Origin of the sequence: Algoriphagus marinus, assembly GCF_001936475.1 — a bacterium.
GTDB classification, from domain to species: Bacteria; Bacteroidota; Bacteroidia; order Cytophagales; family Cyclobacteriaceae; genus Algoriphagus; species Algoriphagus marinus.
This window is the reverse complement of sequence record NZ_MSPQ01000005.1, coordinates 115,344-346,029: the sequence shown is the minus strand read 5'-3', so window position 1 is coordinate 346,029 and position 230,686 is coordinate 115,344. Positions and strand designations below refer to the sequence as shown.

At 39.7% G+C, this 230,686-nt stretch carries 187 protein-coding genes, 4 tRNA genes and 1 pseudogene (2 of these 192 only partly in view); 103 read left to right on the top strand and 89 right to left on the bottom strand.

Annotated features, from left to right (window positions below; all coding sequences use genetic code 11):
• The 8 genes from BVC88_RS10220 to BVC88_RS10185 all read right to left on the bottom strand — a co-directional run.
• Positions 1–702: the 5' portion of a hypothetical protein gene (locus tag BVC88_RS10220; protein WP_075350575.1), read on the bottom strand. Its footprint begins 468 nt before the window's first position; the window shows 702 of its 1,170 coding nt (coding positions 1–702); its start codon is at positions 700–702; its stop codon lies beyond the left edge, outside the window.
• Entirely contained in the window at positions 699–1,868 is a 1,170-nt protein-coding gene (locus tag BVC88_RS10215) for a hypothetical protein (protein WP_075350574.1), read from the bottom strand. Before BVC88_RS10215 ends, BVC88_RS10220 begins: the two co-directional genes overlap by 4 nt.
• The gene (locus BVC88_RS10210; RefSeq protein WP_075350573.1) at positions 1,865–3,001 is read right to left on the bottom strand and encodes an NHL repeat-containing protein; all 1,137 of its coding nucleotides are present in this window, start codon (positions 2,999–3,001) and stop codon (positions 1,865–1,867) included. The genes BVC88_RS10215 and BVC88_RS10210 overlap by 4 nt, the downstream gene beginning before the upstream one ends.
• Entirely contained in the window at positions 2,998–4,191 is a 1,194-nt protein-coding gene (locus BVC88_RS10205) for a hypothetical protein (RefSeq protein ID WP_075350572.1), read from the bottom strand. The genes BVC88_RS10210 and BVC88_RS10205 overlap by 4 nt, the downstream gene beginning before the upstream one ends.
• Positions 4,192–4,341: 150 nt before the next feature.
• The gene (locus BVC88_RS10200) at positions 4,342–5,043 is read right to left on the bottom strand and encodes a gluconate 2-dehydrogenase subunit 3 family protein (protein ID WP_075350571.1); all 702 of its coding nucleotides are present in this window, start codon (positions 5,041–5,043) and stop codon (positions 4,342–4,344) included.
• 3 nt (positions 5,044–5,046) lie between these two features.
• Positions 5,047–6,789: a GMC oxidoreductase gene (locus tag BVC88_RS10195; RefSeq protein WP_075350570.1), complete on the bottom strand. Its 1,743-nt coding sequence runs from the start codon at positions 6,787–6,789 to the stop codon at positions 5,047–5,049.
• A gap of 122 nt (positions 6,790–6,911) precedes the next feature.
• A complete protein-coding gene (locus BVC88_RS10190) occupies positions 6,912–7,820 on the bottom strand; it encodes a 1-aminocyclopropane-1-carboxylate deaminase/D-cysteine desulfhydrase (protein WP_175574401.1) in 909 nt (302 codons plus the stop codon).
• A gap of 4 nt (positions 7,821–7,824) precedes the next feature.
• Positions 7,825–8,862, bottom strand: coding sequence for a sugar-transfer associated ATP-grasp domain-containing protein (locus BVC88_RS10185; protein ID WP_075350568.1), 1,038 nt, complete (start codon positions 8,860–8,862; stop codon positions 7,825–7,827).
• 242 nt (positions 8,863–9,104) lie between these two features.
• Between BVC88_RS10185 and BVC88_RS10180 the strand changes: the two genes are divergently transcribed.
• The 4 genes from BVC88_RS10180 to BVC88_RS10165 are packed head-to-tail and all read left to right on the top strand — an operon-like array spanning position 9,105 to position 12,607.
• Positions 9,105–9,989: a BKACE family enzyme gene (locus BVC88_RS10180; protein WP_262481237.1), complete on the top strand. Its 885-nt coding sequence runs from the start codon at positions 9,105–9,107 to the stop codon at positions 9,987–9,989.
• A 9-nt stretch (positions 9,990–9,998) separates the two neighbouring features.
• Entirely contained in the window at positions 9,999–10,847 is an 849-nt protein-coding gene (locus tag BVC88_RS10175; RefSeq protein WP_075350567.1) for a glycosyltransferase family 2 protein, read from the top strand.
• 19 nt (positions 10,848–10,866) lie between these two features.
• On the top strand, positions 10,867–11,562 hold the full coding sequence (locus BVC88_RS10170) for an acetyltransferase (RefSeq protein WP_175574400.1): 696 nt from the start codon (positions 10,867–10,869) through the stop codon (positions 11,560–11,562).
• A gap of 16 nt (positions 11,563–11,578) precedes the next feature.
• A complete protein-coding gene (locus tag BVC88_RS10165; RefSeq protein WP_075350565.1) occupies positions 11,579–12,607 on the top strand; it encodes an ATP-grasp domain-containing protein in 1,029 nt (342 codons plus the stop codon).
• On the opposite strand, the gene BVC88_RS10160 is transcribed toward BVC88_RS10165, so the two are convergent.
• Positions 12,600–13,283 (bottom strand): arylesterase, encoded by a 684-nt coding sequence (locus BVC88_RS10160; protein ID WP_075350564.1) that lies wholly within the window; start codon positions 13,281–13,283, stop codon positions 12,600–12,602. The two genes, BVC88_RS10165 and BVC88_RS10160, sit on opposite strands and share 8 nt — an antisense overlap.
• Positions 13,284–13,527: 244 nt before the next feature.
• On the opposite strand from BVC88_RS10160, the gene BVC88_RS10155 reads away from it, so the two are divergent.
• Positions 13,528–14,205 (top strand): ABC transporter ATP-binding protein, encoded by a 678-nt coding sequence (locus BVC88_RS10155; protein WP_075350563.1) that lies wholly within the window; start codon positions 13,528–13,530, stop codon positions 14,203–14,205.
• Positions 14,198–16,720 carry an ABC transporter permease gene (locus BVC88_RS10150; protein WP_075350562.1) on the top strand — a complete coding sequence of 841 codons (2,523 nt, stop codon included), beginning with the start codon at positions 14,198–14,200 and terminating at the stop codon, positions 16,718–16,720. The genes BVC88_RS10155 and BVC88_RS10150 overlap by 8 nt, the downstream gene beginning before the upstream one ends.
• 49 nt (positions 16,721–16,769) lie before the next feature.
• On the opposite strand, the gene BVC88_RS10145 is transcribed toward BVC88_RS10150, so the two are convergent.
• Entirely contained in the window at positions 16,770–21,872 is a 5,103-nt protein-coding gene (locus BVC88_RS10145) for an adenylate/guanylate cyclase domain-containing protein (RefSeq protein WP_075350561.1), read from the bottom strand.
• A 56-nt stretch (positions 21,873–21,928) separates the two neighbouring features.
• Positions 21,929–23,302: an NAD(P)/FAD-dependent oxidoreductase gene (locus tag BVC88_RS10140; protein WP_075350560.1), complete on the bottom strand. Its 1,374-nt coding sequence runs from the start codon at positions 23,300–23,302 to the stop codon at positions 21,929–21,931.
• Positions 23,303–23,480: 178 nt separating this feature from the next.
• On the opposite strand from BVC88_RS10140, the gene BVC88_RS10135 reads away from it, so the two are divergent.
• Positions 23,481–24,368: a patatin-like phospholipase family protein gene (locus BVC88_RS10135; protein ID WP_075350559.1), complete on the top strand. Its 888-nt coding sequence runs from the start codon at positions 23,481–23,483 to the stop codon at positions 24,366–24,368.
• Here BVC88_RS10135 and BVC88_RS10130 read toward each other — a convergent pair.
• The 4 genes from BVC88_RS10130 to BVC88_RS10110 all read right to left on the bottom strand — a co-directional run bounded on the left by BVC88_RS10130 (position 24,356) and on the right by BVC88_RS10110 (position 27,390).
• Positions 24,356–25,864, bottom strand: coding sequence for a carotenoid oxygenase family protein (locus BVC88_RS10130; RefSeq protein ID WP_075350558.1), 1,509 nt, complete (start codon positions 25,862–25,864; stop codon positions 24,356–24,358). The genes BVC88_RS10135 and BVC88_RS10130 overlap by 13 nt on opposite strands.
• Positions 25,865–26,149: 285 nt before the next feature.
• Positions 26,150–26,231 (bottom strand) — tRNA-Leu (locus tag BVC88_RS10120).
• 89 nt (positions 26,232–26,320) lie between these two features.
• Complete coding sequence (locus BVC88_RS10115; protein WP_075350556.1) at positions 26,321–26,620, bottom strand: putative quinol monooxygenase; 300 nt, start codon at positions 26,618–26,620, stop codon at positions 26,321–26,323.
• On the bottom strand, positions 26,620–27,390 hold the full coding sequence (locus BVC88_RS10110; protein ID WP_075350555.1) for an SAM hydrolase/SAM-dependent halogenase family protein: 771 nt from the start codon (positions 27,388–27,390) through the stop codon (positions 26,620–26,622). The genes BVC88_RS10115 and BVC88_RS10110 overlap by 1 nt, the downstream gene beginning before the upstream one ends.
• 106 nt (positions 27,391–27,496) lie before the next feature.
• Between BVC88_RS10110 and BVC88_RS10105 the strand changes: the two genes are divergently transcribed.
• The 12 genes from BVC88_RS10105 (at position 27,497) to BVC88_RS10050 (ending at position 38,865) form a co-directional block, all read left to right on the top strand.
• Positions 27,497–28,483 (top strand): PhoH family protein, encoded by a 987-nt coding sequence (locus BVC88_RS10105; RefSeq protein ID WP_075350554.1) that lies wholly within the window; start codon positions 27,497–27,499, stop codon positions 28,481–28,483.
• Positions 28,455–28,889, top strand: a complete 435-nt coding sequence (locus tag BVC88_RS10100) for a GNAT family N-acetyltransferase (RefSeq protein ID WP_075350553.1) — start codon at positions 28,455–28,457, stop codon at positions 28,887–28,889. Before BVC88_RS10105 ends, BVC88_RS10100 begins: the two co-directional genes overlap by 29 nt.
• A 29-nt stretch (positions 28,890–28,918) precedes the next feature.
• The gene (locus BVC88_RS10095; protein ID WP_075350552.1) at positions 28,919–29,482 is read left to right on the top strand and encodes a DUF3575 domain-containing protein; all 564 of its coding nucleotides are present in this window, start codon (positions 28,919–28,921) and stop codon (positions 29,480–29,482) included.
• Positions 29,483–29,566: 84 nt separating this feature from the next.
• Positions 29,567–31,504 carry a ComEC/Rec2 family competence protein gene (locus BVC88_RS10090; RefSeq protein ID WP_075350551.1) on the top strand — a complete coding sequence of 646 codons (1,938 nt, stop codon included), beginning with the start codon at positions 29,567–29,569 and terminating at the stop codon, positions 31,502–31,504.
• 61 nt (positions 31,505–31,565) lie between these two features.
• On the top strand, positions 31,566–32,342 hold the full coding sequence (locus tag BVC88_RS10085) for an enoyl-CoA hydratase/isomerase family protein (RefSeq protein WP_075350550.1): 777 nt from the start codon (positions 31,566–31,568) through the stop codon (positions 32,340–32,342).
• The gene (locus BVC88_RS10080) at positions 32,343–34,265 is read left to right on the top strand and encodes a RecQ family ATP-dependent DNA helicase (protein ID WP_075350549.1); all 1,923 of its coding nucleotides are present in this window, start codon (positions 32,343–32,345) and stop codon (positions 34,263–34,265) included.
• Positions 34,258–34,851 carry a hypothetical protein gene (locus tag BVC88_RS10075; RefSeq protein WP_075350548.1) on the top strand — a complete coding sequence of 198 codons (594 nt, stop codon included), beginning with the start codon at positions 34,258–34,260 and terminating at the stop codon, positions 34,849–34,851. The genes BVC88_RS10080 and BVC88_RS10075 overlap by 8 nt, the downstream gene beginning before the upstream one ends.
• Positions 34,852–35,403 (top strand): NUDIX hydrolase, encoded by a 552-nt coding sequence (locus BVC88_RS10070; RefSeq protein ID WP_075350547.1) that lies wholly within the window; start codon positions 34,852–34,854, stop codon positions 35,401–35,403.
• A gap of 3 nt (positions 35,404–35,406) precedes the next feature.
• Positions 35,407–35,844 carry an acyl-CoA thioesterase gene (locus BVC88_RS10065; protein WP_075350546.1) on the top strand — a complete coding sequence of 146 codons (438 nt, stop codon included), beginning with the start codon at positions 35,407–35,409 and terminating at the stop codon, positions 35,842–35,844.
• Between the two features lie 42 nt (positions 35,845–35,886).
• A complete protein-coding gene (locus BVC88_RS10060) occupies positions 35,887–36,594 on the top strand; it encodes a tetratricopeptide repeat protein (RefSeq protein ID WP_394332876.1) in 708 nt (235 codons plus the stop codon).
• 3 nt (positions 36,595–36,597) lie between these two features.
• Entirely contained in the window at positions 36,598–37,563 is a 966-nt protein-coding gene (locus BVC88_RS10055) for an L-threonylcarbamoyladenylate synthase (RefSeq protein ID WP_075350545.1), read from the top strand.
• A 102-nt stretch (positions 37,564–37,665) separates the two neighbouring features.
• A complete protein-coding gene (locus BVC88_RS10050) occupies positions 37,666–38,865 on the top strand; it encodes a phosphoglycerate kinase (RefSeq protein ID WP_075350544.1) in 1,200 nt (399 codons plus the stop codon).
• 90 nt (positions 38,866–38,955) lie between these two features.
• Here BVC88_RS10050 and BVC88_RS10045 read toward each other — a convergent pair whose 3' ends face one another.
• Positions 38,956–39,804 (bottom strand): endonuclease/exonuclease/phosphatase family protein, encoded by an 849-nt coding sequence (locus BVC88_RS10045; protein WP_075350649.1) that lies wholly within the window; start codon positions 39,802–39,804, stop codon positions 38,956–38,958.
• Between the two features lie 139 nt (positions 39,805–39,943).
• Here BVC88_RS10045 and BVC88_RS10040 point away from each other — a divergent pair, with 139 nt between their 5' ends.
• Positions 39,944–40,837 carry a flavin reductase family protein gene (locus tag BVC88_RS10040; protein WP_075350543.1) on the top strand — a complete coding sequence of 298 codons (894 nt, stop codon included), beginning with the start codon at positions 39,944–39,946 and terminating at the stop codon, positions 40,835–40,837.
• 24 nt (positions 40,838–40,861) lie between these two features.
• Here BVC88_RS10040 and sppA read toward each other — a convergent pair whose 3' ends face one another.
• On the bottom strand, positions 40,862–42,631 hold the full coding sequence (gene sppA, locus BVC88_RS10035) for a signal peptide peptidase SppA (RefSeq protein WP_075350542.1): 1,770 nt from the start codon (positions 42,629–42,631) through the stop codon (positions 40,862–40,864).
• Between the two features lie 70 nt (positions 42,632–42,701).
• Between sppA and folK the strand changes: the two genes are divergently transcribed.
• Positions 42,702–43,190, top strand: a complete 489-nt coding sequence (folK, locus tag BVC88_RS10030; protein WP_075350541.1) for a 2-amino-4-hydroxy-6-hydroxymethyldihydropteridine diphosphokinase — start codon at positions 42,702–42,704, stop codon at positions 43,188–43,190.
• Positions 43,191–43,220: 30 nt separating this feature from the next.
• Here folK and fabD read toward each other — a convergent pair whose 3' ends face one another.
• Both fabD and BVC88_RS10020 read right to left on the bottom strand, forming a co-directional pair.
• The gene (gene fabD, locus BVC88_RS10025; protein ID WP_075350540.1) at positions 43,221–44,096 is read right to left on the bottom strand and encodes an ACP S-malonyltransferase; all 876 of its coding nucleotides are present in this window, start codon (positions 44,094–44,096) and stop codon (positions 43,221–43,223) included.
• A gap of 61 nt (positions 44,097–44,157) precedes the next feature.
• On the bottom strand, positions 44,158–45,084 hold the full coding sequence (locus BVC88_RS10020; protein ID WP_075350539.1) for a LysR family transcriptional regulator: 927 nt from the start codon (positions 45,082–45,084) through the stop codon (positions 44,158–44,160).
• An 86-nt stretch (positions 45,085–45,170) separates the two neighbouring features.
• Here BVC88_RS10020 and BVC88_RS10015 point away from each other — a divergent pair, with 86 nt between their 5' ends.
• On the top strand, positions 45,171–46,130 hold the full coding sequence (locus tag BVC88_RS10015) for a sodium-dependent bicarbonate transport family permease (protein ID WP_075350538.1): 960 nt from the start codon (positions 45,171–45,173) through the stop codon (positions 46,128–46,130).
• Between the two features lie 41 nt (positions 46,131–46,171).
• Here the strand turns inward: BVC88_RS10015 and BVC88_RS10010 are convergent, their stop codons facing one another.
• Positions 46,172–46,594, bottom strand: a complete 423-nt coding sequence (locus tag BVC88_RS10010) for a thiol-disulfide oxidoreductase DCC family protein (protein WP_075350537.1) — start codon at positions 46,592–46,594, stop codon at positions 46,172–46,174.
• Positions 46,591–49,368 (bottom strand): T9SS type B sorting domain-containing protein, encoded by a 2,778-nt coding sequence (locus tag BVC88_RS10005; protein WP_075350536.1) that lies wholly within the window; start codon positions 49,366–49,368, stop codon positions 46,591–46,593. Before BVC88_RS10005 ends, BVC88_RS10010 begins: the two co-directional genes overlap by 4 nt.
• Positions 49,369–49,681: 313 nt before the next feature.
• Between BVC88_RS10005 and BVC88_RS09995 the strand changes: the two genes are divergently transcribed.
• The 6 genes from BVC88_RS09995 to BVC88_RS09970 all read left to right on the top strand — a co-directional run bounded on the left by BVC88_RS09995 (position 49,682) and on the right by BVC88_RS09970 (position 56,321).
• Complete coding sequence (locus tag BVC88_RS09995) at positions 49,682–50,368, top strand: succinate dehydrogenase cytochrome b subunit (protein WP_075350534.1); 687 nt, start codon at positions 49,682–49,684, stop codon at positions 50,366–50,368.
• A 12-nt stretch (positions 50,369–50,380) separates the two neighbouring features.
• Positions 50,381–52,315: a fumarate reductase/succinate dehydrogenase flavoprotein subunit gene (locus BVC88_RS09990; protein ID WP_075350533.1), complete on the top strand. Its 1,935-nt coding sequence runs from the start codon at positions 50,381–50,383 to the stop codon at positions 52,313–52,315.
• 125 nt (positions 52,316–52,440) lie between these two features.
• Entirely contained in the window at positions 52,441–53,190 is a 750-nt protein-coding gene (locus tag BVC88_RS09985; protein WP_075350532.1) for a succinate dehydrogenase/fumarate reductase iron-sulfur subunit, read from the top strand.
• Between the two features lie 182 nt (positions 53,191–53,372).
• Positions 53,373–54,809, top strand: a complete 1,437-nt coding sequence (locus tag BVC88_RS09980; protein ID WP_075350531.1) for a sodium:solute symporter family protein — start codon at positions 53,373–53,375, stop codon at positions 54,807–54,809.
• Positions 54,806–55,270, top strand: a complete 465-nt coding sequence (locus tag BVC88_RS09975) for a GNAT family N-acetyltransferase (protein ID WP_075350530.1) — start codon at positions 54,806–54,808, stop codon at positions 55,268–55,270. Before BVC88_RS09980 ends, BVC88_RS09975 begins: the two co-directional genes overlap by 4 nt.
• On the top strand, positions 55,248–56,321 hold the full coding sequence (locus BVC88_RS09970) for an alanine racemase (protein WP_075350529.1): 1,074 nt from the start codon (positions 55,248–55,250) through the stop codon (positions 56,319–56,321). The genes BVC88_RS09975 and BVC88_RS09970 overlap by 23 nt, the downstream gene beginning before the upstream one ends.
• A 36-nt stretch (positions 56,322–56,357) precedes the next feature.
• Here BVC88_RS09970 and BVC88_RS09965 read toward each other — a convergent pair whose 3' ends face one another.
• The 3 genes from BVC88_RS09965 to BVC88_RS09955 all read right to left on the bottom strand — a co-directional run bounded on the left by BVC88_RS09965 (position 56,358) and on the right by BVC88_RS09955 (position 59,382).
• The gene (locus BVC88_RS09965) at positions 56,358–57,452 is read right to left on the bottom strand and encodes an SO2930 family diheme c-type cytochrome (protein ID WP_075350528.1); all 1,095 of its coding nucleotides are present in this window, start codon (positions 57,450–57,452) and stop codon (positions 56,358–56,360) included.
• The gene (locus BVC88_RS09960) at positions 57,452–58,744 is read right to left on the bottom strand and encodes a parallel beta-helix domain-containing protein (protein WP_075350527.1); all 1,293 of its coding nucleotides are present in this window, start codon (positions 58,742–58,744) and stop codon (positions 57,452–57,454) included. The genes BVC88_RS09965 and BVC88_RS09960 overlap by 1 nt, the downstream gene beginning before the upstream one ends.
• A 74-nt stretch (positions 58,745–58,818) precedes the next feature.
• Complete coding sequence (locus tag BVC88_RS09955; RefSeq protein ID WP_075350526.1) at positions 58,819–59,382, bottom strand: Crp/Fnr family transcriptional regulator; 564 nt, start codon at positions 59,380–59,382, stop codon at positions 58,819–58,821.
• 178 nt (positions 59,383–59,560) lie between these two features.
• Here BVC88_RS09955 and BVC88_RS09950 point away from each other — a divergent pair, with 178 nt between their 5' ends.
• Positions 59,561–60,109: an outer membrane beta-barrel protein gene (locus tag BVC88_RS09950; RefSeq protein WP_075350525.1), complete on the top strand. Its 549-nt coding sequence runs from the start codon at positions 59,561–59,563 to the stop codon at positions 60,107–60,109.
• Between the two features lie 44 nt (positions 60,110–60,153).
• Here the strand turns inward: BVC88_RS09950 and ruvC are convergent, their stop codons facing one another.
• The gene (gene ruvC, locus BVC88_RS09945) at positions 60,154–60,729 is read right to left on the bottom strand and encodes a crossover junction endodeoxyribonuclease RuvC (RefSeq protein ID WP_075350524.1); all 576 of its coding nucleotides are present in this window, start codon (positions 60,727–60,729) and stop codon (positions 60,154–60,156) included.
• 21 nt (positions 60,730–60,750) lie between these two features.
• On the opposite strand from ruvC, the gene BVC88_RS09940 reads away from it, so the two are divergent.
• From BVC88_RS09940 to BVC88_RS09900, 9 genes are all read left to right on the top strand, one after another.
• Positions 60,751–61,887 carry a glycosyltransferase gene (locus tag BVC88_RS09940; RefSeq protein ID WP_075350523.1) on the top strand — a complete coding sequence of 379 codons (1,137 nt, stop codon included), beginning with the start codon at positions 60,751–60,753 and terminating at the stop codon, positions 61,885–61,887.
• Complete coding sequence (locus BVC88_RS09935) at positions 61,884–62,135, top strand: transcriptional regulator (RefSeq protein ID WP_075350522.1); 252 nt, start codon at positions 61,884–61,886, stop codon at positions 62,133–62,135. Before BVC88_RS09940 ends, BVC88_RS09935 begins: the two co-directional genes overlap by 4 nt.
• Positions 62,136–62,142: 7 nt before the next feature.
• A complete protein-coding gene (locus BVC88_RS09930) occupies positions 62,143–63,354 on the top strand; it encodes a PP2C family protein-serine/threonine phosphatase (protein WP_075350521.1) in 1,212 nt (403 codons plus the stop codon).
• A 1-nt stretch (position 63,355) separates the two neighbouring features.
• Complete coding sequence (locus tag BVC88_RS09925) at positions 63,356–63,982, top strand: polysaccharide deacetylase family protein (RefSeq protein ID WP_075350520.1); 627 nt, start codon at positions 63,356–63,358, stop codon at positions 63,980–63,982.
• Positions 63,979–65,088 (top strand): glycosyltransferase, encoded by a 1,110-nt coding sequence (locus BVC88_RS09920; protein ID WP_075350519.1) that lies wholly within the window; start codon positions 63,979–63,981, stop codon positions 65,086–65,088. Before BVC88_RS09925 ends, BVC88_RS09920 begins: the two co-directional genes overlap by 4 nt.
• Positions 65,085–65,861 carry a TatD family hydrolase gene (locus BVC88_RS09915; RefSeq protein ID WP_075350518.1) on the top strand — a complete coding sequence of 259 codons (777 nt, stop codon included), beginning with the start codon at positions 65,085–65,087 and terminating at the stop codon, positions 65,859–65,861. Before BVC88_RS09920 ends, BVC88_RS09915 begins: the two co-directional genes overlap by 4 nt.
• Positions 65,858–66,925: an asparaginase gene (locus tag BVC88_RS09910; protein ID WP_075350517.1), complete on the top strand. Its 1,068-nt coding sequence runs from the start codon at positions 65,858–65,860 to the stop codon at positions 66,923–66,925. The genes BVC88_RS09915 and BVC88_RS09910 overlap by 4 nt, the downstream gene beginning before the upstream one ends.
• 187 nt (positions 66,926–67,112) lie before the next feature.
• Positions 67,113–67,781: a hypothetical protein gene (locus BVC88_RS09905; RefSeq protein ID WP_075350516.1), complete on the top strand. Its 669-nt coding sequence runs from the start codon at positions 67,113–67,115 to the stop codon at positions 67,779–67,781.
• 155 nt (positions 67,782–67,936) lie between these two features.
• Positions 67,937–68,023, top strand: a tRNA-Ser gene (locus BVC88_RS09900).
• Positions 68,024–68,057: 34 nt separating this feature from the next.
• Here BVC88_RS09900 and BVC88_RS09895 read toward each other — a convergent pair.
• Complete coding sequence (locus BVC88_RS09895) at positions 68,058–68,834, bottom strand: hypothetical protein (RefSeq protein ID WP_075350515.1); 777 nt, start codon at positions 68,832–68,834, stop codon at positions 68,058–68,060.
• Between the two features lie 8 nt (positions 68,835–68,842).
• Positions 68,843–69,235 (bottom strand): 6-bladed beta-propeller, encoded by a 393-nt coding sequence (locus BVC88_RS09890; protein ID WP_075350514.1) that lies wholly within the window; start codon positions 69,233–69,235, stop codon positions 68,843–68,845.
• Positions 69,236–69,656: 421 nt separating this feature from the next.
• On the opposite strand from BVC88_RS09890, the gene BVC88_RS09885 reads away from it, so the two are divergent.
• The 8 genes from BVC88_RS09885 (at position 69,657) to BVC88_RS09850 (ending at position 76,975) form a co-directional block, all read left to right on the top strand.
• Positions 69,657–70,466, top strand: a complete 810-nt coding sequence (locus tag BVC88_RS09885) for a MotA/TolQ/ExbB proton channel family protein (protein ID WP_075350513.1) — start codon at positions 69,657–69,659, stop codon at positions 70,464–70,466.
• Between the two features lie 56 nt (positions 70,467–70,522).
• Positions 70,523–70,852, top strand: a complete 330-nt coding sequence (locus BVC88_RS09880) for a hypothetical protein (protein WP_075350512.1) — start codon at positions 70,523–70,525, stop codon at positions 70,850–70,852.
• Between the two features lies 1 nt (position 70,853).
• Positions 70,854–71,492 carry an ExbD/TolR family protein gene (locus tag BVC88_RS09875; RefSeq protein WP_075350511.1) on the top strand — a complete coding sequence of 213 codons (639 nt, stop codon included), beginning with the start codon at positions 70,854–70,856 and terminating at the stop codon, positions 71,490–71,492.
• 1 nt (position 71,493) lies between these two features.
• Positions 71,494–71,958 carry an ExbD/TolR family protein gene (locus BVC88_RS09870; protein ID WP_075350510.1) on the top strand — a complete coding sequence of 155 codons (465 nt, stop codon included), beginning with the start codon at positions 71,494–71,496 and terminating at the stop codon, positions 71,956–71,958.
• Positions 71,959–72,023: 65 nt separating this feature from the next.
• Positions 72,024–73,340 (top strand): MFS transporter, encoded by a 1,317-nt coding sequence (locus BVC88_RS09865; RefSeq protein ID WP_075350509.1) that lies wholly within the window; start codon positions 72,024–72,026, stop codon positions 73,338–73,340.
• Entirely contained in the window at positions 73,340–74,809 is a 1,470-nt protein-coding gene (locus BVC88_RS09860) for a bifunctional ADP-dependent NAD(P)H-hydrate dehydratase/NAD(P)H-hydrate epimerase (RefSeq protein ID WP_075350508.1), read from the top strand. The genes BVC88_RS09865 and BVC88_RS09860 overlap by 1 nt, the downstream gene beginning before the upstream one ends.
• A 63-nt stretch (positions 74,810–74,872) precedes the next feature.
• Entirely contained in the window at positions 74,873–76,060 is a 1,188-nt protein-coding gene (locus BVC88_RS09855) for an MFS transporter (RefSeq protein WP_075350507.1), read from the top strand.
• 72 nt (positions 76,061–76,132) lie between these two features.
• The gene (locus tag BVC88_RS09850; protein ID WP_075350506.1) at positions 76,133–76,975 is read left to right on the top strand and encodes a DUF3667 domain-containing protein; all 843 of its coding nucleotides are present in this window, start codon (positions 76,133–76,135) and stop codon (positions 76,973–76,975) included.
• Between the two features lie 32 nt (positions 76,976–77,007).
• On the opposite strand, the gene asnS is transcribed toward BVC88_RS09850, so the two are convergent.
• Positions 77,008–78,459: an asparagine--tRNA ligase gene (asnS, locus tag BVC88_RS09845; protein WP_075350505.1), complete on the bottom strand. Its 1,452-nt coding sequence runs from the start codon at positions 78,457–78,459 to the stop codon at positions 77,008–77,010.
• 174 nt (positions 78,460–78,633) lie between these two features.
• Between asnS and rpoN the strand changes: the two genes are divergently transcribed.
• Both rpoN and BVC88_RS09835 read left to right on the top strand, forming a co-directional pair.
• Complete coding sequence (gene rpoN / locus BVC88_RS09840; protein ID WP_075350504.1) at positions 78,634–80,088, top strand: RNA polymerase factor sigma-54; 1,455 nt, start codon at positions 78,634–78,636, stop codon at positions 80,086–80,088.
• Positions 80,088–80,708 (top strand): phosphatase PAP2 family protein, encoded by a 621-nt coding sequence (locus tag BVC88_RS09835; RefSeq protein ID WP_075350503.1) that lies wholly within the window; start codon positions 80,088–80,090, stop codon positions 80,706–80,708. The genes rpoN and BVC88_RS09835 overlap by 1 nt, the downstream gene beginning before the upstream one ends.
• A 46-nt stretch (positions 80,709–80,754) precedes the next feature.
• On the opposite strand, the gene BVC88_RS09830 is transcribed toward BVC88_RS09835, so the two are convergent.
• Positions 80,755–81,501, bottom strand: coding sequence for a porin family protein (locus BVC88_RS09830; protein WP_075350502.1), 747 nt, complete (start codon positions 81,499–81,501; stop codon positions 80,755–80,757).
• A 178-nt stretch (positions 81,502–81,679) separates the two neighbouring features.
• Between BVC88_RS09830 and BVC88_RS09825 the strand changes: the two genes are divergently transcribed.
• Positions 81,680–81,753: transfer RNA gene (locus BVC88_RS09825), tRNA-Arg, on the top strand.
• Between the two features lie 134 nt (positions 81,754–81,887).
• On the opposite strand, the gene BVC88_RS09820 is transcribed toward BVC88_RS09825, so the two are convergent.
• From BVC88_RS09820 to BVC88_RS09740, 17 genes and pseudogenes are all read right to left on the bottom strand, one after another.
• Positions 81,888–82,337 carry a JAB domain-containing protein gene (locus BVC88_RS09820; RefSeq protein ID WP_075350501.1) on the bottom strand — a complete coding sequence of 150 codons (450 nt, stop codon included), beginning with the start codon at positions 82,335–82,337 and terminating at the stop codon, positions 81,888–81,890.
• A 46-nt stretch (positions 82,338–82,383) separates the two neighbouring features.
• Positions 82,384–83,370 (bottom strand): DUF3871 family protein, encoded by a 987-nt coding sequence (locus BVC88_RS09815; protein WP_075350500.1) that lies wholly within the window; start codon positions 83,368–83,370, stop codon positions 82,384–82,386.
• Positions 83,351–84,244 (bottom strand): AAA family ATPase, encoded by an 894-nt coding sequence (locus BVC88_RS09810; protein WP_075350499.1) that lies wholly within the window; start codon positions 84,242–84,244, stop codon positions 83,351–83,353. The genes BVC88_RS09815 and BVC88_RS09810 overlap by 20 nt, the downstream gene beginning before the upstream one ends.
• Positions 84,245–84,412: 168 nt before the next feature.
• Positions 84,413–84,769: a hypothetical protein gene (locus BVC88_RS09805; protein WP_075350498.1), complete on the bottom strand. Its 357-nt coding sequence runs from the start codon at positions 84,767–84,769 to the stop codon at positions 84,413–84,415.
• A gap of 163 nt (positions 84,770–84,932) precedes the next feature.
• The gene (locus BVC88_RS21750; RefSeq protein ID WP_394332877.1) at positions 84,933–85,229 is read right to left on the bottom strand and encodes a BRO-N domain-containing protein; all 297 of its coding nucleotides are present in this window, start codon (positions 85,227–85,229) and stop codon (positions 84,933–84,935) included.
• A 271-nt stretch (positions 85,230–85,500) separates the two neighbouring features.
• Positions 85,501–87,561 (bottom strand): DEAD/DEAH box helicase family protein, encoded by a 2,061-nt coding sequence (locus BVC88_RS09795; protein WP_075350496.1) that lies wholly within the window; start codon positions 87,559–87,561, stop codon positions 85,501–85,503.
• 85 nt (positions 87,562–87,646) lie between these two features.
• Positions 87,647–90,520: pseudogene (locus BVC88_RS09790) on the bottom strand (type I restriction endonuclease subunit R).
• A gap of 106 nt (positions 90,521–90,626) precedes the next feature.
• The gene (locus tag BVC88_RS09785) at positions 90,627–91,205 is read right to left on the bottom strand and encodes a PIN domain-containing protein (protein ID WP_075350495.1); all 579 of its coding nucleotides are present in this window, start codon (positions 91,203–91,205) and stop codon (positions 90,627–90,629) included.
• On the bottom strand, positions 91,202–91,648 hold the full coding sequence (locus tag BVC88_RS09780) for a helix-turn-helix domain-containing protein (RefSeq protein ID WP_075350494.1): 447 nt from the start codon (positions 91,646–91,648) through the stop codon (positions 91,202–91,204). The genes BVC88_RS09785 and BVC88_RS09780 overlap by 4 nt, the downstream gene beginning before the upstream one ends.
• Positions 91,649–91,910: 262 nt before the next feature.
• Positions 91,911–92,732: a hypothetical protein gene (locus BVC88_RS09775; protein WP_075350493.1), complete on the bottom strand. Its 822-nt coding sequence runs from the start codon at positions 92,730–92,732 to the stop codon at positions 91,911–91,913.
• A gap of 155 nt (positions 92,733–92,887) precedes the next feature.
• Positions 92,888–94,096, bottom strand: coding sequence for a PDDEXK-like family protein (locus tag BVC88_RS09770; RefSeq protein ID WP_075350492.1), 1,209 nt, complete (start codon positions 94,094–94,096; stop codon positions 92,888–92,890).
• Positions 94,093–94,917 carry a toll/interleukin-1 receptor domain-containing protein gene (locus BVC88_RS09765; protein ID WP_075350491.1) on the bottom strand — a complete coding sequence of 275 codons (825 nt, stop codon included), beginning with the start codon at positions 94,915–94,917 and terminating at the stop codon, positions 94,093–94,095. Before BVC88_RS09765 ends, BVC88_RS09770 begins: the two co-directional genes overlap by 4 nt.
• Positions 94,918–94,929: 12 nt before the next feature.
• On the bottom strand, positions 94,930–96,231 hold the full coding sequence (locus tag BVC88_RS09760) for a restriction endonuclease subunit S (RefSeq protein ID WP_075350490.1): 1,302 nt from the start codon (positions 96,229–96,231) through the stop codon (positions 94,930–94,932).
• The gene (locus tag BVC88_RS09755) at positions 96,231–97,799 is read right to left on the bottom strand and encodes a type I restriction-modification system subunit M (RefSeq protein ID WP_075350489.1); all 1,569 of its coding nucleotides are present in this window, start codon (positions 97,797–97,799) and stop codon (positions 96,231–96,233) included. Before BVC88_RS09755 ends, BVC88_RS09760 begins: the two co-directional genes overlap by 1 nt.
• A gap of 170 nt (positions 97,800–97,969) precedes the next feature.
• Entirely contained in the window at positions 97,970–98,794 is an 825-nt protein-coding gene (locus BVC88_RS09750) for a hypothetical protein (protein ID WP_075350488.1), read from the bottom strand.
• 10 nt (positions 98,795–98,804) lie between these two features.
• Entirely contained in the window at positions 98,805–99,308 is a 504-nt protein-coding gene (locus BVC88_RS09745) for a hypothetical protein (RefSeq protein WP_075350487.1), read from the bottom strand.
• 326 nt (positions 99,309–99,634) lie between these two features.
• A complete protein-coding gene (locus BVC88_RS09740) occupies positions 99,635–100,903 on the bottom strand; it encodes a site-specific integrase (protein ID WP_075350486.1) in 1,269 nt (422 codons plus the stop codon).
• Positions 100,904–101,078: 175 nt separating this feature from the next.
• On the opposite strand from BVC88_RS09740, the gene BVC88_RS09735 reads away from it, so the two are divergent.
• A tRNA-Arg gene (locus tag BVC88_RS09735) sits at positions 101,079–101,152 on the top strand.
• Positions 101,153–101,610: 458 nt separating this feature from the next.
• Positions 101,611–101,844: a hypothetical protein gene (locus tag BVC88_RS09730; protein ID WP_075350485.1), complete on the top strand. Its 234-nt coding sequence runs from the start codon at positions 101,611–101,613 to the stop codon at positions 101,842–101,844.
• A 274-nt stretch (positions 101,845–102,118) separates the two neighbouring features.
• On the opposite strand, the gene BVC88_RS09725 is transcribed toward BVC88_RS09730, so the two are convergent.
• The 5 genes from BVC88_RS09725 to BVC88_RS09705 form a co-directional block, all read right to left on the bottom strand.
• A complete protein-coding gene (locus BVC88_RS09725; protein WP_075350484.1) occupies positions 102,119–103,351 on the bottom strand; it encodes an MFS transporter in 1,233 nt (410 codons plus the stop codon).
• A gap of 113 nt (positions 103,352–103,464) precedes the next feature.
• Entirely contained in the window at positions 103,465–106,200 is a 2,736-nt protein-coding gene (locus BVC88_RS09720) for a hypothetical protein (RefSeq protein ID WP_075350483.1), read from the bottom strand.
• A 114-nt stretch (positions 106,201–106,314) separates the two neighbouring features.
• On the bottom strand, positions 106,315–109,818 hold the full coding sequence (locus BVC88_RS09715) for a hypothetical protein (RefSeq protein WP_139316554.1): 3,504 nt from the start codon (positions 109,816–109,818) through the stop codon (positions 106,315–106,317).
• A 106-nt stretch (positions 109,819–109,924) separates the two neighbouring features.
• Entirely contained in the window at positions 109,925–110,677 is a 753-nt protein-coding gene (gene yaaA, locus BVC88_RS09710) for a peroxide stress protein YaaA (protein WP_075350481.1), read from the bottom strand.
• A gap of 1 nt (position 110,678) precedes the next feature.
• Positions 110,679–116,198, bottom strand: a complete 5,520-nt coding sequence (locus BVC88_RS09705) for a T9SS type B sorting domain-containing protein (RefSeq protein ID WP_075350480.1) — start codon at positions 116,196–116,198, stop codon at positions 110,679–110,681.
• A gap of 82 nt (positions 116,199–116,280) precedes the next feature.
• Between BVC88_RS09705 and BVC88_RS09700 the strand changes: the two genes are divergently transcribed.
• Complete coding sequence (locus BVC88_RS09700) at positions 116,281–117,327, top strand: PorP/SprF family type IX secretion system membrane protein (protein WP_075350479.1); 1,047 nt, start codon at positions 116,281–116,283, stop codon at positions 117,325–117,327.
• A 6-nt stretch (positions 117,328–117,333) separates the two neighbouring features.
• The gene (locus BVC88_RS09695; protein ID WP_075350478.1) at positions 117,334–118,566 is read left to right on the top strand and encodes a M48 family metallopeptidase; all 1,233 of its coding nucleotides are present in this window, start codon (positions 117,334–117,336) and stop codon (positions 118,564–118,566) included.
• A gap of 96 nt (positions 118,567–118,662) precedes the next feature.
• Here BVC88_RS09695 and BVC88_RS09690 read toward each other — a convergent pair whose 3' ends face one another.
• Positions 118,663–120,087 (bottom strand): Gfo/Idh/MocA family oxidoreductase, encoded by a 1,425-nt coding sequence (locus BVC88_RS09690; protein ID WP_075350648.1) that lies wholly within the window; start codon positions 120,085–120,087, stop codon positions 118,663–118,665.
• Between the two features lie 394 nt (positions 120,088–120,481).
• On the opposite strand from BVC88_RS09690, the gene BVC88_RS09685 reads away from it, so the two are divergent.
• From BVC88_RS09685 to BVC88_RS09655, 7 genes are all read left to right on the top strand, one after another.
• Entirely contained in the window at positions 120,482–120,739 is a 258-nt protein-coding gene (locus tag BVC88_RS09685; RefSeq protein WP_075350477.1) for a hypothetical protein, read from the top strand.
• 44 nt (positions 120,740–120,783) lie between these two features.
• Positions 120,784–121,047 (top strand): hypothetical protein, encoded by a 264-nt coding sequence (locus BVC88_RS09680; RefSeq protein WP_075350476.1) that lies wholly within the window; start codon positions 120,784–120,786, stop codon positions 121,045–121,047.
• Positions 121,048–121,126: 79 nt separating this feature from the next.
• A complete protein-coding gene (locus BVC88_RS09675; RefSeq protein WP_075350475.1) occupies positions 121,127–122,278 on the top strand; it encodes a 6-bladed beta-propeller in 1,152 nt (383 codons plus the stop codon).
• Positions 122,268–122,780 (top strand): hypothetical protein, encoded by a 513-nt coding sequence (locus BVC88_RS09670; protein WP_075350474.1) that lies wholly within the window; start codon positions 122,268–122,270, stop codon positions 122,778–122,780. The genes BVC88_RS09675 and BVC88_RS09670 overlap by 11 nt, the downstream gene beginning before the upstream one ends.
• Positions 122,781–122,865: 85 nt before the next feature.
• Positions 122,866–123,753 (top strand): phytanoyl-CoA dioxygenase family protein, encoded by an 888-nt coding sequence (locus BVC88_RS09665; RefSeq protein WP_075350473.1) that lies wholly within the window; start codon positions 122,866–122,868, stop codon positions 123,751–123,753.
• Between the two features lie 205 nt (positions 123,754–123,958).
• Positions 123,959–124,972 (top strand): ThuA domain-containing protein, encoded by a 1,014-nt coding sequence (locus tag BVC88_RS09660; RefSeq protein WP_075350472.1) that lies wholly within the window; start codon positions 123,959–123,961, stop codon positions 124,970–124,972.
• A gap of 84 nt (positions 124,973–125,056) precedes the next feature.
• A complete protein-coding gene (locus BVC88_RS09655) occupies positions 125,057–125,908 on the top strand; it encodes a sugar phosphate isomerase/epimerase family protein (protein WP_075350471.1) in 852 nt (283 codons plus the stop codon).
• A 172-nt stretch (positions 125,909–126,080) separates the two neighbouring features.
• Here BVC88_RS09655 and katG read toward each other — a convergent pair whose 3' ends face one another.
• On the bottom strand, positions 126,081–128,348 hold the full coding sequence (gene katG, locus BVC88_RS09650) for a catalase/peroxidase HPI (RefSeq protein WP_075350470.1): 2,268 nt from the start codon (positions 128,346–128,348) through the stop codon (positions 126,081–126,083).
• A gap of 368 nt (positions 128,349–128,716) precedes the next feature.
• Here katG and BVC88_RS09645 point away from each other — a divergent pair, with 368 nt between their 5' ends.
• Positions 128,717–130,081 carry a sulfatase family protein gene (locus tag BVC88_RS09645; protein ID WP_075350469.1) on the top strand — a complete coding sequence of 455 codons (1,365 nt, stop codon included), beginning with the start codon at positions 128,717–128,719 and terminating at the stop codon, positions 130,079–130,081.
• Between the two features lie 74 nt (positions 130,082–130,155).
• Here the strand turns inward: BVC88_RS09645 and BVC88_RS09640 are convergent, their stop codons facing one another.
• Complete coding sequence (locus BVC88_RS09640) at positions 130,156–131,082, bottom strand: DUF6544 family protein (RefSeq protein ID WP_139316553.1); 927 nt, start codon at positions 131,080–131,082, stop codon at positions 130,156–130,158.
• 378 nt (positions 131,083–131,460) lie between these two features.
• Between BVC88_RS09640 and BVC88_RS09630 the strand changes: the two genes are divergently transcribed.
• From BVC88_RS09630 to BVC88_RS09580, 11 genes are all read left to right on the top strand, one after another.
• On the top strand, positions 131,461–132,012 hold the full coding sequence (locus BVC88_RS09630) for a DUF2975 domain-containing protein (RefSeq protein WP_075350466.1): 552 nt from the start codon (positions 131,461–131,463) through the stop codon (positions 132,010–132,012).
• A 3-nt stretch (positions 132,013–132,015) separates the two neighbouring features.
• Positions 132,016–132,222: a helix-turn-helix domain-containing protein gene (locus BVC88_RS09625; RefSeq protein ID WP_075350465.1), complete on the top strand. Its 207-nt coding sequence runs from the start codon at positions 132,016–132,018 to the stop codon at positions 132,220–132,222.
• Between the two features lie 824 nt (positions 132,223–133,046).
• Complete coding sequence (locus tag BVC88_RS09620; protein ID WP_075350464.1) at positions 133,047–133,391, top strand: hypothetical protein; 345 nt, start codon at positions 133,047–133,049, stop codon at positions 133,389–133,391.
• Positions 133,392–133,574: 183 nt separating this feature from the next.
• Positions 133,575–134,006, top strand: coding sequence for a hypothetical protein (locus BVC88_RS09615; RefSeq protein WP_139316552.1), 432 nt, complete (start codon positions 133,575–133,577; stop codon positions 134,004–134,006).
• Complete coding sequence (locus BVC88_RS09610; protein WP_075350462.1) at positions 134,003–135,661, top strand: sodium-dependent transporter; 1,659 nt, start codon at positions 134,003–134,005, stop codon at positions 135,659–135,661. Before BVC88_RS09615 ends, BVC88_RS09610 begins: the two co-directional genes overlap by 4 nt.
• A gap of 633 nt (positions 135,662–136,294) precedes the next feature.
• The gene (locus BVC88_RS09605; RefSeq protein ID WP_075350461.1) at positions 136,295–136,552 is read left to right on the top strand and encodes an HPr-rel-A system PqqD family peptide chaperone; all 258 of its coding nucleotides are present in this window, start codon (positions 136,295–136,297) and stop codon (positions 136,550–136,552) included.
• On the top strand, positions 136,539–137,585 hold the full coding sequence (locus tag BVC88_RS09600) for an ATP-grasp domain-containing protein (RefSeq protein WP_075350460.1): 1,047 nt from the start codon (positions 136,539–136,541) through the stop codon (positions 137,583–137,585). Before BVC88_RS09605 ends, BVC88_RS09600 begins: the two co-directional genes overlap by 14 nt.
• Before the next feature lie 18 nt (positions 137,586–137,603).
• Complete coding sequence (locus tag BVC88_RS09595; protein WP_075350459.1) at positions 137,604–138,962, top strand: alanine racemase; 1,359 nt, start codon at positions 137,604–137,606, stop codon at positions 138,960–138,962.
• Between the two features lie 12 nt (positions 138,963–138,974).
• The gene (locus tag BVC88_RS09590) at positions 138,975–141,170 is read left to right on the top strand and encodes an urea transporter (RefSeq protein ID WP_245803624.1); all 2,196 of its coding nucleotides are present in this window, start codon (positions 138,975–138,977) and stop codon (positions 141,168–141,170) included.
• Positions 141,155–142,498 carry a tetratricopeptide repeat protein gene (locus tag BVC88_RS09585; protein ID WP_075350458.1) on the top strand — a complete coding sequence of 448 codons (1,344 nt, stop codon included), beginning with the start codon at positions 141,155–141,157 and terminating at the stop codon, positions 142,496–142,498. The genes BVC88_RS09590 and BVC88_RS09585 overlap by 16 nt, the downstream gene beginning before the upstream one ends.
• Positions 142,486–143,142, top strand: coding sequence for a tetratricopeptide repeat protein (locus BVC88_RS09580; protein WP_245803623.1), 657 nt, complete (start codon positions 142,486–142,488; stop codon positions 143,140–143,142). Before BVC88_RS09585 ends, BVC88_RS09580 begins: the two co-directional genes overlap by 13 nt.
• A 166-nt stretch (positions 143,143–143,308) precedes the next feature.
• On the opposite strand, the gene BVC88_RS09575 is transcribed toward BVC88_RS09580, so the two are convergent.
• Both BVC88_RS09575 and BVC88_RS09570 read right to left on the bottom strand, forming a co-directional pair.
• Positions 143,309–144,412: an FG-GAP repeat domain-containing protein gene (locus BVC88_RS09575; RefSeq protein ID WP_075350457.1), complete on the bottom strand. Its 1,104-nt coding sequence runs from the start codon at positions 144,410–144,412 to the stop codon at positions 143,309–143,311.
• Between the two features lie 108 nt (positions 144,413–144,520).
• On the bottom strand, positions 144,521–147,673 hold the full coding sequence (locus BVC88_RS09570) for a PVC-type heme-binding CxxCH protein (protein ID WP_075350456.1): 3,153 nt from the start codon (positions 147,671–147,673) through the stop codon (positions 144,521–144,523).
• A gap of 344 nt (positions 147,674–148,017) precedes the next feature.
• On the opposite strand from BVC88_RS09570, the gene BVC88_RS09565 reads away from it, so the two are divergent.
• The 11 genes from BVC88_RS09565 (at position 148,018) to BVC88_RS09515 (ending at position 165,119) form a co-directional block, all read left to right on the top strand.
• Positions 148,018–151,068: a SusC/RagA family TonB-linked outer membrane protein gene (locus tag BVC88_RS09565; protein WP_083639065.1), complete on the top strand. Its 3,051-nt coding sequence runs from the start codon at positions 148,018–148,020 to the stop codon at positions 151,066–151,068.
• Between the two features lie 44 nt (positions 151,069–151,112).
• Positions 151,113–152,621 (top strand): RagB/SusD family nutrient uptake outer membrane protein, encoded by a 1,509-nt coding sequence (locus tag BVC88_RS09560; RefSeq protein WP_075350454.1) that lies wholly within the window; start codon positions 151,113–151,115, stop codon positions 152,619–152,621.
• Between the two features lie 196 nt (positions 152,622–152,817).
• Complete coding sequence (locus tag BVC88_RS09555) at positions 152,818–155,493, top strand: c-type cytochrome (protein WP_075350453.1); 2,676 nt, start codon at positions 152,818–152,820, stop codon at positions 155,491–155,493.
• Complete coding sequence (locus tag BVC88_RS09550) at positions 155,490–156,305, top strand: 3-keto-disaccharide hydrolase (protein WP_075350452.1); 816 nt, start codon at positions 155,490–155,492, stop codon at positions 156,303–156,305. Before BVC88_RS09555 ends, BVC88_RS09550 begins: the two co-directional genes overlap by 4 nt.
• A gap of 335 nt (positions 156,306–156,640) precedes the next feature.
• Positions 156,641–157,699 (top strand): aldose 1-epimerase family protein, encoded by a 1,059-nt coding sequence (locus BVC88_RS09545; protein ID WP_075350451.1) that lies wholly within the window; start codon positions 156,641–156,643, stop codon positions 157,697–157,699.
• Between the two features lie 157 nt (positions 157,700–157,856).
• On the top strand, positions 157,857–159,065 hold the full coding sequence (locus BVC88_RS09540) for a cupin domain-containing protein (protein ID WP_075350450.1): 1,209 nt from the start codon (positions 157,857–157,859) through the stop codon (positions 159,063–159,065).
• A gap of 108 nt (positions 159,066–159,173) precedes the next feature.
• Positions 159,174–160,196, top strand: coding sequence for a sugar phosphate isomerase/epimerase family protein (locus tag BVC88_RS09535; RefSeq protein ID WP_075350449.1), 1,023 nt, complete (start codon positions 159,174–159,176; stop codon positions 160,194–160,196).
• Between the two features lie 207 nt (positions 160,197–160,403).
• Entirely contained in the window at positions 160,404–161,570 is a 1,167-nt protein-coding gene (locus BVC88_RS09530) for a Gfo/Idh/MocA family protein (RefSeq protein WP_075350448.1), read from the top strand.
• A 236-nt stretch (positions 161,571–161,806) separates the two neighbouring features.
• On the top strand, positions 161,807–163,174 hold the full coding sequence (locus tag BVC88_RS09525; protein ID WP_075350447.1) for a hypothetical protein: 1,368 nt from the start codon (positions 161,807–161,809) through the stop codon (positions 163,172–163,174).
• 6 nt (positions 163,175–163,180) lie between these two features.
• Entirely contained in the window at positions 163,181–163,816 is a 636-nt protein-coding gene (locus BVC88_RS09520) for a hypothetical protein (protein WP_075350446.1), read from the top strand.
• A gap of 268 nt (positions 163,817–164,084) precedes the next feature.
• A complete protein-coding gene (locus BVC88_RS09515; protein ID WP_075350445.1) occupies positions 164,085–165,119 on the top strand; it encodes a proline iminopeptidase-family hydrolase in 1,035 nt (344 codons plus the stop codon).
• Between the two features lies 1 nt (position 165,120).
• Here the strand turns inward: BVC88_RS09515 and trhA are convergent, their stop codons facing one another.
• From trhA to BVC88_RS09495, 4 genes are all read right to left on the bottom strand, one after another.
• Positions 165,121–165,756, bottom strand: a complete 636-nt coding sequence (gene trhA, locus BVC88_RS09510) for a PAQR family membrane homeostasis protein TrhA (RefSeq protein WP_075350444.1) — start codon at positions 165,754–165,756, stop codon at positions 165,121–165,123.
• Between the two features lie 84 nt (positions 165,757–165,840).
• A complete protein-coding gene (locus BVC88_RS09505; RefSeq protein WP_075350443.1) occupies positions 165,841–166,437 on the bottom strand; it encodes a DUF2911 domain-containing protein in 597 nt (198 codons plus the stop codon).
• Positions 166,438–166,532: 95 nt separating this feature from the next.
• Complete coding sequence (locus BVC88_RS09500; protein WP_075350442.1) at positions 166,533–166,895, bottom strand: SdpI family protein; 363 nt, start codon at positions 166,893–166,895, stop codon at positions 166,533–166,535.
• Between the two features lie 50 nt (positions 166,896–166,945).
• Complete coding sequence (locus tag BVC88_RS09495; RefSeq protein ID WP_075350441.1) at positions 166,946–167,770, bottom strand: sugar phosphate isomerase/epimerase family protein; 825 nt, start codon at positions 167,768–167,770, stop codon at positions 166,946–166,948.
• Between the two features lie 140 nt (positions 167,771–167,910).
• On the opposite strand from BVC88_RS09495, the gene BVC88_RS09490 reads away from it, so the two are divergent.
• Together BVC88_RS09490 and BVC88_RS09485 are read left to right on the top strand one after the other, a co-directional pair.
• Positions 167,911–168,951: an NHL repeat-containing protein gene (locus BVC88_RS09490; protein ID WP_075350440.1), complete on the top strand. Its 1,041-nt coding sequence runs from the start codon at positions 167,911–167,913 to the stop codon at positions 168,949–168,951.
• Between the two features lie 141 nt (positions 168,952–169,092).
• Positions 169,093–170,388: a sensor histidine kinase gene (locus BVC88_RS09485; RefSeq protein WP_075350439.1), complete on the top strand. Its 1,296-nt coding sequence runs from the start codon at positions 169,093–169,095 to the stop codon at positions 170,386–170,388.
• On the opposite strand, the gene BVC88_RS09480 is transcribed toward BVC88_RS09485, so the two are convergent.
• Genes BVC88_RS09480 through BVC88_RS09470 form a run of 3 tightly spaced genes read right to left on the bottom strand, consistent with a single transcriptional unit; the run spans position 170,385 to position 173,058 of the window.
• On the bottom strand, positions 170,385–170,945 hold the full coding sequence (locus BVC88_RS09480) for a LutC/YkgG family protein (protein ID WP_075350645.1): 561 nt from the start codon (positions 170,943–170,945) through the stop codon (positions 170,385–170,387). The two genes, BVC88_RS09485 and BVC88_RS09480, sit on opposite strands and share 4 nt — an antisense overlap.
• Positions 170,942–172,300 (bottom strand): lactate utilization protein B, encoded by a 1,359-nt coding sequence (locus BVC88_RS09475; protein WP_075350438.1) that lies wholly within the window; start codon positions 172,298–172,300, stop codon positions 170,942–170,944. The genes BVC88_RS09480 and BVC88_RS09475 overlap by 4 nt, the downstream gene beginning before the upstream one ends.
• Positions 172,297–173,058 carry a (Fe-S)-binding protein gene (locus tag BVC88_RS09470; RefSeq protein WP_075350437.1) on the bottom strand — a complete coding sequence of 254 codons (762 nt, stop codon included), beginning with the start codon at positions 173,056–173,058 and terminating at the stop codon, positions 172,297–172,299. The genes BVC88_RS09475 and BVC88_RS09470 overlap by 4 nt, the downstream gene beginning before the upstream one ends.
• 885 nt (positions 173,059–173,943) lie before the next feature.
• Here BVC88_RS09470 and BVC88_RS09465 point away from each other — a divergent pair.
• From BVC88_RS09465 to BVC88_RS09445, 5 genes are all read left to right on the top strand, one after another.
• Entirely contained in the window at positions 173,944–175,284 is a 1,341-nt protein-coding gene (locus BVC88_RS09465; protein WP_075350436.1) for a Spi family protease inhibitor, read from the top strand.
• Positions 175,281–176,309, top strand: a complete 1,029-nt coding sequence (locus tag BVC88_RS09460; protein ID WP_075350435.1) for a PD40 domain-containing protein — start codon at positions 175,281–175,283, stop codon at positions 176,307–176,309. Before BVC88_RS09465 ends, BVC88_RS09460 begins: the two co-directional genes overlap by 4 nt.
• Positions 176,310–176,661: 352 nt before the next feature.
• On the top strand, positions 176,662–176,889 hold the full coding sequence (locus BVC88_RS09455; RefSeq protein ID WP_075350434.1) for a hypothetical protein: 228 nt from the start codon (positions 176,662–176,664) through the stop codon (positions 176,887–176,889).
• On the top strand, positions 176,886–177,659 hold the full coding sequence (locus tag BVC88_RS09450) for a hypothetical protein (protein ID WP_075350433.1): 774 nt from the start codon (positions 176,886–176,888) through the stop codon (positions 177,657–177,659). The genes BVC88_RS09455 and BVC88_RS09450 overlap by 4 nt, the downstream gene beginning before the upstream one ends.
• The gene (locus BVC88_RS09445; protein WP_075350432.1) at positions 177,628–177,885 is read left to right on the top strand and encodes a PD40 domain-containing protein; all 258 of its coding nucleotides are present in this window, start codon (positions 177,628–177,630) and stop codon (positions 177,883–177,885) included. Before BVC88_RS09450 ends, BVC88_RS09445 begins: the two co-directional genes overlap by 32 nt.
• Positions 177,886–178,219: 334 nt before the next feature.
• On the opposite strand, the gene BVC88_RS09435 is transcribed toward BVC88_RS09445, so the two are convergent.
• The 6 genes from BVC88_RS09435 to BVC88_RS09410 all read right to left on the bottom strand — a co-directional run bounded on the left by BVC88_RS09435 (position 178,220) and on the right by BVC88_RS09410 (position 186,414).
• The gene (locus BVC88_RS09435; RefSeq protein ID WP_075350430.1) at positions 178,220–178,969 is read right to left on the bottom strand and encodes a hypothetical protein; all 750 of its coding nucleotides are present in this window, start codon (positions 178,967–178,969) and stop codon (positions 178,220–178,222) included.
• A gap of 415 nt (positions 178,970–179,384) precedes the next feature.
• The gene (locus tag BVC88_RS21745) at positions 179,385–179,696 is read right to left on the bottom strand and encodes a group II intron maturase-specific domain-containing protein (RefSeq protein ID WP_075350429.1); all 312 of its coding nucleotides are present in this window, start codon (positions 179,694–179,696) and stop codon (positions 179,385–179,387) included.
• Positions 179,697–180,235: 539 nt separating this feature from the next.
• Positions 180,236–181,579: an FGGY-family carbohydrate kinase gene (locus tag BVC88_RS09425; RefSeq protein ID WP_075350428.1), complete on the bottom strand. Its 1,344-nt coding sequence runs from the start codon at positions 181,577–181,579 to the stop codon at positions 180,236–180,238.
• Between the two features lie 4 nt (positions 181,580–181,583).
• Complete coding sequence (locus BVC88_RS09420) at positions 181,584–183,077, bottom strand: sulfatase family protein (protein ID WP_075350427.1); 1,494 nt, start codon at positions 183,075–183,077, stop codon at positions 181,584–181,586.
• A gap of 151 nt (positions 183,078–183,228) precedes the next feature.
• Positions 183,229–184,263: a GntR family transcriptional regulator gene (locus BVC88_RS09415; protein ID WP_075350426.1), complete on the bottom strand. Its 1,035-nt coding sequence runs from the start codon at positions 184,261–184,263 to the stop codon at positions 183,229–183,231.
• A 30-nt stretch (positions 184,264–184,293) separates the two neighbouring features.
• Complete coding sequence (locus tag BVC88_RS09410; protein WP_075350425.1) at positions 184,294–186,414, bottom strand: bifunctional aldolase/short-chain dehydrogenase; 2,121 nt, start codon at positions 186,412–186,414, stop codon at positions 184,294–184,296.
• A 287-nt stretch (positions 186,415–186,701) separates the two neighbouring features.
• Here BVC88_RS09410 and BVC88_RS09405 point away from each other — a divergent pair, with 287 nt between their 5' ends.
• The 5 genes from BVC88_RS09405 to BVC88_RS09380 all read left to right on the top strand — a co-directional run bounded on the left by BVC88_RS09405 (position 186,702) and on the right by BVC88_RS09380 (position 192,602).
• Complete coding sequence (locus BVC88_RS09405) at positions 186,702–188,105, top strand: purine-cytosine permease family protein (RefSeq protein ID WP_075350424.1); 1,404 nt, start codon at positions 186,702–186,704, stop codon at positions 188,103–188,105.
• Positions 188,102–188,305, top strand: coding sequence for a hypothetical protein (locus BVC88_RS09400; RefSeq protein WP_075350423.1), 204 nt, complete (start codon positions 188,102–188,104; stop codon positions 188,303–188,305). The genes BVC88_RS09405 and BVC88_RS09400 overlap by 4 nt, the downstream gene beginning before the upstream one ends.
• A 400-nt stretch (positions 188,306–188,705) precedes the next feature.
• A complete protein-coding gene (locus tag BVC88_RS09390; protein WP_075350421.1) occupies positions 188,706–189,980 on the top strand; it encodes a TIM barrel protein in 1,275 nt (424 codons plus the stop codon).
• A 25-nt stretch (positions 189,981–190,005) separates the two neighbouring features.
• Positions 190,006–191,490, top strand: coding sequence for an arylsulfatase (locus BVC88_RS09385; protein ID WP_083639064.1), 1,485 nt, complete (start codon positions 190,006–190,008; stop codon positions 191,488–191,490).
• Between the two features lie 95 nt (positions 191,491–191,585).
• Complete coding sequence (locus BVC88_RS09380) at positions 191,586–192,602, top strand: SMP-30/gluconolactonase/LRE family protein (protein ID WP_083639063.1); 1,017 nt, start codon at positions 191,586–191,588, stop codon at positions 192,600–192,602.
• Between the two features lie 973 nt (positions 192,603–193,575).
• Here the strand turns inward: BVC88_RS09380 and BVC88_RS09375 are convergent.
• Positions 193,576–195,228: a glucosamine inositolphosphorylceramide transferase family protein gene (locus tag BVC88_RS09375; protein WP_075350420.1), complete on the bottom strand. Its 1,653-nt coding sequence runs from the start codon at positions 195,226–195,228 to the stop codon at positions 193,576–193,578.
• A gap of 395 nt (positions 195,229–195,623) precedes the next feature.
• Positions 195,624–196,187, bottom strand: coding sequence for a GNAT family N-acetyltransferase (locus BVC88_RS09370; protein WP_075350419.1), 564 nt, complete (start codon positions 196,185–196,187; stop codon positions 195,624–195,626).
• Positions 196,188–196,422: 235 nt separating this feature from the next.
• Here BVC88_RS09370 and BVC88_RS09365 point away from each other — a divergent pair, with 235 nt between their 5' ends.
• Positions 196,423–196,785: a transmembrane 220 family protein gene (locus BVC88_RS09365; protein WP_075350642.1), complete on the top strand. Its 363-nt coding sequence runs from the start codon at positions 196,423–196,425 to the stop codon at positions 196,783–196,785.
• A 75-nt stretch (positions 196,786–196,860) separates the two neighbouring features.
• The gene (locus BVC88_RS09360) at positions 196,861–197,610 is read left to right on the top strand and encodes an NIPSNAP family protein (RefSeq protein ID WP_075350418.1); all 750 of its coding nucleotides are present in this window, start codon (positions 196,861–196,863) and stop codon (positions 197,608–197,610) included.
• An 86-nt stretch (positions 197,611–197,696) separates the two neighbouring features.
• Here BVC88_RS09360 and BVC88_RS09355 read toward each other — a convergent pair whose 3' ends face one another.
• The 6 genes from BVC88_RS09355 to purH all read right to left on the bottom strand — a co-directional run bounded on the left by BVC88_RS09355 (position 197,697) and on the right by purH (position 207,753).
• A complete protein-coding gene (locus tag BVC88_RS09355; RefSeq protein ID WP_075350641.1) occupies positions 197,697–201,143 on the bottom strand; it encodes a ThuA domain-containing protein in 3,447 nt (1,148 codons plus the stop codon).
• 120 nt (positions 201,144–201,263) lie between these two features.
• On the bottom strand, positions 201,264–202,430 hold the full coding sequence (locus BVC88_RS09350; protein ID WP_075350417.1) for a galactokinase: 1,167 nt from the start codon (positions 202,428–202,430) through the stop codon (positions 201,264–201,266).
• Between the two features lie 2 nt (positions 202,431–202,432).
• Positions 202,433–203,455 (bottom strand): LacI family DNA-binding transcriptional regulator, encoded by a 1,023-nt coding sequence (locus tag BVC88_RS09345; RefSeq protein ID WP_075350416.1) that lies wholly within the window; start codon positions 203,453–203,455, stop codon positions 202,433–202,435.
• A 94-nt stretch (positions 203,456–203,549) separates the two neighbouring features.
• The gene (locus BVC88_RS09340; RefSeq protein WP_075350415.1) at positions 203,550–204,530 is read right to left on the bottom strand and encodes a M28 family peptidase; all 981 of its coding nucleotides are present in this window, start codon (positions 204,528–204,530) and stop codon (positions 203,550–203,552) included.
• Positions 204,520–206,010 (bottom strand): cysteine--tRNA ligase, encoded by a 1,491-nt coding sequence (cysS, locus tag BVC88_RS09335; RefSeq protein WP_075350414.1) that lies wholly within the window; start codon positions 206,008–206,010, stop codon positions 204,520–204,522. The genes BVC88_RS09340 and cysS overlap by 11 nt, the downstream gene beginning before the upstream one ends.
• Before the next feature lie 216 nt (positions 206,011–206,226).
• Positions 206,227–207,753, bottom strand: a complete 1,527-nt coding sequence (purH, locus tag BVC88_RS09330; RefSeq protein ID WP_075350413.1) for a bifunctional phosphoribosylaminoimidazolecarboxamide formyltransferase/IMP cyclohydrolase — start codon at positions 207,751–207,753, stop codon at positions 206,227–206,229.
• Between the two features lie 333 nt (positions 207,754–208,086).
• Here purH and BVC88_RS09325 point away from each other — a divergent pair, with 333 nt between their 5' ends.
• Both BVC88_RS09325 and BVC88_RS09320 read left to right on the top strand, forming a co-directional pair.
• The gene (locus BVC88_RS09325; RefSeq protein ID WP_075350412.1) at positions 208,087–208,845 is read left to right on the top strand and encodes a sulfite exporter TauE/SafE family protein; all 759 of its coding nucleotides are present in this window, start codon (positions 208,087–208,089) and stop codon (positions 208,843–208,845) included.
• 381 nt (positions 208,846–209,226) lie between these two features.
• Positions 209,227–209,613, top strand: coding sequence for a cupin domain-containing protein (locus tag BVC88_RS09320; protein WP_075350411.1), 387 nt, complete (start codon positions 209,227–209,229; stop codon positions 209,611–209,613).
• A gap of 129 nt (positions 209,614–209,742) precedes the next feature.
• Here the strand turns inward: BVC88_RS09320 and purN are convergent, their stop codons facing one another.
• The 7 genes from purN to BVC88_RS09285 all read right to left on the bottom strand — a co-directional run bounded on the left by purN (position 209,743) and on the right by BVC88_RS09285 (position 218,160).
• Positions 209,743–210,300, bottom strand: a complete 558-nt coding sequence (gene purN / locus BVC88_RS09315) for a phosphoribosylglycinamide formyltransferase (protein ID WP_075350410.1) — start codon at positions 210,298–210,300, stop codon at positions 209,743–209,745.
• 329 nt (positions 210,301–210,629) lie between these two features.
• Positions 210,630–211,520, bottom strand: a complete 891-nt coding sequence (locus BVC88_RS09310) for a glycoside hydrolase family 17 protein (protein WP_075350409.1) — start codon at positions 211,518–211,520, stop codon at positions 210,630–210,632.
• A gap of 86 nt (positions 211,521–211,606) precedes the next feature.
• Complete coding sequence (locus tag BVC88_RS09305) at positions 211,607–213,028, bottom strand: glycoside hydrolase family 30 protein (protein WP_089153070.1); 1,422 nt, start codon at positions 213,026–213,028, stop codon at positions 211,607–211,609.
• Positions 213,029–213,118: 90 nt separating this feature from the next.
• Entirely contained in the window at positions 213,119–214,291 is a 1,173-nt protein-coding gene (locus tag BVC88_RS09300; protein ID WP_075350407.1) for a glycosyl hydrolase family 17 protein, read from the bottom strand.
• A gap of 496 nt (positions 214,292–214,787) precedes the next feature.
• Entirely contained in the window at positions 214,788–216,029 is a 1,242-nt protein-coding gene (locus BVC88_RS09295; protein ID WP_075350406.1) for a glutamate-5-semialdehyde dehydrogenase, read from the bottom strand.
• Positions 216,022–217,104 (bottom strand): glutamate 5-kinase, encoded by a 1,083-nt coding sequence (gene proB, locus BVC88_RS09290; RefSeq protein ID WP_075350405.1) that lies wholly within the window; start codon positions 217,102–217,104, stop codon positions 216,022–216,024. The genes BVC88_RS09295 and proB overlap by 8 nt, the downstream gene beginning before the upstream one ends.
• 198 nt (positions 217,105–217,302) lie before the next feature.
• Positions 217,303–218,160, bottom strand: a complete 858-nt coding sequence (locus tag BVC88_RS09285; RefSeq protein WP_075350404.1) for a geranylgeranylglycerol-phosphate geranylgeranyltransferase — start codon at positions 218,158–218,160, stop codon at positions 217,303–217,305.
• Positions 218,161–218,314: 154 nt separating this feature from the next.
• Here BVC88_RS09285 and BVC88_RS09280 point away from each other — a divergent pair, with 154 nt between their 5' ends.
• The gene (locus BVC88_RS09280; protein ID WP_075350403.1) at positions 218,315–219,685 is read left to right on the top strand and encodes a Gfo/Idh/MocA family protein; all 1,371 of its coding nucleotides are present in this window, start codon (positions 218,315–218,317) and stop codon (positions 219,683–219,685) included.
• A 91-nt stretch (positions 219,686–219,776) separates the two neighbouring features.
• Here BVC88_RS09280 and BVC88_RS09275 read toward each other — a convergent pair whose 3' ends face one another.
• The 3 genes from BVC88_RS09275 to BVC88_RS09265 all read right to left on the bottom strand — a co-directional run bounded on the left by BVC88_RS09275 (position 219,777) and on the right by BVC88_RS09265 (position 224,165).
• A complete protein-coding gene (locus BVC88_RS09275) occupies positions 219,777–220,730 on the bottom strand; it encodes a carbon-nitrogen hydrolase family protein (RefSeq protein WP_075350402.1) in 954 nt (317 codons plus the stop codon).
• 143 nt (positions 220,731–220,873) lie between these two features.
• Entirely contained in the window at positions 220,874–221,734 is an 861-nt protein-coding gene (locus tag BVC88_RS09270; RefSeq protein ID WP_075350401.1) for an ROK family protein, read from the bottom strand.
• Positions 221,735–221,837: 103 nt separating this feature from the next.
• Positions 221,838–224,165, bottom strand: a complete 2,328-nt coding sequence (locus BVC88_RS09265; RefSeq protein ID WP_075350400.1) for a PIG-L family deacetylase — start codon at positions 224,163–224,165, stop codon at positions 221,838–221,840.
• A 382-nt stretch (positions 224,166–224,547) separates the two neighbouring features.
• On the opposite strand from BVC88_RS09265, the gene BVC88_RS09255 reads away from it, so the two are divergent.
• From BVC88_RS09255 to BVC88_RS09245, 3 genes are all read left to right on the top strand, one after another.
• Complete coding sequence (locus BVC88_RS09255) at positions 224,548–225,042, top strand: gluconokinase (RefSeq protein WP_075350398.1); 495 nt, start codon at positions 224,548–224,550, stop codon at positions 225,040–225,042.
• 40 nt (positions 225,043–225,082) lie between these two features.
• Positions 225,083–226,465, top strand: coding sequence for an amidohydrolase family protein (locus tag BVC88_RS09250; protein ID WP_075350397.1), 1,383 nt, complete (start codon positions 225,083–225,085; stop codon positions 226,463–226,465).
• Positions 226,466–226,541: 76 nt separating this feature from the next.
• On the top strand, positions 226,542–227,693 hold the full coding sequence (locus BVC88_RS09245) for an aldose epimerase family protein (protein WP_075350396.1): 1,152 nt from the start codon (positions 226,542–226,544) through the stop codon (positions 227,691–227,693).
• A 98-nt stretch (positions 227,694–227,791) separates the two neighbouring features.
• On the opposite strand, the gene BVC88_RS09240 is transcribed toward BVC88_RS09245, so the two are convergent.
• A complete protein-coding gene (locus tag BVC88_RS09240) occupies positions 227,792–229,246 on the bottom strand; it encodes a phage tail sheath family protein (RefSeq protein ID WP_083639061.1) in 1,455 nt (484 codons plus the stop codon).
• Between the two features lie 168 nt (positions 229,247–229,414).
• A protein-coding gene (locus BVC88_RS09235; RefSeq protein ID WP_075350395.1) for a glycoside hydrolase family 3 protein crosses the window boundary here: on the bottom strand, positions 229,415–230,686 show its 3' portion. Its footprint extends 237 nt past the window's final position; 1,272 of the gene's 1,509 nt are visible here — the last part of the coding sequence; its start codon lies off the right edge, out of view; the stop codon is at positions 229,415–229,417.

The following is a 230,686-nucleotide window of genomic DNA, read 5'->3' as shown; positions in this document are numbered from 1 at the left end:
TCTAAAAGCCACGAAAAGGGAATCATCTTTCCGGGATAGAGCGGTAGAATAACTGATGTTTAAATAACTTTTTTCGCCCGAACTAAATTTCGACTCCCTTGGGAAAGGCATTTCAGGAGAAAACTGACCACTTTTTAGATCAAGAACTTCCACTTTCCTGACTTGAGTTTGAAATTCTCTCCCCTCTACGCCGAACTCATCTGCTATTCTTCCTTCCCATGGATAATAAATCTTTTCACCATAGCTGATTAGCTTATTGGAATACGGAATAATCAAAGAAGAGCTGGGGTTAAAATCTGGAAGAAATGTCCGCGTCGCTTCCCCAGAGAGGGAGTAAAGGTAAAATCCTCGAAAAGCGGGAATTATTATCTCTTCACTATTCAAAAACCTTGGTAATCCTGATCTTCCTTGTTGATAGAACCCTGGCCCATCTCCTTTTTTAGTGTATTTATGAAGGATAGCCCCAGCGGAATCAGTGACAAAAAGGGTGTCGGTCTTTTGGTCAATCAATAAAAAAGTCTTTCCATCCTCGCTGATATCAGCCAAATATAAATTTCCCAAATAATCCACCACTAAGGAATCATAGATTTCAAATTCCAGATTTTGCTCCGAAAGGGGAGTGGTAGGAGTTTCAGATTCCTTGCTTTGGCAGGAAAATATTGTAGCTGCAAGTGCAGCTAATAGTAAGAGTTGGTTTTTCATTTTTGGATTAATTTTGTCTTGTACATCACCGAGTAATCCTTTTCGAACTCCGTAAAATTTAGCGAGAACCATATTTCTTCTTTTGAGATAAATTTGTTGAAACTTCCAAGTAGTTCAGGTTTGAGGATTGGAAGACTGATAGTTTTACCATCAAAAAGAACCCATCCTCCTTTATTAATTTCTTCAGCCAACTCAAAGATTTTTTTTGTATCCCCTCCAGCACGGGAAAGGACATCGTCAAATTCATCTTTTGTGAGTCCTTGTAAATAGTCAATTAGAAAAACCTGGTCACTGATTGAAATCATTTGATTGATGGTTCCAAGAAATAGGTCGTTTAAAGAAAAACCTTCCTTAGGATTTTTATCAGTCGGTTCTTTTTGGATAAAATTTGGAAAAGGAATGGGTTTGGATGATGGTTCGATATTTAGATTTGAAAAAGAATATCCAAATATCTTCGGTTCATTCCTAAAGGATAAAAACAAGCTATCTTCCGTACTTGTAAGGCTTCGATAAAATTCCAAATCAGAATATGATTTTTCTGTACTGCTATACTTTGATGACTTTGGGAACCTGATTGCTGAAGCAAATTTTCCTGTTTCTAAATCTAAAATTTCCATCTGAAAGGCCTTTTTTTGATAATCAAGGCCACTAGTTCCAAATTCATCCACTCCTCTGCCCGATAGATTGGAGTAAATTTTTTTGTCCTTCAGTATAAAGTTATCATTGTTTGGAATAGTCAATACTGCATGAGGCGTAAAATCAAGCTGATACTTTTTCAGAAGTGTACCGTCTAGTTCGAAATGGAAAAAGCCGGAAAAGGTGGGTAATAAGTAGTCACTTTCGTTCAAAAACCTAGCATTCCCCCATCGGCTCCCTGAATAATTATCAGGACCCTCACCTTCCTTTTTGTACTTAAATAAAATCGTGCCTTCTGAGTTTGATACCAAAATAGTATCCGTGTTTTGATCAATCAAGAGAAACTTGTTTCCATTAGGACTGATATCCATCAAAACCAAATTCCCCAAATAATCCACCACCAAAGAATCGTAGATTTCAAATTCCAGTTTTTGTTCCGAAAGGGGAGTGGTAGGAGTTTCTGATTCCTTGCTTTGGCAGGAAAATATTGTAGCTGCAAGTGCAGCTAATAGTAAGAGTTGGTTTTTCATTTTTGGATTAATTGAAGCTTGTAAAAAGTGAGATAATCTTGCTCCTCGCCGAGGTATTCGTCATTTCTTAGGGCATAGAAGGGCTTTTCGAGAGATTCGATGTTAAGAATAAAATCAATTGACTTTGGAAGGATCACCTCATTGGAAAGGCCAGATTTGGGACTGTATATTTTCAAGTAGTTTTTTCTGTAGTTTGGATATAATGGGAAGTTTTCAGGCTTTTTTAATTCAAACTGCAAGAAAATGTCTTCTGGAATACCTCCGCTGTAATAGACAACAAACGAATCATCAAATGAAAATAGGCCTTCTACTTCAGCCTCATACATGGTATTACCTGATACATAGCCTACTGGTTCTTTTTGACCCTCTATCATATGAAACTCACTAGGCTCAAAAGGAATACTCTTTAACAATTTACCACTATCGGCCAAGGAGTAGATATGAATCACTGGATCGTTGGATAGAGCAAAATATAAAAGATCCCCACTGACAGAAAATTGAACTGTGGGGGTATCAAAAAAGAAGTCCGAGGAAAACTTAGAGCTGGAAGGAGTCCTGATAAGGGAATCAGACGTTTGGGTTTCAGGGTCAAAAAGCTCCAAAAGTGGATAGTCTCGGTAGAAATGCGGAATGTAGGGGCTTATTCCATCCCTTCCTGGGTACCAAAGTAAAATTTTATCCCTCCAAAAAGCAATATTCTTGGCATTCCTTCTCCCACCGCGGGATTCTGAAATAAAGGGCATTTCAAAGCTTTCTATCAGATTCAGATCTTTGTCAAAATGATGGATTTTTTCCCTGTAGGTAGAAGCGTATAATTCTCCTTTCTCCGAAATAACTGTGCTTGAAAACCAGTAGACCGCAAAAGGTCCCTCTTCGGGATAAGTCTTTTGTGCTACTACTTTGCCTAAAGTATCAAATTTCACTAAAGAATTACTACTTATATCTTTAAGATAACCAAAGCCATCTTGGAAATTGGCATCCCAGATCTTACCCAAATAATCCACCTGAATCGAATCCAAAATCACCAGTTCCCATTCATTGGAATCTTCTTTTGCCAATGAACTTTTATCTGCTTCGCCACATGAAAATAGAATGAATGCAAGTACAACTAATAGTAAGAGTTGGTTTTTCATTTTTGTACCAGTTTGACTTTATAAATCCGTAAAAAATCTTCCTCTTCTTCTTCGTTTGCAGCTTTTTCCATCCAGAGATAGCCACCTCCCGAAGTAAAACCTGCTCGGTTTACACCTTTTGGAAATGGAATATCAGCTTCCAGTTTCAGAGTCTTTTGGTCAAAAATCAGGATCCCTTGTGGTAATTCGGCTTCCAGTTTTTCATAAAGTGCTCCCGCTTCTTCAGCTTTTCCTTGTTCCCATAGTGCTTCCGCCTCTTTCAATTTTTCAGGATCCATACCTGGATAATATTGAGCTAAGATTTTCCCATCTACCAAATGAATATTTCGAATTGCCGGCGTACTCCCATTTAGGGTAACTGATCCTTCGGAAAACTCAGAAAAATCCTTTGGCTCCAATGGTTCATAGCCGGGAATTGAAAAACTTACCATGGTATCAAGCAAAGTTCCTTCAGGAGATAGGTCATATACATAGAGCTTTTGCTCAGCACCCAAACTGATGTAAAGTTTGCCGTCTTTTGACTCGAATGCTGGAGAATAGTCACTTTCATAGTAACCGGTTCCATTCAAAAACATACTCCCTTCTTCAAAAGGGACGATTTCTTTGATGGTATTTGACTCAGGATCGATGAGTTCCAACGCCTTAAACGAAGTATAAAATTTCATTTCCCCTTGGAAGCTATCGTGAGATCTCACCGATTTGGAAAGCAGATAATCTTTCCCATCTAGTTGTGTGGATTCTGTTGATTTTCCTGGAAAAGTCATAAAACCCGCTATTCCGACGGACTCAGGGTGATCGATTTTTTGAATCATATTTCCCTCCAAATCATAAAGAAAGATGCCCTTCATTCCCATAACCACAATTTGATTTGATTTAAAAAATCCGGGAACTTCCATCATAAACCCATAGGCATCCGGCGTATCTTCTTTTTTAGAAAATCGGGAGAGAATTTCACCTTTTTTATCGGTGGTGATGATATCGCTGCTGGCGAAATCATAAAACAGAAACTTACTGGCATCAGCACTTACATCAGCGATCAATGGATCTCCCAAAATCTCCAAATCCAAGGAATCCAATAGTTCCAAAGAATAAGAAGTTGGAGTGCTTTCGAAATCACTTTCAGCAGATTTTTCACAGGAAGAAAACAGACTTGCTACTAAAAGCAAAACAGGGGAAAGTATTTTTTTCATGGGATAGTTGGTTTTCCTAAATATAAAAGGTCAAATCATTATATGAAAGTAAAAAATAGTTTAAAAAGACTTGGCTAAAAGTATTTTCGGATTTAAGGGAAATGAGGCCAAAAAAAACCTTCGAGAGGTTTAACTCTCGAAGGTTGTTGATTAGATCAAGTTTCCGTCGGCATCCCATTCCGCTACCCTTCCCCGATCCTCGGGTTTCAGGTAGAGAGATAAGTATTGCTCTGGGAGAGAAACGCCGTGTTTTTGCATTACTTCAGCTGGAACGCCATCCCATACATTAACTTTGTTTCCCTGATAGTCCATGTATTTCCATCCGGCTTCAGTGGAGAAGAAGCCCGTTGCAGCAAAATTCCGCACGAGATTAAACCACTTTACTCCGCCTTCAAACTCAGGCTTTGCAGTGTCCGGCCAAGCCACATCATCAATGATTTCCATGATCTGATCTTGGTTGAGTTCTAGAAATGTCTTTCCAAATCGCTCATCTGCTTCGTAGTCGAGCCACATCAGTCCACCTCGCATCGGAGTCTGATTGGATGGCTGATCGATCATCATAAAGTCGATGAAGTCCACTGTCCCTACTTCGGAGGCAGCTGGGGATTCAGCATCTTTTGGCATTACGATATCTACGAGGATAGTCATTTTTTTCTTTTCTTCTTCAGTAAAAAAGTGCTCCGCCATCAGTTTCTGGTCACGAAGTACTTCCTCGTCAGTCCGACCTCCAATGGTGCCACTTACTGGGGGAGGAGGTGGAATTTTTTGTGCATCGGGTGTACAGTTAGTTAAAAGTAGCCCCGTTCCGATTGAACCAGTGAATAGCAGTTTTAGATTTTCTCTTCTGTTCATGGCTTAAATATTTTTTTGTTTCAATTGCTCAATGATGAAATCTGAAGTTCTCCAACTCAAAGCCAAGATGGTCCAAGTAGGGTTCTTATCTGCTTGGGAAACAAATGTTCCCGCATCGACCACGAATACATTCTTACAATCGTGCACTTGTGAGTTTGAATTACATACAGAAGTCTTTGGATCATTTCCCATTCTGGAGGTACCAACTTCGTGAATGATTCTTCCAGGAGCAGCAAGTCCGTATTTGGTATCGGCACCTGGCTTAGTTCCTAATAAGGTTGCTCCAGCATTCGTCAGAATTTCTTCAAAAGTATCCTGCATGTGTTTGGCTTGAAGAATCTCCTGATCCGTCCAGTTGTAATTGAATCGAAGTACAGGAATTCCGTATTTATCTACCACATTTGGATCAATTTCGCAGTAATTATCATAGCGAGGGATACTTTCACCTCTACCGGACATTCCCAAGGTGGAGCCATAAAGCGCACGAATGTCTTTTTTTAGACCTTCTCCATAGCCGCCATTGGGACTTGGTTTCCCAAACTCATCGATCACATATTTCCGCATAGAATTCATACCCATACCAGAACCATAAGAGGGTTGACCCATTCCACCCCAATACTCGATGTGGTAACCCCGGGCAAAGTCTAATTTTTTATTGTCCAACCACCATGGCGTGTACATGTGCATTCCACCTACTCCATCTTCGTTGTATCGATCTCTATTGATCAAGTCTGGCATGATCCCCATTCGGTCAGCGCCTGTTGAATCGTGTAAGTAACGTCCAAGGGTTCCGGAACTTGCTCCGATTCCATCTGGAAAAGCTTTCGATTTTGAATTCATCAAAATTCGAGAGGATTCACAAGCAGAAGCTCCTAGTACCACTACTCTGGACTTGAGCTTGTATTCCTTCATGTCCACTTTGCTTACAAAAGAAACTCCTGTTGCCTTTCCAGTTTCATCTGCAGTCACTTTACGCACCATGCTATGGGTATAAAGATCCACTTTACCTTTTTTCATAGCTGGATGAACCAGACATGTTCCTGCAGAGAAATCTGCATAAGCCTGACATGCTCGGTTACATTGATTACAGAAAAAGCAAACTCCCCGCTCATTATTAATCGGTCGCGTAAGCATTGATAATCGTGACGGGATCATCGGAATCGCGGCTTTATCCGTTCCTTTTTTGATTAAAAGTTCGTGCAATCGAGGCTTTGGAGGAGGAAGGAAAAAACCATCCGGTTCATTGTAGATACCCTCTTTGGTTCCAAAAACTCCAATAAGTTTATCTACTTTATCATAATATGGCTTGACATCTTCATAGCCAATTGGCCAATCATCTCCCAAGCCATCCATACCTCCTCGCTTAAAATCATTTGGTCCGAATCGAAGGGAGATTCTACCCCAGTGATTGGTTCGGCCACCGACCATTCGAGATCTAAACCAGTCGAACTGAGTTCCATTTTTTCGGGTATAGGGTTCTCCTTCGATATCCCAACCACCGATTGCCGCATCAAAATCACCAAAAGGGCGAATTCGAGTACCAGCACCTCTTCTGATCGATTCCCAGGGTGGACGAAGTTGAGTTCGGTCTTCCTCTTTAGCGGGATCAAAGTCCCCACCTGCTTCTACAACTGCCACAGAAAGGCCTGCTTCGGACAAGATCTTAGAGGCCATTCCCCCTCCAGCTCCGGAGCCCACTATGATCACGTCATAAGCTTCTCCTGAATTTTTTATTTGAAAGCTCATTAGATAAATTTTTTTAACAAGTTATTAAGATAGGATAAAAAATTCGAGGATCGAAATTGAATTATAGAATTGATAATTTTCCTCTAAAATCGAATAGACGGATCTTCTTTTCTCGACAATAGCTAGAAATTAAATATTCCTCCAGTTAGTAAGAAAACCACTTTTTTATTTTTGTATTTCGTGTTATTCTTTAGGTATTCTGTTAGACCAAAAAGTGCTTTTCCGACATAGATTTCATCTAAAATCAGACCTGTGTTCTTCATTGTTTCCCTAATGAAATTTCGTAACTCGTGGTTAGATTTTCCATATCCTCCAAATGTGTATTGATCCAAAATTTGATCTTTAATTCGAAAACTTGAAACAGGTGGAGTTTTTGACTCAAAAAACTCCAAGAGATTTTGAGCTATTATTGGTACGGAGATCTCATTCGTACGAGCAATACTTAACCCTAATAAATCTGTGCTCGGTAAATACATTTGAACACCTGCCAGTAGCCCTGAAAAGGTAGTGCCAGTGGCAAAAGTAGTTGCAATTAGTTCCGGGTCTATTTGCGTGTTTATTTCCTGAACTACTTCTGCATAGGCTTTTATGCCTTCATAGGATTTTCCCCCTCCATAGATAAAAAATGGGATCTCTCCGGCATTTTTGAGTTTTGTCATTTCCTCCTTAATTCTCTCTGATACTTCATCAGAATTACAAAATGAATATTCAGCTCCAGTTTGATCACAGATGCGTTTGTTTAAGGATTCTTGATGGATATGGGGATTGTTATCATAGAGAACGATTCGCAATTTGAAACCCATTTTTTTTGACATCAAAGCTAAAGCTCTATTGAAATTAGAATGAGGCCCACCTGCAGTGACAATGTAGTTTGCGTTTTGATCTTTAGCCTTTTTCAAGATTAAAGCGATCATTCGGGCCTTATTTCCTCCACCACCTTCTGGGAAAAGATCTTCTCTTTTGAGGTAAAACTCTGTTTCAGTCAATGAAGATAAATAGTGTGAATATTGAAGGGGAGTAGCCTCTGTCATTGATTTATAGATTTGGTTTATATCCTTTTTTCTTAATGAATTCATTAAAGCCTGAATTCAAAAGGATGGGACCTCCGACCTGAGTTAGTCTTGCTTCTGGTTGAGAATTAATCTCAATAACTTTTATCCCCTTATCAGTGAAAGCGAGGTCAATTCCTGCAAATTCTAAAAAATCAAAATGGTTAACAATTTCTTGAATTTGCTTGTAGCAATTTTCCCAGTCAGGGAATTTGATCCCTTCTATCTGCTTTCCTGAATAAATATGTTCAGAGTACCAGCCAGGTACTCCCGAGAAAGTGTAAGCCTTAGACATTTCTCCAGATTTAGGATCGATACTACATGCCATTCCCCCTCCGGAAATATTATCAACTGAGTTGGACAATGAAGTCCCAAATTTTTGAGCAATCATGAGGACTTCATTTTGACCTGACTCATTTTTATAAAAAGTGACTCGGGTAGTATTCAAGCACCCAGGGAAAATATCGGATAAAAAATGATTGTTTTTCAACACATTATTTACCACAAAATCTTTTTTAGTTAAATCTTTTTTAACCTGGTCAAAATTTTCTTTGGTCAGCAAAAAAATCCCTCTCCCTCCACCTTCGGTAATTGGTTTAACTATAAGATCCCCGAAAGTATCAAAGGCAGACTTTAGGAATAATTCTAAATTCAATAATTTATTGGGAATCCCTTTTTGGAAAATGATAGTTCCCTGAGAAAAGAAAGCAAAAAAATCTGGGAGCCATTCTTTTTTATCTCCCAGTAAAATTGGGAGATGACTTTTGTAGTCAATTAAGGTGGAAATTGACGGGTGATTTATTGGATAGAGTTTAGCGTAATCGCGATCATTTAAAAAAGAATTAAATCCAAATTTCTGAAAATCTAAGATCAAATCTGAACTAGGGAAAAACCCATTTTTAATTAAAATCTTTTTTCTTTCTTGAGGTATGGAGACCTTGATGTCTTTTAGATACCAGTTACGCTTTTTTGAACTTCGTCTTATTTCTCGTAGTAGCGCATTTTTAATTCTTGACCAGTTCATAGGTTAAGTCGAGAAGTGGAATATTTTTTAAGAATCACTTTAAAAGTAGACAGTAAATTGTAAAACAAACTCATTTTTTGTTATTTGAACCTACTAATTTCCGATAGTTGAAAATTAGATTTTTTTAATTGAAGCTTCGGGATAGAGATGCTTTTATACAAAATGAAAATAGCTTTATAATACAGTTTGTATATTTTGAATGCTTAAAACAGATATTGAAGGTTAAACTTGAAGAGTTCACAGTGAGAAATGGAATTAAATTGAAGAATAAAATTATAGTTAATTTTTGCCCGACGGGCATGGTGCCGACAAAAGCTTCAACTCCTCATGTACCTATTTCACCTGAAGAGATTGTTGAACAAACTCATGAGGCTTATGAGATGGGAATTACTATTGCACATCTTCATGCCAGAGAAGAGAATGGTACTCCAACTTATTTGTCCTCCATCTATGGAAAAATTTTTGAAGGAGTTCGAAAACACTGCCCTGATTTGATTATTTGCGGAAGTAGTTCGGGAAGGAATTTTCCTGAGTTTGAAAAAAGATCTGAACTGCTTGAGCTTAAACCTGATTTATGCTCCTTGACCCTGTCGTCCCTGAATTTTCTTTCTCAGGCTTCCATTAATGCTCCAGACATGATAATTGCTCTGGCTGAGAAAATGAAGAATCTTGGAATTACACCTGAGCTCGAATGTTTCGATTTAGGCATGATCAATTTTGGCAAGTACTTAATCAAAAAAGAAATTGTTTCAGGTCCATTTTATTGGAATTTACTTTTTGGAAATATTGCAGGCTTCCAGGCCAACTTCTCTCAAATAGGAACAGCTGTACAGGAAATTCCGGAAAATCATTTTATCAGTTTTGCAGGTCTAGGTGAGTTTCAACTCAAAATGAACGCTATAGCTATCGCAATGGGATATGGGGTGAGAATAGGATTAGAAGACAATATCTGGTGGGATAATAAAAAAACGGTTAAGGCTACCAATTTAGATTTGGTCAAGCGTGTTCATGATTTAATGGAAATCCATCAAGTTGAGTTATTTGAACCGCTGGAGTTGGGAAATATGGGGTTTTACAATAAGTATTCTCAGAGAAGAGCGACTAAGAATGAGCCTGTTTCTCAATAAATTATATTGATGGAATTTCTTGGACAAGGTAAACCAATCAACCAAGTAAATCCCTTGGTTTCTGTTTGTGTACCAACATTTAACCATGGGAAGTTTATAAGGTCTTGCTTGGAAAGCATCATTATCCAAGAAACGGATTTCCCTTTTGAGATTTTAATTGGGGAGGATGATAGCGCTGATGAAACACGAGCGATTTGTTTGGAACTTGCTCAAGCCCATCAAGATAAAATCAGACTTTTCCTCCGAAATAAAGAAGATAAAATATTCTTATTTGGCCGTAAGTCCGGAAGAGGAAATCACCTCGGTCTATATGGCTCATGTAGAGGAAAATATATTTGTATATGTGATGGCGATGATTTGTGGAATGATCCCTTAAAGCTTCAAAAACAAGTAGATGCTATGGAAAAATATACTTCGGCATCTATGTGCATTACAAATTCTTACATGGAAATGAATCCTGGGCAAAATCCTCCAGGGGTACCAGATCAGTTTAAGGTTTTCGATAGAAAGTCACTCAATAAAATTTTTTATATGGGGCATATTTCCAATTGGATGATGAGAAATGAAATGCGTGAACTCTTATCCAATGAAATTGTAAAAAAACCAATTCCTTTAGACAAGGTTCTTTTCTCATTTTATAAGAAAAAAGGGGACATAGTATATCTTCCAGACACTACCACTACATACAGGTATAATCCAAATGGAATATATTTAAGCCAACCAAAAAAGAAAAATCAGCGTGCGCTTTTACGCCATAATTGGTACTTGTTTAGATTTATTCATAAGGATCCTCTGCTGTGGTTGAGGTCGGGTCTTTATATTTTGAGAAGATATTTTGTGAATTTTAATGATTTTTGACAGAGAAAAAAAAGCTGAAATGGACAGTATAGAACTAAATAAAAAACTGATTCTTCTGGGGCATAGTGAAGGTGGAATTGGGGTGCTAATGGATCTGGCTAATGAGCTAAGTGGTGTCAATCAATTTGATATAGTAAAGAATATTGATTTGCCTGATTGTGTTTTCTCTCCTGAATTGTATTCCATTCGTCATTTTTTTGACTTTGAATATGACTTCGAATCCAATGAAAATCTGAATGTTCAATTTGGAGTTCATCATTCAAATGTTAAGTATCTTCTCTATTCGCATTTTTTGAAAAAATTCGGAATTGAAAAAGAACGATATATTTCAATTATCCATCCAAGCTCTTATATAGCTCCTAGTGCAGAATTAGGTGGTGCATTATTTCTGGAGCCACTTTCTGTCATTTCTTCCTATTCTAAGCTTGGATTTGGAGTAAGTATAAAACGTTCTGCATCTGTTGGCCATCACGTTAATTTGGGTGATTTCGTAAATATAAATCCAAGAGCAGTCCTCTCTGGCTATGTCAATGTAGGAATGGGTACAGAAATAGGTGCGGGAGCAGTAATTTCCAATAATGTAAATATTGGGTCTAGGACTCTGATAGGAGCAGGAAGTGTAGTCACAAGAGATATTCCAGACGGTGTCATTGCCTATGGAAATCCCTGTAAAGTAGTAAGAGAAAATGAACGGTGGGCAAAAATCACCTATTAAATAAATAAGGCTATTTATGAACGTTTTATTGACAAGCGTGGGTCGGAGAAATTATCTCATCGACTATTTTAAAGAAGCAGTGGAGCCTTATGGAGGCAAGGTCTTCGCGGTCAACAGTCATGAAAATGCCCCTGCGCTGTATGTTGCTGACGAATTTAGATTGGCCCCTCTGATTCATTCTGAAGACTACATTCCTTTTTTGCTCAACTTTTGTTTGGAAAAAAAGATTGAACTGATTGTTCCACTTCTGGATAATGATCTGCCTGTTTTGGCTCAAGCAAAAAGAAAATTTTCCGAAGCTGGTGTTTACGTTTTAGTGGCCGATTTAAATTTGGCCAAACTAGCCAATGATAAATTTCAGACTAGTTTATTCCTCAAACAGCATGGGTTTGATACTGTTGGCAACTATTGTGATTTGGATTCATTCGCTCAGGCTAAAGACTCTGGGGAAATTGATTTCCCAGTGATCATAAAGCCTAGATGGGGAATGGCTTCTCTTTCGGTCTATTTGGCCAAAAATGAAGAGGAGTTAAATTTTTATTTCAAAAAAGCAAAAGAGGAGGTGCTAAATTCATTTTTGAAATTTGAAAGCCAGCAAGATCCCGGTAAGGAAATCCTGATCATGAACAAAATTGAAGGTGAGGAATATATGCTTGATGTAATCAATGATCTGGAAGGGAATTATCAGCTTACTATTGTCAACAAAAAACTATTGCGGAAAGCTGGCGAAACTGAAGCGGTGGAGACGATACGGCATGAGGCACTTGAGCAGATAGGAAAGAAAATTTCAGCTCATTTCCGGCATCCACTTGTCATGGATATAGATGTGATCGTCAATAAAAATGGGATTTATATTATAGAGTTTAATCCCAGATTTAGTGGAGGTTATCCCTTTTCCCATGCAGCAGGGATCCATTTGCCAAAGGCGCTACTAAGATGGCTCAAGAAAGAAACCTTCGACTCAGGCGAATTCCTTACTCCGAGAATTGGCACTAGATCCATGAAGGGATTTGTCATGATCCAAGCAAATAAATTCACTAATTGATTTCTTGCTCGATATAAGGCCAGATTGTTTCAAAAACGATTTTATGACCTTCCTCTGTTGGATGGATTCCATCAGGTAGATTCAATTCCGGAATTCCTCCCACATTTTCTAAAAGGAATGGAATTAAGGTTACATTTTTTTCTTTTGCCACTGCCGGATAGATTTCTTTAAACTCATTCGAATATTCCTGACCCATATTAGGCGGAATCTGCATCCCTGCTAGAATAATCTTTGTCTCTGGAAATTTGGCACGAACCTTATCCACCATCGCAAGCAAATTACTTTTTGTCTCGGATAATGCAATGCCTCGAAGCCCATCGTTGCCACCAAGTTCAAGAACAAAAATATCCGGCTGTTCTTCTAAAAACCAGTCTAATCGACTCAGTCCACCAGCAGTAGTTTCTCCTGAAAGACCTCCATTAATCACTTTGTAATCCAATCCAAGGCTATCTACCCGCTGCTGGGTTAATCCTGCAAAAGCATCGTCTTCGTCGATACCATAGCCAGCTGTCAAACTATTACCGAAGAACAAAATGATTTTCTGGTCAGGTTTGTTTGCTGGAGATTCAGTTTCCTGGATTTCGGATGAAGCGTTTTCTTTCTTTTCAGAAGAGCAGGCGAAAACCCCAAAACAAAAGATAAATAGAAGAAGAAATAGATTTTTATTGAAATACATAAATTGTCGGACTTTAGAAATATGTAATGCAAATATTGGGAAAAAGTTCAGCCGTACATGTTTTTTCGAAGTTTGTACAATCAATTAATTATCGGTTAAAAATTAAAAATCAAACCACTAGTCCAATTTTCTATTCAACATTCCATTGAATTGCTGTTATTTAGGGGCTGACTGTTCATTTTCGATCAATTAACAAAGTGACTTCATACCCGTTTTTAAGTGGTGTGTTTACATAAAAAAATCAATGACTATACTTTCTATAAAAAACCTAAGCAAAACATATCAAAGCGGCAGCAGAAAATTGACTGTTTTGGATGAGGTGAATTTTGATATCGAAGCAGGAGAAACTCTTGCAATTGTTGGACCTTCTGGTTCAGGAAAAACAACCTTACTCGGTCTTTGCGCAGGTCTAGACTCCGGATCTACTGGTTCTGTCAATCTTAATGGCAATGCATTGGAGAAACTTTCTGAAGACCAACGCGCCGCAGTTAGAAATCAGAATGTGGGTTTTATTTTTCAAAATTTCCAGTTGTTACCAACGCTCACTGCTTTAGAGAATGTAATGGTTCCACTTGAGCTTAAAAGGCGAAAAGATGCTCGACAGAAAGCACAGGAATTGCTAAATAAAGTGGGGCTGGGTGACCGAGCTTCTCATTATCCTACGCAGCTTTCCGGTGGTGAACAGCAGCGGGTGTCCATTGCAAGAGCTTTCGCAAATGAACCGAAGATACTTTTTGCGGATGAACCTACCGGTAACTTGGATACTGAGACAGGCGATATGATCGAAAAATTAATTTTTGACCTGAACAAAGAAGAAGGCACTACACTTGTTTTGGTCACCCATGATTTAGAGTTAGCGGCAAAAACGCAGCGAATCATTCATATCAAAGGCGGTAAAATACAGGAGGATGCTCATGCCTGATTTTGGATGGATTATTAAGATGGCTTTTCGGGATTTCAGGAAAAACATCTCTCGACTTTTATTATTTGTTTCTTCGATCGTAGTGGGGATTGCTGCTTTGGTAGCTATCAGTTCTTTCGGAGAAAATCTAACCGCTGATATTGATAATCAAGCTAAGGAGCTTCTAGGGGCCGATCTAGTCTTGGAAAACAGCAAGCCAGTCGGAGATCAGCCGCTCGATAGCTTGGCTTTAGAAATGGCTTCTGAAGTTAATTTCGCTTCGATGGTCGCTTTTCCGAAAACCGGAGCTAGCCGCCTAACTCAAGTACGAGCATTGGAAGGAGCTTTTCCTTTTTATGGATTCTTTGAGACAATTCCTGCATCTGGAGATGCCGATTTTCGCTCTGGCGGAAAAAAGGCCTTGGTGGAAAAGACACTCTTAGCGCAGTTCAACGCTCAGGTAGGTGATTTAATCAAGGTCGGTGAAGTAGAATTTGTTATTGCTGGGGAACTCCAAAAAGTGCCTGGACAGACAGGGATTACTGCCACTGTGGCACCTGCAGTTTATATTCCGCAAGCTTACTTAGAAGAAACTGGCTTGGTGCAATATGGGTCTCGGGTGAATTACAACAGATACTTCCTTTTCGCTGAAAACACGGATGTTGAGGCTTTGATAAAACCATTTGAAGATGCTTGGGAGGTTGAGCGAATCGACGCTGATACAGTAGAAGATAGAAAGCGATCCACAGGCCGTTCCTTTGCAAACCTTTCCAATTTCTTGAGCTTGGTTGCATTTATTGCATTGCTTTTGGGTTGTGTGGGAGTTGCAAGTGCGGTTAATGTGTTTGTTAAAGAAAAGCTGGCATCGGTGGCGGTCCTTCGATGTCTGGGAGTTGCCTCCAGAGATGTGCTGTTGATTTATTTGAGCGAAATCATCATCATGGGTTTGATCGGAGCTATCCTTGGAGCGTTTTTAGGAACACTTCTGCAATTTATTTTACCTGCGGTATTTGCTGATTTTCTTCCTGTGGAGGTTTCATTCGGCATTTCTTGGCTTTCTGTAGGTTTTGGTGTGATCACGGGATTGTTTGTCTCTGTTTTATTTGCCCTTTTGCCTTTGTTGAAAGTTCGCAATGTCTCTCCGATGGCGACCCTTCGACCTGAAACTGCCGATTCTACGATGCTCAAAGATCCGTTGAGGTGGTTGGTGATTGTTGGGATTTTGGCATTTATCTGGGGATTTAGTTTCTATTTATTGAAAAACGTCAATCTAGCCTTTGGTTTTACCGGGTTCGTGGTATTTGCTTTTGGAATCCTTTGGGGAGTGGCCCAGTTGATTATTTGGGCAGTGAGGCGGTTTTTACCGATTTCATTTGAATATACACTAAGGCAATCTTTGGCAAATCTCTACCGACCAAATAACCAGACAGTTTCCTTGATTGCCACGATAGGACTTGGAACGGCGATGATTTCCACACTCTTTTTTCTCCAAAACCAATTACTCGAGGAAGCAAAATTTGCGGACAAAGAAGATCAGCCAAATATGCTGATGTTTGATATTCAAAGTGCTCAGCTTGCTGATGTCAGACAAGCGATCGAATCAAAGGGGCTTCCTATTATGCAGGAAGTAGCGATTGTGACCATGCAACTCGATGAGATCAATGGGATTGATAAAAAAGAGAATGAGGAGCTCTCGGATGAAGAAAATTATTCGAGATGGCTATATAACCGTGAGTTTAGAGTTACTTACAGAGACACCTTAATTGACTCGGAAACTTTGACAGAAGGAGAGTTGATTCCTGTTGGAGCTCGGGGAGATAGTATTTTTGTTTCTTTTGAAAAGGGCTTTGGCGAAGGAAATGGGATTAAAATCGGAGATGAGGTTGTGTTTAATGTGCAGGGCAGACCGATTAAAACTTATGTGGGGAGTTTCCGAGACGTGAAATTCAATCAGGTTTCCACCAATTTTCTAGTGCTTTTTCCGGAAGGTGTTTTGGAGCAAGCTCCAAAGTTTCATGTGTTGATTACTAAGACTAAAAATGATCGCCAAGCTGCAGACGTACAGGTAGAAATCGTTCGGAGATTCCCGAATATCTCGATTATTAATCTTGGCGCAATCGTAGAAACACTGGAAGAGATTTTGGGAAAAATCAGTTTTGTGATCCAGTTTATGGCATTCTTCAGTATTGCTACTGGGATTTTGGTATTGATTAGCTCGTTGATCATCAGTAAGTATCAGCGGATGCGAGAAAGTATTTTACTTCGGACGCTTGGTGCGAGTTCGGCGATTGTAAGTAAGATTAATACCCTTGAATACTTCTTCCTGGGGAGTTTGGCTTCGCTTTCAGGGATTATTTTATCCTTTGGAGCCACTTGGCTTTTGAGTGAGTTTGTATTCAATATCCAATTCCGGGGGGCTTGGTTAGAGGCCCTGATTCTTTATTTGGCAATTACTGGCCTAACCATAGTACTTGGCTGGCTGAATGGTCGAAAAATCATCAACCAACCTCCGATGGAAATTTTGAGAGGAAATTAAAAAATCAGAAATCTAAAATAATTGGAAGACTCGCAGGGATGCGAGTCTTTTATTTTTTTGAGTCTACAAAGTACATCTTTAGCTTACCCTTATTTTTAGCTTCAATCTCACCTCTATAGGTGCAAGAAAATTTCTCTTTAACTAGCTCATAGGTGGATTGGGAGATATTTATTTTGCCGGGCTCGCTATTTTGTTCCATTCTTGCAGCGGTGTTAACAGTGTCTCCCCAGATATCAAAAGCAAATTTTTTCAACCCCACTATTCCGGCAACTAGAGGTCCTGTATTTATTCCAATTCGGATTTCAAAATTACCATCAGAATGATCTTCAGTTTTTAAGGACTCAATAAATTCTTTAATTTCGAAGGCTGCCAAAATCATATCTTCTTCCGATTTTTCGCTTGATTTTGGAATTCCTGAGACGCAGAGATAAGAGTCTCCGATTGTCTTTATTTTTTCCAGATTGTATTTTGTGATGATTTCGTCAAACTTCCTGAAGCAAAAATCAATCTTGTTTACGAGCTCTTCCGGGTTTAGATTTTCGCTGTGTCTTGTGAAATCCTTGAAATCTGTAAACATCACGCTTACTCTCTTATAACTTTTAGCTTTAGCTTTTCCAGTTTCTTTTAATTCGTTGGCAATATCCTTTGGTAAAATATTGAGCAGTAAATCATCAGATTTCTTTTTCTCTGCCATTAGTTCAGTAGTACGATCTGTGACTCTTTGCTCCAGTTGATCATAAAACATCGCGTTTTCAATAGAAATTGCGATCTGACCGGCAAGTAGTGTTAGAAGTGCCAAACGCTTTTCATTGAAAACTCCGTTTGAAAGGTCATTTCCCAAATAGATAATTCCTTTTAAATCCCCATGATTGAGGAAAGGAACACAAAGAATGGATTTTGGTTTGTGCTTCTTTATAAACTCATCATTCACAAAAAGATGACTCTCGGTGGCATTTTCTAATATCACCGGCTCTTTGGTCAAGGCAACATATTTTACAATGGATTCAGCTAATTTCTGACTTCCTTCCAGCGGAGTGGCTTTGAAAAGATTTACCTGTTCAGATTCTTTTTGGCTTTCTGCACCTATAAATAATTTCTCGTTTTTCACCAAAATGAGGTATCCTTTTTCGGCTCCGGCATTTTGAATGATCAAGACCAATAATTTTTGCAAAAGATTATCCAGGACGATTTCGCTGGAAATTGTCTGGGACGCTTTAATTACTGTAAGCAGATCTATTCCCACTGCGTCAGTCGTGGATTCACTTAGAGAAACTGTTTTTGAATTATCGAAGAATTTATTTCTAAAATCAATCGTCAGTCTTATGGCCTTTCTTAGTGTCTGATGATGCAGCAAATCGATTTCTTTGACTTTTTTCTCAGCCCCCCATCTTAGATAAACATGTCGGGCTTTTATCAGATAGGTCAACGCAATATCTTCCTTGTCTTGAGCATGAAAAAAATCAAAAGCTAACTCGCACGCTATCCCCTCGTCATTGAGATATTTTTCACTAGATGCATTTTTAATAGCCTTCAAATAGAAACGTTCAGCTTTTTCAATTTCTCCCTTTTGACGCAACCACTCAGCCTGAACTAATTGGTATTTATGAAGGTAATTGGATGGACTGTCCTTGGATAATTTCTTTAGTTTTTTTAAATAAAAACTTATTTTATTCGACTTGGACCTTGTTGACTTGAGAAGAGACAAAGCGGCAAAGAAATATAATTGTGGCGTGTACTCCATCCCCATAACAGATTCTATATAAGGCTCTGCTATTTCAAAATAGGAATTGGCTTTCTCATACTGACAGAAGTAGAAATGAACCATCCCCAATGAGAGATTTCGTTCATAAATGGCTGTGGAATATTTAAGTTCTTCAAAAACAGGCATGAGTTCATCTTGGAACTCTGGAGAAATAATCGATTTTTCTGTAGCCTCTTTTCCAATGAGCTCGGCCAGAACAGGAATAAAAACATCCATCAATAAGGTGACTTGGGTAATGCCAAGTTTCTCTCCATGATCCTTCATGGTCAGAAGATTCTCATAAGTTTGAATCAACGGCTCCCCCGCAAAAAATGAATAGGAGCAGTAATGGAAAGCATTCCATCCACCGTATTCTAAGTCTCCTGTCTCAAGACCACTTTTATATCCCTCGAGAAAGTGTTTTTTTGACTCAGATATTGGATTTTGCCACTGAGAGATAAAAGCATAGTAAACGAAAAAAACCTTTGCTTTCAGCTCATTGGCTTCAAATTCATCAAAAAGCTTCAGTCCTAATTTTCCAAATTCATTACCACTCTTCATGTCTCCCAGAGCTCCGCAAAGTACTAGTCCGTAGGTTGCATATCCATATGCAGAATATTTCGAGTTACCGTATTTCAGAGAAAGTTTAATAAGGTTGAATACGATAATGGGAAAAAGGTCTGGCATTGCCAAAAATGCTGATGAAGTTGTGCTGACCAATATCCGCATTGCTGCAACTTTCAAAGGATCAGTCATTTCAGGGAGTTCGAGTAGCTGAGTTGGAGTTTTTCTTCCAAGGGCAATTTTGGTGCTGATTAACTCCTTCATCAAGTCAAATTTCCCGGGTTTTTTTGGCATTGGCACGCCAAGTAATCCAAGGACATTTTTGGCCTCCATGATAGCCTCAATCAATTTTGATTCTGCAGCTAAGGATTGGATTTTAATTTCCAGCGAAGGGATTTTGTCGTTTAAATCTTTTGAATGTTTTTTTACCCAAGCTAGATTTTCTTCCATTTTTTGGAAGTCCTTTTTTAAAAAAGCTACTTCTACACCATTGGCATAAAGGGAATGTGCAAGATCATAGTGAGTGATTTCGGGGTGGTCAGGTAATAGGGAAATCCCTGTATTCAAGTATACCAAACATGCCGCATAGGCGTTGGAAGATTTGGCTTTCAGGGAAGCCAGGTAATTCCAATTGGCTAATTGAAGTTTTTCTTCCGGATTTGTGATTTGAGATTTGACGAAGTTCAAATGATTGACAACGTCAAAAATAATATCCTCTTGTCTTTGAATTTGTTTTGAAAGATAGATTCCGATTTTATAATGCCATTGATTTAATTCATCTGGGTCGAGTAAAGAATATGCAGCCTGTTGGATCCGGTCATGCGAAAACCGGTAATGCAAGACAATCTCCTCAGAATATTGATTCGGAATGATCAACCCTTCCAAGACGGCATCTCTCAGAGATTCCTTAATCTTTGAGTTTGGTTGGTCAAGTAGTTGTGCAATCATATCTACTCGAAAACTCATACCGATTGTAGATGCGATTTTTAAAATATTTTTTGCAATGGGGTTTAGGTTTTCAATCTTTGAAGACATCAATTCTATGACATTCTCCGTGAAGCTGTTTTTCTCTATTACCTCAATATCCCATTCCCATTTACCAGTAGTTAAATTAAATTTCAAATACTCATTATCATATAATGACTTAAAAAACTGCGTAAGAAAAAATGGGTTCCCATTTGTCTTTTTGAACATTAAACTGCTTAGAGTTTTAGTAGCAGGGTCATTTGAATCCAGAGTTTCTGTTACGAGTTGATAGACATTTTCCTCAGAGATTGGAGCAAGTGAAAGTGTTTTTAATTTAGCTCCATATTCCTGAATTTGTTTAAACATGAGCATTAATGGATGTGCATCATCCACTTCGTTTTCACGATAAGCTCCAATCAGATAGAGAAACTTAGATTCATCGATAGCAGCAACCTGCATTATATTTTGAATCAAATCTATGGTGGCTAAATCAGCCCATTGTAGATCGTCCAAAAACACCACCAAAGGGTGCTCTGCAGAAGCAAGAGACTTGATAAAACTTCTGAAAAGTAATGTAAAACGATTCTTTTCTGCTTCTCCCCGAAGATTCGGAGGTTCCGGTTGAGGGCCGATAATAAGTTCTATCTCTGGTATTACGTCAATGATCAATTGGCCATTTGGTCCGAATGCATTTAAGAATTTTTCTTTCCACATTTCAAGACGCTCGTCACTTTCTGTGAGAATTTGCTGAGTTAATTCTCTGTAAGCCCGAATCATCGCACTGTAAGGGATGTTTCTATGATATTGATCAAATTTCCCCTGAACATAATAGCCCTTTCGAGCTACAACTGGTTTATTTATTTCTTTGATCAGGGCGGTTTTACCAACTCCTGAATACCCGCTTACAAGTAATATTTCACGATGGCCTTGACATACCCGCTCGAATGTTTCTAATAAAATGGAAATTTCCTTTTCTCTGCCATATAGCTTTTCGGGGATGTGAAATCTTCCTGATGCGTCATTTTTGCCCAAATCAAATGGCTGGATCGGCGCGGACTTTAAAATTGCTTCTTGGCAAATTTTCAAGTCATGAATTATCCCACGGGTACTTTGGTAGCGATCTTCCAGAGTTTTTGACAGCAATTTCATGATTACATTGGAAAGCGCCTCAGGGATATTGGGATTTACCTCATGCAAAGCTTTTGGAGCTATGGCTATGTGAGCATGAATGATTTCCAATTTGTCAGTAAAAACAAAAGGTGTCCGACCACTTAGCATTTCGTAAAATGTCACACCCAATGAATAAAAATCACTCCGATAATCAAGAGTTCGGTTCATTCTGCCCGTTTGTTCAGGCGAAATGTAGGCAAGTGTGCCCTCGATGACGTTTATTGCCTCTGAGTCTTTATTTTCTCTACCGAAGGAGGAAGATATTTCAAAGTCAATTATTTTCACTTGCCCAGTCTCACTATTATACAGGATATTGGAAGGGTTGAGGTCCTTATGGATAACGTTTTTACCATGAATCTCCCCCAGAGCAGCGGTCATTTTAAGAGCTAAATCAAAAAATACCGGGATACTTATAGGCTTTCCTTTGGTCAGATTCAAGATAGGTAAACCCCCAAAATCCTCGGCAATGATGAAGAACTCTTCGTTTTCTTCTAATAATTCCAAATAATTAATCGTGCCATGGCTTTCCAACACTTTTCCAACTTCGAATTCATGTCGAAGTTTGCTTGACTCTCGGTTATCAAAAAGTTGGTTAGGCTTAGTTTTTATAATTACCGGTAACTGATCGGACTTACGTTCTCCATTGTAAATCTCAACAGACTTACTTTGAAATAATACTTCTTTAATATTATATCCCTTCAATATTTTCATTTTGGGAATAGCTAGATTAATCTTCAAGAAAAATAAACATTTCTATCGATGGTGAATTAATTTTTTAAAAAGTGTTTTTGTACAAAATGATCTGAGTAGTTAATAATTGGCTCGATCAGTTCAAACGCCATAAGTCCTCCTACAAAAAAAGTATTGTTTTTGCCTTGCAGGTTCTCCAATTTATCGTAGAAGCCTTCCTTAAAATCTAAGGCAGAAACATGGGGAAAATAAGTCCATCGATCATGGGTATAGCATTCGATATTTTCTTTACTTCCAAGCTGATTATATAGGTTTCGGGCTTCTTGGATTACCTGATCACGGTCTGGCTTGTCCCCCTCAGAAGTTCGGCTATAGAAAGAGACCAGTGGATTGCCCTCAAACTGTTGAGTCACTACATATGGCGTACCTATTTTCTGTACAGGTAATACGTTTATCAATCTTCTTTTTAGTCCTTTTTCTCTAATGTCTTCCAAAATGAAAGTAGTCATACAATAAGGATTAGTTTTTACTTTGCTGAATAGATATCTTTCTTCTTCAGTCATCATCTGTTTCTTGTTTTTTTTATTCAGGAACAAGTCTTCTAATACTTTGTTAGTCAGTGGAGTAGCTATAATAAGATAATCGAATTCTTCCTCTTTTTCTACCGTAATCACCTCATTCATATTGTGCTCTTTAGTTTCGTATAGAATCTTTATTCTTTCACCTCTGGTGATTTGAGTAATGTTGGCATTTTTGATAACTGAAAGATTCCAACTCACCTTTTGCCAGAATCTTTGGAAACCATAAATAAATCGTTTTGGCCAGCGCGTGGGCATTCCAGATCCGAAAACGAGCATATTCCAGAAAGTAGGAATACTCATGTAGGTTAAGGCATAAGGTGCGGGGATCTCATCAATTTTCCCATATCCCATCAGTGTAATTGGGATTTCAAAAAGCTTTTTGAGGGCCATAAGTTTTTTGTCAACAAGCCATTCCTCAAAGGTACAAGTCAATTCAGGATGTTGACTTACACCCGAAAAACCTGCTGGAGGGAGGTGTTTAGTTACTTTTTTTCGTTCTATGAAATACCGAATCGATTGAATGGCAAACTTCCAAAATGACCCTCCCTTTGTTACTGCTGTCAGAATGTTACTATATTGATTAGTCTTTGGGTCAAAGCAAGTAGCTTTAGTTTCGGTATAAAGTTCAGCCTCTACTTCCTTAGCTATAGCTAAAGTTTTTTTGTAGGCTGGAGTTAGATAGTTTGCTCCCAAGTCAAAAGACTTATTTTCAAATGTGATGCTATTACAAAGACCTCCTACTTCAGGTAGTTTTTCTAAAATAGTCACTTTTGTAAAACCTGCTTTTTGTAAAAAATAACCTGTAGACAAACCACCTGGCCCCGCACCAATAATACAGATTTCACTTTCTTTATTGATTTTAGTTTTCATAATTTGAATTGTTATAAAAATTCTTCTAATAAGTTAATTTGATTGCAAAAAATTGCTTCTTAAAATATTTAAACTTTGTATATTAAAATAAAAATGACGGAAAGAGATTTTTAATTTTATTCTAATTTATTCATGCTTCTTTAATTTCTCATTAATTTTTAACAATTTACTGAAATACATGAATTTAGCTAATAAATATCCCTTTGAAAATGTAGTTTTTGAAGGAGGAGGAGTGTTGGGAGTAGCCTACCAAGGAGCCTGGGAGGTGTTAGAGCAACACGGTATTTCTTCCCAAATCAAGCGAACTTGTGGTACCTCAGCTGGCACTATTTCAGCCACCATGATATCTTTAGGCTATTCGGCGAATGACTGTAAAGAAATTCTAATAAATATGCCTTTCAAGAATTTTAAAGATGGCGGATGGTTAGGGCTTTGGAGGTTGTTCTATAAATATGGCTGGTACAAAGGGGATTGGATGATGGATTATTTCGAAAATCAATTGATCGCTCCCAAAACCGGTAATCCAAAAAGTACTTTTAGAGATTTGAAAGAAAAAGGTTTTCTGGAACTCCGCCTAGTGGGAACAAATCTCACCAGAGATAAGAGCCAGATTTTCTCATACCACCACACTCCGGATATGCCGATTGGTCTGGCGATGAGGATTTCTACCTCGGTACCCTTTTTCTTTCAGCCTGTGGCCTTTGATGGGGACTGTTATGTAGATGGAGGTGTTTTGCGCAATTATGCGATAAGCGAATTTGACAAGCATCAAGAAACGAGTAAATCGATTGGTTTTTTTTTAAAAGATCCCAACAATCATCCAAAACCCATAACTAATATTGTTTCCTTTAAGCAACACTTTATGTCTGCTATGCGGAATCAGTTGTATGTGGAAATCAAAAAAGAACCTGTGGATTCGCAAAGAACAATTTTTATCGATGACCTTGGAATTGGCTCCTTAGATTTTTCAATTTTGCCTGATCGTCGCCTTGAACTTATGGAACAAGGGAAGATCGCCACTGAGAAATTTCTGAAGAACTGGGATAAAAATCATCAGGCGATTTGAACTACGTTTCCATGGAAATCATACTCTATTCTTCTAGGTAGATGAACCGTGGCTATCGGGCCATCTGAAACTTTCATCGCATCAAAAATGGTCAATCTACTTTTGTTAGCTAGTGTGTCATAAACTACATTCAAAAGATAACCAACCCCTTCAGGAGAGTCTTTTTCCTTGGGGGTAAATACGGCTTCTCCGGTAAAGCAATTTTTACCAAAAGAATAAGAATCATTTTTTCCTGTGCTAAAATCTCTATGAACCAAGGTGTTCCAAAGTCCTTCCTTTTGCTCTGCGTCTTCAAGCATCACAAAATAGCCATGGGTATGTTTTTTAGTGGCAAATCGCTCATCCATGTTTGGGAATTCCATTGGATTATCGGTAATACGCTCCTCTTTCAGTTCTCCCGTAACTCTATTTAATCGCCATCTGACAAAAACTGCAACTGGATCTAATGAAAATGGAGGGCTCGGATTTTCAGTTTCAAGATCCAAAAGCGGGATTCGTTCATATTTAGAAACATCTGTGATGAGCCAATCTCCTTCCTCATGCATGTTCATATTGTGAAATACCCAGCAGACTGGAATTTCAAACCATTTAATGTCTTTATCAGATCCATTCCTAGGCATCACTCCAAGTCTAGCTCCTTTTTCCGGCATCCATCGAAAAGGCTCTCTGGAGCCAATGTTTTTAATATCAAATACTGCAGGAAGATGATAAAACATCACGTAATTTTCACTTAAGCCAAAGGCATGCATCATTACGCCATAAGGAACAGTTATTGGCTCATAATGAGCAATCTTGCCATTTAGTCCGATTTTGTAATATTGAAAAAACGGAGGCAAGGCATTGTAGCCCATTGTGAAACTTTCCTTTGTGAAAGGATCACTTAAGGGGTGGGCAATACTAGGCCCTTCTAGTTTATTTTCATAATTGTAAATACCGATAGTCGCCATATCGGAGTCGATTTCATAGGGCTGTCCGATTTCATCGAGCGCTAGCAGTTTATCTCCCTGTCGGAGCACGTTTGTATTTGCAGCATTTAATATGCTCGCAATACTTTCATATTGAGATCGAGTGGGCCCTTTTCCCAGTAAAGTCCGAATACCTAGTTTGATAAGGTTGAAAAAACCAAATTTTAAAGCTCGCCATCCTTTTAGGGAAGTTGCCATGCCTGAGCGGATACCGCCAAAAAGCGCTTCTCCGGCTTCATTTTCAAGGAGCCATTTTTTTGTTTCGACGTATTTATTTTTATATCGAACTTTACCATTTTCAAAATAAAATGCGTTCATCATTCCATCGCCATCAAACCAATGATAGTACTTCATATCGCGGGGTTTAAAGCGAGGATTCGGACCAGTTCGAATAAGCATTCGACCATTTAATTCAGAAGGAATAGTGCCTTCTATTTTAAGATCTTTGAATTCCTCTTCTTTGATGATGGGTGAAAAATTCCCGTTGAGGTAGGCATTATCTGTTTTGCCAAAGGGTTGGATTTTGCTCATAAAAATTGTGTTTTCATCAATATAAAAAATATTCTTATCTCTACAGCAATTCCCCATTGGCTTTATAATGAGATCGAACTGAATGATTACTCAGATCATATCATCTGAAAGGCAACCTTGGGATAATACTATTCTTGAAAATTTTTCAATAATCCAGTGAAGGGTGCTTTTAAGAAAAGTAAAGAATGCGGAGAAAGAAAAGGTATATGGGAAGGTGATTTGCTTCTCTAGATGTGCCAAAAAATGCAAAAACCCCTTCAAAATTGCTTCTGAAGGGGTTTTGTGTACCCAGAGCCGGAGTCGAACCGGCACGCCTTGCGGCATTGGTGTTTGAGACCAACGCGTCTACCGATTCCGCCATCTGGGCATTCGGTAAGTCTAACTATTCGTTTGACTTGGCTCCATTCCTTTCGGAACGGGCTGCAAATATGAAAACAATTTCTTTTTCCTCCAACCTCAAGGTTTCACTTCCTGCAATTTTTTTGAGCTGAAAGCAATTGGCCTTGCTGTGAAAAGTGCCTTTGTAAAACCCCAGACTGTTTTAAAAAGCTCAGAATCACGGTATTGATTTAGTGCTTCTTCACTTTTCCAGTGGCTATAAGTCAAGAAAATATTTTTTTCATTTTCATCCTGCCATAGCTCCAAGTGATCACATCCCGGGAAATTCCTGATGGACTGCTTGTTTTTCTCGAAATTCTCAAGAAAATCTTCCACTCGATCTTCCTGAAATGTCATCCTGACTACGCGTACCAACATTAAGCTTCGAAATTTATATATACTACACTGTCATATTTCAAGCCAAGTAAACTACCCCCTTGTCCATGATAGATTCCAATTTCCAAAAGATCCAAACTGTTGAAGAACGCAAAGCAATCTCCAGGCTCCACCTGATCGTAACCTTTGTTAAGTTTTGTCAATGTTTCTCTTCCAAAATCAATCGTGAATTTCCCGGGATTTAGTTTGTCGAAAATATCCTTTCGTATGTTGGTGATGAGATTTCCATATGGATCTACTCTCAATACATGACCTATGATTTGTTCGCGAGTTGCTTTCGGCTGCCGGGACATTAACTTTCTGAAATTGGTTAATGGTCCTCCGAAATCATGAATTGAAGCCCCACTGGCTACTTTTCCAGCGATTGGGGCTAGGATATCTTTGGCTGGGAAAGTCGAATCTTTTAAATGTATATCCGCAAACTGTACCATGATTCCAGGATCCTGATCAGCTAAAAGGCTGAGAATACCGTTGTTTGGCCCAATAAAAATATGCTCTTCAAGCTTTATCCCGATATAACCATGCGTGATACTCCCAGTCGTATTCACCGCGACTAAATGAACGGTGCCTTTCGGGAAATCCCGAAAAGAGGATCTGAGAACAAATGCCGCATGAGCAATATCAAATGGAGCGATATTATGAGATAAATCGATAATATTTAGCTGAGGATTAATTGCCAATAATTTGGCTTTCACCGCAGGTACGTAATAATCTTGATCCCCAAAATCTGAGAGGAATGTCACTAATGCCATAGAAGCAAGTCAATTAAAATTTTGTACTTTTGTTAAGGAGGGATTCGAACAAAAATAGAAATTTTAATCTTTTGCCCTTAGAGAAAAATTAAATCAATATATCAGCTTGGTCGAAAAAGTAATCACTTTAGAAAATGTCCCCCTGGCAGAATTTTTAGGTCAGGCAAATGAGAACATCAGGCAAATTGCCGCAGCCTTTCCCCAGAGCAAAATAATTTCAAGAGGAAATGAAATCAGAATTCAAGGGGGAGCACCAGAAATCCTTCGGATAAACGATGTAATCAACCTTTTGCTTTCCCATTTTGATCGGTTTGGTCACCTAACTCCTGAAAATGTTAAAGACTACCTCGATGTTGAAGGAATTCCTTTTGAGGAGGCTAATCGGGATCAGGTCATTGTTTTTGGAAACAAAGGCCTTGTCATCAAACCAAAATCTCCCAATCAGCGGAAGCTTGTAGAAGCAGCCATGAAGAATGATCTCGTCTTCGCGCTGGGGCCTGCAGGTACTGGAAAGACTTATATCGCTGTAGCTTTAGCAGTGAGGGCTTTGAAAAATCGCGAAGTGAAGCGAATCATCATTACTAGACCAGCGGTGGAGGCGGGAGAAAATCTTGGTTTTCTTCCAGGAGATCTCCAGGAGAAACTGGATCCATACCTAAGACCAATCTATGATGCACTTCAGGATATGGTTCCGCCGGAAAAGCTGAAATATTACCAGGAAACAAGAGTGATTGAAATTGCTCCTCTGGCTTACATGCGAGGTAGAACCTTGCACGATGCATTTGTATTGCTTGATGAGGCTCAAAATACCACCAGTGAGCAGATTAAAATGTTCTTGACTCGAATGGGTCCAAACTCTAAGGTAATCATCACCGGAGATCAAACACAGGTTGACTTACCAATAAGGCAGAAATCTGGTTTATCGGAGGCACTTAAGATTCTGAACGGAGTAAAGGGAATAGGTGTAGTGAGTCTTAGTGGCAAAGATGTGATTCGACATAAATTAGTAAAAGCCATTATTGAGGCTTACGAGAAAGATGAAGCAGTCAAAGAAATAGCGAAAAGTGAGTCTGCAAGTAGAAAAAATAACTGATCAGAATGAGCTGGATTCTGCTTTTAAGATCCGAAAGGAGGTTTTTGTAGAAGAGCAGAAAGTGAATGCAGAAGATGAATGTGATGAATTTGAAGATTCGTCTTTTCATTTTTTAGCCAAGCTTGAAGGAACTCCGGTCGGCACAGCTAGATGGAGATTTACTGAAAAAGGAGTGAAATTAGAGCGATTTGCAGTTTTAAAGGAAGCCAGAGGAAAAGGAATTGGTCAAGCATTGGTCCAATATGTATTGGAGGATATCGCGACTCATTCGAATGCAGATTCTAAAACAAAATATTTACACTCTCAAATTTTAGCAATTTCGCTCTATGAAAAATTCGGTTTTAAGAAAGTAGGAGATATTTTTGAGGAATGTAATATCTTGCATTTTAAAATGGAACGGAGCTAGGTTTTTATCTTCACCTTAACGACATAATCATGAAAAAAACAATTTTATCTCTTGCATTAATTTTGGCCTTCGCTATTAGCGGATACAGCCAAGATGTTATTTCGAGTAGCAGTAGAAATACAGGTGATTTCTCCAATGAAGTAAAAGTTAATTTTTTAAATCTTATCGTGTTAGCTTCGGTTGAGTTGGGTTATGAGAAGTACTTGGGTGAAGATCATTCCTTAGATTTACAACTTCATATTAATGATCGATTTGGCTATAATTCTCAGAGTGGGGACAAAAACTACAAAACAAACTCAGTTCAAGCAGCTCTGAACTTTTATTTCGGAGATAACGAAAATGGTAGATTTTACATTTACCCACTTGCAAAACTTCGATTTGGAGATTTTGAGGAAGTAGAAAATGGGGATTTGGTCACTACAAATATGAATGCATTCATTCTCGGTGCAGGAGTGGGGTATAAGTGGGAGTTTTCCCAAAATTTTGCATTTGGGCCTTATGCTAGCATTGCTCGAGGATTTAGCAGCGAAGTTTCTGATCGGTTTTCTGCTGTAGAGGTGAATGGAGGATTTAGTTTAGGGTATAGATTTTAATCCAAATAAAAATTAATTAAAGGCCCACCTTGGGCCTTTTTTTTGCGCCTTTAATTGTAAATTAAGGTTTTAATTTTTTTCACAATGAGGTTTGCTGACTATCCATTTTTACGGTATCTCCCCATTTTGATTGGCGGAATATTGCTTTCTAAGAGAATTGCATTTCCAGATTTTGGTTTGGTTCTCACTCTCTTGGTAGCAGGTTTATTGATCTATGGTTTCATTTTATACAAAGTGAGTTTTACAAGAAAAGGACTTTTGCTAGGCGGAATTGGCTATGGGTTACTTTTTCTTACTGGAATTTTCTTGGTAAGGTTAAATGAAGCTTCGCAAACTGCTTTTCAGAATTCTGAAACTATTGAAGGATATCTAGCCGAAGTGACTCAATATGATGTGGCGAAACCCAATTCCTTTGAAAATTTGCTTCAAGTAAAGGCAGTTTCGACAGATGGAGTTTGGGTTAAATCGGATGAGAAAGTCTTGGTCTATCATCAAAGTCAAACTCCATTTTTGCCAGGACAGATTATTTGGGTAAAGTCAGAGCCGGAATCTATTTCGGCACCTTCAAATCCGAATGAATTCAATTACAAGGGTTTTCTGGCTAGAAAAGGGATCTTTTCGCGGCAGTTTTTATCTAAAAATTTTGTCGTTTTAGACTCTTCCATTTCCACAAAACCGCAGCATGTACTTTCTCACCTTAGATTCAAGATAGGGAAGCTTCTTCAGGATAAAATTCCCGATCCTGATTCAGAACAAATAGCTTTGGCACTTTTGCTTGGACAGAAGCAATATTTGGATCCCAACATCAGAGATGGCTATGTTCAAGCAGGGGTCATGCACATACTAGCTGTTTCAGGATTGCATGTTGGGATTATTTATGCGCTTTTTCTAATGCTATTGAAGCCTTTGAAATTGAGTAAAAAATGGGCGAAGATTTACCTTCTTTTTGTAGTCCTGTTGATTTGGGTTTATGCATTTTTAACAGGTCTGTCTCCATCAGTTGTCCGTGCAGCGACTATGTTCAGTCTGCTTTCTTTGGGTCAGATGCGGGAACGAAAACCTTCGATTTTCAATATTTTGGCCTTCTCTGCGATGCTTATGATAGCTCAAAATCCAGCTGTCATTTTCGAAGTGGGATTTCAGCTGTCATACCTTGCAGTAGGAGGGATCGTTTTGATCCAACCTTTGATTTTGAATTGGTGGCTTCCCTCGAATCGTTTTTCGGAGTATCTATGGCAGCTAACTAGTGTCAGTTTAGCTGCTCAATTGGCTACTTTTCCCTTATCTATTTTTTATTTTCATGTTTTCCCTACTTATTTCCTTTTGGGGAATCTGTTTGTTATTCCAATTGCCTTTTTGATCATGCAAATTGGCGTTCCGTTGATGCTTCTTGGTTGGATCCCTTACTTAGGCGATTTCCTAGGCTGGATTTTATCGTTGTTAATCTGGCTTCAAAACTTCATCATACAATTGATTCAACTGATCCCCGGTGGAAAATTGGATCGGCTTACCATCGATTTTTCCAGTATGATTTTGATTTGGGTAATCTTACTGATATGGGCTTCTTGGGCCATGTCCAAAAGGAAAAATCTTGTCTACTTTCTTTTTGTTTTAATATTGATTTGGTCTGGAGTTCAATTGGAAAAAGAGATTTCCAAGCCTTCGGAAGAGCTATTGGTTTACCAAAGCAAAGATGGGTTTGCCATCGATTATAATCTGGAGGGGAACCTTTATTCTTGGAATCAAGGAATAAAACCTGAAAATTTGAGCTATTTGGTAGATCCAAGTCGGATAGCGAATGAATGGGACCGATTCCCAAACCCAATGTTCATGATGTTTTTGGATGAAGACAAAAAATCAATTTTCCCATCTCCTATTCGTTTTGACGATTCAAAAATGACATTCCACTTTGTCTCTCAAAAACCTAAATTAATTCAGGTTTGGGAAGATGGGAAGTGGGTGGAAACAAATTTAAGTGATTCGGTTTCGCTCAATGAATCTGCTATTCGAATAGTTTTTTAGGCTACCTTTTTGGCTTTGGATTTTTCTGAACCTAACTTCATGCAAACAAGAATTAGCCCAAATGAATGAAGCTGTACTCACCCAAGTTGCCGATCGAATCGGTTTTATCACTCTTAATCGACCAGAAAAGCGGAATGCCTTAAGTCCTGAACTGATCTCAGGTTTGATTTCTGCTTTTGAGGCGATGAAAATAAATGATGAAGTAAAGGTGATTATCCTTAGAGCGAATGGAAAAGCATTTTGTGCAGGAGCAGATTTGGCTTATTTGCAGCAGTTGCAGGATTTCACCTACGAAGAGAATCTGGAAGACAGCCAAAGATTAAGGGGGTTGTTTGACCTGATTTACAATTTTCCCAAAGTTGTCATAGCTGAGCTTCAGGGGCATGCTTTAGCAGGAGGTTGCGGATTGGCAACGGTTTGTGATTTTGCATTCGCAGTTCCAGATGCACTTTTTGGCTATACAGAGGTAGCCATAGGATTCGTGCCTGCATTGGTTTCTGTATTTTTGCAGGAGCAAATCGGTGGCGCAAAAACTCAGGAGTTATTACTTTCTGGGCAATTAATTTCTTCTTCAAAAGCAGCTGAACTGGGACTGATTACAGAAGTTGTTTCCTCTGAATTTTTGCAAAAGTCTGTCCGTGATTTTGCAGATAAATTAATTCTTAAAAATTCAACTTTTTCCTTGCGCGAGACGAAGCTTCTTCTGAGAGAATTGAACAGAGAATCCCGGGAAAAATCTCTCAATTATGCTGCAGAATTGAATGCGAGAGCAAGGGCTCATCCGGATTGTAAAAAAGGAATCTCGGCTTTTCTTCAAAAAACTAAACCTGAATGGTAAATGCTGCAAAAAGCTAAAGAAATCCTTCAGCAGGTTTTTGGTCATGCTGACTTTAGACCGGTTCAAGACCTGATTATCGAATCAGTCTTGGAAGGGAAGGATACGCTTGCGCTTTTGCCAACGGGTGGAGGGAAATCGCTTTGCTTCCAAATTCCCGGCCTGGTGGCTCCAGGGATTTGCCTGGTGGTAAGTCCCCTGATTGCCTTAATGAAAGATCAGGTAGATGGCCTGAAGGCAAAAGGAATCAAAGCTTCAGCGATCTATTCAGGGATGAGTTTGAGAGAGATTGATCGGGTACTTGACAATTGTATCTATGGAGATTATAAATTCTTATACGTTTCTCCAGAGCGATTAAAGTCAGATTTATTCTTGGAGCGCTTTAAGCAGATGAATATCAATCTTATCGCTGTTGATGAAGCGCATTGTATTTCCCAATGGGGATATGATTTTAGACCGTCTTACCTGGAGATTGCCGCGATCAGGGCTTTTCATCCCAAAATACCTATCCTTGCCCTGACTGCTTCAGCTACGCCGCAAGTCTGCAAAGACATTCAGGAAAAGTTGGAGATGAAAAACCCCAATTTTTTCAGGAAAAGTTTTGCTCGGGATAACTTGAGTTACAGCGTAAGGCTGATAGAAAACAAACTTGAGAAAGGATTGGAGATTCTGAGTCGAATCCCAGGTTCGGCTATTTGGTATGTGCGAAACCGACAGGCAACTCACCAGATTGCAAAATCGCTTTATCAATTGGGGATTTCGGCTGCAGCCTATCATGCAGGTCTTTCGATGGAGGATCGAAATCAAAAGCAGGAGGCATGGAAGACAAATCAGGTTCGAGTGATAGTAAGTACCAATGCGTTTGGAATGGGGATTGACAAGCCAGATGTGCGGGTGGTGATTCACAGTGATATTCCCGAAAATCTTGAAAATTACTATCAGGAAGCTGGTCGTGCTGGTAGGGATGGGAAGAAAGCCTATGCTGTTTTATTGGCAAATGAGAATGATTTTGAGCAAATTTTGGAGCGGGCTGCACTTGTGTATCCGCCTATTGATTTTCTCAGAAAAGTCTATCAATGTCTGGCAAACTACTTTAGAATAGCTGTTGGAAGTAATATGCTCAGCAGTTTCGATTTTGAATGGAATGAATTTGCTCAGACCTATAACCTGGGGATTCTAGAGACCTTTTATGCACTTAAGGTTTTGGAAGAAGAAGGCTTTATAGGATTGAGTGAGAGTTATTATTCTCCTTCAAAAATCCATTTTTCGGTAGATCCTTCAAGGCTTTATGAAGTTCAGATTGCTTATGCAAAATTGGATCCCTTGGTAAAAATCATCATGCGGACCTATGGTGGAAATGTATTCTCAGAATACATCACTATCAATGAATCTAAACTTGCAAAATCTTTAGAAATGAAAGAGCATGATCTGATCAAATCACTCAAGCAGTTGGAGCAGCTAGAGGTCATGGTCTATGATCAGCGAAAGGACAAACCCCAAATCACTTTTCTAACTCCTAGATATGACGCGGGCAAGCTGCCTTTGAATTTTAACCGAATCAAACTAAGGAGGGAACTGACCTTAGAAAAAGCCACAAAAATGGTGGCCTATGGGCATCAAAATCAGATATGCAGAACGCAATTCATTCAAGAGTATTTCGGAGAAAGTGCTGATAAGGTTTGTGGTGTTTGCGATTGGTGCATTTCTGATAGGAAATCAAAGTCCCCAGAAACAGTCGAAATCAAGCTTAAAAACAAGATTGTGGAAACTTTAACCAATCACAGGGAGTTAACAGAACGTCAGGTATTCGATAGCTTGAATCTGCCTGCATCTGAAAAAAACCTTAAAATCCTTCGACTGATGGAGGATGAAGGAACTGTCAATCAACTTGCTTCCGGCAAATTTACTTTAACAACAAATGGGTAACTTCTTCGATGATTTGTATCAAAAAGTGTTTAAGTCATCGGAAAAGATTCCTTTGAATCATAAGGAAAACTTTGAGCTGAAAGAGCTTGATAGTGAAGTGGCGGAGAATTGGTCTTATAGTGCAGAGGGCATTTCAGTTTTGGAGAAAATTTACAAAAGCTACGCCTTCAAAAAACTTCAGGTCAATGAATCTCCCCAGGTGCATATCTTGGATTCAAAATATGCAAAAGGCTTTGCAGTGACTTATGAAGAACCCTTGACACCTGAAACATTTTCAATGCTTTTCTTGGCATTTGCCCAGCGAGTTTTAGCTTTGGGATACAAGCAGGTAAGTCTTGATCGCAAATTGGAGGAAATCAACGAGCAGGTGAGATCTACGGAGAAGTTTTATTTCAAGCCTCCCTTGCAAATACCCGAAGAAAATGCCCTAATTTCTCAGCTTTATGGAAATGTGGCAATTGAAAAAATAACCCTTAATAATCAGCCTAGTTACTTAAAAGTGTTGGCGACCTTTTACTCAGATCGCTTGTATGAGGACCCCAAGCCTTTTGATGAGTTTTTGGATGGATTATTTGAAAAAAGATAAATGGATAGATTAGAATTTAGTAAGCAACTTAGCAAGTATCGGACTCCCTACGAGGAAGAATCAAGTTTCATAAATGATTTTTTGAAATTGACAGAAGATTCACTCGCTTACAAAAGGGAACGATTGGATGGTCATTTTACTGCCTCAGCTTGGATCGTAAACCGCAAGCGGACGCATACGCTGTTGACCCTTCATCGTAAGCTAGGTCGCTGGCTTCAGCTTGGAGGACACGCAGATGGGAATGAAGATTTGCTTGAAGTAGCAATGAAAGAAGCTACAGAAGAAAGTGGTCTGAAAAGTTTGAGATTCGTGGACGAGACCATTTTTGATTTGGATAAGCATATTATTCCGGAGCGACCGCATGTACCGGAGCACTTTCACTTTGACGTCCGATATATTTTGGAAGCAGATATTGCAGAACCTTTGCAGAAGAATGACGAGAGTATTTCCTTGGCATGGGTTGCCTTTGACTCTGTTCAGGATGTGATTGGGTACAATCCGTCAATCCTTCGAATGCTTGAAAAAACCAGTAAATCCGAAATTCTATTATAATTCATGCAGAAAGCTGATCCTGCAACTCTTGCTCAAGAGTTTGACTTTTCGATTCCTATTCAGATTCGTTTCTCAGATATTGACGGCTACATGCATGTCAATAATGGGGTTTATTTTAGTTATTTTGAACATGCCCGAGCTGCTTTTCTCAATGATTTCTGCGATTGGAATGTAATGGAAGTAGGAACTGTGGTTGGTAGAGTTGAGATCGATTATTTTCGTCCAATCCACCTGGAGGATCAAATTCAAGGATTGGTCAAGTGCACTCGCTTGGGAAATTCCTCATTTGACATCGAACAATACTTGATCGGAACTACGAAGCAGGGAAAGTCAGTTACGTTTTCGCATTGCAAATGTGTGATGGTCTCCGTAGATATGAAGACCATGAAGCCGACATCGATTCCTGTGGCGTTTCGGGAGAAACTTTCGCTCAAAGACTGATCTAATTAGTCTAACCCCTATCTTTGCCCAAAATTTTATTCTGTGAAAAAGCTTTTATTTATAGCCGTGACATTGATTGCGCTGGTAAGTTGTAGTCCTAGTGAAGAAGAATTGATGATCGCTGGAATGGAGAAAATGGATACTCAGTCTTGGAAGGAGGCTGTTACCTATTTCGATCAATTATTGGAGAAAAACCCCACAAATAGTCAAGCCTTGAATGCAAAAGGAGTTGCGCTTTTTCAACTTGGGGATTTCAAAGAAGCGATCCCAGTTTTTACAAGTGCTATCAAATCAGATTCTTCATCATACAAGCCTTGGTTTAACCGGGGCAACTCTAATCTGGAATTAGAGAATTTTAAGGAGGCGGTATCCGATTACAATATGGCTAATCGCCTCGATCCTAATCAAACTGATATTTACTACAATCGTGGTCTGGCATTGCTCGGGATGGAGGAATACGAGGATGCGCTACTGGATTTTGATGCAGCGCTACAGGTGAACCCAAACCAGGCATTGGTTTTTTTCAATCGAGGCAAAGCTCAGCTAGGGAATAATGATCCTGCCGGAGCCCTGGAATCACTTACCAACGCTGTTAATTTGGATGGAAAAAATGCTGCTGCTTATTACCTGTTAGGTGTAACTCGAATGAGTGCTTTAGAACAGAAAGAAGAAGGTTGTGCAGATCTGAAGATGGCCTATTCATTAGGGTATGAAGAGGCGAAAACTTGGATTGAAGATTTTTGCGACTAAAAAATGGCTGAAATTTCAAAAGATTTGAGGCTTGCCAAAAGGCTTTTGGAAGAAGCAAAATTAGTGGCTATACCGACAGAGACCGTTTATGGTCTTGCAGGAAACGCATTGAATCCATTGGCTGTAGCATCCATTTTTGAAACCAAGAAAAGGCCGAGTTTTGATCCTTTGATTATTCATGTTTCGGATCTTTCTAAAGTTGAAACTTATGTCACCGATTTTCCTGCCCCACTGCGAAAATTAGCTGAGGTATTTTGGCCAGGCCCTTTGACATTATTGTTGCCAAAATCAAGTCAGATTCCTGATTTGGTGACTTCAGGATTGGATCGTGTTGCCATACGCGTTCCAAATCATCCCTTAACTTTAGAATTGCTGACTTCGCTAGATTTTCCCTTGGCAGCGCCAAGCGCAAATCCTTTTGGCTATATCAGTCCAACACTTCCGGTGCACGTAGCCGCTCATTTGGGGGATAAAATCCCATTGATTTTGGATGGTGGACCTTGCGAAGTAGGATTGGAAAGCACGATTGTTGGATTGGAAGATGATAAAATTACGGTTTACCGATTAGGGGGGCTGGAGATTGATGTAATCGAAGCGGTGGTGGGAAAAGTTTCGATAAAAGATCATAGCTCATCTAATCCTCAGGCGCCTGGACTTTTGGAAAGTCATTATGCACCAAGTACACCTTTTGTTTTGGGAAATCTGGAGGAGTTAATTCCCCAATATATCCAGATTGGAGTTCCTTTTGCTGTTTTGTCTTTTTGTAAAAATTGGGAATCTGTTTCAAATTCCAAACAACTGATACTTAGTGAAAAAGGAGATCTGAAGGAGGCTGCGGCAAATTTATTTTCCCATATGAGAAAGCTTGATGAGCTAAAAGTGGAGGTTATTTTAGCGGAATTAATGCCGGATTTTGGACTTGGGAAAGCGATAAATGATAGACTTAATCGGGCCTCTGTTAAGAGCTAATGTGATACTAGTTGGAAATTGATCTAGGTAAAAAGTCGATTTTTGTCTCAATCTTTGATAAATTCACAACAGTATTTTTATAAAAACTTACATATCCTATTTATGAATCTAAGAATTAAAACTGTAGATAATCTGAGCTTTGAAGGGAAAAAAGCACTGGTTAGAGTGGACTTCAATGTTCCATTGGATAAGGACTTTAATGTCACAGATGATACAAGAATCCAAGCTGCGATTCCTACGATTGAAAAGATTCTGAATGATGGCGGGTCAGCAATATTGATGTCTCATTTGGGTAGACCAAAAGGCACTTTTGATGATAATTATTCACTTCGGCATATCGTCTTAACGCTTGAAAAAGCATTAGGTCGGCCGGTTAAATTTGCTCAAGATTGCATTGGTACAGAAGCGGAACTCATCGCTGAAGAATTGAAACCTGGTGAGGTACTACTTTTGGAAAACCTGAGATTTCACAAGGAGGAAGAAAAGGGAGATAGAGACTTTGCGAAAAAACTTTCTAGACTTGGCGAAATCTATGTAAATGATGCCTTCGGTACAGCTCATCGAGCCCATGCTTCCACTTCAGTTATTGCAGAGTTTTTCTTCGATAAAGTGTCTGGTTATTTGATGACTTCTGAGTTGAAAAATGCAGATAAAGTCCTCGAAAAACCTGAGAGACCCTATACTGCCATCATGGGAGGAGCGAAGATTGCGGATAAAATTTTGATCATCGAGCGATTGTTGGATAAGGTGGATAACCTGATCATCGGGGGTGGGATGTCGTATACTTTTGCGAAAGCGCTTGGAGGAACTATAGGGAATTCACTATTGGAAGAAGATAAGTTGGATTTTGTGCTTGATTTGATGGAAAAGGCAAAGGCAAAAGGAGTTAATTTAATTCTCCCAGAGGATACTGTTATTTCTAAAGCTTTTGCCAATGATGCCGAACAAGGATTGGCGGACAAGGGTCAGATTCCTGATGGCTGGATGGGTTTGGATATAGGACCAAAAACCAGAGAAGTCTTCGCAGCTACGATTCTTAAATCCAAAACAATTCTTTGGAATGGCCCAATGGGAGTATTTGAAATGGAATCATTTGATAAAGGAACAAAAGCCATAGCGGAAGCAGTGGTGGCTGCTACCAAAGCTGGTGCTTATTCGCTCATAGGTGGTGGAGATTCTGCAGCTGCTGTAAACAAGTTCGGTTATGGAGATGATGTTTCTTTCGTCTCTACAGGTGGAGGGGCTTTGCTAGAGTATATGGAGGGAAAAATTCTTCCTGGTGTGGCAGCTCTTGAGCCTTAACAGGAAAATTTATTTATTGAAAAGGGCTATTTCGATTTCTCGGAATAGCCCTTTTTAGCATTAGTTCTGTCTATATCCTTCAACTATTTATCAAAACTCAACTTCTACCATTACAGGAAAATGATCTGAGGGATATTTTTTACCATAGTTGTCAGTTAGGATTCCGTGGCGTAGTACTTGAATCGGGCCCGAAACAAAAATATGATCAATGATACCATCAGGTAATTTTTCCCAGTCGAATCCGGTAAAGGTCCCAGCCGGGCCATAGGATAGATCAGAAATTAATCGGGCATCTTTCCATTGCGGTTGGGCTGTGATCACCGTATAGGCAGGGTTTTCCGAAGTTACATTGAAATCACCCATCCAAATTACCGGTAGTTTTTCGATGTTTATTTTTTCGATTTGTGCCAACACCAGTTTGCTACTTTCTTCCCTGGCCTGTTGCCCGATATGATCGTAGTGGATGTTGAATACGTAGAATTCAGTCCCGTTCAGATCAGCAAACTTCCCGTAAGTTGAGACCCTGTTTAGCGCTGCATCCCAACCTTTACTAGGCTTTTCAGGAGTTGGGGAGAGCCAAAAAGTGCCTTGATCTAATAATTGGTACTTTTTTGAATTGTAGAGAATCGCTGAAAACTCCCCTTTGTTTTTCCCGTCATCTCTTCCGACACCGATATACTCGTAGCCCAAACCTTCGCTCATTTGCAAAAGTTGTTGCTGAAGAGCTTCCTGAACGCCGAGTAGGTCGATTTTGTGAAATTGAACCAGAGCAACCACATGTGGAAGTCTGTCCTTCCATAGATTTCCTGTATCATTTGGATTGTCCCAGCGAATGTTGAATGTCGCGATGTTGTGGCTTTGTGCTAAAACGAAGGAACTGGAAGAAATAAAAATAACAAGAAGTAAAAGCTTGAAATAAAACGATTTAGATGTTTTCATAAGTGTAGGGGGTAAACTAAATCTGGTAAATTGGTTTAAGTAATTAAAATTGAGTTTTAATTTCATCAAATAAAATCAAGGATGACTAAAAAGTCCCAGTTGGACTGTAATGTTGCAATTAAAGAACAATACTAAATACATGAAAACCTTTTATCCCAAAGACCTTTCCACTCAGGAATTCCATGGATTGCTGCAAGGAAGTATAGCTCCGAGGCCCATTGCCTTTGCAAGTACCATTGATAAAGAAGGGAATGTAAACCTGAGCCCTTTCAGTTTTTTCAATCTATTCAGTACTAATCCTGCGATTCTTATTTTTTCTCCTTCCAGAAGAGTGAGAGATAATACTACAAAGCATACTTTGGAAAATGTGCTCGAAGTACCAGAAGTGGTCATCCATGTAGTGCATTATGGATTGGTGGAACAGATGTCTCTGGCGAGTACAGAATATGGCAAGGGAGTGAGTGAATTTGAAAAAGCGGGATTGACCCCAGTCTCGTCTCTAGAAGTAAAGCCTCCTCGTGTGAAAGAAGCCCATATTGCATTTGAATGCAAAGTTAATGAGGTGAAACCGCTAGGTAATCAAGGAGGATCGGGGAATTTGGTGATTTGCGAGGTGCTTGTCGCACATGTCAATGAGGATATCATGGATGATCATGGAGTCATTGATCCTAACAAACTTGATGCAGTGGCACGATTAGGTGGAGATTGGTACAGCCGCGCAAGTGGAGATTCGCTATTTAAAATCCCAAAGCCAATCCGGACACTTGGAATTGGAGTAGATCAGATTCCGGAGGAAATTCGAAATAGCACGATTCTTTCCGGGAATAATTTAGGGAGATTGGGCAATGTGGAGCAATTGCCAAATTCCGCTCAAATCGAAGAGTTCGGAAAGACTGAAATGATTCAAGAAATGCGGATTCGTTTTAAAAATGATTCAGAATCCTGGTTAGATCATCTTCACCTTGCGGCCAAAACTGAATTGGAAGAAGGTGATATCGAAAAAGCTTGGTTGATCCTTTTGCAAAAGCAATAAAAAAAGCGGCCTAGGCCGCTTTTTTTATTTTATGGTAATATCCTGAGGCATTCGTACCTGAATTCCTTGGTAGTTTTTCAATTTTTCCACCTGCTGGTAAAGTGGATAATTCTCTTTCAATTCGCGCTTCAAGAATCCAACCTTCACATTTTCACCCAAATCCTCCATGATCATCTGAAACCAAGGCTTTACTTCAGGATAGTAAACTACTCGATAATCATCGCCGGCATTAATCTTACCTGCTGCAATCTCAATGGCAGTATCTAATCCTCCAAGCACATCCACTAATCCTCTTTCTTTGGCTTGATTTCCAGTCCAAACTCTGCCAGAAGCGACTTCTTTGACCGCCTCGATACTCATTCCTCTTCCTTCAGCCACTCTAGAAATAAACGTTTCATAGCCATCTTCTACTGAGCTTTGAATGATCATCCGCTCTACTTCAGTCAGTGATCTACCTGCGTTCATAAAGTCAGAAAGTTCGCCAGTAGTTACTACATCAGTTGTGATACCGAGTTTATCGTTGAGTAATTCCTGCACGTTGAACATCAATCCGAAAATCCCAATTGAACCTGTGATTGTATTTGGTTGGGCTACGATCGTATCAGCTGGGGCGGCGATATAATATCCTCCAGAAGCAGCTACTTCTCCCATAGATACGATCACCGGCTTCACTTTTTTAGCTTCAGCCATTTCTCTCCAGATGACTTCAGATGCTACAACTGATCCTCCCGGAGAATTTACTCGCAGAACGATAGCTTTGATACTCTCATTTTTTCTCGCTTTTCGGATTTCTGCTGCAAACTTCTCAGAGCTGATTACGCCTGCTGCTTTCCCGCTGACGATTTCTCCTTCTGCAATAATTACTGCGATCCTATTAGAAGAAGTAATATTTTTCGATTTAGCAGAAGATGCTAAATCCGTTGCATTGATTCTTGAGATATCATCATCTTCTTCCAATCCAAGCTTTTCTTTCAATTTTGAATGTACTTGATCCTCATAAAGTAACTCGGTCATCAAACCATAAGTCACAGCATCTGCTGGCTTTCTAACCAACATCAGGTTATTGATTTTTTTCAAACTGTCGAAAGCGATTCCCCTAGACTCTGCGATATCCATCAACGCATTGGTGTTGATATCATCCAAGAAAAACTGCGTTTGAAGTCTGTTTTCAGGGCTCATTTTATCCAAGATATAGGGCTCAACCGCACTCTTAAATTCACCCACGCGGAATACTTCAGGTTTGATCCCTACCTTTTCGAAAAAACCTTTCAGGAAAATCCCCTCAGAAGCAAAACCATTGAAATCAACTCCTCCAATAGGATTCATATAGACTTCATCAGCTACTGAAGCAAGGTAATAACCACCTTCGGATAAGGCTTCGTCATAAGCAATTATGAATTTGCCAGAGCTTTTGAAATCTTCCAATACTTCTCTAAGCTCAAGTAAATTTGCTTGACCGGCTATTATCAAACCTGTGTTAAGGTAAATACCTTTAATGTTATCATTCGTTTTAGCCTCCTCGATTGCTTTTTTCAAGTTTACCAAACCAGCATTTGAATCTCCTCCGAAAGGATTTCCCAAGAACCCAAGGTCAAGATTATCCTCTGTCGTCCGCTCGACAAGAGTTCTTCCGTTAAGATTCAAGTGGAGAACTGTGTTTTCTTTCACTTTGACCTCTGAATCTCCTGCCGAAGAAGCAATGATCCCAATAAAGCCAAACATGACAAGAATACTGAGAATGCTGAAAACAAAAAGACCTACTATCACAGCAAGTACATTTCCTAAGAATTTCATAAGCTAAATTATTTGAGTGCTAAAATAACCTATTTTAGCCCGAGATTACAAAAGGAATTCTACGGAGAAAATGTTCAGTAAGGTTGTTATTATTTTGGGGGGAAATAGAGGAGATCGTAAAAATTTGCTCGAAAAAGCTATTCTTGAACTTGCAGAAGCCGGCGAATTCGTGGTCAAATCATCTGTTTATGAAACGGAAGCCTGGGGTGGAGTCGCAAAAGGAGCATTTCTCAATCAGGTAGTTCATCTGAAAACGAATCTAAATCCTGAGCAGCTTTTGGAGTTGATCCAAAAAATTGAGTTCAATCTGGGAAGAAAGCGAAACCAACATTGGGGAGATCGAACGATGGATATTGATATTCTCTACTTTGACCAAAGTGTGATTTCAAATTCTCTGCTTCAAATCCCACATCCATTTATTGCCCAACGTAGATTTGTACTAGTGCCACTGGTTGAGATTTTACCTGAGTTCATTCATCCTGTTTTAGGAAAGAATCATTTGGAATTATTGGAAGAATGCAATGACGAGACGAAGGTTTTTATTTTTAAACCTGAATAAAAAAGCCCGCTTGAGGCGGGCTTTCAAAAATTAAAGACCGGAAACTTCAGCTCCGGGATGGATTTTTTGAACTAATCCTTGAAGGACTTTTCCAGGTCCACATTCTACAAATTGTGTGGCCCCATCTTTTACCATATTTTGAACAGACTGAGTCCATTTTACAGGAGCTGTCAGTTGGGCAATAAGGTTAGCTTTTATGTCGTCCACATTAATGATAGCCGTTGTACTCACGTTTTGATAAACTGGACAAATCGGAGTATTGAAAGTCGTAGATTCGATTGCTGCCTTTAATTTTTCTGCGGCTGGCTGCATCAAGGGTGAATGAAATGCTCCCCCAACCGGAAGTGGAAGGGCTCTTTTTGCTCCAGCCTCTTTCATTTTGAGGCAAGCGATCTCTATACCTTTATTTGAGCCTGAGATGACTAATTGGCCTGGACAATTGTAATTAGCAGGAACGACAATTTCATCTGTTATTGATGCACAAATTTCTTCTACCTTTTCATCTGCCAGTCCCAGAATTGCTGCCATGGTAGAGGGGTTGATTTCGCAGGCCTCCTGCATAGCTAATGCTCTCTGATACACGAGTTTTAAACCATCTTCAAAAGCCAAAGTACCGTTTGCAACTAAGGCCGAAAATTCTCCTAATGAATGACCTGCCACCATGTCTGGAGCAAAATCTGCAGTGGTCTTGGCCAGGATAACAGAGTGAAGAAAAATTGCAGGCTGGGTAACCTTAGTCTGTTTCAGCTCTTCAACAGAACCATCAAACATGATATCAGTGATTCTGAATCCAAGGATTTCATTGGCTTGTTCAAATAATGCTTTTGCCTGTGGATTTTCCTCATAAAGAGCTTTTCCCATACCGGGAAACTGGGCGCCTTGGCCCGGGAAAACAAATGCCTTCATCAAATTGAATTTTGGTTTATGGCGCAAATATAAACCTTTTCACCAAGTGATTAATTTCGGCTTATTCGTCAAATGTGTTGAAGTGAGCTTGAAACACCGATTTTTTATTTTCGGAAATCCATCTAATAAAGGCCAAAACAGCAGGGGAATGCTTTTTTTGCTTCAACCAGATCAGTTTCCACATTGCCTTCATGGGTAAGTCCGGATATTTCAAAAGTGTGATTCTATTGTCTTCGATTTCCTGACTCATCGAAAAATTAGAAAGGATTGACGCTCCCAATCCAGCCATAACTGCTTGCTTCACGGCTTCGTTGGTAGCAAGTTCAAGTTTGCTGTCTACTTTGATATCCCGCTCATTGAAAAACTCTTCCATTTTCACTCTAGTTCCAGAGCCCTTTTCCCTAAGGATAAATGGAATTTTTTCCCAATTGTTAGTATCTATTTCTGCTTGAAACTTTGTCGCATGTTCAGGGGCGCATGCCAAATACCATTTATTTTCCTCTAAGGTAATGCTATCAAATGCCACATCATTGGGAGGGGAAACAGAAATTAAGGCTAAATCCGTGGTGTTTTCTTGTAAATGGGCAAGGACACTGTGTCGGTTGGATACTTCCAAGCTAATCTCCACATGTGGGTGGAGTTTCATAAAGTCCGCCATCAAATAGGGAATAATATACTTACCCGTTGAAACTGCGGATATTCGGATTTTTCCTGCAAGAAGCCCTTTCAGTTCTAGCATTTTTTGCTCGATTTGATCTACTTCATCAAAAATCCGATCTGCCATATCTACTAACTCTTGCCCGAATTCGGTGATGTGAATTCGTTTTCCAATTATCTCTGTAAGCGGTACTTCGAATTGCTCTTGGAGATTTTTTAATTGGATGGAAACTGCCGGCTGAGTCATATTTAATGACTTGGCAGCGCTAGTAATGCTTTCTTGAGTGGAAATAGCCTTAAGTGCGCGGAGCTGAGTTAGTGAAATATTCATAAGTAAATTAAATACAAAAGTCATTACGAATAAAAAAACCTTATGGTTTAGTTTTTTTTCCTGTTTTTCCTTTAAATATTTGCAGCATGGATTTTCAGATACTCATTAACAACCTAACGAATCCGAGCTTACTGTTTTTCGTTTTGGGAATTTTGGCAGTTCGGTTTAAAAGTGATCTGGAGATACCTCCAAGTAGTTCTAAGTTCATAGCCTTATACTTGATGCTCTCGATTGGGTTTAAAGGAGGTCAAGAACTTTCTCACAGTAGTTTTGATTTAAGTATTTTTTGGGCGCTTCTTTTCGGGATTTCGCTTTCGGCACTTGTTCCCTTTTACACTTTTTTTATCCTCAAACGCAAGCTAAACGCATCAAATTCCGCAGCTATTGCGGCTGCTTATGGCTCTATAAGTGCAGTTACTTTTGTGGCAGCAGTTGCATTTTTAGATCTTCAGGGTGTTCCATTTGGAGGCCATATGGTTGCAGTGATGGCTTTGATGGAGGCTCCGGCAATTATTTCCGGTGTAATTTTGCTTCAGGAATATTCAGATCAAAAACCTGAAGGAGGGCTAAAAAACATTGTAATCCATGCATTTACGAATGGAAGTGTTCTTTTAATCTTGGGGAGTTTGGTAATAGGATTAATAGCAGATGAGAAGCAAGCCGAAGGAATTAAGCCATTCGTAACAGACATTTTCAAAGGATTTTTAGCTGTTTTCCTTTTGGATATGGGAATCCGAAGTGGTAAAAAGCTAAAGACTTTCTTCAAATACGGCTATTTTTCTACGATTTTCGCAATCCTGATTCCACTTGTTAATGGGGTTTTGGTAGCATTCTTAAGCTACTGGGTAGCAGATGCTGATGGGGACCGATTTATATTTGCCATTCTAGCAGCCAGTGCATCTTATATTGCAGTACCTGCCGCAATGAAGCTTGCAAATCCAGAAGCAGATGAAGGTCTGTATATCCCAATGGCATTGGCAATCACATTTCCGTTTAACATCACATTAGGAATGCCAATCTATTGGATGATCATTCAAGCGTTTTAAAGCCAGATTATCCAATTGAGTTTCTAATGAATTTTCAGGGTTTAAACAGGGATATTTTCCTTGGTAAGGAATTTGGCTTTTTCTTCAGGGCTGGGCAGTCTGCACGTATTCTTTTTTCCAAACCAACTGTATCGATTCTTTGCAATCCAATCGTAAACAGGGTCACGAAGTCCCTTTGGTAGATAAATCAATGGATATAAGGCAGGCCATAACCCAGATAGGTTCTTTGCTATCTTGAGTGCGGCTGTACTTTTGTAAAAAATCTCCTTGTCCTCAAGAAGAACGAGTGAGTCTAAATAATCTTCTTGTACAGAATAATCAGAAAGCACTTTTTTACTTACCTCGTCTTGCAATGCTCCCACCAGGAACTGTCCCTTTTTATCTCTCTTAATGATAAAATCTATGGAAGCATTGCAGAGGTTGCAGACTCCATCAAAAAAAATGATGGATTTGGAACTTGTCATCTTAAGATTTGAATAGTTCCTTTTAGATTTTGTTCTTGCTTTCCAGGATCCAATACATCGAATTTGACTGAGCCGGAGTAGAAATATGTTCCTGCTGGAAGATCATTTCCATTTTTGTCTTTTCCGTCCCAGCGAATGAAGATGTCGTTTTCACTTGACTCTAAGCTATTGTAGCTAAAGACCTCAGCTCCCCAACGGTTGACTATGAAAATCTCAACTCCGATCACAAACCTTGGACACTTTGAGAATGGATTGTCAAATGCAATGAAGGTGTCATTATTTCCATCCCCATTTGGCGTAAATGCATTAGGAAGTTCATAATATGGACAATTTTCCACACAAACGACGTTGCTTGGTTCACTTTCATTTCCAGATCTATCCACTGCCGTGATGTAATAACACCCCCTGAAGTTTGTTAGGTTATTGATTCTGGTTTCTAGTTCCAAAGCTGAAAGTTCAGCAACTAATTCAAACTGTCCATCTTCCCCGTCTTCAGTAAAATACAGTTTGTAGCCACTTAGTTGGTCATCACAATCTCCACTGAAATCGGGAGTCCAACTCAAATCATGGTAGTAAGTGGTTGTATTGCAAGAAACTTCAGCTAAATATTCCTCGCATACTGGACCTTCAAAAGTTAATACTGGAGGACAAGGCAACCGATTGTCATCAGGCTTGGCGCAAACTATCTGTGATTTGTTTTCCAGCGGGTAAATGAGACCAGCTACATTGTAAGAACCTTTGGTAATTACATAGTAGCAGTATTCTATATCTTTCTCTAGAGCCACCCCATTGAAGCTGCCATCATCGAAGAAGGTAAAGCCAGCCTGAGTTACATCCACTTCAGCTATTTTTATAAAAGTGTCTGCATCTTGGGCTTCTGGATCGGTTCTGTTTCGATAGACATCATGTTTAAACTCCCGAACAGAATTATTCCATGGTACCGTAAATTCCCAATTTAACTCAATGGCTTGGTTTATAATGGTTGGCTCTAATCGTACTGATGATGCGGATGTAGAACTGTCTATTTTGGTTCCACGATCAAGAAGGACTACTTTATAATTATAAACCAAATCTTCAGTATTTATTCCGGTATCTGTAAACAAAGTATCTGCCGTTATTCCTAGGGAAACAGCACCTGAGTTACCTGTGAATCCGGTTCTTCGGTACAATTCATAGGTGAATGGACCGGGATATTGGGTTCGATCAATGTCATATGGAGGAGTCCATTTTACAAAAATCTCACCATTTGCTGGATCTGTAGCCTCAATACTAACATTGGTAATAATAGGAACGTCCACGTCTATGGTGATACAAATTTCTTCTGAAACTATGCTCTCACCAGCACGTGGCTGGGGATAACCTGCTACCAATCGATAGCAATAGGTATTTCCAGGAGCGAGTCCCTCTCCGCCATTTTCATCTAGGAAACTGAAGATTTCCATATTTGTGGTTCCTATCAGTTCGTAACCAGCTCTGATTCCAGTTTCACAACTATCTGGCATATAAGGATCTGAATTGATTCGTCTCCAGACCTGCATCTCCTGAGCCGAATTAGCACATACATAAGGATCCCAATTCAATTCTACAGATCTTCCAGTTCCTTGTTCGATTTCATTGAATACAGGAGGTGGACCAATGACTTTGATTCGCCATGTTTTGATGTCCACTAAGGAAGGACCAGAACTTGGATCATCAGAAATTCGAACGCGAACCTCATATTCCCTTGCTCTTACATGGTTGCAAACTGTCTGCCAATTGAAATTTACAATGCCGGGACTAGCTTGAAAGATACTTTCAGGAGAATAAGTTGCTGGGGAGGCATTTATTTCGATGGGTTCCCCAAAAATCTCAATTCGAATAGGGTCTCCATCAGGATCTTGACCTTGTATGATCTCTTCAATTAGAGTACCCGCTTCCACGCAAAGGTCAGGAGGTAAAATCAATTCGGGTCTTCGGTTATTTGAGTTTTCGATAATGATCTGCATATCTCTAACGACGTAGCCGATCAACTCATATTTACCATTTAGTTTGCGGTATTCTTTGATTCGAAACGCTACGTTAAACTGCCCTGCAGTACCGGGAGCATCCCAAATTAAATCTCCAAAAATAGGATCAACTCTCAAAAAAGGAGGGACGGAACCATCTTCCTGGCTAAAGCTGAATTCGTTCGTAGCTGGACTTCTATAATTATTTACAGGTCTTTGGAAAGCCTGATTTGGTACGCCCAACTCATATGCTAAGCTATCTCCATCTGGATCATAAGCGCCTGGGTTGTGAATAAATCGAACATTCACTGCCCCATTATCTACCGGTGGAATAGTCAAAACAGGGGAATTGTTGACACCTATGAATGGATCGATGGTAATCTGGGTTTCTACATAAAAAGGAGTGTCCACCGAATTATCCATGTTCAAGGTTTTGTCGTTTCGATTAAATTCTTGAAAACGAATCGTATATGTTCCGGGGCCTTGGAAAGTATGCGTAATGACAAAGGTGTTTTTCTCGATTTGGTCACCTAGACTTTCTACTAAAGAAAAGTCGCTTTGAGTATTTAATTGCTCCTCTCGACCATCTCCAAAATTGATGGTTCCTGGACCAAAAACCACACTTGATCTGGTATCAGTATATCCGACAACTACGATTCTGTAGGTTAAAGTTTGAACTGAAGTCCGCTCAGCAATTATTTCTCCTGCTCTAATGTGGGTTGCCCAGACATTGCTAAGTCCTACCAAAAGAAATAAAATAAAAATACCTAGTATGGCTTTAAACTTCATATTGATTAAATTCTTTACTATTTCGAAACTACTTAACGGAACAAAAGTTGAATTGATACTCACTTTAACCCTATTTCTTTTCCTATACGAAATAAATGGAAGTAAGTAGAAAATCTCCACAAAATCAAACAATAAAAATAAACAGGAAGTTTTGTAATGAGTTAAATGAAAATTCTTACTACTTCGAAATTCTTTATTTAGAACGTTTTGAAATAAGTAATCAGTATAAGATCGAATTGTTTGCTAGCAGTTCCAAATGTAAATTTGGCCACGTAAATCAAAGAATTCGTTCTAATCTAATCGTTAAAATTGTATGAGCTGGGTTACAAAAACCTTGAGTAGCACACTAGGAAGGAAATTGATCATGGCATTGACCGGGCTTTTCCTGATTCTGTTTTTGACAGGTCACGTTTCAGGTAATTTATTGTTGTTTAAAGGTGATGGAGGTGAGGCATTTAATATTTATGCCAAATTCATGACCACTAATCCTGCAGTGAAATTACTTTCGTATGTGACTTACATTTCAGTAATAGGTCACGTTATCTATTCCATTATTCTTACTCAGGTCAATAAATCATCAAGGCCTGTAGGTTATGCCAAATCAAATGCTTCTAAAAGCAGTTCTACGGCATCCAGAAACATGGGGATATTGGGAACGATTATTTTAATCTTTCTTGTAATTCACATGCAGAGCTTCTGGTACCAAATGCATTGGGGGGAAGTTCCATTCGTTACCTATGATGGAGAACAGTACAAAGATTTGTTTTCCATTGTGACTTTTGCGTTTCAAAATGAATTGATGGTGGCTGGATATGTCGTTGCAATGGCCTTTCTGTCTTTTCACCTATCGCATGGATTTGCTAGTGCATTCCAAACCTTAGGATTAAATCATAAGAAGTATACCCCAGCCATAGAGGTATTGGGTAGAATATATAGCATTCTAGTACCGATCTTATTTGCTAGTATGCCGATTTACATCTATTTCACATCACAGAGCTAATAATAGTCCCGTATGATACTAGATTCCAAAATACCTGCTGGCCCATTGGAAGAAAAATGGACCAAGCATAAGTTTAACAGTAAGCTGGTAAACCCAGCCAACAAAAGAAAATACGATGTCATCGTAGTAGGAACAGGCCTAGCTGGAGCTTCTGCTGCTGCTTCCCTTGCGGAGTTGGGGTACAATGTAAAAGCTTTTTGTTTCCAAGATAGTCCAAGAAGAGCGCACTCTATTGCTGCTCAGGGAGGGATTAATGCTGCAAAAAACTATCAGAATGACGGTGACTCAATCTTTAGACTTTTCTACGATACTATTAAAGGAGGGGACTACAGATCAAGAGAAGCCAATGTGTATCGATTAGCTCAAGTCTCAGTAAACATTATAGACCAATGTGTGGCACAGGGAGTTCCTTTTGCCAGAGAATATGGCGGGTTACTTGCCAACCGTTCATTTGGTGGTGCACAGGTTTCCAGAACCTTCTATGCAAGGGGTCAAACAGGACAGCAGTTGCTTTTAGGTGCATATTCTGCGCTTAGCCGCCAAGTGGCTAATGGAAAAGTAAAGCTTTTCCCAAGAACAGAAATGATGGATTTGGTAACAATCGATGGTCATGCCAGAGGTATTGTCACCCGAAATCTGATCACAGGAGCAATTGAAACTCACGCAGCTCATGCAGTACTATTATGTACAGGAGGATATGGAAATGTGTTTTTCCTTTCAACCAATGCGATGGGGTCTAATGTGACTGCAGCCTGGAGAGCTCACAAGAAAGGAGCTTTGTTTGCTAATCCTTGTTTTACTCAGATCCACCCTACCTGTATTCCTGTTTCGGGTGATCACCAATCGAAACTGACATTGATGTCAGAGTCACTTCGAAACGATGGTAGAGTATGGGTGCCGAAAACAGTGGAGACTGCTGAAAAGCTTCGCAAAAAGCAGATTAAACCAGCAGATATTAAAGAGGAAGACCGGGATTATTTCCTAGAGCGAAAATATCCAAGCTTTGGAAACTTAGTTCCTCGTGACGTGGCCTCAAGAAATGCAAAATATGTATGTGATGAGGGACGAGGAGTAAACGAAACCGGTGAGGCTGTTTTCCTTGATTTTAGGGATGCCATTGCAAGAGATAGTGAAGATACTATAAGAGCTAGATACGGTAACCTGTTTGATATGTATCAGCAGATTACGGGTGAAAATCCTTACAAAACTCCGATGATGATCTATCCGGCAGTTCACTACACTATGGGTGGACTATGGGTTGATTATAATTTGATGACCAATATTCCTGGCTTGTATGCTTTGGGAGAGGCTAATTTCTCAGACCATGGTGCCAATAGACTTGGTGCTTCTGCATTGATGCAAGGACTTGCTGACGGATATTTCGTTGTCCCTTACACTATAGGTGATTATTTGGCCCAAACTCCTCCAAAGAAGGTAGATGATTCGCATCCTGCTTTTGCGGAGGCAGTTGATAAAGTAAAAGGAGGAATCAATCAGCTTTTAAATATCAAAGGTTCTAAAACAGTAGATCACTTCCACAAACGTTTGGGTAAAATCATGTGGAATGAGTGCGGAATGGCTCGAACTGCTGAGGGTTTGAAAGAAGCCAAAAAAGCAATCAAAGCTTTGAAAAAGGAATTTTGGTCAGATGTGAAAGTGCTTGGAGAAAATGAGGAACTTAACCAATCGCTTGAAAAGGCAAATAGGGTGGCAGACTTCATCGAACTGGGAGAATTAATGATTGATGATGCTTTAAACAGAAATGAATCTTGTGGTGGACACTTCAGAGAAGAGTATCAAACTCCAGAAGGAGAAGCACTACGAGACGATGAGAATTATGCTTATGTAGCGGCTTGGAAATTCATGGGTGAAAATCAAGAAGAAGAATTAGTGAAAGAGCCTTTGGAATTCGAGAACGTGAAGCTTACACAGCGTTCCTATAAATAACCTTAAGACAAATTCATAGCTATATGAAGTCGAGCTGAATAGAAAGTCAAACACTGACATGTCCCGATGGCTATCGGGAAAGCCAAGCGAGATCTCATATATCTTTTGAAAAAAAATATTATCATATGAAATTAACATTAAAAATATGGAGACAAAAAAACGCCTCAGATAAAGGCGGTTTTGCGACTTATCCAGTTGACGGTATTTCTACAGACATGTCTTTCCTTGAGATGTTGGATGTGTTGAATGAGGGATTGACAGAAAAAGGTGAAGATCCAGTCCATTTTGATCATGATTGTCGGGAAGGTATCTGCGGAATGTGTTCTCTTTATATCAATGGCAATCCTCATGGACCACTTCAAACTACCACTTGTCAACTCCACATGCGGTCTTTCTCTGATGGGGAGACTATCACGATTGAGCCTTGGAGAGCAAAAGCTTTCCCAGTTGTAAAGGACTTGGTAGTAAATCGCTCTGCTTTTGATCGGATTATCCAAGCGGGAGGTTATGTTTCAGTGAATACTGGAGGAGTTCCTGATGCTAACGAGATCCCGATTCCTAAGACAATTGCAGATGAAGCATTTGATGCAGCGACTTGCATTGGCTGTGGAGCTTGTGTGGCTGCTTGTAAAAACGCATCCGCAATGCTATTCACTTCAGCAAAAATCTCACAACTAGCCATGCTACCTCAAGGCAAGGTGGAGCGAAAAACCAGAGCAGAGAAAATGATTGCTCAAATGGACGCGGAAGGTTTTGGAGCATGTACCAATACCGGGGCTTGTGCTGCAGAATGTCCAAAGGGAATTAGCCTGACAAACATTGCTAGAATGAACAGGGAATATTTCTCAGCGGTTGTTAGTAGTGATAACATGTAATCGAAATTAATACCATTTAAAAGCCGGCGAGAGTCGGCTTTTTTTTGTACTATTTCAATTTTGGATATTGCCTTACGGTCAATTTTTTTTATAAAAACATTTAAATTTTTAATATTTGACCCTTTTTAGTAACTTTGAAAAGTTATATTTCTAAGAGAATTTGTTACAAACCAAAGTAAATAATGCATTTAGTGGATCTGGGGATCTTTCTTGCTTACATGCTCGCCATGTTAGGAGTTGGATATTTTTTTATGAGAAAAAATTCAGATCAAGAGGACTACTACGTTGGTGGTAGAAATATTGGTAGCTGGCATATTGGTTTGTCAGTTGTTGCTACTGATGTTGGGGGTGGTTTTTCAATAGGATTAGGCGGACTTGGGTTTGTGATGGGAATTTCAGGCTCCTGGATGCTTTTTACAGGATTACTCGGTGCTTGGCTTGCAGCTGTTATTTTGATTCCGAGAGTGAAGTCGGATCCGGCTTTCGCTAAGTTTTTCACATTTCCTCAGATCATTGGGCATCTCTATAATTCCAATGCAGCCAAAGTGGCGGCTGTGATTTGTTTTTTAGGGTATCTGGGATTCACATCCTCCCAGTTATTGGCAGGGGCAAAATTAGCATCTGGGACTTTCGAAGGATTTGATTTACATACAGCGCTTTTAGTGATGGGGGCTGTAGCAGTTGGCTATACAGTCATGGGTGGGTTAAAAGCCGTCATCTATACTGATACTATTCAGTGGATTATATTGATGGCAGGCTTAATGTTTATAGGTATTCCAATTTCCTATACTTATGTAGGAGGATGGGCTGCTATCCAAAGTGTTTTGCCTCCGGAGTTTTTTAGCTTTTCAAATCTATCATGGCAAGATCTTGCAAATTGGGGGATTACGATTATCCCTATTTGGTTTGTGGGAATGACTCTTTACCAGCGGATTTTTGCAGCAAGAGATGTGAAATCAGCAAAAAAAGCATGGTTTATCGCTGGGCTTTTTGAGTGGCCGATTATGGCTATGCTCGGTGTCACCTTGGGTTTACTTTCTAGAGTGGCAGTGGAGCAAGGAGCTTTGGAAGGATTTACCACTGCTATGGATCCTGAAATGGGATTGCCTGTTTTGTTGAGTAATATCTTACCGGTAGGAATTTTGGGTCTGATGATGTCAGCTTATTTTTCGGCGATCTTATCTACTGCAGACTCTTGCCTCATGGCAGCATCAGGTAATTTAACTACAGATCTTTTAGACCGGTTATTTGTTGGAAAATCACTAAAAACTCAAATTAGATATAGTCAATTCTTCACTTTTGCAATCGGTGCAGTGGCGATATTTATAGCATGGCAAATGACTGAAGTACTCAGTCTGATGTTGTATTCCTATGCTTTCATGGTTTCGGGATTGCTGGTTCCTGTGGTAGCTGGCTTATTTTTCAACCAGCGAAACTCTACTGCCGCGATTTCTGCGATGATTTCAGGAGGAACATTGACGGCTGTATTGGGTTTCTCAACTATAGCTCTTCCTTTTGGATTGGACGCTAATCTGTTTGGATTGACACTTTCTTTAATTACATTTTGTTCAATCACTACGCTTCAAAAGAAAAAACAATTATACGATACTATCTCATGATTAAAATAGAAACAATTACAGCCATTGATAATGCTACTTTCCTCCAGAAAAATGAAATAGCAGATTTTCTCTTTTTTCATTTGGGAAAATATGGTGATCCCAAAGAGGATATTATGAAGTGTCTAGATTATGCGCTAGACCAAAACTTACATGCTGGTGGATTTGTCGTTCTTGCTAAAGAAAATGAAAAAATCGTAGGGGCATTGATTATGAACAAAACCGGTATGTCAGGCTATATTCCAGAGAATATCCTTGTCTATATCGCTGTCGATGCTAGTCAACGGGGGAAAGGCATCGGTGGGAAAATAATGGATATGGCAATCAAAATGGCAAACGGTGCGATTGCACTTCATGTGGAGGCTGATAATCCCGCTAAAAAACTTTACGAAAGACTGGGATTTACTAACAAATATCTTGAAATGAGATTGACGAAAAAAAATGGCATATCTGACTTTAAGTAAAAACAAACTCAAACAGAATTTCCTTTTCCTTAAAAATCTCTTTGAGGAAAAGGAGATTTCATGGGGCGTTGTGTCCAAAATCTTTTGCGGTAACCGATTATTTCTAACAGAGTTGATAAATCTTGGAGTTAAAGAAATCCATGACAGTCGAATCAGTAATCTGGCTATGATCAAGATGATCAATCCGGAAATTCAAACTGTTTACATTAAGCCGGTTTCTAGACGAAATGTTGGTAAAATGGTTCAGTTTGCAGATGTAAGCTTAAATAGCGAACTGAAAACTATTGAATGGATTAGTGAAGAGGCTGTACTTCAGAATAAAAAACACAAAATAATCATCATGGTTGAGACCGGGGATCTTCGAGAAGGAGTGATGGGGGATCAACTTTTAGATTTTTATGCTCGGGTTTTTGAGTTGCCAAATATTGAAATTATTGGTCTTGGCACTAATCTCAACTGTTTGAATGGGGTAATGCCCTCAACCGACAAGTTGATACAATTGAGCCTCTATAAACAAATAATCGAATTGAAGTTTAACAAATCTATTCCTTGGGTGTCTGCAGGAACTTCGGTGACAATTCCTTTAATGCTAACTCATCAGCTACCTGCCGGTGTAAATCACTTTAGAGTCGGGGAGACACTCTATTTTGGGGTGAATCTAGTTGAAGAGTCAATCATAGAAGGAATGCATGGAGACGTATTTGAGTTGAATGTGGAAATCGTCGAAATGCAGGAAAAGCCACTTCTTCCAACAGGAGTATTGGCGCCGACCCCACAAGGCGAAGTAAAGGAAATTGATGAGAAATTGATGGGGAAAAGTTCTTTCAGAGCTATTGTAGATGTAGGTATTTTAGATGTAGATCCTAAATACTTAATCGCTAAGGATAAAAATATTGAGATTTTAGGAGCCAGTTCGGATATGATTATTATAAATCTGGGCCAAAATCCTGAGGGTTACAAAGTTGGAGACGTATTAAGTTTTGATATGAAATACATGGGAGCCTTAAGTCTTTTGAATTCAGATTATGTCGACAAAAAAATAGTCGATTAAATAAAAACAGCTTCCTGTAATCAGGAAGCTGTTTTTTTATGGTTTCATCGAATTGATCCAATCGCGAATTAAAGCAACTCCTTCTTTGTGAACAGTTGTCCTTCCAAGTTCAGGCATCGCAACTCCCACTTGAGTTGAGTTCATTCGATGAGTTAGAATTGATTCATCAGCTTTTCCAGGAACTACATCAAACTTGAATTTTCCCGCACCGATTCCTGCTGCCACTGGAGTTTTATTCACTCCGAGCTTCATAGGGTCTGTCTGATCATAGGTCAAGAAAAGCCCGGAAGTACTCGCTGGACCTTCTGCGCTATGGCAGTGAGCGCAATTAATGTCCAAGTACGCCATGGCCCTATCATTTAGTGGAAGAGTAGAGTCTTCGTAATTGATCATGTCAGGATGAGCACTTTTCCCCTCAAATCCTTCCAGTTTATCTAGTGATGTCCAATGAGCCAACTGATTCACTTTTCCAGAACCAAAATCAAGGTCATTGTTCAAATGTTTTACTTTTACTCCGATAGGAGCCATTTCCTCTGATTTATTATGACAGGTTTTGCATTGGTTTTTATTTGGAATGAGGTAATTGATCACTTGATCATTTCCAGAATAATCCACAAATCTCACCTCGGTCTGACCACCTACAACCTTAAGAACTGCGTCTGTTTGGCTTTCATTCCAGATATAAGGAAAAGCTTCCCATCCATCTGAGGAGTTTATCATTAATCTGGTTTCAATAATTCTTCTATCTCTGTTCGGATCTCTAAAATCAGTGGGATAGAAAAAGTTTTTGATAATCACCGTTCCTTCTGGAAACTCTAACTCATTTGCTACTAATTGTGCTTTTTCCCCTTCAGGGAAAAAGATAAACCGGGTTTTCAAAGCATAATCCGTAAAGAGGGAGGAAGCCGGCTTGTACAAAAGTACATTTGAGGCAGGCTGAAGCTGGTTCATCTCTCCTTGGAAAAAGCTATAGGTGGAAAGCCGCTTGTATGGATAAATCCCGTCAGCCTCTTCTTCTGTTAATTTTTCTGTAGAGGAGTTCTGTTCTTCGGTTTGTTTTTGGCAGGCAAAAACAACAAGAGAAAAACCCAGAATCAAATTAAACGCCCAAAATAAACTAGTTTTCTGCATTACATTTTAGCTAGTTGACTGATGTCTGTTGTCACTTCGACCTTACAGTTTTGGAAAGGTTCAGATTCTTTGAAGGCATCAATATTATCGTCACCGTCCATTAAAAAGAATCTTGAGAAGTATAATTCATTCATTGACGGTTCCGAAATACAGATCCGCATTGGATTAGTATCTATAGTTTCGCTGATAGATGTGTCCCAAATCCCATCATAGATAATGTCTTGAGTTGTAGCCTTCCCATGGGCATTGTAAATACTGACCATTTGTCCAAGCTCTCTTGTCAAATCAGGAAAGCCTTCACTTCGGTCATATTGGTTGTCATGGAGGTAGACATCGGTAGTATAGGGTGACCAGTTTGGAGCTTCGTCTGGAAAACCTGTAATCTGATAGGAAGCAATTGCGACTCCAAATGTCTTGTTCTTCAGGATTCGGTTATTAAATATTTCAACTTCTTTGGCTGCCAATAAAACGATTCCCGATCCTGGGGGAATCATCGTTACCGTGTTTCCGTTTGGACCTTCGCCGATAGCGGTTGCGAAATTTTCATGATTGTTTTCGATCACATCATTATCATAGATCCGGGTACGTTTTCCGTCCGATTTTGGAAGGCCGGGAAGATTGAAAACCAAGATTCCTCCTGCATTGTCTCTGGCGATATTTTTGAAGACTTCAGCATTGTCACAGTTTTCAATTTCGATTCCAGCTACATTGCCAAAAGCTAAAGAATTTTTTACTACAATATTTTCAGATTGTCCCACGTAGATTCCGGCATCTCGGGAATGTGAGGCGATCACTTCATCTATCATCACATTTTTGCACTGCACGGGGTAGATTGCGTAGGTTCCGTTTTTTGATTTGTCTCCATTTGTCCAGGTTACATTTATTCTTCGAAATGTAATCCCGTCTGTATGTTGTGCTTTCACTCCATCTCCAGGAGCATCTTCTATCGTAAGATCTTGAATAACGATATTTTTACCTACGATCTTCACACCTTCTCCACCTGTTTGTAATCCTTTGAAGGAAAGAAAAGTCTGATCCATCCCGGCTCCTTTGATTATGACATTGGATTTATTATCGAGAATAAGCTGGGTATTTAATTCGTAGAAACCGGCCGGAATTTCAATTACCCCGCCATCTTCAACCATAATAAAATCCTCGACAACCTTTTCTACCTCTTCCGCTGAAACTCTGGTGATTTTTGAGGAATCATAAGTCTGTTCATTTGAGCTACTGCTACAAGCTGCTCCATATAGGAGGAGAATAAGGAAAGGGAGAAAATTAAATTTGCTCATCTGTGGGCTTGGTTTGTTTAATGTTTCAAAATTAAGGCTTCCCACAGTGAATACCCTTGACTAAAGTCAAATAATTAGATTTTGGCTCTGGTGCGGCTAAGTGTCTCGATCGTCATATCCAAATAGGAAGCAATGTGACCTACTGATGCTTTCTGAATTACCTTTGGTCGATTTTGCATCAATTCCAGATACCTTTCTTTGGCTGTTTTGAACTTTGAAAAAATCTGATGCTCTTCTAATACGATGTAATACTTCTCTAAAATCATTCGATATGCTCGCTCAAGTTCCGGAAACTCAGTAAAACATTCCTGGAGAGCATTATGGGAAATTTTTAGGATTTTACTTTTTTCCAGTGTTTCTATTTTTTCATAAGATGGCTTACCTGTAATAAAGGAATGCATGGCAGCAACAAATTCTCCGTCCAATGTAAAAGAAACGGTAATGTCGCGGTTTTCTCGGGTGTAATAACTACGCGCAGACCCTTCCAAAAAGTAGTAAAGGTGATCTGCCAGTTGACCTTCCGTTACGATCAATTGGCCCTTCTCGACTTCCATTAATGTCATCCTATTTGCAAAGGCCTGTTTGGCCTGGTCTGAGATTCCTTGGTACTTATCAAAAGCATCAAACAGGTTTTCCATTTTTCGGTTTTAAAAATTCAAGCCTTTTATACTTTTATCAAAAAGCTTCTGTTAGTTTTAACCACTTAATTTAAAAATAACTCGTTCAAGATTATTCTTTTCCTCAAAAAAAGTGATCGGAATATTTCTTAACTGCGCTGTTTCATTAAAATTCCAGAATTTCAAAATTCGCTTATCTATGAAAAAAATACTTATTCTACTTCTCTCAATTAGTTTGTTTGGAACTGCCCAAGCACAATTTGGGATCCGTGCGGGCCTAAGCTCCGCTAATTTCTCTGACACAAATTTTAATGCAAAACTTGGGTTTCATGCAGGAGGTTATTATCAATTTGATGCAGGGTTTTTATCCATAGAGCCAGGGCTCCAATATGCCCAGAAAGGCTATGAGGGAAATGAAGCCGCAACCGGTGCCGTTATTTCAGAGCAATTAAGCTATTTGGATGTTCCAGTTCTATTTCGCTTGAATTTCCTCCCTTTTTTAAATGTTTTTGCAGGACCCCAAGCTTCTGTTCTACTTTCTAGAAATTACGAATTGGCAGGAAATGTTAATAATTCAACAGATGTAGTTCGTGGGTATGATCTAGGTGGGGTAGTCGGGATAGGTGTTGGATTTCCCCTTGGACTCAATGCCCAATTGAGCTATGATTTAGGGTTGACTGGTTTAAATTACTTTGATACTGATGTCAAAAATAGAGTCCTTAAAATATCAATAGGATATGATTTTTGATCTTTAATTCTTAAAAGCTTAAAACCCGATCTTTTGGTCGGGTTTTATTTTTTCAGCCGATCGGGATTCTCTTGAATAAATGATTTCCAACCTTCGTTTCTTCCCCGACTCTGAACCCTTCCATCGTGAAAATGATGGCAGAGCGCAACTGCTAATGCATCTGTGGCATCCAGCATTTTGGGAAGTTCGGTAAGATTAAAAAGTGTCTGAAGCATAGCTGCTACCTGCTCCTTTGAGGCATTTCCATTACCTGTGACTGATTGCTTTACTTTTTTCGGAGAGTATTCTGTTATCGGGATATCTCGGGCAAGAGCAGCAGCCATTGCAACCCCTTGAGCACGACCCAATTTGAGCATAGATTGGATATTCACTCCATAAAAAGGGGCCTCCAATGCAACAGAGTCTGGCAAAAACTCATCAATAATTCCGGTAATTCGCTCAAAGATTTTTTTCAGCTTGAGCTCATGAGTTTCATATTTTTTGAGGTGAATTACCCCATATTGAAGCAATTTGTATTTTTTCCCCTCAGTCAGAATTATGCCATAACCCATCACGGTGGTACCCGGGTCAATCCCCAAGATGATTTTTTCCTTTGCTTCTTTTTTTGGTTCTTTACTCACCCGCGCAAGTTAGCCCAAAAGATGCTAAATTTTTACCTGATCTGGTCTTTCAGTTATGCCCTTTTGCTTTGGCTAATCAGCCGAACATGGAAATCTGACCATTTCAAATTTCCCGGAAACCAGATTGGTAAGGCTGTTTCATTACTAATTCCGATCCGAAATGAAATTGAAAATCTTCCTGATTTGGTCAAAGAACTTCATCGGCTATCTAGGCTGGACCTAGAGATTATCCTGGTCGATGACCAAAGCGAGGATTTGTCTTTGGATTTTTTAAAGCATAATCTTTCAGAGAAACCTAATATCAAAATTTTGAAAAGTCCAGGAATCGGAAAAAAAGCAGCAATAGAATTTGGAGTAAAAAATAGTGTGGGAGAAATTATTATCTGTTCAGATGCGGATTGTAGCTTTTCATCCGATTGGGTAGAGAATATGGTGCGGCCATTTTCAAACCCAAAGATCCAACTAGTCGCAGGTCCTGTAATGTCTATTGGAAGGACTTCATTTTTTCAGCGGTTTCAACAAATAGAGTGGTCAAGCATTCTATTGATAAGTAATTATTTTTTCCACTCTGGGAACCCAGTCATGTGCAGTGCTGCAAACCTCGCTTATCGGAAATCTGCATTTCAGGAAGTAAATGGTTTTGAAGGAAATGAATCTTTTCTTTCTGGCGATGATGAGTTTCTTTTGAAAAAAATTACAAATCGCTTTTCAAGTGAAAGCTGTGTTTATCTGAATAATCCTGAAGTTTTAGTCCGAACGAAAGCTATAAAGGACTGGTCAAGCTTGATCAATCAACGAATCAGATGGGCGAGTAAATGGAAGGCACATAACTCTTTATCTCATGGTCTTGCAGCCCTTATCCCTGTTTTTATTCAAATCATCTGGTTGCTTTCCTTTTTTATTTTGATTCAGATACAAAATGGTCCGGTAGTAGTCCTAATTTGTTGGACAGTTAAAATTTTAGCAGAAAAGTGGTTCCTTGGAAAAGTTCTTGAGACCTATTCGATTTCTCAAAAATGGAGCGACACCTTATTTACAGGAATTATCCATCCAATCTATGTGCTTTGGACAGCATTGGGAGTAATTCGAGGAAAATTCACGTGGAAAGGAAGGGACAAAATGAGAAGTGTTATTTTAGCTGATAAAATAGAGCAATGAGCGAAAACGAATTTGATTTAATGGATGAACTTTATTTTGTCCAACCTTTTCAATATTTGAAGGAAACTTTAGGTTGGGAAGATGAATTGATACTATCTACACTTCAGTCACTTCACAAAAATGGCTATATAAAATGCCTTAAATCTCCAGATGATGAAATTTTTGAAAGTGTGAATTTGACTCAGGATGGAAGAAACTTTTATTATCTGGCTACTAAAAATGGGTTGATGGCTCACAACACTTTATAAAAGAGAAGTGCAAACAGAAAAAAATAAATATCTACGCAAAGAACTTGAGCTGAAAGCCCTGCTCGAGATCACTCAGGCGATTAATGAAAATCAGCCTGAGAGCGTCTTGTTGAATATTTTCAAATTCACGTGTTTGGTACACTTGAATATCAAATCGATGATACTTTATGTGTCTAAAGACGGAGCATTTGAAAATAAAATTTCACACGGTGTCAAAGGGAATATTCCGAGTTTGATTCCCGAAGGGCAGGTATTAGATGAAAAGTCAACAGGCGAGCTCAAGCTTAAATTGGGGAGTGAATACTCTTTTAATGAGCTGGAAACTTATCTGCCTGTTTATCATAAAAAGCAGATGTTGGCTATTTTATTTCTTCGGAGAAAGGATCCGTCTTTTGATCTGGACTTGGATTTCACCGAGGCAATAACCAATATTTTGGTTGTGGCTCTAGAAAATAAACGTTTTGCGCGGAAGCAATTAGAGCAAGAAGTTTTGAATAGGGAAGTGGCTATCGCTTCGCAGGTGCAGCAAATGCTTTTTCCTTCAAACCTTCCAAAAACCAAAGCACTCAAAGCAAAAGTCACTTATTTCCCACATAGTCTGGTAGGAGGTGATTATTATGATCTGATCCAAAAGAACGCAGATGAGGTTTATTTCTGCATTGCGGATGTTTCCGGGAAAGGAATTTCTGCGGCTCTGCTGATGTCTAATTTTCAAGCTACCCTACGAACACTTCTCAGAAGCGACGCCGATTTGGAGACAGTTGTGAATCAGTTGAATTTTACATTATTTGAAAACACGAAGGGGGAGCGCTTTATAACTTTCTTTTTGGGCTATTATAATCGGAAAACCAAAACTCTCGAATACATCAATGCTGGTCATAATCCCCCCTTATTATGTTGGGAAAATGACCGAAAAAGTGAGACACTTGATGCAGGGACGACCATTTTGGGTGCTTTCGAGTCACTTCCATTTATGGAAATAGGGCGAAGAGAAAATTTACAACAATTCACCATCCATCTCTATACTGATGGACTTACCGAGGCTATGAATAAAGAAGAAGAGGAGTATGGTGAGGAGCGATTTGAAACCTTTGTAAATGCTCATATCTGTGTAGATCCGATTGATTTTCACCGTGATTTCATGAAAGAAATGAAATTGTTTTCTGATGGAATCCCACTCAAAGATGATTTGACATTATTGAGTTTGAGATTCAATTGATATGTTTTTCCATCGAGTCCCAGCCATAGTCCAAAGACTTTATCCCAATCGAACTTGGAATAATAAAGATGCGGAAGGTAAAGTTTACCTGACTTTTGATGATGGACCGGTTCCGGGAGTGACGGAATTTGCTCTTGATCAACTTGCCAAACATGGAATGAAAGCGACCTTTTTTATGGTAGGCGACAATGTTCGGAAATATCCGGAATTGGCTAAAGAGGTAATTGCAGCCGGTCATCAATTTGGAAATCATACTTATCATCACTTGAAGGGGTGGAGAACCAAGCTGGAGTATTATTTTGATAATTTTCAAAAGTGCGAGGAAATTTTCGAGCAAGTGATAGGTCAAAAATCAAGGTTGTTTCGTCCACCATATGGACTGATGACAGGTCGTCAAATGAGGAAAATCTCGGAAAGCCATCAAATAATCATGTGGAATGTGCTTTCCGGTGATTATGATCCAACCCTCAAATCTGACAAAATCTTGGAAAACATAAAGAAATTGACGGATTCAGGGGCGATCATACTTTTTCATGATCAGAAAAAAACCGCTGAAGTTTTACCAAAATTACTTCCTCAGTATTTGGATTTTGTCCAGCAAAGTGGCTTTGAAACAGCACTCTTATGATCATCGTTTTATCGGTATCTGTTGGGATTCTTTTGATTTTCCAATTTGCATTTATCCTTATAAGGGTAAATTATTTTTGGAAAGATCATCAGTCTGATCTGCCATCAGATTTGCCGTTTGTTTCCGTATTAATCGCTGCTCGAAACGAGGAGATTCAATTGCCCATGCTCCTTGAATCTCTTGAGAAGCTGGAATATCCGGATGAAAAAATTACGTTTTTGTTTGCGAATGACCAAAGTACAGATAAGACTGAAAAGCTTCTGGAAGATTGGTGTGGAAAAAAAAGCAATCGTAAATTCATCACAATTTCCGATTCTGAAATCAGGAAATATCATCCAAATGGGAAAGCAAATGCCTTGGCGATTCTAGGAGATTTTGCTAAAGGTGATTTTTTATTTTTCACCGATGCAGATTGCGAAGTCAACCCTGCTTGGATTAAGACAGGAATAGCTGCATTTGGTCCAAAAATTGGCTTGGTAATCGGGATTACTCAAGTTTCAGGAACAGATTTTTTTGGAAGATTTCAAACCTTGGACTGGTTGAATACTTTAGGTCTGGTTAAAGTAGCTTCTGACTTAGGCCTTCGGACGACTGGTTTGGGAAACAATATGGTGATTGAGAAATCGGCTTACCTCCAATCCGGAGGTTTCAAGAATTTACCAGCTTCACTTACGGAGGATTTAGAAATTTCTAAATCTATTGCAAATGCGGGTTATAAAATTTCGCATCAAATCAACCCTGGAATGTTGACAAAGACCAAGCAGGAAGATTCCATCAAATCATTGCTTCAACAGCGGAAACGATGGTTTAGCGGAGTAATTACCCTTCCTTTTTTCTGGTTGATTTTGCTTTCACTCCAGTTCTTTTATTTGCCGGCAGTAATGATTCTGGTCGTTCATAATGTGGCATTCGGCCTAGGTGTTTTTTTGATGAAAACCCTTCTCCAAGGAGTTTTTCTAAGGGAGGTTTCAACTAGAGCGGGGATGAAATTGAAGTGGAACTATTTGATTGGATTCGATTTTTACTTCTTTTTAATAAATGCCCTAACGATTCTTTATTACTTTTGGCCTTCCAAAATCCGCTGGAAATCCAGAGACTATTCATGAATTTAATTGATACCCACGCACATATTTACTCTTCTAAGTTTGATTCTGACCGGGACGAGGTGATTAAGGAAATCCAAGACTCAGGGATCGAGCGGATTTATATGCCTAATGTCGATGTAGAAACAATCGAGGCAATGCTGGCTTGCGAAACCAAGTATCCAGGGTTATGTATTCCAATGATGGGCCTTCATCCTTGTGATGTGAAGGAAGATTTCAGATCTCAATTAAGAATCATGAAAGATTGGTTGGACAAAAGACCTTTTTCAGCAGTAGGAGAAATTGGACTGGACTTGTACTGGGATAAGACTTTTTTTGAGCAGCAAAAAGAAGCTTTGAAGATACAGATCGAATGGGCTAAGGAAAAACAACTACCGATCGTTTTGCATTGTAGAGAATCCATGGATGAGACCATTGCAATTGTGAAGGAAAATCATGATGGAGCTTTGAGAGGGATTTTCCATTGTTTTAATGGGAATGTTTCCCAAGCTAAACAAATCATAGAAATGGGATTTCTCCTTGGAATCGGTGGAGTAGCAACCTATAAAAATGGCGGTTTGGATCAGGTTATTCCTGAAATAGGACTTGATCATTTGGTTTTGGAGACAGATGCTCCATATTTGGCTCCAGTTCCCTTTAGAGGGAAAAGGAATTCCCCCGCTTATTTGCCTTATATCGCAGAGAAAATTGGTGACTATTTACAAGTTTCTAAAGAAATTGTAGCAGCAAAGACCAAAGAGAATGCATTGAATCTATTTAAAGAGTTCAGCTTATGAATTATAAAATAGTAAGATTAAACACTTCCCTAAGGACGAGTAAGACTTCTTCTGTCCTGATAATCTATACTGGCGGTACTTTGGGGATGGCCTACGATGATTCAGGAGCTTTAGTGCCTTTCAACTTCGGACAGATCCTGGAGAAGATTCCAATTCTTTCAAATATGAATATTGCTATTACGGTGATTTCATTTCCTGAACCGATTGATTCGTCCAATGTATCTATGAAGCATTGGAGTGACATGGCATATATTATTTATGAAAATTACGACAGTTACGACGGGTTTGTAGTCTTACATGGTACAGATACAATGGCATATTCTGCGTCGATGCTCAGTTATATGCTACAGGGGCTCAACAAACCTGTGATCTTTACCGGAGCGCAACTTCCGATTTCAGCGATGCGGTCTGATGCTCGTGAGAACCTGATGACTTCTTTGGAAATTGCTACGGCTAAGATTAATGATGAGCCAATTGTACCGGAGGTATGTATTTTCTTCAATCATATGCTTTTGCGTGGCAATCGAGCTAAAAAAGTGCAAAGTGTTCACTTTGATGCTTTTGAGTCTGAAAATTATCCGCCATTAGCCGAATCGGGAATCGTAATTGATTACCATACGGCAGCGATTCGCCCTTTGGAATCAAACAAGAAACTTGTCAACCGAAGTAAATTGGATAATAATGTGATGGTTCTAAAGCTTTTCCCAGGAATCACGGATAAGATTATGGATGCCTGCTTCGCGATCGAAGGTTTGAAAGGAGTAGTGTTAGAAACCTATGGCTCGGGAAATAGTCCAAGCGAAAAGTGGTTTATGCAATCGCTGGAACGTGCAATCAAAAAAGGAATAATCATCCTGAATGTATCCCAATGTAATGGAGGCCGTGTGATTCAAGGTCGATACGAAACCAGTAAAGAGCTTTTGAGTGTAGGGGTGATTAGTGGTGCAGATATGACTACTGAGGCTGCGATCACAAAATTGATGTTTTTGTTTGGTCAGGAAAAAACGTTGGAGGATGTGAAGTCTAAACTGATGATTCCATTAGCTGGAGAGATTACCGCTTAGGTAATCTGAAATCATAGTTTGTCGCCCCGATTTCTTAGACTTTAAAAGCTTTTGAGCAAAGCTTATTCTAATTATGAAATTGCTTTTCTGATTGATTTTTTGTGAATATTTAATTGGCAGTACAAGCAGTGTTTCGTTTCGAGAAAATGATTAGTTTTAAATTACTTTATACTCGGCCAGCTTCTGCATGAAATTTAGGCCAGCTCCACTCGCTACACTTTTAATAGGAATAGCTTCAATCTTTTTTTCCTGCCAAGTGAAAGAACAGATTGAGGAATTTGAGGAAACAAAAATAATCTTAAAAGAATCTCTTTTCAGATTTACCGTTAACCATCCGGATCAGTTGATTTCCAGCGAGTCAAGCACTGATTTGTCATGGGATTGGCAAACCCGAAATCTGTTAATTCAAGCATTTGTGCTCAATTCTTTTAACCCAATAATTGTAAAGCGGGACATTTTCGCGCCTTGGTATACTCAGGGTAACGCACTTAACATCATTGATCCAAAGATCAGTTCTGAGGATGGTTACAAGTTGGTTATGCGGAATTTTGGTTCCCCGGAGAATGGTGTCTGGAGACCCTATTTCGGATTACTGAATACTAAAACAAACCTGCTTCGCATTTTTATTCATAATTCACAATCTCAGCCTGGTCATTATGTAGAAGCTAAGCTTATCCTGATTGATAATCAGAATAACCAATCAAAAAGGTATGATTCGAAACCAGCTCGAATAACTCAATTTGAATCCTGGTTCAATTTGGAATTTCAGCTAGAACCCAATCAGCTCAGGGCACCCTTCGAGGAAGTCAAGTTTTTGATAGAATGTGAAGGAATTCGAGAAACTGTAATTGACTGAAGCTAAAATTAATGGGGAAGTTTTTTAATAAAATAGTGAGATTGGGTAAAAGTAACTGATAGATTCCTCGGTTTTTTTTAGATATAGTTTGTAGGAAGGTCTATTTATTCATTTCTTTGCACTCCGATTCGGAAACGAGTTAGAAAAATCAACACAGAGAGGTGTCCGAGTGGTTGAAGGAGCACGCCTGGAAAGTGTGTATACCCGTGAGGGTATCGAGGGTTCGAATCCCTTCCTCTCTGCGAAAAGCCAATTTCAGAAATGAAATTGGCTTTTTTATTTGACTTTTAAGAGCACCAATACATACTTTTCCTCTTTGAGCTTTTCTCTGTTTTTACCAAAGAACTCATGAATATTTCCTTCCGAAATCTCCACCTGCTGATCGTTGAAAGTATCCACATAATCATTGAAAAATTGTCTGGAGTCAATCTGATACACCATTTGAGTCGGGGTTTGAGTCCAGGTTCTCATTTTAATCAGACTTCCATCAATATCATTTTCTAATTCGTCTATATTAAAAGTTGGATTAAACTTTTTGTCTAAAAAAATCCAATAACTCTTTTTGAGTGAATGACTGACGGTGATGAAAAACTTCTTATCAAAGGCAAAGAAACTATTAATGGAACGGATGATTGGGCTATTTTTCAGGTATTCTTGCGCTTCTCGAGGTTTTTCTATAAAGTTGAGTCGTAATTCTTCAGGATAATTGTGGCGCCCAAAATCAAAATTGATAGTGTTCAAATGGAATCCAGTGCTATCAAATTCTTGAATAGCATACGAGTACCATTCCTTAAAATAAATTTTTCCTGTTGAAGCATCCTTAATAAAACCAACTGGAGAGGCAAAGGAATAGAATCCTTCATGTCCTGGAAGAATAGAGACATATCCTATAGTGTCATTTTTAAAAATTCTGAAAAACGTTTTCTGATCATTTCCATCACCATCTTGGATATGGCTAATTCTAAATTCTTCACCAAAGTGAAAATCATCAGCAATCGACACTTTTTCTTCTGAAATAAACTCACCATTCATTGTGAACTTGAGTATTGCCAACCTATGTCTCACATACACATATAAAATGGAGTCCTGTAGAAAAGCCCGTCTATAAATCTAAACTCTCCCGGGCCATCACCGTAATTTTGAATGATTCTCTCAACCTTTCCTTCCCAATCAAAAATAAAAATACTCGCATTTTCTCTGCTTTCCACAAAAAAGCGGTCTTGTGAAAAGGCCATCTTATATGGAAAAACAATAGGCTTTTCATCAGAATAATCCAATAGAACATAATCTATGCGCTCAAAAAAGTCTGAAAGTTTGGCAGAACTACTCTTCGAAAGGTCTATTTCAACAGTAGTGTTATTTAAAGATTCAGGAGCTTCACTACAGGAGAACAAAGCAGGAATACTCAGAAATAATAGAGCTAATAAATGCCAGCGATCTAAAGATAAAATCATTTAATAAACTTATAAACTGTTGAAAAATCTTAAGAACGTAGTGTTTAATTTTATTTAATCCAAGATTGGAATAATTTTTAATAACTCAAATACCGCTAAAACCCGTGATTGATAGGGCTTTTGGAACTGGATTTTTTGCCATTTAAAAAAAGGTTAAGATTCAGTGTGGAATTTATTTTTGTTTCTGCGAAAAAATAAGAACCTTACCGACGAATTTGGAGCTCTTAGCCTTTTTCAGATTTAATTTAAATTTAGTCCGTTCGTGTAAAAACTCGCTTCATCACGATTTAAATGGATCATTTTTAAAAAAAATCTGTTGAGGGGAATTGTTTTTTGAAATTAAAAAATGATAACTTTAAGACTCGATTTTAGTGTAGAAACCATTTAACCTTTATCTAAAAGTCTATTTAAAATTCAAATTATGAGAAAGTTAATCGCTTTGTTCATGCTTGCAGGAATCCTATTTGTACCTGCTTTCGCTAACGCACAAGAAGCAGCAGCTGATTCAGCAGCTCAAGAAGAAACCACCCCTGTAGTAGAGGAACCTGCTGCAACTCCCGTGATTGTCGACGATGAAATCGTGGCAGAGGAGCAAAGCTTCCACCAAGTAGTTAAAGAGAAGTTTATTGAGGGAGATCCTCTTTATATGACTCCTGTATTGATCTGTTTGATTTTGGGTCTTGCAGTTGCATTAGAGAGAATCATCACATTGAACCTTTCTACTACTAACACTAAAAAATTATTGGCTAAAGTTGAAGACGCACTTACTTCTGGTGGTGTTGAAGCTGCAAAAGATGTGACTAAAAACACTAAAGGTCCAGTTGCTTCTATCTTTACTCAAGGATTGATGAGATATTCAGAAGGAATCGAAATGGTAGAGAAATCTATTATTGCTTACGGTTCTGTTGAAATGGGTAGATTAGAGAAAGGTCTAGTATGGATCTCCTTATTCATCTCTCTTGCTCCAATGTTGGGTTTCATGGGTACTGTAATCGGTATGATTGGTGCATTCGACTCTATTGAAGCAGCAGGTGACATCTCTCCTTCATTGGTGGCTGGTGGTATTAAAATCGCCCTTTTGACTACTGTGGCAGGTTTGATCGTTGCGATCATTCTTCAGTTGTTCTACAACTACCTTGTATCTAAAATCGATTCTTTGGTGAATGATATGGAAGATGCTTCCATCTCTTTGGTTGACGTTTTGGTAAAGCACAAGTTGACTGGCAAATAAGCCTTCAAAACTTGCAGATTTTCAAATTATTCAATTAACATCAAAGAAGCTACATTATGGATACTTATGACATCTTATTATACGGGAGCTACTTACTAATTCTAATCGGTGCAATTGTGGCAGTTGTTATGCCTCTAATAAATTCTTTGGATAATCCAAAGAGCTTGCTGAAAACGGTTGTTGGTATTGTAGGTGTCGGAGTGTTGTTTTTCATCGCTTACTCAATTTCAAGCAATGAAGTACTTCCGAAATTCGAAGCTGATCCTTTCAATTTGACTCCGGAAGGATCTCAATTAGTAGGGGGAATGCTGATTACTACTTATGTTCTTTCGCTTGTCACGATAGGAAGTATATTTGTGACTGAGGTAACAAAAGCTATAAAATAATATGGGCGCTAGAAAGAAAAATAGACCAAGTCAAGAGGTCAATGCAGGTTCAATGGCAGATATCGCCTTCTTGCTCCTGATCTTCTTTCTTGTCACTACAACAATCGCTTCGGATAAGGGTATCTTGAATATCTTACCCCCGAAACTTGATCCTAATGTTCCGCCACCAGATATCAAGGTGAATGAACGGAATATATTTACTATACTGATCAATGCTAACGATCAACTTCTAGTAGAAGGTGAATATGCAGATACCGAAGGGTTAGATATGAAGGTTAAAGAGTTTATCTTAAACTTTGGAAATCCTACAGATGAAGAGGCAGTCCAGTTGTTTAATACTTTGCCACCTTCATTGAAGGCTTTGTCTAGAAGATTACCTGAATCATCTGACGACCCGGGAGAAGCTGTTGTTTCGATCAAGACAAACAGAGGTACATCCTACGAGACTTACCTTGAAGTTTTTGATTTAGTGAAAAAAGCCTATTTCGATATCTATGCTGCTAGAGTAAATCTAGACACAGATGAGTACAGGGCTTTGACTGGAAAAGATGATGCTGAAGTTAGTCTTCAAGATCGAGGAAAAGAAGGAATCCCAATGGCGATTTCAATTGCAGAACCAGATAAACTAGGAGGGAATTAATATGTCAAAGTTTAAGAAAAAGCCCAAGTCCGAACCAGGAATCTCTACTGCTTCTTTACCTGATATTGTTTTCATGCTTTTGTTTTTCTTCATGGTTACCACTGTGTTGAGAGAGCAAGAAATATTGGTTGAGCAGAAAATTCCATCAGCTACGCAACTTCAAAAACTTCAAAAGAAGACGTTGATTTCTTATATTTTCATTGGAAAGCCTAAGAATACTTCTCTTTTTGGAGTTGAACCAAGAGTGCAAGCTAACGATGCCTTACTTGAACCTTCAGGAATTAGACAGTGGGTGAATCAGGAAAGAGACATGCTCCCAGAAGCAGATCGAGGTTTGATTACTATCTCAATAAAGGCTGATAGAGACGTTAAAATGGGTCCGATTTCTGATGTTCAATATGAACTGAGGGAAGCAGATGCTCGTAGGGTTCTCTATGCTGCTATTGGAAAAGTAGTGAAAGACTAATTAGAAATAATATTTATATTTAAAGCTATCCCAATTAAAGGGATAGCTTTTTTTATTTTAAGTAAATGCAAATAGCCTCCATTAGAACTAAAAAGGTCCAAAATGCTTGGGCGATGTATGATTGGGCAAATTCGGTATACAGTTTAGTTATAACTTCTACTATTTTTCCAGTCTACTATAATAGTGTCACCAAAGGTATTAACGATTCCGGGATCGTAGATTTCTTTGGATTTAGCATGATAAATACTGTTCTCTATTCTTACTCTATCTCTTTTTCTTTTTTAATTATAGCTTTAATCTCACCTATACTTTCAGGGATAGCTGATGCTAGTGGAAAAAAACTTCAATTCATGAAGTTTTTCGCGTATTTGGGTTCATTGGCCTGTATTGGATTATTCTTTTTTGATGGTAATAATCTTGAATTTGGAATTATATGTAGTGTTCTTGCTAGTATTGGCTATGCTGGAAGTATTGTGTTTTATAATGCCTATTTACCAGAAATATCTGATCAAAATGAATATGACCATCTCAGTGCAAAAGGTTTTGCTCTTGGTTATATAGGGAGTGTGATTTTATTGATTTTTAATTTGTTGATGATTACGTTTCCGGAATGGTTTGGTCTTTCAGATGAAAGTTTTGCGCCAAGATTTTCTTTCCTTATTACAGGGATTTGGTGGGCTGGATTTTCTCAGATTCCTTTTAAATTATTACCTAAAAATCTTTTTAATAAACAAATAAAAAGAGAGTTTTTGGTAAAAGGTTATTATGAAATTAGAAAAGTATTCAACGAAATAAAGCAGATCAAAGTAATGTCCCGTTTTCTTGCATCTTTTTTCTTTTATTCAATGGGTGTGCAAACTGTAATGTACCTCGCCGCTACTTTTGGAGATAAAGAACTTGGGCTTCCTGGTGATCAATTGATAATAACCATTCTTATTATCCAGATTGTAGCAATATTTGGCAGCTTTCTTTTTGCCTACGTATCTAAAAAATTGGGGAATAAAATAAGTTTAGTAATCATGGTTTTTATTTGGACTGGAATCTGTGGTGCCGCTTATTACGTTTACACAGTATATGAATTTTTTGCTTTAGCTTTTGTGGTGGGTTTGGTAATGGGTGGAATTCAGGCTATTTCTAGGTCTACTTTTACTAAGTTGATTCCAAAAGAAACCACAGATCATGCTTCGTATTTTAGTTTTTATGATGTCACTGAAAAGATCGCAATAGTGTTAGGGACTTTTTCGTATGGCTTTATTGAACAGATTACAGGAAATATGAGAAATAGTGCTGTATCTCTTGGTATTTTCTTTATGGTGGGATTAGGCTTTTTGTTGCTGGTAAGTATTCCTAAAAAAGGTTTAGAAATCCAAAATGAAATGTGATGCAAGAAATCTATTCTGGAAATCAGGTTAAAATTCTTGATGCAGAATATCTGCAGAGGACAAATATTAGTAGTCATCTTTTAATGGAACGTGCTGCTCAATCGTTTGTGGATTGGTTTTTAGAACAAAAATACGAGCGGACTTTGATACTTTATGTAGCAATTGGAAGTGGAAATAACGGTGGTGATGGGCTAGCAATTGCTCGACTTTTAAGAAAAAAGGGATATGAATTAAAATTAATCAGACTATTTGAATCGGTTACTGATCTGAGTATTGATGCTAAAATCAATTTTGATTTAATATCAAATGAAGTAGAGATATATGATTGGAAGAATTTTTTGTTTCAATCCAAAGGCATTTTAATTGATGCATTTCTTGGTGTTGGTTTAAAGGGTGATTTGAGGGAATCTGCAATAGAAAAGATTGACTTTCTAAACCGGTTCGAAGGGGAGATAATAAGTATCGATATGCCATCAGGGTTATTTTCTGATGAGCAAAGTTCTTTTGGTGCCGTAAGAGCCTCAATAACAGTGACTTTTCAATTTCCCAAACTGGCGCTTTTAGTGCCTGACTATGCCGAATTTTGTGGGAAATTAGTTGTTCTTGATATTGGGATTAATAAAGCAGCTAACTCCAAGTTGACTTCAGATAAATATTTTCTTCAAGAAAATGATTTGATGGGGCTTCATAAAAAGTTTAACCGCTTCAGTTACAAAGGAGACTTTGGAAAATGTTTAGTCATTGGAGGAAGTCCGGGAAAAATGGGAGCACTGTATTTAGCCTGCAAAAGTGCTTTGCGTACTGGGGCAGGGCTTGTAACCTGTTTTTTAGAGGAGTCAGAGCGATCTATAATACAAGAAAGTATACCTGAAGCGATGTGTACTTGGGGTTCTCTTCCGGAGTTTGATCAATTTGATGCCATTGCTATTGGTCCAGGTTGGGGAACTGATACCCGAATGCCCATATTTGAGAGTGTGTTGAAATCAAGCAAAAATCCGCTGGTTTTGGATGCAGATGCGTTGAATTTATTGGCGCAAAAACCCTCTTTAATTAAAAGTTTGCCAAAAAACTCTATTCTTACTCCACATTTGGGTGAGTTTAAAAGATTAGTAGGTGATTCTACCAATCACTTTGAGCGAATAAAACTAGCACAGGATTTTGCTGTAAACAATGAAGTAATTTTAGTTTTGAAGGGTGCTAATACGGTAATCAGTTTGCCCGATGGAAGACAAATATTTAACTCCTCCGGGACCTATTATATGGCGACTGCTGGGGCAGGGGATGTATTGACTGGTATGATTGTAGCCTTTCTTGGAATGGGATATCTACCTGAGAAGGCCGCTTTATGTGCTGTGTACCAACATGGACTAGCTGGAGAAATTGCCTCCAAAACCAAGCGGAGAGGATTGATCGCTTCAGATATTATCGATAAGATTCCAGAAACATACTTGCGTTTAAATATTTCCTGAATTTCCGAACCAATAGAAACTATCCGTATTCTGTTGGGGTTCCTGATCTAGTTACTTTTCCAAATGAAAGAAGAAAAGCTTTTGCTCTGGACCCTTGCGGCCATAAACTTCATCCATATTGTAGATTTTATGATTCTGATGCCATTAGGGCCTCAACTCATGAGAATCTTTGATATTTCTCCTAGGGAGTTTGGCTTATTGGTTTCCTCCTACACCTTTAGTGCTGGGATTTCAAGTTTTTTTGGAGCTTTCTTTTTAGATCGATTTGATCGAAAAAAGATTTTACTTTGGGTATATGTCGGTTTTGCCATAGCTACACTAGGGTGCGCGCTTTCGCCAAGCTACTCAATTTTGCTGTTGGCAAGAATTCTTTCTGGTCTATTTGGAGGGCTGACTTCAGCCTTGATATTGGCAATCATTGGTGATGTGATTCCAGACACTCGAAGAGGTAGAGCAATGGGCTTGGTAATGGCGGCATTCTCAGTTGCATCAGTTTTGGGAGTTCCTATGGGCTTGTTTCTTGCAAGTTTATCTGATTGGCATATGCCTTTCTACATTTTAACAGGATTGTCTATTTTAAGCCTTGGGATGATAATACGATACATTCCAAATATAAATGAGCATTTAAAAAATGATATCGTCAGACCAAATCCGATGGTAGTGATTAGAAGAGTTACTGGTAATCAAAATCAAATGCGTGCGATTACACTTTCAGTAATGATGATGTTTGGGCAATTTATGATAATACCATTCTTAAGTCCCTATACTGTCGCAAATGTAGGGTTCTCAGAAATGCAGCTTACCTACATATATATGGCAGGTGGGGCTTTCACAATTTTCACTTCTCCTTGGGTGGGTAAGCTTTCGGATAAGTATGGTAAACTTCGAATTTTTACCATATTCATGATTTTGAATGTGATCCCGATAGCGATTATTACTAATCTTGGAGTTACACCAATTCCTTTTGTTTTGATGGTATCAACCATGTTTTTTGTGACTTCAAATGGAAGATATGTACCCGCTGCAGCTATCATTACCGGTACTTCCAAGCCGGAAAATAGAGGTAGTTTCTTGAGTTTTAATTCCGCAATTCAGCAATTGGCAACTGGGCTGGCTTCGTTGATCGCTGGGATTATTATTGGTGAGAACGCTGCAGGAGAACTGACCAATTACAACATTGTAGGTTATATCGCTATTGGTTTTAGCTTGCTCTGTATTCCTATTGCTAGAAGAGTGAAGATTGTGAGTTGATCTTTTGAATCTCTAAATTTGATTTTTAAGAATAATTTGACAACTTCATAATTGTTGAATCAGCCAAAGTTCATGAAATTAGATGATGGCTCTTGTATGAGCTGCGGAAGTGACTTCCAAGGAGCATTTTGCCATAATTGTGGTGAAAAGCGAATTGCTTTAGCAGATAAAAGGGTCATCCACTTTTTGGAGGAGGCATTTTCCTCGGTTTTTGTCGCAGATGGAAAGTTTTTCAAAACCATCAAAATACTAGTCACTGATCCGGGAGAGTTAACCAGAAGTTTTGTCTTAGGAGTCAGGAAAAAATACCTCTCTCCACTTCAACTATTCTTTTTTGCCAACCTGATCTATTTTATTTTCCCTTTGATTTCGACTTTTAACACTTCTTTGGATGTTCAAATGAACAGACTTCCATACAGTGATTCAATCCGGCCGGTAGTGGAGAATTATCTTCAGAAAAATGAAATGTCCTTGGACTCTTTTACTTCTGAATTTGAAAAAATATCGTCATCTAATGGAAAACTATTATTAATAGTCTTGGTAGTCCTTCAAGGTTTTTTTCTAAAAACCCTTTTTTGGAAAAGACAAAAGTTGTTTTTGATTGATTTCCTGGCGGGTTCATCTTATTTCTATGGCTTTTATATCCTGTTTATTCTAGTTCTTTTACCGGCGAGTTTTATTTTGGTAATGAATCTATTTGGAATATCGGGTAGTACGCAAATCAATGAACTCAGCCTTACAATAATCTTTTTATTGGTGATTGTAACTTATATGTTCTTTTTGATTCGGAAAGCATATGATGTAAGTAATTTAGGGAGTCTTTGGAGGAGTGTTTTAGTAACGATTTTTATCGTTCCTAGTTTTATTGTTTATAGATACATCTTGTTCTGGGTGACTTTTTGGATGCTCTCTTAAAAAAAATACTCGACTATTAAGTCGGGCATCTCTTAAAACTCTGCGTTTCCAGGAGTCCTTGGGAACGCTATTACATCGCGAATATTTCCCATTCCTGTGACAAATTGAACCATTCGCTCGAAGCCTAGTCCAAATCCTGCGTGAGGTGTAGCCCCAAATCTTCTGGTATCCAGATACCACCACATTTCTTCTTGTGGAATATTCATCTCCTCCATACGCTTTGTTAAAACATCTAGTCTTTCCTCTCGCTGAGACCCTCCGACGATTTCACCTATACCTGGGAAAAGGATATCCATGGCTGCTACTGTTTTCCCATCCTCATTTTGGCGCATGTAGAAGGATTTGATATCCTTAGGATAGTCAGTCAAGATTACTGGCTTTTTGAAGTGCTTCTCCACTAAGAAGCGCTCATGTTCAGATTGTAAATCAGCCCCCCAAGAATCGATTAGGTACTGGAACTTCTTTTTCTTATTCGGATTGGAATTTCTCAAAATATCGATCGCCTCGGTATAAGTAATTCTCACAAAGTCATTCTCCGAGACAAACTTTAATTTCTCAATCAAAGACATTTCCGAACGTTGATCCGCAGGCTTATTTTTTTCCTCCTCAGTCAATCTATTTTCCAGGAATTGAAGATCATCCTGGCAGTTTTCCAAAGCGTAATTAATGACATATTTTAAAAAATCTTCAGCTAAATCCGCATTGTCCTCCGCATCGTAGAAAGCCATCTCGGGTTCAATCATCCAAAATTCTGCAAGGTGTCTTGTTGTATTGGAGTTTTCTGCACGGAAAGTAGGACCAAAAGTATAAATCTCGGCAAGTGCCATAGCGGCAAGTTCACCTTCTAACTGCCCTGAAACGGTCAAGTTTGTCTCTCTTTCAAAGAAATCTTGCTTAAAGTCGATTTTCCCTTCTGTGTTTTTAGGGGGATTCATCAAGTCTAGGGTTGTTACTTTAAAAGTTTCTCCGGCCCCTTCAGCATCTGAAGCCGTTATTATTGGCGTGTGGATGTAGAAGAATCCTTTATCATTGAAATATTTATTGACTGCAAAGGCCAAAGCATGCCTAATCCTAAAAACGGCGCTAAAAGTACTCGTACGCATCCTTAGATGAGCAATTTCCCGAAGAAATTCCAGCGAATGTTTTTTTGGTTGCAGTGGATATTTCTCTGGATCTGCTTCACCAAGCACCTCAATTGATTCGGCATTCAACTCCGAGCTTTGTCCTGAGCCTTGAGATGCCACCACTTTTCCTGTAACTTTTAGGCAGGCTCCAGTACTGCATTTTTTTAATATTTCTTCTGAAATTACAGTTGGATCTGCGACTATCTGGTAGTTGGTGATCGTCGAGCCGTCATTAAGTGCGATAAATGAAACGTTTTTATTTCCTCGTTTGGTTCTTACCCACCCCATTAAAGTGACCTCTGAGTCAATAGGAGCCTGTTCAAGGATATTTTTGATTTTTATACGTTTGTTGAATGCCATGTGGTGGTTTTTTTACGGATGTGGAATCTCCGATGTTTTTTTGTGGATTGCAAAAAAACGATTAAATCAGCTTTTTATCAAAAAATTGATCGTTTTTCCTAACTTTGAATTATTGGCTTTTTCACTTGGAAAAGCCTTTTTTGAACCCAAATAGCAGGTTTAATCCAATTCTGAATGCAAAAGCTAAATCTTAGCCAATCACTTTCTCAAAAGCTTTCCCCACAGCAAATCCAATTTATCAAATTGTTGCAGGTGCCGACGGCTGAGCTCGATACTCGAATCGAAGAAGAACTCGAGATTAATCCAGCTTTGGAAGAAGGCAAAAGCGAAGATTCTGAGAGTTCTGAAGACGAATTTGATGATAATTTCGAAGAAGATTTTTCTTCTGATGACCGCGATGTCAATATCGATGACTACTTAGATGATGAATATGGTGGGTACAAAATGCAAGGAGATGGAAATTACAGTCCTGATGATGAGGATCGTGAAATCCCGATTTCCAGCCAATCTTCTTTGCATGAGCAACTATTGTCACAACTTAGTTTTCTAAGATTAGATGAGCGTCAGCGTATTATTGGGAGACAACTTATCGGCAGTATCGAAAATGATGGCTATATCCGAAGGGACTTGGAGGCCATTATCAATGACTTAGCGTTCAGTCAAAATATTGAAACGGACTTTGATGAGGTGGAAGAGATCCTGAGGAAAGTGCAAAACTTTGATCCAGCTGGGATAGCCGCTCGGAATTTACAAGAATGTCTAATCATTCAATTAGAACGAAAAGAGCACCCTGATGATCCCACTGTACAGCATGCATTGATGATAATTCAAGATTGCTTTGATGAGTTTACAAAAAAACACTATTCCAAGATTCAAAAGAAATGTGATCTGTCGGAGGATGAAATTAAAGAGGCAGTGAATTTAATAACAAGATTAAATCCAAAACCAGGAGGCGTCGCTGAAGGACTGGTGAGAACTCAATATGTGATTCCTGATTTTATTTTGAATCAAGTGGGTGGAAAGTTTGAGATAAGCCTCAACTCCAAAAATGCTCCAGAGCTTCGGATTTCTCGCTCTTATTCAGAGATGTTTGATGCGTATGATAAGAGTGACAAAAAAGATAAAAAACTTAAAGAAACGGTCACTTTTGTTAAGCAAAAACTAGACGCTGCTAAATGGTTTATTGATGCGATTAAGCAACGTCAAAACACTCTCCTTCGAACAATGGAGGCAATTCTAAAGTATCAAAAAGAATTTTTTATAGATGGTGATGAGACAAACCTTAGACCTATGATCTTGAAGGATATTGCTGAAAGGATCGATATGGATATCTCTACAGTATCTAGAGTAGCCAATAGTAAATCTATTCAAACAGAATTTGGTGTTTATCCTTTGAAATACTTTTTCTCAGAAGGGATTGCTACAGATAGCGGAGAGGATGTCAGTAATAGAGAAGTAAAATCTGTCTTACAAACTATGGTGAATGAGGAAGACAAGAAACGGCCACTTTCAGACGATAAGTTGGTCAAAATGTTAAATAAAAGGGGGTATAATATTGCGAGGAGGACTGTGGCGAAATATCGAGAGCAACTTCAGATCCCAGTAGCAAGGCTAAGAAAAGAACTGTAGTGCAGCGAATACTTTCTTTAATTATTTCAGTTGTCTTTCAACCGCTTGTTATCCCAACTTTGGTATTTGGGTTAATCTTTTTTGTGGTACCTGAATCTACCAGTTTGCCTATGGAGTTTAAGACAAGAATCTTTTACCTGATTGCACTTTCTACTTTTGCAATACCAATGATTACTATTTTCGGCTTAAGGCTAAGTGGGACATTGAAAAGTCTTCATATGGAAACTATTCAAGATCGAGTCATTCCATTTTCCATCACTTCAGTTTATTACTTGCTAACCCTCTATTTTTTGTATGATAAGACTGAACTTGATCCTATTCTTTGGCAGGTGCTCGGAATCATTACTTCCACAATCTTGGTTCTGACTGTAGTGACATTTTTCTGGAAAATGTCTGCTCATATGACTGGGATGGGAGGGCTTTTAGCAGTGGTTTTGGTATTGGGGTTCAAGTTTCCAACATTTAAAGTCCTTTATCCTTTATTGCTAACAATTATGCTGACTGGTGTAGTTGGTAGTTCGAGAATGTATTTATCAGCGCACAGGCCGGTAGAAGTTTATGTTGGTTTAATCTTTGGATTTTTGGTTTGCTTTTTAGGTTTTTCGTATTTGTGGGCATAAAAAAAACCGGACTTTAGATCCGATTTAAAAGTTGATTCATTTCGAATTAGAATACATTTATTGCAATTCCAAAATTGATCTGACTCGCTTGATTTGCAAAAGGACCTCTGCCACTTTGAAATAAATCATTTAATCCAAAGTATGACCAAGCATAAAAACCAGGAGATCCTGCTTTAACACTAATTCCGTATCGGAACTTTTCAAGACCATAATTTTGAGAATCTTTCACCTGTCGCTTGAGTCCTGTGGAATCTTCGTATCTAATTTTGGTATGTGAATTATACAAATAACCGATTTTAGCACCTACGCTTAATCTGAACCCCTGGGAATAATTTGATTTGTTCAAGTGATAAGTAAAATCAATCGGGAGATCAAAGTAATTCGCTGCAAGCACGTTCTTGTTGATCCGAATATTATCACCTAATACATCAGTAATTGGGAGTAATTCACTTGATTCTGGACCTAAATCCTCATTCATAAATAAGTTTTGGTCATCATTGAAAGCATATTTGTCTGTGCCAATACCCAAACCAATATCCATAGTCATTCCTGATCCTTTTCCTAAAATCTCAATAGGATAAGAATAATAAGCATTGAAAGTACGTGAAGCAAAGAAATTCACACCCATTTCAGCTGGTCGATTATTCAACTGGGAAAAACCAAATTCAAATTTCAAGTCACTTGGGATATTAGGGCGACCACCAATCGGGTTTTTCGGTTTTTTTTCGGTCTCTTGCGCAAAAGCTCCTTGAAAAAGGGTAAAGGCAAGCAAGAAGGAGAATATTTTTTTCATCAAATAGTTACTTTTTCGGCATTGAATGCGGGCAAAAATAGGAAATCCCTAATGATTTACCCCTCTTTTGATCTTAATTATTCTAAAGGCCGCTGAATTATCTTTAAGTTTTTCTGGTTTTTATTGTAATATGATATTTGGAAAAAAAGTATTTCCAAGTACCTTTGCATTCCAATATGGCTTCGTAGCTCAACTGAATAGAGCACCTGATTACGGCTCAGGAGGTTTCAAGTTTGAATCTTGACGAGGTCACAAGTTACGCGAAATAGAGGCACATTTCAGTACGTTTTGTCTCCATTTCTTGTCTCCCTCCAAAATCAAGGGAGACAAAGATCGCGTCAACAGTAAGGGAGGAGCTTAAAGCTTCTCCCTTTTTTTTTCTGTTTTTAAACTCGACCATTATCTGCGAAACTGTAAAATCCATTGTCCGCCGTAACAATGAGATGATCAAGCAACTCAATGTCCACGTGTTTACATGCTTCTTTTACTTTTTGAGTAAATCGAATGTCCTGATCTGAAGGTTGAATTCTTCCAGAAGGGTGGTTGTGTGCCAAGATGATTCCTGAAGCCAAGGACTTCAAGCCCATGGAAAGAATCAGTTTGGTGTCTGCAACCACGGACGAAACGCCTCCCTGAAAGGCTTTATAGTAACCGATAACCACATTGGCTCGGTTTAGGTAAAGTATAACAAACTCCTCTCTGGCTTCCATCAAGTCAGTATCGAAGATTTGTGACAGAACTTGGAAAACATCCTTGCTAGATCTGAGAGGGTCATACTTTTTGTAATCTCCTGTTCTTGTATAGCTTAGCTTTAGTTCGTAAAGAAAGTTTTTCATGATGTGTTTAATAAAAAACCCACCGCTTTGGACGGTGGGCTTGAGTTTAAGTTAGATACCAAAATTCCGGGTAAGAGCCTTCCAGGCTTTGCCTGATCTTCTGTGTGAACTCGAACCCGTTGACCCCTCTTTCGACAAACTTGTCGATGTACGATTGCTTATTTGCTCCCGTGAACAAGTTGTAGAATCTCCACAAATCGATACTACCGTTCTGAGAAGGTGCGAAGTTCGGGTCTAAGTAGAAGTGTTCTGCAATTCTCGAGACTTGGGTGTCATTAATAAGCAGCTCTGGTATTTCTTTTCTGAGAACTGCTGGCAGAAACTGATACAGCCTGCATCTACCGATAATCTGGGCGAATTGATGTTCCTCCAATTCGTACTTTGACAGATTAGACAAGTTTCTCAGAAACGTTACAGAATCAAAACCTGAGATCAGATCGAATACACTTCTGTAAAGCTCTTCAAGCGATCGCACTTTCAAATCCTTTTTCACACCGTTGGTCGATACACACAGATTGGTACAAACTCGGTTTTTGAATCCGATAAAAACCTTGAAGTGCTCTAGGCCACCCTTGCAGGAGTTGAGATTGTCCAGGTGGAATGCTTTCACACCACCGATCGTAAGCTCAAGGAGGTTCCCAGAAATGCTGTCCCTGATTTGAGGCAGAGAGATCATGAAAGCCATCCGCTCGAAGTAGATCGTTTTCTCATTTGGGAGCAATTCTTGAGCTTTCTTGTGACGGGCTTCGTAAACTCTGCCTTTTACAGGATGGGATACCCGGATGTCTGCTCTCGGAAACGTGGCCAGTCCAAATGCATCCTGTGTGGCTTGAGCAACCGTTTCGATGAATTCACAGTGAGAAATCGTAGGCTCGTTGTCCTTCAAGAACACGGGAATCACATGACGATCTCGCATTTCTTCAAAAGTCACGACTTCTGTGTTTGCCTCAATAAACGAAGAACCCGTTCTCAGAGGAGTAACGGGCTCAATTCTCGGTTGGATTTTTAGCTGATCAACGGGTAGAAGTTCCATTTTGTCTGAAGGTTTGATGGTTCAATAAGTCGTTTTTCTTTGTAACAAATTCCTCCTTGTAAGGCTGTTGTAGATCGGGGTTGTTGTTAAAAAGTTTTATCAACTCATCCATGTTCTTGCAGTTCTGTATTGCATCAATAAACTGAAGCTCCTTTTCGAAATCGTCCAGCAGGGATTTGGGAGTATTACTGTTCTCAGAAGGGCTGTTCTCTTCGCACCAATCCTTGATTTGCTTACCAGTGTTTTCGTTTATGGTAAACTCTGGATGATCAACAAAGAGACCAGTCCGATCTTTGGAAGCAATTGCCTGATGCTTGATATTCACGTCAAAAACCAAAGTAAAGTCATACTCTAAGCCATCCCGCTGCACGCCCTTCAGACCAACTTTTTCAGGCACCATCTTACCATTCTTGTCAGTCAATACATAGTCCTGTTTGCTTCTCACGGTTGCAATCACATGAGCTGGAGAAGAAAGGATCTTGTTCAACAAGGCATTGTGCCGCGGTGTGATCTTTGCCCAGTTATTAAAACTGTTACCAGGTAAGTTGGCGTGAATATCGAGAAGAGTTTCCCACTCGTGTGAGATGCTGTCGATGATGATCGCCTCCATTCCAGCTTTCTCACAAATTTGGATCGCCTCCACATATTTCTCAGGGGTTTGAGGTGATCCAACTGCAATCACATTGTACTGACCAAGGCTGGCGTACAAGTCAGCGCTCTGGTTTTCGGTGTCAATGACGGCAATCTTGGACCAGTTGCCAGTAAGCCCGAAGGCGAGCAAGAGGGAGGAGTAAGTTTTTCCTGACCCCGACGGACCCTGCAGACATACTCTGATTCGTGCTTGGGAACGTTTTGAAACGCGTAAATTTTCCATGTTTAAATAGTTTAAGTTTAACACTGGATTTAGTGAGGGGTAGGAATTCTGGGTAGCAAAAGGGTAAAAGAAGACCCCCGGGGGAGAGTCCCAACTTTTGCCAAGCCGGGGCTCTTTCCGCTGGGGGTCCCGTGATCTCGCTCACGTGAAATGAATTGCCGAGTTTTTTCAAAAGGAGCCTTCTATCTCCACAAGTTCCTCATGGAACTGAATCAGACGTTCTTCACTTTCGCTGATGTAGTTAATCACCTTTTCGATGTCGGATTCGAAAATCTCGCGCAGATCTTCTGGATTGTCACTTCTTTGCCAATGGATCTGATTTGTTGGTTTAATCTGAATCGTTACAAGATTGGAAACTTCGATCCAGCTGGGCCGTCTCCGAATCTCATAGTCCTGATCGGCTAAATGGTTGACTAATTGGTCCAGGTAATCTGCTGCTTGGCTTCGGCTGAAAAATCCACCTGATAGTTCTATCGGGTTACATTGGAAGTGATCGATCAAGGTGATGACAAACAGGTTATTCATAGGTTTTTACTTTGATCCTTACATAAATAATATACAAAAAATCGGTCGAAAAAACTAGTGTAAAATATAGAAAATCAGTTAGTTGTGTCTTTTTTTCTTGCTGAACGTCAAGGGTTTCTACTGGCGTAATTGTCAGAAGCGTGGTCCTTTTTTCAATGTTAAATCACCATGCTTCAAACAGGATTAAACACCTTCGATCAGCCAGAATGTTGGCCCTCACTTGAGAGGGGTTTGCATGATGCGATCCGGTTTTCAGGATAGTCAGAAGCACATCTTCAAACACCCATTTCTCGAACTTCTCTACGGCAGGCAGTTTGGGTTTGGTGGCCAGACGGATTACGTCAGCTTGATTTATAATGGTCAAATTGGGATTACCGGAGGTTCCGTCGTGAATCGCGACGGTATTTTGATTTTTACAATGCTTGCTGATGGCATCTCTGGTGTTCTTATACCCCAACACTTCAGCCACATCTTTGGCGACAAACCATTCTTTGCCGTGTTTTAAGGCATTATTCTTTACCCGGACGTAACCGAGTTTAGCTATTTACTTTTTGAGCAAGTTCAAATTTGCACCGAAAGGAAAGAGACGAAATAAGTCTCACCGGTGATCACCTTCAAACGCGGAGTCGCAGAGTTAATTTTTAACATGTCCTGAGAAAACTGAAAAGAGCAACCTACCAAAAAGACCGTTATGTATTTCTGGCGCTATATATAATCGTCAAGAACTCACGTTAATCAGGGATGTAATCTTCCGCTGCAAAACCGGGGAAAAAGTACTTTTTTAAACCAGCCGGAAGACCTTCCACGATCTTTCTTCCTTTCAGATAATAACCATCCCGCTCATTATTGTTACCTGATCTTGTTTCAAATATGGCCTTGATGTCCTCAAGGATCATTTTTTGCATGTCTTGCTGAGTTCCTGACGGTATTGGTTTTCCAGAAATAGCAGCAGCATTTAGGTACTTAACTATCAGGTCATCGTTGGAGTACCAAACACCTTTTTCGGGTGCAAGCGGAATTTGCTGAAAAAGCTCTTTTAGGAAACCAGTTGTCGGATCTTGGATGGCGAAATCCAATTTGGTTTCTAACCTTTTCAGGTTTCTAACTGATGTGCCAGATCTCTCTTTGCTAAGGGTTTTTGAAATGGCCTCAATCAATACATCTTCATCGATGTATTTCCTGAACTTTTCAAAGATACTCAGCCCTAATACCACAACCTTTGTTGTGGCTTGTTCCTCATAAGCTTCCTCAAAGCTCATTTTCCTTTTCGCGATATTGTAGAGCAGCGTTATCAGTTTTTTCTTTTCGGTAGAAGCCAATTTCGCTATATGCGAGTCAGTTTCTCTGGGCGGTAAAGCCGAATGTTTTTGAGAAATATTCACTACACATCCACTAGTTCGAAGCGCTTCGGCAAGCCCGTTTTTGGGATGATAAACAGTTTTTGCAACTCGTGAGTACTCAAGTAAGGCGTCGATATTTAAAAAGGACACCGAATAATCACCTTTTAAATTCTTTCGAACCAGCCGGGAAGAGTCAACAGCACCATTTGTCAGCATGGCTTTAAAGGTACTTTCGATTCGTGCTTTCATGATAGGACTTTTACTGTATGTTTTCTCAATGCAGTTCAGGCTTTGGAGTTGTGATTCCGCTGCTTCCTTCAAGTCATGAAAAGAAAAGAAAGGGCCTTTCGGAATATCTTTTCTTTCGTAGATGATAGTTTCGGACAAGAGTCCGTTTCTTCCTCTTCCAGCCACTTGTTTGATTTTCTTCTCAGAAAGCCGAAGGACAGACTCTTTTGATGAAACATATGTGAAAAGGTGAAATTTATCCTGAAGATCAAGCCCCGTGAAAAAAGCAGACGTAATAAACGTCACTAAGCCAGGTAGATGCTCACCTTTTAGTTGATGGTATTTTATGACTTTGTCCTCACTCGAACTGCTGCACAAAACATTTATCTGTGCGATGTCAATCCCTCCACTAAGCTTGTCGTCGGTAATAGCTTCAATCACAGAGTTTATCAACGATAAACTGTTCAAGGCTATGACTACTTTTTCGAAGTTCGAAGGGTCACCAGAAAACTTGTTCAATATTGACTCTACTAGAACTCCAAACCCATTGTCGCATTCAAAAAGTTGAACATCCCTCTTTTTGCCGTGCCCATACCGTATAGTGATTTTCGGTTCATTTAAAAGCTCAGGGTCAGTAAACTCTAGTGGTGTTGCAGTAACCATCGACCTTCTTTCTGGTTCGAACTGTTTGTAGATGTCCAAGCATTTTTCCATGCCATCCCGAAAGGTTGAATCGAGCTGAAAAGAATCTGATTCATCGATGGTAAAGTGGTATGTTCCCAGCTCTTTGGTTGGAATTTGTTTGATAAATTTGGTCAAGCTTTCGGCTACTACTAGAAACTTTTTGAAGGGATTTTTACTCCTGAGGTAGCTTTTGATCATTGACGGCTTAATCCCTTTTCTGGTTTTGATATCCGATCCAACATACAACGCTGGGAATGGATTGTTTGGGTTATTTGCTTTTTGAAACGCTGTACTCCTTGTAGGCTCCACTATGATTGAGTTTCTTAAGCTGTTAAGTTCTAGCGTTGTTGCTCCCATACCAGTTTCAGCCTTATAAATGATTCCCGATGGAAGGAAATTCAAAGCCTCTGAGAGTTTTGTGTTCTTACCCGTTTTGGGATTTTTATTTTTCAGTGTTAGGGTGTTGCCAATCTCGGACACTTTTAAGTCCTCTTCCTTTATATCAAATATTCTTGGGGTTCCTTCTGAGCTTAATTTCATACAAAATCAGTTTTAAAAAAACGCGTGAAAATAAAAGATCAGGAACGTATAAGCTCTGTTTTCCTGAAAAATTTTTAAGTTTTAATTAAGCCGCCGCTGAAATCCCGTTAATAAAAGTCTCCACGAAGTCCATGATTTTTGACTTCACGCGTTCTGCGATTGTCCTCCGTTCGGTCAAGCTCGGGCGAGCTTTAAGCATGTTGATGATATCATCTCTCAAGGGTTCTTTTTCGGTATAGATAAAGTCCCCGATCACACTTTCCAGTTTTTCGCTATCAAGACCTTCCTCTTCACTTAGAGTTTTCAGTGCCTCGATACGCTCCTTAGTCCAGAAGCTCAAAAACTCCTCAGGTATATTTTCCGAGTCTTCAATCGTTGGCAGTGTTTGGTTGATGAATTTCTCGATCAGTTCCCGCTTGCTTCTCAGCTGGGATTCTCCGACAATAAGTTCAACGATTGCTTTTTTCTGTTTTTCCTGATCCTCTGGTGCGGCATCTTTCAGTTTAGCCAAGAGCTTGAGTATATAGCTAACATTGATCTCGTCTCTGTGGATCAGTTCCAACTCAAAGTCCACATCGTTTAGAATCGAAACCTTTTCTTTACCTGGTTTTTTACTAGAATCGTAGATGTCCAGGTATTTACTCTTGTAGTCCTCAAAGACTTGCTCGGACATACCCAAATCTTGAAACTCAAACTCAGTGAAGGTGCTCAGTACATTTTTCAAACGCATGAGTTCCCGAAAAGCTTTGATAAACTCGAGTTTCTCCACCTCGCTTGGTAGCTCATTTACGCTATCCACCGTAGGGACGACCTCCAATAATTTCGCTACTGCTTCCTGAAATTTACACACATAGTCCTCATAGGGTTGCATGATAATCTCATCCTTTGCGTCCAAATTCGAGAAAAGTGTGATCGCATCGTCTGTAGCTGGCTTGAGGTTCCTGAAGCAGACGATATTCCCTTGAGATTTCAGCTCATCCAGAATACGGTTGGTTCGAGAATAAGCTTGGATCAAACCATGATACTTCAAATTCTTATCGACGTAGAGTGTGTTCAGTGACTTACTGTCAAACCCAGTGAGAAACATGTTTACGACTAATAGCAGGTCGATTTGCTTTTTCTTTACCCGGTCTGCAAGGTCGTTGTAGTACTGGTAAAAGAGTTTACTGTCTCTGGTATTGTAGTTTGTTCCAAAAGTCCCATTGTAGTGGATCATGAACTCATCCAGGTATTCCCTTGGGTGTTTCTTTTCCGATTGTGCATAATCGTCCCGTTTCAAATCGGATGCTATCCCAAACTCACTTTCCTCCCAATCTTCCTCAAATTCATCTCCGCTATCAATCAGGTCCACGTTTGCACCGTAGGAGAAGATGGTCGCAATGTTGAGGGAGTGTTCGCCAGCTTCTTTCTTTTGATGGAAAAGCTTGTAGTATTCAATCAATGTGGGAACACTGGACACACAGAAAATCGAGGTAAAGGAAAGGCTATGAGTTTTTCGACCGTGGTTAGCGATTATGTAATCAGTGACATTTTTTAATCGCTGGGGAGCGTTCATCACTTCTTCTTCATCGATTGCCTCCACATTGATGTCTAAGATGTTTTCCTTCTTTTTAAAGGTGCTGATGTACTCAACCGAAAATTTTAAGACGTTTTCGTCTCGTATCGCATCGGTGATTACGTATTTGTGTAAGCAATCGCCAAATAGCATGGTGGTCGTCCGCTTTCCAAAAGCGTTCTTACCTGCATTCTCTTCAAATATCGGGGTACCAGTGAATCCAAAAAGCTGGGAACTTTTGAAAAAGTTTTTGATGTCTTCGTGTGTTTTACCAAACTGGCTTCGGTGGCACTCATCGAAAATAAAAACGATTCGCTCTTGCTTCAACTTGTCCAGTTGGCTTAGATGGCGAGTTTTGGTAATGGCGGTATTGAGCTTCTGAATGGTGGTTACGATCAGCTTATTGTCTCCGGCTAATTGCTTGACCAGTGTATTGGTGTTATTCGTGCCGTCAATACTTCCCTTGCTGAAAGCATTGAACTCGACTGTGGTTTGGTAGTCTAAATCTTTTCGATCCACCACGAAAACTACCTTGTAGACCTGTGGCAAATTCGTGAGGATCTGAGCCGCCTTAAAAGAGGTGAGCGTCTTTCCTTAGCCCGTGGTATGCCAGATGTAGCCATACTTTGTCGTACTTTTTACTCGCTCAATAATTGCCTCCACCGCATAGAACTGGTAGGGGCGGAGAACCATAAGGGTACGCTGAGATTCGTTTAGCACCACATACTTGGTGATCATTTTTGAGAGATGGCAAGGCTCTAGAAAAATGTCGGTAAAATCTGAAAGCTGGGTGATCAGTTTATTCTTGGTGTCGGACCAGTAAAAGGTCTGCTTGAAGGATCGGTCTTTTAAGGGTGCATTTGCATAGTACTTGGTGTTGACACCATTGCTGATGACGAATAGTTGGATAAACTGGAAAAGCCCCTGACCTGCTCCGTAAGAATGAATGGAATAGCGGTCGGTTTGCTTGAAGGCTTCTTTCAACTCTAGTCCTCTTCGCTTCAGCTCGATTTGCACGAGAGGAAGTCCATTAATCAGGATAGTGACATCGTAGCGATTCTTGTATTTCCCCTCCACAGCTATCTGCTGGGTGACCTGAAACTGGTTCTGACACCAGTGGATTTGATTGATCAGTTCGATCGTTCGGTGTTCTCCCGTTTCATCCAAATAAGGCACACGATCTCTGAGGATTTTAGCTCGCTCGAAGACATTACCCTTGTTGATAAAGTTCATCACCTGCTTAAAATCACCATCACTTAGGGTTACTTTGTTGTGAACCTCAAGTTGGGATTTGAGATTGAGCAATAAGTCGGCTTCATTCCGGATGGAGACAGGTTTGTAACCCAAACCCTGAAGCTGAAGTACAAAGTTGTTTTCTAAAGTCTGCTCTGGTTGTATCGTCATCTAAAAGAAAAAATGACCTGAGTGCAGATCTTACGGTATGCTTCTAAGGTTCTGTTTGCGCTAAGATGTGAATTTAGTTGATCTGAAGCAAATTCTGAGATTGTATTTAAAATGCAAGATTCTCACGCTGATTTAACCGAGTGAGATATTCGGCAGTCTTGACCAATCCACACTTTTCTAATGTTTCTAAAACTTGCTCAATCTTCTGTGGCGGAGTTTTAAGCCTTGCGACCATCTGTTTGAAACACTCAAAAGCAACTTCCATCGATGACTCTAAAAGCAACAAAGTAAAGTCATCTGGATGGATTGGGTTTATCCCATGTTCTAAACATTGATCAAGAGGAAAATCTTTAAGATTTGCAGTAACTAGATATTTGGACTCAGCATAAATTGCTGCAGCAAGTACATGCCTATCATCAGGATCTGGCAATTCTAACGCTTGCAGGTTGTTTTCGTAATCTTCAACAAGTGCATCTGGAAATGCTTCATCCATCATGTCTACAGTTCGGCGGATTCTTTTTGGTTCTAAATCAGATCGATTTTCAATAAGGTTTCTAGTCCATTCATCATGAATTTCAATAGTCCACTTCGGTTTGAATAAACCTGCATCTGCAAAGCTCAATAAAAGATCACGGATCGGGGCGGGATATATTACACAAGCATCCAGAAGAGCAACTATCTTCATTCGTACCCAAGTTTCATTTCCTGCGCTTCATTTGCTAAAATCTCAAGATTTCTTCTTCGGATTTCTTTCAGGTCTGATTCGTAGTTAAGGACATCTGTACGTTTCACTCTTCTATGTGTCCCTACCATTTTGTGGGGGATTTTACCCGTTTCCAACAGTTTTACCAAATGCGGACGAGATACTTTCAACAGGTCTGCAGCTTCCTGAGTAGTGAGGTCTTCTGAAACTGAACTGATTTCAACGAAATTACCCTTAGACATTTGATCTAACACTTTCTCCAGAAGTTCAACAGCTGTTCTTGGAATGGAAATTGATTCGCCTTCTATTCGGATGAGAAGTTCATCACTGGTCTTGAAAGTAAAAATGATCTCTTTCAAACTTGAAGCTGATTTTCTAGCACTTTCCTGCTCTTTTTTGGTAGGTTTTTTTAGAGTTTCAGACATGATGTGAGGAATGATTGTTTGAGATGTTAATCTAACAAACGAAATAAACGAAACAAAGTTTCTCCCAGAAAAATGTGATGGGTTGTTATTTTCTGGTTTATTTCAAACCAAAAAGGTTTATATCAATCTGATTTAAACTCTGAGAGTTTCTGGGATAAAAAGCAAAAGACACGCCCTGGGACGCTGTTCTTATGGGTAGCGTGGCGTGTACTGTTACACAAATATGGAAAGAAAGTTGCACTAATGCACTGTTCTCGTTTTTTTAACTTTTTTCCTCATCTCCTTCTCTGAAAGCACCCTTTAGTTGTTTCTTTTTCAGCTCTCTATAGCCACCTTCAATACTCAGTGCCAAGTCAAGCCATGGTTTCATTAGTAAGCGTTTTTCAAATAAGGTGTCAAATGCTACGAATGCCGCGAAAGACTGGAGAGTGAGAAACATAAAGTTTTGATCATTTTCATTTGGAAGCCGACCGATCAGGTGAAGAACAGTAAATACGATGATCAGAACAAAGTAGAGTAAGTAAATAACATATTTGATTTGTGTGTGACCAAGATATTTGTTGATGATCTTCAAATCACCCTCTATTTTTTGGGAGTCTCCCCCTTCCATTTTAAGTGCTAGCCAGTTTACAATTTGGTTTCCTTTGAAGGAAAAAAGTATTGCGGATAGTGTGAAGGCTAGGAATAAACCCGTATCAAGTGGGTTTTGAATTTCTAGATACTCTAACGTTTTTGATATAAGAACTGTGGTCAAAACAAAAACAAACATCATTGCGATCATCACTCTACCAAATAATGAGAAAGCGTACACTAAAAGGAATACGACAATTGCCACAAGCTGCAATCCCCAGTAAAATATTCTGGTGAAGAAGTACTTTTTTAGAAATTTGCTAAATGGGCTTGTTACTAGTAGCATTCCTAGTAGAAGCAGAGGAATTCTAACTACATGGACCCAGGAGTTTCCTTCTTCAGGTATTGAAAAGAAATACCAACAAACTCCTAAAACCACCATTCCGAATGCGATTTCAGCAAATCGACTCCATCGCTTTGGTTTCGAGGTTTCTGACTCTGTTGAATTTTCCATAGGTTTAGGGAAAAGTGCTGTTATAACTAGAATAATTCTCCTCCATCTTATACATTATCATCTTTAATTTCTCCGGACTTAACCCAGGAGAGAATCGTTTCGATCAGGTGTTGGTTTACGGAGTATTTTTGCATGTAATCAGGTTTTTATCTTTTTCAACTTTTCAAGGATTCACGGATCTTTGGAACTTGCTTAGCCAAGTAACTCTTTATCTCCTCAGTAAGAAACTCGATTAACTTCGTTCGAAAAGAGTCGTCAGTATTGAGCTTTTTGATAAAATCATTGCTGGTAAACTCAATAGAGGTTTGTTCAAAATCTTGGAAAACCTCAAGATCGAACCACCAAGCACTATTCCATTCAAAGCTCTTCGCATGCTCTATGTGGAGTTTTCCCTTTTTACCATCGGGATTATAACTTCCTATCCCAAGTTTTGGGTTGTAGTTAGTGTGGTCTACACTGAATGAGTCGATCCCTATGTAAACTCTATTAGGAAGAGGGTCATTAGGTTTGATCCAAATTTGGGAGATGGTATCTACGGGGGAGTTTCCAATAGTGACCTCATACTCAAGTTGGAGTTCTTGTTTTAAGTGTTCTTTCAAGTCAATTCTGAAAGACTCTGCCACGGAAGCTTTAGCACTCACATAGTTTTTTGCAATCATTTCTGCCTCCTCCAAGTTGTCTAAAATCAGGCCTTTGAGTTTTTCCTGTTCATCTTGCGCCATAGTTCCAGTCAGTTTTTGTACTAAGATTTGATATTGGCGGATGGTTTCTCTCAAAATCGGAGAATTGAAGGCCTCTTTTTGACAACCTTCCAGCCAAGTATTGATATGGGTTTTGTAAGAAATCGGATGATAATCCTCTCCCGAGACTAATTCACCTCGACTCTCCTTTGATGCTTCTCTGCCGTCTAGGGTAAGATATAGGATTGTGCTTTTTTTCGCTTTGGAGTTGTGATACCTAACTAGCTGAAGGTTCCCATCACCCGCATATACTTTGTTTTCGATCCTTATTTCTTGAGTTCCATCACTGATTAAGATGTCAATTCTTCCTCCCGATCCTTCTTCCCAGTCGATTTTCCCATCGTGATGTTCCTTTTTGACCCAGCATTTTTCAAGGTCAAAATCTTCCAGCTTTACGGGGAGCATTTCCATGAAAAGTTCGAGGAATCGCTTCTCTTTTTGATGAGAACCCCCAGGATTTAGAAGTTCGGCGATGAAGTTGGAATGCGTTCGGTTTTCTTTAGACTCTACCTGAAGTATGGTAAACACGTTGAATTTCTCACCTTTTAGACGTTCGATTTCTCGCTGATACTTGATCAGGTCACCTGTTCGCCCTAAGAGATTTTGCAGCTTTGACTCTATCATGGGCTTAAAAGTTTGTTTATGCGGTCTAAAATGGTATCCCTTTGAGGCTCCCACTTGTCTCCGTCCATTGGTTCAAGTCCAAAAAGTTTTTCCAAATCTTGCTTGAGTGAAGACCATCTTAACTCATCCAGAATCTGAAATCCTTGATTCGCATTGATCAGGTCGTTGGTATCCTTGAAAGTAAGTGGTGGTATCAATATCGGAATGTGCAGCTTTGACAATACCCATGTTGCTCCCATTTCAAGAAGGCAGATTTGGCTCGTGAAGTAGTTGTTGGAAAGCAATGATATCACGACTCCTTCGCTACTGACTTCACTTTTCAAAGTTTCTACCCAGTCTTTTCCAAGTGGCACTCCATAACCAGCAGCAGAAGTGTAAAATATTTGGGTGTGCTTGATCCCAATAAGTTGGAGCAAGTTGATGACTTCTTTTCCGATTAGGTCGTCTTTGGAAGCATGGCTAATGAAAATCTTTTTCACATTTTTTGACTCAACTTCTTGATCGTGATAAAGTGTATCGTCAGGAATCTCGTCCTTTAAAGATTCTAAAAAGGTCCTAAACTGCTGAACTTTTTCGAAGACTTGTTTTTTTGATCCCTCGCTTGATCCATAGGCTCTGAAAGAGGAAAGACTAGCTCTAAAGGGTCTTATTGATAAAAAGTGTTGTACCGGTAAAGGGTCGTTCTCAAAGATTTTAGAAATTTGACGTTGCACTCTTTGCCTCCACGAATCAAACTCTCGATGGTAGGTTTCTTCTTCCTCCATCGAGAAGAGTGCTGCTATTAGCTTATCTAAAGCTTCGACTTTTTCAGTTTTAGTCATGATTTCTTAGTTTCACACAAACATCTTTTGCAGCAGCCCCTTCTTCCAGGTCTGCGTTTGGTTGATCTGTTGGTTTAGGTTTTCCATATTTCTGTCCAAGCCTGTCAGAAACTGGACGATTTTTTTCTGTTCTTCCAAACATGGAAGGCTCAAGCTAAGCTCTCTCATTCTTGCTACGGAAATACTTAGGACTTTCGTTCCTTGTGCGATTTTCTTGACCTGACTCCGAATTCCTTCTGACTTCATAAGGTACCCGCCAAAGCCTACTTGAATGTTTGTCTGACTACGTTTTGCATGTAGGGTGTGAAGGCCTGAAAGAACTCTCTGTTCCTTTACATTGATCACTTCGATGGTCTTTCCGATGTCGGCATAATCTTCGGATGCATCAGCAATCACCAAGTCCCCAGCCTCCACCAAGTTTTCCGAAACTGTTTTTCGAATTTCTACATCATCATTCACAAAGGGGAGATTAACCTGCTCCAAATCTAAAAGTGTTGGGAATTTGGTGTGGATGTCGCCATAGTGGATGTTTCTGAATTCTCCAGACTCATAATTCAGCTTTTCTCTGGAAAATGAGTTGGTGGTTCTGAACTCGTAAATCTCCCCCAACTTCTTCTCTTCCCAATCAGGAAACTCCGAACCGTCGTCTTGCTTGAAGCGGATCTTCGGTACTTGTCCCGAGCCTGTCGAGGGAAAGAGCTGCTGCATTACCCCTTTTTTGTAGGATTCGAGCTTCTCTTTTTTCTGCTCCAGCAAGGCAATCCGCTTGTCCACGGCTGTCAGAAACTCGGCGATCTTCTGCTGCTCTGGGAGTGAGGGGACGAAAAAGGTGAAATCAGAAATCTGTTTGAGGCTGAGGTTTGGCTGTGCTCCAACGCTTACACTTTCATATATGTAGTTTTTCATGACCCTTGAGGTCAAGATCTGAAATATAAAGTTGACAGCCTCTTTATTCGAAAGGCGAATTATCGCTAAAGCCTGGTTCGTATTTGCTGGAAGAATTTCCTTTTGTACGACTCCAATTTTTCCCACAGTTGCGCCAGCTATTGCAAAAAGTATGTCGTCTTCTTCAAGAATAGATCGCTTAAGTTCTTTAAGATGAGTCGATTCGTCAATTGAAGCACATTGTCTTCTTTCGATCACATGACCGTTTAGACTCTCAATTTTAACATAAACCACATCACCTTCTATAAATTGCTTAGGAGTTGTCCCTTTGGTTATTAGTCGAGAAATATTTCCCAGAGAAATTCTTTTCCATGGAGTTGTTAAGCCTTCGAACCTTAGCTTTGGCACGTTTCTTTTTTCGCTTATCATCAAAAAGGTGTTTTGATTCCCAGTTCCTTACAGAAACCGATCAGTGAAACCTCATTGGATTTCAGCTCAGAGTCCAGTTGTACCAGTTCTTCTGCCACTTCATCTAAATTGATGGCATCTTCCTCCTCGAAGGTGTCCACATAGCGCGGGATATTTAGGTTGTAGTCGTTCTCGGCGATTTCGGCGAGTGTTGCCACATAGCTGTATTTGTCCTTTGTCGCTCGGGTTCGGTAGGTTTCGATGATTTCCTCCACATCTTCCTCTCGAAGTTCGTTTTGATTTCCCACTTTGATAAAGTGATCGCTTCCGCTTGCATCGATAAAGACGATGTTATCATCCTGCTCTCTGCATTTCTTTAGCACTACGATACAAGTCGGGATGGAAGTGCCATAGAAGATATTCGCAGGAAGTCCGATGACCGCATCGAGTACATTCATCTCCTTGATCAGATACTCTCGGATCAGGCCTTCAGCTCCTCCACGGAAAAGTACGCCGTGTGGAAAGACGCTGGCCATGATGCCGTTGTCCGCCAGCTGGAAAAGCATGTGTTGTAGAAAAGCAAAGTCTGCTTTGGTCTTTGGTGCCAGTCGCCCATACTGGCTGAATCGCTCGTCATTGGAATAAAGTGGGTTTTCGTCTCCCTTCCAATGTGCCGAGAAAGGAGGATTAGCCACGATGGCTTCAAATCGACGATCCCGGTGCATGGGGTTTTCCAAAGTGTCCTCCTGTCGGATATTGAAGTTACGGTAATGCACATCATGGAGAATCATGTTCATTCGCGCCAAGTTGTAGGTAGTGCGGTTGAGTTCCTGTCCGAAAAACTCGGATACCTCAGCCTCTTTGGCCACCCGGAGCAAAAGCGAACCAGAGCCGCAAGTAGGATCATAGACCGATTTGAGTTTGGTTTTACCCGTGGTGACCAGCTTGGCCAGAATTTTTGAGACTTGCTGCGGGGTGTAGAATTCTCCCGCTGATTTGCCTGCTCCTGCAGCAAATTTGCCGATCAAGAATTCGTAAGCGTCTCCAAGTACATCCGATTCGATGTCTTCCAGCTTGAAGTCGATCTTATTCAGGTGATTCAGAATCTGTACGATTACTGCATTTCGGGCACCTACCGTACGACCGATCTTGGTTGAGTTTAAGTCTAGGTCTTCAAAGAGCGCGTTGAAGTCTTCCTCAGATTCGGTTCCCATCGTGCTTTGCTCGATATGGTTGAGGACTGCTTTGAGGTCTTCGAGTATGTAGTTGCTTTCAGATTCTGTATCGGCATTGCCTTTGGAAGCGATGGAAGAAAATAGCTCCGTGGGAAGCAAGAAATAACCAAGCGTCTCCAAAGATTCTTCTTGGATCGCCTTGATCAGGGCTGAGTCTTTCAGGTCTTTGTAGTCTGTGGTAGCCTCGCCTTCGAGTAAAGTATTCGCATAGCGGTATTGCTTTTCCGAGAGGTATTTGTAGAAAATAAAGCCGAGGATATAGTCACGATAGTCATCAGCGGAGATTTTTCCACGGAGTAGGTTGGCTATTCCCCAGAGCTGGCTTTCCAGTTGGCGTTTATGATCTTCGGACATAAGCGTTTTTTGTGTTTTATGAAAACCTCTATTGATACTAGCTCAGAGCGCATTATAGAAAAGCTGTTGCACTTGCTCAATCAGGAAGAAGCTCCAAAAAGTTTTTGGTTGCTTAAAAATAGCGTTTTAGGTTGAAAGACAAAGTGCCAAAGATCTAAAACTGTTTTAAATTAGGTTTGGACCCCGCATTTAGTTTCAAGAAACTCCAAAAACTTTTTCAGGTGGGTTTTTGAATAGTGTAAGTTTCTGAGTTCAAGAAAAAATCCGTATAACTTACCGGAGTCATCGATTCTAAGTGCTTCATTTTCCAAAGAATCGATTCGGGAAATCATCTTTCTTGTTTGAGTTTTTTGGCTTTCTACTTCCTTCGTTGAAATCTCTTTTGGAGCAAACTTAAAGCAAAAATCAAGATTGGACTTCAACATGTCTAAGCTTGGAGGTTTAACCGCTAACCTTTTAAATTCTTCGTCTCTAAAATACAGGTCCATTATGTAACGGATGGTTTCACGTTGCTTTTCAATGTCGGATTTCTGTTTTGTTTCAGAATGTGAAGGCCTTTGATCGGAGTAAAGATTTTCACTTTCTAAGATTTCAACATTTATGTTTTCGACGTCCTCTTCGGTTGTATTTTGGCTTAGAAGATCTTCGATAGTTTTTAGTACAAAACCTTCCTCAAAAAGCAGTTCTGGGTGATGTATTGTGCCTGAAAAATTGAGAGATAGTTGAACTCCGTTTACAATAGATGCAGTGAACAAGGTCTCACTTCCTTTATCTGAAATGATGAGTTTTCCAGAACCAGTTAGCTCCCAAGCTTTTCGACTTATCTTTCCAAAGGCTGCGTCGATGAGAGTCTTGTTTCGAAGAAACTCGAGTTGTCGTAAAATATTTTTTTCCTCATCAATTTTCAGCCAAGTCTTGTCAACAAGTTGTTCATAGAAACTTATTTTGGCCTCCTGTTTTTTTACTCTTTTTACGAAATTCGAGAGAAGCTGCATGATTTTTATTTTAGAGTTTTACTGAAAAGCTCCCCTTGATCGGGATTTTGACTGGAGTGGGGGTTCCATTCTTGTACACCTCGCCTACGAAACTACCCTCCAAAAGCTTTTGTGGAATACTTTTCTTAGTGATAGCTACTGTGCCAGAAGTTGGATCGGGGGTACTATTACTTCCTCCATACCAATAGTGAGTTGTGTAACTACCGGAAGGAAGTGAAATGGATTCGATTTGCTCGAGGGGGGTTGACCCTAAATCATCTTTGAATGACATGTTCACAAAGAAAGGCGTAATGCAAGGAGGAGATATGCAGTCGGTTTGAATTTGTGCGTTGAATCCGCCTTGGTACACAAGCGTCATCTGAGTTTCTGGAAGATCCCGTGAGAACTCTTGTCTGAAGACTTTACCTTCTACTTCAACCTCGAAAAAGTACGTTAACTCTTCAGGGGTTGACTCTTCTGTACAAGAATTGAAAGTCAAAAATGCAAGACATAGAAGGAGTAGATTGTTTTTCATAGGAATCGTTTCAAACCAAAAATCAAACGATGATAGTAGTAGTTTTTTGATTTTGCAATAGGCAAAAGCCCTGTGTGCCTAGATTTGTATTTAACTGTAATAAAATCAGTAAGATGTGTTTTTAAAATCCTTTTGGGACAGACTCAGTTTGCTAAGGGAAGTAGTCGAAGCAATAGGTGGTTTTGAGTCAAAAGTGCCCGATAGTTAAAAAGCTAAAAAATCAGCTTCAAAATTTTCAGATTGCTCAAAACTTTTTCAAAAAATACCCCGAGAATGTGTTTCACGGGGCTTGATTTGGTTTGTCCGAGGTAACTACTCTACTTGGCCTACAGATGTGCATTGGCTTGATCTAGATCTTCCCTTGAAAAGTTATCGAGGTAAACCTGTGTTGTTCTTGTGTCAGCATGTCCAAGCGCTTCCGATATGAGGGAAATCGGAGCGTTGTGTTTTAACAGCACCGTAGCATAAGTGTGTCTAGCAGAGTAAAAGGTCAGTAATTTCACCTGATTTGAATCGTAGTTCAGGTAAGATTCTGCGAGTTTTCGGATATGTGCATTGATGACTTTGGCTCGCTGCTTTCTTACTTTGTTGACCAGGGTCAGACTTTCCATTTGTTTATCAGTCAAGTGATCAAAGACTCGGAATATTAGCTTTTTCGCCACTTCGTTTTTGATCTGACCTGCTTCGAGCTTTTCTTTCAAGATCTCACGTTGTTTGGCTAGGATTCTTCCGTGGGCACGAGGAAGCATGCGTATGTTGAAGAAGTCCAACGTTTTTCCACGAGAATAAAAGATTCGATCACCAACGATGTTTTTGTCCCATCTCAGTTGACACATGTCTTTGAAATTCATCCCCTGACAGTAGTAGGAGAATACGAACATATCCCTAGATTCATCGACAAAGGGTGTTTTGCTGAGATCCACTAAGTCCAGCTTTTTCATTTCTTCCTGTTTGATCGCTTTTTTGGGAGTTCGTGCCGTTTTGATCTTGAACCCACTTCTTGGATCTGACTCAGGTTTGACCAATTTCCGATTGACCGCTCTGCCATACACAGCAGACATGGACCGGAGGTAGATTCCGACACCATTTGTGGATTGTCCAGACTGTACCATGAAGATCCGGAACTTCTCAAAAGTGTGCTGGCTGATCATACGAATAGGAATAGGGCGGTCTTTCATGAACTTCCGGAATTTGTTCAAGGCATTTTCGTAGGATGCAGCCGTTCCCATTCTTTTTTCAGCACGTAACTCTTTGATCACGGACTCCCAGAAGGAGATAAAGTTTTCTCCAGACTGGAGTGGAGATGCATCTGAGAATTCCAGCGAGAACCTATCAAAGTCAAACTCATCCTGAAGGACCAGGATCTTCTTGATGATCTCTTTTGCTTTTTCCAGTAGACCTTGGATTTTCTTGTTGTCTCTGGCTCTTCCGGTGATTGAGGCTGATTCTTCATCCCAGTCTTTTTCTGGGATGGATACTCCGGTCCGGAAGTACCTTCGCTTGGTGTCTGAATAAACACGGATGACCACTGGGAATTTCCCGTCTTTGGCCGGTCTCCATTTTTGGAGGATCAGGTTTGCTGTTGTGACGCTCATCTTTTTTTGGATTTAGGGATCCAAGCTGATCGTCCTGATCGTTACAATGTCCATTGCGCAAAAGCTAAAAAGACCTACTTTTGTCTCCAAATCGTGTCTCCCCGGCTTTTTTGACTAAGAGGGGAAGCAGAAAACACTTCGGTAACATATTGATTTACAGGATGCATTCCAATATGGCTTCGTAGCTCAACTGAATAGAGCACCTGATTACGGCTCAGGAGGTTTCAAGTTTGAATCTTGACGAGGTCACAAAGCTCAACTTCACGGTTGGGCTTTTTTTATGATTATTTAAATTTCTTGAATTGGAGGAGGTTTCAATCCGCGATAGTTATCGGGATGAATCTTGACGAGGTCACAAAGCTCAACTTCACGGTTGGGCTTTTTTTATGATTATTTAAATTTCTTGAATTGGAGGAGGTTTCAATCCGCGATAGTTATCGGGATGAATCTTGACGAGGTCACAAAGCTCAACTTCACGGTTGAGCTTTTTTTAAATCATTATTTTTCAGTTGACTGATGGACTTCTCAATGAGTCATATTGTAAAGATTTAGGGATGGTTTAAGCTGTTTATTTTTGTAAGCATGAATCTAATGGTAGGCAATTCTTCTTTATAAGGTTTTTTCTTTCTTGAAGACTCAAGTAAGATCGAGTTAATTTTCTCTCCTGATTTTTTTTACCCATATTTCGACTCGATTTATTTGCCCCGATGAAAAGTTATATAGCTCTTATTTCCCTTCTTTTTATTTTTTCTTGTGATACTCTTCGGGATATTGAAGAGCTCGATGGTCCCTGTACGATTATTCTTTCTGATGGGAGTTCAGTTGTCAGTTTTGGAAATATAGAGATAAGTGATCGCACTCAAGCTATTACTTATAGAGATGAAAATGGGAAAATTTGGTCCTTATTTAAAGAGGATTATCAAAGTTTTTCCTGTAATTAATTGTTGAACTCAAGAAGTAATTTTCATTTTTTTAATCTTCTTAAGCGTTTTTAATTTTTTGGTAGAAGTTTTCTTGAAATCCTGAAGATATAATTCCCATCAAAAAGTGTCAGTCGTCCTAAAGAATAGACCTATTTTAATTTTAGGACAACTGAGACTTGTTCATCGGGAAGTTGTTGGTGTTATTTTTTTCTACCAAAAAATACTTTTACGAGAAGGTAAGAAAACACAAACTAGATTTTCAAAAAAAAACAGCCCGAAGGCTGTTTTAAGTTTAGTGTGCAGTTGAAACCGCAGCTGATGATTTCGAACTCTTTTGCCAGAAGAAGAAAATGGTAAAGAGGACTATCAATATGATAGGGAAAAGCATGATTTTCTGTAAAGTGTCTTGACCAGCTGCTAATTCGAGTTCTGCTCCAGAAAGACCAGCTGCTGACATAGCTGCATTAGAGCTATCAATCCATCCACCGATTATAGGCTGGAAAATAGCTGTAGAAAACATTCCTACTCCGCCTATTATGGACATTCCCAATGCTCCACTAAGCGGAACTCGTTGTGCTACTGCTCCTACCATAACTGGCCAGAAGTAACCTACTCCAAGTGCAAAAACAACTGCTGCTACGTAGGCCATAGGTCCTGTAACTGTACTGAATAGATAAATTCCCAAAGTAGCTAGAATAGCTCCAGCCAATAAGACACCTGTTTGACCAAGAGTTTGTACCACAGGTCCGGCAAAGAACCTTGCAACGGCCATTACTCCAGTAGTCAATGCAAGAATCAACATCGGGCTAGCCCCACTTGACCCCATAATCAATCCTACCCATTGCTGTGGTCCAAATTCTGAAATGGCAGTTAAAGCCATTGCAATGAACAAGAAAATAAATACTGGACTTATCATCGCTTTGAGATTTTCAACCAAAGAAGTAGCTCCTTCAACTTTCGGCTGAGGGAAAGTTTTGCCAAAGAATAAGACAGCATAAATAACAGTAGGGATCATCATTACCCAGATTTGAGCTTCCCAGCCCATATTTAAATCTGTCATAAACTTGGAAATTAAGGAGCCTAGTACAATTCCTCCTGGAAACCACATGTGGAAACGATTTAGCATTTTATTCATTTTCACTCCGGTGTACATATCTGCAATCATTGGATTACAGGCAGCCTCTGTACAGCCATTACCAAATCCTATGAAGAGTGTGGAAATCAGTAGGGTATTATAGCCATCTGCGAAAATTGTAAGCAAAATACCAAGCGTATGCATCACAAAAGCAATCCGCATGATATTGGCAGGGCCTATTTTGTGATAAAATAATCCACCCAAGATCATTGAAATGGGGAATCCTAAAAACCACATGGAGTTAATGAATCCAAGTTGCTCGGCATTTAGTCCAAAGGTGTCACCCAATTGGGGAAGGATACCAGCACGAATAGCGAAGGTGAAGGCGGTGGTAATGAGCGCAAAACAACTAGCATTGAAGAGCGCCGATCGGTTAATGTTATCGGTCATAGGTAAGGGTTTGGGTTTGGGTTAATGAATACAAACGATTGAAACGGTTCAAAATAGGAAAAATATTGCATTCAACTTTCCCCCTCATAAAAAATATTGGCCTTTTGGGTATATCAATCTATTACTAATAGCGAACTGGTGATTTTTTCTTCAAAACCATAAATGGGATTTCTAAGCATTAGAACTACAACATATGTCCCAGAAGGAATTGATTTTCCACCTGTTTTCCCATCCCATATCAAAATTGGAACCTCTGCGGCGATTTCATTTACGGTTTGAAAATGGATCAAGGCTCCCTGTCTATTTATAATATAAAGGTCTGCTTCAGTTACTCCTTCGCTTACCAGTACTCTAAAATCTCTCGAAGGGTCATCTAAAACCATAGCAGTTGGAAAAATGACATCGAAATCACATGCATCAAATGTCGTGAAGCTAACTGCAAACTCGCATCCATCAATTGTCGTTACGACCAAGGTGTATTCGCCCACTTCGGAGGGTTTGAAAAGTCTTTTTTCCGAGACTAATTCCTGTTCAAAGTACCAACTGTATGCTGCAAAATCACCTGGGTCAAGCGGAGGAACTGTGTTTTCTTTAGAACAAATACCATAACGATCTTCGAGGTTGGGAGGTGTAAGCAAAGTTGATTCTTCTACTAAAATCAAATTTCTTCCTATCTCACAACCAAGCCTATTATATGCTACAGCTTCATAAGTGCCTACTTCTGAAACTGTGATTTCAAATAATCCAGCAAATTCAGTTAGATCCTTTCGATTGTTGACTAAATCAAAATAAATCCATTCTGTAAGTACTACCTCTGCTTCATTTGTACTCAGTTTAATAGTTGAAAACCCTGGTTCCGGACAGATTTTATTAGCTTCTAAATCCATCGGGACTGATAAGATTGGGGCTGTGATCTCAAATGGAATTGGAGAAACTGGACAAAACCCACTTCCAAGAGGCTGTACGATCAGAGAATAGTCCCCAAATGCAGTTGGAAATAAAACGGTACTTCTTCCAACGATTTCACCTGATTCATTTAGCCATCTGATACTTGTCTGATCAGGATCTACACCTTCGATTTTGGCTTCATAGATCTTGTTACCAAAACAATCTTCTTCCTTCAAGACAGGTTCGAATACAATTGATTGAGATAGGGTTGCTGAGAAAGTTTGAATTTTGGGACAAAGTCCAGTAGAAGGATCTTTAGATATTCCCACAAGCGAATAATTTCCAGCTTCGGTGAGTTGGAAAGGATTCTGAGCATCTGTCGTCTTCGAGGTGCCGTCAGGGAAGGTTAAAGTGAAGCTGAGATTTTGATTGGTTTCCGGTACAAAATCAAAAAATTCACAAATATTGATTGAAGTTGGAACAGTAAATTCGACTTGTGGTTTTTTTTCAATTCTGAATTCTTCAATAGGATATGTGCAGCCATCGATAGTCAATTCAAGTAAATAGTCTCCTCCATTCAGATCAACTGCCAAAGAATCTTGATCTTCGATTTTCCCGGTAAGTATGCTTCCTACTCCAAGAGCCATTATTCGGTAATAACCAATTACATTGCCTTGAGGAAATTGAATTTTTAATTGACCGGCAACTATTCCATTTTCAGTACAACTTTCTGGGAAAAAATCGTACTCTGTCTGTATAATAGTGGGAGGGTTAGCGCTAGTCGGAGGATCTTTTGCCTCCAAAATGAAAAGGTTGGTTAATTCACACCCATTAGCATAGGAACGGATGGTATAGATTTGTGGCTTAAGGTTATCAAAATTTAAAGTTTGTCCAGCAGAAATATTTCCAGAAACAAATCCTAATTCTTCTACCACTAGCGAGTCCAAAGGAGAGGCTGCCTGCACGGTAAAATTTCCATTTGGATTTCCACAGTCGTCAGGTTTTTCCAGAAGGTTAATTTGAATTTTAGGAGCTTCTTTCAATTCAAATGCTACTTTTCTTTCCGATCGACATTCAGGCAAGTTTGGATCGAAGGAACTGAAAATAACCTCATAGACTCCTAGGCTTGGGAGTGTGGATGCATTTATTGAAATGTTAAACGCTGAACCTAAACTTGTTTTTTGGGAAGTGCCCGATTTGCGGATAAACCATTCTCCTGAGAGTGGTGTATCTGTTTCAAATTGAATCGAACTTCCCTCGCAAATCTGCACTGCTGATTGTTGGATTTTAAAATCAAGTGGGGGACCAACGAAGCTAGAGCCAGTGATTAGGCAATCCTGACTTCCGTCGCTGTTTCGAAGGAATAATTCCACTATGTAAAATCCCTCAGTAAATGCAATCAAATCATTTTCATTTCCAACAATATTTCCATTTTGATCTTTCCAGATGAAAGAATAGCTCGATAGATTCGAGGTCTCAGGATCAATTGCAGTTAGTTTAACAGGCGTCTCACCGCAAAGCAAGTAATCTGGTAAAAGAGCTAATTCAGGGCCTTTTTGGACTTTTACTTGTAGGCTACTGGTATATATATCCAAAGTACCTCTGCGTACATTTAAGGAAATATTATAAATGCCTACCTCATTGAAAGAAACCTTTATGGTTTCAAATTGGGAACCACCTGATCGGTTAAAAATCTCTTCTCCATTTGGCCCTATAACGAGCCAGCTATACACGTCGCCAGGATCACCACCTCCGCTGTAAGTTCCTATTACTCCACCAAAAACAATACATAGGTTTTCAGGACCGACCAATTCTGGATTTACGGTATTTGAGGAAGATTTGAGTGAGATTAGATCAGGGTATTCAAATCTTTCCTTTAAGGCATAGGAGGAAAGTGAAATACAAATCAGAATCAGTATAAACCCAATCTTCCTGTAGAGGAATTGGTCTTTTACAGGCAAATACTTTTTATTTCGGGAGATGTTACAAAAGTAGTCAATGAAAGGTGTTTCAACAGGCTATCTTTCAAAGGTTTCAAAAAATGTTCCAAAAAAAGTACTTAAAGACCCTTTGGCTTACTTCACGATCAAGATGGATCCTATTTGAGTTTTGGACAGGCCTTTCTCTATATTTTTTAAATCAATCCGAATCGCATAAGTGCCGTTTGGAATTGCTTTTCCGTCATAAGTCACATCCCAAAAACAAGTAGATTCCTCAGAAATCAAGTCTTTCTTTTCACAGTAAAAAATAATTTCTCCCCACTTATTAAAGATAGAGACCTTCATTTCATCAATTAAATAATTGGTGTAAATAAGGAATTCTTTATCAGGATTGCCCGGCTGAACCGCATTAGGATAACTTACACGTAATTCACACTCCTCTTCAGTTTCAAATAAAGCGTTATAGGCGCATCCTTCATTACTGAATACGATTAGTTCATATTTCCCTGGTAATATCGGTTTGTATGTTGGGTCTGTAGAAACTAGTTGGTCTTCAAAATACCATTCGTAGCCTGAAAACACACCTGGATTAATAACTGGCCCAATTTCATACCGTGGGCAAACTTTATAGCTTTCTTCTACTGTAGGCCGGATTGCATCCATACTCCTCATGATTAGAACTCTGTCAAAACCTAGAAGGCAACCATTTTCATTTAAAATTCTCACTTCATAAGTGCCTTCATTGAAAACTAAAATAGACTCTTTATTGGTCTCTTGAATTAATTGATTTTGCTGACCATTTGTAGCTGTAAACCACCATTGAATCTCATTGACTAAATCAAATTCTGAAGTAGCTGTGATGGAAGTAGAGGAGGCATCTGGACAGAGTGGCTCAGAAGTCAAGCTAACTGGAACACTAAGCAAGGGAGGCTCAACAAAAAAGCTAACTGGTTCTTGATCACATGGAATACTTCCACTTGGCTGGACATCCAATGAAAAATCCCCAAATGTGTTAAGAGTTAATAACTGGTTTGTCCCAATAATATTCCCACTTTCATCAAACCAGGTGAATAATGCCAAAGCAGGATCTACTCCTCCAATATCAGCGATATAAATTTTTTCACCATTGCAATCTTCTGAAAGTAATTCTGGAGAAAACTGAATTTTTTGATTTACCACTACTTCCATGTTTTTAACTTCAGGGCAAAGTGGTGTCCCTAAATCAGGGTTATATGCAAAAAAGCTATAAATACCATTTTGATCTATTGTGATCGGTTCCCCTGAATTTAGCTCCAGGATTTCACCATTAGGTTTTGTTATTTCAAAAAGTAAATTTTCAGTAGTGATTGGAGTGAATTCATAAGTCTCACAGATTGAAAGATTTGTAGGGATCTCAAAGAATACCTTTTCAGGAGTTAAGTCCAATGTGAAATTGATTCGAGCGAGTTCACAACTCGAATTAATTCCTGGTTTGATTTCGCTGAAAAGAGTTGCCTCATAAGTGCCACCAATCCTAGTATTAAAAACAAATTGATTATTGAACTCTGGTAAGTCCACGATTTCCCCTAGCTCATCAAATCTTCTCCACTCAATAAATTTTACTGCATCTGGCGATGTGGTACTTAATTCAATAATAGCTTCGGGACCAAACTCACAAAGTTTGGTTGAGGCTATTGTTGCCTCCACAAAAAGAATAGGCTCTTTTACTTCAAATTCTTTTGGAGAAATAGGGCATAGCTCACTGCTCTTAGGCTGAACTTCCAATGAAAAAATACCTATTGAGTTTGGTGACAGAAAAAGGTCTTTACCAGTACCAATAGTCTCTCCTAATTCATTTCTCCAAAAATAATTTACCGATGTCGAATCTGTCCCATAAATTTCAGCAGTATAAATTCTGTTTCCTATGACACAATCCTCACTTTTCAATATTGGGTCAAATGAAATTGGGTCTGTGGTTGTAATGACTATTTTTCTCAGGGAAGGACACAACTCATCTTGGTTTGGCAAGGATCCTACCAAAATATATTCTCCTTCTTCAGTGATGTTAAATGGCTCGCCTTTAGCTTTTGAAGTAATATTTCCAACTGGATCTGTTAGTGTAAATACTAAATCCTGGGAAGTATCAGGTATTAAATCATAGGATTGACAGATCACTAAGTTCTCAGGAATAAAAAAATTAGTTTGTGATTTCGAGGGAATTTCAATTAACTCTTTTCTTGGAAGATTACAGCTGTCCTTATCCAAAATCTCGAAAAAGTACTTTCCGCCTCCAAGATTGATTTTAAAAGGGTTTTCATTTGGCAAAGCGTCTTTAATGATTTCATCTCCACGTTCGGTTATTATCCTAAAAGATCCCTCAGTTATCCCGTTTAGTAAACTTATTTCAAATGAACCGCCTATTTTTCCGGTTTCTGTACAAGATTCACCAGTTACATTTTCAACTGCAAACTCAAGATTTGCGGGAGGAGTCAAGAGAGGTACTACTGTTCCAAATGAGTTACGACATCCATCTAGGAAAGCCAAAAGAGTGTAAGCTCCAGATTCCAGGTTTGGAATATTGATTGGATCACCAACACTAAATGGACCAAAAGATAATCCTAATTCTTCGACAATTAGTTGATCTATATCTGTTAAAGCAACAAGCTCTAGGGATCCATCTGCTACAAAACAACCGCTCGCTCCTATAGCATCTATTATTTCGACAAACGGTTCTACGTTATAAATGAAAGTTGTTGTTGCCTCAGGAGAACAAGCAGGGTTATCGGGGTTCTCGATAAGTACCTTAAGTTCATATTGCCCAAATTTCAAAAGATTAATATTCGGGAATAATGTAATCTGACTCGATTTACTAAGAAATACAGGATTTGGTTCACCCGGAACTGATAGTATCCACTGGCCAACAGTAAGCGGATCTGTTTTGAAGTTGATCGATCCATCCTTACAGACTGTGTCAGAACTTTTGACAATAGTAACTAGATCAAGTTGAGTCACTGTTGTTGTTAAATTCGTTTGGCACTGAGGGTTAGATTGACCATCCAAAACATAAAATTCCACATTGTATTTACCTGGCGTATTAACGATCAACTCATTTGAGTTTCCGATAATTACACCGGATTCGTCAGTCCATTCAAACGAATAATTTGAAAAATCTGAACTTGATTCTGCAATAGCTTTGATACTTAGGGATTGGCCGGAACAAATCTGATAAGAGTTTAAAAGGGTAATTGTAGCCCCTTTGATAATATCTACATTCTTTGAAAAGTTTCCAACTAAAATCCCCCCTCTTGATACTTCCAGTAAGACTTTATGTACCCCTATCTGTTCAAATGTATATTCAATACTCTCAAAAGCGCCTGGAGGCCGGGTAAACAAAACTTGTCCGTTTGGAGCAAGAATAGTCCATTTATAGACATCGGTATCCGGATTTCCACCTCCTGAAAAGGTACCCCTAACACTTCCTACAACATTACATAATTTTTCAGGTCCTGATAATTCAGGATCTATTATGGCTTGATTTAAAGGTATTGATGAGATTAATCTTTCAAAAAAAACAATAGGTGACTTAAGTTCTACCTCAGCTTGGGCAAACCAAGCAAAAAGGCAAACACACACAAATACTATTGGAGTTGTTTTTTTCAAAATGGATTAATAAAATACTCATTTTCAAGATGCTAAACTACATTTTTTTATATATCCGGGAAAGTTGAATACCTTTTGTTACGCTAAAAAAAATGTTTCTGAAGGATTAACGAACAAAAGTCCACTTCAATTGTGTGCTTAAAACATCTGAAAACTCATATCCCTCCAAGTTAAATAATTTCAACTCATTTGGATTGGTGATTCTGTTTTTGATCGCATAATTAGTCATCATTCCTCTTGCCTGTTTTGCAAAAAAACCAACAACCTGATAAGCGTCATTTTTGAATTCTTTGAAGTGAATGGTAATGATTGGGTTTTTTACAGTTTTCAAATCGACTGATTTGAAATATTCTTGGGAAGCAAGATTTACAATCGGGCTATCTCCAGCCGCAGTATTGATCGCCTTTGCGATTTTTTTGTCCCAAAACTCATACAGACTTTTTCCTTTTTTATTTTCAAGCCTAGTGCCCATTTCCAATCGATAGGGTTGAATCAAATCTAAAGGCTTTAGTAAACCATATAGTCCTGATAGAATTCTCAAATGTTGCTGCGCAAATTCAAAATCATCTTTATTGTATTGGTCTACATCTATTTTAGTATATACGTCACCTTTGAATGCGAGCAAAGCCTGCTTGGAATTTTCGAAATTGAATTCCTTTTGGAATGTCTTGAACCGCTCTTCATTAAGTACTGCCAAGTTCTCAGAAATACCCATCAACTTTCCGATTTCTGATGCAGTTTTTTTCTTCAGGACATTGATCAAATTCTTTGTCTCAGTCTGAAAGTCAGGTAATGTGTGTTCTTGTATAATAGGATTATTGTAATCCAGCGTTTTGGCTGGTGAAATTAAGATAAGCATACTATTGAATAATGGTAATCGCTTTGATTAGAGATTGTGTTAAGTTTTGATCTTGACTGGTAAACTTCACCTTTACCGCATATGTTCCGTTTGGAACAAATTTTCCTCCAACTTGACCGTCCCAAGGGCAAAATGGCTGTCCAGGCTCAAGGTTTTGATGCTCACAATAGAATATCAATTCACCCCAGCGATTGAAAATATAGACTTCTACATTATCAATGTATTCATTTGCGTAAAGAATGAAATTTCGATTGGGATCGTTGAGCACTACTCCATTTGGAAATGAGATTTTCAACGCACAATCTTCAATGACTTCGAAATTTTCCACATAGAAACAGCCCAAATTATCTGATACGGTCAATTCATATATCCCAGGTAGGGTAGGGGTGAAAATCGCTGATGTTGAAACTTCGTCACCATTTAATTTCCAAGAATAATTGTCATAAACTCCTGGGTCTATTGATTCGGTGACTCCTTCTATAGCACATATGGTAATATTTTGTGGTACAACGGGAGGTATAATTATTGATTTCGCGACCGAACCACTGGCTCTGCCAATATCACATCCGGCAGCACTTCTCAATAGTACTTCGTAAATCCCCTCTTGACTTACTTCTATGATTGGCAAATCGTCGAATGCTGGAATGCGAGTTCTTGTTCCGCCTTGGACACTATACCACTCGATATTTTGAACCAAAGATAAGTTTGCATCAATAGTAATTGTGGTACTGGTTTGATCTACACAGAATGGCACTATATCAAGCGCAACTTCAAGATTCTCTGTAAGTACTTCAGCGTCAAAATAAAATTCATTCGTAGGACAGAGACCTCCATTTCTTGGCTGAACTTCTACTGAATAGGTTCCGGCAAGATTTGGAACAAAAGTTTGAGATCTTCCAACAATTATTCTGTTAGCGTCTCTCCAAAGGAATACAACATCGGCTGGATCAGCATTTATTAGGACAACCTCATACCGAATTCCTGCCTGGCAATCAACAATTGGAGGAGGCACATCAAAAACTATAGGCTGTGTGATCGTGGCAGTAATTGATTCTTCACGCGGACAATCAACACCTGTAGGATCCTCACCTCTTACTATATAAACTCCACTTTGAGAGATTGTGAATTCGCCACTTGCGTCAGGGGAGATAATTGCGCCACTTGAATTGGTAACTGTATAAATCAGGTTATCTGGAGATGTTGGTAAGAATGTAAAGCTTTCACAGGCAGTAAGTTCTGTAGGAACAGCAAACACAACCTCGAATTTCTGAGCAACAGTATAATTCGTGGGATCTGGAATAGCACAATTTGCAGCATCAGAAACTTCCACTGAATAATCTCCATATGGGACATTCACTGTGATTTGACTGCTATTAGTGAAGCTTCCTGAGAAAGTTTGACCATCTCCTTGTCGTGTGATTAGATAGCTTCCTGAAGGAGTACCACTGGTAAACTGAATAACAAGTGTTCCATTTTCAACTCCGTTAATACTGCAGGTCTCGTCACTAGCTATTACTGTATATTCAAAGCCACTTGGAGGGTTGGAATTTTCTACCGTTACAGTCGAGATATAGCTGCAGCCAGTACTATTTAAGGCTTCAATGGTATGAACTCCAGGTAGCAGGTTGGTTACAGAAAGCACATCTCCCTGATTCACATTGTTGAAAATTTCACCCGTTTCTTGGACAGTCACAGTAGAAGCACTTGCTTGCATAGTGATCTCAAATGAACCATCTGGAGTAGCACAGTCAGTAGCGGGAGTAGTTTGTGTAGCTACTAACAGTGGAAGTTCATTAACAAGCAGTGGTAATCTTTTTTCAACAGTACATCCTTCCAAGATAGGATCCTGAGTCACAAAAATAATCTCGTATTGTCCTGACCCAGGGAGGGTATTCACGAATAACTCCAATTCAAAAAATTCTCCCAAAGAAACTCGAGTCGGATCACCATTTAATTCATAAAACCATTCACCAGTAATTGGTGTGTTAGGGGCGAAAATAACAGAGGTTTCTTCGTAACATACTTCAGTTGCAGTTTGGGTCAAATCAAACTCAAATGCAGGCCCAACAAATATCTCTGCTGTTGCAGGGCAAGTTTCGTATAATGCTGCCTCATCTTCAGACAACCCATCTGGCAAAGCAAAGCTTACGGTTACGGTATAAATGCTTTCCTCGGTAACCGTTATTGAATTAGAATTTTCGTCACCAAAGACTTCTCCAGCAGCATTTGTCCATTCAAAAACATAGAGTCCCTCTGCAGGATCATACCCATCAATTGCAGTAAGGGTCACAGGGTTTTCAGCACAAAGTGTCGCAGCATCTGGCAAAGTCAAGGTCGGAGGAGCTTCAACCAAGATCTCGGTACTTGCTCTGAAATATTCCGGGTCGCCACATCGATCTACTCGAAGTTCCACTGTGTAAGTTCCAGGATTAGCAAAGATTTGTTCCAAAGTCTGAAATTGTTCTCCTGGCCCTCCAAAATTGTTTTGAAGGAAGGTTCCATCTTCTGCTGTGATTGTCCAGAAATAGCTGTCGATATCAGGTTCTCCACCACCTTCAAACAATGCTCCAGAAGGGTTGTCTGGGTCTAGACAAATTCGAGGAGGTGCTGCTAGTGAAGGTTCAGGAATTGAACTGCCGGAGTTTTGAACAAATGAAGGCAATCCTAAATTAGAAGTGCCCGGCATTGGCTCGACACCATCTTGGGTGAAAGTACTTTGGGATGTACAACCTGTACCTACATTGATTTGACCGATTCGATTGTCTCCAACTACCGCCGCATAAATTTGACCATTTGGTCCAATCTGAAGCGCACCAATATTTAATGATGAAGTGCCGCTGATTTGATTTCTTGTACTGAGAATACATGCTTCAATTTGAGGCCGGGTGGATGCAGTTCCAAAGCAAGTCGGACAGGCTGTTGCATCTGGATCATCTTCGTCAGCTGTGGATTTAATAATGAATTCTTCAATTCCAGGCCCTCCATTTTGATAGCTCACTAGGATTCTATCCCCATCTTCGGAAAATTCCATACCATAGACTTCTCCATTGCATCCCAAATCTATCCTAGCGTATTCGGTAAGCTCACCCGTAGATTGATCAAAATCGAAAATCTCCAATTTGTTGCAACCACCTTCACTGATAGTTACTGCTAGCTGATCTCCATCGGAATTAAACTTCATTGCGCCCACTCCGGAGTTAAATCCATGATTACTACCTACCGAACTTAGGACCGGTGGGCCGATGCCATTGGTGGTTACTGGATATGCTCGGAAAGTGTTATTTCCTAATTCATGAAACATCACCCAAGTCGTGTCTCCAGCATCCAAAGCAGCGGTATGTTCTGTAGAAGGACTGAAAAGGAAATTATCCTTGGTGACCACATTTCCGACTCCAGTCTGATTTTCTGCCTTAATGTCTACCAGTGAGAATTTAACTTCATTGGTGCCGTTGGCAGATACTTGTGTAGTAAAGAGATAAAACAGTGTCTCCTCTTGCGGTACAGGTACAGCCAAAGCACCTTGACTGGATCCATTATCCCCACCAATGTTATCCCCATTTTCCATGAGATTTCCATTTAAATCCCAAACAGAATTTCCATCGGTAAAGAATAAAACCTGTCCAGTCTGATCGGAGATTGTGGTTGTACCTGCGGGAATATTTTGTGGGTGCCTGTTTGCTATTGGCCTCGGAGTTGGAGCATTTTCATCATTCGGATCTGGATTGAAATCCAGACCGGCGCCATCTCCGAAATACCAGATATTATTTGTCTGATCTGGAAGATCCCAAATCTGAACTCGGATTTCAGCATAAGCATAGCAAGAAGAACCTGGTTCTCTTACCAAAGCCCAATATAAACCTGGCAAACAAACTGTGTTTTCGGTTCGAGTTCCCCAGCCTTCATCACGGAAGTTTGACCAAAAGTATTCGTAATTATCCCCGCCGCTTGGAGGAGCCTCGCCACCTTGTTCACCAGCAGTACTTTGTGCTTCCAGCAAAGCAGCAATATCCACACATTGTCCTTCGCAAAGCGTAGTGTCCTGAGGTGTGAAATTTGCCTCCAAATTATTCTCCGTAAGCGTGATATCACGAGATACTGTTTCGGATTCTCCATCGGCAAAAGTCACAGTTAATGAAACTGAAATACTTTGACCCTGTGCGGCATCTCCAGGTATTAGGAAATGCTCTTGACCAAAATCCGCCGGCAAGGGGTTTCCATCGGAATCTGTTAGAGGTGGATTGAATTCCCACTCAAAACTGACAGGACGGTAGTTTTCAGGAGTGATTTCACTGGTAAGTTGGATAGGGTTATTCGCACAAGGCATATCTGGTGCCCAGGTGAAATTTACAGTTGGGGTAATGTCAGCATTTGGAGCAAATGTTGGGAAGACTGTTCCGCAAAAATCAATACCATTGAAAGGATCTTCCTCCAAATTAATTTCTGCAAGATCTGGTTCATTGGGATTAGTCACCCTGCCGATAAGCTGAGGTCCACCGTCTACTTCCTCATAGATGTAATAGAGGTTGCCATCAGGACCGACTTTAATATCATAAACTGCATGAAGATTATCAGGAAGAGGGATTTCTTCCGGTTCACCAGAAAGGTCGTCGCTTGGTACTCTAAAAAGTTTATTTCCTCTTGAATAGTAAATAAATGCTCCATCTGGAGAAAATTCAGCACCTCCGAAAGGTTCTATACCGTTTGAATTAGCTATAAACTCCCTGGTGACAAAAGTCCCGGTGCTAGTGTCAAAATCAATTACGGCTATGTCTGAGTCGTCGGACCCATGAATGAGAATTAAGCGTTGGGAAGCTTCGTCAAAAATGATTGCTTGGGGTGTGAAACCAATATTTTGAGTATCTGTTGTGGTAAAACTTCCAGCTGTTCCATCAAGCCTTCGAGAAATGATAGTGTTATTTTCAATAGTGATAAGGTAGGAAGGAGAAGAAGGTGACTTGACTACCAAAAGTGATCCTTGAGCAGTTCCAATTGCAATATCTTTTTGAGTTACTTCACCCAGTGGCCGCTCATTTCCAGTAGCTTGTCCGGCAGCATTCATATCCACCAAAGAGTAGAGGAGCTGCCCTCCCGGAGAAATATAGAATATGTAGAAAAGTTTATTTCCGTCAGGATCATATTCCAGAAAGCCTGTTGCAACTTTTTGCCTTCCTGTAATATCTCCGTCCAAACCTGGTGCACTTCCTTGCAGCGGGTTTGAGCTATAATCGTATACTAGTTCTCCATTTGTTAAGAAAAGGGGTTGACCGGTAATCGGATCGATAGCAATTGCATTATTATTTTTACCTATTAAAACGGTGGAGGGAAGGGTCTGAACTGTTGGGGTTCCACCTTTTCCAAAGGATAAATAGTTGTTTTCAGCGCTTGTGCCGCAGTATCCGAAAATCCATTCGTTATCATTAAAACCTTGGGAATAGGCAGAAAATTGAATTACAAAAAATGTAAATATCAAAGAAAGAGGAAAAATGTAGGGGAAGCTTATGGAATTAAGGTTGCTTTTCATAATTTTCGAACTGCATCTAAAACAACGAAGAGCTCGAATCGTTCTAAATGCTAACTGAATATTCAAATAAACGAACAAATCCTTGTTACGGTCTCTGGTTTACGTGGTTTTTTTTAGTGTGGTTGGACTTTTCCTTCATACGTCGGCATTTGCACAGGATCCGCAATATAGCCAATACTACGCTGCTCCTCTTTATTTGAATCCGGCCTTTGCTGGTTCTGAGCTTACTGGTCGGGTTGGATTTAACTATAGAAATCAATGGCCAAGCATAGATGCACAGTTTACAACCTTCTCTGCATTCTACGATACTTACTTGGAAGATTACAATAGTGGGATTGGGATAATGCTGATGCAAGATACGGAAGGGGCTGCAAAATTGCGGTCTACCACGATATCTGCCATTTATTCTTACGAATTGAAATTGAGTGATAATCTTTATTTCAGGCCAGGATTTCAGGCAAGTTATATCAGAAGAGAAATTGGATTTTTTGAAAATTTGATTTTTGCAAATCAGATTAATCCCAGTGACCCTTTTGGCCCTACGCTTCCAGGTACGGATATACCGGGTTTAGGTGATCCAGTTAACATGTTATCACTTTCTTTTGGGGGATTGATTTTTACAGAGAAATTTTGGTTTGGAGGGTCAGCACATCATGTCAACCAACCCAATCAGTCCTTTATTGACGGAGATAGTCCGCTTCCTATGAAGATTTCCTTTCATGCTGGTTACAGAATACCTCTAGGAGAAGGATCCATGCGTCAGGATTTTACGCATATGCGAAAGCAACGTTATTTAACTCCTACAATCAACTACAAGCGACAAGGACCATTTGAGCAGCTGGATATTGGTGCATACTTCTATGTAGAACCGATCGTATTCGGTCTTTGGTATCGTGGACTACCTTACAAGCCGGTTGAAAATCAAAGTAATCGAGATGCGATCGTCATGATGGTTGGAGTGAATTTGCTCAGTGGATTGAATATCGGCTACAGTTTCGATTACACGGTTTCTCAATTGGGAATCCAATCAGGAGGAGCACATGAGATTAGTTTGTCATGGACTTTACCAAACAATAATCAAGGCGGTCCGAGAAGAAGGGATACCATTCTCCCTTGTCCTAAATTCTAAAATTTCATGGAGCCGATTTTACTAAAGAATCTACTGATTGGAGTAGTGACTTTTGGGTTTTTATTGGGTAAAATTCTCAATTACTTGAATTACAGACAGCCTGTACCAAAAGTACCAGCCACACTGTCAGAATATTTGACGGATCAAAAACTTCAAGAATCTAAGAACTACCAAAATGAAAATTATCGCTTTGGATTAGTTTCAGGGATTTTCTCATTTGTGATCACCATTCTTTTTATTAGTCAAGGTTGGTTTGGAGCAATTGATAGTTGGGTGAAAACTTTTGAAATCGCACCGCTTTTAGAATCTGTCGTTTTCTTTGCCCTGATCTTTATTGGTTCGGATATCCTTAGCCTACCCTTTGATTATTACAGCACTTTTGTAATCGAGGAGAAGTATGGATTTAATAAGTCCACGGTTAAAACGTTCTTTTCGGATAAATTAAAAGGATACCTACTCTCCATCATCATTGGAGGAGGATTGTTTATGCTTTTTCTGTGGCTAGTTCACCAAATGGGGAATGATTTCTGGTGGCAGTTCTGGATTGTTGCTGCAGTTTTTATGGTGTTGGTCAATCTGTTTTACACTGCTTTGATCCTACCACTGTTCAATAAACTTACCCCTCTTGGGGAAGGAGAATTAAAAGATCAAATTTTCAATTATGCCCGATCGGTGAATTTCCCTTTGGAGAATATCTTCGTGATGGATGGAAGCAAGCGTTCTTCTAAAGCAAATGCTTTTTTCTCCGGTTTTGGAAAGCGAAAAAAAGTCGTGCTGTACGATACACTGCTAGATCAACATCCCCCAGATGAATTAGTGGCTGTTTTGGCTCATGAAGTCGGCCATTACAAAAAGAAGCACATCGTTTGGAGTATGATTCTATCAGTGCTTCAAATCGGACTTTTATTGTTTTTGCTGGCTCAATTTATTTTTAATGAACCCATGAGTATGGCTTTGGGTGGAAAAGTCTGGTCCGTGGAATTGAATCTCATTGGATTCACCATGCTATTTTCGCCGATCTCGATGATTCTGGGAATTGGGATGAATTGGCTGAGTCGCAAAAATGAGTTTGAGGCAGATCATTTTGCGAAAACCACTTTCGCAGGAAAACCATTAGCTGAAGCATTAAAAACGCTATCTGTGAAAACGCTTAGCAATATCAATCCACATCCTTGGTATGTGTTTATGAATTATTCTCATCCGCCGCTATTAGAGCGATTGGAGAAGTTGGAAGGGTAGAGTAGAATTAAAAAGGTCATCACTATTTTCAAGGTTTGAAAATAGTGATGACCTTCAACATTCCCCCAATTCTCTTAATCTCTAATCTCTCATTCACTAAACCACATAAAACTCCTCCCAACCCTTTCTTGGCGGCATTCCTGCCAAAACTTGATTGGCGAGTGGATTATTCGTGATTTGGCGAGTCTCCCGATCAAATTCCAGCTTGGTTCCCATTTGCTGGGCCATCACACCAAGGCAAAATACCTGACTGAGTGGACCGGCGATTTCAAATGGAGATCTGGTTTTTTCTTCTCCCTTACATGCCTTTAAGAAATTGGCGAAGTGATTGGATGGACTTTCTGGAACTTCAGGAAGTTTGGATTCCCATTCTTTTGCTTTATCCGAAGGAATGATCGAAAGCGTGCTTCCGTGTGAACCTCCTTTGAACGTCAATTCTTTACTGTAAATAATTTTGCCAGGATTCAGTTTTGCAGGTTGGATCTGTCCATTGCTTGGAGGTGGAATATTAGGGTCCAGCTCGGAAACCCCATAGCCATCCGGAACGGAAGGAATATTGTCCAAGCCATCCTGCCAGGTAATCGTCATCGGAGGCATCGCAGCTCTAGCTGGGAATTTGAATTCCAAAGTGGTGGACATCGGGAAAAAGAACATGTTGTGACCGCTGAGTTTGGTTGGGTTGATTTCACTTGGAAGTCCCAAATCCAAAAACTGATGCGCGGTATCCATGATATGTGCTCCCCAATCACCCAAGGCTCCCATTCCAAAGTCGTACCAGCAGCGCCATTGTCCGTTGTGAAAGTCTTTGTTGAAAGCATGCGGCTGAGCCTGGGAAGTCCAAACATCCCAGTTCATCGTAGCGGGAATGGGCTCTGCCGCTGGAAAAGATTTAATATTGGGATTCCAATCATGCCAACGTCTTCTGCTGTTCATATGGGCAGTCATAGCGGTCACATCTTTGATTATTCCTGCTTCCTGCCAAGCTTTAAACTGAAAATAATTTCCTTCGGAGTGGCCCTGATTTCCCATTTGAGTGGCCAGTTTTGGATATTTCTTTGCAGCAGCCATCATCAGATCGACTTCCTGAAAAGTCCTAGCCATTGGCTTTTCTACATAGACATGCTTGCCTTCTTTCAATGCCATCATGGTCACCGGGAAATGTGAAAAGTCCGGAGTAGCAATGCTTACCGCTTCAAACTCTCCTCCGATCTGATCAAACATCTTTCTGAAGTCTTGAAAGCGTTTGGCTTGTGGAAACATCTCCATGATCTGAAGGGTCTGCTTGGCTCCCATATCCACATCACAAAGTGCTACGACGTTACAAAGGCCAGTCTTATGAAGTTCTTTGATGATCTCAGCTCCTCGGTTTCCAATTCCGATACAGGCAAGATTGACTTTGTCAGAAGGAGCGACATAGCCCATGGATTTGCCTAGCACATGAGGAGAGATTAGCGTCAGTCCGGAAAGACCCATAGCAGCAGAGGCTCCGGTCTTGAGAAAGTTTCTTCGATTGGTTTTCATGAAGGGTTTATTTTGAGATGGAGCAATCAAGGATCTATTTGCTTTTCTAAGCTAGGAATCAAAATTTAGAATCAGTAAGCAAGTGCAATAAATCAACGGAATCGATACCGAAGCGAGTTAGATTAGCGAGGCAATTTCAAACTAATTAAAATTGCACTGAAAATAATTTATTAAAAATAAAAATTAGTTTATAATTCTGTCTTAGGGAAATAAACTACTGATTTATTTGGTAGGGGGGGGGCGTGTAAACTAAAAAAACAAAACATTCTTTTGAAATCCACCCTTGAAAAAATGCAATTTTAACTAAAATAAGAGGATGTAAGATTTAGTAAATTTGGAGAATAAGTTATAAGCAGCTATAATTGAATAGGTTACACTTCTAAACTATTTTATTATGAAAAAGAAATTATTTCAATTGATAGGTATGATTGGCTTATCTATTATCCTGATGTTAACAATTGAATTGATAAACCCAGAAGGTGAAAAGGGTTTATTCTTAGCCAATGTGGTTAGTAGCGGTTTCTCGCAACAGCAGTTGCCAGATGTTTGCGGCCCTTTAATGGGGAATTCTTCTGGAACGAGGTATTGTTGTGCAAATATTAATGCAGATGAATGCTTCGCAGCAACTTGTGGAGGTGGTAGCAATACATAGAATTACTTTTCTTTATTATTTTATAAAAATTAAATAATCTTATTATGAAAAAACAATTAGGCAAATTATTAGGTGGAATTTTTCTCTGCTTACTAAGTTTCTTTGTTCATGACCTCAGTTCCTCAAATGGCGAAGAACTTATTTTTTCGAAAGTAATTGTAAGTGGATTCTCACAAACTATGTGTGATCCACCTGCAGAAATGTGCGGTCCATTGATGGGTAATTCCTCTGGAACTCGATATTGTTGTGCAAATACTGATTCTTCCTGTTGTTATGCAGGAGGATGTGGCGGAGGTTCAAATACCTAAAAGAATTAAATAAAAAATAGTGCTTTTTTAAAATTTAAAATAGCACTATTTTTTTCAATTTATTATACTATATAACTTTATGAGAAAATTATTGAATTCATTGTTTGTAATACTAATTATTTCGGCTTGTTCAGAAAACGAAGATCAGAAAGTAGGTTTTACTGTAAAATCAATTATGCAGGATTTACCTAGTGTTGAGTCTGAATTAAATCTGTCTGAATATTATAAATTCAACGAAGTTGTAAGACTTCAATCTAATGATTATTCTCTTGTCGACTTTGTAATTAAAGTATTGGTAAATGAGGAATGGATTTTTATTAAAGGGGGAAATTCTCTTTTTAAATTTGATAGAAATGGGAATTTTTTTGGTAAAATTTCTAAAGGTAAAGGTGGTCCTGATGAATTTGTGAATTTAACAGATGTTATTTTATTACCTGATCTAAATAGAATTTGGGTATATGATTCAAATCAAAGGTCAATTTTCCAATATACTTATGATTTGGAAATGGAAATTGATTACCCACTTAATTATCCATTATTTGGAATTGAAAAAATTAAGAATGGTTTAATTGGTACATCAGGATATTTGGATGTATCTGAAAAATCTTCTTCTTTATTTCTTTTTGAGGGGGATAATCTTGCCACTGGATTTAATTTTCTTAATACTAGCCTTAGATTCAATCCCGAAAAATCGAAATACCTTCATGTTTATAGACATGATTTTTTCTCCAATGCAGATCAAGGATATAACTTTGTTAATTCCTTTAATGATACTATTTATTTTGTAGATAAGAGTATGAAAGTGTTTCCAAAGTATTACATAGATTTTGGTTCAAACAAAGTTTTGGAAGAAGACTTGGTTGGAAAAGGTTATATTTCTATTGTTGACGTATTCCAATTTATCAATTTCTCAGAAAAGTCTTTCAATGTTGGTAATGTAGTTGAATCAGAAACTTATTTGATGTATAGGTTTTTTAATCAAGGCCAGGCATTTCTTTCTGTGTATGATAAAAAGAAAGATGTGCTTAAGTCAGGAAAGAAAATTTCCTTTGATCACCTTGGTGTTCAAATAGTCCTTGACTTGGACGAAGAAATATCTTTTGGCACTATAGGGGATAATAGGGCATATATCGTAATTCCAGCGGAATCTAGTGTTTTAAAGCAATATCAAGAGGTTTTTAATGTTAAAGACGGAGACAATCCACTAATCATACTGTTTGATGAAAAGTAAACCAGTCATTCTTTTTAGCTTCATTTTAGGATGTCATTCTCCTCAAGTAGAAAAAAATAATTTGGAGATGACAGAAATTAGATCTTTAAGTGAATTGATTAATGAAAATTTAAATAGTGATATCTTTTATAAATTATATGAATTTGAGGCACAAAATGATGGATTGATATTTATTCTTCCTAATAGTTCTTGTTTTAATTGCTTTGAAGAATTAAACTCATCACTTAAAATGTATTTTGATCAAAATCCAACTATAAAACTTTATTTGTTTAGAAATGATAAATTAAAGGAAAGGGAAATTAGGTATTCATTACAAAGTGTTTTGCCACTTGAACAAATACAAATTTTTGATATTACTGATTACTCTTTTCTGAGTCAACATGAATTTTTTCCAAAGTTGGGATATTTCAAAAAGGGTAGGATTTGTTGTTTAGAAGTTTTTGAACAAGGGGATTATGGAAAGATTAGAAATTATTTTGATTATTTAGATTTTCGAAATTGATTTTATTTTAGATTTTTATTGTGAGATCAGTTTTCCATTTTCTAGGAAGCTTTTTCTATCTTCAAGCACTTATAAACCTATACACATGCCAGACCTCGCAGAAATTCACGAACCCATCTCAGAACTTTTCCCCCAACCAAAAACCAAAGCAGATTGGGAGCAATACCGACTCAGTCAAGAGCAAATCGATTTTTTTCATGAAAATGGTTATTTGGCCGATGTAAAATTGCTAAATGCAGATCAGATCGAAGCCTTGAAAAATGCCTTGGATGAAGTGATGGATCCGGCGCATCCGCTGCATCATCTGTTCCATGAGTTTCACAGCAATGAATCGGGAGATCCGAATAAAGTGCTTTTCCATTCCTTGGGCCATTGGCGGTTGGCTCCTGCATTTCATGATGCGATCTGGAATCCAGCATTCCGAATGGCAGCCAGTCAATTGCTCGGAGATCGGGCAGTCCGTTTCTGGCATGATCAGCTATTTTGCAAGCCCGCCCATCATGGAGGCAATGTAGCATGGCATCAGGATTACAGCTATTGGACTCGGACCATAGCCATGCAGCACCTGACTTGCTGGTGCGGATTGGATGACGCCACGGAAGAAAATGGTTGTCTCCAATATGTGCCGGGTTCACATCGCTGGGGGCTTTTGGATAAGCCAGCTTTGGCAGGAGAAATGGATGGATTGATGGCCATGATGACTGCCGAGCAAAAGGCGAATTTCAAACCCGTAGCGATACCCTTAAAAGCCGGACATGCAGCATTCCATCATCCACTGTTGGTTCATGGAAGTTTTGCTAATTTTTCACCGCGCTCGCGCAAAGCTTTTGTATTGAATGTCTTTGCTGACGGGACGGTTTCTGATACGGATGAACCGCTTTTAGAAGGTGTGCCCGTCATCCCGAAAGGAGAAAAAATGAGTGGAAAGTTCTTCCCTATTATTTTTGATCCTAAGGAGATAGGAAATAGTTGATTCCGGTTTTTAAAGATAAAAATCTAGCCTAGAAGATTAAATCCTTGATTTCGCTCCTGGAGACACGATCTAAGGCAATTTTCAATTACGAATTTGTTATTTAGTTTAAAGATTTTCGTATTTAAAAATCTGAATTTCCATATTAGCCTCTTATCAAATTGGATTATATTAGACCAACTCGTGATCAACCCAAAAAACTAACCCTATGAATTGTTTGAAGAAATTTTGTTGTGCATTCCTCTTTTTTGCGCTCAGCGGAACGTTCACTTTTGCACAGAATGGAATTACTTTTCTTCAATTTGAGGGAAAGGAAGGTGTAGGAAATGGTAAGCATATCGTGCTCCTTGCGGCCGATGATGAATACCGCTCCGAGGAATCCATGCCCATGATGGCAAAAATTCTTTCTCAAACTTACGGATTCAAGACCACCGTACTTTTTGCGATAGAACCTGAAAGTGGGAATATAGTCCCAAGTTATCAAAATAATATTCCAGGGTTGGAGCATTTGGATGATGCAGATCTGATGATTATGCTCCTTCGATTTCGGGATTTGCCAGTAGATCAAATGAAAGCCTTGGATGGTTTTTTCAAAAAAGGAAAACCATTTATAGCACTTCGAACCTCTACCCATCCTTTTGCTATTAAGGATACCAATTCGCCCTATTTCAAATGGACTTGGAATAGTAAAGTTCCGAATTGGGAAGGAGGCTTTGGACAGCAAATTATAGGTGAGACTTGGGTCAACCACCATGGGATTCATGGGGAAGAGGGGACTAGGGCATTGATCGATGGAGTGAAACAAATGGAAGACCATCCGGCATTGAGAGGAGTCAATGATATTTGGGTGCCTTCGGACGTGTATGGTATTAAACATTTGCCGGATGATGTCGAAGTGCTGCTCTACGGTCAAAGTACAGCTGGAATGACTGATCAATCCCCTTTGATATGGGAGAAATCAGTTATGCCTATCGCTTGGACCAAAACCTATCAAATTGAAGGGGGAAAGCCAGGTAAATTGTTTGCCTCCACCATGGGTTCTTCCTTGGATTTTCAAAGTGAGGACCTTCGGCGTTTAGTGATCAATTCGGCTTTTATGTTAATGGGAATGTCAGATGAAATCACTCCTGATCTTTCAGTAGCTTATATCGGAACCTATAAGCCGACGATGTTTGGCTTTGACACCTTTCGGAAGGGTATGAAAGTGGAGGATTTTAGGTAAAATTTTGGTCAACAGTCGACGGTCAACAGTCCACCGATATGCGGCTGTCGACTGAGGACTGTGGTCCGTTGACAAAATAATACAATGAACAAAATAGGATTTAATGTGCTGGCTTGGTCAGCGGTGGTTTCTGAAGATTTATTTCCGATTCTTGACCGATTAAAAACCATAGGATATGATGGTGCAGAATTTTTTGTGGGGCCTTGGGAAGAGAAAGCTTTCAAATCTGTAGGAAAACATTGCCAAGAAATTGGATTGGAAGTAACTACTGTGACGGTAATGGGGCCTGATGAAAATCCGATTTCACCCGATGCCAAAGTGCGAGAAAAAGCAAAAGAGAAATTGCGTTGGGTACTCGATCGGGCAGCCGACCTGAACTCCCAGGTTTTATGCGGCCCCTTTCATTCCGCCTTTGCCACTTTTGCATCTCGTGCACCTCAGGAAGATGAATACAATTGGTCAGCTGAAGTGCTAAACGAAACTGCAGACTATGCTCAAAACTTGGGGATACTCATGACTCCTGAAGCACTCAATCGCTTTGAATGCTACCTCTGCAATACCATGGAACAGCTGGATTATTTGCTTGCAAAAGTCAATCACCCAAATGTCCAAGCCATGTTTGATACGCATCATGCTAATATGGAGGAAAAGAAAATGGGTAAAGCCATTGAGTTTATTGCTCCAAGATTGGGGCATTTTCATATTTCAGAAAATGATAGAGGTACTCCAGGTTCAGGTCATGTGAACTTTGATGAGACTTTTTCCGCTTTGGCTAAAGTGGATTACAAAGGCTGGCTGACTATTGAAGGTTTTACCCGAAATGATCCTGATTTTGCCAACTCGATTGGGGTGTGGAGGAACTTCTCTGAGCCTTGGGACATGGCAGAGAATGGATACCGGTTGATTCGCGAAAAACTATTGAAGTATAGCAAGTAAGCCGAATCAAATTATTTAGGGTTTGCCAACTGCAATTCCATACTCCATTTTAATGTGGGCGGGTACTATAAATTTTTCAAAAAGTTCTATCCAAAAAGTCTATAATAGGAAAAAAACAAAAAAAGGTGGTCTCTTTCGAAACCACCTTTGACGTTAATTTATATCAGCTTAATTAAGCCAAATCAAATCTGTCAAGATTCATCACTTTGTTCCAAGCGGCTACAAAGTCCTTGACAAATCGCTCTTCACCATCTGCACATCCGTAAACTTCAGCAATCGCACGAAGCTCAGAATTAGATCCGAAGATTAGATCTACTCGTGTTCCAGTCCATTTTACCTGACCTGATTTGCGATCCTTTCCAAGGAAAGCATGCTCACCTTTGTCAGCTGCACTCCAAGTAATACCAAGATCCAATAGGTTGACGAAGTAATCATTCGTCAATGATCCTGGACGCTCTGTGAATACGCCATATTTGGAATGATCAAAATTGGTGTCAAGCACCCGCATGCCGCCGACTAAAACAGTCATTTCAGGAGCAGTCAAAGTCATCAACTGAGCTCTATCGATTAACATCTCTTCAGCAGAAGCCTTGTGCTTTGGAACGAAATAATTTCTAAATCCATCAGCAGATGGTTCTAGCGCTGCAAAAGATTCTACATCAGTTTGCGCCTGAGAAGCATCAGTTCTGCCAGGTGTAAAAGGCACAGTTACTGAATGACCAGCGTTTTTCGCTGCTTGCTCAATTCCGGCACAACCTCCCAATACGATCAAATCGGCAAGTGAAACTTGTTTTCCACCAGTCTGTGCTGCATTGAATTCTCCTTGAATAGCTTCAAGTTTTTCCAATACTTTTGACAACTGAGCAGGATTATTAGCATCCCAATATTTCTGAGGAGAAAGTCTCACTCTTGCTCCATTGGCACCACCTCTAAAGTCGGATCCACGGAACGTAGAAGCGGAAGCCCAAGCTGTAGACACTAATTCAGAAACACTAAGTCCTGAAGCTAGAATTTTTGCTTTTAGTGCGTCAACATCTGCAGCATCGATCATCTTATAGGTAGCAGCAGGAATTGGATCTTGCCAGATCAATTCTTCGGAAGGAACCTCAGGACCCAAATATCTGGATACCGGACCCATATCTCTGTGCGTCAATTTATACCAAGCTTTTGCAAAAACATCAGCAAACTCATCAGGATTCTCAAAGAATCTACGAGAGATTTTCTCATAAGCTGGATCTTCACGCAATGCAATATCTGTAGTCAACATGACTGGCTGATGGCTCTTGGAAGGATCATGTGCATCAGGAACGGTTCCTGCACCACCACCATTTTTAGGTCTCCACTGATGAGCACCTGCTGGGCTTTTGAATAATTCCCATTCGAAACCAAACAAGTTTTCGAAGTAATTATTACTCCATTTGGTAGGTGTGGTGGTCCAAATTCCTTCTAAGCCGGAAGTAATTGTATCACCTGCATTTCCAGTTCCAAAGTTGTTTTTCCATCCCATGCTTTGCATTTCGATACCTGCAGCAGCAGGCTCACGCTCTACATATTTGCTAGGATCGGCAGCACCGTGAGTTTTACCGAAGGTATGACCACCAGCGATAAGCGCTACAGTTTCTTCGTCGTTCATTGCCATTCGACCAAAAGTCTCCCGGATATCTTTAGCCGCTGCCAAAGGATTTGGATTCCCGTTTGGTCCTTCAGGGTTTACATAGATAAGACCCATTTGTACGGCTCCAAGTGGATTTTCAAGTACACGGTCACCAGTGTATCGCTTGTCTCCGAGCCACTCAGTTTCAGATCCCCAATATACATCCTCTTCTGGCTCCCAGACATCTTCACGTCCACCGCCAAATCCGTATGTTTTGAAATCCATTGTTTCCAAAGCCACGTTTCCAGCAAGGATCATCAAGTCAGCCCAAGAAAGTTTCTTGCCATATTTTTGTTTGATTGGCCAAAGAAGCAATCTAGCCTTATCTAAGTTTCCATTGTCAGGCCAGCTGTTTAGCGGAGCGAAACGCTGAGTTCCTGATCCTCCACCGCCTCGGCCATCCTGGATTCTGTAGGTTCCTGCACTATGCCAAGCCATTCTGATAAAAAATGGTCCATAATGACCAAAATCTGCTGGCCACCAATCCTGAGAATCAGTCATTAGATCAGCCAGATCTTTTTTCACTGCAGCCAAGTCAAGACTTTTGAATTCAGCAGCATAATCAAAATCTTCGCCCATAGGATTGGAGAGCGAAGAATTCTGACGAAGAATGTTAAGCTTCAACTGATTTGGCCACCAGTCTCTGTTAGAGGTTCCTCCACCAGCAGCTTTCGTCAATGTACCTCCAATGAAAGGGCATTTTTCGGCACCATTTGAACCTCCATGACCATTCATGTCATAAACTTTGGCGTGATCGGATGAATGTGGGTTTTGATTGTTATCCATATTACTTGAGATTTAATTTTTCTTGAAAAGTAAATTTACCTAAAAGGATTGGGTATTGAAATCCTTTTTCCATAGATAATTCCTATGAGTCTTTAAGGATTCTAAATGGTTATAAAATTACCAAAACTGGTTTGTTTCTCCTAGGATACTTAAATGTCAGGATACTTGATTTTTGTCACCAAAAATCTCTATGAAGACAAAAATTATAATTTGGGGGATGAATTCTATTTGATCTAAATGCCATTTTGATCATGTTTGTTTCATTTTCTTAAATCGATCTATCTCGATTCGAATTTTAACAGAAACCACAGGACAGCAAGATCTATCCTTTTTCGGTAGATTAGGTCTATAACCATAAGACCTTTCACGTGAAAATTCTATTTTCCATTCTGCTTTTAAACCTTTCAATTTCTGCTTTTGCTCAGGAGAAAAAACCTAATATCATCTTCATACTCACTGACGATCAGCGCTGGGATGCTTTAGGTTTTGCAGGAAATACAATGATTCGAACACCGGAAATGGATCGCTTGGCTGAAGAAGGAACTTTCTTCGAAAATGCCTTTGTGACCACACCAATCTGTGCTGCTAGCAGGGCTAGTATTCTTACGGGCCTTTATGAGCGTACCCATGGCTACACCTTTGGGCAAGGAGATATTAAGCAGCCATACGTAGCTCAATCTTATCCGGTTAAACTTAGAAATGCAGGCTACTATACCGGTTTCTTTGGAAAGTTTGGAGTCAATTATTCCGGATTTTCTGAGCTGTTTGATGAAGGTGAAGACTATGATCGGAATGGCAAATACAATGATCGAAGAGGCTATTTTTTCAAAAAAATAGGAAAAGACACAGTTCACCTAAGCCGATATACTAGTCAGCAGGCGATTGATTTCATTGAGAGTGCTCCTACTGAAAAGCCATTTATGCTATCCTTGAGTTTCTCTGCTCCGCACGCTCATGACCCGGCGGAGTTGCAGTATTTCTGGTCTTCGGAATACGATACGATGTACCAAAATCTAGTTGTGCCAGACCCTTTACTCATGGAAGATAAATACTTTCTTGATCAGCCTGAATATGTAAGATCTGGTGAAAATCGAACTCGATGGCATTGGCGATATGATACTCCGGAAAAGTACCAACAAAGCGTAAAAGGCTATTTTCGGATGATTTCTGAAGTAGATACTGAAATTGGAAAGATCCGAAAAGCCTTGAAAGCCAAAGGTCTGGCAGAGAATACGGTTATCATTTTAATGGGTGATAACGGATATTTTCTTGGAGAAAGGCAGCTGGCAGGGAAATGGCTGATGTATGATAATTCGCTAAGGGTGCCACTAATCGTCTATGATCCTCGACAAATCGGAGGAAAAAGGAACACAAATTTCGCTTTGAATATAGACGTTTCGGCAACCATTTTAGACTTTGCAGGAGCCAAAAGACCCAAATCTTGGCAGGGAACTAGTCTTCGATCTAAGGAATTGGCAAAGCGAAAGGATTTCCTAACCGAACACCTCTGGCAAGTGGATATTATTCCTCCGAGTGAAGCTATTCGTACTGAGCGCTGGAAATATTTCCGATATATTAATGATCCCGAACATGAGGAGCTTTATGATTTGGAAGCGGACCCAATGGAAATTAATAATCTGGCCGCCGATCCTTCACGCCAAAAGATCCTCAAAGAGCTTCGTGAAAAGATGGAACAAAAAATTGCCGGTTTTTTAAAGGAAAAAATGGATTAAGTGAAGCGAAATTTATCGAGAGAATGCTGAATTCTCAGGAACTGGGAATTCGCGGAGACATTTCATCTTAGTGGCTAATTGTCCAGCTGAGTGGTGAAAGGTTGATTGTATTCCAAATTTTTGATTTCTAATTTTAGCCAATTCCATTCCCCTTGTTCTAAATTCCAAGAGGCCTTCATCTTTGAAGGCACTTTGATGCCTTCAAAAACGGCGTATTTTTCTACAGTCAAAATCCACTCTTTTCGTGCTTCATTGGGATTATCTCCTTGAAATCTAAAGGCAATAAATTTTACAAAATCTCCAGCTTCATTAAAATAGAATGTTCCGCTTCCTTTGGTATTTTGATAATCCAGGGTGGCTTTTGCACTTAATTCATCAAGTTCTTCCCAACTCACAAAAGGGCTTACTGCCAATGATGGAAACCAAACCATTTCGCCCAAAAAACGCTGTAAAGCACCTTCGTCTATCTTTGGACCATTTGCATTTACCAAGTTGAAGAGGGAATTCAATTTGATGAGCATTTCGCCTTTACCAGCTTTGAAGCTATCTCTTCCCTTGATCCATAGAAAGGGGTTCATTTTCATATCTACGGTCCAATTAAATGCTGGAGGATCTACCACGGTATATTGCAGGGCATTGGCCTCAAACCAATCTTTTTGGTCGGGCTTCATTTTCATTTGAGCCACTTGGGTCAATTTACCGATTCTCGTTTTGGGCTTACCTATCGCACCGCAGTGCAACAACCAATTCCTAACTGGCTTGGGTAAATCTTGTATTTCATCTTCTGAAAAAATTTTCTCCCCCGAAGTAGTTGATCCTGATACTATCTCAAATCTTTCTCGCTCTACTTTTGATTCAAAGAGCGCATTTCCCATAGCAAATATGGCGGCGATAAGAAGAAGTAGATTGGGTAAAAAAAACCATTTGGCATATTCCCAAAATATCAAAATAAAACTTAAAGAGATGATCAGCAAAAGAATCCAAATGCCTTTATTTTTCATGATTTTCCCTATTTATATTGATTATTACTATCAATTACCATCTATTTTGAGCTTTGATCATTATAAATACTGGACTAATAATTTACAGAAAACACATGGTTTAAGCACAAGGATTTTGAGAATCAATGAGGTTGGTTCAGAATCTATTCGCTTGACTTCAATTATCAAATATGATTTTAATTTGAATTTAGAATTTTTAATTCACTGAAAAAATCGAATTGAATCCGGACTCTTTCATAGATTTCACACACTCAATTAGGCCGATAATACCAAAAGTAAGGGGTATTATTTTCATTTATTGATTTTCGATAAAAATTATTGTTTATCAATAAATAAGTATTGATATTTGATGCATCATTAGCTCTAATCAATACTCAAATGAACAAAAACTCTAAAACCAGAACTGAAAAAATTCTATTTGCGATGAAGGTCCTGATCTGGATCTTTTTCATTGGCAATTGTATCAAAACCGGTGCTCTTGCTTACACCTTTTTTGTGAGCCTATCCATAAATCCAAATGCAGCAGCAGACCTATATCTTGGCTTGGATCTATCTCAGCTATTAGAGCGGGATGGTTTTCATTATAGTTTCTTGGTCATGAATCTAATCTTTCTATCCGCCGCTCGAGCATTCCTGGTTTATTTGGTTCTTAAGATTTTCTTGACTTTAAATCTCAAAAGACCATTCAGCATTGAGATGGCAAGTTTGATCAAGCGGATTAGTATTATTGCCATTTCACTTGGTTTTGTAAACCTTTTGGTACGGGCTTATGCAGGATGGTTACTTGGAAATAGTCCAAGTGTAGGTTATTTGGCAGAATACCTCTATGGTTCGTCAGAATTTATATTTTTCGGAATTATCATTTTCATCATCGGAAAGGTATTCCAGTATGGATTGGAATTACAGGCCGAAAGCGAATTAACAGTCTAAGCCATGCCGATAATTGTAAATCTTGATGTGATGATGGCAAAGCGAAAAATGTCATTAAATGAACTTTCGGAGCGGGTAGGTTTGACCTTAGCGAATCTTTCTATCCTTAAAACAGGCAAGGCCAAAGCGGTTCGATTCACCACCTTGGAAGCTATTTGTGAGGTCTTGGAATGTCAGCCCGGGGATATTTTAGAGTATCAGGCGGAGTAATTCTTTGCAAATCTTGTTTTTGGCACTCATTCCTTTGGGATTTTTTTGAATAAGTTGAATGAATATTAATTTCAAGAACAATTCAAGACAGATCCCAAAGGATAGCCATAATTACCAATACTAATTAGTCTTGAAAAGAAAATCCAAAATGCCTTTCACGAAAAACTTCATTCCTTTACTTCTTCAGTGGCGATTTCAATACAGAAAAAGCCAAATCTCATCATTATCCCTATAGGTGATCAGCGCTGGGAAGTATTGGTATATACTGGGAATGAAATAATCCAAACTCCGGTGAAGCATCGTTTGGCTGTTTCTGGATTATTTTTTCAGAAATGACTTTTTTACTGCCTTGGGCTGTATAGCAAGCTTGGTAAGAATATTAATTGGCCGATATGTGCAGACGTTTAGGCAAGCTTTTAGGCAGATGCAATTGAATGAGGCTATTTCCACAGATTTTATTCAATTCTTGGGAAATGTCCATCGTCCAAGTCACAAGGAGCTCTGTTTTTTATCGCAAACACAGGCTAGATTAAAAAAATAATCTCGCTTCTATCCAACCTTTCAAAAGCAGCTTATATCACTTGATGAGAAATTGGTGAATATGATTAAGGGGTATTTGAAAGGTTGATTAAAAAAAAGGCAGGTCTTTTTTTTAGCGCTTCTAAAGGTCGCTTGGGGGATGATTTGATGACGGCTGAAACTTCTTCAGCAGGCAGAATTTGGGCAATCCTCTTTTTTAAATTACTCTTTAAATTTTTAGAAATTACTTATTGAAATATCGATTACTATTGCTTTACATTTGTATTGGCATTTGCCTTACCCATATGAATCCACAGCGAATTTCCTTCCTTTTTGGCCTTTGTTGGTTCATCGGATTTGTCGCTTTTACTTCGCTGCCTCCAAAGTATGACTCGGGAAATAGACTTCATGGCAATGAAACAGTTCTCAATCAAGAGCTAACAAAGGCAGTTGATATTCGGATTAGCTCAGAACTGCCAAAAACCCCGCCTTTTAAAGTTGATTGGAGTCTAATCCACCGATTAAATACACCATGGGTATCGGAGGAAATCAGTTTTAACGAAGCATATCTTTCTCCATCTTTTTTTCAAAAATCCTTCTCCCGCTTTGACGTCAGGGAGACTTTCCTTCATTTTTTCTTCAGTTGGTAGCTTCTAGTTGTTTTCATGATTGCTCTTTAAGAGCCTAACAACTATTCTAACCTTCTAATTCTTAACCCCATGTTTGACATTGATCCAGTGACATTGAGTTTGTCATTTCTGTTATTTTGTGCCCTCTGCACTCCATTTATTTATCATTCCCTAAAAAATTCAAAAAAGAGAAAAGCCTTAGAGATGAAGTTGCATGAACTTGCCTCTCAAAAAAATGGTCATATCAACCAGTCTGAATTTTGGCGAAATTTCTATGCCATCGGGCTTGATCAAGAAAACAAATTATTGGCCTACTTAAGGAATAATGGTGAGCCATTATCCTTTCTGATTGATCTTCATCAAGTGAAATCAGCAAAAATCCATAAAATCGCTCGGGAAGTGAAATCAGATACATCCAAGAGAATCATTTTGGATTATGTCGGAATTGAGTTGAGCTATTTACAAGAAGGGTTGAAATCCACTGTTCTTGAGTTTTTCGATGCTGAATTATTCACTGACCTGAATGGAGAATCGGTGATCGCCGAATCATGGCTTGAATTGATCCAAAATACCTTGAAGAAAGATTCTGAAGTAAAGCCAAAATCGATACAAAATGTTGCTAGTGCTCTCTTATGAGTAATCAAAAAGAATCATGGGGATCAAGAACGGGCTTGATCCTCGCTATGGCAGGAAATGCGGTAGGCTTAGGGAATTTTCTTCGGTTCCCTGTTCAGGCGGTGCAAAATGGAGGTGGAGGATTTATCCTGCCTTATCTGATTTGCTTTGTTCTGATGGGAATTCCACTCTTGTTTGTAGAATGGTCTATCGGTAGATATGGTGGGATAAGTGGTAATCACAGTACCCCATATATTTTGGATTCGATGTCCAAAAAGAAGATTTGGAAATACATCGGCGTATTTGGGATTTTTACCAATATCGCAGTCGTAGCCTACTACACTTACATCGAGTCTTGGACGTTCATGTATGTGCTACATACGCTATTAGGCTCATTTACGGGAATGAGCAAAGAAGAAATCAGTTTCTTTTTTGACAATTATGTCAATCTGAGTGGCTCGGATTTTGGGATTCCGCTACTTCCCCTAGTTGTTTACATCTTAGTTCTGGGGGTCAATGTTTATATCCTTTCAACAGGTTTGGGAGGAATAGAAAAAGTTGCCAAAATTGGTATGCCTCTTTTAATTCTGTTTGGAATTATTCTGGCCGTAAGAGGCTGGACTATGGGGACAAGTTTCGCCTCCAATGAATTTCCGGATGCAAATGCATGGGATGGCATCAACTTTCTCTGGACTCCACAATACAGCTCCTTGGCGGATCCTAAAGTTTGGCTGGCAGCTGCGGGTCAGATTTTCTTCACCCTTTCAGTAGGGATGGGATCTATTCAGTGCTATGCTTCCTACATCAAAGAAAACGAAGACATTGCTTTAAACTCAGTTACCGCAGGTTTTACGAATGAATTTGTGGAGGTTTTGCTCGGAAGTGCCATTGTGATCCCGATAGCGGCTGGATTTCTAGGCATAGATTGGGTGTTGGAAAACGCCGGATTTGGAATGGCATTTCAGACTATGCCTTACCTCTTTCAGCAGTGGGGTACCACCTTTGGTATTATTGCAGGAGTATGTTGGTTTGGATTGCTGTTTTTTGCAGGAATCACTTCTTCTCTTGCCATGGGCACGCCTTGGATGGGATTCATGAAAGATGAGTTTGGCTGGGGAAAAGTAAAAGGAGCCGTTTCCTTCGGTATTGTAGCCTTGCTCATGGGAGTCCCTACCGTCTTGTTTTATAAATATGGGTACTTTGATGAATATGATTATTGGGCCGGTACGGTCAGCTTGGTTGTATTTGCATTATTAGAGACTATCCTTTTTGCATGGATATTTGGGATGGATAAAGGATGGGTTGAAATAAATCGAGGCGCAGATATCCGGATTCCAAGCATTTATAAGTGGATTATGAAATATGTGACGCCGGTTTTATTGCTGTTGGTATTCATCAGTGCACTCTTTACACCCGAAGGAAATGACTGGGCTGGAGCAATAGCCAGCTTTACAGATGGACGTCTCTATAGTCTGGATCCAAGTGCTTTAATTTCTAAATTGACCCATGAGGACATTAAGCTTGCCTTATCCTTAAGTCCAGAGCAAGGGGAGTATTTGGAGAAAAAGATGTTCTACTCGAGTTTAGCTAGAATCCAATTGTTGCTGTTATTTCTTGGGATCGTAGGAATTGTTTGGTATTCAAGTGTAAAACGTAAAAAATCCTCACTATCATGAACACTTCAGCACTTATTCTAGCGCTAGTCACACAAGGACTAATCTTGTCAGTAACCTTATACTGCTTCTACTTGGTATTAAGAAAACCCACATCAAAATCGGAGGAAAAATAGACTGACTTTTGGTTGATTCGAAATGTTTGAATTCAAAATGAATGTCATAATCAGCATCAAATTGCCTCTTCAGAAAATAAAAATCCAGCTACTCCAAACCCATAATTTTGAAAAATTTGGGTTTGGAGGATTGGATTGAAATCTAAAATACCTTTGATAATCTTCAGAGTCCAAAGAGGAAATTGTTTTTTAAGGAATGATTATCGCTGAAAAAATACCAACAAGCCATCTTTTCCAGCCACAGCAATATCTATTTTCCCGTCTCCATTTAATGCTATAATATTGAAACAAGGAGATTCAGTATGTTTTTTAAGTGCACTCCAAAAGGTGTTTTAATTTCATAATGAGGTGTTTACCGTCATTTTTAGCCAAAATTTTTTAGAAAATACAAATCAAAAAAATAGTTCTAGATTCTGCATGAAACGAAGTCTTATGAAAACCGGCTATGTGATTTTCATCATTTTATATGCACTATCAATTGACTTACTTCCTTCCTGATTCAGGTTAAAGAAAAAATGCTATGCTGAAAATAAAAAGTACCATTGCTATTAGTGACTCGGGTTTCGTATTTGATGCAGGAACTGGAGACTCTTTTTCGCTGAATAACACAGGTTTAGAGATCGTACGATTGATTAAGGAAGGAAAGGATTTTCCGGAGATTATTCAAAAGGTGTCTGAAAAATACGAAGTGGATGAGGAAAGCTTTGAGCGGTATTACTATGATTTTGTAGCTACTCTAAATCAATTGAATTTAATCGAAAAAGATGGAGAAGATTAAAGTCAATGTGGCGCTCTCTGGATTGAATAATATAGATAATCCAGGCCCGGGAATTCCAGTTATCCGGGGTTTAAAAGAATCCAAAATATTGGATGTCAGGGTGATTGGTTTGTCCTATGAAAACCTGGAGCCAGGTATTTATATGCATGATTTGGTGGACAAGACTTACAAAGTGCCTTATCCGTCGGATGGATTCGAGCCATTTTTAGATAGAATCCGATACATCCATGAACAGGAAAATATTCAGGTTCTGATCCCCAATTTTGATTCAGAGCTCTTTACTGTGATGAAGTCGGAAAAAATCCTTCAGGATATGGGAATCCGGACTTTTCTTCCTACACTAAAGCAATTTGAGGAAAGGCATAAATCCAATTTGCCTGAATATGGAGAAAAATATGGAGTCAAAGTTCCATACAGTGAGACCATAACTAGCTTGAGTGATTGGCGAAGGATTGAAAGTAAATTTGAATATCCTGTGGTGGTCAAAGGGAAATTTTATGACGCTCACATTGCTTACGATCGTGATCAGGTTTCTATTTTTTTCAATAAAATCGCTGCCAAATGGGGACTTCCCATTGTGATTCAGGAGTTTGTAAGAGGTACTGAAGTGAATGTCGTCGCTCTTGGAGATGGTAAAGGGAACACCATTGGAGCAGTGCCAATGCGAAAAACCTACATAACAGATAAAGGAAAGGGCTGGGGAGGTATTACGCTTCAGGATCAAACCATGATGGATTTGACTCAGAAGATTATTTCACAAACCCAATGGAGGGGGGGTATGGAATTGGAACTGATCCGAACTTCAAAAAATGAGCTTTTCATGATTGAAATCAATCCCAGATTACCTGCCTGGGTTTATTTGGCAGTGGCCGCCGGACAAAACCTACCGGAGGCTTTGGTTTTATTGGCTTTGGGAAAAGAACTAAAACCCTTCTCGCAATATGAGGTGGGGAAGATGTTTATCCGATATTCCTACGATATGATTTGTGATATGAAAGAATTTGAAGAGTTCTCGACCCGAGGTGAAGTTTAAAAATTTATCCAGAAAACTATGAGTAAGCTAACATTTGAGAGACCGATCATCCAAAGAATCAATGCCGGACTTCCCAGCAAATACGGGATGCCAAGAAGGTTGGATCCTATCAGTCACATAGACGGCACTTCTATCAAATCATTGCTAGATGAATTTGGCTCTCCATTATTTGTGATTTCGGAACAAACTATCCGAAAAACCTACAAAGAGGCTCATCGGGCCTTCAGTTCCCGATACCCTAATGTTCAGTTTTCTTGGTCTTACAAAACCAACTATCTCAATGCTGTCTGTAATGTTTTTCATCAGGAAGGAGCTTGGGCTGAGGTGGTTTCCGGCTTCGAATACCAAAAAGCAATCGAAAATGGAGTGCCTGGGGAATTGATTATTTTCAATGGTCCGGACAAATCTACTGACGACTTGAGATTGGCAATTGAAAATAATTCACTTATTCATATTGACCATTTTGATGAATTGTATGAGCTCATCCATCTGAGTAAAGAAATGGGTGAAAGACCAAAAGTTGCCATTCGAGTCAATATGGATACTGGGTTTTACCCACTTTGGGATCGCTTCGGCTTCAATTTTGAGAATGGAGAAGCATGGGATGCCTTGAACAGGGTTATGGCAAGTAAAACGCTTGATCTTTTGGGACTTCACACACATATAGGAACTTATATACTCAGCACGGATGGTTACCGGATTGCTGCGGAAAAGCTGGCAAGTTTGGCTGTAAAGCTGGAGAAAAAGTATGGGCATGTCCTGAAATATATTGACTTGGGAGGTGGTTTTGCTTCCAAAAACACACTTCGGGGAGCCTACTATCCAGGTACTGATACAGCGCCTTCTTTTGATGATTTTGCAGAGGCAATTACTTCGGCTTTGATGAGTTCAGAGATAAAGCCCGATCATCTTCCCATGTTGATTTTAGAAACGGGAAGAGCGATGATCGATGAGGCGGGGTTCCTCGCTGGATCGGTCTTGGCCACCAAAAGGCTGGCTGATGGTAGGCGTGCTACTATTATAGATGTCGGTGTCAATATACTTTTCACCTCTTTTTGGTATGATCATGACATAAGGCCTGTTGAAGCAGTTTCTGACCAATCTGAGGACACGACGATTTATGGACCTTTGTGTATGAATATCGACGTAATCCGGGGAAATATAATGTTTCCACTGCTCAAAAAAGGGGATCACTTTGTTATTAGGAGAGTAGGAGCTTACAATATGACCCAATGGATGCAGTTTATCACGCTTCGGCCAAATGTGATTATGCTTGATTCTAAGGGTAAGCCTCATCTGATCCGGAAGAAAGAGTCTCTCGAGACCATCAATTCTCTGGAGAATACCCCAGAGCATTTGAAGAATTTTGAACTCTAATTCTTTCTTACTTTGACAAAAAAACTTGCATTGAAGCAATTTGAGTGGTTTTGGGAAGCCTTGCTCAATAGCTATGCCCAGGTTTTTTTCTCCGACAATAAATTATTTGGAGTTGCCCTCTTGATAGTTTCTTTTATTGATTTGTATGTAGGACTGTCAGGTTTATTGGCTGTTTCGACAGCTCTTATTATTGCGAAAATTCTTGGCTATTACGAGGGGAATATCCGACAGGGATTCTATGGATTTAATGCATTATTGGTAGGAGTAGGTTTAGGGATCTATTTCGAGCCAGGGCTTTTATTGTTTTTTTTGGTTTTTCTCTCAGGAGTTTTAGCGGTTTTGATTTCCCTGACCTTAGAGGGAGTTTTGGGCAAATATGGTCTTCCTTTTTTGAGTCTTCCTTTTCTTCTTATTTTTTGGATGCTTCGGCTGGCTTCAAAGCAATTTGAATCTTTGGGCCTAAGTGAGCGCGGAGTTTATGTGCTAAATGAGCTCTATACCTTGGGAGGAGGAAACCTTATTCAGTTCTACGAATGGATCAATCAATTGGCAATTCCAAGCTCACTTAGATCTTACTTCTTCTCGCTCGGAGCCATTTTCTTCCAACAAACTCTCGTGGCAGGCTTGGTAGCTGCTATTGGATTATTGATTTACTCGAGAATTGCTTTTACGCTTTCGATTTTGGGTTTTTATATAGCCTATTTGTTTTATATGATTTTGGGAGTGCCTTTTTCTGAGTTGACTTTCAGTTATATAGGTTTCAATTTTATACTTACCGCCATCGCTTTAGGAGGCTTTTTTATTATTCCAAGCAGGAGTAGCTATCTACAACTTTTGCTGATTATTCCTTTGGTCGTTTTAGTTAGTGTTTCCCTCCAACAGGTTTTTGGTTATTTCTATCTTCCAGTCCATTCTTTTCCTTTCAACATAGTTACTCTGATCGTTCTCTATGCCTTGAAATTCCGAATGGATAACCGAATTGGGTTGAGTACGATTTTTTGGCAGCAAAATTCTCCTGAAAAAAACCTTTACAGTTTTTCGAATTTCATGAAGCGCTTTGGAAAAAACAGTCCCATCCCTATTTACCTTCCGTTTTTTGGTGAATGGACGGTGACTCAGGGGCATAATGGCGAGTTTACGCATAAAGATAATTGGAAGCACGCTTGGGATTTTGAGATCAAAAATGAAGATGGGATCACTTTCAAAAATGAGGGTGACTTCCTCCCAGATTATTATTGTTTCTACAAAAATGTTTTGGCTCCCGCCAATGGGGTAGTCGAGCAGGTAGTCAATGACCTTGAAGATAATGTGATCGGCACGAGGAATCTGGACCATAATTGGGGAAATACGGTAGTGATAAAGCATGGGGATTTCTTGTATTCCAAGTTGAGCCATCTTAAAAAAGGGTCTATCCCGGTAATGGCTGGGGATGTGGTAGAAAAAGGACAGGTAATCGGGAAGTGCGGGAATTCGGGGAATTCTCCCTACCCACATTTGCACTTTCAAATCCAATCAACTCCATATATCGGGTCTAGTACGATTGATTATCCTATCTCTGATGTGTGGATTCGGTATCATGGTAAAGAAAGTCTGCAAGCAACTTCCAATCCAACAAAAGGTGCTTTGGTCTCTCAGTTGGTGCCCAAATCGGAAATGAAAAAAGCTTTTGCATTTGTAGTAGGAGGTACTATCAAATTCCGGACAGAAGAAGGGGAAGAAGAGATTTGGGAAGTCAAGCGAGATTACTTTTTGAATAAGTATTTGGAATGCCAAAGAACAAAATCAAAAGCATATTTTAAAGTGGATGATTTAATGCTGCATTTCACCCATTTCGAAGGTAAGAGGACCTCACTGATTTACCTGTTTTATCTTTCCGCCTTCAAGGTGAGTTTTGGGTATACACATGGACTGAAACTTCAAGACAGCTTTCCGATCAACCAGATTTTTCATCCCAAACGAATCTTTATTCAGGATTTTATTGCGCCATTTTACCAATATCTCAGGGCTGATTATACGCTGAATTATCCAAAAGCTAGCAGGGGTTTTTCTGATAAGCCCTTTACTTTGAATGGGATGATCACCAAGTCTGCATTCAAAAAAACTTTGGAAAGTTCAAAATTCGAATTCGTTATAGATCAGGTAGGGCTGAAGTCTTTTTATTTTGAAAGAGGAAACCAAAAAACAAAGGCACTATGTGTAAGAGACTGATCCTTTTAGTTTTTGTTGCATTTTCAGCTTTATGGGAAGCCAAAGCTCAGGGTAAGCTGAGTCTGTCCCAGGTTGATGCCAGGACTTATGAGTTATTTATTCAAAACGACTGGGAGAGATTAATCCTTGAAGGAACGAATGCGCTTGATCAAGGGATTGATTACTATTACTTGAGAGTGCGTTTAGGAATTGCCTATTTCAAAAAGGGTAATTATCACCAAGCTGCAAAGTATTTTGAAGGGGCTATGGAGATTAATAAGGAGGAGTATGTTCAGGAATATCTTTACTATTCTTACCTGTGGTCAGGAAGAGAGTCTCAGGCAAAATTGGTGGCTCTAGGATTTTCACCTCAAATGAAAATTAAAACTCAAACCGATCAATCCAAAGTTTTGAAAGGACTTGAACTGGCCTACAATTACACCCAAATTACTGATCAAAAAGTAATTGATGAATTCTCTGCTGATGTTGATCCTCTTGCCGAAGGATATCAATTTATCCCCCGTTTTCATCATTATGGCTTTCTGGGATTGGACTTAGATATAAGTAGTCGCTTCAATCTTTATCAAGGTTTCAGTGTCTTACAGGCTACCCAGTTCTATTATAGTCAGGACGGAGATATTCCGATTCAAAACACGAGCTATGTTTCTGATTCCTGGCAGTATTATGCCGGAGCATCATTCTATCTAGGGCAAGGGGTTCATCTTTCAGCTGGAGGACATTATCTGAATATTTCATATCTCCAGCAGCAGGCGGTCGGAGTAGGAAATGGACAACAAACCCAGCTAGTGAGCAGTACGCTAAAGGATTCTGATTTTTTGGTCTTCGGGTCGATTTCGAAAAATTTCATGAATCTGGATCTAGGTGCAACAGCCTATTATGGCACGATCAACAATGGCAAACAGATTCAGTCTGATTTGAATCTGACTCTTTTCCCTTTGGGAAACTTGAATTTTTATACCTTCTCCGTTTTCACCTTCCAAAGTCAGGAATTTGCGAATTCTTCCTCAGTCAAAAGGTTTATTTTCAATCAAGAAATAGGAGCAAAAGTGACTAATTTTCTTTGGCTGGAGGGTTTTGGGACGTTCGGGGAAATAGAAAATTATTTTACCAAACAAGGTCTAGTCGTTTTTAATCGACTGGATAAAATTGAAAGCCGCTTGGGAATGCGGGCTATTGTCTTACCTCATCCAAACTGGAAACTTACTCTGGATTTTAGTCATTTTTCAAATAGCAGTAGTTTTCAAACACTATCTGACTTGACTCAAGAACAAAATCTTAAATCGTATCAACTTCAATCTTTAACTGCAATACTATCATGGAAATTTTAACTAAAAAATTCCTAAACCTTTCTGATTTTCCATTTAAGAAATGGGGATTTTTTGGATTGGTTTTTCTTTTGATTTCTATAAGTTCCTTTGCTCAGGATAAACTAGTAAATGCATTCAAGGAGAGCTATGCTTTAGAAAATAAGGGTGATTTTAATGGTGCTATTGAAAAAATCAAAGAGGTTTATAAATCGGATTCATATGAAATGAACCTCAGGTTAGGTTGGCTTAATTACCAGAGTTCAAAACTCCAGGAGTCTGAAGATTTTTACAACAAAGCGGTAAATTTAAAGCCCTATGCGATAGAACCGAAATTTGGACTTGTACTGCCTCTTTCTGTGCAAGGAAAGTGGACTGAAGTGGAAGAGGTTTACCTCAGGATTCTGAAAATAGATCCTCAAAATTCGCTGGTAAATTACAGGATAGGTCTTATTTATTACAATCGTGCAAATTTTGAAAAGGCAGATCCCTATCTGGAAAAAGTAGTAAATCTCTATCCCTTTGATTATGATGGCTTGATACTACTTGCTTGGAATAAGCTCAGTCTTCAAAAAACAAGAGAAGCAACAATACTTTTCCAAAAAGTACTTCTGCTCAATCCCGGGGATACCTCTGCATTGGAAGGCTTAAAGCTTTTGAATGAATGACATTTTAGGCCTACTTTTCAATATTTAAATTTGGAGATATTTGTTCCTGTTAGTTCAGTTTATGCCTATTTGCTTTTTTGGTTTAACTCTAATATCGAGTTGTTTTTCATCAGGATTTAGGAACTTTCCTTAAAATATGGTTGGCATAGTTATTTAAAAGAAAATTTTATTTCTGAAAAAATACCACTAAGCCATCTTTTCCAGCTACAGCAATATCTATTTTCCCATCGCCATTAAGATCGCCAGTAGAAAAATAAAGTCCTGTCCCTTTGCCAGATTCAAGTGGTCCATAGCTGATCACATTTTTGGTAAATGAGCTTCCATTCCACTGAAAATAATATAATCCTGCTTCTTCTTTTCCTCCTGGATCCTTTCCATTGTGGGCGCGATAGCGCTTTCCGGTGAGTAGTTCCATCTTGCCGTCTCCATTTAGATCAAGCCATTTCATGGTATGGTATTGAGAGTTGAAAGGATCAATTTCATGTTTTATAAAATTGATTTCATCACCCTTTTTGCTTTGCTCTAGCCAAAAAAGTCCATAGTCATGGCCTTGGCCCACAATCAAATCTGCCAAGCCATCATTATTTACATCTGTGACTATAATCGGAATACTAGCATCTTGGAGTTGGAATACCTGATGATGAATCCATTTGCCATTGGCGAGATCTTTTGGAGCTTCCAGCCAACCATCGGAGACTACCAAGTCACCGCGTCCGTCTCCATTGATATCACCAAAGCCCAATCCATGTCCATGTAAATCTGCCACTGGGAATTTCTGAAATTGATCTGCGCCAGTCATTTTGTAATAGGCGAGTGCCTTCCGGGGAGTATTTGGCACGATTTCAAGTGTGCCATCTCCATCGATATCCCAAGCAGCGATGGTTTCGATATTCCCTGTTTCAGCAATCAAATGAATTGGCCATTCAATCGCTTTTCCGGGGTTTTCTTTCCAGATTAATTTCCCTTCAAACCAACCTCCTGTGATGAAATCCATTTGCCCATCTCCATTGACATCCATTGGAATGGTTGAGAAATCTTCATAGTATTCACCATATCGCTTGACCTGCCCGATAAAACTTCGGTCAAGAAACTCCGGCCCCTTATACCAATAGCTTCCGGATACTAAATCAGGATTCCCATCATTATCCACATTCATAATCCCTACTGATTCGAAGGATTCGAAGGCGATGACTTTCTTCTCGAAGGAAATAGTTTGTGCTTTTGCAGAAAAAAAAGCGATGAAAAGAAGGGGCGTTAACAGATATTTCATGAAATTAAGATAGGGGAATTGTTGAATAAATGAATCCTGTGGTAAATCTCCCAATCTCTAATTCCCTATTCTCTCAATTTCCCTAATTTTCCAATCTTCCAATCCCAATCACTTCTCCAACGGATGCATCTTCAACAATTCAGAAGCATTCCAAAAGCCTTCTTTATCCTTGACTTCCTCGCGAATCTTTTTCACCAAATCAGGAGATACCGCAGAGGCATTGTTTCCAAATGAATTTCGAACATAAGTCAAGACGGCAGCTATTTCTGTATCATCCAGCATGCCTTCGTAAGGCGTCATAGGAACTTGACCGGGATAGACTTTTCCAGCAACTTCCATCTCACCCATCAATCCTTTCAACACGACCTTGATCATCCGCTCAGGACTTCCTGTCACCCATGGAGTGCCTCGGAGTGGGGGAAATTGGGAAGCTGAAAGTCCGCCACCATCGGCCTGATGGCAAGTGGAACAGAAACCGTCACGTGCATAAATTTCTTTGCCCAGAATAAATAATTCGCGATCCGAACCAGTTAGTGAAGACTTGATGTCTTCTTCTTTTTTCTCAGTCACTGAAAGCCCATTCAAATGAGCAATTGCAGTTTCTAAAGTTCCTTTTATCCAGGTTTCATCTTGAGGCTGTTTTGCCGATTCTTCAAGAATTGGAAGGCCTTTTTCTCTCGGTAGCCAACTTGCAGCGACGATTGCCTCCATTCGTACATGACCATTTGGATCTTTGGCAGCTGCCAATAGCAATTCGTCTTGATCTTTGACTTGATGGCCCGTATACCTAACCACTCGAGTTGCAGCAGCACGAACCCGATGATCTGATGATTTTGCCAGCTCACGCAATAGCTCTTGATTCACTTGATTAGCTCCCCAAGTTACCCAAAGTGCTTCCAAGCGATTGTGCTCATAATTTGGGTCATTTGAATCTAAGTTTGCAACCCAAGTTTTTACCGCTGCTATGACTTCTCCTTTTTCTCTTCCCCGTAGCTCGCGTCGCGTACGATAGCGAGTTCTGTATTCAGGAAGTTTAAGGTTTTCCAGTAATTCCGGGATACTTGCTCCGTCTATTTTGGCCGGAGTCACCAAAGGTCTGCTTGGATAAGTCACCCGATAAATCCTTCCATGTACGTGATCTCTGAGTGGATCCCTAGCGTTGTGTTGCATGTGACCAATCAGGATATTATGCCAATCTACAATATATAATGAACCGTCTGGTGCAAACTCCATATCCACTGGTCGGAAATTTCGATCTGTAGAATAAACAAGGTCCTGGCGGAATTTGGTGTGAAAACCAACCTCATCTTCCACCATTTGGTGTTGCTTGGTTCCTAAGAATCCGATAGTATTATTGATGATCATATCACCCTGCACCTCATCTGGGAAGTGACGGCTATGAATGAATTCCAAGCCTGAAGTCGGACGGACCATCTGTGCTTTTTCGATCATATTAGGACCTTTGAAGTTCGAATTCCCGTAGCGGGGCAAAGTTGATCCCGGAAGCATCCAATTGACATTTGGACCAGAAGTTTCTGCGTAGAAGTTTTGTCCCCAGTCATCAAAAGCTATTCCCCAAGGATTAGGGATACTCACTTGATTCACTCGCTCCAAGTGGTGACGCTGGGGTTGATATCTGTAAAAACCTCCATTAGTCGCGCGGACAGGGCCATAAGAAGTCTCCACGTTAGTATGAAGAAATACCCCTTCCGCCATATAAATCGCACCCGATTCATCGGTGGTGAAAGCTGAAATCGCATGATGCGTATCGTGGTCGTCAAAACCACTTAATAAAATTTCTTTACGATCAGCTTTGTCATCTTTATTATCGTCGATAAGTAAGATCAGATTGTTCCCCTGAGAAACATACACCCCTTCCGGAGCCAATTCGAAGCCAACAGGAATATGTAAATCTTCGGAAAAAGTGGTTTGTTTGTCCGCTTTGCCGTCATTGTTGGTGTCTTCGAGAATGATCAATTTATCCTTTGGTCTCGGATCACCAGGTTTGTAATGTGGATAGCTTGGCATGGTCGCCACCCAAAGTCTTCCTTTGTTGTCAAAAGAAAGCTGAACTGGATTTGCCAGATCCGGAAATTCAGATTCAGAAGCAAAGAGCTCAATTTTATAGCCAGGCGCTGTTTTAATTTCCTTAAGCGCATCTTCACCATATTTATATTCTAAGCTTCCGTTTTGATCAGGATTGTAGTTTGTTTTGACTTCCGGCAAAGATCGGGTTTTTGCATCTGCAGCCGCTAAATCTTTGACTTCCCCTTTGGTCGCCATCCAAATCGCAGTATCGCGAATAGCAGTCATCTGACGGATTTTTTCCTGTTCGTAGGGATAGTTATCTGGACCAAAAGGATCGTATCTACGGCCAAAGACATGAACTCCATTTGGGATTTTGTAGTCATTGAGCCAGAGCCAATTTTTTTCTGTGACAGCTTCTTCTATTAACTCTCTATTAGCCTCTGCTTTAATTGGACTTTTGCCAAAAATCTCATCTGCCAGCAGCTTGCTAAGCTTTTCATAGCCAGCTTGATTTAACTGAGAGCCATCGATGGTAAGATCCAAATCAGATTCGGCATACCATTTTAGACTTGGGGTAAAAGCATTTACAAAAAGCACTTTATTTTGTGCGGCCACTTCAGCCATTCCCTCAGCGTAAAGCTCAATTAATTCGTTTTGAGCTTTCCCGTCAGGCACATCTATTTTTGCAGAAAGATCCTCCATTGCAATCGGAGAAACTATGGCCAATTGAGGAAGTGTGTCTCCATTGTATTTCTGTCGAAGGGAATGTTTGATCCATGCATCCAATTCTGCTTTAAAATTCTCTAATCCAGCCTCGCCCTGAAAGGACTCATTGAAGCCAAAGAATCCAATGACTATGTCAGCCTTTAGTCTTGTTAGCCATTGATCGGGTTTTTCCAAAAATCCCTCTGAACCTGAAGGGGTGGCATATTCATCTTGATAATCAGCAGCTCCAGGGAATGCCCATGGATCATTTGTGCCAGATCTAGGCCGAAAGCCAGGAGTGTCACCAGGATCTCCCATGTTACGAATTATCAGATCCTTTTCAGGATAACGGAGGTAAAGTTCCGTCTCAAAAGTCCCATAATTCATCATCCTAGAGGGGAGGTTGTTTCCGACAAGGGCAATGCGGGTATTTTGAGCAAGATCCAGTGTCTTTTTTTCGGTGCATTGGAAACTTATTCCTGCTACCAAAATGATTAAAAACAGGGAGAAATTTATTTTATATGTCATTTCGGGAATAAAATTAGATTCTAATTATAGCGAAATTGTAGATGGATTTCAATTAAATAATGCTCGACAGTTTTTTTTTAATAAGTATGAACAAGTCTTTATAATCACTTTTTTGCAAGCACACCTATTTATATTATAAATACATAAATCATGGGTACTACCATCCTGTTCTATCCTGTGAATTTTACATTTATATTTTTTTATAAACCACTGAAATACAGGATTGTGCAGGATAGAATCTGCTTGGTTAATCAGGTACTTGGAGAAAGTAATAGTGCCATTAACATAAACCCAATCTTATGAAAAAACATTTCCAAAACACAGTAATTTCCCGATTGCTTGGGATGTTACTAATTATTTTATTTACCGTTCCAATGGTATTTGCGCAGTCTGCAAATATTACCGGGACGATAAAAGACGAGACAGGAGAGCCTGTACCAGGGGCAACCATTATGATCAAAGGTACACAAGTAGGTACCGTGACTGATCTTGATGGAGTTTTCAGCATTCAAGCTTCCCCCGGTGACATTTTGGTTGTAAGTTTTATCGGGTATACAGCGAGAGAAGTTATAGTCCAAAATGGTCAGACGAGTTACGATATTTCACTTCAAACATCTATGTCGGATTTATCCGAAGTGGTAGTAGTGGGATACGGTAGCCAGATTAAAAAGGAAGTAACTGGAGCGATCCAATCAGTGGGGGCTAAAGAACTTGCTGATTTACCGGTTTCTTCGGTTGCTCAAAAGCTTCAAGGTAGACTTGCAGGAGTTCAGATTAATCAAACGACTGGTAAGCCTGGTCAAGGTATGAACGTAAGGATCAGAGGACAACTTTCTGTTTCGGGAGGTAGCGCACCTCTTTACGTGGTAGATGGATTCCCAATTACAGGTGATATCAATGCAATTAACCCTGATGAAATCCAGGAAATTACTGTTCTAAAAGATGCTGCTTCCACATCCCTTTATGGTTCTCGAGCTGCTAACGGGGTTGTGTTGATCACCACCAAAAAAGGGAGCAAGGGTCAAACCAATGTGAATCTAAATGTTTTTACAGGCTGGCAAACAGTTCCTGAGAAAGGCAGATTGGAAATGCTGAACGCAGAGGAATTTGCACAGTTTAAGAAGGAGTATTACACAGATGCCGGTCAGACCGTTCCGGACATTTTCCAAAATCCTGCTGATTACCGAGGAAAAAACAACGATTGGTATGGTGCAATGTTGGAAACAGCCCCAATTACTTCTTACAACTTAACGGTTACTTCAAACAAGGAGCGGGTCAATACTGCTATTATCGCTGGTTTTTTTGATCAAAAAGGGGTAGTGAGAAATACAGATTACGAGCGATTCTCTCTTCGAATGAATACTGATTACGCAATTTCAGACAAAGTAAATATTGGAGTTAATGTAGCTCCCAGCTATGTGGTAGATAATACACCACAAACAGATGGGTCCCGAGGTACAGGTATTTTATTCAACGCGCTCCATACTTGGCCGGTGATGCCGATCTACACAGAAACTGGTGAATTGACATCTTTTAATAGATTTCCTGCGAACACTGGAAATATCTTCGCTTACCCAAACTGGTTGAGATCTGCGGATGAAATAACCAATGAAACCAAAGTATTGAATGTTCTGGCAAATACTTACGTGGAATGGAAGCCAATCAAAGGGCTTTCTTTGAAGTCTACATTTAATGCGGAATTGAGAAATTCTAATTTCTTTTTCTTCAATCCATCCACTGCGACCAACGCAATCAATGTCGCTTTACCAACAGTTGCTGTTTCTATACGAGATGAATTTCAGGATTTATCTTGGTTGAATGAAAATATTGCAACCTATGGAAAAAGTATAGGAGACCATAATTTTGAGGCTTTGCTAGGTTTCTCCAATCAGAGATTCCGAAGTGATCGGACTAGAATTCAGGCGGATACTTATGCAGATGATCGACTTCCAACCATCCAAGGTGCGATCAACGTCAATCGAAATGGAACAATTTCCGGTGTGGAAGAGTGGTCTTTAACTTCGGTTTTTTCTCGATTAACTTACAATTATAAGAGCAAGTATTTATTTACAGCTTCTATCAGAGGAGATGGTTCATCTCGATTTGGAGCGGATAATCGTTGGGGAGTTTTCCCTTCCACTTCAGTAGGATGGGTGCTTTCCGATGAGGGTTTTCTTAACAGTAGCTCAGCTATTTCTTTTACGAAGCTTAGAGCTAGTTATGGAGTGACCGGTAACAATAATATCGGTAACTACACCCAATATGCATTGGTTAACAACACGATTAATGCAGTTTTTGGAAATACGGTAGTACCTGGAGCTGGTGTAACTTCCTTGAATAACTCAAATTTAGGATGGGAAACTACAGCTCAATTTGATATTGGATTAGACTTAGGTTTATGGGATGATCGGATCACTTTCGTGTATGACTTTTATACCAAAAACACCACAAACTTACTTTATGCAGTACAGATTCCTCAGGAGTCAGGCTTTACCAATTTCAATGATAATATCGGGGAGATTAAGTTTTGGGGACATGAGTTCTCGCTTACAACCGTAAATACTACCGGTTCTTTCAGATGGACTACCAATGCAAATATTTCCTTTAACAGAAATGAGGTATTGGAGCTCGCTGATGGAATAGATAGAGTCTATGGAAGCTGGCATATTACCCAAGTGGGTAAGCCTTTTGGCCAATTCTACGGCTTAAATAAATTAGGTAACTATGCCAATGCAGAAGATTTGGCAAACTCACCAGTAATTCCAGGAAGATCCACAGTTGGAAGTATCAAGCTGGAGGATGTCAATGGAGATGGTGTGATTACGTTTGGTGGAGATAATGATGACCGAACCATTATCGGTAATCCATTTCCGGACTTCACTTATGGTATCATCAACAATTTTGCTTGGAAAAACTGGGACGCAAGTATTACCGCTTCAGGTTCTCAAGGTAATGAGCTTTACATGAGACACCTCTTTTCTACTGCAAACCTGGACGGGGTATTTAATATGGTGGCTAGAGTAGCAGATCGTTTTAGATCTCCTGAGAATCCAGGTGCTGGAATTTTTGGTACTACAGTAGGTGGAGGAAACGTGACTGGAATTGAGCGAGACTGGCCAAACAGTAATTTTGTTTGGGATGCATCGTATTTCACTATTCGAAATATTACTGTTGGTTATACATTTAAGAATTTGCCGAAGGCGATTAAGTCTGCCAGAGTCTACGGATCGGCACAGAATGTATGGGTATTTACTGACTATTGGGGCGGATCAAATCCAGAAGTAAGTATGCAGAATAATGGTGCAGGAGATGGAGGTAACCTAAGCCCAGGAGTGGATTTGGCTGGTTATCCGGTTCCGCGTACGATCACTTTCGGCGTTAATGTTACTTTCTAAGCTGAGAGATTCCACCTTATTTATTCACTTACAAACGAAAAAAAATGAAAAAATATATCCTAGCTATTTTGGTGACTGCATTTGCGCTAAGTGGCTGTGAAGACTTCCTTACGGTTGTGCCAGAGACTCAGCTGAGTTCGGCCACCTTTTTCAAAAATCAAACTGACTTTGAGCAAGCGGTAAATGCTGCTTATGTTCCACTACGTACCATCATAAATGATCGTGCTTGGTTACTCTCGGAAATGCATTCAGATAATACGTATTATGCTCGAAATATTCTTTTTGGAGCTACTGATAATCAAGAAGATTTGGCAGATTTCTCTGTACCGGAATCCAATGGTACTACTGCCAATACCCACGTATTGAATCAATGGCGTCAAGATTATCTGATCATTGCCAGAACAAACCAGATCTTAGCATTAATTGATGATGTGGATTTTGATGCAGCGGCTAAAGCTAATGTTAAAGGCCAAGCATTATTCCTAAGAGCTTATGCTTATTTTGAATTAGCACGTTATTTTGGAAGTGTTCCACTTCATTTGGTTCCTGTTGCAGTTCGAGAAGAAGCAGCTTTGCCTTTAGCAAATGAAGCAGAAGTTTACAATCAGATTATAGCTGATTTACAAGCTGCAGTTCCACTTTTGCCTAAAAAAGAACAACAAACTCCCGGACGAGTAACCGAGGGTGCAGCAAGAACACTGCTAGCAAATGTTTATATAAATCAGAAAAAATGGTCTGAGGCAGAGCAAATTTTAGCTCCCGTATTGACTCAGGGCTATCAATTGATGCCGAATTATGAAATGGCGTTCCCGGGAAATTCATCTAATAAGAACAATGCAGAATCGGTTTTTGAGGTTCAGTTCTTAGAAGGAGCTGCTGGCTTGCAAGGGAATTTTATCTACCAATTTATGCCTAGACCGATTAGTGCAGCAGAGCTTCAACCTATAATGGGAACAAGCAATCCTCAGAACATCGATGGGGAAGGAAATAATATTCCCACACCGGATATTATTGCTGCTTATGAGCCGGGTGATTTGAGAAAGGATGCTTCTATTGGCAATGTATTTCTAGCAGGTAGTTTCAGAGACGATAAAAACTATCCTTACATTAAAAAACACGCGAAACTTCACTCTCAGCATAATAATCACGGGACTAATTGGGTAGTGTATCGCTATGCAGAGGTATTGTTATTTATGGCTGAAGTGCTGAATGAGCAAGGGAAAACCGGTGAAGCTATTGGATACTTAAATCAGGTGAGACAACGTGCGGGCTTAGAAAACACCACAGCAGCAGGGCAAGTTGATTTACGGGAAGCAATCTTTAAGGAACGAAGAGTGGAGCTTGCTTTTGAAAATAAGCGCTGGTTTGATATCCAACGAACGGATCGAATTCAGGAAATCATCGTTCCGTACGGTCAGCGAATTATTGCAAATCCATTAGACTATTATTATCCGCCGATTGCTGGTGCAGTGCCTAGAAGCAATGCATTTACAAATATCAAGAAGTTCTATGCGTATCCGGCAGCAGAGTCAGATTTGAGTCCGTATTTCTAATTTTTTCATAAACATAGTACAGCCCAGCTTTTTTCGGAAAGAATACTTCTGAAAAGGTTGGGCTGCTTTTTTTAAAGCATGAGATGGCAGGACAGTTTTTTAATTCACAAAAAGTAAATAGCTTAAACTATACATGATAATTGAGTAAATTTTGATTTATGAACCCTTTCACCGAAATCCAATAACCCAAAAGTATATGATCTTTAAATCTTTTCTAAAAAAACTCTTCCTGAGTGCGGTGGTGCTCTCAATTGCAGTTTCCTGCGCTAAAAAAGAAGAAGATGCCCCACTCGATCCCAAAGTATCGAAACTTAAACTCCCAGAAGGGTTCAAAGCTGAGCACATTTATAGCCCAGGTGATTTGGATCAGGGTTCATGGGTAGCTATGACTTTTGATGATAAAAATCGTCTCATTACGGCAGACCAATATGGTTTTCTCTATCGATTGGATATTCCTGAGATCGGGTCGGATTCTTTGGCTCCTAAAATTGAAAAGTTGATCATCGGGAATGTCGCCGAACCTCAAGTAGGAATGGGCTATGCCCAAGGCTTGCTGTATGCCTTCAATAGTATTTATGTGATGGTGAATCACAATGGAAATGAGACATTCAAAGAAAGTACTGGCCTGTACCGAATTCAGGATTTGGACGGGGATGATCAATATGAAACTGTAACTACAATTAAACTTTTTACAGGTCAACCCGGAGAGCATGGACCGCATAGTATCAAACTTTCTCCAGATGGAAAATCACTTTACATGGTTGCAGGAAATCATGTAGACGTACCAGAAATGGACGCTTACCGACTTCCTCGAGTTTGGAATGAGGATAATTTATTCCCTGAGATCAAAGATCCTCGTGGTCATGCCAACTCTAGAATGGCTCCAGGAGGATGGGTTGCTAATTTTTCACCTGATGGATCTTACTTTGAGTTGATTTCAGCAGGTTATAGAAATCCATTCGACATCGCTTTCAATGAGGCTGGAGACCTGTTTACCTATGATTCGGATATGGAATGGGATTTTGGGATGCCTTGGTATCGACCTACTCGAATCTGTCACGTAACCAGCGGATCCGAATATGGATGGAGAACCGGAAATCAGAAATGGTCTCCGCTTTATCCAGATAATCTTCCTGCCACTTTAAATATAGGTCAGGGTTCACCAACTAACGTGATGTTTGGAACTGGTGCAAATTTCCCAGAGAAATATCAAAAAGCACTCTACGCTTTTGATTGGAGCTTTGGAATTATCTATGCTTTTGAGCTTTCTCCGAAGGGAGCTACTTACGAGGCAAAAGCAGAAGAATTTATCTCAGGATCTCCGCTTCCTTTGACAGACGGAATCATCGGTCCGGATGGCGCGATGTATTTCATGACGGGAGGGAGAAGATTGGAATCAGATCTTTACCGTGTTTACTATGATGGTGAGGTCGAGAAAAATATCACTCCACTTCAAATTGCCGATCTTCCTGCGGAGAATAAGTTGAGAAGAGAGCTGGAAGAATATCATAAAGTGGGAGCTTCTTCAGAAGGTTTGGAAAAGGCCTGGGCAAATTTGGATCATAATGATCGATTTGTACAATATGCCGCTCGAATTGCTTTGGAACATCAGCCAATAGATTCCTGGAAAGTAAAAGCACTGGAGGAGCAAAACCCGGTAAAACTTACCCAAGCGATGATCGCTTTGGCTAGGCATAGTGAAAAAGGTGCCGGAACCCCAATGATTCAGGTATTGATGGGAATCGACTATTCGAAACTCAATGAGAAAGAGAAGCAAGATTTACTTCGAGCATTCGAATTGATCCTCTATCGTCAAGGTGATCCTGCAAAAAATGTTAAGGATCAGTTAGTGGCCTATTTAGACGGGAATTTTCCTGCAAACAACAATAATCTAGATCGTGAGCTCAGTAAATTATTGGTTCATCTGGATGCAGCGGATGCGGTGGAGAAAACCTTGGCACTACTCGAAAATGCAAAGGATGATCCTGATTACCAGAAAACGTTCACCTCATCCTCGGATCTGATCATGCGTAATCCACAGTATGGATTGGATATCGCCAATATGCTGGCTAATGTACCACCTGCTCAACAAACTTATTTGGCAGTAGTTCTAGGAGGAGCGGAGGCTGGATGGACGCCTGAGCTTCATAATGAATACTTCACTTGGATTCAGAACGCTTTCAAGTATAAGGGTGGTCGAAGCTACGTTGGGTTTATTGACAGGGCCAGAAAGATGGCATTGACTCATGTAGCCCAAGCAGATTTTGATAAATACAATGAGCTTTCGGGAGCAGCAATGTTGACTAGCAGTGGAAATGATCTTGCAGAGACGACTATTCAGCCAGAAGGGCCTGGCAGACGATGGACAGTAGAAGAAGCCTTGCCTATAGTAGAAAACCTTAGTGGTAGAGATCTGGTACGAGGGAAAGCTATGTACGTGGCTACACTTTGTCAATCTTGCCACACCATGAAAGGTGAAGGAGGAATAATTGGTCCAGACCTTAGTCAGTTAGGAACTAGATTCTCTGCAAAGGATATTTTAAATGCCACTATCAATCCAAGCGACGAGATTTCTGAGCAATATGAAGCGACTATATTGGAACTTAAAGCTGGAGGATCTGTAGTCGGTCGCTTGACCAATGAGGATGCTGGTAATTATTATGTTTCTCAAAATCCTTTTGCGCCAGATGTGATTCGTACGGTGGCTAAAGCTGAAGTGAAAAGCAAGAAAGTTTCGGAGGTTTCAACGATGCTACCAGGAATGATTAATCGACTCAATGAAGAAGAATTGAAAGATTTGATGGCCTACCTGATTTCAGGTGGAAACGAAAATCATGAAGTCTATCAGAATAAAGCAACAGCTCAGAAATGAAACTCCAATTTTTAAAAAAATATCTACTTCTTGAGACGGCTGCTGCCGTAATGGTTCTAGGCTATTACGGGATCGAATCAGCATTTCCACCCTATGAAAATAGCGATCAGCCAGTTGTTGTTTCTCAGTTGGAATCAACTCAAAAGGATTTCAAATCCATTTTTGACGGAAAAACACTCAAGGGATGGGAGGGAGATCCCACGTACTGGACAGTCAAAGACGGTGCGATCGTTGGGACCATTACTCCTGAGACTTTATTGAAAGCAAATACTTTCTTGATTTGGAAAGGAGAGGTTTCTGATTTTGAGTTGAAAGCTGAATTCCGAATCTCGGAATCAGGCAATTCAGGCATCAATTATCGAAGCGATCGTGTGGAGGAAGTTCCATTTGCGCTTCGTGGCTACCAAGCAGATATCGATGGTAAAGTAAACTATACTGGACAGAACTATGAGGAGCGAAAGCGAGCCACTTTAGCCTACCGAGGACAAAAAACACGCATTACCTCTCAGCCGGATGGGATGACCAACCTCCGCGACTTTGTAGAGCGAAATGCCTGGAAAGGATTGAATGTGGAAAGTGAGCTTGGTGATCGTGCAGAATTAGGTGCAAAAATCAAGAAAGAAGATTGGAACGAGATTCATCTCATCGTGAAAGGAAATGTGATGCAACACTATGTCAATGGAATTCTGATGAGTGAAGTGCATGATGAAGACACTAAAAACCGGATGATGTCCGGTCTGCTCGGAGTACAGGTCCACGTTGGGCCACCGATGAAAGTCGAATACCGCAAATTGATGCTCAAAAAACTTTGATTGGGTTTAACCCGGATTATGCATTAGAATTCGTAGTGAAGATTTAAATCGCAATAAATCAGGAAGTTTCATTTCGAAAGCATAGCATCGCTATGATGAGAAAGGAAACGAAGCGAAGCGACTGTTTTGAAGTGATTTAAAGCTGTAATAGAATTTCTAATGAATATTTCGGGTTGAAGGATTCATTCTTCGGAATGGATCCTTTTTTTTTGACCAATGGCAGTTTTTCCTCCTTCATTTTTTCTAACTTAAAATCAAATGCCTTGACCTACCATATAGCGCAGGATAGTGTCGGAAGGGCTTTTTTATAGATTGAATCCCTACAAAAACCCAAAATGAATCCAAAAAATCTAGGCAGCTGGAAACATAAGCTTTCGAATACGCAGCAAATCGGGGGAATTGAAACTTCAATTCTTGACAATGGTCCTGGAAAAGGAACCCGTATTGCTTGGATTAATACTGGTACAGGATTACGCTACAAAGTTGTCTTGGATAGGGGAATGGATATCGTGGATGCACTTTTCAATGAAAATAGTCTGGCCTGGATTTCACATGCCGGCATTACTGCACCACAGCCTTTTTCCAATCAGGGGATTGATTGGCTTCGAACTTTCGCTGGGGGCTTGCTTACTACTTGTGGTCTTTCATCCATGGGGCCGCCAAACGAAGATGAAACTGGCAGTAAAGGACTCCATGGTCGCTTTTCCAATTCGCCTGCCGAGTTGATCTCAATTCGTCAGCCTGATATTTTCTCGGAGGATTTGAGTTTTGAAATCGTAGGAAAAATAAGAGAGACCACGACTTTCGGTCCGAGCTTAGAGCTTACACGAAGTATTTCAGGAAGCTTGGGATCAGCAGAGATTCATATCAAAGACCTGGTCATCAATCGGGGAAATACGCGAACGCCTCATATGCTATTGTACCATATCAATTGTGGCTGGCCCCTGATAGATGAGGGGACACGGATTATTTGGAATGGAGAAAAACAAGGAAAAGCAACTGACGCGAATAATACCGATTTCAATATCCAACATGAATTTACCCGCTGTGCAGCCCCGATGGATGAGCATGCAGGTTTTGGGGAAGATGTTGCTTTTATTCTTCCAAAAGCTGATGCTAATAACCGAGTGGTTTGTGGCTATGCAAATGATGAATTAGAGTTGGCTTTTAAAATTTCATTTTCGAAAGAGCAATTCCCTTGGCTGATCAATTGGCAGCACTGGGGTAAAAACGAATACGTCACTGCTTTGGAACCGGCTACCAATCCGCCAATTGGGCAAGCAGCAGCAAAGGAAAATGGAACCTTGATCTATTTAGAACCTGGGGAAAAGCGAGAATACGAGTTGAAGTTGGAAGTGCTGACAGGGGAGAAAGCCAAGGAATTTAAAATTTAAAATGAATTATCAAAAATTTGGAATAGGCAGATGGTCCTGGTTCCAAAATTACTTGTAAAAAATATCGAATGCAGAATGCTAAATTTCTAATAATGAAGTAACTCTGACTCTAATCTTTCAATTTTCCAATCTTTCAATTTTCAAATCATAAATACCAATGAGCCTAGCCAAAAAAGCCCTCGAACAAGGGGAAGGAATTTTAAGATTAACACCGACTTGGGTGCCAAGATCATTTTGCGTTCCCGGTCGTCGAATCAAACTTCATCCGGATGATTATTATAGCCTTGGTGGTAATCGTGGAGGAATAGATGAACGCTGGTTTTCTTCGACTACTCCAGCTCAAAATGGTCCTCTGACTTCCAAAAATGAAGGCTTGAGTCATATCGCTTTTGAAGAAGGGGGTAAAACTGAACTTTTCCTGCTCAAAGATGCGATTGATGAATTGGGAGCTCAGATCATCGGAGATCGACTTTGGAATGCGCATAAATCCTGGCCGATGTATTCCAAGTTTTTTGACAATATGGGGCCACTACCACATCATATTCACCCGAGCGATGAATTTGGGAAGCTGACTGGCCAAAATGGAAAACCTGAAGCTTATTATTTCCCGCCTCAAGTAAATAATCACGGAGGAGATTTTCCTTACACTTTCTTTGGAATCGCACCGGGAACGAGCAAGGAAACCATTCTGGAATGCCTGAAAAACTTCAACAAAGGCGACAATAAAATCACAAACTATTCTCAAGCTTTCAAACTTCAGCCTGGAACAGGTTGGGATGTGCCCCCTGGGATGCTTCATGCTCCTGGTTCGCTCTGTACTTACGAGCCACAAAAGGCTTCCGATATTTTCGCGATGTATCAATCCTTAGTGAATGAGGCTATTATTCCGGATGAATTGCTTTGGAATGCTACACCGAAGGATCGCTGGGGTGATCATGATCTCTTAGTGGAAATGATCGATTGGGATCTGAATGTAAATCCGAATTTGATGGACAACCACTACATGGAACCAAAGCCGGTGGAGGCTGTGGAAAAAATGCATGCCGCTGGTTATCATGATGCTTGGATTTGCTATCGTTCGCATGATTATTCGGCGAAGGAATTGACGATTTTCCCTGGTCAGACTGTGACTATTACCGACAGTGCTGCTTATGGAATGATCATGATGCAAGGTCATGGCACGATGGGTATTTGGGATATTGAGACTCCTGCATTAATTCGATTTGGTCAACTCACGCATGACGAGTATTTTGTATCTGAGTCTGCGGCTAAAGCTGGAGTAAAAATCACAAACCATTCCAAGACCGATCCGATCGTGATGCTGAAGCATTTTGGGCCAAAGAACCCTGATTTGAAAGTTTTCTAGTCAACGGTGGACTGACCACGGTCAACAGCTGTAGATTATGGTTAGTCCTCTTTTGACGATTAATCTTTCAATTTTCTAATCTTTCAATTTTCAAACTCTAAAATAACCATGAACAATTACCCAAAACTACACAACGCCACTTGGCCGGGATTGGTCGGAAAAGGACCGGATTCTGAGCCGATCATACCTTTTGATTCGCTGCTTGAGATGACTGCAAAAGCCGAAGTCAATGGAGTGAAATTTGACGGAATCGATGTGGGTTTGCTTGAACCTCACTTTGATTTGAATAATGCTGATGAAGCCAAAAAGCTTGCGGATAAAGTATCCAAATACAATCTGAATGTGGGTTCGCTGGTTGCTCCGATTTGGGCAGGTTCAGCGATGGGCACTGCAGATCAGCGGAAGACTTTTGTGGATATGGTTCGGAAGTCCTGTGAGTTTGGACAAAAGCTCAACGAACTTGGAGTTCGGCATTACGGAGTAGTACGAATCGATTCAGCTGCCGGTGTTTCAGATTGGGCGAAGGATCCAAAAGGAAACACCAAGCAAATAGTGGAAACTTTCCGTGAAGCCTGCGATGTTGCTGCCGGTTTTGGAGAAAGACTAGCGGCTGAAGGGGAGATTTGCTGGGGTGCCATGCATAGCTGGAAACATATGGTGGAGACTTTAGAAATGGTTGACCGACCGAATATTGGCTTTCAGGCAGATATGTCGCACACCTTTTTATATACCATGGGCTACAATGCTCCAGAGCATCGGATCTTAGCTCCAGATGCGGATTTGAATGATCGGGAAGCGGTGAAGGCAGCTTTGAAGACGGTAACGGATGCACTTCGCCCTTGGACTATTGACTTTCACGTAGCCCAAAATGACGGGTCAGTTTTCGGTTCAGGTTCTCATGATAAAACAGGTCGTCATTGCCAAGCTACAGATCCAAATGGAGTATTAGATATTGTCCATGATGCAGGCTACTGGCTCCGGGATGAAAATGGAGTTTTGACCAAAGCCATGAAGCATATCTGTTGGGATGGGTGCATGTTCCCTAACTCAGTAATGGAAAATCAGCAGACTTGGAATGATATTCTGGCTACGATGATCAAAGTCAGAGAGGCGCATGGATGGAAGGGGTGAGTTATGATGTTAGATATCTGATGTATGATTTTTGAAATATGAATTACGAGGTACGAGATTCTTGAATCTAGAAAAATCTTTAAAAACGCGAGGCCTTCCTTTCAACTCTTCAACTATCTAATACTGTATATCGATTACTTCCAACATTACCACTTTCTAACTTATCAACTCAATTTTCAAATCTTTAAATATTTCAATTTTCCAATTATGGCAAATAAAAAACACATACGAATCGGACTAATCGGTACTGGACTGATGGGTCGAATCCATACGAATGGCTACAAGCGTTTAGCAGACTTTTTCCCAGAATACGAATATCAACCTGTTCTTCAGGCTTGTTGCTCTCGAAAAGCTGAAAGAGCAGAAGCTTTCATGAAGCAGTGGGATTATGCATCCTATGAGACAGACTGGAAAAAAATCATCGCTCGTGATGATATCGATGCGGTGGATATCTGTACTCCAAATGACATGCATGCCGAGATTGCCATTGCAGCTGCTGAGGCAGGGAAGATGATTCTTTGCGAAAAGCCTTTGGCAAGAACGGTTGCTGAGGCGAAAACTATGCTGGATGCCGTGGAAAAAGCAGGAGTGAAAAATACGGTTTGGTACAACTATCGAAGAGTTCCTGCGGTGACTTTGGCGAAGAATATCGTGGCTTCCGGCAAACTTGGGAAGATCTTCCATTACCGAGCAAATTTCTTACAGGACTGGACGATAAATCCTGAGTTACCGCAAGGGGGAGATGGCCTTTGGAGATTGGATGTGGATGCAGCAGGGTCTGGAGTGACAGGTGATTTATTGGCGCACTGTATTGATACTGCCATGTGGCTCAATGGAGGAATCAAAGATGTCTCAGCCATAACAGAAACGTTTGTCAAAGAGCGAGTTCACGTGGGTTCAGGGGAAAAGCAAAAAGTCGGAATCGACGATGCTTGTATTTTTCATTGTCATTTTGACAATGGTTCGCTTGGACTTTTTGAAGCCACTCGATATGCCAGAGGTCACAAAGCGCTCTACACATTTGAGATCAACGGAGAGCATGCTTCGATTCGATGGGATTTGCATGATCTGACTCGATTGGAATATTTTGATCATAGTGATGAAGGAATTGTCAGAGGCTGGCGCTCGATTCACGTGACAGATGGGGACCATCCTTATATGAGTCGATGGTGGATTCCCGGAACTTCGATCGGGTATGAGCATTCATTTATCCATCAGGTGGCTGATTTCTTTCATAGCCTTGAGACAGGAGAGGATTGTCACCCAACTTTCCGAGATGCTTTCGAAACTCAGAAAGTGTGCGAAGCAGTGATTAATTCTGCCAATGACCGAGCTTGGAAGGATACTGGAGTGGATTGGGTGGAAAAAGTCTGAATAATAAGGTCAAAAGTCTAAAAACTCCAAGTCGAAAGGCTTGGATTTTTTTATTCCTGATTTTTTTCCATTTGAATTATATAATATGCAGTTAGTTTTTTGTCTAAAAATTTCTTCAAATTCTTCTTGGAAAATTAAAATGAAAATAATTTCTTAAAAGCGATAAACTTTTAATACTATGTTATATAAACCAAACCAAACCTTTATTTAGGTTAACTGGTATTCTGATCGCAGTCTTGATTGGACTGCTGGCTACTTCCTGTATAGAGGAAGAAATTGAGCAACTTTCTGATTTGAAAAATTCAGAGATTGAAGCGGCTAAATCCTGGTATGACGCCTTTGAGATGCAAAATCAAGGGGATGAAAATGCCAGAAAGGTCAAAAATGGAAAAGGAAAACCAGATTGGGCCAAATCTAAGGTGTACAATCAATCGGATGGAAAGAAGGTCATTGAAGTACAGTTTGACTTTGAGGATATTGCGATTCCTGAGCATCTGAAGACCGAAAAACTGGAGAAAAATTCGATTTTACAGACCTTAATCCTTTTTCCAAAATCAGATGGAAGTTATGTTCCTTATTTTTTGAATATTTATCCAGATAGCCCGGATAAGAAATTCAAATTGAAAGATTTCATGGACGGCGGATATCAAAAGATTCAATCAGATTTCTCAGGGATATACCGGTTTTACAGATGGAATGGAGATTTCATTAGCGGATGGCGGATTAAGGATGGGATAAAGACCCATCGGATAAAAGAGTCAAAAGCAAAGGGTTCAAATAAAAATTCAAGATTAGCCAATTCTTATCTCGTTTGTTATCAGGTGGTGACCACTTGGTATAAGTCTACTTGTTGGGAAGGTTTTGGTTGTACCACACCGGTTGAAGATGGAACAACTGTTTCAGGGTATGAGTGTGAACTGGTAATGGCACCCCCAACTCCGGGAGACACTGGCGGAGGCGGAGGTGGTGGAGGTACCCCGCCTTCTACAGGCACAGAATGTGAGCAGCCGGAAGGAAATCTTCAGGGAGTGACTGTGGATTGTGATGAGGAGGAAGAAGAGGAGGAAGGGCCAGGTGACAGATTGTGTATTAGTTCTTTTGGGAATATTTCAGGAGGAAATGATGATTCTTTTTGGGAAGGAAATCTTAACGGACTAAGATTTGAAAATGGCCAATTATTAAATCAATTTGATATTTATTTTGCATTAGGTAATGGGATAAGTGATGCTGCAATGAATAGGATACAAAACAATACAATTATGAATACTGTTGGCAGTGGTTCAGCTTTAGATTATTTAATAGAAAGGTTTCCTGATATTATATCAAGTGGAGATTTATTTTCACGTGTTGAAAATGGTGAAGTTTTTTGGTATTTTTCTAAATATGGAGCGCAAAGAATACTTCAATTTTCTGCCAATGGAGCTGCATTTGGTGTGTCTCAAACAGTTATAGAGCCACACAATCCACTCAATAGTAACACCAAAAGGCTCTTTTTGGAGTATTTTGATGAATTTATTAAAGTTTTTGCACCTGAGTCTACAACCTCAGAATTCCCGAAAAGAAATGTTGTAAATTGTAACTCGTCTTATAGTCCAAATTGTTAAACTGAAATGGGTTCTATTTTAGAAGAAATTGAAAATTATTCTTTTCAATTACATAGAGATGATCTTTATGCAAAGACTGATGAAGAATTTATCAAAATCAATAAGAGAAACCAGCTGGAGGTTGAAAGGATAAAGAAAAACTTAGAAAAATTGGAAGTTGAAAAGGTTGGGTTAGTGGAATCTTGGAATTCTATGGTTATTCTTCTCAAAGAAAATGATCAAATTAAAAGAGTGACGGATCGCACTAAGGGAGCCCACACTTATTCATTTAAGATGGAAATTCTTCTACCAAATAAATTAGGTATTGGATTTTGTTTGAGTCAAATAGGGAAATTAATTGGGATTTATTTCACTAGCGGACATGCAAAATCAATTATTCCAATAACTGAATATACTTCCACTATTGGTGTATTCTCAAAAGAATCCAAAAATCCATTTATCAGTTATTTCCCCTATTCTGAAGAACAAATTAATTTTGCTAACAAGTTGATTAGTTGTTGTGAAAGATTCTTTCCTGAATTTCAATTGTTCAATAATATATTTGCCGCTACCAAGATTGAAGATATTGTGATCGATGGGAAAAGTGTTTACAGATCAGACCTTTTTCAGGTGTTGTTTGCTGATAATCTTGTGATTATTTAATTGAAAAGTATAAAAAATCCAAGTCGAAAGGCTTGGATTATTTTATTTCTGAGAAATCTCAACTTGTAATAGGGAACATGTAATTAGTTTCATGTTTAGAATTTCTCTCCGTTAAATTTGAAGTTCAAAAACTCCAAGCCATAAGACTGGGAGTTTTTTTCTAAAGCTTGATTTTCATTCCCTTCAAGGAATGGTAAAGCAATATTATTTTTCAGTTGAATCCTTGAAATCTTTGGGTTAACTTGTTAAGGAACGAAATACATCACCCATGAAAAACTTTTGGTTTCTACTTCTTTCATCTGCAATCTGCCTTTTCTCCTGCCAATCATCCACTCAGACTGAAACGATTCATGCCGATTCGACTGCAGTAACATTAGAAGATGGAGTTCAGATGATTCCCATCCAAACTCCAAAAGGAGAATTCAAAGTTTATACTAAGCGGGTAGGGGATAATCCTACCATGAAAGTGCTTTTGCTTCACGGCGGACCCGGGATGACACATGAGCAATATGCGAACTTCAAAGATTTCCTCCCTCAGGAAAACATCGAGTTTATCTGGTATGATCAGTTGGGTTCGGCCCATTCAGACCAACCATCAGATAGTACACTTTGGACGATCGAGCGATTTGTGGATGAGGTAGAGCAGGTGCGAATCGCTTTGGGACTGAACAAGGATAACTTCTACCTCTACGGACAATCTTGGGGCGGAATGCTCGGGATGGAATATGCCTTTAAGCACCAAGACAAACTCAAAGGGCTGATCATTTCCAATATGATGGCAAGCCTAGCTGACTATGAGAAATACGCCAAGGAAGTACTTGGGCCGCAAATGCCAAAGGAGGTCTTTGCTGAGGTGATGGAAATCGAGAAAAAAGGTGACTTCGAAAATCCCCGCTACATGGAGCTGCTTGGAGAGCACCATTACCCTCAGCACGTCCTTCGCAGACCGTCTGCTGAGTGGCCAGAAGAAATCAACCGCATGATGGGGCAGGTCAATCCCAATGTCTATGTGTACATGCAGGGCTATAGCGAATTTGGAATCACCTCAGGGGCAAGTCTGGAAGGTTGGGATGTAAAGGATCAATTGAAAAGCATCACCGTTCCTACTTTGGTCATCGGCGGCACCCACGATACCATGGATCCCAAGCACATGGAGTGGATGTCCACAGAAGTCCAAAACGGCAGATTCTTACTTTGTCCGAATGGAAGTCACTTGAGCCAATACGATGATCCGGAGCATTTTTTCCCAGGCTTGATTCAGTTCTTGAAAGATGTAGATAAGGGTGATTTTAAAAGAGATTAATCTATTCTAATAATTTCCAAATCGCACAGAAATGGCTTGCAGTTCCCAAAAGAACAAAAACATGCCAAATGCTGTGATAGTAAGGCTTATTGCTTTGGACATAAAAATAAACTCCAATCGTATAGCTCAAGCCTCCAATCAAAATCCAAATAAGCGTCTCACCGCTTAAGTTTTCCCACATGGCTTTGAGTAGAAAAATTGAAATCCAACCCATTGCCAAGTAAAGTCCTACAGAAATAAACTTGAATCTGCCTGCAAAAAAGAATTTAAAAATAGAGCCTACCAATACAAAGCCCCAAAGGATAGAAAGAAACATCATAGCCTTTTTTTCCTCCAAAACTGTCAAAATCATAGGGGAGTAGGAGCCGGCAATCAGGAAGTAAATCGAAATATGATCAGCTTTCTGAAAATGGTCTTTTCTGTGTCCCGCTTTTGAAAGGTGATAAAGAGTCGAACTCGAATAGACCATCAAAATCCCCAAAGAGAAGGCAGCGCAGGCGATTAGCAAATCAATGTCACCTAGTTCATTTGCACGGAAAAGTAAAAAGGGAATACCAATAAGTCCCAAGAAAAACCCAATTCCATGGGAAAGGGAATTGAAATATTCCTCTTTTTCGGTTTGTAGTCTCTTAGGCATTCGCGGCTATTTTAAAGCAAAATACCCGAATCAGATGATTCAGGTATTTTGTTTTTAGATTTATCAATTTAGGTTTCTGATTTTTTAGAATACACTTTTGAAGCCTTCCATTTTCTGATCCACCTGAGTGTCTACCATAAAGGAAACCATTACACCTTCCCAAGCCATGGTGATTTTTGCTATTTTGTTGTCTTCAGCAGAAATATGGTATTGCAATCTTTCTGTTTTTCCACCGCGGGTAGTCATGCCTTTGAATGCTACAGCATCATCTTTTGCCACTGCCTCTTCGTCGATTTTACCATCTTTCATATAGGCAAAAACAGAAGCCGCTTTGCTGTTTAAATGCACCATCCAATCACCTGATTCGATTGGAGTCATGAAGATGGAATACTTACCTGCACGTAGGTTTTTTCCGCCCACGCTTACCGGAGTACTGAACTCGATGATGGTTTGATTATTAGCTCCAGCTCTCCAAGTCACACCGTATTTTTCGATTTCTCCGAAGATTTTACGGCCTTTTACAGCAGGGGAGGAATAATCAATGTTGATTTTGGTGAATCCTACTACTTGTGACACGCTAGCTGCTGGGCTAGGAGCAGGAGATTGAAGCTGTGCAAAAGCAGAAAATGTTGCTGCCATAAAAAAGGCTAAAGCAAAGAATAGAGTTTTGGTGTTTTTCATTTGAGTTTAGATTTATTAGTCCGAAAGCTAACTAATTATCCGTAAAGGATGTTTGGAAACTTGACTTCTAATCGGTCATACTTTTTTTAAGCTGCTCATTTGCCAAATTTTTGCTTTAAAGATTTTTCTACGGAATAGATCAATAAACTACATGAAGCAAGTACCCAAATCATCCCAAGGTAAAAATCCCATGGATCGCTTAAAGGGATCACTAGGCTAATCAGACCAATAAGGAATCCTATTTTCCCAAATCGACTCATTTTTTTTCCTGCTTCTACTTGGGCAAAGTCCCAAGTTTCCTGCTTCTTCATGGATCTGGTTGTACGATATCCAGCTAAACCATTGATGTCCGAAGGCGGGTGATTCATCATTAGCCTTCCGACAAGAAAATAGACGATCCCTACAGATATTGAAATCCAAACAAATTGGTTAGTGAAGTAGAATGGAATGCCAGCCATTTATATTCGATACTTGCTTTTTAACCTTGCAGATACTTTTAGCAAAAACGTTATTTCAAAATCGACTTAATAAAAGCCACGCTTTGTGGGATCTGCTCAACGGATCTCGAACTTTCATCTTCGATTGTCAAGTAAGCAGTACCTTGTTTTTGAGCTTCTTTAATTATTCCTGCGATATCAATATCTCCCGTACCAAGCACAACATTTGCTTCTACATCTCCATGACCATCCTTTGAGCCAAGAGTGCCCTTAGCCCGGTCTTTAAGGTGGAGCATTGGGAATTTCCCAGGGTAGGATTTCATGATTTTCAACGGATCCCCACCTCCCATTTTTACCCAAAACACATCCATATTGAATGCAAAATTCTTGGCGTTTTTCAGCATGTAATCCATTGGCACCATTCCTTCATCTTTCACAAATTCATAACCATGGGGATGATAGAGTAAGGTTATTCCTTCCTTTTTGAGTTCCGCCCCGGCTTTGTTAAAAAGCTCCGTTGCTTCTTTGATTTTGGCTAAAGAAATCGGTCCGTCTGGATGGGCTATCCAATAACAGGTGGCGTATTTGGCACCGGCTTTTTTAGCATTGTCAATGATGGGTTGCAAGTCTTTGCTTAATTCATCGTATTCCGCTCCTACACCAATGGTTTTAAGGTTATTATCCGCAAGGATTTTTTGGTATTCGGCTTCTGACATTCCATATCCTCCTCCCCCCTCCAAGTTGGTAATACCCATTTCGGGAATCATTTTTAGGTATTTTACTGGATCGACTTTCATCTCATTTCGAAGTGAATACATCTGCAAGGCAATCTCTTGGGCTGAGCCAGTAAAAGGGGAAACTAACATGAGGCTGATTATAAGAATTTTAAATTTCATAGTAGGTTGATTTTGGGATGGTCTAATCTAGCTAAAAACATTAAAATTTATTCGAAATTCAGTAGTAAAGTCCTTTTTTGGAAGATCTTTTTTCAGTTATCCGGAAGGAAATCTTAAATTGAAAGTCTAGCAGCACTCAAATGAACTCACGAAGAAAATTTATCCAAAACTCCTCTCTATTAGGATTAGCTATGAGCATCAAACCTGACTTTTCTCTTTTTGCAGCCCAAGACCAAATCTTAGGTCATGGTGATTTTAAATATAAAATAGATCCTACCTGGGGGAATTTAGATCCAGCAAAAGTTCCGGTTGTGAATTGCCATGAAATGGTAATGGATCGAAAAGGAAGAATGATTATGCTGACAGATGAGGCTAAAAATAATGTGATCATTTACGATCAAGCCGGGAAATTATTGGATACCTGGACGCTGAATCTGGATCGAGCTCATGGACTTTCCATCGTTGATGAAGGAGATGCAGAATACCTTTGGGTGGTGGATAATGGAGGAAGAGTATTGAAGACCACGTTGTCAGGTACGATTGTCGCTGAAATAGCATCCCCTCTTTCCGAAGGAATCTATGAAGAAAAAATGCGCTGGGTACCAACAGAGACAGCAGTCGCTCCAAATGGTGATTTGTATATTGCAGACGGGTATGGTTCCCAATACTTTTTGCAATACGATAAGAATGGAAATTTTATCCGAAAATTTGGAGGCCCGGGTCAAGGAGACAGTCAGTTTAGTACGGCTCACGGGATTGCTGTAGATCAGCGGGGAGGTAAAGAGCCGACCTTGCTCTGTACCTCAAGAGGTCATAATTCTTTTAAGAGATTTACTTTGGATGGGAACTATTTGGAAACAATTTTCCTGCCTGGGGCATTTGTATGCAGACCTGTAATTCACGGAGAAAATCTTTTTGCAGGAGTATGCTGGTCCCGATTGAGATATTTGGAACAGACCGATAATTCAGGTTTCGTAACCATTTTGAACAAGGATAACAAGGTCGTTTCCAATCCTGGAGGGACTGCTCCGGAATACCGCGATGGCCAACTCCAATTGATGGTTCAGTCTGAACCGGTTTTTAAGCATTGCCATGACGTATGCATCGATCAAGATGAAAATATCTATGTCTGCCAATGGAATGCAGGCAAAACCTATCCGATCAAATTAACCCGAGTTTAATCCATTTCTACAGAAAAATAGATTTTGAGGGTAAATAGCTTGCTTACATATTTTTTCATTGAGAATCTGTAGGGTAGCGATTTATTCCCAAGAATTTCTCTATTTTTAGTTTTCAAATCTTTATAAATAATTGAATAGTAAATGAGACTTTTTGGGACTCAGGACCTAGGTAATAATCTTGATCAGCTTCAAAACAGGATTTCTCTGTTATTTGCCCTTCTTGCTGGGTTTTTGATGATTTTTTTGGGTTTGTCAGATTTGGTAATTGGGCTTGATCCCTTCATTATAAAAGCAAAATTCTTTTTTGCGATACCTTATTTAGTTGGGTTTTGGGTCATGTGGAGGTATGGATACTTTCAGCAGATTATCCAAGTGATGATTTTTGTAGGCTTAATTTTAGTTGCTATTAATTATATCAATAACGAAGGTTACCAAGGCCCAACATTTTATACCATTTTTATTTTTATAGTAGGAATTGGGATTTTGATAAAGGGATGGCCAAAAATCGCTTGGTTACTTTTTACATTTATGCTCTACAGCCTTCTTTTTTATGGTGAAGTCCATGGTTGGTTTATTGTTCCACAGCATTACCCTGATCTTGAAAGTCTTTATTGGGATCATTTGATTACCATTTGGTGGACAGGGTTATTTTCTTTTCTGGGTATTCAAATATTTTTGAAGAATTATAGGGCACAAAATGACAGCCTTAGACTTATTCAGATTGAAAGAGAGCTGGCAATGAAGGAGTTAGATTCTTTGAATACCAAAAAAAATCAACTCATTGCTTTGCTTTCTCATGACCTTAAAAATCCTATCGGGATGCTTGGTCAGACTTTGGAGCTTGCAGATAAAGGACTATTTGAGGAAGGTGAAATGGAAGGGATTCTCAAAAATCTTAAAAACCAAAGTTATCATTTGTCTGGAGTGCTGAATAATACCTTGAATTGGGTTTTAGCAGAATTGGAGGACAAAGAGTTGGAAACAGAAAAAGTGAGCTTGTATAAATTTACTGATGAGATGAAGGAAGGGATGCTTTCTCAGGCAGTAGTAAAAAATCAAACTATTGAGTTTAAGAAATCCGGTAATGACCTGAATATCGAACTTGAGGCTTCTGAAATTCAGATTATTTTAAAAAATCTACTTGATAATGCTATTAAATTCACACCTGTGGGAGGTGAAATCGAATTTGAATTGATTTGCTCAGAAAAGGAAGTAAAGTGGATTGTCAAAAATGAAGGAAAGGAGATTCCTCAAAAAGAGGAAATAACCTTATTTGATTTCAAGGTGAAGACTACTTATGGTACTTTGCGGGAGAAAGGAACAGGAATTGGACTTCCGCTTTGTAAAAAAATTGCAGATAAATTAGCGATGGAATTGGGTTTTTCTCGCACAGATTCTGGTAAAAATAGCTTCTTTCTGACCAAAAATCTAGCTTAAACCAAAACCACCATCAAGCTTTTTGCTCCATGAGCGCCTATCACGAGGGATTGCTCAATATCCGCAGTCTTAGAAGGTCCAGCGATAAATAATCCAAAACCTGAATATTGGCTTCCAATCCTATTATAAGCCTGATGCATGGTCGACACCAATGATTTGCTATCTAAAACAATCACCAAATGCTCGGTAATAAAAGGAATTGCCCGCAAGCCTAAATCCGAATCTTCCAGCCAAATCGCCCCATTCTCTGCCACTCCAAATTGACCTTTTAAGATTGCCAAATCCAGTTTTGCGAAAGTATGCGAGTCCGTGGGCAAAGCTTGATTTGCTAAGTTTGAAAACTCTGTAACACTGGAATAAACAGTGGGATACACGCCTGACTCTAACTTTGAAATCAATTCATCAGGAGTCAAAATCTCACCTTTGTTTCCAAGAATCGCAGTCCTAAACCTATCGACTAGGTTTTCTGCTCCTTTGAAATCCGGGATTTCAGGCAGTGCTTTTTGAGCTAGGTTTAAACTTCTGATTTTTCCAAGTATGGAATCTCTACTGCTCATGATCGATTCTTTTGATACCATTCTTTGAAGCTTTCTTTTGGGACAGTAGGCAAATCTCGCTGCTTGCCCCAGACATTCAATGGGTTGTAAATCATTGATTTTGGAAGGTTTTTTAAAGCCAGTCGCATCATTTTTCCGGAATAGTTATAAGCTAATGGACTTTTGAAAATCCCATTTCCAAGCATCATTGATAATTCTTTTACTGAAGTTCCCTGAGCTTTGGTGATTTCCTGACGCCAGCGATAAAGCTGCTCGTGGATGTTAATCTTTACTGGACAGACATCTGTGCAACTCCCACAAAGTGTGGAGGCAAAAGGCAAACTGCTGTGCTTTTGTAAATCCAAACCTGGTGAAAGAATCGATCCAATCGGACCAGGAACGGTACTTTTGTAGCTGAACCCACCACTTCTCCGGTAGATCGGACAGGTATTCATGCATGCACCGCATCGGATACATTTCAGGGAGTTTCGGAAATCCTCACGCCCCAACTGTGCTGTTCGACCATTATCTACCAGGATGATATGGATTTCCTTTCCGGCCTCCGGACTTCTGAAATGTGAATTGTAATTCGTGATATTTTGACCTGTTGCGGATCGGGCGAGCAATCTCAAGAAAATGCCGAGATGTTTTCGTTTTGGGATAATCTTTTCGATTCCCATACAGGCAATGTGGGTATCTGCTAGATGCACGCCCATGTCGGCATTACCTTCATTGGTGCAGACCACAAATTCGCCAGTCTCGGCCACCCCAAAATTCACTCCCGTGATGGCGACTTTAGCTGCGAGAAACTTCTCCCGAAGGTGATGTCTAGCGGCCTGCGTCAAGTAATAAGGATCTTCATTGCCCTTTTCCGTCTGAAGCTTTTCATGGAAAAGCTCGGAGATTTCCCCTTTTTTAAGATGGATTGCTGGCAAAACGATATGACTGGGAGGCTGACCGAGAAACTGTACAATCCGCTCACCTAAATCGGTATCGACTACTTCGATCTCATTTTTCTCCAAAAAAGGATTCAAATGACACTCTTCTGTCAAAATGGATTTACTCTTGACGATGGCTTTACATTCCTTTTCTTTTAGAATAGAAAGGACGATCTCATTATGCTCCTGAGCATTGGCAGCCCAATGCACTTTGATTCCATTCTTAGTTGCATTTCGCTCAAATTCTTCCAGATAATCCGCCAGATTCCCAAGCACATTATCCTTTATCGAGGAAGCTAATTCCCGCAATTCCTCCCACTCTGGGACGGAATGGCTCATTTTATCTCGTTTGTCCCGGATAAACCAAAGGGTGTCATCATGCCATTTTGATTTGGCAGGATCTTTTAAAAACTCCGCTGCTTCCTGTGGATGACTCATGACATGGCTTCGTTAAGGATTTCAGCGAGATGCTTGAATTTGAGATTTTGGTTTTGACGCTGAGCGATCCCCTGCAAATGCATGATGCAAGACATATCACCTCCGGTCAAAATTTCAACTTGATGTGCATGGTGATCATCCAATCGATCCTTTCCCATCTGCACCGAAAGGGCCTCTTCACTTACTGCGAAAGTTCCTCCGAAACCGCAGCATTCATCTGTCCGTGTCAACTCCACCCATTCTAAACCTTCCAGATTCTCCAATAGTTTTTTGGCTTTGCTGAAAGGCTTTTCATTCAATTCTGAGCTGGATGAAAGCCGCAGGCCACGCTGACCATGGCAGGAAGAATGGTACCCGATCCGATGTGGAAAGCTTCCGTCTATCCGTTCGATTTTTATAATATCGGTGATAAATTCCGTGAATTCGAAGATCTTATCATGAAGTTCAGCTTGCTCTTTCTCCAGACCTTCGACCTTTGGCGAGTGCTCCTTGACATGTACCACGCAACTTCCGGAAGGAGCCACGACGTAGTCATATACAGCAAACGTTTCGATAAAATGCTTGGTCGTCCCCACCGTATCCCGCTCAAATCCTGCATTCGCCATCGGTTGGCCACAACAGGTTTGATTCATGGGATAGCTGACTTGGCAACCCAATTTTTCCAAAACTGCTAAAGTGGAGATGGCTACATTGGGATAAAATTGATCTACGTAGCAGGGGATAAAGAGGGCGATATGTGGTTTTGGTTTGATACTCATCTGGGGGAGTAATTTAAGCAGTCCTTTGGAAAGGCCAACTATAATATCCCTCGAATCCTTAAGTTTATTCGGGGAGATTACTAGCCACTAGATAGCTTTGTACACTCTTTTTTCTATCCTTTGCTGTCGGGTGATCAAATATTCATTTTTTTAAAACCGCATAGTTTTTAAAGTCAGAAAGATGATATCAGAAATCTGACATTTCCAGAGCCGCGGTTCGTGTCTCACGAAACGCAACAGTAAGAGAGCATGAAAATGATTTTTTTTAAACCGCTAAGTTCACAAAGGTTTAATAGTAGGACGCAAAGGTCTTATTTGAACCACATAGTTTTTAAAGTCAGAAAGCAGAAATTCTGAAAACCTGAAATTACCCAACACCAGCGGTGGTGCATAGGTCGAAACCTAGCGTCAGCCATCCGTCGGTCTCCCACCCGGGATCATTTTTTGGAATACAAATGCTATTGCGGGAGGATGGAAACGGATTTTTTTCAAACCGCTATGGACACAGAGAATTTCAACAAGGGACACAAAGGCTTTAAAAATCTAAGACCTGACAGGTTTTGAAAACCTGTCAGGTCTTTTTTTTAGATACTGAATTAGGTATGACTTTCAGCCGTCGCTTCATTAATCAGCATCACTTAGCTGCGGTTCGTGTCTTTCGAAACGCAAAAATACGAGAGGATGAAAATGATTTTTTAACCACATAGTTCACAAATCTACATAGTTTTTAGAGTCAGAAAACATAAAATAGAAGCCTAAAAAAATCGAAGATCAAGCTGAATCTGTGCAGATTAAGCAAATGTTAAATTTCTAGTTTATTTGTCCGTTCATTTGTAAACTAAAAAAAGAATCTTTAGATTTTATAAATTTTTAAACAAACTTTTTATGAAAACAATCAAACAATCAAACAATCAAACAATCAAACACAGCTTTAAACTGCTTGGAGTGCTGTTTTTCCTCCTAGCCAGCTGCCAGTCTGAATCCGATTTTTCGGATGCCCCGGTGGATACTTTGGCAGAAGCTGAAGCATCTTATAAAGTATCAGCAGATCTTGCCAAGCAGATTGCTTTGGGATTTTTTAGCTCTGACTCTAGCTATATCGCAGGAAGGAAGACTAACAGATCTCCCAAAATCCGGGAAGTTGCTAGAGTGACGCTTTCTGATACGCTTGATTTTGAAGCTTTCGTAATTAATGAATCCGAGGGGTTTGTGATGATAGCTGGTGATTCTAGAATTATGCCAATTCTGGCATATTCTTCTGAAGGTGAATTGACCGCAAAAAATCTCGAAGAAGTCAACGGGCTGAAAGTATGGTATCAAGAAACGATGAAACAGATTGATCAAGAATTGAAAGAAATTAAAAAAGTCCACCCAATTGTATATAATGAGTGGAAGAAATATTCGGAGGGATATGATCCGAAAGGTAGAATATGGGATAATGCAGTAGCCAATAACCCAAATTCTAATTGCTATGCATGGTATCAATACGGTCAGTTTATGTGTAATCCATATATGACTTTATCAGAAAGACAACCACTATATAGCAATCAAATTTCTTGGGGTCAATCAGGGGTTTCAAATCACTTAGCCCCAACTAATTTACTGAGTAGTTGCGGATGCAATGATAGAAGTCCTATTGGCTGTGGTGCAGTAGCAATAGCTCAAACGCTTTGGCACTTTAAGCCGGGATCATCCTATTCATATAGTTTAATGCCTCGATATTCAAACACTCCTTGTGCTCCATCTACATCGGGTCAAACTAGCCTAGCTTTATTAATGTATAATTCAGCTATTGCCGCAAATACCACTTTCAATTTTGCGGGAACATGTAACGGTTTGACATATCCATGGAATATAAGTTCTGCATTGACTTCCATGGGATTACAAAATGGAGGGAATACGTCAAATTTTAATCCATGGACCCTTAAAAATGAGTTATCGCAAGGTTATCCAGCAATATTTTATGGCAGAGATTCTTTGCTCGAATGGCATATTTGGACAAGTGATGGCTATAAGCAACATAACTACAAAGCATACGATTGTGACTTAGATGGATGTATGGAATGGTCTTACACTTGGTATTTTATGAATTGGGGATGGAATAATTCTAATTTAAATGGAAGCCCTATATCATCTAATGGTTATTATAGTAGTGGGGTTTATACACCTTACGGATCTTCAAGCACCTATAGCAATAGTTTAAAAATGATAACTGGAATCCGATGAAAAATTTAACTAAGTTCCTTGTAATCTTAGCATTATTAGGTTGTAATGAGGATTTACCCTTCGAGACAGGTTTTTTCCCTGAAGATCCTGTAAACTTGGTTGAGTTGAATACTCAATATGATGAGATGAATTCAAACTATATCCCTACTACTACAAGCGAAGAAGCCCAGTTGATTTTTTCCAGTAACTCTAAGAAATTGGGTAAAGATTTTAACTTTGAAGCGAAGTTTATAAGGTTTGTTTGGAGTAAAGAAGTGGGAAACTTAACTCACCAAATTTTGACCAATAACACTGAGGGATACAGTGATTTCTACAACAAAGTTCAGGAGCTACAGACCGATTGCAATGAAAAAGGTCCTTATTCTTATTTTGAGAAAAGAGGACAATCAGGATTGCGCTACATGCTCTTTTCTCGGGATTGTGGAGGGAAATATAAAATTGTGGGAAGAGAGTTTTCGGAATCAAGTTTTTCAGGTCGATTAGCTACTGAAGAATCTTCATTGAGACTGTTTGAAGATAATTCCAATGAAATGTATCCAAGCTTCATGGGTAAGGATTTTTCTAAAGAATTGAAAAACTCAGAAATCCCTAGACCAGAGCAGCTGGTCTTTTCGTCTGATAAATCTGGGAATTTTAAGTTATATCAGTTGAATATTCCAGCTAACCAAAGCCCGTTTGATTTTCTCACCTCAGCCTCATCGAAAGCTATTAGTTTGATAAATGAATTGAATTCTGAAGGCAATGATCATTCTCCATTTATCAATGGGGAGTTAATGCTATTTGCCTCTGACCGAGCTGGTGGATATGGAGGCTATGATCTTTACTATTCCTTGTTTATAGGCGGCAAATGGACGGAAGCTATAAACCTAGGTCCAAAGATTAACTCTGAATTTGATGAATTTCGTCCGATTTCAATAAGAGAGGAATACTCAGGATTTGAAAATAGTCTGATGATCTTCTCTTCCAATCGCCCGGGAGGCTTAGGTGGATTTGACTTGTATTATGTGGGGATTCGGAAGTTTTAAAAATCTCAGACCTGACAGGTTTTCAAAACCTGTTAGGTATTTTTTTTAGATACTGAATTAGGTATGACTTTCAGACCTTGCTTCATTAATCAACACCGCTTAGCTGCGGTTCGTGTCTCACGAAACGCAAAAGTACGATAGGATGATATTGATTTTTTTATTTGAACCAAATAGTTCACAAAGCCACATAGTTTTTAATTCAGAAAGCTTAAAATAGATACCTAAAAAAAATCGAAAATCAAGCTGCCCCTGAGCAGGTTAAGCAAATGTTAAATTTCTAGTTTGTGTGTCCATTCGCTTGTAAACTAAAAATAAAAGCTTTAGATTTTAATCACTTTTAAACAAACTTTTTATGAAAACAATCAAACGCAGCTTTAAACTGCTTGGACTGCTGTTTTTCCTCCTAGCCAGCTGCCAGTCTGAATCCGATTTTTCGGATGCCCTGGTGGATACTTTGGCAGAAACTGAAGCATCTTATAAAGTATCAGCAGATCTTGCTAGTCAGATTGCATTGTCGCCATATGGCTCAAGTGGATCCAACTATAATAATAACTTAAAAATGATAACTGGAATCCGATGAAAAATAAAATAAGTTTTTTGCTATTTATTATTTTGATCCAATCCTGCAATCAGAATAATTATCCTGTTGGAGTCTTCCCAGAGGAAGCGATGAATCTGTCAGTGGTCAATTCTGTATTAGATGATATCAATTCGGATATTCCTACCATTAATCACGAGATTAAACTTGTTTTCTCATCTAATAGACAAGGATCTCAACCGAATCATTTTAATCTTGTGGAATCCAACCTTCTCTTTTATTGGGATAAGTCAGAGGGGTTTATGACAGTTGATAAAGGGAATACCTTATTTGATACGGAATTGAGGGATTGGGTTCGAAGAACGGAAACCTCATTCAATGAGAAAGGCCCTTATAGCTTTGTGGAATCTGAGAATAATCGGGTTTTACTCTTTAGCCGTGACAATGCCGAAGGAATTTATTCCATCTATGCTGAACCGGAGAAAGCCAATTCTAACCCAAATGCACGTACGAATCAAAAATTTCAAATCTTTGAAGAGTCGGCAACTGAGATGTATCCAAGCTTTTATGGTAAAAACTTCTTGAAAGGGGCTGATATTACCAGTCAAGGGAAGCCGGAAAAACTGCTTTTTTCCTCAGACAAAGACGGTGGTTTTGATATCTATGAGCTGGATATCCCATCGAATGTGTCAGTCATGAATTACCTGTTTGATTCCAAGCCAAAATCTCCCACAAAAATCTCGATTAATTCGAGTGCCAACGACCACATGCCTTTTGTCTATGGCGATATGCTGGTTTTTTGCATCGGATAGGCCCGGAGGTCTTGGAGGATTTGATTTGTATTATTCATTCAAAACTGCCTCCGGTTGGTCAGATCCCGTGAATTTCGGACCTAGCATCAACTCAGCTCAGGATGAATACCGACCGGTAGTTTCTGATCATCCAGATTTCTCCAATCGCCTGATGATCTTCTCTTCCAATCGCCCGGGAGGCTTAGGTGGATTTGATTTGTATTATGTGGGGATACTAAAGTTTTAAAAATCAAAGACCCGACAGGTTTTTTAAACCTGTCGGGTCTTTTTATTGAATCTGATTTAGCCACCTCTGGTTAGAATAAATTTAAACCCTAGACACAGTTTAATGAACTATTCCTTTTTCTCTCCTAATTTTGTTTTTTTATCGCTCTTAATAATTTTGACATATGGAAATACAAAATAAATACTAAGCAAGAAAAACAATATCGGCAATTGTATTTCACGTATCGATATTACCCCATCAAGTAAACCACTCCAATTTACAGTCGCAAAAAAGATTCCAGAGAGTGTTGAATTTATTAATATCAACAAAAACAAAGTCAACTTTGATAGCTTTATCATTGGAATATAGCGTCTGCACATCCATCGCAAGCTGCTGCTGCACTGTCGATGGCTATAATATGTAAAAGAATAGCCCCACCGCATGCCAATACTGTAGCACATGATGACAGGCTGGCAGTTGCAGCGGTTAAGGCTATAATTGCACCTGCGCATCTCCATCCTGAATCACAAGATATTCTCGAATTTAAGTTTAGAAATTCGTTTTTTCCAGAAACAAATAATTTTGGATTGGAAAATTCTAAAGCTTTAATCAAATTTATAAACCTGTTTTTCTTCAGAAACTCTTCTTGAGTTAGGTTTAGGTTTAAAACTTTACTTTCATAATTTTTTATTGCTAAATCAAATCCTAGTGACTGCAAATCTTCATAGAACATGTTGTTTAATTCAACTTCTTGTAAATCAATCCAACCTTGTTTTAAACTAGTTTCAAATATCAGTTCTCTGTCTTTGTTAATTAACTCAAAAGCAGAATCCGTAAATTTTACATCAGTACCAAGTCTATTATTTATTTCAATAAGGAAGTTCTTACTAAAAATGACCTTTTCATTGGGGTTTAATCCTTTAGGCATTTGTAAATCTTCAACAATTGAAAGATTTTTTTTAAAAAACTCAAATGTACTATAGTTGAATTCGTGTCTTTCTAAAAAATGGTAGTCTTTTTCCGTAACACAGGATGGTAAAAAAAATAGATTTAATGCGATCATAAGAGCCACACTATGGCTCTTGAATACTTTCAATTTTTTCATATAATTTTTTTTAGTTAAAATATTAGGTTATACCCTTAAGTTAGTGGAATGTATATATAAGGTCCTTTAAAATATAAAATACATATACTTTGGGTAGCTATTAAGTGTTGATTTTCAGATGAATAACAAAACTAATACAGGTAAACTTCTACCTAAGTCCTGTGTTCTCCATTAAATTCGTGGTAGAGCCAAATATTAAGAACGATATAAAGTATTTATACCAAAAACTCTTCATTAAATTAAAAATTATATTTTAAAAAAAAAAGTTTTATCCTTAATTTAGTAGGAATTACAAATTCCACCCAATCAATACGGTGATCTTAGTCAAGTAGGCAAGGGGAGTTTCATCCCAACCCTCTCAAAGAACCGTATATTAAACTCTCGCTTCATATGACTCCTGTCATACAAATTATATCTAATTGAAAACTGTATAATGATAAAAGATGTCCGGAAATAAGTCCTTTATTTCTTTAAGCCATTTGTAGGCTTGGCCATAATTACACCAGAACTTTTTGTATTTAATCATTGCCCATTTGGCCAGACGAAAGAATAACTGCATTAACAGAATGTGTAAACCGATTGAATTGATTGCCCCAAAGTAATTGATCAACCCCCGCTTCTGCTTATTGATTATAACCGCAATTGTCTGTATACTTAGGTCACTTTGGCGATGCCATTTACTTTGCCTACATTCATCCTCAACCTTGGTAATCACTTTTTGGCTCATTTTATACCCGTATCCCAAAAACACACTCTCATTTTCCCATTATGAACGATACATCCTTGGCTGGAAACTGAATCCAAGAAAATCAAACTTGTTTCCGTATCCTTTCTTTTCCTACCTCCGATAACCTCTACAATGCAAGATTCTGGTCTTAGTTTCATTCAGGCGTAGATGGCATGCCCGCTGAGTGTAGTTTTAGGCTAAATTTTTTGAAGGGTATTGCCTAAGCGTAATTTGCAATTACGCCTTGCTATCCAAACAAATTTGTAATTTATCAATGAATAAGATTTGGATGTATGTTAACCAATTACAAATTGGTAAGAATATGAGGATGGAATTGCATCTGACTGCTGTACGGATTCCGCCCAGGTTCAAACTGTACTTCAGAGGTGCATAGTTGAATCTACATCCATGTTGAGCAAGATTCCAAAGCGATTCCCCTTAGTTATTGACGTGCCGCGTTGGGAAATTCGCCAACTCAGCTTAAAAAGCTAACTTAACACGGTCACATGCAGCTATGCTGACACACCTATTTTATTTAATCAGCATCCACTTTCAGACGTCGCCTCATTAATCAACATCGCCGCACCCAAAGCCGAACCATTCGGGAAATCACTCGGAATAATTTCCAATTCGGGTAGTTTTTTGCGAAGCATCTCCAGGAAAATCAGATTCGCATTGAAGCCACCATCTACAAAGATTCGCTTGACGGGACTTCCTGCCAACACCAAATTCAGTGAAGCAAGCTGAAGGTTAGTGAGCTCATCCATAAAGGTATAATAAGCCTCTTCGAAATTTTCAAAACTACTCCAGTCTGTTTTTTCCGCACTTTCCAAGTCAAAATCTTTGGGCTTGAGGTAATGAAACGCTATTCGTTTGACGGAGTTTGCTCTTACTTTTTGAAAAAGAGACTCCTCAAAAATCAGTTTCTTATACGTTCCCTGGGGAAGCTTGAAGTGAGCATACATCTCGTCAATTTGATATTTATGCTCCTCTCCGATGAATAATCGGCTGATTTTGATGGGTTCTCCGTGGATACTCAAAAACTGCAAGCAGTCGCGCTTAAGTTCTTTTTTGGTGAGCGGTGTCTTGTTAAAAGGATTGATACTGATCGCCCAAGTGCCGGTGGAAAGCAAAAGAAAAGGTTCCGTCTCCCGCTGTATGTACGGTAGTAATGCTGCTGAAGAATCATGGATTCCGATTCCGCAGGGAATATTTCCCAGTTCGGGCTTGGTTTTCAAAATGGTTTTCCCCGATTTGATTGGCGGTAAAAGCTTGCGAATCTCTTCCCGATCCACCCATTCGTGGTAATCGTTTTTTTCAAAATCCCAAAGTCCGGTATGACAGCCAATGCTGGTGTAGTCGGAAGTCATTTCTCCGGTAAACAAATAGCTGACATATTGCGGAAGATGGAAGCAATGAGCAGTATTCTTGAAAACATCGGGCTTCGCATATTTCAAAAAGTAAATCTGCAATCCCGAATTGAGCATTGCCAAAGGCGGAGAGGAAGTAGCTCGACAGAAATTCATTTTTCCGCCATTTTCTTTATAAAAACGATTCAATAAATCCTCCGGAAAAGGCTTGAGGTAATCGTAAAGTGGAGTAGCTGTATTTCCTACTGCATCTGTGTGTACAAAACTGGCCCCATGAGTAGAGAAGTTTAATTGTTGGATTTCAAATTCCAGTAAGGCTAAAGCGGATTGAAAGGTCTCGATCATCCATTTGGACATGGCGGATAGATTTTCCGCCGGAAACCCGTCTTCATCAGTTAGGTCCTCGAATCGACTATAGGTTTGAAAAACTTCACGCAAGTTTTTATCAAAAAGAAAGAACTTCTTATTTGTCTTTCCAATATCAAAAATGGCGGTAACGGGAAGTTTTTCCATAAGGTTAAAAAGTGCGCTGATAGATGTGGTCCCGCTTTGGATAGCTGATTCGTTTCAGTGGGATTTGCTCTCCACCGGTAGTTTCCAGCCAAGTAAATACCTCGTCCCGGAGTTGTTTAGCGATTTCCTGATGCGCTTCTGATCGAATTAAATTATTCATTTCATAAGGGTCATTTTGTAAATCGTAGAGCTCATTGATATCCCAGACTCCCTGATTGAAGATGTATTTATACCGCGAGGTCCGAACTGCAAAAATGGTTGGAGTACTCGGGTAGGCCATTTCCCAATAGTATTCATAAAAGACTTTGTCCCGCCATTCGGCTTGTTGGTTTTTGATTATTGGTAGAAAAGATTTGCCTTGGACATCAGCTTTTGCGCCAGGTAAACCTGCTAGCTCCAGAAAAGTCGGAGCCAAATCGATATTCATGACAATATTGGGATTGACTGTCCCAGGTTTAATCAGCTTAGGATATTGAGCCAAAAAGGGAACTTTCATGGACTCCTCGTAGGCATGTCGCTTGTCGATGAGCCCATGCTCGCCGAAGCTAAATCCATTGTCCCCCATGTACACAATCATGGTATTTTCTTTCAGGCCATTTTTCCCCACCCAGTCTAGGACTCTCCCTACACTTTCGTCAATTCCCATTAATGTTTCCAAATACCTTCGGTAAAAAGAGTCAAAGGGGATGTCCCCATGATACATGTAATCGACGCCATGCCAAGAGAATCGTTGACGGCGAACCCATTCCGGGATGTCTTTGTAATTTACAGGCGTTGTGATCGGCTTTTCCCGATCGGAGAAATAAGGACTGTCTTTAGTTGCAGTCAGGTACATGCTAGGAGGGGTGACGACTGGAGTCTTGTCATGTAATCCTTTATGTCGCTCTGCTGGGGTGAATTCCGCATGAACTGCTTTATGGGATAAATAGAGGAAAAACGGCTTATCCTTTTCCCGTTTTTCCAACCACTCTACTGCATAATCAGTCAATCGATCTGAAGTGTAACTTCCTTCGGGTTGCTTGACCAGCTGCCCATTTATATTGAAAGTTGGATCGTTATATACGCCCTGACCTCGGAAACTCAACCAATAATCAAATCCAGCCTGTGGTTTATCATCCTCATCACCCATATGCCATTTGCCAAAAAAGCTGGTTTGGTAGCCATTTTTCTGAAGGATTTCCGGGAAAAACTTGGTGCCTTCGGGTACCGGTGCAGAGTTGTCCACGATGGTATGCGTATGCGCATATTGACCGGTGAGAATAGAGGCTCGACTTGGAGAGCAAAGTGAAGTAGTCACAAAAGCATTGGGAAAATGCGCTCCGTTTTTTGCCATTCGATCCAAATTGGGAGTTTCCAATCCTTCTACCGCACCAGTGAAGCCCATAAAATCATAGCGATGATCGTCTGAAAGAATAAAGATGATATTCGGACGGCTATCTTGTGCAAAAGCCTGAAAAATCAGGCTCATGAAAAGAATTAAGAAAGTGAAATGCTTCATCTTGGGATATGAGTTTTAAGATATTCTTCCTTCAAGTTAGATCTTATAGGAGATGTCTAATATGGATTACTTCGGTCTTCCGTCTTCGGTCTTCCTCCCACTAAAGCAAGGAAAGTAAGCTTTGGGGTTACTCTGGATTTAATTAAAGAGCCTAGATAGATTTTCTAAGATAAAGTTTAAAGGGGTTTTTAATTGGGATTTTGTCCTCTTTTCCTAGAATTTGTTCTGCAATGGATCTGCCCATATGAATAAAATCAGTGGAAATCGTGGTGATTCCATCTGCAAGGATTTCCTTGAGTGGAGTTTCATTGTAGGAGATTACCCCAATGTCCTGACCGAGTTTTAAGTTTTGCTCTCGGGATTTCTTCACAATATCTGCCAAATCAGTTTCTGCCAATACGATAAATGAATCTCCTTTGTATAAAGGTTCATCATCGATACCGTCCAAAATCAGGTTGTTGAAATTGTGGAAATAGCAGAATCGCTTAAATCCATCTATGATTTCCGGTGGGTAAAGCTCGCCCTTTGGAAAGACTAAGGTCAATCGCTCATATTTTCGCAAGTGGGTGATTCCAGATTCCAAGGCTTCCATGATGTCTCTCGCAAAATCCTGATATACACCTGGAAATTCATTTTCGTGATCTTTAACAGCCCGATCAATGATCAATAACTTATCCGAAGGGATTTTTTTAATGAGTTCGTAAGCAGTCTCTGGACGAGAATTTTCATCATAGAAGTGGGGGGCAACCACGTAGTAATGGTATTCTCCTAGGTTTCGCTCCAGTAAACTTTCAAATAGGGTTTTGTTGTAGTGATGAATTTGTAGGTCGACGTTTGCTTGATTTCCCAAAGTCTCTACAATAGAATAATAGATGATTTTTTTATAGGAACTCAGCTTGTTGAAGAGTAAGAGTACCTTCGTCTTATTCTCCATGTTGGTCGAATTCACATAAAAGCCTTTGCCACGAACAGAAGTGATGATGCCACGATCACGAAGTTCGTTGTATGCTTTTTCTACCGTATCTCGCGAGAGAAGAAAGTCAAAACTTGTTTCATTGATCGAGGGAATTCGGTCCCCAATTTTTAATTTCCCTCTGTCAATATCTTCCAAGATCAAATTGACCACCTGCATGTATTTGGGTGTTCGGGATTCGTTATGAATTTTTTCAGATTTATCGAGTAACATAGGCTGGGTTTATTTTGGGTTTTCAATTAACTATCGAGGGAAAGCTGCCGCCAATCCACCATCAACATTTAGCATATTTCCAGTACTCTTAGAAAGTAGTCCACTTACAAAGGCAAAAGCCGCATCAGCGATATCCGAAGTTTTTACGCTTTCCTTAAGTAAAGTTCGATTGGCATAATACTGCGGTAAATCCTTCAATTCTACGCCATAAGCCTTAGCACGATTCTCGGCCCATCCACCCTCCCAGATGTTTGAGTTTTCAATCACAGCATCCGGATTGATCACGTTTACCTTGATTTTATCCTCTGCAAGTTCTGCTGCCATTAATCTTGACATATGGAGTTGAGCCGCTTTTGCGGTTCCATATGCTACGTTTTTCGGGCCAGCTACGAGTGCATTTTTACTAACAATGTTCACGATGTCACCACCCAAGCCTTGCTCTTTCATGATTTTCACACCTGCTTTGGAGACATGGTATTGGCCCATAACGAGGATATCATTGAGCTTTGACCAGTCTTGATTGGTATGATCTTCAAAGCTTTTGCTGATGGAAATTCCGGCGTTATTCACAATGATATCGACTCCGCCGAATTTTAGACAAGTGGCTTCAATTGCTTTTTCCAAGCTTGTCAAATCTGTCACATCCAACTTGACTCCTAAAAAAGAATCCTTTCCGTACTTGAGTAGAAATTCTGCCTCCGCATCTATCAGACGGTTAGCATCAATATCAGTTACAACAACGCAGGCTCCTTCTTGTACATATTTCTCTGCGATAGCTTTTCCGATCCCTCCTGCACTTCCTGTGACTAAAGCAATCTTCCTGGAAAGCGGTTGCTCTTTCGGCATCCGTTGTAGCTTGGCTTCTTCCAATAACCAATACTCGATATCGAAAGCTTCCTGTAATGGCAAGGACACATATTCCGAAACTGCTTCAGCACCACGCATCACATTGATTGCATTGATGTAAAATTCGCTCGCAACACGACTCGTTTGCTTGTTTTTAGCGTAGCTAAACATGCCTACTCCAGGCCAAATAATCACTACAGGATTAGGATCCCGCATTGCAGGGCTATTTGCGCGCTTATGCTTCTGATAATAATCCGCATACATTTCACGATACCCTTGAAAAGCACTTGCAATTTGATCTTTAATAGATTTAGGATCACTCAAGTCTTGATTAGCAGGTATATCCAAGACCAAAGGAGAGATTTTGGTTCTAAGGAAATGGTCAGGACAGCTAGTTCCCATCGGAGCCAATTTCCCAAGATCATGGCTATTGATGAATTCCAACACTTCGGGTGCGTCTGTAAAAGTGCCAACCATCAGGTTTTCAGAAGAGGCCAGACCTCTTAGCAATGGAGCTAATTTTGCAGCTTGGGATTTCCGTGTTTCCGGATCTAGGGGAGTTACTTTCGCTCCACCAAAAACCGGACGCTTTTTACCATAGTTTTCCGCCAAATATTCGGAAGCCATTTCTATAACTTCGAGGCTATTCAAATAGCATTCGTAAGCGGTATCGCCCCAAGTGAAAAGTCCATGGCCTCCGAGCATAATTCCTCGAATTCCAGGATTGTCATCTAGGGATTGTTTGAGCTGAAGTCCCAAGTCGAAGCCGGGGCGCTGCCAAGGAACCCATGAGATTTGTCCTTTCCAGAGTTCTTTTGTGATTCGCTCTCCATCTTTTGAGGCAGCAATAGCAATAGCCGCATCAGGATGAAGGTGATCGATATGCCTAAAAGGTAAAAATGCATGAAGTGGCGTATCAATCGATGGGGCTTTAGAAGCAAGATCATAGATACAATGGTTAAAGAGCTCAACCATTTCGTCCTCAAATTGAAGGCCACGGTAGATGCCCTTCAGCGATCGCAATTTATCGACATATAATCCTGCTAGGCCAGATTTTTTTAAAGTTCCAATATCTCCTCCAGAACCTTTCACCCACATGATTTCTACTTCTTCTTTGGTCAAAGGATCCTTTTCAAAAGTCTTGCAACTCGTATTTCCACCACCGTAATTCGTGATTCTCAAGTCTGCCCCTAGCATATTGGATCGATAAATTAAAAGGTCTACCTCATTGCCTTCAAGTTTTGAGGCTTTCTCTTCATCCCAGAGGTAACTTACGTGCTTGAAATTTTTTGTCTCTTGGTTCATTGGATTTAAAGGATTTTCTTAAGGTCAATTTGTTGGAAAAGGAAGCCAATTGCATCCTGTGCTGTCTTGAGCAGTGGATTTTAATTAACCCATCCGATGGTTCAATTTAAAACCATTTCAGAATTATACCTCTTTATAAGAGTTCGGTCTTCAGGATAATTCCAAAATTTTTTTCTTCAATTTTCTTTATCGAAGATTCTTTATAATTCCTAATCCAAAATTCAGTAGGATAGTGCAGGATAGGCTCCGAGGTAGACTTACTTTATTTAAGCTAACAAATAACCCTTATGGCCTCATCAATTTTCAAAAAAGTACTAAGCGAGACAAATGAATTTGAGCGGACTCCCGTGCCTGCTTCGGAGTTGAAATCCGGAAATAGTTTCCTTGGAATGTACGCCGGGGAGCATACGGCCGGTACTGAATTTGTAATTGGGCCACTTTTCGTCGCACACGGAGTGGCTGCTGGAGATTTGATTTTTGGACTCCTTATTGGTAATCTCTTAGCTGTTTTTAGTTGGGCTTTAATCACTGCTCCGATAGCGACTTCCAAACGACTTACGCTTTATTATCAATTGGAACGAATCGTAGGGAAGCGACTTGTAGCGGGATATAATCTAGTGAATGCACTGATGTTTTGCTTTCTGGCGGGTTCGATGATTGCCGTCTCGGCTACTGCTGTTGGAATCCCTTTTGGATTGGAAATGCCCACGCTGACTGATTGGATGCCGAGAACCTCAGGTTGGGTGATTACGGTGATTCTGATGGGTGCGGTGATTACATTAGTTGCCATTCAAGGGTATTCTTATGTGGCTCGCTTCGCAAATTTGATGGCGCCTTGGATGATTCTGATTTTCATAGGGGCTGGATTGATCGGCTTGTCTCAATTGGGTGTGAATTCTTGGGAAAGTTTATTGGCGATATCTAATGAAGTGATTTGGACTGGAATTCCACTGGAAGGAATGTCCAAATTCACCATTTGGCATATCATCTTTTTTGCTTGGTTTTGTAATATGGCCATGCATATTGGGATGTCGGACTTGACGATACTTCGCTATGCTCGCTCTTGGAAGTATGGCTTTCTTTCCTTTGCTGGCATGTACATCGGGCATTTCTTTGCATGGATTGCTTCAGGAATATTATATGCAGTCTTTCTCCAATCTAATTCTGCTTCCACTTCTTTTGCTCCAGGGGAAATCGCTTTTCAAACTGCAGGCATTGCTGGGGCTGTTTGCGTAATTGTAGCCGGATGGACTACTGCAAATCCTACGATCTATAGAGCAGGACTGGCATTACAGGGGATTTTTCCTAAAACTCACACTTGGAAGATTACGGCCATCGTCGGAGGAATCACCAGTTTGGCAGCTTGCTTTCCAGCTTTGGTGATGAAGTTGTTGGATTTTGTGGCACTATATGGTTTGCTCTTGATGCCAATGGGAGCGGTTATTTTTGCTGACTTCTATTTTTCAAAGCGATTTGGATTTCAAGCTGAGCAAGCTTTGACAAACAAGAGCAATTTTAGCCTTCCAGCTTTCGTCGCTTGGGTCTTGACTTTGGTCATTTGTCTGGGTTTAAATCAATTCTACGGAATTGAGGTGTTTTTTCTTGGTCTTCCAGGCTGGTTTATCGCGGTCTTTATTTTTATAGGCCTTTCCAAATTTTACTATTCATCTGTTAAATTGAAACTGGCATGAAAGCAATTTTGAAAATAATTTCCCTGATAGGATTATTACTGACCATGATTCCCCCAGTATTGATTTTCATGGGAAGTATAGATCTTGAAGAAACTAAGTCGCTCATGACCCTTGGGATGGTCGCTTGGTTTGGATCTGCACCTTTTTGGATTAATAGGAGGACCGAAGACGGGAGACAGAAGTCCGAAGTGGGGAGTTGAGACAGAAAATATAAGTCAGATGTTAGGAGACGGAAGTTGGATGAAAAAAGACCGAAGACGGGAGACCGAAGCGAATTTGTCAGAAAGCAAATTGAGAATTTGGAGGATGAATGTCTTGAATAGTGGAATTTTGCGCTCTTTAATTAAAATAGAATATGAGTATTCGGATAAGTCCAGGTTTAATTATAATTCAAGATTCAAATGAGAATCGGATCTAATCCCCTTTAAAAAAGGGATAAGGGGGATTGTTTTTACCTAAAATCAATCAAGATAATGTTGAGTGACATTTTCTTTAACACATATTATTTAAAGATTGCTTCGGACTTGAAGTATTAAGCATAAGGAACAAATGATTAAAGTCCTCGCAAAGACGAAAACCGAAAATAGCTAACAGTAATCCATGAACATCACCAATTCCCAAATCCAAGCATTCGAACCTGACGAGTTTCACGAGCGATCCTTGGCAATTCTCTCTGAAAAACTGGAAAAATTAGGTTTAGACATCAATGTACTGATTTCTAAAATCGCTGCATTTCAGATCGCAGTACCAAGTTGGGCCTTGGGAGCCGGAGGGACGCGCTTCGGTCGATTTTCGATCGGAGGCGAACCCCGAAATCTGGAAGAAAAGCTAGAGGATATCGGTATGCTTGCTGCCTTGACTAAGAAAATAGCTGCCGTTTCGCTCCATATTCCTTGGGATATTCCCAGTGATTATGCAGGTATCAAGGCAAAAGCGGATTCGCTGGGTTTGTCCTTTGATGCGATGAACAGCAATACTTTTCAGGACTATGGCCAAAAAGAATCCTACAAAATGGGTTCGCTCGGGAATGCTTCCAAGTCCGTAAGAGATCAGGCAGTAGCCCATAATGTCGATGTGATTCGGATCGGTGAAAAGTTGGGCAGTAAAGGCTTGACCGTTTGGTTGGCAGATGGGAGTAATTTTCCAGGTCAGGCTAGTTTTCGAAATTCTTTACAATGGACCATAGATTCTTTAAAGGAAATCTATCAAGAGATGCCTTCAGATTGGAAACTCCTTTTGGAATACAAGCCCTACGAACCTAATTTCTATCATACGATTATTCCTGATTGGGGTACTTCTTCCTTGATTTGTCGGCAGCTTGGGGATCGGGCAAAAGTGCTAGTGGATCTGGGTCATCATCTACCCAATACCAATATCGAGCAGATCGTAGCTACGCTGATGTATCAAAATCAGTTGGCAGGCTTCCACTTTAATGATAGCAAATATGGAGATGATGACCTGACTACCGGGAGTATCAAGCCTTATCAGTTGTTTTTGATTTTCTGTGAATTGGTGGGAGGGGCTTCAGACAGCGCGCAATCTTGGGATTCCATATCCTGGATGATCGATGCCAGTCATAATGTGAAAGACCCTATGGAAGATTTGATTCAGGCTTTGGAAGCGATTGCGATTTCCTTTGCTAAGTCGCTTTTGGTAGATCGGGTACGATTAGCCGAATGTCAAAAATCCGGGGATGTTTCCGGAGCTCAGGAGATTTTGCAGGCAGCCTTTCAGACAGATGTTCGTTGCTTAGTGACTGAAGCAAGAATCCAAAATGGAGGAGCGGCGGGTCCTTTGCAGGTTTATCGTTCGCTTAAGGTTAGAGAAAACTTAATTAAAGAGAGAGGGATGGTTGCCAAAGCATCTGGGCTTTAAGATTTGAATTTAGTATCTTAAACGGATGAATGATGTGAAAAAAGCTTGGTCAATTTTGATAGTTTTTGGCTTTTGGGCCATTCTGATTTTTTCCTGCAAGCAGGAACCTCAAGTGACTCTGGAAGAAAAAAAGCCTAATATCGTCTTCATCTTGGCTGATGATCTAGGCTGGGGAGATTTGGGGTTTCTGGGTCAGCAATACATTGAAACTCCCGCCATCGACCGACTGGCAAGTCAAGGCATGTTTTTTACCAATTTTTACTCTGGGGCTACGGTCTGTGCACCTTCTCGTTCTGCTTTTATGACAGGTTTGCACACGGGGCATACGCCGATTAGGGGGAATACCGAAGTTCAGCCGGAAGGGCAGCAGCCCATGCCTGATTCGGTGATGACCATTTCTAAACTCCTTCAAGAAGCAGGTTATGTCACCGGAGCTTTTGGCAAATGGGGATTGGGATTTCCAGGTTCGGAAGGTGATCCAGTCAATCAAGGATTTGATCAGTTTTTTGGCTACAACTGCCAGCGCTTTGCGCATCGCTATTACCCCGATTATTTATGGGATAATTTCCAAAAAGTAAATCTTCCCGGCAATGATTGGACTACCAAAGGAGACTATGCACCAGATTTGATTCAGGAAAAAACGCTAGCGTTTATTGAAAAGAATCAGAAGAATCCATTTTTCTTATTTATGCCGATTGTGATGCCTCATGCTGAATTGGCTGCGCCTGAGGATGAGGTTTTGAAAAAATATCAATCCAAATTCCCAAATGAAACACCATATGTCGCTAAATCAAAAGGAGCAGATTATGGTCCGGAGATGGCGATTCCAGGGTATCAATCTCAGCCTTATCCGCATGCAACCTTTGCGGCGATGGTGGAGCGAATCGATCGCTATGTAGCAGAAGTAGTTAATAAATTAGAAGAATTAGGCATGGCAGAAAATACCATTATCATCTTTGCCTCAGATAATGGAGCCCATCAGGAAGGTGGAGCCGATCCGGATTTTTTTGATAGCAACGGGCCATTTCGAGGTCACAAACGAGATCTTTACGAGGGAGGAATTCGGACACCGATGATTGCCTATTGGCCTGGAAAAATCAAAGCTGGAAGTAAAAGTGATACGCCTCTGGCCTTTTGGGATCTGCTTCCGACATTTTCAGAGCTGGCAGGAACTAAGCCGAATTCAAAAACGGATGGCATTTCTTTCGTGCCAACTTTATTCAACCGAGGCCAACAGCAGAATCATGAGTACCTCTATTGGGAGTTTCACGAGCAGGGAGGAAAGCAAGCCATTCGACAAGGGAATTGGAAGGCAGTGAAGCTGCAGGTTTTTGGCAAGGAAGGTCCATTCTTAGAACTCTATGATTTGTCGAAAGACCCAAATGAAACAGAAAACCTAGCTTTTAGTAATCCGGAAAAATTAGCGGAGTTGGTTCAGTTGATGGACCAAGCGCATAGCTCGAATTCTCTATTTCCACTTTATCCTGTAGAGCGTGAAACCCAAAAATAACTGACTGGTTATTTTATGGAATTTGTATTGAAGAGAAAAAAGGTCAATTCCGATGCTTTTCTTTTTTATGTAAATTCAAGTCTAATTAAATTACCATGAAATACTATCCAGTTGTTTTTATTTTGCTTTTCGCAAATGCATGTACATTTTCTTCCAAAAAAGCTGAAACGATTATTCCTGAAAGAAAGTATCAGGTCACTGGTTCAATTGAGCGGATTGATCCCGCTTTAAATTCCCTTATTTCAGAAGATGCGGAAATAGAAATTCTTGCATCAGGGTTTGATTGGTCGGAGGGACCCATTTGGATTGAAGATCAACAGGCCTTGCTTTTTTCAGATGTACCGGAAAATAAAATCTACCGCTGGTCTGAAAAGGATAGCCTATCTATCTTTTTGGAACCTTCAGGCTATCTTGGGGAACGGATGGATAAACATGAACCTGGTTCAAATGGATTGACTCTTGATCATGAAGGCAACTTACTACTATGTCAGCATGGAGAACGGCAATTAGGAAGGCTCAAAGGTTCGCTCCAAGACCCTAATCCCCAATTTGAAATTCTGGCTGCTGGATGGGAGGGAAAGCAGTTCAATAGCCCCAATGACTTGGTTGTGCATTCCAATGGTGGGATTTTTTTCACAGATCCTCCATATGGCTTGGATGAATGGGATAAAAAAGAGCTTGATTTCCAAGGTGTTTATCGCTTACTAGATGGAGAATTGACTTTGCAGATTGATAGCCTTCATCGGCCGAATGGAGTGGCCTTAAGTCCTGATGAAAAGATTCTTTACATAGCTCAGTCAGATGCAGAGAAGGCACGGTATTATGCATATGATCTGGATGAAACTGGGCAAGTAATCAGCGGAAGAATTCTATTGGATGTGAGTGATAGAGTATCTGAGGAAAAGAAGGGGCTGCCTGACGGATTGAAAGTGCATTCTTCTGGGACAATTTTCGCCACTGGTCCGGGAGGAGTATTAGTGATTTCAGCAGAAGGAAAGATTTTAGGAACGATCCAAACCGGTCAGGCAACGGCAAATTGTGGTTTTGATACGGAAGAAAAGTATCTGTATATGACAGCAGATATGCATTTGATGCGAATAGCGATTAAATAAAGAAAGTGAGGTTGGGGATAAAAAGAATAAGGGTGTAAAAAAGACAGCTATTTTGTGGATAAACAGGTGTATAAGTCTTGAAAATCAGTGTATAAGCTTGTTTATTTAGAATAATATTTGGTGGAAAAATTGGGGGTAAAAAACGTCTTTAAAAATTGCCTTCTGCAAAAATATAACGCAACTTTAATACATCAAGTAAGAGATAAAAAGTCGGGGATACGACCCCGGATTTAAGTTTGAAAGTTTGAGATCGGGCGCAAAGGGGGATTTACTTTCGGGTAGATTTCTGAAACGGATAACCGCAGAAGTGCCAACAAACGATTTGGTTGAATTTGATGAACTCTTCGGAAAGATTCAGATTTTCGCACATGAAGGACTAGATGAGTTTTCATCTTGTTGAGAGAGGTTACTCCAGAAGTGTATAAAGCGAATTAATCAACTGGCGAGAATCCCTCGGGAGGAAAGCAATCGGGCACAAAGGAATGGCTGGTTAATCCCAGTTGTTTGTAACGGGAGACCGCAGAAGTGCAAAAACAGATCGGCCCAATATGGAATCCACTCGTTGGGTTTCGAGATGACTGGCATGAAGGGTTTATTCTAATGGGATAGATTGAGACAGGAAACTGCAGAAGTGCATTACAGGAATTCTCATTTGGGACATGCTCTTAGGGGCGACTGAGAACATTGAATTTTGACCCGGGTAACTGGGAAAAGCTAATAACTGTAGCTTGATGCAGTTTGGGGACTATGGTTTTCAAGCTGTAGAACGGGAAGCATTCGCAAGAATAGTTTCCCGTTTTTGTTTTTAAGAATATTTTAGTGCTGATTTGGATCTAAAATTTATAATTTCTTTTACCAAACTTTGATTCGATAATACTTTTGCATCTCAAACTTTCAAGAATCTCAAAGAGACTCTTGCGTTTAAAGTAGGTGTACTTGTTGTTTGGTTTTAGCTAATATATATGTCAATTTATTATATTTTTTTATATGCAGCATCAATAACAAACAATCCATTTGATTGATGTAGATGATGCATAGATATTAATCCTTTTTGAAAATTAGGATAAGTTGTTACAATGGTGTTTTCTATGTACTCATCAATAGTTAGTTTTTCTATTTTATTGATATTTAATGCCCGTCCATAAATTCCGTCAATATTTGCTTGGGATGGTCGATAAATTTCATTTTCATATTCAAAAATAGGTCCTCCATTCCTTGCTATTTCGGAGTTGATCATGACCGGATTATTTTTATGAGGTTCTAAATCTTTTAAATCAAATGAGTTTACTTTATAAATGTATAATTCACTTTCAAATGGAGCATTAATATCCATTTGTTTGTTTATGAATAGCCACTTGGTTTTGTCTTTATCAGTATAGAAAAAGGCATCTGCCACTTTTTCATTTTCGAATGCTGTCGTGTGAAGTTCCCATTCTGTGGGGAATTTAATACATTTATATATTTCTAAGCGATTGTTAGCACTTGATTCAGGCATTAGAAAAATATCCTCATTTTCTTTAAAAATAAAAGGATATGACAAGTGATAGTCTGTTTCTATAACATCGGCGATATCAGTTAATTCATTATTAGTGATTTTCCCGCAGGATATCTTCCCTTTCTTTGTAGTGTAATTATAGTTTTCAAAAAATATATAATTATCATTATTATGGTTGAAAATGAACGGATCAGCCCAGAATTCTTTTTTGGGAAGTTTTATGGGTTTTAATCTAAATAATGTTGAATTGAGAAAATCACCTTTTCCTATAAAAAGTGTCCAACAATCAAATCGACGACCGAAAATCTTATAGTTTGTTTCTTCCATAGCTCTTCCTAATAATTTAGAATAAAAAAGAAACATGTATTTTAAGACCATTTTTAAGCCTGGGGCTTTATAAAGAGGGTTGAAATAGACGAGCGATTTTGTTGGTTTGAATTCACCATTTTGTAATTTTTTAATATTTTTAAGTAGAATAGAAACTGAGCCTTCTAAAATAAGTCTGCTTGTCCTTACAAAAGACCAGTTTCGATTAAAAAATGCTTTATCTATAACAAGTCCTCCGTCTAATTCAGGTGTTAGTTTTTGTAAAGTAACACCAACAGAAGGTTGTTTTAAAACTATTTCCCAAAACCCTGCAGGACCTCCTCTGTTAATAAAATTGTCAGCATGATGGAACGACCAAATACCATACTTCGCTGCTTGTAATATGCTCCCTCTAATTATATTAAATTCATGACGTAAAATAATATCAAGATCATATTTTTTGATTTTATCAACATCGTTATCATCAAAAATATCCAAAAATCCTTTCCTTTTTGGTTCTACATTTATTTTATTGATTTTATTTAATTCTCTTATAATTCTTTCTTTATCAACAGTTATTTTTTCTTTAAATAAGAAGTTTTCAATTTTTGTTTGAAGACTGAAAAGTATTTTTCCAAAAATATTCTTAGATTTTAGTAATCTATTTAATCTGCTTTTTAGCGTTTTTGTACTATTATTCCCTTCTCTCCCGTCCTGTATTAATAAAGCCAATTCAAGAGATGGGTCTTTTAGGATTTCATTTATTATTCTTAATTCCCAATTTGATAACACCTCAAATTCTTGAATTAATATGCCGATTCTCATTTTGATTTAATTTTAATTGTTGATAATCCTAATTTTTTTGACTAAAAGTTCTTCATATAAATCAAGAAGATTCAATTAATCAGGATTCCTAGGTTACTAAATTCTTCCCATTAAGAAAGACAAAATTTTAAATTCGTATTTACTATGTCTTGTAAAATTATAGTTTTTTATCTGAGAGAAAAATTTTTCCTGATCTTAATAATTATTTAATACTAAATATTTAATTGGATTTTGATTCATAGGGTTTAATACTTCGTTTAATTTAGGCTACTTACTTTCAATTGATTATAGCTTTATTTATATTTTCAAAATATTTTTTTTCACTTTTAATTTTATCTTTTTAAGAATATTTTCTGTCTTATAGACCTTTTCTTCGGTTTGGTTCAGATAGTTTTTTATTCTAATACCTTATTCCAATCCCAACACACAATATTCCATTCTTCATATTCGTCTTTGAAGGTGTGAATTGTTTTAAAACCTACTCGTTCATGGGCTCGCATGGACCGGATATTGCTCGTTGAAATTTCCGTGATTGCAAAATCAAATTTTGACCGGAACTCGCTTTGATACGCATCATAGAGTTGGTCAAAAAGTTGAATTCCTCGGTAACCCTTTTTGATGCAGACCTGGCCTATGGTGATAAATTCATATGCTGTGATCGATTGGCCTTGGATTAGAATTTTATCCATTTGCTCAAACATCGGTACAAGCATAGCCATAGATTGCCGAAGTGATTTTGGCATGGCTAGAACATAGCCGCAAATTTCTTCGCCATCTTTTGCAATGACCTGTGGTGCTTCTTTGGCAAAGGCTTTTAAATCCTTTAATAGGTGTTGAACCATCACAAAACCTTCGGTTTTTTTCTCCTCTAACGTGATACTGTATAGGGAATTTTCTCGCTGTAGTTTTAAAATTCTCTCTAAATCAGCGTTTGTTTGGGCATGACAGATTTTAATCATTTCTCGGTAATCTGGTTAAGAGACTTTAGGAGGTAAAGTGTCATTGATAGTTGGGGTAAATCTCTTAGGATTTGCAGGAAAAATATGTAGACATGGGCTCATTCTTTATTTTTAAAAAATTATCTTGAATCTGTAATTATTTGAGAATAGATCATAAATTTTTTAAAAAATGCTGGCACTTTAAAGTAATTTTTTTGAGTTGATTTGGTTAGATTTGATCAAAACGACTTATTCAATGAAATTTAACAAAATATTCTTTGGTATTTGGGCAGTATTGTTTGCTTTGTTTGCCTATTGGCAGTTTAATGATCCAGATCCTGAGATTTGGGTAAGTATCTATGTAGTCGCAGTGATTTTTTGTTTGCTTGGTGTTAGAGGTATTTTCCCGAAGATACCGCTCACCTTGGTTGTAATACTATGTCTATTGGGTGCTATTTACTTTTTCCCAGGAGGAGTAGGGGATTGGGTTTCTCAGGAATGGGCTCAAAAAGACCTTACCATGAAAACCCAACAAATGGAAGAAAACCGAGAGACCTTTGGCTTATTAATAATCGCTATCGCATTAAGCCCAGCGCTTTGGAAAGCATGGAAAGCTTAAAGAGACTATATCTCTCATTTAAATTCATTATTGAAATAAACACCTAAATTATCATCTTTCAAACCCAAAAAAACCATGAAAAAAATACTATCAAGCGTATTTCTGCTCTTTCTGGCACTTTCAGGTTTTGCGCAGCAAAACTCTGATATGAAGTCCAGGTATTTTGAAGTACGGAAATACTATGCAAACGAGGGAAAGCTTCAGGATTTGTTGAATCGCTTTGAAAATCACACCATAAAGTTGTTTGAAAAGGCTGGGATGGAAAATATTGCCTATTTCGTGCCAGTGGATAACACCGATAATTCGATGACTTATATATTAGGCTATCCTGATGAAAAGTCGAGAGATCAGATGTGGGAGTCTTTTATGAATGATCCAGAATGGAAAAAGGCATTCGAGGCTTCTCGTGTAAATGGTCCTTTAGTTAAAAGTATAGACCAAACTTTTATGGTGCTTGCTCCTCATCTCAATGATAATCCCAAGCCCATGCCTAGTGGAGTGATTCAGATGCGAACTTATACCTTATTCGAGGGAAAAGTCCCAAATATCCAAGCTAGATTCCGAGATCATACCCAAGACCTTTTTGAGAAGCAAGGGTTGAGAAATTATCCGTATTGGATGACTGTACCAAAAGACGGCTCACAACCTAAGCTTTTGTACCTTCTCGGGGCTAAAGATCAAGCGAGCTTTGATGCAGGATTCCAGGCTTTTTTAAAGGATCCAGAATGGATTAAGGCTCGGGATGAGTCCGAAGCCTCAGGCAAAATCGTAGAAAAAGTTGATGCAGTAATGTTTAAAACATTGCCATTTTCTCCTTTAAAGTAGGGATCGAAATTTAACCTTTCTTTGGACTCAACAAAAAAGGCCAATTCCAAATCTGGAATTGGCCTTTTTTGATTTTAATTAGCAGATTACTTAGGCATGAAAGTAATTCCAACAAGGATAAATGCGCCAGGGTCGCCACCATTTTTAGTCTTACTTGTCACATATACAGTATGCAATTTACCATCTGAAGTTCCCGTCACCGGTAGTACAAATGGTTTTATTGAAGTGCCAGTACCATCGGGTTTGAACTCTCCTTGAACAAATGTTCCTTCAGCTACTTTTGGTCCTGTAGGACTATCGAGATGCACTTCAAAAATCATTTCTTCTGACATCACATCTCTTGTTCCAGTGATTAGCATAATTGAAGAGATATCAGTAAGATCGACATTCTTAATGGCAAAATGGGCTTCTGTTTTTGGAACCATCAAGAGATTTCTTCCACCAAAACTCATTGAAGTATAGTCCTTCAAATTGACCGCATTCCCTAAATCAACAGTGTTGTTCATTAAGTACACACTTTTTGATCCAGAGAGCGGCTTAATTCCTTCTCCACCTTGATCGGTGTATGAAGCTGTCAATACCAGGGTTCCAGACGATGATGGAGCTTTACCCATTGTTGGATCAATAGATCCGGATGCTGGTAGAGTAGGCTTGGCTGCTGTCTGATCAAGAGAAAGAATATAGCTGATCAGAGCACTTAGTTCTGATCCTTTCAGGTTTGGATTAGCAGGCATCACGGTCTCTCCCCAAACTCCTCCGCCACCATTCATGATTTTGGTAGTCAGATAAGGGATGTCTTTTTCAGTGTATTTCTTAGCTACATCAGTATATGCTGGTCCAATGGAGGTTTCAGCTTCCTTATGGCAAGTCTTACAAGTCAAAGAAGAGACTAACGATTTACCAACCATAGCATCTGTCATGATTTTGTGTCCCATGTCCGCTTCGGCCATATCAACGCCTTCACGATAATCGGCAGAGACGTAAAGTGTACTCATGTCTTTTCCAGCATCTGGATGATCCTCATCTGAGACGGATATTTCGTATGCTACTTGCTTGCCAGGGAAATAGAATGACTTATTTCCTTTGATTTCAATAGCAACTTCCGGAGCAACATTTCCTGCATAGACGCTCGCTATTCCACTCATGCCTGACAAACCAGCAGGATCTGCCGCAGTTACTTTTACCTCATATTCTCCGATTTGATCAAAGGTGTAAGTCAGAGTAGGCTCAGTAGTCGTTTCAGTTTTTCCATTTCCAAGATCCCAAATGAAAGACAAAGCGTCTTTTTCAGGGTCTGTTGCGGTTGCTTTGAAATTCACCGTCAATGGTGCTTTACCTGAGGTTTTGTCAGCCACGATTTCTGTGACAGAAGGCGCACGGTTTCCACCATTAAAGTCTATTCGAGAAAGTCCAGAATCTGGATTTTTAGAGAACCATCCATTACCATATTCGAGAATGTACATTCTGCCATCAGGTCCCATTTCCATATCGATGAGCGCATTGAATTTTGTACCTGGCATAAATGGCTCCATCTTATCAAAATCACCTGATTCGGTCATAGTCACTGCCTTGATCCAACCTCGAATCCAATCGTAAATAAAAACCTTTCCGGCATAATAATCCGGGAATTTGGTGTCTGAAGTATACAGATCAGGGTAGTAAACTGGTCCTGCCATGGCATTTCGGCCACCTGTTCCTACTGCCGGAAAGTCCGGCGATTCTGCATAGGGGTACCAGATAAATGCCGGTTGGGCTGCTGGAAGTTCTTTTAAGCCTGTATTGCTTGGAGAATTGTTTATTGGTTTTGCCGGATCGAAAGCCATACCCGGTGTTCCTGTTTCAAAATCAAAGTCATGATAAGCGTAATTATCTCCTACAAAATATGGCCAGCCAAAGTTGCCTGCCTGACGGGCTTGGTTGACTTCATCATAGCCTCTTGGACCACGAGTATCCATACTGTCAAGGCGTGCATCAGGTCCCACTTCGCCCCAATAAACCCAGCCTTTTTTCTGATCTACTGAGATTCTGTATGGATTTCTATTTCCCTGAACAAATATTTCAGCTCGTGCTTTCTCAGTTCCTTTAGGATAGAGGTTGCCTTCTGGAATATCGTAGCTACCGTCAGGATTTACTTTGATTCGAAGGATTTTACCACGGAGATCATTTGAATTCCCTGAAGATCGTCTGGCATCCCACTGCTCTCTGCCTGGTCTGCCATCCAAAGGAGCATACCCATTGAGAATGTATTTGGAATCATTTTGGTTGAAAGGAGTAGAGTTGTCACCAGTAGAAAGGAATAGATTTCCGTCTTTATCAAAAGCAATTGAACCTCCAGTGTGGCAACAAATATCTCGTTGAGAATCTACATCTAGGATCACTACTTCTGAAGCCATATCCCAGTTGTTGTTTTTGAAAGTAAAGCGAGAAAGTCGATTTACCCACTTATCACCAGTTGGTGCATAATAAACGAAGACATAACCGTTGTCTGCAAAGTTGGGATCTTTCTGAATTCCCATTAAGCCTTCCTCAGCATTAACTCCTTTTACATCTGTTTTCCAATAGACGTCAAGCTTTGCGACCTCTTTAAGTTCTTCAGTTTGATTGTCAAAAAGTAAAATCTCACCTCTTCGCTGAGCTACAAGAATATCTAAGTTGGGAAGGATGGTCATTTCCGTAGGTTCGGTAAACTCACCGACAGAAAGAGTTGTCTTTGTAAATCGATTTTCTTCAGGGACATGTTTTGTCTTAGCTTTTGAGTAATCCAATTCGAGATTGTCTCCTATCGCATATTGAATTCCTGCCACTAAGTGCTTCAAAAATAATTCCTCTGTAAATGACTCATTGGTATGGCCACCACCAGTATAGAAGGCTCTACCTCCATCATAATCATGGTGCCATGCGATAGGGTGTTCGCCCATATCCATTCCGCCTTTGTAGGAATTCTCATCCAAAGTCAATAAAACCTTGACTTCCGGATTCATTTTCTTGTAGCTGTACCACTCGTCTGTTCGGTCCCAAGGACTTGGAAGGAAGGATGTTGATGCATTGGATTTATCTACTACAGTGATTGAACCAGGTTGTACGTTTGGGTTAGGGTCGTTAATCCCAGGGTGATCAGCAAAATAACCTCCTACCAGACGATTGTACCATCCCCATTCGTATTCGGTATCTGCCGCGGCATGGATTCCAACAAATCCTCCGCCCGCCTGTATATAGCGCTCAAATTCAGCTTCCTGGTAATTGTTGAGTACATCTGCGGTAGTGCTTAGGAAAATAACCGCAGCATATTGGGTTAGATTTTCTTCGTTAAATAGTTCTGAGTTGGTCGTAGTATCAACTGCAAATCCATTTTCTGCCCCCAATTTCTGGATGGCAGCGATTCCTGCAGGAATCGATTGGTGATAATATCCTGCCGTTTTGCTGAAAACCAATACTTTTGGATCTCCAGAGCGCTTGTTTTGACAGCTCCAAAGTCCCACCATGGTAATCAAAAGAAGCAGGGTTAAGCTTCTTAGGTTTTTTGGGAAATTCATAGGTTTAATATTTTTCGGAAAATAGGGAATTAAAAGAAACATCTTTCGAGTTAACTGAAATTCGGAGGAATTGATTGCTAAACGGTCAATTATTTCTTTTTGATACAATAGATTCTATTTTTAAAAAGAGGTTGAATCAGAGTGGATTACGGAGGCTCCGTCCGAGAGCTCCACTTCGATGAAATCCGGGATTATTCCAAACGCCTTTTGATAGCTATTTTGAATCTGATTCTTAAACTCTACTAAAAATTCTTTATCAACAAGATTCAGAGTACAGCCACCAAAACCACCTCCCATCATTCGGGATCCTAATACCTGAAGCATACCTTGGGCTTGGCTAGCTAAAAAGTCTAATTCTGCGCAACTCACCTCAAAATCCGTAGATAAGCTTGTATGGGAAGCATTGAGTAATTTACCAAATGTGAGGAGGTCTCGCCGGCGAAGTGATTCTGCTGCTTCAAATACGCGGTGATTTTCAGTAATTACATGTTTGGCCTTGGGAAAAAGTTCTTCAGGGAGGATTTTTTCAACCTTTTCCAGATCAGAAATCGCTATGTCACGTAAGGTTTTGATTTCCGGAAATTCAATTTTCAGAATCTCAACACTTTCCTCGCAAGCCATTCTTCTTTTGTTATAAGCAGAATCTGCTAAACTATGCTTGACCTTACTATTCACCAAAACCAATTGAAAATGGCCTAAATCAATTGGAATCTCTTCATGTGAATTGTTTCTGCAGTCTAGTAGAAGAGCATGGGATTTTTTACCGAAAGCCGAAGCGTAGGGATCCATGATTCCACAATTGACACCAGCATAGAGATGCTCAGATTTCTGAGCATAAAGAACCAGTGATTTTTTTGATACTTGATAGTTAAATAAGGAAGTGATCGCAGTTCCTATTGCGATGGAAAGTGCAGCCGAAGAGGATAGTCCTGCCCCTACTGGGATAGTACCTCCGATGACCATATCAAAGCTTTGTGGTGCAAATCCCGACTGCTTCAATTGGCTTAGCATTCCCATTACATAATTTACCCAATGACCTTTTTGGGGCGAAATCGAATCTAAAGAAAAAGTGTATTCTTCGTCGAAATCGAGGGAATATAACCTACAATGGCCTTCTTGATTTCGGCCAATAGCTATGTAAATCCCTTGTTTCACAGCTGCTGGAAAGACAAGTCCTTCTTGATAATCAGTATGTTCTCCGATAAGATTAATTCTCCCTGGAGCAAAAGCGATTAATGGATTTTGGGAAAAAAGATCTTGAAAAACTTCGGATATTCGTTTTTTCATTTTTAAAGTTGAGCTGTTGATTGACGCGGAACTAAAGTAGTTTCCAGTACGATGGAGATGGGGTCGTCAGATGTCAAGCCATCCAGTTGGTCAAGTAAGTGACTTACAGCTAATTTCCCCATTTCATAGCCAGGCTGGGACACGGTAGTTAAAGGTGGTTCTACGACAGCCGAAGTTGGGTTGTTGGTAAATCCTGCCAATGCCATGTCTTGAGGGATTCTGATCCCTTTGCTTTTCCAATAAGTTAATACATCCACAGCTAATGGGTCGATCATGCAGAACACTCCGTCTGGTCTTGGATTCATTTCAATGATTTCTTGAGCTACTTTCAAATTTCCTTCAAGAGTCAGGTCAGTTACCTTGATTAATTCATCTTTTTCGTTGATTCCAAATTCAGCTAATGCTTTTAAATACCCTTCTTTGCGCTTTTTGGAAATGTATAAATCTTCGGGTCCTGAAATGTACATGATTCGCTTTCGGCCAGTTTCAAGAAGGTGTTTAGTTACCTGATAAGCTCCTCCCGTATCGTTGAAAGTTATTTTTGAAACAGGCATTTCCTCATGTACGCGATCGAAAAGCACGAATGGAATCTCCCTGCTATATAATTCATCCAAATGCTCGAAATGATTGGTTTCCCGACTTAGAGAGATCAAAAGTGCATCTACTTGTGTGGCAACCAGTGTTTTGATATTCGCTTTTTCCTGTTCAATGGATTCATTGGATTGGCAGATCATGACATTGTAGCCACGTTTATTCGCATAATCCTGGATTCCACTAATACAGGAGGCGAAAAAGTGTGAAGTGATTTCCGGTACGATTACTCCAAGGGTTTTGGTGCGGCTGATTCGAAGGCTTTGAGCCAGGAGGTTAGGCTGATAATTCATTTCCTTAGCCATCTCTACAATCCTCCGTTTAGTCTCCGGATGGAGTTCTGGAGAATCCTTTAATGCTCTGGAAATAGTAGAAACGGAAACGCCCAATTTCTTGGCTATTTCCTTCATCGTTATCTGATGCCCTTTTTTCATGATAGAATCATTTACAAATCGAGGGAATTATTGAATATTCAAAAACTGCAATCGTATTCCATTGTTTAGATTGCAATAAACGTTGAAAATTCTATTATTCCTGATAAATAGTAAATAAAACAGTTTCTCCCACCGCTTGCAAGGTTCGTCTGTCAATTACCTCCATATTATCCCCATGTGTATGGTGATAATGACCAAATCCATAATCCGGGGAAAACTCAATAATATCAATCATAGGGATGCCTGCATTTGCATTCACGAAAACGTGATCATCCAAAATATCCGGAGAATCTCTGTTGACAAAAAAATCTCCTTGGCCTATTTGTGCAGCATTATCCCAAACCTTTTTTAGAATGCCCGAAGCATATTGCCGGGAGTAACCTTCCCTAAAGAAACGAGCTCCTTTAGCACCCACCAAGTCGACCAAAATTCCATAATAAGCAGAATAATTTGGTACATGCTTGTTTTTGGACCAATACTGTGATCCCAAACACCACCAGATTTGGGAATTGTCTCGAGTCGAAGCTTGCTCAGGCTCCCCATCATCTTCCCCATCAAAAAGAATAATATCAATACCTACATCCGGCTTCAAGCCCTGAGACGCGATCGTTCGTGCGATTTCAAGTAATACACCGACACCAGAAGCGCCATCATTTGCGCCATCGATAGGTTCATCTATTCGTTCGGTGTCTTTATCAGCAATTCTTCTACTGTCCCAATGGGCCGCCAAGAGCACACGCTTGGTGGCTTGAGGTTTATAAGAAGCAATGATATTACTGAGATCCCAAGTCAAACCATCATATGTTTTAGCTTCGAAATCCTGTGTTTGGACGCTAAAACTGTATTCTTCAAATTTTTGGATAAGCCAATCTTTTGTAGCAGCATGAGCTGGAGTTTCAGGAACTCTTGGTCCAAAGTCCACTTGTTTTTGGATAAAGGCATAAGCAGAATCCGGATTGAATTTCGGATAGGGTTTGGCAATTGGTGTATCAATTACCGACTCAGCTTTTTTCTCAGGCGAGCTACAAGCTATTACCAAAAGCAAAAGTCCAAGGATCCAAATTCTATTCTTCATATGCCCAGTCAATTTTATCTTTCATGTCTTTGACTACAAAACCCAAATCCTTTAATCCAGCTCTGATCTCGTCTACTTTTGCATAATCTCGTGCAGTTTTAGCCTCGTGATAAAGCTTTAGCATCAAGTTTATCATGCCATTTTGCGAATCGGATTTTTCCTCAGTCAGTCCTAAAATATCTTCAACAAACTGGATATAGGTCCCTACTAACTTGTCGAAAACCTCCTTTCCGAAAACTCCGGCAGAAAGCTGTCCAGTATAGATTGAATTTATTTTCTTTAGTAAATTAAATAAATGTCCAATCGCCTGAGCAGTGTTGAAATCATCATCCATGGCGCGAAAAGCTGCGGCAATGCTGTTTTCTACTTGCTTCACTTGCTCTTCATCTATCGCTGCATCCGCTTCATCAAAAAAGAGCATTTTAGCGATTCGAAGTCCATTGATCAGTTTTTTATAACCTTTTTGCGCAGCTTGAAGTGCATCATTGGAAAAATCCAAGGTGGAGCGATAGTGGGCTGTCAAGATAAAATAACGAATCGTCATCGGGTTATAGGCCTGCTCCAATAATTTATGGTTTCCGGTAAAGAGCTCCTGCAAGGTGATAAAGTTACCGAGCGATTTACCCATCTTCTGACCATTGATGGTGATCATATTATTGTGCATCCAATAGTTCGCGGGATCTTTATGATTGCAGGCATTACCCTGAGCGATCTCACATTCATGATGTGGAAACATCAAGTCCATTCCACCACCGTGAATATCGAATTGAGTTCCGAGGTATTTTGAACTCATAGCGGTACACTCCAAGTGCCAACCTGGAAAACCTACTCCCCAAGGGGAATTCCATTTCATCAGATGCTCGGGGGCCGCATTCTTCCAGAGGGCAAAATCCACAGAATTGCGCTTTTCGCTTTGACCGTCAAGATCACGACTTCCGCTCATCAACTCATCGATTACTCTACCTGAAAGTCTTCCATATGGTGTGATCTCGTTGTACTTCAGCGTGTCGAAATACACCGAACCGTTTACCTCATATGCCAAACCTTCCTTCAGAATTGATTCTACCAATTCGATTTGCTCGGGGATGTGTCCCGTCGCACGAGGTTCAATATTGGGTTTCCAGGTATTCAATAAAGCCATATCCCGATGATAGGAGTCTGTGTATTGCTGTGCAATCTCCATCGGTTCCAATTGCTCAAGCTTTGCTTTTTTGGCAATCTTATCCTCTCCTTCATCAGCATCTCCCTGCAAGTGACCTACATCGGTGATATTTCGGACATATCGAACTTTGTATCCCAAGTAAGTCAGGTAGCGGTTGACAGTGTCAAAAGTGATGGCAGGTCTCGCATGACCAAGGTGAGCATCTCCATAGACAGTTGGTCCGCAGACATATAGACCTACAAATGGGGGTTTGATAGCTTTAAAATCTTCTTTCGATCTGGAAAGAGTGTTGTATAGTTTGAGTTGATGTGATTTCATAGGATGTATGAAGTACGAAATACAGAAAACCAAGTACGGATTCTATCCGAATTTGATTCGCACTGCAAAATAGGGGATTCGAGTGGGTAAATGAAAGGTGAGTTTGGAAGAGCGGTGATTTTTGAAAGAAACCACTATTTATTAAATGAAAAAAAGCCTTTGAGATAAAGAAAATCTCAAAGGCCTTACTTCTGAAAACCTATGGTTTGTCAAAGATTAATGTTTGAAATGACGAACACCCGTCATTACCATTGCCATGCCATGCGCATCACAATAATCAATGCTATCCTGATCTTTGATCGATCCGCCTGGCTGAACTACCGCTGTGATTCCTGCTTCACCGGCAATTTCCACACAATCAGGGAAAGGGAAGAAGGCATCCGATGCCATTACTGCTCCATTCAAATCAAAGCCAAAAGCCTTAGCTTTTTCGATTGCCTGACGAAGTGCATCCACTCTCGAAGTTTGACCTACTCCGCTTGAGAATAGCTGATTGGAATTGGAAAGTATGATGGTATTGGATTTAGTGTGTTTACAGATTTTTGCTGCGAAAACTAAAGCGTCTTGCTCTTCTTCAGTTGGCGCCTTTTTGGTTGCAACGGTGAAATCTGCTTTGGTTTCTGTTACCAAATCTTTGTCTTGCTCGATTACACCATTTAAAAGTGTTTTCATCATTTTGGTACCAGGAAGATCCATTTTCTGAACCAAAAGGATTCTGTTTTTCTTTTTCATCAAAACCTCCAAGGCCTCATCCGTAAATGCAGGAGCAATCAATACTTCGAAGAACAGGGAATGCATTTCTTCTGCAGCGTCCTTATCGACAGTTTGGTTGGTCACCAATACTCCTCCAAAAGCGGAAGTGGTATCTGCTGCGAAAGCTTTTTGATAGGCTTCTTTTACAGTTGGAGCCAAAGCCACTCCACAAGCATTGGTATGTTTCAAGATTGCAAAAGCAGTTTCTCCTTTGAATTCTGCGATCAGATTAACGGCAGCATCCACATCGACCAAGTTGTTGTAAGAAAGTTCTTTGCCATTCAACTGATCAAAAAGTGCTTCCATGTCACCATAGAAATGCGCTGACTGATGCGGGTTTTCTCCATATCTCAACGCTTTGGCTTTTGTCTCTGAAACTTTCAAGGCCGGGATATTTTCAGTTTGGTTGAAGTAATTGAAAATATGAGTGTCGTAATGTGAAGAAACCTGGAATGCCTGGGCTGCAAAATACCGACGGTCTTCCAATGTAGTTTGTCCATCTTGAGCAGTCAGTTTTGCTTCCAATTCAGTGTATTGATCTTTGGAGGCTATGATAGTTACATCTTTGAAATTCTTTGCTGCAGCCCGGATCAATGAAATTCCTCCGATGTCAATTTTCTCAATGATATCAGCTTCAGAGGCTCCTGATGCGACTGTTTCTTCAAAAGGGTATAAATCAACGATTACCAAATCAATAGCTGGAATTTCAAATTCAGCTGCCTGAGCTAGATCTCCTTCATTTTCTCTTCGGTATAGAATACCTCCGAAAACTTTTGGATGCAGGGTTTTCACCCGGCCTCCAAAAATAGATGGATAGCTGGTCAAGTCTTCGACACGGATTACTTCTGCGCCTTGCTCCTCAATGAATTTCTGTGTGCCTCCGGTGGAATATATTTTCACTCCGTGCTTCTTTAGAAGGGCGATGATGGGTTCAAGATTGTCCTTATAAAAGACTGAAATTAGGGCTGATTCTATTTTTTTGAGCGCCATTTGGGAATGGTTTGGTTTGAAAACTTAGGAAAGCGCAAAGGTAGGAAAAAACCTTGGAAGGGAACTCTGAATCCTGAATTGAAGTGAGGAATTCAAGAAATGAATAATTTTTTTAAACGCTGAAGTTTCGGCAGAATAAATACAATGATTAATTCTTTTTTTAGACTTCTTAATTTCTAAAAATGCACTCAACTATTGCTGTCAATCAATAAATTTTATAATTGATTGCTCTTACATCTTCTGAGTCAGCGTTGGTAGATCAATAAAAAATAGTCAAATTCAAGTCTAAAATTCCCTACTTGAAAAGCCTGTCATCCAGCTACAAATAATTGAATGATTACTATAGAATATTTACCATTTATCTTTTTCATCATCGCTTTGTTCTATAGTTCGGTTGGCTTCGGAGGAGGCTCCAGCTATCTGGCAATTATGAGTTTATTTCTGACTAATTTTTATGAAATACGCTCTACAGCATTGGTTTTGAATATTTGTGTGGTCTCAATTGGAACCATCATTTTTGTGAGGAACAAAGTGTTTGACTTCAAGCTCTTTTGGCCATTTCTGGTTTCAAGTATTCCATTGGCTTATTTCGGCGCTCAGTTAAGGCTTTCTCAGGAAGTATTCTTCTTGATTTTGGGAGCTTCATTGATCCTTTCCGGGGTAGCAATGATGGTTAGATACATTCAGGCAAAACTTGAATCTCAGGAATTTGGTTTGGTCAAAAAGCTGAGTTTGGGAGGAGGTGTTGGGTTTCTGGCGGGAGTTTCAGGTATTGGAGGAGGGATTTTTCTAAGTCCTACTTTGAATCTCCTGAATTGGGCAAATCCTCGAACTGTAGCTTCATTAGCCTCGGTTTTTATCCTTGTCAACTCGATTTCAGGGTTGATAGGATTGACGGTTGCCGGTACTTTCGAAGTTGATGTGAATCTGATTTGGAAATTGGTGCTCGCAGTGGTCTTAGGAGGAGGTATTGGTTCCTACTATTCTAGCAAGAAATTTAACCTTAGATTTTTGGGCGGGCTTACCGCTATTCTGGTGATTTATGTTGGATTGAGGTTAGTCCTAATGCATGGATTTGGGATTAATATTTAGACTGGAGAATTTTTTGGGCACAACATTCCACCTATTTGTCCTAAAAGTTAACCCCATTTCAATTATCACTAGTTTATTTCTCTGCTATCGAAATCATTTGTAGTTCGATTTTTCGAGTAGTAATTGATAAAGCGGATTGTTTGAAAAACAATCTCTTTTACTATCATGACCTATTTCAATTAATCCTTTTCTCTAAATATTGTCTTTGTTGATTTGGAAGCTATCATGCATTTTGTCGTAAAAGCTATTAATAAAGCGCTATCTTATAAATACTTACAAAAAAGGTTAGATTTCTTATAAACGATTTCCAAAATAACGGTAACAAAAAAAGCAAGTCTAACTTTAGGATGATCTTATCCGAATCACTTAAATCACACAATTATGAAAATTGCAAAAGACGACATTGAAGTTAAAATGGAGATTCCAGGAGCAGTTATCCGACAGAAGACTAATTTTGGCGACGCCACTGGATTAGGTAAGATTAGTGGAGAGTATTTTAGCCTTTCCTCAGGTGTGGACACAACGCCCTTATTTATGGGACTTGAGGGGGATCAATGTCAGTGCCCTCATTGGGGTTTTCTTTTGAGTGGTCATCTTACTACTACTGATGCAGCAGGCACTAAAGAGGATGTGTATTCAAATGAGCTGTTTTACTGGCCTCCCGGGCATAATGTAAAAGTTAATAAGGATTCCGAGATAGTAATGTTTAGTCCGCAGCATGAACACACCCAAGTGATCAATCATATGATTGAAAAGACTAAAGGATAAAACTAATAAGTTTCTCAAAAAACATTCAAATTACTCTCCTACCAGACTTTTTTGAGTGTTTTTTTGTGTTTACGAAGAACCAAAAATCTTTTTTATTGAAAGAAATCCGGCTTTTTAATAATGGGGTTTTCAAAGCAAGCTCTCGATCACTTCCGGAAAATAGCGATGCTCGAGTGCATGAACTTTGCTTGCAATATCTTCTGGACTGTCTGATTCTTCTACAGAAGTAGCTGCTTGAAAAATGATTTTTCCTTCGTCGTAGTGTTCATTGACAAGATGAATTGTAACTCCTGTTTCGGTGTCTCCGGCTGCCTTAACAGCTTCATGCACATGAGCTCCGTACATTCCCTTTCCTCCGTATTTTGGAAGTAAAGCAGGATGAATATTAACCATTTGGTCTGGAAATGCCCGAATAAGTTCTGCTGGAATCTTTAAAAGGAAGCCTGCTAAGATTACCCAATCGATCTTTTCAGCCTGGAGTTTTTTGAGTAAAAAGCCCTCTTCAAGCTCTTTTTTGGAGAAAGTAAACGTCGGGACCTCAAATTTCTTCGCTCGCTCTAAAACAAATGCATCTGCTTTATTGGAAGCCACTAAAGCGATTTTGGCTTTCTCAGAGTTTTTGAAATACTCCATGATTTTTTCGGCATTACTTCCACTTCCGGAGGCAAGGATGGCTAGACTTTTCAATTTAGGCGGATTTAATTTGGAGTTTAAAATTAAACCATTCTAAAGGCTAGATCAAAAAAACGTTGAGGATTTACGAGATTTTCAGGAGTTCAATAGATTGTTTTCTGATTTTAAGAGTTTTGAGCTTTAGAACCAATTTCTGGGATATTGAAGCTTATGAAAAATAGACTTTCTGGCTTTCTTTCTAAAAATAAATTAATGAAGTCCCAATTCATCTTAGGCAAATTAAAGCCTAGGCACAAAGTTTTCCCCAAAAGCAATCTAGTGGTTGAAGACTTTCTTTATACCTAGGTTTTTTTGATGCTACGTTTATTAGCTACTCTAGAGATCTAGTATTTTAATTGTTCATTCTTATCCCAAACTCCCCAGAAAGCACCAACATCCCCTTCGTTGCCTACTTTCCAAGATTCGTCGAAGGAAGAGAAATAAAACAACTCTATGCCATCCTCTATGGACCATTGCTGGGCATTGATGAAATATTTGATGGCATTTTCAGTTGAGGGTTCTGCGCCACGTAAATTCGATCCTTGGTCTGGCCAGCCTGTTTCCGTGATGATCACTCGCTTTCCTTTGCCCGCCTCAGTAGCGATTCTGAACATTTCTTTCATGTAGAGTAGGGAGTGCTCAAGTGGACAACCTTCCCAAAAAGGATAGCAATTGGCTAGAATTAAATCGCATGCATCAGCGACAGCTGGATGATCATGAAATTCATAATAGGCGTCTACATAACCTACTGGCACATCCTTTTGGATTTTACTTTTTACTTCATGAATGTATTCAAGAAGCTCAGCCTCGGTAAGATCTCCCCGGTAGAGTACTTCATTGCCTACAGCAGCGATATCAACTAGTCCTTGATTCACTAATTCAATCAAATTAGTTACTTCTTTCCGGTTGGTCTCTGGATCATCCCCTAGCCAAGCACCGACCATAGTCTTGATACCTAGTTCTCTTGCGACTTTTGGGATGAGCTCATTGCCTTCAGTGGTAGAAAAGGACCGGATCCATTTGGTATGTGGCTTCAATACCTCCAATCTTTTTCGGATTTGTTCTTCGGTAAGTTGATCACCTGGTTTTTGGCCTTCCAAATAGGGGCTAGCGCAAAAACCATGGACACCGCTGGTCAATTGTTGTTTTAAAATTTCTTTTAAATCTGCTAACGGCTTTTCTGTTAAGTCTGAGGAAGCGAGAGAAAGAAATCGCTCTTGTCTAAATGATGGCATGAAATAGTTATTAATTATGGGGCTTAAATTACAATTCGACTCGGCTTGCTACAAGCCATTTATTCATCTTTTTTAAAGACTGTGAATTAGTAGTTTGTTCGGATCAAAATGGTTTGAATAGCTTGGGGACTTATGGAAATCATTTGTTTTTCTTCTCCAAGCTTCAATTCAAATACTTTTTTTTCCATGTCTTGGTTTAAAATAACCACTGCAATGGATTGGTCAGGGTTTTTTGCTGCGGTAACCAATAAGGTGTCGTCTTGTTTTTCTACCCCAATTACTTTGGCTCCAGGTCTGATGTATTTGCTGAAATGGACTAAGGTGTAATAAATCGGGGTATAATAGACTTCATCTAAAGCGGGGTCTACGATTACTGGTGCGACACACCAGTTTTTAAACCAATTTGGTCCGCCTTGTCGATCCAGTACTATATTCCAATCAATCCAGCCATCCACCCAATTATTCAAGCATCCAATCATATCCCGGGCATAGCGGTAGGTCGGGACATATTTTGGGTGTAAAAATTTTTGATCCTCAGGAGCCCAGTCCCAGCCCCAATCGGTAGCCTCTTTGCTCCAATACCAAGCATCATCTTTCCACTTTGGAACTTCTGCATCCACGCAGGCTTCGGTTTGGATCAGGTATTTATCAGGAGCGATAGCATGCGCATAGTTCAAGGCTTCCGGGAATACCTCATAAGTGCTTTCATACCAGTGAATGGCCGTTCCGGCAAAGTATTTTGAGGATTCCTTGGTGGCAAACATGACGTCGACCCAATCTTTGAGACCAGCTCTATTTTGATCATAACCGAAAATTTTTACCGCTTGATGACCATTGTTCTCGAGGGTTGGTCCTAGATGTTGCTGCACAAATTCGGTCATCTCTTCAGGTGAATAATGCATGCTCTCCCAATTATTTCCGTTGCCATGGGGTTCGTTTTCAACAGTTATTCCCCAGATCGGAATACCCTCAGCTTGGTAAGAGGCTAAGTATTTTAAGAAAAACAAAGCCCAAGTGGGATAGTATTCCTTTAGCAATTTACCACCAATCCAGTCTTGGTTATCCTTCATCCAAGGGGGAGCTGTCCAAGGCGACGAAATAAGTTTAAATCCATCGCTGGAAATAGTCATGGCGTCCTTAATCAATGGGATAAGTATTTCTCGATCTTTGTCGATCGAAAAATTTTCCAAATGAATATCTCCCGGCACTGGAGCATAGGAATATTGACTCAAGGAAAAATCACAGGAATTAATATGTGTTCGAGTCAAGGAATACTTGGCTCCGGAATCACCAAAATACGCCTCAATGATTTCTCTTCGTTTTTCTGGACTTAATTGACTTAAGACATAAGCAGAGGATTCAGTAAATGATCCCCCAAAACCTGTGATTGTCTGAAAATCCTTGGAAGGATGGATCTCTATCAAAGAAGTTTCACCACTAAGGTCAAAATCTTGTAGTTTTTGGAGCTTGTTTCCATCAGCGGAAGTTTCAATTATTTCAGTCTTCAAGGGAGATGGTTTTTTAAGTGCTACAGGTTTACTAATTGAAATTAAAGAAAGAATGGAAAGTTGATTCCAAACTAGTTCACATTAGTTGGCTCATTTCAAATGATGATTTAAGGGAGGAATCATCGCTTTTTCAAGGACTAATTTCTCATTTCCATCAAGAGATTTGGTAATTGGGCGACCATCACGAGTCAATCCATCAAAGATTCCCTGGTCTACTTTTTCCCAAAGGGCGTACTTGGCTTTTCCGTCAACAGTGATTAATCCAAAGTGATTTTCTGATCCAATCGGATTTCCAGCATCCTTCCAAGGCTCGTCGAAGGCTTCAAAATAAAAACAAGAAATTCCATTTTCATTGGACCAATTTCGCATGGATTCATAGTAGAGCTTTTCTTTATACTCATCACAAGCTTTGGCTCCATTCGGACCGTAAAACCCATCTGAAGTCGTAGCCCATCCGGTCTCTCCAATATGAACCGGCTTTCCTGACGCGATACGCTGCACATAAGCTTTGACTTGCTCATATTGATCTGTGGCAAAGCTAACTGCGCGCTTCATGGATAAGGACAGTATTTTTTCTTTAGGTAATTTCTTTTCCTCAGTAGTAACGCCCCAAAAGAAAGGATTATAATGGGTGTTGTGCATCGGGTAAGTGTGCATCGATACAAAATCAACTGCTTGAATGAGTTGCTCTAGTTCCGGCACATGATACATCGGGTCCCCGCCTCCCCAGGAAGAGAAATCATCCGATGAGGTAATCCAAAGGTCTTTTGGAAGCTCATTTTTGGCTTTGAGTTTCTGGAGTTGCAAAACCCACTTGAGGATAACTCCGGGCTGCACATAGTAGGACTCAGCCCACTTCACCATTGCTTCGTTTCCGACGGCGATTACCTTGATTATTGATGGGTATTCCTTTGCAAGGGCGATTGCTCGGTTGATCTCGCCTTCATTTTGCTCACTCTCTTGGTGATGATCTGGAGTTAATTCCGTCCAAGCATGCTTACAATCAATCCAAGCACCTAGCATCACATACATTTCAAAACCAGGTAACTCCTTTTTCAATTCTGAAATCGCCTTGACCACGTTGGGCGCATGGGGAAGTTGTACGTTGTAGGTTCTCACGATCCGAATGCCCATGGCATAAAGAATTTTCAAATCCTCCTTAAGCTGAGCAAGGGTAGGTTGGTTGTTTCTTGTGGTGTCTCGATAGCCTCCAAAAGAAATGGCGAGGTAATCAGGATTCCCTAAGATGTCTTTAGCGGTCATGGTTTGATAGTTGGTTTGATGGCAGGACTTGCAATTATATTATATAATTTTCTTTTTCTTTTAGTTTTTCCTCCTTGCCTTCCAGCAATAATTCGAGGTATGGTCAATAGCCATTAAGTAAATCTGCCTGTCGGAAAACTCAAAATAGCCTTTGTCTTCAATTATAATTTTATGGGGTTTTTCTGAGATAAGTCAATTTCTCAAGCATTTCCTAAGCTTCGCTACTCAGGGTTTAACGTCTTGACTATTGTGTAATGTAGTTGACCACATCCTATATATCTGAACCTGATAAATGAAAAAAACTCAGGAATGTGAAAGGTCAAATCGTACTCACAATTATCTCGACGAAATATCGATGTTCGAGATTAACTGCAATATCTTCTCAACTCTCTGATTTTTCTACGGAAGTTGCCTTTTGAAAAATGATTTTTCCTTTATCGTAGTTTTCGTTTACCAGTTGTATTAAAATTACTCAATGTTATTCGTCTCCAACTCCCTACGTTCTCACTTGACCATTTCCACGAACGATCCATTTGTAGCTGGTCAGTTCCTTGAGTCCCATTGGACCACGCGCATGGAGTTTTTGAGTGCTGATTCCTATTTCGGCTCCCAATCCAAACTGATTCCCATCCGTGAAGGCTGTGGAGGTATTGATATAGACTGCAGCAGCATCTACCTCTAAAAGGAAACGATCCATAGCGTCCTGATTTTCGGTAACGATGGCTTCTGAATGCTGCGAAGAATAGTGGGAAATATGATCCAAGGCTTCATCTAAGTTTGCAACTGTTTTGATCGCCAGTTTTAGACTGAGAAACTCTGTCCCAAAATGCTTTTCTGTCGCTTTATGGACCAGTGGGTTGGTTTTTAAAGCCCCAAAAGCCAATTCATCTGCAAAAATCTCGACTTCTTTTTCCAATAGAGGAGCAACTAATTTATTTAGATTATTCAAGTGAGTCTCGTGAATAATCAGACAATCCAGAGAATTGCAGACGCTTGGCCTCCTCGTTTTTGAATTCAGAATTATAGCTTTTGCTTTCTCCAAATCTGCGCTTTCATCCACATAAGTGTGGACGATTCCAGCACCAGTTTCTATTACCGGGACTTTCGCATTTTCCCGTACGAAATTGATCAGTCCCTGCGAACCCCGGGGAATGATTATGTCTACGAAACCAACCGCCTCAAGCAAAGCTTTAGTAGCGGACCGATCAGCGGGAAGCAGTTGAAAAGCTTGAGTAGGGATTTCATGCTTTTCCAAAACTTCATGAATCAAACTCAAAATGGCTCGATTGGAGGCATCAGCATCTGAGCCCCCTTTCAAGACTAATCCGTTTCCGGATTTGATTGCGATGGCAAATACGTCAAAAGTCACATTGGGGCGGGATTCATAGATGATTCCAATTACCCCCAAGGGAACGGAAACTTTTTGTAAGGAAAGCCCATTTTCTAAAATCTTTTGCTCCAAAACATGATGGAGTGGAGAAAGTAAATTACTAACCTGAATCAATTCAGAGGATATATTTTTGATGCGCTCCGCTGAAAGTAAAAGCCGATCGTACATTGGGTTTTGTGAATCCATTCGGGCTAAATCTTTTTGATTTTCGGAGAGCAAAAAATCACTTTTGGCGATAGCCAAATCCGCCAAATCACTTAAGGCCGCATTTACTTTGGAGTCAGAGAGCCCAATCAGCTTTCGGCTGGCTTTTTTTACATCTTCAAAAATTCTCTGATACTCATTCATGATCGAAAAGATAGAGGTAATCGTAATGAATTAGTGCTTTTTGATTTTTTTGTCCTAATCGCTCTTGGGCGAGTTTTGAATTGTATTCTGCTCGACCCAAACCGATTTTCCGCCCTTTTTCATCTTTAATCAGTAAAATGTCACCTTTGGAAAATTCACCTTCCAAACTTGAAATCCCAATTGGAAGTAGACTTCGAATGACTTCTGAAGTAAGTGAAGCTTTCGCTCCTGCATTGACAGTCAGTTCACCTTTGTAATAGGAAGCCCCGTGAGCCAGCCATTTTTTGGTGCTATGAGTCGATTTTTTGGCTTCGAATTGCGTGCATTTGATTTTTCCTTCGGCAAATTCCTGTAAGATATTATCCCGTTTGCCATTGGCGATGAAAACTTGAATCCCCAAATCTGCTGATTTTTTAGCCATGGCATATTTGGTCAGCATGCCACCTCTACCAAAGGAGGATTTCGATGCGGAGATATAGTTGGAGATTTCCGGCATGGAGGAAGAGACTTTTTCGATCAATTTCGATCCTGGTTCGGCAGGGTTTCCGGTATAAATCCCGTCCACATTGGTAAGCAAGATCAGTGTATCTGCATCGATCATGGCTGCAGTCAAACCGGCCAGTTCATCGTTGTCGGTAAACATCAATTCGGTAATCGTCACTGTATCATTTTCGTTGATGATCGGGAGGATCCCCTGAGCTAACAAAGCCTGAATACAATTTTTCATATTCAGAAAATGCTTTCGATCCCGAAAATCTTCCTTGGTGACCAAAATCTGAGCGATTTGGACTCCTTGCTTTTCGAAGCGTTGTTGGTACTCGTGGATTAGGCGGATTTGACCTGTAGAGGCCCAAATTTGTTTTTTGAAAACGGGGTTTAATTTTTCCGGAAGTGGAATCGCCTGTCTTCCAAAAGCTACCGCACCGGAACTTACAAGGACTACTTTCTTTCCCTGACTCATCAGATTTTGAATCTGCAAGACCAGTTTCTCCATTCGAATGAGGTCGGGAAGTCCGTCTTCCTGTGTTAGGACATTCGAGCCGATTTTGATGACAATGACTTTGCTTTCGAGCATTCTTTAGAAAATTTGCATCAAAATACTGGTTTTATTGCGAAATGTGTCTACAAATTGGAGATTACGATTTTCCGGATTCTCGAATAGATTGGGTTTTGTTTGAATTTGTTTTTATCAGCGAAGCGGAAAAGTTTAATTTCTGATATCAGCGGTAGAGAATCTTTTAGATCTCAAAAATCTCATATCGTAAATCTGAAATCAAAGAAATCCCATACTCATTGTCCCAACGAGCATTAGAATTTTAGCAAAAAGGCTTAGCTGAGTAAAATGATCTTTTCGATCCGCTTGGTAGATCTTGTACATGAAATACAGGAAAAATATACCCAAACCTCCAAAATAGTAAAAAAGGTGAGGTTTGTTGATTTCAAAAGTGATAATGATGATCGCTGAAACAAAACAGATCGCTACTAGAAATATAACATCTTTGGTTTTACGAAAGCCAATCACAATCGGTAAAGTCCGACAACCGTGTTTCCGATCTCCAGGGCGATCCTCGATGTCTTTGATAATCTCACGGATCAGGTTAAGGAAAAAAGCGAAAATAGCATAGGTCAATACGAGTAGTTCTGATTTTTGGTAATAAAAAGCTACCAAATAAATTGCTAAGCCTGTCAAAAATGCAACAGTAAGGTTACCTATGAAGGGTTCCCGCTTCAATCGGTTGCTATATAGCCAGAGTAGAAATGCTGCAACAAAATTAATCAATCCTATCCGGGGAGCCACCGCAAAACCTATCCCTATTCCAATGAAATTCAGAATGGTATGAAGAAATATCACCATTCGACGTTTTATTCCTTTCCCAACTATCACTTCATGGGGGCGATTGACATAGTCGATTTTGACATCGTAGTAGTCATTGATCATATAACCTGCTGCGGTGATAATGATCGTTGAAAACACGAGTAGATATAGTTTGAAATCCTGAAAAACAGGTAAGCCTTGGTTGTTCGTCTCTATTAAAAAATAAGCGGCCATAAGCTGCGCAAAGCCTACCATCAACAAATTGATAGGCCTGCTAATTCGAAAAAGTCCCCGAAAAGAGATTATGCGTTCCATGCTTATTTTCAGAAACTCAAAAATAGCTCAAATGATTTGTAAAGCTGATTTTTTATCTGTTTAACAATCAGAAAAATCGATTCCGTAATCCCTGATATAAAAAAAAATAGAATTGCTTATCTTACTTCTTTCCAACCCAATAACCTTAAAATTCATGGATAAGAATCAAATTAATTCCAGGCGCGATTTCATCGCAAAATCCGGATCTCTTCTTGCGGGATCATTTATGGTACATCCGATCGCTGAAGCGCTTACTTTTTGGGATAAACCGGATCAGAAAATGAGACTTGCTTTGATTGGAACAGGAGTGAGAGGTTGCTCTATGTTTGGGCGCGATGTGATGCGGGTCTATAAAGATCAAGTAGAATTTGTAGGATTGAGTGATAAAAATGAAGGAAGACTTCGCTATGGAAAAGAATACATAGGTGCTGATTGTCCGTTGTTTGCTGATGCTGATGAAATGCTTGCCAAAACCAAACCAGATGTGCTGATTGTGACTACAATGGATTCCACACATCACGAGTTTATCATCAAAGGTTTAAATTCAGGCATCAATGTGATTTCTGAAAAACCAATGACCACTGACGAATTCAAATGTCAGGCAATTTTGGATGCAGAGCGAAAGTCTGGAAAGCGGTTGATCGTGACATTCAATTACCGCTATTCACCCCATCGCCAAAAACTATACGAATTACTACGGGCAGGAGAAATAGGTGATTTAACTTCTGTGGATTTTCATTGGTATCTGGATACTTCTCATGGTGCTGATTACTTCCGAAGATGGCATGGCTACAAGGAAAAAGGAGGGACGCTTTTAGTCCACAAATCCACCCACCATTTCGACTTGTTGAATTGGTGGATTGATTCGGATCCCGAAGAGGTTTTCGCCTACGGTAAATTGGAGTTTTATGGGAAAAATGGGCCTTTCCGTGGTACTACCTGTAGAGGATGTGTGCATGCTGACAAATGTGATTTTCACTGGGATATTACCAGAAGTGAGCATCTGATGAAGCTCTATGTGGAAAATGAGAAATACGATGGATACCATCGGGATGGCTGTGTCTTCCGTGAGGACATCAATATCTATGATAAGATGGCCGTACAGATTAAATACAAAAATGACGTCCAGGTCAGTTATTCTCTGACGACTTACTCTCCATATGAGGGTTATCGAATTGCTTTCAATGGAACAAAAGGAAGACTCGAGGCCTGGATCAAAGAGCGTCAGCCTTGGGATGAAAAAGCTGAGGATGAAATCCACTTAACCAAGAATTTTGGGGAAAGAGAAACAATCATTATTCCTCATGGAGGAGGTGGACATGGAGGAGGAGATACTCGATTGAAAGATAAGCTTTTCAAGGATCCAACGATGGCAGATCCTTGGCGTCAATCCGCCGGAAGCCGAGATGGTGCCATGTCAATCTTGGTGGGTATCGCAGCTCGAAATAGTATTGAGACCGGAAAACCGATCAAAGTTCAGGACCTGACTGACATTCCGCTATTGGCTAGTGGGAGAGGGGGATAAAATGAGAAGTGTTAATTCAGAAGTCTGAAATCATAGGTTGCAAAAGCTGTTTCCTTTCAATTTTTTGATTTCAGACTTCTGCTTTTTGATTTCAAGAGTCATACTTAACTGATCTTTGTCTTTCCCGATTGACAGTTAATTGTAAGACATCCGGCCTTGAGTAGTGGCCAACTGCATCAAAGTTTTGACGCTCCTCGAGGACCCTGTTAAAGTCTAATGTTTCAATCAAAAGTCCTTCATGATCAGCCACGGGTTCCAAAATCCATTTCCCATCCGGTCCAGCAATACAGCTACCACCATTGGCTAAGACATCCGGGCAGTTTTTTAAAATCACATCCAGATGAGGTGTATCGGCTGGGAAGTCACTTTTTCGCATTAAACTTGAAACTGAGATTGAAAATGATCTGCCTTCTTGGGCAATCATGCGCGTGATGTTTTCAGTATTCCGAACAGCTCCCGGCCATACTGCAACATGGAGGTTTTCTCCAAGACCGTAGAGCGCAGTTCGCGCAAGTGGCATCCAGTTTTCCCAACAGTTCAATCCACCTACTGTAAATTCTTTGAGGGAATGAACCTGAAGTCCATATCCGTCTCCCTGAGCCCAAGTCAGGCGCTCATCATAGGTGGGCTGAAGTTTACGATGTACGGATTTTACTTCACCGGTATTGTCTATGTAGACGAGCGAACAATAAATGCTATGGCCGCCCCGGTCGATTGGTCGCTCAATTATCCCAAGATAAATGGCAATCTGATTTGCCTTTGCCAGTTCACAAATTCGCTTCAAATCACCGGATTCGACGCTGATGGCATTCCGCAGGTAGTGGGCATGGATTTCTTTTTGAATTCTATTGTCCCAATCTGATGCAGAGGTGATCGAAAGCCACCAAGGATAGCCCGGCACAAGTCCTTCTCCAAAAATGATTAATTCACAACCTTTAGAAGCCGCTTCTTCGATTGATGATGCTACTTTTTCGAGGGTTTTGACTTTATTCAGCCAAACTGGAGCAATTTGAGCAAGGGCGACTTTGAGGAGATAATTGGGCATTTTGAAAGATCTTATTGCATGGGAAAAGTAGGGTAAAATACATTCTTGTTCAAAATTAAGTTGGAATTCTTAAAATCAGAATAGCAAAAAAAAGCGGATCTGATGAGATCCGCATTTTCAGAAAACTAAACCAACTTGATAAACTAATTAATGATTGTTTCGGGCTCCAATTCTACCAACGCCACAGCACCGTGGATTGCGGTCTCATCTAATTCGGAAAGTAAGATTTCTAATCGGTCCAAAACTGTGGCATAGCCAAAAGTCGAGAGCGTTTGATTAAGTGATTTTTTGAATAATGGATAGGTTTTTCTGATGGATCCTCCCAATACTATAGCTTCAGGAGCCAATGCGTACAATATATGTTTTATTAATTCTCCCAAATGGTGCCCATATTCATCAAATGCCCTAAGAGCTCTCTCATCTCCAGCTAGAGCTAACTTTGCCAGAGCCTTTGGTCTGGATTGGTAATATTTTGCAAAAAACTTTCCGCTGCAATAGTGCTCAAAGTCATAGTCGAGGTAAGGTGCACTGCACCATTCGCCAGCCGCAGAATTCACTCCGCTATACACATGTCCATTGATCACAATTCCACCGCCAACCCCTGTGCCCAGCGTAATTCCCACCAAATTTTTGAATTTTTTACCTACGCCAAATTTGTGTACCCCTAAAGCGAAACAGTTTGCATCATTGTTGATGAAAATGGGTTTTTGATAGCGATTGGATAGGAATTTTTTTAGTTCTACATGCTGGAAAGCAGGAATGTTTGAAAGTCCTAAAACAATCCCCTCTTCTACATTCACTAAGCCAGGAATTCCGATTCCGATTCCTAAGATCTCATAGGCTGAATAAGAATCAATAAACTGTGCAATAGTCTCTAAAATATATTCCTTGCTTTCTTGAGCCGGAGTAGAAATAGACCGGATATCATGTAGATGTCCATTGACCAATACACCGCCTTTGATGCCAGTGCCTCCGATGTCTAATCCTAAAATGGCCTTTTCCATTTATTACAATTTTGGGTTAATAGGTTAATCTAAAAATCAGAGAGTCGTCTACTTTTAGGGACAACCCTCTGATTGAAATGGTTAAAATTTAAAAGAATGCGTTTTAAAGCATTCCTTCTATTGATTTTTCAAGTTCTCTGGCCGTGGCCAAAAATTCTTCAACATTCATGTCCCGGAAGAAAATTAATCCGTGGCTTGATCTCACTTTTGCTCGCTCATGAAGGTAAAAGTAATTTTTACCAAGCAGGAGTTGAATCGCATCCAGTTGATTTACCCAAGTTCGCTTTGCAACGGTACTGAATTTCCCGTTGTGCGCATAGCTTGGGAAAGATGCATTCACTTGGCTTAAATAACAATTTGCAAATGAATCTTCCATCACTGACATATCCCCAAGAGAAACAGGTACGATCACATTGACTTCATGTGGCTCAAACTTAAACCACACATTCCTGTATCCAATGATTCGAAGTTTACTAATATCTTTTTCTTCACCCCACTTTTTTACTGCTGCGGCAGTTGCTTGAAGCACTTTGTAATGGGTATCCGGACCACTTCCCTCAGGATCGAGTGTTAAACTAATCTTCGTAGGATTAACTTTCCTAAACATTTCCACGATCGGTTCTACATCACGTGTTTTGTCTGGTTGTTCCGTGAATATATCTCCTGTGTAGAATCCTAGTCTCAAGTGATGGACGTTTTTCACTTGCACTCCAAAGTGGGCCCAAACCAATTCTTCTTCAAACTCTCGGATCATTCCTTTCAGCTTTTGGATTTTGGATGGGTTTTTCTCTCCGTCGTAGCTATTTCTCAATACGCTGATCACTTCATTGATGGTCTCACGAAGTTGCGTTTTGTTTTTGATCTCATAGATAGTTACCAAAGCTCTAATCACTCGGTGACAAAGACCACGCTCTCTTTCAAAGGCATTTTCTGAAGCTACATTGGTGAGGAAATGGTAGACGTCCTTGTCTGTTTTCAAACTGTATCCAATCTGGAAAAAATCCTCAAAATGTACCATTTGGATTTTGCCTTCATCCAGAAGCTTTTTGGTGAATTGAAGTGTGTCAATGACAAAGGTATTAGTCACAGCAGTGAAGCCTGAAGTCAGAACAGAGAAATGAGCTTCATTGCTGGGTTCGTGGAGCTGATTGGTGATATGTGGGAGAATTCCCAAAGAAATATCATCATGGTGAGGTCCTGTGTGTAGAAGTACTTCATCAGTTTCTTGCTCTAGGCCTTTTGCAAGCTTGTTTTCGATACTTTTCATCACCTGATTGACGGTGTCTTCTGACAAGTCAGGAATAAGACTAGTGTATTTGTCGGCTTTCAGATCAGAAAGTTTGAGCCTATGGCCATATTTCTTGAGTTTTTTACAAAGGTCGATTACAGATCTTTCAGTTTTTTCCCAAGTCCACTCACCTTTTTCATAATAGGAATCCATGGAGTCAGTGAGTTTTACGCCGGCTCCTTTGGTGAGGTAGAATCTGCCATTTTTCAATTTTTGAAGAACGGTTGCCGGGTAAACATTAGTCATCTTGGTTTCCAAAGAGTCTTTTACGATACCCGCTTTTGCTTCTCCTGCAGCGATGATTATTCCCACTGCCTCTGGATTGTAAACAATTGTATCTAAACCGATCGTGATGACTAATCTATTGGCAGAAACTTCAATTCCTCCTAAATCACCCGCCGCAACAGCTTGAGTTTCAAAGTTGGTTTCAGTTAGTCTGGTTACAGAAAAAATATGAGATCCTCTGGTATTGAAAGCGATGTGACCGTCAGGACCTATTCCGCCTAGGAAGAATCCGATTCCTCCGGCATCCCGGATTCGCTGCTCGTAGTCTCCACACCATTGATCAATCAGGTAGATGGACTCCTGCTGTAGTTTTTCCAGTTCATTCTGTGGATCTCGGAATCGAAGTGAAAGGTCAACCTTCAGATCTGGAAATATCTTACTAAAGTGTGCACCATTAGCTAGAGGAATCTCATCCGAATTAATCAGAATCGCTTTTTCTCTTGATAATCCGAATCCGTCGATATAGAACTTATTAACGTAGTCGAAAAAACTATTTTTCTGAGCCGATGAGATAGGATAAAATTCATCTATCTGTACAAATGTAAGTTCCTTTAATACAGGCTTCTTGGTATTTCCCAAACCATATTTTTCTCTTACATCTTTCCCTTTTTTATTGTCCCAGTTTTCAAGTAAAAACTGAGTCCATTTAATGAAAAATTCAGGAGTTTTTCCAGTTGGTAAACTGATTACCCCTTCTGGATTGGCAGCAGCCCATTCCAAAAAGCGACAGGCAGTTAGCAAACCTAATTTTGGAAAATTATCAACTTGTAGGTAAGGAATGAGTGTGCTGATTTTTTCTACACCTGATTCCTTGAGAAAACTCTTTTCTACTTCTGAAAGTGGATACTTGCTTAGCATAAGGGTCTTGAAAGATTATTTTCGGTTATGAGATATTTTATCCTAATCCAAATTCCAAATAAAATAAAGAGAGTAATCGATTTCTATCCCCTATTAGAAGAAGTTTATCCAAAAAATATAAAATTAAATTTTGAATAAATACGATTTTTCAATTAATTATTTGATAGAACAAATTTAAAAAAAGTTTTTGAATAAAACATACTTTAATAAAAATTTTATAAAAGTATAGTCTAGAAAGATGATAAACTTTTCTAGTTCGCACAAAAATCCAAAAAGGTTTCCAAATTTATCCCCTAGTTTCTTGTCGAATGCAGATGGATCAGAATATACCATCCCATAATTTCTATCGGGTTTTAAATCATTATTTTCCCTAAATTCCGAGATGATTGTTATTGTCACAGGAGTCTCAGGAACGGGGAAAACTACACTCGGGAAAGCTTTAGCAGCGTATTTGAATTTGCCATTTTATGATGCTGATGAATTTCATCCAGCTGAAAATATTGAAAAAATGAGTAAAGGGGTTCCTTTGAATGATTTGGATAGAGCTCCTTGGTTGAATTCACTTGCAGAACTCTTAATCGAATCAAATGCTCACGGAGGTTCGGTCCTAGGGTGCTCAGCATTGAAAGAGTCCTATAGAAAAGTGTTGCAAGTAAATTCAGAGGTGAAGTGGATTCATTTAAAAGGAGATCGCGATTTAATTTGGGAACGGATGCTCGCACGAAAAAATCACTACATGAAAGCAAGTATGCTGGATTCCCAATTTGCGACTTGGGAAGAACCTAGTTATGGTATGCATCTAAATATTGATCAACCACCTGAAAAAATGCTTGAAGAAGCATTAGAGTTTCTCGGAGTTGGAATTAAAAAGATTTAATCTGTCAGGTGGTTCATTTAGAATTTTAAACTATAAAATTATGAAAAAAAGACTTTGCTTTTGGATAGGGATTTTATTCTTTATAAGCATTGGTGAATTCAGTTCTGTTTTTGCTCAAGAAATGGTTTTGGGTAATGTCCATGTAGTCGATGTGGAATCGGGTAAAATACTTGAGGACCGTTTTATAATTCTAAAAGACGGGATAATAATGAGGGTTTTGCCGATGAACAGGCTTCCAAATAACGGAGTTGGAATGAACATCACTGATGGAAAAGGAGCCTATGTTTTTCCTGGTTTAGCAGAAATGCATGCGCATTTACCAGTAGCAATAAAAGAGAATACCCAGCTTCAAGAAGAAACACTTTGGCTCTATCTCGCAAACGGAGTGCTTCGGATTCGAAGTATGCTGGGTCATGAGTCACATTTGGAATTAAAGCGAAAAGTAGTCGGAGGAGAGATTCCTGGACCAAGGATGTTTATCTCCGGACCTTCCTTGAATGGTACTTCTGTGGAATCGCCACAAATGGGAGCACAGATGGTGGGCTCTCAAAAAGCAGCTGGATATGATCATCTAAAGCTTCATCCTGGTCTCGATGTGCCAAAATTTTTAGCAATAGCTGAAACAGCAAAAGCAGTAGGCATTCCTTATGGTGGCCATGTGTCGCTTGGAGTAGGCCTGGAAACCTGCCTCCAAAATGGCTACAAATCTGTCGAGCATATGGACGGATATCTAGAAGCTATGATTGAAGATAAATCAAGGCTTGATCCTACAGTAGCAGGACCGTTTAGTATGCTGGTTGTAGGTGAGGCAGATCAAGACAAACTTCCTGATCTGATCAAATTGACCTTGAAAAATAAAACTTGGATTGCACCTACACTGACATTATTTGACCGATACTTTGGCTATGTGCCAGCAGATTCATTCCGATTGGCTCCAGAAATGAAATACCTACCGGGGCTGCAGATTCAGCAATGGGTAAGCCAAAAGAAGCTTCTGGAGAGCCAGGGAGTTTTAACCAAAGCGAATGTTCAACCCTATTTAGAGTTTAGGAATCAGCTTTTTCTTTCCCTTCATGAAGCTGGAGTCCCGATGATAATGAGTTCCGACTCTCCTCAGGTATTTAATGTTCCAGGTTTTTCTATCCATCATGAGATAGAGATGATGTCTAAAGCTGGCATGTCCAATCTGGAAATCCTACGAACGGGAACTGTTAATCCAGCCTTGTATTTTGATCAAAAAGGGGAATGGGGAGTCATCAAAAAAGGAGCAGCGGCGGATTTTGTATTGGTAGAGAAAAATCCTTTGGAAGATTTGTCTACTATGAAGCGACCCATCACAGTGGTCATGGGAGGTAAATTCTATGATCGAGCAAGATTGGACGCAGAGCTCGCAAAAATCGAGATGAATCATCTTAGGAAGTAGTATTAAATAGTAGTTGTGCCAAAATCATAATTTTGGATAACCTAGAACAGGCTTCGAAAAACATAAACCCCAACCTATGAAACTTTTCAAACCAATCAATTTTGTAGCAATCTTTATGATTGCTTTAGCTTTCTCCTGCCAACCCAAACCTAATAATCAAGAAACTCAGCTCGAAACTGAAGAAATAAACCTTATGCTCAAAGTAGAAAAAGTAGCTCAAATCCTAGATCAGGAAATTTTCAAATACACTCTGGATAATGGCAACATGCAAGTGGAAATGAGTAATTACGGAGGATTGATCTCCAGAATTTCTGTTCCGGACAAAAATGGGAAGTTGGAAAATATTGCATTGACTTTGGATAGCATTCCGGAGTTTTTGACTAAGCCCAATCCCTTCTTTGGTGCCACTGCCGGTAGAGTGGCCAATCGTATCGGAGGAGCAAAATTTGAATTGAATGGAAAAACTTACACACTTGCAAAGAATAATGGGGAAAATACACTCCATGGAGGATTAGAAGGCTTTAATAAAAAAGTCTGGGATTCAGAGCCCTATTCCAATGATTCAATAATCGGTGTGAAAATGACTTATTTGAGCGTGGATGGTGAAGAAGGATTCCCTGGTAATCTGACTACCACACTTTGGATGGAATTGACACTGGATGATGTTTTGCGGATTCGATTTGAAGCAGAAACAGATCAGCCAACACTAGTCAATTTGACCAATCACACTTATTTTAATCTCAGTGGAATTTCCGGTCCGGTAACGGATCATGTATTCCAGTTTAATGCCGATGCCTATACTCCGGTAGATGAAGAACTAATCCCTACAGGCGAGGTGAAAGATGTAACTGGTACTCCATTTGATTTCCGTGAGCCAAAGATTCTTGGTAATCAGATTGCTGCAAATAATGGTGGGTTTGATCATAATATGGTGATGAAGCTGGAGAAAAGCCCTGAATTTATACACTTTGTCAAGGTGATTCATCCTACATCAGGAAGGACTATGGACATGTTTTCAGATAATGTGGGGGTACAATTTTATACAGCAAATTTTCTGGATGGCTTTGCCGGCGCTGAAGGCAAGACCTATGATAAGTATTGGGGATTCTGTCTGGAGTCACAGAATTGGCCTGATGCAATCAACAAGTCAAACTTCCCATCACCTATCTTAAACCCGGGTGAGAAATACAAACATGTGATCGAGTACAAGTTTGGAGTTGAAAAGTGATTTTCATTTTTCGAATCAAATCAAATAGCATTACTTAAAAAACAGCCATGGTGACATGGCTGTTTGCATTTATGAAGAGGTGTTTTTTGAATCTTAACTTAGTGAGAACCTGTTTTTAATTTAATTCTTAAAAACATAAACTCAGCAGGTCTAACCAAAGCCATTCCTATTTCTACATTCAAATTATCATCTAAAATATCCTGGCTTGTCATAGTCTCACCTAATCCCACTTTTATAAAAAAAGCATCTTCAGGTTTTGCGCCTGCAATTCCACCACTTCGCCAAATTCCAAACAGAAAATTAGTACACTCAGATTTTACTCTGGTCCATGTTTTAGGTTCATTTGGTTCGAATACCACATACTGGAGCCCGTTTCGAATGGAATGTTCAATCATGTTAAAGGTTCTTCTCACTGGAACATATCGCCATTCGTTATCATTTCCTGCGAGTGTGCGTGCACCCCAAACCAAAACTCCCTTTCCTGGAAATTCCCGAATTGCATTGATTGATTTTCCGGAGGGATGAATGTTTAAATCTTCCTGGATAGAATTTGAAATCGAAAAAGAAGTACTTCTGACAGAATTCAAGGAGATATTCGCAGGTGCTTTCCAGACTCCTCTTGAATTATCGACTAAAGCATAGGCACCTGCCAAAAACCCGGAAGGAGGGAGAAGTCCTAATTTTTCTTGAATTACCCTTTGAAGTTTCAGGTAAGTTGGACTAAGGCTTTTTAGTGCTTGGTGTAGGTATTCACCGGAAGGGGAAGGACTGGTATTCAAAAATGTCTTTGCAAATTCTTCGGGTAAGATTTCCTGCAGATCTTGAAGCGGAATATGATTGAGGATTTCAAAATCTCGATCTGAACCTAAATTGGAGTAAAGCCAGGGATAATATGCTGCGCCAGAGGCAAGATTCATATTTCCAATTCTATTTCTAAAGTTAGAAATACAATCGCCTGAGGTATTCAATGGTAAAAAGCCATTTGGGATATCAAGTATCGCAAATCGAAACCTGCTTTTAGCTTGAGCAAGCATTGCCTGATAAACTTCAAAAGCATCATCTCCCAATAAAACAGCATCGGGAATTGCTAAAACAGAAGGTGTTTCCTCACTTTCCAATACAGAAAGCCCATTGAGCAAATCAGATTTATTAATTTGAAGTGTAGCCTGACCTACATAATTTCCAACCGATACGATGTAACAAGAACTGCCGCCATTGGAAAAAAAGGCTTTGATACTGTAGTAAAGGAAGACTTGTTGATCGGGTAAAAATAAAAGAGACTTCATCTGTCCTTCAATAGTGAATGGTAAAGGATCGGAGGAAACTGCAGATACTACTTCGAATCTAGATGGAAATGCCCCTCCAAAAAACTCCTCGAATTCCAACATGGAACTGATTCGAGTGGGAATATTTAAGAGCGAACTACTGCCTCGAAAAGCTTTTTCAGTATATCCTATAAATGCAGGAATTGCAGTTTCAACTTGTGCTATGGTTTTGGGAAATGCGCTGATTTCCTCCACATAAACTCCAGGGTTGCTGTATCTTTTTTTCATAACCTTCAAAAAATCTGTCACTTGTAAGATAAGAAAATGATTGAAAAAATCCTTTCAAGCAGTATTCAATTAAGGTTAATCTAGAAACATACAAAAGGGTAGGATAAACAAAACATCAGACTGGATTTATCAATAAGAATGCTAAAACAGAATTTGAGTGGGCTGATTTTAGTTGAAAAATATCTTTAGAGCTTCTGCTTGAACTTCCTGAAAAGTTTGGTAGCAACAAATTACTGCTTCACATTTTTCCAGATTTTCAAAAAGCGGCAGAGCCAATGGGTTTCCGAAATGCACCAGAATACATCGTTTTGAATCCATCATATCCTTGATTTCTGCGATGGATTTCGGGTCCATTCCGAATTGATTCAGCGGTTTGTGACTAGGAACAAAGACGGCTAAGACTACTTTTTCCACTTGATCCAATGAAGTATAAGGTAAGTCTAACTGCTGAGCAAAGTGACTTTTCTCTGTGGTGAAAAATTCCCGATAGCCTAGTGTTTCAGCCTTAATAAGCTCTTGGATTTGACTTGGATTTATTTTTCCAGAAATGACTGAAACGTAGTTTTTTGCCAATTCACTTTGCAAATGAGAATGACTTTCCCAATCGAAAACAGGAACTTCTATTGGTTTAAAATCCAATACTCCCAAGCCTATTTTTAAAGTCTTTATCTTTTCAAATACTATCCCAATTTCCTCTTCGGTGCCATGCTCCACGATTTTCTCAATCCCTTCTTTAACATGATCTGAGAAGCAAAGCAGATCATTACCTGCCTTGAATGCTTCCAGCTCCAATTGTCCCGGCTCTGGAAAATGTTTTGCTACGGCTTTCATATTTAAAGCATCAGAAATAACCAATCCCTCAAAACCCATTTCTCCCTTGAGCAAATCGGTGATGATTTCCTTAGAAATACTTGCGGGGATATCCTTTCCACCCGTAAGTGAAGGGACCGCCAAATGACCTACCATGATCATTTGCACACCACGATCTATTCCATATTGGAAAGGAAGTAATTCTTCGACCTGAAGTTCTTGTTTGCTTTTCTTTAAAATAGGTAAGCCTAAATGGGAGTCCACTTCTGTGTCCCCATGACCGGGAAAATGCTTCAAACAAGCTCCGATCCCAGCTCGCTTCATTCCCTTATAATTTGCAAGCGCAAGTTTGGCCACTCTCTCCGGATCTGTTCCAAAAGAACGGTAACCTATCACAGGATTGTTTGGGTTGGTATTCACATCAGCACAAGGCGCGAGATTCAGGTGGATTCCGGCTTTCTTCATATCCAATCCCATCTGGTAACCCACTTCTTCTACCAGATTTTCAGAATCATTTTGCATGGCACCTAGCGAAATGGCAAAGGGGTATTGTGGTGTTTTTTCAATTCGCATAGCCAATCCATATTCCCCATCGATACTGATCAAAAGAGGGATTTTGGAAGCAGCTTG

Bases quoted from the DNA above. Each gene is read 5' to 3' on its own strand.
- BVC88_RS10090 (WP_075350551.1), top strand. From the start codon at position 29,567: ATGAGGTTTGCTGACTATCCATTTTTACGGTATCTCCCCATTTTGATT.
- BVC88_RS09795 (WP_075350496.1), bottom strand. From the start codon at position 87,561: ATGAAATTAAGCTCAGAAGGAACCCCAAGAATATTTGATATAAAGGAA.
- BVC88_RS10185 (WP_075350568.1), bottom strand. From the start codon at position 8,862: ATGAACTGGTCAAGAATTAAAAATGCGCTACTACGAGAAATAAGACGA.
- BVC88_RS09480 (WP_075350645.1), bottom strand. From the start codon at position 170,945: ATGAGCAGTAGAGATTCCATACTTGGAAAAATCAGAAGTTTAAACCTA.
- BVC88_RS09545 (WP_075350451.1), top strand. From the start codon at position 156,641: ATGAATCCAAAAAATCTAGGCAGCTGGAAACATAAGCTTTCGAATACG.
- BVC88_RS10110 (WP_075350555.1), bottom strand. From the start codon at position 27,390: ATGGCATTAGTGACATTCCTCTCAGATTTTGGGGATCAAGATTATTAC.
- BVC88_RS09340 (WP_075350415.1), bottom strand. From the start codon at position 204,530: ATGAAGAATAGAATTTGGATCCTTGGACTTTTGCTTTTGGTAATAGCT.
- BVC88_RS09570 (WP_075350456.1), bottom strand. From the start codon at position 147,673: ATGACATATAAAATAAATTTCTCCCTGTTTTTAATCATTTTGGTAGCA.
- BVC88_RS09565 (WP_083639065.1), top strand. From the start codon at position 148,018: ATGTTACTAATTATTTTATTTACCGTTCCAATGGTATTTGCGCAGTCT.
- BVC88_RS09995 (WP_075350534.1), top strand. From the start codon at position 49,682: ATGAGCTGGGTTACAAAAACCTTGAGTAGCACACTAGGAAGGAAATTG.
- BVC88_RS09540 (WP_075350450.1), top strand. From the start codon at position 157,857: ATGAGCCTAGCCAAAAAAGCCCTCGAACAAGGGGAAGGAATTTTAAGA.
- BVC88_RS09675 (WP_075350475.1), top strand. From the start codon at position 121,127: ATGAGAAAATTATTGAATTCATTGTTTGTAATACTAATTATTTCGGCT.
- BVC88_RS09955 (WP_075350526.1), bottom strand. From the start codon at position 59,382: ATGGAAAACCTGTTTGATGCTTTTGATAAGTACCAAGGAATCTCAGAC.
- BVC88_RS09940 (WP_075350523.1), top strand. From the start codon at position 60,751: ATGCTAAATTTTTACCTGATCTGGTCTTTCAGTTATGCCCTTTTGCTT.
- BVC88_RS09425 (WP_075350428.1), bottom strand. From the start codon at position 181,579: ATGGAAAAACTTCCCGTTACCGCCATTTTTGATATTGGAAAGACAAAT.
- BVC88_RS09865 (WP_075350509.1), top strand. From the start codon at position 72,024: ATGCAAATAGCCTCCATTAGAACTAAAAAGGTCCAAAATGCTTGGGCG.
- BVC88_RS09805 (WP_075350498.1), bottom strand. From the start codon at position 84,769: ATGAATAACCTGTTTGTCATCACCTTGATCGATCACTTCCAATGTAAC.
- BVC88_RS09970 (WP_075350529.1), top strand. From the start codon at position 55,248: ATGGCATATCTGACTTTAAGTAAAAACAAACTCAAACAGAATTTCCTT.
- BVC88_RS09580 (WP_245803623.1), top strand. From the start codon at position 142,486: ATGGAAATTTTAACTAAAAAATTCCTAAACCTTTCTGATTTTCCATTT.
- BVC88_RS09560 (WP_075350454.1), top strand. From the start codon at position 151,113: ATGAAAAAATATATCCTAGCTATTTTGGTGACTGCATTTGCGCTAAGT.
- BVC88_RS10130 (WP_075350558.1), bottom strand. From the start codon at position 25,864: ATGAGCAAAATCCAACCCTTTGGCAAAACAGATAATGCCTACCTCAAC.
- BVC88_RS09920 (WP_075350519.1), top strand. From the start codon at position 63,979: ATGATCATCGTTTTATCGGTATCTGTTGGGATTCTTTTGATTTTCCAA.
- BVC88_RS10075 (WP_075350548.1), top strand. From the start codon at position 34,258: ATGGGTAACTTCTTCGATGATTTGTATCAAAAAGTGTTTAAGTCATCG.
- BVC88_RS09965 (WP_075350528.1), bottom strand. From the start codon at position 57,452: ATGCAGAAAACTAGTTTATTTTGGGCGTTTAATTTGATTCTGGGTTTT.
- BVC88_RS09470 (WP_075350437.1), bottom strand. From the start codon at position 173,058: ATGAGTATCAAACCAAAACCACATATCGCCCTCTTTATCCCCTGCTAC.
- BVC88_RS09495 (WP_075350441.1), bottom strand. From the start codon at position 167,770: ATGAAATTTAAAATTCTTATAATCAGCCTCATGTTAGTTTCCCCTTTT.
- BVC88_RS09300 (WP_075350407.1), bottom strand. From the start codon at position 214,291: ATGACCGCTAAAGACATCTTAGGGAATCCTGATTACCTCGCCATTTCT.
- BVC88_RS10135 (WP_075350559.1), top strand. From the start codon at position 23,481: ATGAATTTAGCTAATAAATATCCCTTTGAAAATGTAGTTTTTGAAGGA.
- BVC88_RS09530 (WP_075350448.1), top strand. From the start codon at position 160,404: ATGGCAAATAAAAAACACATACGAATCGGACTAATCGGTACTGGACTG.
- BVC88_RS10195 (WP_075350570.1), bottom strand. From the start codon at position 6,789: ATGAGCTTTCAAATAAAAAATTCAGGAGAAGCTTATGACGTGATCATA.
- trhA (WP_075350444.1), bottom strand. From the start codon at position 165,756: ATGCCTAAGAGACTACAAACCGAAAAAGAGGAATATTTCAATTCCCTT.
- fabD (WP_075350540.1), bottom strand. From the start codon at position 44,096: ATGAAGGCATTTGTTTTCCCGGGCCAAGGCGCCCAGTTTCCCGGTATG.
- BVC88_RS09740 (WP_075350486.1), bottom strand. From the start codon at position 100,903: ATGAGCGTCACAACAGCAAACCTGATCCTCCAAAAATGGAGACCGGCC.
- BVC88_RS10205 (WP_075350572.1), bottom strand. From the start codon at position 4,191: ATGAAAAAAATACTTTCCCCTGTTTTGCTTTTAGTAGCAAGTCTGTTT.
- BVC88_RS09365 (WP_075350642.1), top strand. From the start codon at position 196,423: ATGAAATTTAACAAAATATTCTTTGGTATTTGGGCAGTATTGTTTGCT.
- BVC88_RS10045 (WP_075350649.1), bottom strand. From the start codon at position 39,804: ATGAAAACATCTAAATCGTTTTATTTCAAGCTTTTACTTCTTGTTATT.
- BVC88_RS09815 (WP_075350500.1), bottom strand. From the start codon at position 83,370: ATGGAACTTCTACCCGTTGATCAGCTAAAAATCCAACCGAGAATTGAG.
- BVC88_RS09760 (WP_075350490.1), bottom strand. From the start codon at position 96,231: ATGATAAGCGAAAAAAGAAACGTGCCAAAGCTAAGGTTCGAAGGCTTA.
- BVC88_RS10150 (WP_075350562.1), top strand. From the start codon at position 14,198: ATGCCTGATTTTGGATGGATTATTAAGATGGCTTTTCGGGATTTCAGG.
- BVC88_RS10070 (WP_075350547.1), top strand. From the start codon at position 34,852: ATGGATAGATTAGAATTTAGTAAGCAACTTAGCAAGTATCGGACTCCC.
- BVC88_RS09680 (WP_075350476.1), top strand. From the start codon at position 120,784: ATGAAAAAACAATTAGGCAAATTATTAGGTGGAATTTTTCTCTGCTTA.
- BVC88_RS09660 (WP_075350472.1), top strand. From the start codon at position 123,959: ATGAATTGTTTGAAGAAATTTTGTTGTGCATTCCTCTTTTTTGCGCTC.
- BVC88_RS10020 (WP_075350539.1), bottom strand. From the start codon at position 45,084: ATGAATATTTCACTAACTCAGCTCCGCGCACTTAAGGCTATTTCCACT.
- BVC88_RS09280 (WP_075350403.1), top strand. From the start codon at position 218,315: ATGGATAAGAATCAAATTAATTCCAGGCGCGATTTCATCGCAAAATCC.
- BVC88_RS09460 (WP_075350435.1), top strand. From the start codon at position 175,281: ATGAAAAATTTAACTAAGTTCCTTGTAATCTTAGCATTATTAGGTTGT.
- BVC88_RS10010 (WP_075350537.1), bottom strand. From the start codon at position 46,594: ATGACAAGTTCCAAATCCATCATTTTTTTTGATGGAGTCTGCAACCTC.
- BVC88_RS09295 (WP_075350406.1), bottom strand. From the start codon at position 216,029: ATGAATGAGTATCAGAGAATTTTTGAAGATGTAAAAAAAGCCAGCCGA.
- BVC88_RS10200 (WP_075350571.1), bottom strand. From the start codon at position 5,043: ATGAACAGAAGAGAAAATCTAAAACTGCTATTCACTGGTTCAATCGGA.
- BVC88_RS10215 (WP_075350574.1), bottom strand. From the start codon at position 1,868: ATGAAAAACCAACTCTTACTATTAGCTGCACTTGCAGCTACAATATTT.
- BVC88_RS09785 (WP_075350495.1), bottom strand. From the start codon at position 91,205: ATGAAGATAGTTGCTCTTCTGGATGCTTGTGTAATATATCCCGCCCCG.
- BVC88_RS09705 (WP_075350480.1), bottom strand. From the start codon at position 116,198: ATGAAAAGCAACCTTAATTCCATAAGCTTCCCCTACATTTTTCCTCTT.
- BVC88_RS09240 (WP_083639061.1), bottom strand. From the start codon at position 229,246: ATGAAAAAAAGATACAGCAACCCTGGAGTTTATGTGGAGGAAATCAGC.
- BVC88_RS09585 (WP_075350458.1), top strand. From the start codon at position 141,155: ATGTGTAAGAGACTGATCCTTTTAGTTTTTGTTGCATTTTCAGCTTTA.
- BVC88_RS09655 (WP_075350471.1), top strand. From the start codon at position 125,057: ATGAACAAAATAGGATTTAATGTGCTGGCTTGGTCAGCGGTGGTTTCT.
- BVC88_RS09990 (WP_075350533.1), top strand. From the start codon at position 50,381: ATGATACTAGATTCCAAAATACCTGCTGGCCCATTGGAAGAAAAATGG.
- BVC88_RS09455 (WP_075350434.1), top strand. From the start codon at position 176,662: ATGAAAACAATCAAACGCAGCTTTAAACTGCTTGGACTGCTGTTTTTC.
- asnS (WP_075350505.1), bottom strand. From the start codon at position 78,459: ATGGCATTCAACAAACGTATAAAAATCAAAAATATCCTTGAACAGGCT.
- BVC88_RS09750 (WP_075350488.1), bottom strand. From the start codon at position 98,794: ATGCAGCTTCTCTCGAATTTCGTAAAAAGAGTAAAAAAACAGGAGGCC.
- BVC88_RS09450 (WP_075350433.1), top strand. From the start codon at position 176,886: ATGAAAAATAAAATAAGTTTTTTGCTATTTATTATTTTGATCCAATCC.
- folK (WP_075350541.1), top strand. From the start codon at position 42,702: ATGTTCAGTAAGGTTGTTATTATTTTGGGGGGAAATAGAGGAGATCGT.
- BVC88_RS09490 (WP_075350440.1), top strand. From the start codon at position 167,911: ATGAACTCACGAAGAAAATTTATCCAAAACTCCTCTCTATTAGGATTA.
- BVC88_RS09435 (WP_075350430.1), bottom strand. From the start codon at position 178,969: ATGAAAAAATTGAAAGTATTCAAGAGCCATAGTGTGGCTCTTATGATC.
- yaaA (WP_075350481.1), bottom strand. From the start codon at position 110,677: ATGCTTATCTTAATTTCACCAGCCAAAACGCTGGATTACAATAATCCT.
- BVC88_RS10210 (WP_075350573.1), bottom strand. From the start codon at position 3,001: ATGAAAAACCAACTCTTACTATTAGTTGTACTTGCATTCATTCTATTT.
- BVC88_RS09265 (WP_075350400.1), bottom strand. From the start codon at position 224,165: ATGCTAAGCAAGTATCCACTTTCAGAAGTAGAAAAGAGTTTTCTCAAG.
- BVC88_RS09405 (WP_075350424.1), top strand. From the start codon at position 186,702: ATGGCCTCATCAATTTTCAAAAAAGTACTAAGCGAGACAAATGAATTT.
- BVC88_RS09950 (WP_075350525.1), top strand. From the start codon at position 59,561: ATGAAAAAAATACTTATTCTACTTCTCTCAATTAGTTTGTTTGGAACT.
- BVC88_RS09535 (WP_075350449.1), top strand. From the start codon at position 159,174: ATGAACAATTACCCAAAACTACACAACGCCACTTGGCCGGGATTGGTC.
- BVC88_RS10175 (WP_075350567.1), top strand. From the start codon at position 9,999: ATGGAATTTCTTGGACAAGGTAAACCAATCAACCAAGTAAATCCCTTG.
- BVC88_RS09885 (WP_075350513.1), top strand. From the start codon at position 69,657: ATGAGAAAGTTAATCGCTTTGTTCATGCTTGCAGGAATCCTATTTGTA.
- BVC88_RS10115 (WP_075350556.1), bottom strand. From the start codon at position 26,620: ATGTTGGTACGCGTAGTCAGGATGACATTTCAGGAAGATCGAGTGGAA.
- BVC88_RS09380 (WP_083639063.1), top strand. From the start codon at position 191,586: ATGAAATACTATCCAGTTGTTTTTATTTTGCTTTTCGCAAATGCATGT.
- BVC88_RS09515 (WP_075350445.1), top strand. From the start codon at position 164,085: ATGAAAAACTTTTGGTTTCTACTTCTTTCATCTGCAATCTGCCTTTTC.
- BVC88_RS09670 (WP_075350474.1), top strand. From the start codon at position 122,268: ATGAAAAGTAAACCAGTCATTCTTTTTAGCTTCATTTTAGGATGTCAT.
- BVC88_RS09880 (WP_075350512.1), top strand. From the start codon at position 70,523: ATGGATACTTATGACATCTTATTATACGGGAGCTACTTACTAATTCTA.
- BVC88_RS10050 (WP_075350544.1), top strand. From the start codon at position 37,666: ATGAATCTAAGAATTAAAACTGTAGATAATCTGAGCTTTGAAGGGAAA.
- BVC88_RS09595 (WP_075350459.1), top strand. From the start codon at position 137,604: ATGAGTAAGCTAACATTTGAGAGACCGATCATCCAAAGAATCAATGCC.
- BVC88_RS09770 (WP_075350492.1), bottom strand. From the start codon at position 94,096: ATGATAGAGTCAAAGCTGCAAAATCTCTTAGGGCGAACAGGTGACCTG.
- BVC88_RS10080 (WP_075350549.1), top strand. From the start codon at position 32,343: ATGCTGCAAAAAGCTAAAGAAATCCTTCAGCAGGTTTTTGGTCATGCT.
- BVC88_RS09935 (WP_075350522.1), top strand. From the start codon at position 61,884: ATGAGCGAAAACGAATTTGATTTAATGGATGAACTTTATTTTGTCCAA.
- BVC88_RS09775 (WP_075350493.1), bottom strand. From the start codon at position 92,732: ATGGAAAATTCAACAGAGTCAGAAACCTCGAAACCAAAGCGATGGAGT.
- BVC88_RS09390 (WP_075350421.1), top strand. From the start codon at position 188,706: ATGAACATCACCAATTCCCAAATCCAAGCATTCGAACCTGACGAGTTT.
- BVC88_RS09445 (WP_075350432.1), top strand. From the start codon at position 177,628: ATGGCGATATGCTGGTTTTTTGCATCGGATAGGCCCGGAGGTCTTGGA.
- BVC88_RS09500 (WP_075350442.1), bottom strand. From the start codon at position 166,895: ATGGCTGGCATTCCATTCTACTTCACTAACCAATTTGTTTGGATTTCA.
- purH (WP_075350413.1), bottom strand. From the start codon at position 207,753: ATGGCGCTCAAAAAAATAGAATCAGCCCTAATTTCAGTCTTTTATAAG.
- BVC88_RS09725 (WP_075350484.1), bottom strand. From the start codon at position 103,351: ATGACCGATAACATTAACCGATCGGCGCTCTTCAATGCTAGTTGTTTT.
- BVC88_RS09485 (WP_075350439.1), top strand. From the start codon at position 169,093: ATGAGACTTTTTGGGACTCAGGACCTAGGTAATAATCTTGATCAGCTT.
- BVC88_RS10065 (WP_075350546.1), top strand. From the start codon at position 35,407: ATGCAGAAAGCTGATCCTGCAACTCTTGCTCAAGAGTTTGACTTTTCG.
- BVC88_RS09250 (WP_075350397.1), top strand. From the start codon at position 225,083: ATGAAAAAAAGACTTTGCTTTTGGATAGGGATTTTATTCTTTATAAGC.
- BVC88_RS09415 (WP_075350426.1), bottom strand. From the start codon at position 184,263: ATGTTACTCGATAAATCTGAAAAAATTCATAACGAATCCCGAACACCC.
- BVC88_RS09375 (WP_075350420.1), bottom strand. From the start codon at position 195,228: ATGAGAATCGGCATATTAATTCAAGAATTTGAGGTGTTATCAAATTGG.
- BVC88_RS09630 (WP_075350466.1), top strand. From the start codon at position 131,461: ATGAACAAAAACTCTAAAACCAGAACTGAAAAAATTCTATTTGCGATG.
- BVC88_RS09690 (WP_075350648.1), bottom strand. From the start codon at position 120,087: ATGAAAACCAATCGAAGAAACTTTCTCAAGACCGGAGCCTCTGCTGCT.
- proB (WP_075350405.1), bottom strand. From the start codon at position 217,104: ATGCTCGAAAGCAAAGTCATTGTCATCAAAATCGGCTCGAATGTCCTA.
- katG (WP_075350470.1), bottom strand. From the start codon at position 128,348: ATGGATAACAATCAAAACCCACATTCATCCGATCACGCCAAAGTTTAT.
- BVC88_RS09350 (WP_075350417.1), bottom strand. From the start codon at position 202,430: ATGAAAAAACGAATATCCGAAGTTTTTCAAGATCTTTTTTCCCAAAAT.
- BVC88_RS09520 (WP_075350446.1), top strand. From the start codon at position 163,181: ATGGGTTCTATTTTAGAAGAAATTGAAAATTATTCTTTTCAATTACAT.
- BVC88_RS09730 (WP_075350485.1), top strand. From the start codon at position 101,611: ATGAAAAGTTATATAGCTCTTATTTCCCTTCTTTTTATTTTTTCTTGT.
- BVC88_RS09370 (WP_075350419.1), bottom strand. From the start codon at position 196,187: ATGATTAAAATCTGTCATGCCCAAACAAACGCTGATTTAGAGAGAATT.
- BVC88_RS09615 (WP_139316552.1), top strand. From the start codon at position 133,575: ATGAAGTTGCATGAACTTGCCTCTCAAAAAAATGGTCATATCAACCAG.
- BVC88_RS09685 (WP_075350477.1), top strand. From the start codon at position 120,482: ATGAAAAAGAAATTATTTCAATTGATAGGTATGATTGGCTTATCTATT.
- BVC88_RS09555 (WP_075350453.1), top strand. From the start codon at position 152,818: ATGATCTTTAAATCTTTTCTAAAAAAACTCTTCCTGAGTGCGGTGGTG.
- BVC88_RS10140 (WP_075350560.1), bottom strand. From the start codon at position 23,302: ATGAAAACTAAAATCAATAAAGAAAGTGAAATCTGTATTATTGGTGCG.
- BVC88_RS10040 (WP_075350543.1), top strand. From the start codon at position 39,944: ATGAAAACCTTTTATCCCAAAGACCTTTCCACTCAGGAATTCCATGGA.
- BVC88_RS09575 (WP_075350457.1), bottom strand. From the start codon at position 144,412: ATGAAATATCTGTTAACGCCCCTTCTTTTCATCGCTTTTTTTTCTGCA.
- BVC88_RS09755 (WP_075350489.1), bottom strand. From the start codon at position 97,799: ATGTCCGAAGATCATAAACGCCAACTGGAAAGCCAGCTCTGGGGAATA.
- BVC88_RS10095 (WP_075350552.1), top strand. From the start codon at position 28,919: ATGAAAAAAACAATTTTATCTCTTGCATTAATTTTGGCCTTCGCTATT.
- BVC88_RS10160 (WP_075350564.1), bottom strand. From the start codon at position 13,283: ATGTATTTCAATAAAAATCTATTTCTTCTTCTATTTATCTTTTGTTTT.
- BVC88_RS09925 (WP_075350520.1), top strand. From the start codon at position 63,356: ATGTTTTTCCATCGAGTCCCAGCCATAGTCCAAAGACTTTATCCCAAT.
- BVC88_RS09875 (WP_075350511.1), top strand. From the start codon at position 70,854: ATGGGCGCTAGAAAGAAAAATAGACCAAGTCAAGAGGTCAATGCAGGT.
- BVC88_RS09820 (WP_075350501.1), bottom strand. From the start codon at position 82,337: ATGAAAAACTTTCTTTACGAACTAAAGCTAAGCTATACAAGAACAGGA.
- BVC88_RS10145 (WP_075350561.1), bottom strand. From the start codon at position 21,872: ATGAAAATATTGAAGGGATATAATATTAAAGAAGTATTATTTCAAAGT.
- BVC88_RS10015 (WP_075350538.1), top strand. From the start codon at position 45,171: ATGGATTTTCAGATACTCATTAACAACCTAACGAATCCGAGCTTACTG.
- BVC88_RS09640 (WP_139316553.1), bottom strand. From the start codon at position 131,082: ATGAAAAATAAAGGCATTTGGATTCTTTTGCTGATCATCTCTTTAAGT.
- BVC88_RS09960 (WP_075350527.1), bottom strand. From the start codon at position 58,744: ATGAGCAAATTTAATTTTCTCCCTTTCCTTATTCTCCTCCTATATGGA.
- BVC88_RS09275 (WP_075350402.1), bottom strand. From the start codon at position 220,730: ATGCCCAATTATCTCCTCAAAGTCGCCCTTGCTCAAATTGCTCCAGTT.
- BVC88_RS10085 (WP_075350550.1), top strand. From the start codon at position 31,566: ATGAATGAAGCTGTACTCACCCAAGTTGCCGATCGAATCGGTTTTATC.
- BVC88_RS09475 (WP_075350438.1), bottom strand. From the start codon at position 172,300: ATGAGTCATCCACAGGAAGCAGCGGAGTTTTTAAAAGATCCTGCCAAA.
- BVC88_RS09910 (WP_075350517.1), top strand. From the start codon at position 65,858: ATGAATTATAAAATAGTAAGATTAAACACTTCCCTAAGGACGAGTAAG.
- BVC88_RS09830 (WP_075350502.1), bottom strand. From the start codon at position 81,501: ATGAAAAAAATATTCTCCTTCTTGCTTGCCTTTACCCTTTTTCAAGGA.
- BVC88_RS10155 (WP_075350563.1), top strand. From the start codon at position 13,528: ATGACTATACTTTCTATAAAAAACCTAAGCAAAACATATCAAAGCGGC.
- BVC88_RS09550 (WP_075350452.1), top strand. From the start codon at position 155,490: ATGAAACTCCAATTTTTAAAAAAATATCTACTTCTTGAGACGGCTGCT.
- BVC88_RS09610 (WP_075350462.1), top strand. From the start codon at position 134,003: ATGAGTAATCAAAAAGAATCATGGGGATCAAGAACGGGCTTGATCCTC.
- cysS (WP_075350414.1), bottom strand. From the start codon at position 206,010: ATGAAATCACATCAACTCAAACTATACAACACTCTTTCCAGATCGAAA.
- BVC88_RS09420 (WP_075350427.1), bottom strand. From the start codon at position 183,077: ATGAAGCATTTCACTTTCTTAATTCTTTTCATGAGCCTGATTTTTCAG.
- BVC88_RS09400 (WP_075350423.1), top strand. From the start codon at position 188,102: ATGAAAGCAATTTTGAAAATAATTTCCCTGATAGGATTATTACTGACC.
- BVC88_RS09410 (WP_075350425.1), bottom strand. From the start codon at position 186,414: ATGAACCAAGAGACAAAAAATTTCAAGCACGTAAGTTACCTCTGGGAT.
- BVC88_RS09505 (WP_075350443.1), bottom strand. From the start codon at position 166,437: ATGAAAAACACCAAAACTCTATTCTTTGCTTTAGCCTTTTTTATGGCA.
- BVC88_RS21745 (WP_075350429.1), bottom strand. From the start codon at position 179,696: ATGAGCCAAAAAGTGATTACCAAGGTTGAGGATGAATGTAGGCAAAGT.
- BVC88_RS09355 (WP_075350641.1), bottom strand. From the start codon at position 201,143: ATGAATTTCCCAAAAAACCTAAGAAGCTTAACCCTGCTTCTTTTGATT.
- BVC88_RS09915 (WP_075350518.1), top strand. From the start codon at position 65,085: ATGAATTTAATTGATACCCACGCACATATTTACTCTTCTAAGTTTGAT.
- BVC88_RS09320 (WP_075350411.1), top strand. From the start codon at position 209,227: ATGAAAATTGCAAAAGACGACATTGAAGTTAAAATGGAGATTCCAGGA.
- BVC88_RS09975 (WP_075350530.1), top strand. From the start codon at position 54,806: ATGATTAAAATAGAAACAATTACAGCCATTGATAATGCTACTTTCCTC.
- BVC88_RS09625 (WP_075350465.1), top strand. From the start codon at position 132,016: ATGCCGATAATTGTAAATCTTGATGTGATGATGGCAAAGCGAAAAATG.
- BVC88_RS09665 (WP_075350473.1), top strand. From the start codon at position 122,866: ATGCCAGACCTCGCAGAAATTCACGAACCCATCTCAGAACTTTTCCCC.
- BVC88_RS09860 (WP_075350508.1), top strand. From the start codon at position 73,340: ATGCAAGAAATCTATTCTGGAAATCAGGTTAAAATTCTTGATGCAGAA.
- BVC88_RS09385 (WP_083639064.1), top strand. From the start codon at position 190,006: ATGAATGATGTGAAAAAAGCTTGGTCAATTTTGATAGTTTTTGGCTTT.
- BVC88_RS09360 (WP_075350418.1), top strand. From the start codon at position 196,861: ATGAAAAAAATACTATCAAGCGTATTTCTGCTCTTTCTGGCACTTTCA.
- BVC88_RS09245 (WP_075350396.1), top strand. From the start codon at position 226,542: ATGAAACTTTTCAAACCAATCAATTTTGTAGCAATCTTTATGATTGCT.
- BVC88_RS09325 (WP_075350412.1), top strand. From the start codon at position 208,087: ATGATTACTATAGAATATTTACCATTTATCTTTTTCATCATCGCTTTG.
- BVC88_RS09285 (WP_075350404.1), bottom strand. From the start codon at position 218,160: ATGGAACGCATAATCTCTTTTCGGGGACTTTTTCGAATTAGCAGGCCT.
- rpoN (WP_075350504.1), top strand. From the start codon at position 78,634: ATGCAAAAGCTAAATCTTAGCCAATCACTTTCTCAAAAGCTTTCCCCA.
- BVC88_RS10005 (WP_075350536.1), bottom strand. From the start codon at position 49,368: ATGAAGTTTAAAGCCATACTAGGTATTTTTATTTTATTTCTTTTGGTA.
- BVC88_RS09890 (WP_075350514.1), bottom strand. From the start codon at position 69,235: ATGATTTTATCTTTAGATCGCTGGCATTTATTAGCTCTATTATTTCTG.
- BVC88_RS09620 (WP_075350464.1), top strand. From the start codon at position 133,047: ATGAATCCACAGCGAATTTCCTTCCTTTTTGGCCTTTGTTGGTTCATC.
- BVC88_RS09780 (WP_075350494.1), bottom strand. From the start codon at position 91,648: ATGTCTGAAACTCTAAAAAAACCTACCAAAAAAGAGCAGGAAAGTGCT.
- BVC88_RS09345 (WP_075350416.1), bottom strand. From the start codon at position 203,455: ATGAAAAAAGGGCATCAGATAACGATGAAGGAAATAGCCAAGAAATTG.
- BVC88_RS09765 (WP_075350491.1), bottom strand. From the start codon at position 94,917: ATGACTAAAACTGAAAAAGTCGAAGCTTTAGATAAGCTAATAGCAGCA.
- BVC88_RS09810 (WP_075350499.1), bottom strand. From the start codon at position 84,244: ATGGAAAATTTACGCGTTTCAAAACGTTCCCAAGCACGAATCAGAGTA.
- sppA (WP_075350542.1), bottom strand. From the start codon at position 42,631: ATGAAATTCTTAGGAAATGTACTTGCTGTGATAGTAGGTCTTTTTGTT.
- BVC88_RS09255 (WP_075350398.1), top strand. From the start codon at position 224,548: ATGATTGTTATTGTCACAGGAGTCTCAGGAACGGGGAAAACTACACTC.
- BVC88_RS09270 (WP_075350401.1), bottom strand. From the start codon at position 221,734: ATGGAAAAGGCCATTTTAGGATTAGACATCGGAGGCACTGGCATCAAA.
- BVC88_RS09980 (WP_075350531.1), top strand. From the start codon at position 53,373: ATGCATTTAGTGGATCTGGGGATCTTTCTTGCTTACATGCTCGCCATG.
- BVC88_RS10165 (WP_075350565.1), top strand. From the start codon at position 11,579: ATGAACGTTTTATTGACAAGCGTGGGTCGGAGAAATTATCTCATCGAC.
- BVC88_RS09855 (WP_075350507.1), top strand. From the start codon at position 74,873: ATGAAAGAAGAAAAGCTTTTGCTCTGGACCCTTGCGGCCATAAACTTC.
- BVC88_RS10055 (WP_075350545.1), top strand. From the start codon at position 36,598: ATGGCTGAAATTTCAAAAGATTTGAGGCTTGCCAAAAGGCTTTTGGAA.
- BVC88_RS10190 (WP_175574401.1), bottom strand. From the start codon at position 7,820: ATGACAGAGGCTACTCCCCTTCAATATTCACACTATTTATCTTCATTG.
- BVC88_RS09745 (WP_075350487.1), bottom strand. From the start codon at position 99,308: ATGAAAAACAATCTACTCCTTCTATGTCTTGCATTTTTGACTTTCAAT.
- BVC88_RS09600 (WP_075350460.1), top strand. From the start codon at position 136,539: ATGGAGAAGATTAAAGTCAATGTGGCGCTCTCTGGATTGAATAATATA.
- BVC88_RS09310 (WP_075350409.1), bottom strand. From the start codon at position 211,520: ATGCCATCATTTAGACAAGAGCGATTTCTTTCTCTCGCTTCCTCAGAC.
- BVC88_RS10170 (WP_175574400.1), top strand. From the start codon at position 10,867: ATGGACAGTATAGAACTAAATAAAAAACTGATTCTTCTGGGGCATAGT.
- BVC88_RS09870 (WP_075350510.1), top strand. From the start codon at position 71,494: ATGTCAAAGTTTAAGAAAAAGCCCAAGTCCGAACCAGGAATCTCTACT.
- BVC88_RS09985 (WP_075350532.1), top strand. From the start codon at position 52,441: ATGAAATTAACATTAAAAATATGGAGACAAAAAAACGCCTCAGATAAA.
- BVC88_RS09905 (WP_075350516.1), top strand. From the start codon at position 67,113: ATGAAATTTAGGCCAGCTCCACTCGCTACACTTTTAATAGGAATAGCT.
- BVC88_RS09850 (WP_075350506.1), top strand. From the start codon at position 76,133: ATGAAATTAGATGATGGCTCTTGTATGAGCTGCGGAAGTGACTTCCAA.
- BVC88_RS09465 (WP_075350436.1), top strand. From the start codon at position 173,944: ATGAAAACAATCAAACAATCAAACAATCAAACAATCAAACACAGCTTT.
- BVC88_RS09605 (WP_075350461.1), top strand. From the start codon at position 136,295: ATGCTGAAAATAAAAAGTACCATTGCTATTAGTGACTCGGGTTTCGTA.
- BVC88_RS09695 (WP_075350478.1), top strand. From the start codon at position 117,334: ATGGAGCCGATTTTACTAAAGAATCTACTGATTGGAGTAGTGACTTTT.